Source organism: Variovorax sp. DAIF25, assembly GCF_050711835.1.
Taxonomy (GTDB): Bacteria; Pseudomonadota; Gammaproteobacteria; order Burkholderiales; family Burkholderiaceae_C; genus Variovorax.
Genome location: NZ_CP136637.1, coordinates 2,192,023 through 2,422,708 on the forward strand (window position 1 = coordinate 2,192,023; position 230,686 = coordinate 2,422,708).

Here is a 230,686-nt window from a genome sequence, read left to right on the forward strand (position 1 = left end):
GGTCGTATGCCACCTTCGGCGCATGGGCTTCGAGGTACTCCGCCGCGGCCCCGGGGTCTTCGCACAGCAGGACGTAGCGGTCGGGGCCGGCGCTGAACTGCAGCGAGCCCGGGCGGGCTGTTGCCGCATCCGTCAGCGCGAAGGATTCGAAATCCGAGAACAATGCCGCGAGCATCGCGAAGGCCTGCGCGGCAGGGCGCGGATTGAAGCGCCTGTCGATGAACGCGTGGCGCGGAAAGTAGCCCCGGTCCACGTCCATGAAGGTGTCGAAGACATAGCGGATGGACGGCGAAAGCTTCGAGAGAATCATCGATTGCGCCACCTTTGCCACATTGCCACGGTCGTCGGTGCGCGCGATCGCCAGGCTCCTTCCAGACAGCTTGAGCGATACCAGCACCTGACATCGCGTGCGCTCGACGAACCGGTGCAAGGCACGGACGTTCGCGGCAAGATCCTGCTCGGCCTCGAGCCGCACGGTGATGCCGTCGAACTCTCCAGCCAGGCGACCCGCCGCCAGCCGCTCGGCATGCGCGTCGAGTTCGTCGAGCGAAAAGCCGGCGTGGACGAAATGACTGAAGTGCTTGCCGTCGTAGTGCGAGCCGTCGTAGGTCAGGATCTTGGACAGATAGAGCTTTCGTCCGGTGGCCTCGCGAAATGCGCGCCACTCGTCCTTGCGGCGCGAGAAGTTGTCGAGCGTGATGTTGACTTCGAAGGCGTCGACGCCGCAGCCTTCGACATCGGCTTCGGCCAGCGCATCGGTGTTCGGGAGCTTCAACGTGGAAACGATGTAGCGGTGGCCCAGCTTCGCCATGAGCCGCATGCGTTCCCGCGATTCCGGCTCCGCCAGGTCGAGATCCGGCACCTTTGCCAGGCGTGCGCCCATTTCCCAAAGCGCGAGCAGGGGATAGTCATTACGCGCCCATTTGCGGCCGAACTCCTGCACCCCGCCGGTGGCCGTGATCTGCATCGACTCGGCCCATGGATGTCGCAGCTCGACGCCCACGCCATCGAAGGTCGAAGTCTTTGGATGTGCCAGGTAGCGCATGGGCATCCGTGCGGCGGGTGCGCCGAGGGCGGACTGCCGGCCCATGGTGCGGACCGAGTAAGCCACGTGGCCCGTCTCGAAGACATCGACGACAAAGTAGCCGAACTTTTCCACATCGCCCCGGCCGAACTCGTAACCCGGCGACACCTTGTAGAACTCGGTGAAATCGTGCCGCAGGAATGCGGTCGAGGGCAGCATGTAGAACTCGGCGTTACCGGTCCTGTCGTACCAGAAGTTGTGGACGTGCCCGGCGAACACGCCTTCGACATGCGGCCGCTTCATCTGCGCCAACAGCCAGCTCCGGGCCGGTTCGTCCACGTTGTCGTAGTTGCCGCGTTCGTCCTCCTTGTAGATGAACGGGGGGTAGTGCATGAACAGGAACACCCGCTTGTCGTCCGCACCATCCATCTGCGCCTCGAACCACTGCTTCTGCGCTTGCTCCTGAGGCAGGCCCGAATTGAGCAACAGCGAGTTCAAGAAGACGAAGCGAAGGTTCTCGCGGTCGAAGGCGTGGTAGTCGGCTCCGAAGGCGCCACGGTAGATGTCGAGATAGTCGCCGCACACCTGGTCGGCGGGCATCCAGTCGACGCGCTTGTCGCCGACGTCGTGATTGCCCGGTACCAGATGCAAGGGCACCTTGAGGGGGGAGGCGATGGCCTTGAATTGCGCGACCGCATCGCCGAACGTTGGCAGCGAGGGCACGGGATGGACGATGTCGCCCAAGTGGACGACGAAGGCTGGTGCCGGCGACATGGCCGCGATGTCCTGAAACACGTGGCGCGCGCGCTCGTTGGCCAGCTGGTTCGTGTGATACGGGGAGCTGGAAGCGTCGTCGCGTTCGTTCACATGGGTATCCGCAACGACGGCGAAGGAGAACAGCAGCGAGCCGTGGTCCTTGAGCGCTGGTCGTGTGATCATTTTTCCCACCTTTCGTTTGAATTCCACATAGTTGAACGATATGTGTTTTAAGACCGTTTAATGGAACAAAATTATGAAAACGTGTCGATAAAATGTCAACATGGCTTCTCAACAACCCGCCAAGCGGGATCTCCCCGGTCCGGAATTCCTCGGCGACGAAGCGTTGGCCAACCATCCGCAGTTCGCTTCGACGCTGGCTTCGGGGTTGGCGGTGCTTGGCTGCTTTGCGGGGGGCGCGCTGACCCTCGGCAACAAGGACATCGCTGACAAGTTGGGACTGACGCGCCCCACCGTCTCGCGGCTCGCCTTCACGCTCATGGGGTTGGGGTACCTGCGAAAGGACTCGCAGACAGGCAAGTACTCGCTCGGGCCTGCGGTGCTGTCGCTGGGCTATCCGCTGCTGTCGCAGTTGATGATCCGGCGGGTGGCCGCGCCCGAGATGCTGGAGCTCGCGCGCTATGTGCGAGGTCCTGTGTCCGTGGGGACACGGGATCGACTACAGGTCGTCTACGTCGAAACGGTTCAAGGGTTGGACACCAACTCGACCCGTCCCGATATCGGCTCCACGCGTCCGATCTTGCGCACGGCGATGGGCAGGGCGCTGCTCTTCGCGCTCGATCCGCAAGAACGCGCCTTGGTACTGAAGCGGCTCGAGGAATCGCAGCCTGAAGACTGGACTGCGTTCTCGCAAGCGGCGGCGCAGGCCCAGGAGCAAATCGCCGCGCGAGACTTCTGCGTGGTGTCGGGCGACTGGCAACCCACGCTCGCTGCGGTGGGAGTTCCGATGCGCATGCCCGTCAATGGAATGGCACTGGCCTTCAACCTGACCGTGCCGTCCTATTCCACGGATATCGACCAGCTCGAAAGGAGCTTGGGCCCCCGCCTGGTGGATCTGGTCCGCAGCGTCGAATCCAAGCTCGGATCGCTCGAGGCGCGGTAGCCCGCTTGTCCGGTTGCGAGCCGTCAGAAGCGCCACGAAATCCGAAGAGGAATTCCCGGAGCCATGCTCCCATGGCGATGGGTCCGGTGAATGTCAGGGTCGAGCGTGGCGATGCGCCGCCTTCCAGAACGCCTCGACCGCCGTGCCCATCGGCTCGCGCCCGCGGTACAGCCGCACCTGCAGCGGCACGACCCATTCCTCGCCACCGGCCGGCACCAGCGTTCCCGCCGCGATGTCCTCGTCGACCAATGTCCTCGGCAGCCACGCAATCCCCCGCCCATCGAGCGCCATGGTCCGCAGCACCGAGGCCAGGTGCGCGGTGAACACCACCTTCGGCGCCAGCGCATCGAGCCTGCGGCCCAGCACGGCCTGCGCGATCCGTCCCAGCCCCGATTCCTGGCTGTAGGCAAGCAACGGCACGGGCGCGGTGGCGCTCTTGCCCAGCACATGCCGCGTGCGGCCCCGGGGGCCGTGCGCGCTGACCGGCACCAGCGCGTCGGCGCCGATCTGCGTCGACAGCGTGTCCGAGCCATCGAGCGAGTTCGCGGCCTCGGGATGCGCATGGCTCAGCACGAACTGCACCTTGCCCTGCGACAGCAGCAGCTCGCAGCGCGGCAGCAGGTCGGACATGAGCTGCACCGGGCCCAGCGCCACGCGCGACTCGAGCGCGCGCAGCCAGCGCGGCAGGAAGGTGAACGAGAGCGCGTGCGTGGCGGCGAGCCGCAGGGTCGCGGCATCGGCTTCGTTGACGGCGCGCGCATCGGCCGGAATGCGGTCGACGCGCGCACGCAGCTCGCGCGCGACCGTGCCGAACCATTCGCCCGCGGGCGTGAGCGTGGCGGGCTGGCCGCTGCGGTCGAACAGCTCGGTGCCCAGCCATTCCTCGAGCGCACGCACGCGGCGGCTGAAGGCCGGCTGGGTCAGGTGGCGCTCCTCGGCCGCGCGCGAGAAGTTGCCCGTTTCGGCCAGCACCAGGAAATCGTCGAGCCAGAGGAAATTCATGGCGGTGCTTTCAAGGCATCGAAGTCTAGAAAAAGGGCATTGGCCGGATCGGCGCCGCGCGGCCACCATCGGGTCTTCCTCAGCTCCTGGAGACCTCCCGTGAAGATCGTCGAGATCCGCGAACAGACCCTTCCGATCAGTTCGCCCATCCGCAATGCGTACATCGACTTTAGCAAGATGACCCTGAGCCTCGTGGCGGTGATCACCGACGTGGTCCGCGACGGCAAGCCGGTGGTCGGCTACGGCTTCAATTCGAACGGCCGCTACGGCCAAGGCACGCTGATGCGCGAGCGCTTCATTCCGCGCATCCTCGAAGCGCAGCCCGACACGCTGCTCGACGCGAGCGGCCGCAACCTCGATCCGCACAAGGTGTGGGACACGATGTTCAAGAACGAGAAGCCCGGCGGCCATGGCGAGCGCTCGGTCGCCATCGGCACCATCGACATGGCGGTGTGGGACGCGGTGGCGAAGATCGAGGGCAAGCCGCTGTTCCAGCTGCTGGCCGAGCGCTACGGCAACGGCACGCCGAACCCGAAGGTCTTCGTCTACGCGGCCGGCGGCTACTACTACCCGGGCCAGGACCACGGCAAGCTCAAGGACGAGATGCGCAGCTACATCGACCGCGGCTACACGGTGGTCAAGAAGAAGATCGGCGGCGATTCGCTCGACGAGGACCTGCGCCGCATCGACTCGATCCTCGGCGTGCTGCAGGACGGCCAGAAGCTCTGCGTGGACGCGAACGGCCGCTTCGACCTCGACACGGCGATCGCCTATGCCAAGGCGTTGTCGCAGTACGACCTCTTCTGGTACGAGGAAGCCGGCGATCCGCTCGACTTCGAACTGCAGGCCACGCTGCGCAACTACTACGCCAACCCGATGGCCACGGGCGAGAACCTGTTCTCGATGCAGGACGCGCGCAACCTGATCCGCCACGGCGGCATGCGGCCCGACCGCGACTGGCTGCAGTTCGATTGCGCGCTCAGCTACGGCCTGGTCGAGTACCTGCGCACGCTCGACATGCTCAAGCAGCACGGCTGGTCCGCGAGCCGCTGCATCCCGCATGGCGGCCACCAGATGTCGCTCAACATCGCGGCCGGCCTGGGGCTCGGCGGCAACGAGTCCTACCCCGACCTGTTCCAGCCCTTCGGCGGCTTCCCCGACGGCGTGAAGGTGGAGAACGGCCACGTCACGCTGCCGCCGCTGCCGGGCATCGGCTTCGAGGGCAAGGCCGACCTGTACGCGCGGATGCGGGCGCTGTCGGATTGAGTGTCGGACGGAGGGGGCGATCGAACGCGCGGCCCGTGCGTCCGCTATATTCCGCCGGCCCCATCGCGGCCGGCGGGAGCGCAAGCCGCTGCGTCTCGCAACCCCTCAGGAGATCGAAGTGCATCCAAAGTTTTGCGGCCTCGTGGCCATCGTCGTGGCGCTGTCGGGCTGCAGCCTGTGGCCGAAGTCCGGCCCGTCCAAGGATGCGCCGAAGGCCGCGGCACCGAGCGAGACCTACCACTCGGACCGGCCCAAGTCCTTCACCAACACCGCGGGCGTGTCGGTGCCCGAGAACCTGATGCTGCTGTGCCAGTACCGCGTGGGCAAGACGCTGGCGGAACAGGACGAGAAGAACCGGCAGTCGACCACGCCGCAGCGGCTCGAGTACGGCACGGGCGCGAGCGCGCCGCTGAAGGCTTGTTTGTCGGCTTACGGCTACCTGGAGCGCTGAGCGCGGGACTCATCCCGCGCCAGGGCGCAACTCGGCCGGTGCATCCGACAGCTCGCCGACCAGGAAGTCCCTGAAGCTTTCGGCCGCCGGCGACAGTGCGCGGGCCCGCGCGCAGAACAGCGACAGGTGGCGGTCCACCGTCGGTGAGGTCAGCGGCCGCGACACCAGGCCGAAGGATTCGAGCATCGGCAGCACGCGACTGGGCTGGGCCGTGATGCCGAAGCCGCCGCGCACCATGCCGAGCGCGGTGGTGATGAACGACACCTCGTGCGCCGGATGCAGCGCCAGCGCATCCGAGTGCTTGAACAGGTCGGCCTGCAGCCGGTTCGTGAAGTCGGGCGTGAGGCTCACGAACGGGTGCTGCAGCGCCTGCGCCCAGGTCACGCGGGCGCGCGCGGCCAGCGCATGGTCGCCCGGGCACACCAGCCGGATGCGATCGCGCATCAGGCTTTGCTGCAGCAATTCGGGCGGCGTCGGGCGCTGCGGCGCGATGCAGAGGTCGGCCTCGCCGCTCACGACCCGCGCGGTGGCCTGCTGGTTCAGCGAATCGAGCACGTAGACCGCGATCGCCGGATACCGGCGGCGGTAGCGATGGATCATTTCGGGCAGCGTCGTCGCCGCATAGAGCGGCGTGCAGGCGATGCGCACCGTGCCGCGTTTCTTCTGCTCGAGGTCCTGCGTGCTCTCGAGCGCGCGCGAGAGATCGTCGAGCACCTGCCGCGCGAGCGGATAGAACTCGCTGCCCGCCAGCGCGAGCGCGGTCGACCGCGTCGTGCGGTCGAACAGTCGTACCCCCACGTTGCGTTCGAGATCGCGGATCAAGAGGCTCAGCGCCGAAGGCGTGAGATGGAGCCGGCGCGCCGCCGCGGCAAAGCTGCCGGCATCGGCGATGGCGACGAAGGCGCGCAACTGGCGCAGGGACACGTTCCCGATATTCATAAGACAAGCTCAACAGGGCCTAAAAAAGTCTAGCTTGTCTTAGCAATACCCGCTACCTACGATGCCCTTCATCCGAGACAAACACGAAGCGATTCCACGATGCTGCGATTCGATCCCAACCTGCGGTGGCTGTTCACCGAATACCCGATGCTCGAGCGTTACGAGGCGGCCGCCAGGGCCGGCTTCCGCGGCGTGGAGGTGGCTTTCCCCTACGAACATCCGGCACGCGAGATCGCGGCCCGGCTCGAGGCCAACGGGCTTGCGCTGGTGCAGATCCTCTCGCCCTTCGACTGGGACGCCGGCGAGCGCGGCTACGCGGCGCTGCCGGGACTCGAGGCGCGCTTCCGGCAGAGCATCCACACCGCGATCGACTATGCGGCGCAGGTTGGCGGTCCGATGATCCACGTGATGCCCGGCAACATCGGGCCGGACATGGACCGCGCCCGCTGCATGGACCTGTTCAAGGAGAACATCGCCTGGGCCGCCGACCAGGCCCGCGCGAGCGGGCTCACGCTGATCCTCGAGCCCTGCTGCCGGGCGCGCTTTCCCGACTTCCTCTATCACCGCATCGAGGAGGGCGTGGCGGTGGTCGAGGCGCTGGGCCGCGGCAACGTGAAGCTGTGCTTCGACACCTTCCACATCCAGACGGAGCAAGGTGCCATCGCCGAACGCCTGAAGGCCGCATGGCCTCACGTCGGGCACATCCAGGTCGGCAGCGTGCCGGGCCGCAACGAACCGGGCACCGGCGAGATCCGTTTCCCCTACCTGTTCGAACTGATCGAGCAGATGGGTTGGGAGGGATGGATCGGCTGCGAGTACGCGCCTTCGGGCCACACGCTCGACACGCTGCAATGGGCCGCCGATCACGGCATCCGCGATCCGCGCACGCCAGCGGCCGCGCACTGAACAACACCACCCACGAGGAGACGACCGCGATGCTCAGCGCCGCCGACAACGACATGCTCACCCGCACCGGGGCCCAGACACCGATGGGCCAGTTCTTCCGCCGCTTCTGGCAGCCCGTGGCGCTGTCGCGCGAACTGCCGGAGCGCGACGGCGCGCCGATGCGCGTGAACATCATGGGCGAGAGGCTGGTGGCCTTCCGCAACAGCGAGGGCGTGGTCGGACTGGTCGACGCGCGCTGCCCGCACCGCGGCGCGGACCTGTACTTCGGGCGCAACGAGAACTGCGCGATCCGCTGCGTGTTCCATGGCTGGCAGTTCGACCTGCAGGGGCGCCCGGTGGAGCTGCCCAACGTGCCGCCCGGCGCGAGCTACCACCAGACGCTGCGGCTCAAGGCCTATCCGACGCGCGAGCACGGCGGCGTGGTCTGGGCCTACATGGGACCCGATCCGTGGGAGCGCGAACTGCCCGAGCTGCCGCAGCTCGAGTTCGCGGCCTTGCCGGAGTCGTACCGCTACGTCACCAAGAAGCTGCAGGAATGCAATTGGGCGCAATCGATCGAGGGCGCGCTCGACACCTCGCACTTCTCGTTCCTGCACATGCCGGCACCGGGCGTGCCCTCGAACGCGAACCCCGATGCGCCGGCCGACGAGAAGCGCCTGCGCTGGATCCGCGAGGACCCGCTGCCGCTGTTCTCGATCCTCGAGCACGAGGTCGGCTTCGTCGTGGGTGGCGCGCGGCGCGCCGACGATGGCGTGCGCTACTGGCGCAGCGCGCAGTTCGCGCTGCCCTCGCACAGCACCACGCCCTCCACGCTGCCCGGCGAGACCCACTTCGGCTACACCTGGGTGCCGATCGACGACGAGAACTGCTGGATCTACACCTATGCGTGGAACCCGGATCGCCCGCTCGGCGAGGAGGAGGTCGCGAAGTTCAAGGAAGGCCATGGCGTGATCGCGGAGGTGGATGCGGACTTCATCCCGATCCGCAACCGCTCCAACGAATACCTGATCGACCGCGTCCACCAGAAGCACATCAGCTTCACCGGCGTGCGCGGCGTGGCCGAGCAGGACGCGATGATCCAGGACAGCCAGGGCCGCATCGCGGATCGCACGCAGGAGCACCTCTCGGCCTCCGATGCCGCCGTGGTGCGCTTTCGCCGCACCGTGCTCACGGGTGCGAAGGCACTGGCGCGCGGCATCGAACCCGAGGCGCCGCTGCGGCACGAGGCCTACCGTCTGCGCTCGGGAAGCTGGTTCGCTTCCGAGGGCGTGTCCTTCGAGCAGGTGATGCTCGAGCGCTTCGGCGACACCGTCGGCCGCATCGCGGCGGCGCCGGGCGCACCGAGCGCCGAGGAGGCCACCAGCGCTCGCTAGCTTTTTTCCGCTTCCCCGTTCCCGACAAGAAATCCTGGAGACAAGACACGATGAACCCGATGAAGAAGTTCCGCTGGCCCGCCGCGCTGGCGTTCGCGGCCTGTGCGCTGGTCGGTGCCGCCACCGTCCATGCGAGCACCTACCCGTCCAAACCCATCAAGCTGATCATTCCCTACGCGGTCGGCGGCTCGACCGACCAGACGGGGCGGCTCATGGCCAAGTCGCTGTCCGAACGGCTCGGGCAGGCCGTGGTGGTCGAGAACCGCGCGGGGGCCGGCGGCACCCTGGGCCAGGACTTCGTGGCCAAGGCGTCGGCCGATGGCTACACGCTGCTGTTCAGCGCCGCGGGTCCGCTCACGGTGACGCCGCACACCTATGCGAAGCTGAGCTACGACCCGGTCAAGTCCTTCGAACCGATCGCGCTGGTGGCCACGCAACCGCTGCTGCTGGCCGTGAAGCCTGGCCTCAAGGCCGACACCGTGGCCGAGTTGATCGCGCAGGCCAAGGCGAACCCCGGCAAGCTGTCGTACGGATCCTTCGGCAACGGCAGTGCCGCGCACCTGGCCGGGGAGTACTTCAAGACGCTGACCGGCGTGGACATGGTGCACGTGCCCTACAAGGGCAGCGGGCCCGCGCTGGTCGACCTGGTGGCGGGGCAGATCGACCTGATGTTCGACGTCTTCAGCACCTCGGCGCCGCTGGTCAAGGCCGGCAAGCTGCGCGCGCTCGCGATCACTTCCACCGAGCGCTCGCCGCAGTTCCCGCAGGTGCCGACCATGCAGCAGGCCGGCGTCGCGGGCTTCGAGGCCGGCACCTGGTTCGGGCTGCTGGCGCCGGCCGGCACGCCGCGGCCCGTCATCGACAAGCTCTCGGCCGCGGTCAACGCGGCGCTCGGCGAGAAGGAGCTGCAGGAGACGCTGGCCTCGCAGGGCGCGAGCGTGCGCGGCGGCACGCCCGAGCAGTTCAGGAGCTACTTCCTGGCCGAGTACGACAAGTGGGGGCGCATCGTGAAGTCGGCCGGCGTCACGGCCGACTGAGCGCGGCCCTTCTTCCGTTTTTCTTCCACCCGCCCCTCGTCAGGGGGCCGCTTTCCGTCATGAAACTTCTGAGCTATTCCCACCAGGGACGGGCGCGCTGGGGCGCGCTCGTCGATGAACGCATCGTCGACCTGCAGGCCGCGTCGCAGGACCGCTGCCCCACGCTGCGCAGCGCGCTCGCCCAACTGGACCTGCCCGCGATCGAGGCCTTGGCCAGGAGTGCCGCCCCCGGCGTCGCGCTCGGTGAGGTGACGCTGCTGCCGGTCGTGCCCGACGCGCCGCGCATCTTCTGCATCGGCCTCAACTACGAGGAGCACCGCGTCGAGGCGCGGCGCGAGAAGACCGGCCAGCCGACCGTGTTCCTGCGCGTGGCGTCCTCCCAGGTCGGCCACGGCCAGCCGATCGTGCTGCCGCGCGAATCCACCTGCCTCGACTACGAGGGCGAGATCGCGATCGTCATCGGCCGCGGTGGCCGACGCATCCGCGAGCAGGATGCCTGGGCACACGTGGCCGGCTATGCGCCCTACAACGATGCCTCGGTGCGCGACTGGCAGGCCCACACCACGCAGTGGACGCCGGGCAAGAACTTTCCCGCCACGGGCGGCTTCGGGCCCTGGATGGTCACGCGCGGCGAGATCGCCGACGGCCAGGAACTGGGTCTGGCCACGCGGCTCAACGGCGAGGTGGTGCAGCAGGCGACGACCGCGCAGCTGATCTTTCCAATGCCCACCCTGATCGCCTACATCTCGACCTTCACCGCGCTCGAGCCGGGCGACGTGATCGTGACCGGCACGCCCGGCGGCGTGGGCTTCAAGCGCCAGCCGCCGCTGTACCTGCGCGCGGGGGACGTGGTGGAGATCGAGGTGGACGGCGTGGGCATCCTGTCGAACGCCGTGCAAGCCGAATGACCGACACGCGGCCGATCGAGGCGCGCATCGCCGCGCGCGCGAGCGTGGCGCCGGACATCTGCGCGCTCGAGATCGAGGCGCGCGACGGCGCGCCGCTGCCGGCCTTCGATGCCGGCGCGCACATCGACGTGCATGTCGGTGGCTTCGTGCGGCAGTACTCGCTGCTCGGCGCGCCGTGCGCGGCGCCCGCGCGCTATCGCATCGCGGTGCTGAAGACCGCCGCCTCGCGCGGCGGCTCCGAAGCAGTGCACGCCCGGCTGCACGCGGGCAGCGCGCTGCGGATCTCGATGCCGAGGAACCTGTTCCCGCTGCAGCCGCAAAGCCCATGGTCGCTGCTCGTCGCGGGCGGCATCGGCATCACGCCGCTGCTGAGCATGGCGGCGGCACTGCATGCGGCCGGCTCGCCATTCGAGCTGCACTACTGCGCGCGCTCGCGCGGCGCCATGGCCTTCGTCGACGAGCTGCTGCGCTCGCCGTTCGCGCACGCAGTGCACTTGCATGCGGACGACGAGGCCGCGTTCGATGCCGCGCGGGTGCTGGCCGGCCGGCCCGCCGACGCGCGGCTCTATGTCTGCGGCCCGCAGGGCTTCATGGACCATGTGCTGCGCACCGCGAAGGCCGCGGGCTGGGACGCGCGCAGGTTGCACCACGAGTCCTTCCAGCCCGTGGCGGCGGCGCAAGGCGATCGCGGCTTCGAGCTGGTCGCGGCGCGCAGCGGCAGGCGCATCGCCGTCGCGGCCGGCGAGACGGCGCTGCAGGCGCTGCGGCGCGAAGGCATCGAGATCGCATCGTCCTGCGAACAAGGGGTCTGCGGAAGCTGCCTCACACCGGTGCTCGAGGGCCGGGTCGAGCACCGCGATGCCTTTCTCACGGCGCAGGAACAGGCGCTGCACGACCAGTTCCTGCCGTGCTGTTCGCGCGCGCTCGGCGAGGTGTTGACGCTCGATCTCTGAGGCCGTTGCGGGGCCCGGCTTCGAGGGGCGGCGCGTCGGCACGCCATCCTAGAATCGCCGCATGGCATCTCCAGCGGCTTCTTCATGATCGGTTCCGGCGGCAAGCCCACCAGCAGGGACGTCGCGCGGCTCGCGGGGGTGTCGCAGGCGACGGTGTCGCGCGTGCTGCAGAACTCGCCGCTGGTGCAGCCGGCCACGCGCCAGGCGGTGCTCGATGCGATCGCGCAATCGGGCTACGCGCCCAACGCGGCCGCGCGCTGGATGCGCACCAAGCGCACCGGCATCATCGCGCTGGTGGTCGCGAATCTCGCGGTCAATCCGCTCTATCCGGCGATGCTGCAGCTGCTCTCGGCCGCGTTGCGCAAGCGCGGCCTCTCGGCCTCGGTCTACGAGGAAGAAGACTTCAGCGACGCGACCATGCGCGTGATGGTCGAGAGCGGCGTAGACGGCGTCATCACCACCACGGCCACCGAGGCCTCGCTGCCGCTGCTCGAGCGCATCGCGCAGAAGGTGCCGCTGGTGCTGCTGCATCGCACGGTGGGCTCCGATGCCTTCGACCAGTTCTCGAGCGACAACCGCGCGAGCGGCGCCTCGACCGCGGGCTTCTTCGTGGACCACGGGCGCACGCGGATCGGCCTGATCTCGGGCCACGACCTGCCGAGCACCTTGCGCGAGCGCGAGCAGGGCTTCGTCGAGGAGCTCGCGCGGCGCGGCGTCGCGCCGAGCCCGGGCGCGGTCGCGCGGGTGCCGAAGTTCTCCTATGCCGCGGGGCAGGAGGCTGCGCGCGCGATCCTGCAGGCGGGCCGCGTCGATGCGATCTTCGGCGTCAACGACATCGTGGCGATCGGCGCGCTCGACGGCGTGCGCTCGCAGGGGCTCGCGGTGCCGCGCGACGTCTGGGTGGTGGGCCACGACGACGTGCCGATGGCTGCCTGGGACAGCATCGCGCTCACGACGGTCTCGCAGTCGCGTGAGGCGATGGTGGAGGCCGCGGTCGCGCGGCTGTGCGCGCGGCTCGACAACCAGCAGATGGAGCCGGCGCGCGTGGTGCTGCCGCACGCGTTCATCGTGCGGGGCACGGCCGGCTGATCGACGCCTCGCGGCTCAGTCCAACGTGATGTTGTTCTCGTGGGCGACCTTGCCCCACTTCGCGACCTCGTTCTTCAGGTAGCTCGCAAACTCCTCGGGCGTCGAGCCGACGATGTCGGCACCCATCGAGGTGAGCTTGGCGGCCGTCTCCGGCTGCTTGAGGATCTTCACGATCTCGGTGTTGAGCCGCGCGACGATCTCGGGCGGCAGGTTGGCCGGCCCCATCACGCCGCCCCACGAGTTGGCCTCGAAGTTCGGGATGCCGCCTTCGGCCACCGTGGGCACGGAGCCCAGCGCCGACGAGCGCTTGGCACCGGTCACCGCGATCGGCTTGAGCAGGCCGCTCTTGATCTGCGACATGCCGCCGATCACGGTCGGGAAGATCACGCTCACGTTGCCCGCGATGGTGTCCTGCAGGCCGGGCGCATCGCCCTTGTAGGGCACGTGGACCATCTTGAAGCCCGCCATCGACTTCATCATCTCGCCCGCGAGATGGTTGGCCGATCCGTTGCCGGCCGAGGCATAGGTCAGCTTGTCGGGATGGGCCTTGGCATAGGCGATCAGCTCCTTCATCGAGTTCACCGGCATCGACGGCTGCACCAGCACCACCAGCGGCACCACCGAGGTCAGCGTGATCGGCGTGAAGTCCTTGATCGCGTCGTAGGGCAGCTTGCGGTAGACGGCCGGGTTGATCGCGTTGGGTCCGAGGTTGGCCATCAGGATGGTGTAGCCGTCGGGCGCCGACTTGGCGACGTACTCGAGCGCGATCAGGCCGTTGGCACCGGGCCGGTTCTCGACCACGAAGGCCTGGCCCAGCGCCTCGGTGAGCTTCACGCTGAGCAGGCGCGCGGTCACGTCGGAGGCGCCGCCGGGCGGGTAGGGCACCACGAAGCGCACGGGCTGCTTCGATGGCCAGGCCTGGGCCAGCGCGGCGGCCGACACCACGAGCGAGGCCACGCACAGGCTCGCGGCGCGCAACAGGGAACGGGCCTTCATGCGGCCACCGTCGCGGTCGAGGCCGCGGACAGCGGCAGGTCCAGCGTCGTCGTGCGCCGCAGCTCGCGCCGGTACTTCTTGTCGTCGAAGGGCCGCGCGCGGTGCATGGTGGTGCGGTTGTCCCAGATCACGAAGTCGTGCACCCGCCATTCGTGGCGGTAGATGAACTGCGGCTGCGTCGCGTGCTCGCTGAGGTCGCGCAGGATCAGCCGGCCCTCGGGCACGGCCATGTCGACGATGTGCGAGGCATGCGAGGCGAGGTAGAGCGAGCGCCGCCCGGTGCGCGGCAGGGTGCGCGCCAGCGGATGCACCGCGCCCTTGAGCCGCTGCTTCTCTTCCTCGGAGAACTCGAAGCCCATGATCTGGCGCGAGTAGGCGATCGAATGGAAGACCTGCAGCCCTTCGATGGCGGCCTTGGTCGCGTCGTCGAGCGCGTCGTAGGCCGCGCGCATGTCGGCGAACTCGGTGTCGGCCCGCACGGGCGGCACCACGCGCGCCGACAGCATCGAGTAGCGGCCGGGCGGGTTCTCGAACGAGGCGTCGGTGTGCCACAGCCGGTTGCTGATGGTGCTCATGCGCAGGCGGTGGTCGGCCGGCAGGATCTGGCCGTCGGCGCCGACGTTGGAGATGTCGGTCAGGGCCTCGTTGCCGAAGCGGTTCTTGGCGAGCACGGCGACCGAGGTCTTGCTGTGCAGCGTGCCGTCGAAGCGCTCGGCGAAGGCGAGCTGCTCCTCGTTCTCGAGCGGCTGGTCGCGAAAGACCAGCACCGCGTGCTCGTCCATGCCGGCGCGCAGCTGCGCGAGCGTGTCGGGGTCGGTCAGGGTGCGCAGGCTGATGCCGGTCACCTCGGCGCCCAGCACCGAAGGGAGTTTCTGGATGTGCAGTGTCATGGTGGAGTCGTCTTTGGGTACGTATTCATGAATACGTAGTCATTTTTGGCCGCATGGCCGCGACGGCGCATCGGGGAAAGCCCGCGGCCCGGTCGAAACCCCGGGTTCAGCCTTCGGCGGCCGCCACTTCCTCGGCCATCCAGTGCTCGAAGTCGCGCACCCGCTGCGGCACCGGCCGGTCGGCGCGCCAGGCCATGAAGTAGCCGCCCTCGGTCGGCAGCCGCAGCGCGAGCGGCGCCACCAGCCGGCCGCTCGCGAGGTCGTCGCGCACGAAGGCCAGCAGGCCCATCATCACGCCCAGCCCCTCGGCCGCGGCCTGGTAGGCCATGGCGGCGTTCTCGAACTTGAGGCCGCGATGGATGTCGAGACCGCTCAGCCCCGCGGCCTCGAGCCAGGCCGGCCAGTCCTGTGGCCGGTTCAGCGAGCTCAGCAGCGCGTGCTGCGCGAGGTCGGCCGGCTGCGCGAGCGGCGGGTCGCGTTGCAGCAGCACCGGCGCGCACACCGGCAGCAGCGTCTCGCGGAACAGCAGCCGGTAGCCCGGGCCCTCGGGCGGGCTGGGCTCGGAATGGATGCTCACGTCCACGTCGTCGCGCTCGAAATCGGTCGGCTTGTGCGAGGTGGTGATCTGCACGTCGATGCGCGGATGCTTGGCATGGAAGCGCGCCAGCCGCGGAATCAGCCAGCGGATCGCGAAGGTGGGCGGGAGCTTGATGCGCAGCAGCCACTCGTCGGGGCTCTGCTGCAGCTGCCGCGTGCCGAGCTCGATCTGGTCGAAGGCCACCCGCATGCTCGCGTGGTAGCTCTGGCCCGCGGGCGTGAGCCGGATGCCATGGCGGCCGCGCTCGAACAGCTGCACCTCGAGCCAGGCCTCGAGCGTGGCGATGTGGCGGCTCACCGCGCCCTGGGTCACGCAGAGCTCGTGCGCGGCGCGCGTGAAGTTGCCGCAGCGCGCGGCGGCCTCGAAGGCGCGCAGGGCATTGAGCGGCGGCAGGCGGCGTGTCATGGGGTCTGACTTTAGCTCATGCCTGCATGCGTTAATTGTGATTGCCGCGCCTCCCTCTGCAGGCCTAGGATTCGGCCACTACAAGACAGGAGACGCGCAATGATGAAGAAACTGCATGCCTGCACGATGGCCGCGGTACTGTTCGCGGGCTTCGGCCCCGCGCTGGCGCCGGCCCAGGACGCGGCCGCCAACTACCCCAGCCAGCCGATCAAGCTCATGGTGCCCTGGCCCGCGGGCGGCGGCGTCGACACCACGGCACGCATCGTGTCCGACATGCTGGGCCACCGACTCGGCCATCCCTTCGTGATCGACAACCGCGCGGGCGCCGGCGGCAACATCGGCACCGAGCTCGCGGCGCGGCAGAAGCCCGATGGCTACAACCTGCTGATGTCCTCGATCAGCCCGAACGCGGTCAACGCCAGCCTCTACAGCAAGCTCGGTTTCGATCCGGTCAAGGACTTCGAGCCGGTGATCTACGTGTCGGCGGTGCCGAACATTTTGGTGGTGCCCGGCGACTCGCCGTTCAAGACCGCCAAGGACGTGATCGACGCCGCGCGCGCCAACCCCGGCAAGCTCAACTACGCCTCGGGCGGCATCGGCTCCTCGCAGCACCTGGCGGCGGTGCAGTTCGCCAGCGCGGCCAAGATCGACATCGTTCACGTGCCCTACAAGGGGACGGCGCCGGCCGAGGCCGACCTCGCGGCGGGCCATGTCTCGCTGATGCTCGACACCACCACCTGCCTGCCCTTCGTCGCCAGCGGCAAGATGCGCGCGCTCGCGGTGGCCTCGAAGAAGCGCAACCCCGCGCTGCCCGACGTGCCCACCTTCGACGAGGTGGGGCTGTCCGGTGTCTATGCTTCCTCTTGGTACGGCCTGTCGGCGCCGGCCGGCACGCCCAAGGCCATCATCGCCAAGCTCAATGCCGAGGCCAACGCGGTGCTCAAGTCGCCCGAGTTCCAGAAGCGCATGCTGGCCTTCGGCGCCGAGGTCGGCGGCGGCACGCCCGAGGAGTACGGCCGCTTCATGGCCAGCGAGACCAAGCGCTATGCCGAGATCGTGCGCATCTCGGGCGTGAAGCTCGATTGAACGCCGGCCCTTTCCCTTCTTCCCACGCTCCCGACGATTCCATGTCCGCTTCCCCCGCTCCCCGCACCCTGTTCGACAAGATCTGGGAGCCGCATGTCGTGATGCAGCGCGACGACGGCCAGAGCCTGCTGTACGTCGACCGCCACCTGGTGCAGGACGGCTCCGCGCCGGCCTTCGAAATGCTGCGCCAGCGGCAGCTGCCGGTGCGCCGGCCCGAGCGCGCCTTCGCCACGCCCGACCACTACGTGCCCACCGGTTCGCGCGTGCTGGCCGACATCGCCGATGCCGAGAAGCGCGCGATGGCGCAGGCGCTGCACGACGACAGCGCGGCCGCGGGCATCCGCTTCTTCGGGCTCGACGACATCCGCCAGGGCATCGTGCACGTGGTCGGTCCCGAGCAAGGCCTGAGCCTGCCGGGCAGCGTGATCGTCTGCGGCGACAGCCACACGGCCACGCACGGCGCGCTCGGCGCGCTGGCCTTCGGCATCGGCGCCTCGGAAGTGGCGCACGTGCTGGCCACGCAGACGCTGTGGCAGCGCAAGCCGCGCACGCTGCGCGTGACCATCGATGGCCGGCTCGGCGCAGGCGTGTCGGCCAAGGACATCATCCTGGCCGTGATCGCGCGCATCGGCGCCGCCGGTGGCACCGGCCACGTGATCGAGTACGCGGGCGAGGCGATCCGCGCGCTCTCGATGGCGGGCCGCATGACGGTGTGCAACATGTCGATCGAGGCCGGCGCGCGCGCGGGCATGGTCGCGCCCGACGACACCACCTTCGAATGGCTGGCCGGCCGGCCCGAGGCGCCGCGCGGCGCGGCCTGGGATGCGGCACTGGCCACCTGGCGCCGGCTGCCGAGCGACGAGGGCGCGGCCTTCGACGGCGAAGTGCGGCTTTCGGCCGCCGACATCGCCCCCATGGTCACCTGGGGCAACAGCCCCGAGGACGCACTGCCGATCACCGGCCGCGTGCCCGATCCCGCGCAGGCGACCAGCGCCGAACGGCGCGAGGCGATGCGGCGCACGCTGGACTACATGGGCCTGGCACCGGGCCAGGCGCTGACCGACCTCGCGGTCGACCGCGTCTTCATCGGCTCGTGCACCAACGGCCGCATCGAGGACATGCGCAGCGCCGCCGAGGTGGTGCGCGGCCGGCGCGTGGCCGCGGGCGTGGAAGCCTGGGTCGTGCCCGGCTCGGGGCTCGTGAAGCAGCAGGCCGAGGCCGAGGGTCTCGATGCGGTGTTCCGCGACGCCGGCCTGCAATGGCGCCATGCCGGTTGCTCGATGTGCCTGGGCACCAATGGCGACCAGGTGGCCGCGGGCCAGCGCTGCGCCTCGACCTCGAACCGCAACTTCGTCGGCCGCCAGGGGCCGGGCTCGCGCACCCACCTGATGAGCCCCGCAATGGCCGCGGCCGCCGCCATCACCGGCCGGCTGACCGACGTGCGCGCCATCCCGCCGGCGCGCTGAAGCGCCGCAGCCACGAAACCACGCCCCGAACCCATGGAAGCCTTCATCTCCCTCGACGCGGTCGCCGCGCCGCTCGCGCGCATCAATGTCGACACCGACCAGATCGTGCCCGCGCTCTACCTGCAGAAGCCGCGCTCGGACGACTTCGGCGACTACCTGTTCCACGACGTGCGCCACGATGCCGCGGGCGCGCGCCGCGGCGACTTCGTGCTCAACGATCCCGTGTACGCGCAGGCGCGCATCCTCGTGGCGGGCCGCAACTTCGGCTGCGGCTCCTCGCGCGAGCATGCGGTGTGGGCGCTGCACGACGGCGGCTTTCGCACCGTGATCGCACCGAGCTTCGGCGACATCTTCTTCTCGAACGCGCTCAAGAACGGCCTGCTGCCCGTACGCCTGCCCGAGGACACGGTGCAGTCGATGCTGGCCGAACTCGCCGCAGCGCCCGGCGCGCGCCTGCGCGTGGACCTGCGCGCGCAGACCGTCACGCGGCCCGGCGGCGAGGTCGAGTCCTTCGCCATCGATCCCTTCGCGCGGCACTGCCTGCTCGAGGGCCTCGACGAGATCGACTACACGCTGACCCAGCGCGCGCGCATCGAGGACTTCGAGCGGCGCCGCGCCGCCGATGCCGCGCTGTCCCATTCCTCCCTCTGACCCGCTAGAAAAGGTTCCCAGACATGAAGATCGCAGTGATGCCGGGCGACGGCATTGGCCCCGAGGTGACCGCCCAGGCATTGAAGGTGCTGAAGGCCGTGGTGGGCACGGCCCAGCCACTGGAACTCGCGCATGCCGCAATCGGCCAGGCCGGCATCGACAGCGCGGGCGACCCGCTGCCCGCGGCCACCAGCGAGATCGCGCGCAAAGCCGACGCCATCCTGTTCGGCTCGGCCGGCATGCCCGGCGACGAAGCCATTCCGTTCATGATGCGGCCCGGCGCGAGCCTGCTGCGCCTGCGCAAGGAGCTGGGCCTGTTCGCGAACTTCAGGCCGGCCTTCCTGTTCCCCGAGCTGATCGGCGCCTCCACGCTCAAGCCCGAGGTGATCGAGGGGCTCGACATCCTGATCCTGCGCGAGCTCACGGGCGACGTCTATTTCGGCGAGCCGCGCGGCAGCGGCGTCAATGCCGCGGGCGAGCGCGAGGCCTTCAACACCATGCGCTATTCCGAGCCCGAGGTCGAGCGCATCGCGCACGTGGCCTTCCGCACGGCGCGCGCGCGCAAGGGCCGGCTGTGCTCGGTCGACAAGGCCAACGTGCTCGAGGTGATGCAGCTGTGGCGCGAGGTGGTCACGCGCGTGGGTGCCGAGTATCCCGACGTGGAGCTCACGCACCTGTTCGTCGATGCGGCGGCGATGCAGCTGATGCGCGCGCCCAAGCAGTTCGACGTGATCGTCACCGGCAACATCTTCGGCGACATCCTGTCCGACGCGGCCGCGATGCTCACGGGCTCGATCGGCATGCTGCCCTCGGCCTCGATGGCGGCCGGCAGCTTCGGCCTGTACGAGCCGGTTCACGGCACCGCGCCCGACATCGCCGGGCGCAACCTCGCGAACCCGCTGGCCGCGATCCTGTCGATGGCGATGATGCTGCGCTTCTCTTTCGGCCAGGCGGCCCATGCCGATCGCGTGGAGCAGGCGGTGCGCCGCGTGCTGGCCGATGGCCTGCGCACCGGCGACATCTACCAGGCCGGCAGCACGCGCGTGGGCACCGAGGAAATGGGCGACGCGGTGGTCGCGGCCCTGGGAAAGAACTGAAGGAACCCGATGGAGGGCAGGGCGAAAGCCCTGCCTACCAAAGCTTCCACCAGCGCGGTGGCGGCTTGCGAAGTTCGAGCGGCCGGGTGTCGAGCTCCAGGCCCGCCACCGGCATCGAGGGCAGGTGCCGGCGCAGCGTGCGCTCCAGTTCATGCGCCATGCCGCGCGCCCGCGCGTCGCCGCGCAGGGCGCGACGGCGCCATTCCGCAGCCTCTGCGGCCAGTGCATCCATGTCCATGTTGCTGATCTCCACCATGGCGCGATTGTCCCGCGCCGGCGCGCCGCGCATGTAGGCGCAAGCAGTACGTCGGCGTACGAATGGATACGCAGCGCGGCCTGCATCCCACATCCAGGCAACAAGAAATCCGCCGCTATGTCAAAAGACATTGCGCGCCGCCGCGAATCCGGGCCAAGTCGAAGTCCCGGTCCGCCGATCCCGAGCGTGGGACACGGCCTACGCCAAGACGCGGCATCGCTTGACCGACGCCGCGTCTCTCGCGCGCTGGGCCGGGGGATACGATCCCGAATGCGAAACCAAATACTCAAAGAGGGACGGGAGTCACCGCGTGCATGATCGATGCACACGGCGATCGGTGGTGGGACCGGGAACCGTACGAATACCGAGAGGAATCCATGAAGAACGACCATGAAGCGCTGCGCGCGACGCTGCGCGAGGAAGAGAACGACATCATCGAGGGCTGGCTGAACGAAGCCGGGGTGAACGAGCCGGGCGCGCGCCGCGCGGCCAGGGCCGAGGGCGCCGAGCTGCTGCGCCAGCTCGACGGCGTGCTGGCCGCGGGCGGCGATGCCGAGCGTTTCGAGGCGGCCGAATGGGCACCGTTGCGCGACACGCTGGCCAACCTCTCGCGCACGCGTGCGGCCAAGGGCGAATCGGCCGGCGACACCAGCCTGTTCGTGCTGGCGCTCAAGAAGCCGCTGTTCGCTGCGCTGCAGCGCCGGCTGGCGAAGGATTCCGCCGGCATGGCCTCGGCGCTGTGGGCGCTGTCGGCCGCGGTCGACAAGCTGGCGCAGCACACGGTCACCACCTTCCAGCAGGCGCGCGAGGACATCATCCGCCGCCAGCAGGAAGAGCTGCTCGAACTCTCGACCCCGGTCGTGAAGCTGTGGGAAGGCGTGCTGGCCGTGCCGATGATCGGCGTGCTCGACAGCGGCCGCACGCAGATGGTGATGGAGGCGCTGCTGCAGCGCATCGTCGAGACCGGCTCCGGCATCGCGATCATCGACATCACGGGCGTGCCCACGGTCGACACCCTGGTGGCCCAGCATCTGCTCAAGACCGTGACCGCGATCCGCCTGATGGGCGCCGACTGCATCATCAGCGGCATCCGGCCGCAGATCGCCCAGACCATCGTGCACCTGGGCATCGACCTGCAGGGCGTGCAGACCAAGGCCACGCTGGCCGACGCGCTCTCGCTGGCGCTCAAGCAGGCGGGTTGGCGCATCGAGCGCGCGGCCTGAGCGGAGTCGCCATGGACCGCATTCCCATCCTGCGCATGGGCGACATCCTGCTGGTGACCATCCAGGTCGACATGCAGGACCAGACCGCGCTGCAGCTGCAGGACGACCTGGCCGGCCAGATCTCCAGGACCGGCGCCTCGGGCGTGATGATCGACATCTCCGCGCTCGAGATCGTCGACTCCTTCGTCGGCCGCATGCTGACCAGCATCTCGGGCATCGCCCGCATCCTGTCGGCCACCACGGTGGTGGTCGGCATGCAGCCGGCGGTGGCGATCACGCTGGTCGAGCTCGGGCTGTCGCTCGATGGCGTGAAGACGGCGCTCAACGTCGAGCGCGGCATGGAGATGCTGCGCCGCGCGCGCCTGGAGAACGCTCTTGGCCGCTGACCCCACGGGCACGCTGCCGCTGCTGTCCGAGCAGAACATCGTGGCCAGCCGCCAGATGGTGCGCGCGCTGTGCCAGGAGCTCAAGCTGTCGCTGGTCGACCAGACCAAGATGATCACGGCCGCCAGCGAGCTGTCGCGCAACGCGCTGATCCACGGCGGTGGCGGGCGCATGCGCTGGGAGTTCGTCGAGCGCAACGGCCGGCGCGGCCTGCTGCTGCACTTCGAGGACGAGGGCCGCGGCATCGAGGACATCGCGCTGGCGTTGACCGACGGCTGGACCAGCGGCACCGGCATGGGCCTGGGGCTGCCGGGCAGCAAGCGGCTGGTGAACGACTTCGAGATCGAATCGGCGCCCGGCGTCGGCACGCGCGTGAGCATCACCAAGTGGAAGTGATCGCGGGCTGGACCCACAAGGCGTTTCCGATCGACGATGCCAGCCGCATCGGCGAGGCGCGGCGGCATGCGGCGCAGGCCGTGGCCGAGATGGCCTGGAACGAGGTCGACGCGGGCCGGGTCGCGCTGGTGGTCACCGAACTCGGCACCAACCTGCTGCGGCATGCGCGCAAGGGCCGTCTGCTGATCGCCGCGCGGCCGCAGATGCACGAGCTCGAGATCGTCTCGATCGACCAGGGACCGGGCATCGAGAACCTCGCGCTGTCGATGCAGGACGGCCACTCCTCGGGCAACACGCCCGGCACCGGCCTCGGCGCGGTGCGGCGGCTGGCCGACGCGTTCGACATCCATTCCTCCGTGCCCGAAGGCACGGTCTGCGTGGCGCGCGTGCGCGAGGCGCGCGGTCGCGGCGCGGGCGAGGCACCGGGCGCGCAGCGGCTGCATATCGGCGCGCTGTGCCTGCCGGCGCCGTTCGAATCCGTCAGCGGCGATGCCTGGGCCGCCACGGTCTCGGACGAGGGCGATGCGTTCTGCGTGCTGCTCGCCGACGGATTGGGCCATGGGCCCGAGGCGGCCAAGGCGGGGCAGGCCGCGGCCGAGGCTTTCGCCGAGACGCCGCAGCGCGACCTGCGCGACACGCTGCAGCAGATCCACCAGCGGCTGCAGACCACGCGCGGCGCGGCCGTGTGCGTGCTGAGCCTCGACACGGAAAGCGGGCGCATCGCCTGGTCCGGCGCCGGCAACATCATCGGGCGCGTGCTCTCGGGCACCTTCGACAAGTCCATCGTGACCCAGCACGGCACCGCCGGCATGCAGATCCGCAAGCCAGAGACTGCCACGCTGGAGCTGCCGCCGCATGCGCTGGTGGTGCTGCACAGCGACGGCATCGAGACGCGCTGGCATGCCGACCGCGTCCGGGGGCTGCTGCAAAAGGATCCGACGCTGGTGGCCGCCGTGCTTTTGCGCGACCATACGCGTCACCGCGACGATGCGACGGTCGTGGTTCTGCGGCGAAAGGAATGGCGATGAGCAGCAGCGAACCCGACACCGCGTACGACACCGACGCCTCGGCGCTCGTGCGTCAGTTGGCCGAGAGTCGGCAGGAGGGCGCCGACCTGCGCGCCGAACTCGAGGAGACCAACCGCGGCGTGGTGGCGCTCTATGCCGAACTCGATGCGCAGGCCGAGCAGCTCAAGAAGGCCACCGAGCTCAAGAGCCGCTTCCTGGCCTACATGAGCCACGAATTCCGCACGCCGATCAGCGCGATCCGCAGCATCACGCGCATCCTCAGCGACCGCATGGACGGCCCGCTCACGGCCGAGCAGGAGAAGCAGGTCGGCTTCGTCGAGACCATGGCCTCGGAACTCGCCGAGATGGTCGACGACCTGCTCGACCTGGCCAAGATCGAGGCCGGCCGGGTGGAGATCTCGCCGGCCTGGTTCGAGATGGTCGACCTGTTCTCGGCGCTGCGCGGCATGTTCCGCCCGGTGCTGCGCAACCCGGCCACCGCGCTGATCTTCGAGGAGCCCGAGGGGCTGCCCAAGCTCTACACCGACGACCGCAAGCTGTCGCAGATCCTGCGCAACTTCATCTCGAACGCGCTCAAGTTCACGCCCGAGGGCGAGGTGCGCGTGACCGCGATGCGCGTGGGCGACGACCGCGTGCGCTTCTCGGTGGCCGACACCGGCATCGGCATCGCGCCCGAGCACCATGCGGCCGTCTTCGACGACTACTCGCAGGTCGATTCGCCGGTGCAGAAGCGGCTGCGCGGCACCGGCCTCGGGCTGTCGCTGAGCAAGCAGCTCGCCACGCTGCTCGGCGGCCACGTCGAGCTCGAGAGCGCGCTCGGCGAGGGATCGACTTTCTCGGTCACGCTGCCGGTGCAGCTGCGGCGCCAGCCCGGCACCGAAGCGCAGGGCGGCGAGGACGGTTGGGGCTGGAACGGACAGGGCGGCGCCGGGAACGAACAACACGCGGGGCAGGCATGAACATCGACCCCGTCATCAACATCACCATCGACCGTTCGCAGCACACGGTGCTGGTGGTCGACGACAACCCCACCACCCGCTACGCCACCGCGCGCGTGGTGCGCGCGGCCGGCTTCCATACCCAGGAGGCGGGCACCGGCGGCGAGGCCGTGCGGCTGGCGCCGAAGAACATCTCGGCCGTGGTGCTCGACGTGCACCTGCCCGACTTCAGCGGCTTCGAGGTCTGCCAGCAACTGCGCCAGCGGCCCGAGACATCGACGCTGCCGGTGGTGCACCTGTCGGCGACCTTCGTGCGCAACGAGCACAAGGTGGCCGGCCTCAATGCGGGCGCCGATGCCTACCTGGTGCACCCGGTCGAGCCGCCGGTGCTGATCGCCACCTTGCAGGCGCTGATCCGCGCGCGGCTGGCCGAGGAGCGGCAGCGCGCGAGCGAGGCGCGCTTTCGTGCCATCTACGACCAGGCGCCGCTGGGCTTCGCGCTGGTCGACGCCCTGGGGCGCTTCGCCGACGTCAATCCCGCGATGGTCGGCATGCTGGGCCGGCCGCGCGAGACGCTGATCGGCCAGGCGGTCAGCGCGTTCGCGCCGCCCGACTGGACCGCGTTCGTGCACGACCACACCGTCGAGAACGACGACCCGCTGCAGCCCCTGGCGACCTGGACCGGCGAGTTCCCGCTGCTGCGCCAGGACGGCCGCTGGACCCGCCTCGAATGGACCATGTCCACGGCGATCGAGCCGGGCCTGCGCGTAGGCATCGCGCTCGACGTGTCCGAGCGCTTCGAGCTCGAGACGCGCCGGCGCGAGGTGCTCGAGCGCGAACAGGCGGCGCGCGCCTCGGCCGAGCGCCTGAGCCGCACCAAGGACGACTTCGTGGCCGTGCTCTCGCACGAGCTGCGCAACCCGCTCAACGCCATCGGCGGCTGGGTGCATCTGCTGAAGGTCGGCAACCGCGCGCCCGAGCAGATGGAGAAGGGCCTCAACGCCATCGACCGCAGCGTGAAGGCGCAGGCGCGGCTGATCTCCGACATCCTCGACGTCTCGCGCATCAGCTCGGGCAAGCTGCGGCTGCACCGCGAATGGGTGGACCCGGCCGCGCTGGTGACCGCCTCGATCGAGGCCTCGAATGCGGCCGTGGCCGCGAAGAAGCTGCTCATCCACTTCAACCAGGAAGGCGCTGAGCAGGCCGCCTGGCTCGACGGCACGCGCTTCCAGCAGATCGTGTGGAACCTGCTGTCGAACGCCATCAAGTTCTCGGACGAGGGCGGCCGCATCGTGGTCGACCTGGTGCGCAACGGCGACCGGCTCCACCTGTCGGTGCAGGATTTCGGCCGCGGCATCGCGAGCGACTTCGTGCCGCACCTGTTCGACCGCTTCTCGCAGAGCGACTCGCCCGACAACCGTTTCCACGGCGGGCTCGGCCTCGGGCTGTCGATCGTCAAGAACCTCGCCGAGCTGCATGGCGGGCAGGTCTCGGCGCACAGCGAGGGCGAGGGCAAGGGCGCCACCTTGCGCGTGTCGCTCGGCGTGGTGCCCGATGGCGACGGCGGGATCATCCTGCTCGATGCGCGCCAGCCGTCCGCCGATTCGCCGTCGGACCACCTGCTCGCGGGGCTCGAGGTGCTGGTGGTCGAGGACAACGCGGACGCCAGCGAGATCCTGGCCGTGGTGCTGTCCGACGCGGGCGCGCTGGTGCGCATCGCGCCCGACGTGGACGTGGCACTGCAGCTGCTCGACCAGAAGTGGCCCGACGTGCTGGTGAGCGACATCGGCCTGCCGGGCCGCGATGGCTACGACCTGATCCGCGAACTGCGGCTGCTCCAGGTCGAGCACGGCAAGCCGCGGGTCTTCGCGATCGCGCACACGGCCTTCACCCGGCCGCAGGACCATGGCAAGGCGACCGAGGCCGGCTTCGACGTGCACCTGGGCAAGCCGCTGCAGCCGCATGCGCTGATCAGACTGATCAACCAGCGCCCCGGCTGAGCGCGGCCTCCTAGGCCGCCGGGCCCTCCACGAACACATCGGAATGGAAGTCGGCGGCATCGAGGCCGCAGCGCGCGAGCGCGGCCTCGCGCACCGCCGCCACCATCGCGGGCGAACCGCAGCAGTACAACGCGTGCCCGCGCAGGTCGGGGCAGGCCCGCACCAGGGCCTCGTCGGCCCGGCCGCGGACCTGCTCGGCGCCCAGGCTGTCATCCGCCGTGGCGTCTTCGTCGCTCAACGCCGCGATGAAACGCAGCGAAGGCCACTGCCGCTGCCAGCGCGCGATCGCGGCGGGCAGATAGATGTCCTGCGCCCGGCGCGCGCCCCAGAGCAGCGTGATCGGCCGGTCGACGCGGCGTTTCATCAGGTCGTCGAGGATGGACTTGACCGGCGCGAAGCCCGTGCCGCCGACCACGAAGACCAGCGGGCCGGTATCGTCGCTTTTACCGGCCAGTGAGAACGCGCCGAACGGCAGCTCCACCTCGAGCAGATCGCCGTTCGCGAGCTGCGGCACGCGCGCGCTGAAGGCGCCGCCGGGTACGTGGCGCACATGCAGCGACAGCGTGTCGCTCTCGTGCGGCGGATTGGCCATCGAGTAGCAGCGCGTGCTGCCGTCGTCGAGCTTCAACTGCAGGTATTGGCCGGCCTGGAAGCGCGCGCGCTGGCCCGCGGGCAGCCGAAGCTGCAGCAGCGAGACGTCGGGCGCCGCGAGCTGGTGGCGGAACACCTTGGCCGCGAAGCGCTTGCGCGCCGCGGGATCGACGCGCCGCCACGAGACCGGTCGGATCTCGAGCGCCGGACTCGCGGCCGTGCACATGCAGAACAGCACCTGGCCCGGCCCGCAGGTCTCGTTGACCATCGCGCCGCGGCCCGTGGGCGCGACCTCGCCGTGCGCGACCGTGCCCGCGCAGTTGCCGCACACGCCCTTGCGGCACGAGTGGGGCAGCTCGATGCCGGCGCGCAATGCGGCGTCGAGCACGGTCTCGCCCTCGTTGCCGTCGAAGGCCAGGTTGCTGTCGGCGATGGCGATGCGGTGGCTCATGGCACGACCTCGCCGGGCACGGTCGGCAGGCCCGACAACAGCGCGATGGTGCGCAGCACGGCCTCGGGGCTCGCGATGCCGCGGCCCGCGATGTCCATCGCGCTGCCATGGCCCACGCTCGACAGCAGCGCGTCGGCGCCGATGCTCAGGGCGCTCGCGGATCGCGGCGCCAGCAGCTTGACGGGGATGTGGCCCTGGTCGTGGAACATCGCCACGTAGAGGTCGTGCGCGCGATCGGCGAGCAGCAGGTCGGCGCCCACGGGGCCGTCCACGCGCAGGCCCTCGGCACGCGCGGCCTCGACCGCCGGGGCGACGACGGCCGCATCCTCGGGCCCGAACAACCCGCCCTCGGACGCATGCGGGTTGATGCCGAACACGCCGATCGAAGGCCGAGCCACGCCGAGCGTCGCGCAGGCCCGCGCGCCGGCACGGATCGCCTCGGCCACCAGCGCGGGCGTCATGCGCTCGAGCGCGGTGCGCACGCTCTCGTGCAGCGTCGCATGCACGATGCGCAACCCGCCGCCCACGAGCATCAGGAACACGCGGTCCTCGGCCATGTCGCAGACGCGCGCCACCAGCGAGGGATAGCCGCTGAAGGCGATGCCGGCGCGGTGGATCGCGGTCTCGTGATGCGGGCAGGCGACCACCGCATCGACCTCGCCGCGCCGGCAGGCCTGCAGCGCGGCCGTGGCCGAGGCGACCGCGGAGGCGCCTGCTGCGGCGTCGATGAGTCCGGCTTGCGATTCGAGGTCGCCGGTGGCGATCAGTGCTGCATCGCGCAGCAGCGCATCGAGGCCGAGCTGTGCCGCCGTGCGTTCGAACACGTTGGCCGGTCCGTACAGAACGATGCGCCCACGGTCTTCGCGCGGCAGCGCGGCCAATGCCTTCAGCGCGATCTCGGGCCCGATGCCGTTGGGATCGCCCGCCGTGAGCGCGAGCCGGCGCGGCGTTTCAAGAGAAGACTCGGCGTTCACAGCGGCAGCGCGAGCAGGGTATCGGTCACCGTGCTGTCGCACACGGCCACGCGCGACTGCAGCAGCAGGCGGCCCTCGCGGCGCACGAAGCGGTCCTCGTAGCTGCCGGTGGCGAACATCTCGGTCTGTCCCGTGGCCATGATGCGCGCCACCATGAAGGGCGTGCGCGCGCGCGCCGTGTCGCCCTCGACCTCGAGCAGCAGCGGCATGCCCAGCAGGTGGCGGTAGTGCTGGCGCTCGTAGATGTTGGCCTCGCGCAGCGCGGCGATGCGGTCCTCGAGCATCGCGCGCGAGTCGGCGTAGACGATGCCCGCGGGCAGTCCCTCGCGCTCGTTCTCGACGTGGGTGATGCGGTAGTGGCAGTCCTCGGCGAAGAAGTCGGGCCAGCGCTCGAGCGCATCGCTGTCGATGGCATCGGCATAGGCCGCGTTGAAGGCGCACAGCGCCAGCAGGTCGATCATGGGTGTTCTTTCCTCGTCGGGTGCTCAAGCGCCCATGTGCTGTCGATAGGCTTTCCAGAAGCCGCGCACCGAGGCCTCGGTAGCGCGTCCCTCGCTTGAGACGGCACCGTCGCCGCCCATCTCGACGATGGCCTCGTGGTCGGCCGCGCCCGCGATGCCGCGCTGCACGAAGCCGCCGACCGCGCCGTCCTCCATCGAGATGAAGCCCGCGGGCCCGACCAGGTTCGACTGCTTGAGCCGCACGCGGCGCTGCTCGGGCGTGTCGTCGGCGTAGCCGATGTAGGTCCAGTTGAGCTCGGTGCGCGCGCTGCCCTTGGGCAGCACCTGGCGCACCGCGAGGCAGTTCTGGATCTGCTGCAGCACGAAGCCCGGGAACACCGAGAGGATCTGCAAGGTCACGCCGTCGTCGTACTCCTTGAAGCCCGCGAGCACGCTCGGGTCCTTCAGGCGGTAGCGGTCGTTGTCGGAGCGCAGCGCCTGTTCCTTGTACGAGGCGTCCTTTTCCGCGGCCGCGTCGATCATCGAGTAGCTCACGTGGTGACCGCCGCTCTCGTCGACGATCACGCCGCCCTTCTGCGACAGGCGGTTGAGCTCGAAGGTGGTGAAGAACAGGTGCAGCAGGCTCGCGTGGTAGCTGTCCTTCACGTTCTCGACGTAGAGCTTCCAGTTGTTGGGCAGCGCCTGCGTGAAGCGGCCGATCACCTCCACCGGCTTGTGCAGCACGCGCTCGATGCGCGCGCAGATCTCGTCGCCGAGGTACTCTTCGATCGAGGGCACGTCCTCCGAGAAGCTGCCGAACACCAGCCCGCAGAAGCGCGCGATGCGCAGCTTGCGCGGCCCGTGCGCCTCCTTGCAGAAGCTCGCGGGCATGCCGCCCTGGCCCTTCACGCCCTTCTCGAAGGCCACGCCCGTCAGGTCGCCCTGGCGGTTGTAGCTCCAGGCGTGGTAGACGCACTGGAAGTTCTCGCTGCGGCCCGACTTCTCGAGCGCGATCAGCGCGCCGCGGTGCGCGCAGCGGTTCTCGAAGGCATAGATCTCGTCGTCGTCGTCGCGCACCACCACCACCGGCGTTTCGCCCGCGAAGGTGGTGCGGTAGCTGCCGCCCTCGGGCAGCTCGGCCTCGAGGCACAGGTAGTTCCAGGTCTGGCCGCGGAAGATGCGCGCCTGTTCGTCGGCGGCCAGTTGCGCGTCGCTGTAGACGCCGAAGGGGATGCGCGTGAGGCCGGGCCCGGACCAGTGGATCGGCTGCGCGGGCGCGGTGGATGAAGCGATGGACATGGCGGGCTTACTCGAGGGTGACGTTGGCGCTCTGGATGACCTTGTGCCACTTGGCGGACTCGGCCTGGATGAACTGGCCGGTGCGGGCGCTGTCCCAGCCGCGCGGCTCGGCGCCCTGCTCGGCGAACTTCTGCTTCACGTCGGGCAGCGCGAGCGCGGTGGCGATGGCCTTCTGCGTCGAGGCCACGATCGGTGCCGGCGTGCCCGGCGGCGCGACCACCGCGAACCAGGTCACGGCATTCATCGCGGGCAGCTTCTGCTCGGCGAAGGTCGGCGCCTCGGGCAGCGCGGGGCTGCGGTGCTCGTCGGCCACCGCGAGGATGCGGACCTTGCCGGTGCGCGCGAACTGAAGCGAGGAGGAGATGTTGTCGAAGAACACGTCGACCTGGCCGCCGATCAGGTCCACCAGCGCGGGCGCCGTGCCCTTGTACGGCACGTGCGTCATCTCGGTGCCCGTGAGCTGCATGAACAGGCTGGCCGTGAGGTGCGAGGTGGTGCCGTTGCCCTGCGAGGCGAAGCTCACCTTGCCGGGGTTGGCCTTGAGGTAGGCGATGAACTCGGCCACGTTGTGCACCGGCAGCTTCGGGTTCACCACCAGCACGTTGGGCACCGTCGCAAGTACCGTCACCGGCACCCAGCGCGTGGGATCGAAGCCCAGCTTCTTGTAGAGGTGCTGGTTGATCGCGATCGGCGCGGGCGGCGAGGCCAGCAGGGTCTTGCCGTCGGGCTCGGCGCGGTAGACCACGTCGGCGCCGATGTTGCCGCCGGCGCCCGTGCGGTTCTCGATCACCAGGCCACCGGGGAACTGGTCGCGCAGCTTGTCGGCCACCACGCGCGGCAGGATGTCGGCGGTGCCGCCGGCGGGGAAGGGCACGATCATGCGCGCGACCTTCTCGTTGGCGGTCTGCGCCTGCGCGGCGGGCAGCAGCGTGGGCAGCATCAGCGCGGCCAGGGCCGCCAGGCCGAGCGTGCGCGCGGCGAGTCTGTGGAACATCGTGTGTCTCCGTCTTGTTCGTGCATCGAGGGGTTTTCAGTGTCCTTGCGAGCCGGTGGCCGGACAAGCTAGATTTGCGCTATGCGCAAAAACGAAACCACCGCCCCGGGCGAGGACGAGGCCGTCCCAGACAAGAACTTCGTCGCTTCGCTCGAGAAGGGGCTGGCCGTGCTGACCTGCTTCGGCCGCCAGCACAGCCGGCTCAACGTGTCGGAGGTCGCGCGGCTCACGATGAGCACGCCGGCCTCGGCGCGGCGCTCGCTGCTGACTCTGCGCGCGCTCGGCTACCTCGACAGCGACGGCAAGCGCTTCTGGCTGCTGCCGAAGGCGCTGCTGGTGGCGCATGCCTATCTGGCGTCGCGGCCCGAGCCTTCGGTGGCGCAGCCGCTGCTCGACGCGCTGTCGGAGCGCACGCGCGAGTCGGCCTCGCTCGCGCTGCTGCAGGACGACGACGCGATCATCATTGCGCGCTCCACCGCGCGGCGCAGCCTCAGCACCGGCCTGGGCATCGGCTCGCGCCTGCCGGCCTACTGCGCGGCGCTGGGCCGCGTGCTGCTCGCGAGCCTGCCGCCCGAGGAGGCCGAGCGCCGCATCCGCGCCATGCCGCGCCCGCGGCTCTCGCCGCGCACCGTCACCGACGCGGCCGAGGTGCTGGCCATCGTCGCGCGCTGCCGGCGCGAGGGCTACGCCAGCAACGACGGCGAACTCGAACTCGGCGTGCGCTCCATGGCCGTGCCGGTGCGCGATCGCGCGCAGCAGGTGGTGGCGGCGATGAGCATCGCGGTGCGAACAGAGCGCATGACGCTGGCGGAGTTTCGCGAGGCCTTTTTGCCGGCGCTGCAGAAGGCGAGTGCGAGCCTGAGTGCGCGCCTCTATCCGGGATGATGCGAAGCCGCCGCCACGACATGGCGATGCAGAATGCCCCCGTCGCCAGCGACCACAACCACGACAACAGCCTCATGAACCTGTGTTCCTCTTTCGCTCGCACCCTTCTCGCGGGCGCGACCCTCGCCCTGCTGGCCGCCTGTGCCGCGAATCCACCCGCGGACCCCGGCGAATGGAAACCCAACCCGCCCAATCCCAATGCGCCGTATCCCGCCGAGTCGCGCACGAATGGCGAGCAGGGCATGGTGATGCTGCGCGTGCGCACCACGCCGGCGGGCAAGCCGGCCGCGATCGAGGTGCAGAAATCGAGCGGCTATCCGCGCCTGGACCGCTCGGCGGTCGAGACGGTGTGGAAGTGGCAGTTCAAGCCCACGCCCGACGACGGCACCGTGGTCTGGCGCGAGGTGCCGATCCGCTTCTTCATCACCTCGCTGCCGCAGCAACAAAGGCTCGACTGAAAGCGCCGCCGCTCAGGCGGTAGCCGGCGCATCGTCCGTGAGCTGGCGCAGCGCCTCGCGCAGCTTGCCGAGGTCGGCCGGCTTCGAGAAGTGGGCGTCGAAGCCCGCCTCGAGCGCCTGGCGCCGGTCCGATTCCTGGCCATAACCGGTCAGCGCGATCAGCGCCATCCGGCGCGTGCCGGATTCACGCTCTCGCTCGCGCACGCGCCGCGCGAGTTCATGTCCGCTCATGCCGGGCAGGCCGATGTCGAAGATGCCCGCGTCCACGGGCCCGGCCTCGAGCAGCTGCAGCGCCTCCTCGGCGCTGCCGGCCTTGCGCACCTCGTGCCCTTCGAGCGCGAACCACTCGGCCAGCACGTCGAGCGCGTCGAGGTTGTCGTCGACCAGCAGCAGGCGCAGGGTGGGGGCCTCGATGGCGGCCGCATCTGCAGGTGCCTCGGGTTCGGTGGCCGCGGCGCCGGCCAGCGGCAGGCGCACGATGAAGCGGCTGCCCTGTCCCGCGCCGGCGCTCTGCGCCTCGATCCACCCGCCGTGCAGCTTCGCGAGGCTCTGCGCGATGGCCAGGCCCAGGCCCAGGCCGCCGGCGGCGCGCTGCAGCTGCTGCGCGCCCTGCACGAAGCGCTCGAACACGTGCGGCAGCAGCTCGGGCGCGATGCCGATGCCCTCGTCGCTGACCGACAGCTCGGCCTGGCCGTCGACCATGCGCAGGTCCAGCGCGATGCCGTCGGTGGGCTGGGTGAACTTGGCGGCGTTGTTCAGCAGGTTGCAGACGATCTGCACCAGCCGCAGCGGATCGCCGAGCACCGGCACCGGCTGGTCGGGCAGGCTCAGCCGCGGCATGCGCGCGCGCGGCTGCAGCGCGGGCTGCGTGAGCTCGATCGCCTTGGCGGCCACGTCGCGCAGGTCGACCGGTTCGGGCCGCAGCACGATCTTTCCCGACACGATGCGCGAGATGTCGAGCAGGTCGTCGACCAGCCGCGACAGGTGGCGCACCTGCCGTTCGATGATCTGGCGCTCGCGCGGAAAGGCCTTCTCGTCCTTGCGCTCGATCAGCGTGAGCGCGAGCGAGATCGGCGCCAGCGGGTTGCGCAGCTCGTGGCCCAGCATGGCGAGGAACTCGTCCTTGGCCTGGCTCGCCACCTCGGCCTGGGTCTGCGCCTTGCGGGCGCGCGCGAGCAGGCGCACGTTGTCCAGGGCCAGCGCGGCGCGCTGCGCGAGCTCGCCGATCAGCGCGCCGTCGGCCGGCGAGAAGCGCCGCTTCGAGCGGTCCTGCAGGATCGCCATCGCGCCGATGGTGCGGCCGCGCGCCACCAGCGGCACCACGCAGCCGGCCGTGAGGCCCAGCATCTGCACGAAGCCGCGCAACTGCGGGTCGAGCAGCTCGAAATCGCCGGGACGGTCGAGGTTGCCGATGAAGGTCTGGCCGCTGGCGATGGCCCAGGGGAACGAGCCCGGGCCCGTGGTCGGGGCCGCGCTGTTGTCCACGAACTTCGCGATCTCGGCGCTGCGCGCGGGGTCGGCATGGTGGGTGAGCTTGCGCTCGAGCACGTCGTGCTCGTCGAGCAGGTCGATGCGGCAGAGGTCGGCCACGTGCGGCACGATGATGCCGGCGATGGCCTGCAGGGTCGACTCCTCCTCCAGCGAGCGCGACAGCACCGCGCTTGCGCTCACCAGCCGCTCGAGCTGCGTCTGCGCCGCCTGCGCCACGGTGCGCGCCTCGCGCTCGGCGTTCAGCAGGCTGTCGCGTTCGGCCTCGTGCTCGGTGCGTTGCGTGGAGGCATCGGCCAGCGCCTGTGCCACGGCGTCGATCTCGGCGATGCCCGAGGCATGGGGCGAGACCGGCAGGCGGTGTCCGAGCGCGTCGGCGCTGCGGCGCAGGCGCGCCATCGGCCGCGTGATCGAGCGCGACATCCACCAGGCCACGAGCGCGCCGAGCAGCAGCGACACCAGCAGGCCGCCGCCATAGGCGACCAGGGTGCGGCGCAGTGCGTCGTCGGCCACCGCGGTGGGGGCGCCGAGCGCGACGATCCAGGGCGTGACGTCGATGCGCGCCACGGCCGTCTGCACCTCGGTGCCGTCGACGTTGCGCGTGGTGCCCACGTATTCGCGCCGGTCCTTCATCTTCTGCAGCAGCGCGCGCAGGCTGTCGCTGGGCGCGCGGCCGCGAAAGCGCTCGTCCTCGCGCGAGCGCGCCACGCGCGTCAGCGCCGAATCGAAGACCGAGACCGTCCAGCCTTCGGGCACGCGCTGGCGCGCCAGCACGGCGCCGATCGCCTCGGGCCGCACGATGGCGGTGAGCACGTAGCGCACCGTGTCGTCGCGTATCACCGGCACCCGCACCGCGAAGGCCAGGTTGCCGCGCGGTCCCGGCGTCAGCGCGCCGATGCCGGGCTGGCGCGTGCGGATCACCTCGGCCAGGCTGGCGGCCTCGACCACCTCGCCGTCGGGTCCGGCCACCGAGCCCTCGCTGCTGAAGACCACCTTGCCCGAGGGCGCGATCAGCAGCACGCCGCGCCACTCGGGATGCGTGGCGCGCAGCGACTTGGCGAGCACCAGCGCGTCGATCAGGCCGCTGTCCTCGTTGGCGCCCAGCGGCTCGGCCAGCGCCAGCGCCTGCAGCGCCGAGATCGTGAGCCGCAGCTCGCTGTCGACCGAGGTGGCGAGCGCGCGCGCCACGCCCATGGTGGAGGTCTGGGTCTGCGCGCGCTGGGCCTGGAGCAGGCCGTTGAGCGCGAAGCCGCAGACGACCGCGAGCGGCAACAGGGCCGCCGAAGCGACCAGCATGAGCCGGACCGAAAGGGAGGGAGCGCGCATTCGCCTGAGGTGATCAACCGCGGAAGCGGTGATTGTTGCTCAGCCGGCGCGGGCGGCCATCCCGGGTTTTCGGTAGCTAGAAGGTCCAGCGCGCGCTGACCCGCGCGCTGCGCGGCTCCATCGGATGGATGTGGCGACCGTCGATGCCGTCGCCGCAGGCACCGCGCGCCACCTCGCCCGCGCTGCACGAGGCGTAGAAGTACTCGATGTCGTTGCCCTTGCGGCCTGCGAGGTTGAACACGTCCAGGCCCAGGGTGAGCTGCTTGTTGACCGCGTAGCGTGCGCCGAAGTTCAGCAGCGTGGTGGCGCGCGAGCGCACCGTGTTCAGCGTGTCGAGCGCGCGCGGGCCCATGTAGCGCAGGCGGAGCGAGGCCGTCAGCGGGCCCTCGGTGTAGATGACGCCCGCGGCGAACACGCGCTCCACCGCGTTGTCGATGTAGTTGCCTTCGCCCTCGGGCGCCAGGCCCCGGAAGCGCGCGCGCGAGATCGCCGCATCGGCCTCGAAGCGCCAGCGCGAACCGAGCTTCCAGCGCAGCGTGGCCTCGATGCCGCGGCGGCTGCTGGCGCGGCCGGGCTCGGTGGTGCCGGCGTCGCCGACATAGACCAGCTCCGAATCGAGCCGCAGTTGCCACAGCGCCGTGGTGAGGCTGAAGTCCTCGCTGGGCTGGAAGCGCCAGCCGATCTCGGCACCGCGCCCCTTCACGAGCGCGGGCACACGGTCCGCGGGCAGGCCGTTCGTCGGATCGACGTTGATCGTTGCGCCGCGCACGTCGTTGCTGTGGAAGTCCGTGCCCACGTTGAGGTAGAGCTCATGGGTGGGTGTCACGGTGAAGGCCAGGCCGGCCTTCGGGCTCACGAGCGAATCATGGCCGCGTCCGCTGTTGATCGGGCCATAGAGCGGCTCGCGCCCCTGCACGTCGTAGCGCAGCAGGTCGCCGCGCAGGCCCACGTAGCCGCGCCAGCGCTCGCTGAAGTTCACGAGCTGCTGGGCATGCATGGAGAACAGGTCCTGCTGCACCTTGTCGTTGCGCACCGTCGAAATCCGCTCGCGCGCCGCTGTGTTGTACAGGCCCACCTCGCCGATGCGGTCACCGCGCCAACTGCCTCCGAAGCTCAGGACGCCATCCAGCCCCCCGATCGAGTTAGGCCTGCTGTGCGTGCCTTGCAATCCGAAGACCCGACGACGATCGGTCTGCTCGAACTGGTCGCCCTGCTCGGGGTTGTTGAGGAAATAGGTGAAGTCCGAGAACAGGTCGAAGCGGTAGTCGATGACATAGCCACTCAGTTGCGTCTGCCCCTCGGGGCTGTTGTCGAACCACTTGCCCGACAGGCTGAGGCGGCGCGTCTTGCCGCCATCGGTGGTGTTGAGCGAGCCGAAGCGCGAGAGCTCGCCGCTGTCGACCAGCCGCTCGGGGATCTGGTCGGTGGAGTTCCAGCGGCTCTGGTAGGCCATGGCCGTGAGGCTGAGCCCGCGCACCGGCGAGCCCTGCGAGTAGCGCAGCACGGCATTGGCCTTGCGCAGGCGCTCGGGCGTGTCCCAGGGCCCGTTGTTGCCCTCGAGCTCGATCGCACCGAGCCAGGTCTGGTCCTGCACGGTGCGCGAGCCGGCCGCGAGCAGGCGGCGGAAGTGGTTGGCGCCCAGCGTGACTTCGGCAAAAGGCGCATCGAGCGCGCTCACGTAGTCGAGCGATGCCGTGCCCGCGAGCGCGAAGTCGCCGCCATCGGCGAAGTAGGGCCCCTTGCGGTAACGCACGCCCGAGACCAGGTCGGGGATCAGGAAGTTGAGGTCCGCGAAGCCCTGCCCGTGGCCGTGCGAGGGCATGTTGACGGGCATGCCGTCGACCGTGACCGCGAAGTCGGTGCCATGGTCGAGGTTGAAGCCGCGCAGGAAGTACTGGTTGGCCTTGCCGTCGCCCGAGTGCTGGGTGGCGACCACGCCGGGCACGGCCTCGACGATGTCGCCGGGGCGCAGCTTGGGGCGGGCCTGGAACGAGGCTTTCTCCACCGCGCCTTCGCTCGCGCTGTCGGCCGTGCCGATGGCCGCATCGCGCGGGCCGCTGACCTCGATCGGGGGCAGGTGGACGGGCTGGGCACAGGCCGGAACGCCGGCAAGCATCGCCGTGGCGAACAGGCACGGGGAGCGCCGCGGGAGGATGCGCATGGATCCCTCTTCTAATGTATGAACAACTTTGAATTATTCATACGACAGGGCGTGAAACCATACGCCAATCGGCGCACGCGGCCGGCGCGGCGCTCAGTTCAGCGGCTTCAGGTGGCGGTGCGGCCTGGCGTTGCCATGGGCATGGGACTCGCCCGCGTCGAGCGGCACGAGGTGCACGTTGCCATGGCGCACCCCGCGCAGCGCCACCAACTGCTCGGCGCAGGCGCGCACCGCGGCGGTGGGACCGCGCAGCACCACGGTCTCGAGGCAGTGGTCGTGGTCGAGGTGGGTGTGCAGGCTGGTGATCACCAGGTCGTGGTGGTCGTGCTGCAGGTCGAGCACCCGCGTGGTCACGGTCTGCTCGTGGTGGTCGTAGACATAGCTGACGTTGGCCACGCACCAGTTCGAGCGCTTCGCCGCGGGCTTGTCGAGCGAGGCACTGCCCAGGCGCGAGCGGATCAGGTCGCGCACGGCCTCCGAGCGGTTGACGTAGCCCTTGGCGGCAATGAAGGCATCGAACTGGGCCGCGAGTTCGTCGTCGAGGGAAATGGTGAAGCGTTGCATGGCGCGGGCGGGAAGGGGAGGGCGCCCGCATCATAGGAGCAGCGCGTGCCGATGCGGTCGATCCGCCCCGTGCCCGCCCATGCCGAGAAGCCCTCGATCCTGCGAAGGACCGAGGGCTTTTTCATGGGCGAAACCCCGCGCGCCGGAGGCGCCGCGAACGCGATCCATCGGATTTGCACTACATCAAACATGATATATCATGTGTCAAACTTCGAAAAAGCAGCCAAGGATCCCGCATGCCGTCCGTGTCTTCCGCCGCCTCTTCCCCTTTGTCGAACCGTCACGATCTCCAGCTTCGGCAACGCGCCGCCAAGGTCGTGCCCGGCGGCATGACGGGGCACCTGAATGCGGCCTCGCTGCCCGCGGGCTATCCGCAGTTCTTCGAGCGCGGCCAGGGCTGCCGCGTCTGGGACGTCGACGGCAACGAATACATCGACTTCATGTGCAGCTGGGGCCCGAACCTGCTGGGCCATCACCATCCGGTGGTCGATGAGGCGGCCCGCAAGCAGCAGGCTCTGGGCGACTGCCTCGACGGCCCCACGGCGCGCTTCGTCGAGCTGGCCGAACGCTTCGTCGCGCGCAGCGCCCATGCCGACTGGGTGCTGTTCCAGAAGAACGGCACCGATGCCACCACCGTCTGCCTGATGGTGGCGCGCGCGGCCACCGGCAAGCGCAAGGTGCTGGTCGCGACCAAGGCCTATCACGGCGCAGACCCCTGGTGCACGCCGATCCCCCAGGGCATCACGCCCGAGGACCGCGCGCACCTGATCCACTACACCTACAACGACATCACGAGCCTCGAGGCGGCTGTGGCCCAGGCGGGAACGGACCTCGCCGCCATCGTCTGCGCGGCCTTCAAGCACGACCTGGGCATCGACCAGGAGCTGCCCACGCCCGCGTTCGCGCGCCGTGCCCGCGAGCTGTGCGACCAAGCGGGTGCCGCGCTGATCCTCGACGAGGTGCGCGCGGGCTTCCGCGTGCATGCGGGCGGCAGCTGGGAGACGGTGGGCGTGCGCCCCGACCTCAGTGCCTGGAGCAAGTCGATCGCCAACGGCTATGCACTCGCGGCCGTGACCGGCGTCGATGCGCTGCGCGAAGCGGCCACGCGCATCTACACCACGGGCTCGTTCTGGTCGGGCGGCGTGGCGATGGCCGCGGGCCTGGCAACGATCGAGGTCGCCGATGCGCAGGACGTGGTGGGCCATGTGCAGGCCATGGGCCAGCGTTTCCGCGACGGCATCGCCGCGCAGTCCGCGAGCCATGGGGTGCCGGTGCGCCAGACGGGCCCGGCGGCGCTGCCGCTGATCCTGTTCCACGAGGACCCGGGCTTCGACAAGGGGGCAGTGTTCACGGTCGAGGCGTTGCGCCGCGGCGTCTACCTGCACCCGAAGCACAACATGTTCCTGTCGCTGGCACACACCGTGCAAGACATCGACCTGGCCCTGCAGGCCACCGACGCGGCCTTCGCCGCCGTCGCCCAACGCTTCGGCCACCGCTGAGCCACTCCCGTGCGAGTCCCTGAAACGCCGACGCCACAATAGCCGCGCGATTCACGCACCCGCACTCAAGGAGAGAGAAGCCATGGCAACCCCCGTCATCAACGTGGTCGAACGCACCAACCTCGCGAGCCAGATCTACGAGCATCTGCGCGAGCAGCTGATGTCGGCCACCTTCCAGCCGGGTCAGCGCCTGAAGATCCGCGACCTGGCCAAGACCATGGGCACCAGCGAGACGCCGGTGCGCGAGGCCCTGATCCAGCTCGTGCGCGACCGCGCGCTCGAGATGAAGGAGGGCTACTTCATCCGCGTGCGCCAGCTCACGCTGGCCGAGTACCTCGAGCTGCGCGACATCCGCTTCGCGCTCGAGCCACTGGCGGCTGAGCGTGCCGTGCCCCTGCTCGACAACGCCACGATCAAGCAGCTGACGGAAAGCCATCGCCTGCTGGTGCGTGCGGAGAAGACCAAGGACTACCGCGCGGCCCTGCAGCACAACTTCGATTTCCACTTCGGCATCTACCGCCATTCGGGCATGCCGCAGCTCACCGAGCTGCTGGACCGCATCTGGGTGCAGGTCGGACCGATGCTGAACTTCCTCTACCCGCACGGCCATCCGACCTACGACGCCGAGCACCAGCACGTGAACGTGCTGCGCGGGCTGCAGCAGCGCGACACGGCGATGGTGCGCAAGGCCATCGAGGACGACCTGATCGAAGGCGGCCGCGACTTCGTGCGCGTGCTGAAGGAAATCGATGCCAATCCCGCGCGCGCGGAGGAACTGCTCGCGCTGCGCAACCAGCCACCCCCTTCCAGCAGAAAGAAAAGCCCGACATGACGGACCCCGGCAGCGCCCTGCACCCCACGGCATTCCCTCCCGACTGGCAACGCCGCGACCGCCTCGCGCTGCCCGTGCCCGAACTCCGGCGCGTGGCGCACACCTTGCGCCGCCAGGTCATCGAGCTCGTGCGCCGCCATGGCCAGGGCTATGTGCAGCAGGGGCTGGGCGCTGCCGAGATCTTCGCGAGCCTCTACTTCCACGAGGCGCGCATCGACCCCGCCGACGCACGCTGGGAGGAGCGCGACCGCTGCATCCTCTCGACCGCGCACAACTCCGCGCTGTTCCATGCGGCGCTCGCGCTGCGCGGCATGATCCCCTCGGCCTCGCTCGACGACTACGTGAAGGACGGTTCGGCGCTCGAGATCAATGTCTCCGAGCGGCTCGGCCCCGTGGTCGAAGGCACCTTCGGCTCGCTGGGCCAGGGCATGTCGGTGGCCGCCGGCATGGCGCTGGCCTCGCGCATCCGCGGCATCGACTACCGCGTGAACGTGGTGCTCGGCGACGGCGAGCTCGAGGAAGGCCAGGTCTGGGAGGCCGCGATGCTCGCGGGCTCCGAGGGCCTGCACAACCTCTGCGTGGTGCTCGACCTCAACTGGATGCAGGTCGAGGGCCACACCGACAGCGTGCTGCGCCTCTCGCCCATCGCCGACAAGTTCCGCGCCTTCAACTGGCAGGTGATCGAGCTCGACGGCCACGATCTCGAGGCGCTGCTCGCGGCCTTCGCGGCCGCGCGCGGGCAGGCCGCGCGGCCGACCATGATCGTCGCCACCACGGTGCCCGGCAAGGGCGTGAGCCTGCTCGAGGGCGTGATCAGCCACAACGCGAAGCTGCCGGCCGAGGTGGCCGACGCGGCGCTGCGCGAACTGGGAGAGATGGCATGAACGCGAACATCAAGGCGCCGGCGCGCGCGCTCGAGGTCGAGGACTTCACGCAGGGCGGTGCCCACACCGCGATGTCGGCCGCGCAGTCGGCGGGTGCATCTTCGGTGCCGCGCTACTACGGCGAGACGCTGCTGGCATTGGCGCGCGAACGCAGGAACATCGTCGCGCTCTCGGCCGACCTCACTTCGTCGACCGAGACCGACATCTTCCGCGACACCTTCCCCGAGCGCTTCCTGAACCCCGGCATCGCCGAGGCCAACATGGTGGGCGTGGCCGGCGGCCTCGCGCGCAGCGGGCTGCAGGCCTGGGTCCACACCTTCTGCGTGTTCGCCACGCGCCGGCCCTTCGACCAGATCGCGATGCAGGTCGCCTATCCGCGCACCGACGTCAAGATCGTCGGCTTCCTGCCGGGCCTGTCGACCATCCTCGGCGTGAGCCACCAGGCGATCGACGACATCGCGCTGATGCGCGCGCTGCCGAACATGACGGTGATCGAGCCCTCGGGCCCGGCGCAGGTGCCGGCCGCGGTGCGTGCCGCGGCCGACCACAAGGGGCCGGTGTACCTGCGATTGCTGCGCGCGTCCGCGGCCCTGCCCGAAGGCACGCCCTGGGAGCCGCTCGAGCTCGGCCGCATCCAGCCGCTGGACGACGGCGACGGCGAGGCGCTGATCGTCGCGAGCGGCCTGATGGTCGAGCCCGCGAAGGCGGCGGCGCGCGCGCTGCGCGCGCAGGGCATCGCGGTCGCCGTGGCCAACGCGCACACGCTCAAGCCTTTCGACGAGGCCTTCATCCAGCGGCAGCTTGCGCGCCGGCGCCTGATCGTGACGGTGGAGAACCACTCCATCGTCGGCGGCCTGGGCTCGGCCGTGGCCGAGGTGCTGGCCGAGGCCGGTGCCGGCACGCGGCTGGTGCGCCTGGGCGTGCGCGACCGTTTCGCGCAGGGTGCGTCGATGCCCTGGCTGTTCGAACGCCACGGCCTCACGGCGCAGGGCATCGCCGACGCGGTGCGCGAGGCATTGGCGTCCGGCGAGAAGACGCGATGAGCGACGCCGTGCTGGTGCCCGAGCTCTGCCGGCTGCCCGCGCGCGAGCTGGCCGCGCTGATCCGGCGCCGCGCGCTGTCGTCGCGCGAGGTGGTGAGCGCCTTCCTGCAGCAGGTCGATGCGCTCAACCCGCGCTTCAACGCGATCGTCTCGCGCGTCGAGCACGAACAGGTGCTGGCCGAGGCCGACGCGGCCGATGCCGCGGTGGCGCGCGGCGACGCGCTGGGCGCGCTGCATGGCCTGCCGCAGGCGATCAAGGACACGGCGCCGGTGCGCGGCATGCGCTCCACCTTCGGTTCGCCGCTGTTCGCCGACCACCTGCCGGCGGCCGACGCGATCATGGTCGAGCGCATGCGCGCGGCCGGCGCGATCTTCATCGGCAAGACCAACGTGCCAGAGTTCGGCCTGGGCTCGCACACCTACAACCCGGTGTTCGGCGCCACCGGCAATGCCTGGGACCCGCGCTTCAGCGCCGGCGGCTCCAGCGGCGGCACGGCGGTGGCGCTCGCGCTGCGCATGCTGCCGGTGGCCGACGGCGCCGACATGGGCGGCTCGCTGCGCAACCCCGCGGCCTTCAACAACGTGCTGGGGCTGCGGCCCTCGCAGGGACGGGTGCCGTTCTGGCCGCGCGGCGATGCCTTCGCCGGGCAACTGACCACCGAAGGCCCGATGGGCCGCAGCGCCGACGACCTCGCGCTGCTGCTGTCGGTGCAATCGGGCTACGACGCGCGCGCGCCGCTGTCGCTCGACGGCGCGGTGCCCGACTGGCACGACCGCCTCGAGCGCGACTTCGCCGGCGCGCGCATCGGTTGGCTCGGTGACCTCGGCGGCCACCTGCCGTTCGAGCCCGGCATCCTCGCGCTGTGCGAAGCGGCGCTCGCGCGTTTCGGCGATGCGGGCCTGCATGTCGAGCCGGTGCATGCCGACTTCGACTGGGAGCGCGTCTGGCACGCCTTCACCGTGCTGCGCCAGTTCATCATCGGCGGCAAGCATGGCGCGCACTACGACATGCCGGCCTCGCGCGCGTTGCAGAAGCCCGAGCTGCAATGGGAGATCGAGCAGTACCGCCGGCTCTCGGCCGACGACCTCTACCGCGCCGCGCTCGACCGCACCGCCTGGTACGACTGCCTGCTGGGCCTGTTTGAACGGCACGATTTCCTCGCGCTGCCGACCGCGCAGGTCTTCCCCTTCGCGATCGAGGAGCACTGGCCGCGCGAGATCGCGGGCCGTGCCATGAGCAGCTACCACCGCTGGATGGAGGTGGTCACGCCTGGCACGCTGTCGGGCTGCCCGGTCATCAGCCTGCCCGTGGGCTTCGATGCGCGCGGCCTGCCGATGGGCATGCAGATCATCGGCCGCCCGCGCGACGACCTGTCGGTGCTGCAGCTCACGCACCTCTACGAAAGCCTCAGTCCCTTCCTGCGGATGGCGCCGCCCGCGCTGCGCATGGATTGAGGGGCGGGCTCCCGCACACACACAGAACGAACGAGACAAGGAGCACCCCCCGATGAACCCGACCCGCCCGCTCAAGGGACTGCACGCCCCGGTGGACCTGTGGCGCGATGCCTGGGGCATTCCGCACCTGCGCGCCGCCAACGCCGACGACGCCTTCTTCGCGCTCGGCCATGTGCATGCGAGCGACCGCCTGTGGCAGATGGATGCGCTGCGCCGCCGCGCGATCGGCCGCTATGCCGAATGGATCGGCCCGGCCGCGCTGCCGATGGACATGCTGGTGCGCCGGCTCGGCCTGGCCGAGTGCAGCCGCCGCGACCTGGCCGCGCTCGGCGCCCCCGCGCGCGCGATGCTCACGGCCTACACCGCGGGCGTGAACGCCTTCATCGCCGAGGGCCAACTGTCGCCCGAGTACGCGCTGCTCGGCGAGACGCCCGAACCCTGGGAGGAATGGCACAGCATCGCGGTGCTGCGCCAGACCGGGCTGCTGCTGAACTCGGTCTATCCGAAGCTGTGGCGCGCCATCGCGTTGCCGGTGATCGGCGCCGAGGCGATCGACCGCCTGCGCATGGACGACGGCGGCGAGGAACTGGTCTGCCTGCCGCCGGGTTCGCTGGCCCGGCGCCTGTCGCCCGACATGGCCGAGCTGGCCGATGCCATCTCGGCCTTCATCGGCGAGGCCGACACCGAGGCGGCCGGCGGCGGCAGCAACAACTGGGCGGTGCACGGCAGCCGCACGCGCAGCGGCCGGCCGCTGGTGGCCGGCGATCCGCACCGCGTGCTCGACATGCCCAACATGTACCTGCAGTGCCACCTGGCCTGCGATGCCTTCGACGTGATCGGCCTGACCTCGCCGGGCGTGCCGGGCTTTCCGCACTTCGCGCACAACCCCGACGTGGCGTGGTGCGTGACAGTGGCCTTCGTCGACACGGCCGACGTCTACCTCGAGCGCTTCGAGGACGAAGGCCGGCGCTACCTGCGCAGCGATGCGCCCGGCGGCGGCGATGCCCAATGGGCCGAGGTCGAGCGCCGCGTGGAGCGCATCCGCGTGCGCGGCCAGGCCGACGTGGACTGCGAGATCCTCGTGACCGCGCGCGGCCCGGTGGTGGCCGGCGACGCGAAGAGCGGCAGCGCGCTGGTGCTGCGCCATTCGGCCGACGTGGAGGCCGACCGCTCGCTCGACTGTATGCGTCCGATGATGGAGGCGCGCAGCGTCGATGCGCTGTTCGAGTCCGTGCGCGGCTGGGGCCTGGTCGACCACAACCTGGTGGCCGGCGACACGCAGGGCCACATCGGCCACCATGTGCGCGCCAAGGTGCCGCGGCGCGCGGCCGCCAACGGCTGGCTGCCGGTGCCAGGATGGCTCGACCGCCATGCCTGGAAGGGCTGGATCGACTGGGAGCGCATGCCGCGCCAGATCGATCCCGAAGCGGGCCTCATCGTCACCGCCAACAACCGCGTGGTCGAACGCCATGACGACTACCTCTGCACCGACTGCCATCCGCCGCACCGCGCGCAGCGCATCTGGCAGATGCTGGTGGCGATGGAGTCGGCCGACGTCGCCGGCATGGAGGCCGTGCACCGCGACACGCTGAGCCTGCCGGCGCGCGAAATCTGTGCGCGGCTCGCACCGTTGACGCTGGCCGATGCCCCGTCGCGTGCATTGCGCGACCGCCTCGTGGCCTGGGACGCGCGCCTCGAGGCCGATTCGCGGGAAGCCGATGCCTATGTTTCGCTGCGCATGGCGCTGGCGCGCGCGGTGGCGCGGCGCAGCGGGCTCGCCGCGCTCGATGTGAGCCGGCAGCGCACCGTGCCGCCCGGCCTCGCGATCGACTACCAGCTCGGCTGGTGCGTGCCGCAGTTGCTGCGTGCCGACGATCGCGCGCTGCTCGGCGGCGCGAGCTGGGACGAGGTGCTGACCGAGGCCCTGGCCGAGGTCGCGCGCCTGCCGGTGGCGGCATGGGGCGAGCGGCACCGGCTCGAGCTGCGCCATCCGCTGGCGCCGGTGTTCCCTGCCGAGCCCTTGGTGGCGCCGCGCGACATGGGCGCGATCGGCGGCGACAACGAAACCGTCTTCACCACCGGCTACCTGCCGCACCTGGGCCTGCACGCGCACTACGCCTCGCTGGCGCGCTACGTGTTCGACGTGGGGCAGTGGGAGGCCTGCCGCTGGATCGTGTTCCACGGCGCGGCCGGCGATCCGCGCGATGCGCACTATGCCGACCAGAGCGACACCTGGCGGCGCGCGGAAACGGTGCCGATGCACTACGACTGGCGCACCGTCGCGGCCGAAGCCGCTTCGCACACGCGGCTCACGCCGGCCTGAGGCCGCGGCGCGCGAGCGCCGCCGGCATCGCGAGCACAGCGCCTGCCGCGAGGTCGGCGCAAAAAAGAGAAAGCGAGCACAGCTCTTGCATGGGAGATGCCCGGATTGTCTTCGTTTGACACATGATATATCGTGTATCAAATTTCATATCGAGAGATTTCCAGCGTTTTTCCACGAACCCTCGAAACCCTGAAAGGAACCCGGCTCATGAAGAATTCCCCTCCCCTGTACGCACGGCTCGCCGGCTGGGCGGTGGCATGCGCGGTGGGCGCGGCCGCGACCGCCGTGTGCGCGCAGAACGCACCAGCGCCGGCCAAGACCCTGCGCATGGCGATCAACAACGACCTCAAGGTGGTCGACCCGCTGTTCAGCAACACCTACGTGACGCGCGACTACGGCTACATGGCCTTCGACACGCTGTTCTCGCGCGACAGCAAGGGCGAGCCCAAGCCGCAGATGCTCGAGCGCTTCACGCAGTCGCCCGACAACAAGGCCTGGACCTTCACCCTGCGCCCTAGCCTGAAGTTCTCCGATGGCAGCGCCGTGACATCGGCCGACGTGGTGGCCACGCTGCAGCGCTGGGCCAAGCGCGCGACCATGGGCCTGCTGCTGGCCGACTCGGGCGCGGAGTGGAAGGTGGTCGACGACAAGACCTTCTCGCTGCAGCTCAAGGAGGGCATGGGCCAGGTGCCGCTGATCCTCGCGGCCAAGACGCTGTTCATCGTGCCCGAGAAGCAGGCCAAGGCCTTCCCCGACGCGCCGATCCCCGAACCCATCGGTTCGGGCCCGTTCATCTTCAAGCGCGACGAATGGATCCCGGGCAACCGCATGGTGTTCGTGCGCAATCCCAACTACGTGCCGCGCAGCGAGCCGGCCGATGGCCTGGCCGGCGGCAAGCGCGTGAAGCTCGACCGCGTCGAGTGGCGCTACATGCCCGATGCCAACACCTCCACCTCGGCGCTGAAGAACGGCGAGGTCGACATCGTCAACGTGGTGCCGCCCGACTACCAGGCCGCGCTGCGCACCGACGCCAACGTGCGGCTGGCGCAGACCGGCATCTGGCAGCCGTTCATGGTGGCCAACACGCTGGCGCCGCCGTTCAACAACCCGAAGGCGCGCGCGGCGCTGATGCACCTGGTGAACCAGGAGGAGATCCTCGCGGGCATGGGCTTCACGCCCGAGCCCGGCAAGTCCTTCTACTGCCCGGCCGTGTTCATGTGCGGCGCGCCCAACGAGACCGCCGCGGGCGCGGAAGCCTTCAGGAAGCAGGACTTCGAGAAGGCCAAGGCGCTGCTCAAGGAGGCGGGCTACAAGGGCGAGAAGATCGTGTTCCTGCAGCCCACCGACGGCACGCAGTCGATGGCCGCGCTGATCTGGATCCAGTACCTCAAGAAGGCCGGCCTGAACCTCGACGTGCAGGTGATGGACCAGTCCTCGGTGCTGGCGCGCGTCTACAAGAAGGAAGGCCCGGCGCAGGGCGGCTGGAGCCTCTACCTCACGGCCTCGAAGAATGCCGACGTCGACACGCCGCTGACCAACGGCTGGGTGCTCTCGTCGTGCAAGGGCAGCGTGGTGCCGGGTTGGCCGTGCGACGCCAAGATCGACGAACTGCGCGACGCCTGGATCCGCGAGGGCGATGCCGCCAAGCGCAAGCAGCTGGTGGACAACCTGCAGCGCCGCTTCTATGAGGCGCCGCCCTACATCCCCTACGGCCAGTACCCGGCCACCTTCGCGGCGCGCAAGGACGTGAAGGGCACCGAGCTGTTCGGCATGGGCATTCCGATCATGTGGAACGTCGAGAAGTAAGGGGACCGCGGCATGGAATATGTGATCCGGCGCGTGCTCGCCACGGTGCCGGTGATGCTGGTGGTGTCGGTGATCGTGTTCCTGCTGATCCACCTCGCCCCCGGCGACCCGGTGCTGCTGATCGTCGGCGACTTCGCCACGCCCGAGCAGATCGCGCAGACGCGCGCCGCCCTGGGGCTGGACCAGCCGCTGTGGCACCAGTTCGTGGTCTGGGTCGGCAACGTGGTGCGCGGCGACTTCGGCGTCTCGCTGTTCAACCAGATGCCGGTGTCGCAACTGCTGGGCCAGCGCATCGGCGCCACGCTGTCGATCGCCTTCTTCACCATCCTGGTGGCGGTGATGCTGTCGATCCCGCTGGGCGTGCTCGCGGCCTACCGCGCCGGCAGCTGGATCGACCGGCTGGTGATGGTGTTCGCGGTGTGCGCGTTCTCGATGCCGGTGTTCCTCACCGGCTACCTGCTGGTCTACACCTTCGCGCTCAAGCTGCAGTGGCTGCCGGTGCAGGGCTACCGCGGCATCGCCGAGGGCGTGCTGCCCTGGCTCAAGCACCTGGTGCTGCCGTGCCTGAACCTCGGGCTGCTCTACACCGCGCTGCTCACGCGCATGACGCGCGCCTCGATGCTCGAGGTGCTGCACGAGGACTACATCCGCACCGCGCGTGCCAAGGGCCTCGGCGTGCTGCCGGTGCTCGGCCATGCGCTGCGCAACGCGGCGATCCCGATCGTCACCACCATCGGCGTGGGCATCGCGCTGCTGCTGGGCGGCGTGGTGGTCACCGAGACCGTGTTCTCGATCCCCGGACTCGGCAGCCTGGTGGTCGACGCGGTGCAGCACCACGACTACCCGGTGATCCAGAGCCTGCTGCTGCTGTCGGCGGCGGCCTATGTGCTGATCAACCTGCTGGTCGACCTGAGCTACAGCCTGTTCGACCCGCGCATCCGCTATTGAGGCCCCGCGAATGACCGAAGCCATCCTGAACCCCGGCGCCGCGCGGCGTCCTCCCTCGCCGGCGCTGCGGCTGCTGCGCAAGCACTACACGCTGATCCTCGGCGTGCTGATCCTGCTGGTGGTGGTCACGGCCGCGCTGGGCGCGCCGTGGATCGCGACCCACGATCCCCAGGCCATCAACCCGATCGCGCGCATGAAGGCGCCCTCGGCCGACCACTATTTCGGCACCGACGCGCTCGGGCGCGACACCTTCAGCCGCGCCGTCTGGGGCGCGCGCGTCTCGCTCGTGACCGGCGCCTCGGTGGCGCTGCTGGCCACGCTGCTGGGCGTGCTGCTCGGCCTGCTGGCGGGCTTCGTGCGCTGGACCGACGGGCCGATCATGCGCGTGATGGACGGCCTGATGGCGATCCCCGGCATCCTGCTGGCGATCGCGCTGATGGCGCTCACCAAGGCCAGCCTGACGACGGTGATCGTCGCCATCACCGTGCCCGAGGTGCCGCGCATGGTGCGGCTGGTGCGCGCGCTCTCGCTGTCGCTGCGCGAGCGGCTCTACGTGGAGGCCGCGCATGCGCTCGGCACGCGGCTGCGCACCATCCTGTGGCGGCACGTGCTGCCCAACATCCTGGCGCCGCTGCTGGTGCAGGCCACCTTCATCGCCGCGTCGGCGGTGCTGGCCGAGGCCGCGCTGTCCTTCCTCGGCGTCGGCGTGCCGCCGCAGGTGCCGAGCTGGGGCAACATGATCTCGGAAGGCCGCAACCTGATCGCGATCGTGTTCTATCCCATCGTGTTCCCGGGCCTGCTGCTCGGGCTCACGGTGCTGGCGATCAACCTGCTGGGCGACGGCCTGCGCGATGCGCTCGACCCGCACGTGGCGCGCCAGCTCTGAGGACATGTCCATGAACGACACCCCCCTGGCCGCCAAGGGCGCGGCGCACCGCGCGGGCGATGCGCCGCTGCTCGAGATCGACGGCCTGCACACCTACTTCGACACCCTGGCCGGCGAGGTGCGCTCGGTCCACGGCGTCTCCTACCGCGTCGAGGCCGGCCAGACGGTCGGCGTGGTCGGCGAATCGGGCTGCGGCAAGAGCGTGACGGCGCTGTCCGTGATGCGGCTGATCCAGACCCCGCCCGGGCGTTTCGCCGGCGGTGCCATCCGCTACCGCGGTACCGACCTCTTGAAGCTCAGCGAGGCCGAGATGCGCCGCATCCGCGGCAACCGCATCTCGATGATCTTCCAGGAGCCGATGACCTCGCTGAACCCGGTGCTGACCGTGGGCCGGCAGATCGCCGAGACCGTGATGCTGCACCAGCAGGTGGGCCGCCGCGAGGCGCTGGCGCGCGCCACCGAGATGCTGCGGCTGGTGCAGATCCCCGAGCCGCAGCGCCGCGTCAACGAGTATCCGCACCAGCTCTCGGGCGGCATGCGCCAGCGCGTGATGATCGCGCTGGCCCTGGCCTGCCATCCCGAGCTGCTGATCGCCGACGAGCCGACCACCGCGCTCGACGTGACGATCCAGGCCCAGATCCTCGAGCTGCTGCGCGGCCTGCAGCGCGAGCTCGGCATGGGCATCGTGATGATCACGCACGACCTCGGCGTGGTGGCCGAATGCTGCGACCGCGTGGTCGTGATGTATGCGGGGCGCAAGGTGGAGGAGGCCGACGTGCTCGACCTGTTCGAGCGGCCGCTGCATCCCTACACGCGCGCGCTGATGGCCTCGATGCCTTCGATGAACACCCACAGCGCGCGGCTGACCGAGATCCCCGGCATCGTGCCGTCGCCGCACGAGGCGGTGCGCGGCTGCGCCTTCGCGCCGCGCTGCGGCTTCGCGAGCGAACGCTGCCGCAACGAGGTGCCGCCGCTCGAGGAACACGGCGCGGGCGCGTCGCACCTGTCGGCCTGTTTCCATGTCGAGGAGCTGGTTCGCACGACCGAAGTACCGACGGCCCAGGCTGTCTTGCTGCAGGAGGCCGGCGCATGAGCACGAACGCGGCAACCGAGGCGGGCACGCCCCTGCTCGAGGTGCGCGACCTGCGCAAGCACTACCAGTCGCCGGGCTCGTGGATCTCGCGGCGCAAGGCCTCGAAGGTCTATGCGGTCGATGGCGTGTCCTTCTCGGTGGCCGCGGGCGAGACGCTGGCGCTGGTCGGCGAATCGGGCTGCGGCAAGACCACCACCGGCAAGTCGATCCTGCGGCTGATCGAGCCGACCTCGGGCACGGTCCGGCTCAACGGCCGCGACCTGCTCTCGCTCGACGCGGGCGCGATGCGCGAGCAGCGGCGCGAGATGCAGATCATCTTCCAGGACCCCTACGCCTCGCTCAATCCGCGCATGACGGCCGGTGAGCTGGTGGCGGAGCCGCTGCGCAACTTCGGCGTGTCGAACGGCGCGCAGCGCAACGAGCGCGTCGCGTGGCTGTTCTCGAAGGTCGGCCTGCGGCCCGAGGCCATGAAGAAGCTGCCGCACGAGTTCTCGGGCGGCCAGCGCCAGCGGCTGGGCATCGCGCGTGCCCTGGCGCTGAACCCGAAGCTGATCGTCTGCGACGAGCCGGTGTCGGCGCTCGACGTGTCGGTGCAGGCGCAGGTCATCAACCTGCTGACCGACCTGCAGGCCGAGTTCGGCATCGCCTACCTGTTCGTCGCGCACGACCTCGCGGTGGTGCGCCACATCAGCCACCGCGTGGCCGTGATGTACCTCGGCAAGATCGTCGAGATCGCCGGGCGCGACACGCTGTTCAGCGCGCCGCTGCATCCCTACACCGAGATCCTGCTGTCGGCGGTGCCCGTGCCCGATCCGCGCGTGCGCACGCAGCGCCGGCTGCTCAAGGGCGATCCGCCCAACCCGGCCGCGCCGCCCTCGGGCTGCCGCTTCCACACGCGCTGCCCGATGGCGCAGGCGCGCTGCGCCGAGGAGGAGCCGGTGCTCGAACAAAAGACGGCGGGCCAATGGGTGGCCTGCCATTTCCGCTGACTGCAAATCCACTCACACAAGGAAAGCGATACCGATGATTGCCGAATACGACAAGCTCGATGCCGTGGCCATGGCCGACCTGGTCCGCCGCCGCGAGCTCAAGGCCGAGGAACTGCTCGACGAGGCCATTGCCCGCACCGAGGCGCGCGACACCGTGCTCAACGCCGTCACCACGCGCTTCTTCGACCTCGCGCGCGACCGCATCGCGCAGGGCCTGCCCGACGGCCCGCTGCGTGGCGTGCCCTTCCTGCTCAAGGACCTGGGCGTGTTCTACGCCGGCACCAAGACCACCAGCGCCTCGCGCCTGTTCGCCGACTTCAGCTCGCCGATCGACAGCACCCTGGCCGAGCGCTACGTGCGCGCCGGCCTCGTGATCTTCGGCAAATCGAGTCTCTCGGAGTTCGGCATCAGCGCCACCAACGAGCCCGAGATCTTCGGCCCCTGCCGCAACCCGTGGAGCCTGGAGCACACCACGGGCGGCTCGAGCGGCGGCGCCGCTGCGGCCGTGGCCGGCGGCATCATCCCGAGCGCGCACGCGGCCGACGGCGGCGGTTCGATCCGCATCCCCGCTTCGCACTGCGGCCTGTTCGGCCTCAAGCCCACGCGCGCGCGCGTGCCGCTCGGCCCGCACATCAGCGAGAGCTGGGCCGGCATGACCATCCACCACGTGGTGACGCGCTCGGTGCGCGACAGCGCGGTGCTGCTCGACGTCTCGCAGGGCGCCGCGCCCGGTGATCCGTACTGGGCACCGCCGCCCGCGGCCTCGTACCTCGAGCTGACGAAGCGCGATCCGCAGCGCCTGCGCATCGCCGTCTCGCTCAAGTCCTTCGAGGCCGTGACGCTCGATCCGCAGGTGCGCGCCGGCGTCGAGAACGCGGCGAAGCTGTGCGAATCGCTGGGCCACCAGGTCGAGTGGGTCGATCCCGCGCTGGACGACGTGATCTCCGACGACGAGTACCTCCAGTGCCGCGCCGACATCATCCACGCCAGCATGTACACCTCGCTGCTGCGCCGCAACCGGCAACTGGGCCGCGACTTCAGCGGCCGCGACCTGCAGCGCGTGACCGCGCTGTTCGCCGAGGCCGGCCGCGAGGTGAGCGCGCAGACCTACCTCAACGCCATCCAGACCCTGCAGCGCGCGAGCCGCGCCCTGGGCCAGCAGTTCGAGAAGTGGGACGTGCTGCTCGGACCCGTCTGCGCCACGCCGCCGCACAAGCTCGGCGAGGTCGACATGGAGAGCACCGACCTCGCGACCTACAAGGCCATCGCGCGCAGCCACACGGGCTACACCTCGATCTGGAACGTGGCCGGCAACCCCGCGATGTCGGTGCCGCTGCACTGGTCGACCGAAGGCCTGCCGATCGGCGTGCAGTTCACGGGGCGCTTCGGCGCGGAAGATACGCTGTACCAGCTCGCTGGGCAGATCGAGCGCGCGGCGCCTTGGGCGGACCGCAGGCCGGCGGCGTTTCCGGCCACGGCCTGAGGTCGCACCGCGCCCGTGGCGCCTAGCGCCGCGCGGTGAGCCACTGCGACGGCGTCAATGCCGCCGCGACCACGCGCACCTCGCCGATGTTGCCGAAGAAGCCGTCGGCGCGGTCGCCGTCCCACGAGCCGCCGCCCACCACCCAGGGCGAGCTCGCCGACAGCGTGGCCAGGCCGGGGATCGCGGCGGCGTTGCGCAGCACCGGTGCGCCCTCGACGTACATGGTGGTGTCGTGCGAGACCGGGTCGTTCACGATGGCGATGTGCACCCAGCGGTCGGCGATCACCTCGCCCGACCAGTTGGCCTTGGGCTCGCGCCGGCCCGCGGGGCTCGGCACCACCTCCCACTGCACCTCGCGCAGGCTCGAGATCGCGAACAGCATCGGCGGCGATTCGCCGTCGCCGCCCGCATAGCCCGCGAGGTCGCCGCGGCGGCCGTCGCGCGTCATGATGTTCATCCACGCCTGGTTGCCGCTGGTCCAGCTCTTGTCGATCTTGACGAAGGCCTCGACCGTGTAGCCGCTCTCCAGCGTCTGCGCATTGATCGGCGCGCTGGCGTCGGTGAGGAAGTAGCTCAGTCGCGGCGTGTTCTTGTTGGTGTTGAGGAAGCGCACCGACCCCGGCGCCGCCGACAGGTGATGGCGGTCGTCGGTCCAGACCACGTCGCCATGGGCCGCGCCCTTCACGCCGCCCTGGTCGAGCGCATCGCGGTGCAGCGGGTTGTTGCCCGTGACGTCGGCCACCACCGTGCCCGGCAGCACCGGCTGGTTGAGCGCGCCGCCGAAGAAGCGCCAGTGCGCCAGCGTGTTCGCGACCTTCGGATAGTCCTCCGCGTCGGCGGCGGGGCGCTGCGCGACGGTCTCGGGGTCCTTGTAGTTGGCGAGGATCATCGCGCGCGCCTTGTCGACCAGCGAACCCTCGATGACCGCGCTGCCGCTGCCGAAGGCCTTGTTGAAGCCGGCGAAGCGCTGCGCGAAATCCATCTCGATCTCGAAGGCCTCGTTGGGCGTGGTCAGCACCGCCTGGTCGAAGGTGTTGAGCGTGGCGGCCGGCTTCTGCGGCACCCATGGCGAGAACGACAGCACCTTGATCTTCTTGTTCGTCAGGTCGAACTCGTAGAGGCGCATCAGGCCGTTGCCGCCCTGGTAGGCCATCTGGTAGTCCACCACCATCTCCTCGACCTTGTGGCCGAAGTCGTTGGTCTTCGTGAGGTGCGCGGCGCCGTGGTGGTGGCCGTTGAGCGTCATGAAGATCTGGTCGTTGTCGCGGATCAGCTTCTCCCACAGCATCTTGCCGTAGTCGGTCTCGAGCGGGCTGGTGCCGTCGGCATCGATGTTGAGCAGCTGGTGGTTCGACAGGATCACCGGCAGGGTCGGGTTCTTCGCGATCACCTGGCGCGCCCAGGCGATGCCCGCGGCGGAGATGCGCCACGACAGCGACAGCACCATGAACTTCTGGCCCTGCGCCTCGAACACGTGGTACTCGTGAAAACCGCTCGGGTCGCGCCCGCCGAAGGTGGCCTGCTTCTTCGCGCGCTCGGTGCCGAACCACTGGATGTAGGGCTCCTTGCTCGGATCGCGGTCCGCATCGGTACCGCCGACCGGGTCGACGCCGTAGTCGACGTCGCGCAGCACGTCGTGGTTGCCGGCCAGCACGCTGTAGGGCAGCTTCGCGTCCTCGAGCAGCTTCATCGCCGCATCGGCCACCTTCCACTGGTCGGGCTTGCCGACCTGGTCGACCACGTCGCCGAGGTGGATGGTGAAGGGGATGTTGAGCGCCTTGGCGTTGTCGGCGATCCACTTCGTCTGCGCGGCGAAGGGCGCGCTGCCGAAGCGCTTGTCGTACTGGTCGCTCTCGGCCGCGGTGGCGTAGCGCGCGTAGAACTGGGTGTCGGGCATCACGGCGAGCGCGAAGCTCGAGATCTTCGCGGCGACCGGCGGCGCCGGTGCCGGCGCGGGGGCCGCCGGGGCGGGCGCGGGCAGGGCGCCCAGCACCGGCGAACCGCCGCCGCCACCGCAGGCGGCGAGCAGCGCGCCGCTGCCGCCGAGGGTCAGCAGCGAGGCGCCGAGCTTGAGCAGGTCGCGCCGCGGCGGCGTGGTGGATTCGGGAGCGGGGGCCGGATGCGGCGTGGAAGGCGAGGCGTCGCGCGGCGAGGTCGTGCCGCGCGGATCGTCGGAGAAATTCATTGCAAGCTGAACGAAAGGATGAAGGCGCGCAGCGTAGGAAGACGGGGTGACGTGGGCGTGTCAGCGGCGTGACGCTTGCGGCTGTCATGGCGATCGCGCGCTGGACGCCTGAAGCGGCGCCCGGCGCGCGTCGAAGCGACGCTCAATGCGCGCTGGCAGTCGGCCGAATGACGATCTCGCTCGTGTCCACGTCCTCCGGCTGCGAGATCGCGAAGTCGATGGCGCGCGCGATCGCCGATGCGCTGATCGCCACCTTCCTGAACTCCTTCATCTCTTCGCGGCCCTTCTGGTCCGAGATGGTGTCGGCCAGCTCCGACTCGGTCACGCCCGGGCTGATCGTCGTGACGCGGATGTCCTGGTGCTCCTGCCGCAGGCCCTCGGAGAGGGCCCAGACCGCGTACTTGGTCGCGCAATAGACGGCGGCCGTGGGCGAGACGGCGTGCGCCCCGATCGACGCGACGTTGATCACGTGGCCCGCGCCCTGCTTCTGCATGGTGGGCAGCACGGCGGCAATGCCGTGCAGCACGCCGCGGATGTTGACGTCGATCATCCGGTCCCACTCGTCGAGCTTGAGCGAGGCGAGCGGCGACAGGGGCATGACGCCGGCGTTGTTGACGATGACGTCGATGCGGCCGAAGCGGGCGATGGCGTGGGCCGCGAAGGCCTGCACGTCCTCGCGCCGCGTCACGTCGAGTGCGCGCGCCTCGGCGATGCCGCCGGCGGCGACGATGTCCGCGACGATCCGGTCCAGCCGTTCGGTGCGCCGGGCGCCGAGCAGCACGGTGGCGCCGTTCTTCGCGAGCAGGCGGGCGGTGGCTTCGCCGATGCCGCTGCTGGCGCCGGTGATGAGGACGATCCTGGAAGTCTTGGCGTTCATGGTTGGGTCTTTCTAAGGTTGGAAACGAGGGTTCGGGTCATCGGGTGCTGGCAGGCGCGACGCGCCGCAGCACCATCCCGCCGTGATGCAGCACGCCGTCGATGAAGTCGCCATCGGCCGTGAAGCCCGTGTCGTCGACGTACTCGATGTGGGTGCCTTCGACGACGTAGCGGCCGCGGTAGGCGCTCTCGCGGTTGCCGCGCGCCTCGTCGTAGCGTCCGTTGGGCAGCAGCTGATGGCGCACGTGGCCGTCGCCGGTCACCCACATGCCGAGGTAGGGATGCGTTGTCATGTCCGATTCCTTTGGAGATCGAGCTTGGGCTCGGTGAGGGGTGGCGAGGGCCGTGCCAAGGGCCAGGAGCCCGAGGGCCAGCAGACCGCGCCGCATGGGTTTCCGGCGGTTGCGAGCCGCTGGAGAAGAGGTGGTTCGTGAAGTCATGGGCTGACTTTAGGAAGGCGCGACGGTTAGGAGAACTCCCCGAGCGCTGACTGCACCGGTTAGCATTGCTAACCAATGGATGCCGACTTCAACCTGTTGCGCTTCTTCCTCGCGGTCGCGAAGGAGCAGAACTTCCGCGCCGCCGCGGACCATCTGGGCGTGACGCGTTCGGCCGTCAGCCAGGGCATCCGGCGGCTCGAAGACAGCCTGGGCATCGCGCTGGTCCAGCGCTCGACGCGCCACGTGCGTCTGACCGAGGCGGGCGAAGCGCTGCACCGGCAGATTGCCGAGCCGCTGTCGACGGTGGGCGCGGCGCTGGAAGAGGCCGCGGTCGAAGGCCCTTCGCGCGGCGTGCTTCGGGTCGCGGTGACCTCGATCGCCGAGCGCTTCCTCTCGGGCCCGCTGATCAGCACTTTCGCGGCGGCCCATCCCGGTGTGACGCTCGACGTGACCGTGACCGACGACGAGTCGGACATCGTCGCCGCGGGTTTCGATGCCGGCGTGCGGCTGGGCGAGGTCATCGAGCAGGACATGGTGGCGGTCCCGCTCACCGGGCCGCAGCGCCAGATGGTCGTGGCGAGTCCGGCCTACCTGGCCGCGCACGGCGTGCCGACGCATCCGCGCGAGCTGCTCGCGCATTGCTGCATCGGATGGCGGCGTTCGCCCAAGGAAGCGCCGTACCGCTGGGAGTTCCGCGAGGACGGGCGCGACTTCGCGCTGACGGTGGCGCCGAGGATCACGACCAACGACATGCTGCTGATGATCCGCACCGCGCTGGCGGACACCGGCATCACGATCGGCATGGAGGAGACCTTCGGGCCCTACATCGATCGTGGCGAACTGGTCTCGGTGCTCGACGATTTCCTGCCGAGCTTCGCTGGCTTCTTCCTGTACTTTCCGAGCCGCCGGAACCAGCCGCGCAAGCTGCGCGCGCTGGTCGATCACGTGAAGTCGTTCGCGCAGCGCTGAGCGCGGCGGGCATCAGCCGGGTCTGTACCGATTCGAACGAAAATCGACTGCTTCGGTCGGACCCTGAGCTAGACTGCCCGCATGCTCAGGCCGACCAAGTCCCAGATGAACGCCCGGATCGTCGATTGCGCCGCCGGCCTGTTCGCCAAGCACGGGTTCGAGAACACCTCGCTGCAGCAGATCGCGGATGCGATCGGCTATTCGAAGACGGGGCTGCTCTATCGCTACCCGAGCAAGAAGGCGATCTACGAGGCGGGCTTCCAGGCCGGGCGCGACCACGTGACGGCGTTGCTGGCCAGCGTCGAAGGCATGCGCCCCGGCATCCGGCGCGACCGCACCGTCGTCGCTTCCTATGTCGACTTCACCTTCGAATGGCCGGGCGTGTCGGCCTTCGCCAACCGGCTCTCGGGCGCCGAGGAGAGCACCGAGCCGCAGCTCATGGAGATCGCGCTGCTCATCTACCAGGCGCTAGGCACCGATCCGTTCAAGGCCAAGGCGCAGCGCATCGTGCGCATCACGCTCGCGTTCTCCGGCCTGGGCATCGCGGCGATCTCGGCCGTTCGCCTCGGTCAGCAGAAGGAATGGCGCGACGACATCATCGCGTCGGCGATGAATGCGCTGGGCCACTGAGCACGGTCGCTAGAGCGTCGGCAATGTCGCTCGCAGGTGATCGGCGAATGCCGCCGCCATGGCGGTCGCGGGCTCGAGGCTGAATTCGACCGCCAGCCCGATCGTGGGCAGCGCGGGCAGCACGTCACCGGTCTCCAGGATCCGCAGGTCCGGCGGCACGGCGGACCGGGTGAGCACCGCGATGGCCTGGCCTGAGCGCACGATGGCCAGCAAGCCCGAGATGCTGGCGCTGGCATAGGCCAGCCGGTAGCTGCGTCCGGCGGCATCGAGTTGCTCGCAGGCCACGCGGTGGTCCAGCGTGTCGGGGTCGGACAGCGCGAGCTGCAGCGGCTCGCACGCCGCCGCGAGGTCATGCCGCAGGCCGACCCACACCAGCGCTTCGTGGCGAATCACGGGAAGCTTGCGCTCTGCGCCGATCGTGGAGACCAGCGCGAGGTCGAGCGTGTGCTTCCGGAGCTGATCGTCGAGCCGCGCGGTCGGTGCGCAGAACACCTCCACACGCACCTGGGGATGCCGGTCCGCGAAGCCGCGCAGGATCTGCGGCAGGAAGGCGACGGCGTAGTCCTCGGGGCAGCCGAAGCGCAGCGTGCCCGACAGCGTCGCGCCCGAGATCTCGGCCAGCGCCGCATCGTGATGCTGGAGGATCGTGCGCGCATGGCTCAACAGGCGTTCGCCGTGCAGCGTGGGCACGACGCCGCGGCCGGTGCGATGCAGCAGCGGCTGGTTCAGCGTCTCCTCGAGCTTCTTGACCTGCATGCTCACCGCGGCCTGCGTGCGGCCGATCCGGGCCGCGGCCTGGCCGAGCGTGCGCGCCTGCGCAATCGCCACAAAGGTGCGCAGCAGGTCGATGTCGAGATGGCGGCTCAAGGCATGGCGTTTCCGGGGTGCGCGATTTTCGTACCGATTCGGTCTGATTGCAACCACAGTGGTCTGTGAGCCCGCTGCCGCAAGCGGCGCTGATAGCTGGAATAAGAAATATTGGCTTGGCGCACGCCTGCCGTGTTCCTAGACTTCGCGGCCTCGAACAAAGGGAGCTCTCCATGTCTTGCGGCGTCGATTCCGCCTTCTGGGCCAATACCCGCCGGCACCTGATCCGGTACGGACGCGCCGGCGTGATGCTCGGCATCGAGGGCGATGCACCCGACCTTCATGCGCTGTCGCAGGCGCTCAGCGTCGAGCTGCCGCTGGCGGCGTGGCTGACACCGGGGCAGACCGCGGAGGGGCGTCATGCCGGCGGCTTCTTCTATCTGCCTCGCGCGGGCGATGGCGTCGCCGCGGCACCTCCTCGACGGCTCGAAGTGGCGGTGCGCGCCGATGCCTGGCCCGACAGCGGCCTGCACGCCTTGCGGCGATCCTTCGACAGCGACGAGGCCGGGAATGCACCGGGCCGCGGGCTGCTGCTGGGCATCGAGATCGTGCAGGCGCGCGAGCGCGCGACGCTGGGCCTGCGCATGGACGTGGTCGCACTGCATGGACGGCACGGCGTCCAGGCGAGCGAAGCGGAGGCCGAGCTCGGCACGAGGCTGCTGAAGCAGGCCGTCGCGCACGGCGCGTAGCCGCAAGGGCGTTGCGCTTCGTTCGCCATGGGTACGCAGAACTATCTCCACCTGTGGGATGACCGTTTCCTCTACATCACGCCGGCCATCCGCTCGGGCCTGACGGCCCGCCCCTCGGCGACGCTGCTGGTGTCGGCCAGCGGGCGCCCCTTCGCGCTCGAAGGGACGGACGGCACGCGCGTGCGCTGCACCGCGGCGCTGGTGGCGCCGCATGTGCCGCGCCGGCTCGATGTCGACGGCTGCGGCCTGCTGTCGCTCAACATGGAGCCGTCTTCCAACGTGGCGCGCATGCTCGAAGGCGTGCAGGGCGATCGCGGCATCCAGGTCATCGACGCCCAATGCTTCGGCCGCCTGCGCGAGCGCTTCGAGGCCGCGCTGCAGGGCGAACTGCGCGACAGCCAATTGCGCGAACTCAGCACGCGCATGGTCGAGGCCGTGGCCGGCCGTCCGCTGCGCCATGTGCCGCTGGACCCGCGCATCGAGCGCGTGCTGGAGCGCGCGCGAACCCATGTCGGCCCGCTGCCGCTGCGCGACCTGTCGGCCGAGGCCTGCCTCTCGCCCGATCGGCTGACGCATCTGTTCCGCCAGCAGCTGGGGCTGTCGATCAAGCGCTACCTGCTGTGGACCAAGGTGCGGCGCACGGTCCAGCAGTTCGCGGGCCGCAGCGGCCCGCTGGCGGACATCGCCCACAAGGGCGGCTTCACGGACATGGCCCACATGAGCCGCACCTACCAGCGCTGCTTCGGCCTGGTGCCTTCCTTTCTCGCCAACGGCGCGCAGGTGCAGGTGCGCTCCGATGTCGGTGCGTTGCATACCTGGGGTCCACCCTGAGCAAGACGGCGGGTGCGTACAACGGGCGCGCGGCTGCCGTCCCTAAGCTCCTCGCCACTCCCCCGCGGAGTGATTCACAGGAGACACGATGCAACAACGACAACTCTGGCGCGCCAGCAGGCCGCTCGGCCTGCTGGCCATCGCAGCCACGCTCGCCGCATGCGGCGGGGGCGGCGGCAACAACGGCTTTTCCTTCGCCGGCACGACACCGCCCGCGCCCGGCAACCCGGCGCCTCCGAGCACTGGCGCTCCCGCTTTCAAGGCCGAGATCCGCCGCACCGCGATGGGCGTGCCGCACATCAAGGCGGCCGACTGGGGCAGCGTGGGCTACGGCTATGGCTATGCACAGGCGCAGGACAACCTCTGCACCATGGCCGATGCCTTCCTCACCTACCGCGGCGAGCGGTCGAAGAACTTCGGTGCCGATGCGCTGCTCGCGTACCCGGGAACGATCGGCCGGCCGAAGAACATCGAGTCCGATTTCTTCCACAAGCACGTGCTCTCGAGCGAGACGATCGATGCTTTCGCGCAGGCCCAGCCCGACAAGCTGAAGCAGCTGGTCGAAGGCTTCGCGGCCGGCTACAGCCGCTACGTGCGCGACCTGAAGGCCGGTGGCGAAGCCGGCGCGCATGCGGCTTGCCGTGGCGAAGCATGGGTGGTGCCCATCGCGTCGGGGGATATCTGGCGCCGTCTCTACGCGGCCAACCTCACGGCCGGCTACGGCAATTTCGTGACGCAGATCGCGAGCGCGGTCGCGCCGGCGTCGACGGCCGGGCAGGCGCAGGCATCGGCGCGCGCACTGCGCCGCGCGCAAGGCACGCAACTCGCCGCGCTGCGCACGCAGCCCCCGAAGGCGCCCGCCCTCGAGGTGGGAGGCAAGCATGGCGTGGGCAGCAACATGTACGCCTTCGGCACCGCGGGCACGGGCGACGACAGCGCGCTGCAGTTCGGCAACCCGCACTGGTACTGGCGCGGCCCCGACCGCTTCTACCAGGCCCAGCTCACCATTCCGGGCGAACTCGATGTGAGCGGCGCTTCCTTCCTCGGCGTCCCGCTGATCCTGATCGGCTTCAACCAGAACGTGGCCTGGAGCCACACCGTCTCGGCCGCGCGGCGCTTCGGCCTCTATGAACTCGCGCTGGCCGAGGGCGACCCGACCAGCTACCTGCGCGACGGCAAGGCGGTGAAGATGAAGCCCAGCACCATCGCCGTCGACGTCAAGGGCGGCCCCGCGCAGACCCGCACCCTCTACAAGAGCGAGTACGGCCCGCTCATCAACCTCGCGGGCATGAGTCCCGCGCTGGCCTGGAGCCCGCGCACGGCCTTCGCGATCCGGGACATCAACGCCGACAACTTCCGCGCCTTCCGGACCTGGCTGCGCTGGGACCAGGCGAAGTCGCTCGACGAGTTCATCGCCATCCAGCGCGAGGAGGCGGGGATCCCGTGGGTCAACACCACCGCCGTGGGGCGCGGCAGCGCCAAGGCCTGGTACGCCGACATCACGGCCGTGCCGAACGTCTCGCCGCAACAGACCGAGCGCTGCACCACGGCCGTGGGCCAGCTGCTGGCCGCCGCATTGGAGCGCGTGCCGGTCTTCGACGGATCGCGCAGCGAGTGCGATTGGCAGACCGACCCCGACTCGGTGCAGAAGGGCGCCGTCGGACCGTCGCGCATGCCCAGCCTGCTGCGCGACGACTACGTGGCCAACATGAACGCGAGCGCCTGGCTCACCAACCCGAACGAGCGGCTCACCGGCTATCCGGCCATCTTCGGCGGCGTCGAGACCGGGTTCACCACCCGCTCGCGCCTCGGCCACCTGATGGCGCAGGGCCGCCTGAACGGCACCGACGGCTATGCGGGCAAGACGGCCACCGCGGCGACGGTGCAGCGGATGGTGCTCGACAGCCGCGTCTACACCGCGGAGCGCTTCAAGGCGCAGGTGTTGGCGCTGGTGTGCGCGGTGCCCCGCATCGATGTGGCGGCCTCCAACGATCCCTACCTGGGCGACACGCCCGCGGGCACCGTTCAAACCGCCGAGGCCTGCGCCGCGCTGCGTGCCTGGGACGACACCGACAACATCGATGCGCGAGGGGCGCATGTCTGGGACGAGTTCTGGGGCCGCGTGGAGAACGCGATTCCCAAGAGCGATCTCTATGCCGTGCCCTTCTCCACCGGGGATCCGCTCAACACGCCGCGCGAGATCCGGAGCAGCGCGAGCGCTGCGTTGCGCCAGGCTTTCGGCGCCGCGCTGATGCGCGTCGAGGCCAGCCCCTATCCGGTGAACGCGCCGCGCGGCGACTACCTGTTCGTCACGCGCAACGGCCGCAAGATTCCGCTGTTCGGCGGCATGAGCGACCTCACGGGTGTCTTCACCACCACCGCCACCTTCAACCGGCTCGACCGCGGCGGCTACAGCCTCGATGGCGATTCCGTCATCGCCAACAGCTACATGCAGATCGTCCGCTTCCCGGCCGGCAAGGTGGAGGCCGACACCTTCCTGACCTATTCGCTCTCGGACGACCCGGCCTCGGCGCACCATGCCGACTACACGCGGGCCTACAGCGCCAAGCAGTGGCTGCGCGTTCCCTACACGGAGGCGGAGATCGCCGCGGATCCGGCGTATCGGAGTGTCGCTCTGAGCGAGTGAGATGGGTGGGTGCCGGCGCCGTGCCTTCAGCGCGGCGCCGGCCCCGTGCTCGCGCGTTCCATCAGCCGGACCGGCAGTGCGACGGGTGCCGTCGCGGTGCCCGCACCCAGCCGCGCCAGCAACTGCCGTCCCGCCTGTTCGCCGATCTCGCGGATCGGCAGGTGCACGGTGGTCAGCGGCGGGTGCAGATAGGGCGCGAAGTCGTTGTCGTTGAAGCTCGCGACCGACAGCCGGCGCGGCACCTCGATGCCGGCCTGGTCGAGCGCGGCCAGCGCGCCGGCCGCGAGGTAGTCGCTGCCGCAGACGATGGCGCTGACGGGTGGCTCGCGGCGCGCGATGGCCTGCATGGCTTCGAAGCCTTCGCGAAAGCCATGGTCGGTCTCGATGACGGCCTCGGTGCGCAGCACGAGCGAGCGCTCGGTCATGGCGAGCTTCAGGTCGCGCAGGCGGCGCCTGGCGCGCTCGCTGTCCGAGGTGCGCCCGCCGATGTAGCCGAGGCTGCGATGGCCGAGCGTGCGCAGGTGCTCGACGATCAGCACCGCCGCCGCCTTCTCGTCGAAGCCGATGCTGCTGCCGCTGGCATCGGGCGGCGCCCACATGCACACGAAGGGCGTGCGGCTCGCGCCGAGCATGGCGAGCACCTGCTGCGGCTGCTCGGCGCCGAGCAGCGCCACCGCGTCGACGCCGCGCTCGAGCAAGGCGCGCAGGATGCTCGTGTCTGTGGCGGGCCGCGGTTCGGGCGCGGACAGCAGCAGCGTGTAGCCGCCGGCCGCCAGCGTCGACTCGAGCGCCTGCACCAGCGCCGGGAACGACGAACTGCCGAAGCGCGGAACGATCGCGCCGACGGTCATGGTGCGGCGCATCGCGAGCGCGCGCGCGGTGCCGTTGGCCACATAGCCGAGCCGGTCGACCGCATCCATCACGCGCAGCCGCGTCGCCTCGCTGATCATGTTCGGCCGGCTCAGCACGCGGGACACGGTGCCGGTCGACACGCCCGCGAGCGCCGCGACATCGGCCAGTGAGGCGGCGCGAGCACCGGGCGTGGGAAGAGGGGAGGACGGGCGCGAGGCGGTCATGGAGGGTCGATGGACAGCGCATGTTAGCCGCCCCGTGCAAGCGCATGCAGGCCTAGGTGCTAACCCCGGGGTCAGGCGGATTCGATTGCTCCTATGCTTCGTGCAAGCGCTTGCATAAACCGCCTGGAACGCGCTGGCGGGCCCACGAATGGAGACAGTCCGATGCATCCGATCCCCACGCTTCGCCGCGCGCTGCTCGCTGCCGCGGTGCTCGCCGCCACCTGCACGGTGGCGCCGCTCGCGCTGGCACAGCCCGCGGCATGGCCGGTGTCCGGCAAGCCGGTGCGCATCGTCGTGCCGTTCCCCGCGGGCTCGGGCTCCGATGCCACGGCCCGGGTGATCGCCAAGCTGATGACCGACGAATTGGGCGGCGCCCCCGTGATCGTCGACAACAAGCCCGGTGCCGGCACCTTCATCGGCGCGCAGGAGGTGGCGCGCTCGCCGGCCGACGGGCACACGCTGCTCTACACCATCGTCATCACGCACACGCAGAACCCGCACCTCTACGCGAAGCTGCCCTACGACCCGGTCAGGGACTTCACGCCGCTGGCGCAGATGGTGAAGTCGGCCACGGTGCTGATCGCGCCGCCCGATGCGCCGTTCAGGAACATCGGCGAACTCGTGGCCTATGCCAAGGCGAACCCGGGCAAGCTCAACTACGCCTCGTTCTCGCAGGGCTCCACGTCCCACCTGAACGGCGAGCTGCTGCAGATGCGCACAGGCACGAAGATGACGCACGTGCCCTACAAGGGCACGGCCGATGCCTCGCGCGCGCTGGTCGCGGGCGAGGTGCAGCTGTACTTCGACGGCACCGCCACGGCGGTGCAATTGATCAAGGCCGGCAAGGCCATCGGCCTCGGCACGGCCACGCCGGCGCGCGTGCCGGTGCTGCCCGACATGCCGACCATCGCCGAGCAGGGCGTGAAGGGCCTGGACATCGTGGGCTGGCAGGGCATCTTCGGCCCCGGAAACATGGACCCGGCCGTCGCGAAGAAGATCGGCGACCTGCTCGCGAAGATCGCGCGCTCGCCCGAGATGCTCAAGCTGATCGAGACGCAGGGCAACGAACCATCGGGCGCCTCAGGCCCCGCCTTCGCCGCGATCGTGAAGAACGACAGCGAGCGCTGGGGCGAGGTCATCAAGGCCGCCAACATCAAGCTCGACTGAGCGCAGGAGACATCGGAATGTTCGACACCATCATCCGCGGCGGCACGCTGGTCGACGGCAGCGGCGGCCCGCGCTTCACGGGGGACATCGGCATCGCCGGCGGACGCATCGCCGAGGTCGGCGGCAAGCTGGGCGCCGCGCATCGCGAGATCGATGCCAGCGGCGCCATCGTCACGCCGGGCTGGGTCGACGTGCATACGCACTACGACGGCCAGGTGACCTGGGACCCCTACCTCAGTCCCTCCACCGACCATGGCGTGACCAGCGTCGTGATGGGCAACTGCGGCGTCGGCTTCGCGCCGGTGCACCGCGACAAGCGCGAGTGGCTCATCAGCGTGATGGAGGGCGTGGAGGACATTCCGGGCACCGTGCTGGCCGAGGGCATCGACTGGCAATGGGAGAGCTTTCCCGAGTACCTCGACGCGCTCGAGCGCATGCCGCGCGCGCTCGACGTCGGCGCGCAGATTCCGCACTCGGCGCTGCGCACCTACGTGATGGGCGAGCGCGGCATCACGCACGACGAGGCCACGCCCGCCGACATCCAGGCCATGGTGCAACTGGTGCGCGAAGGCATGCGGGCCGGCGCGCTGGGCTTCTCGACCAGCCGCACCATCATCCACAAGTACCAGGGCCGCAAGTACCCGCCGGGCACCTTCGCCTCGCCCGACGAGATCCTCGGCATCGCGCGCGCGCTCGGCGAGGTCGGCCATGGCGTCTTCCAGATGACGTCGAACCACTACCAGATGGAGACCGAGCTGCCGTGGATGACGCAGCTCGCGCGCGAGAACAACCTGCCGGTGGCCTTCGCGTTGGTGCAGACCGACCAGACGCCCGACACCTGGAAGCGCCTGCTGGCCGCGCTCGACGAGACCCACCGGCAGAACGTGCCGCTCTATGGCGCGGTGGCGGGCCGGCCCGCCGGCATCCTGATGGCGTGGCTCGGTTCCACCCATCCGTTCATGGCGCATCCGTTGTGGCAGCAGATCGCGCCGCTGCCGTGGACCGAGAAGCTCGCGCGCCTGCGCGACCCGGCGGTGCGTGCGCAACTGACCGACATGGACGCGCTGACCGGCTCGGCCCGGCACGACAGCCGCATGGCCTACCTGACGCAGAGCTTCCACAAGATGTATGCGCTGGGCGCCGAGCCCGACTACGAGCCGCCGCAGGAATGCAGCGTGGCCGCGATCGCGCAGCGTGACGGCCGCACGCCGCTGGAGGTGGTCTACGACATGCTGATGGACCTCGACGGCAGGGGCATCGTCTACTTCCCGAGCTTCAACTACGCCTACAACGACCTGAGCCAGCTGCATGCCGAGCTGCAGCATCCGCGCACGATGATGAGTCTGGCCGATGGCGGCGCGCACTGCGGCTACATCTGCGACGTGAGCATGCCGACCTACATGCTCACGCACTGGGCGCGCGACCGCCGCCGCGGGCCGACGCTGCCGCTCGAGCTGATGGTGCAGCGGCAGACGCGCGACACCGCGCGCATCTATGGCCTGGAGGACCGCGGGCTGCTGCAGCCGGGCTACCTGGCCGACATCAACATCATCGATTTCGACCGGCTGCGCATTCCGCCGCCCTATGTCGCCTTCGATCTGCCGGCCGGCGGACGGCGGCTGGTGCAGACCGCCGAGGGCTATCGCGCGACGCTGAAGGCGGGGCAGACCATCATGGAGAACGGGGAGCGCACGGGGGCGCTGCCCGGGAAGCTGATGCGGGGACCGCAGCGCCGCGCGTGAGCGCGCCGTGGGACGTCAGCGCACGCAAGTGAAGCTGCTGGCGAGATCGACGTCGCCCGTCCCGTCGTAGCGCGGCCAGGCCGGGTACTCGCACAGCGGACGGGTGCGGCCGTTGTTGCCGGGATTGGCATCCGTCACCGTGAGGTTCGAGGGCGCCACGCCCTGCTCGACCCAGCGTTCGAGCGCATCAACCGAGTCGAAGCGCACGTCGTAGGCGCCGCCGCCATGCCCGTAGCCGGGCACCTCGTAGTACTTGAGGAAGGCGCCGACCCGTTCGCTGCCCATCGCCGCGACGGCGCGCCGGTGGAACTCCTCGGAGGAGCCCGCGGGAATGAGCGGATCGGCCATGCCGTGCACGATCAGCACCTTGCCGCCCTTGTCCGCGAACGCGCTGAGGTCGGGGTTGACGTCCAATCGCGACGAGACATAACGCAGCCGCTGCTGGACGTAGCCGTTCGCATCGACGGCGAAGAGGAAGGGGTCGTAGCTGGCATCGCGGTAGACCATGTACTTCACGAAGGACTCCCCGATGTAGGTCGCGAACGCCATGTCGAAGCGCGAGGGCGTGGCCGGCGCGCTGCTGCCCATCGCGGGAATGACGCCGCCGTTGAAGATGTTGAGCGCGGCATAGCCGTCGGTGCCGTTGGCCAGCAGGTAGGGCAGCTTCAGCGGCGTGGCATAGGCACGGAAGCCCCCGATCTGGGCCGTCGACAGGCAGCCGTCGCCGTTGTCGGCGCCGCCCGGGCAGGCGAGGGTCGCGGGATCGAAGGCACAGGCCGAGACCTTGGCGATCACGCCATCCGTCGCGCCATCGAGCGCGTCGCAGGCCGCGACCACCGAGCGGGTCAGCAGCTGCTGCTTGGCCGGGTTCGACCAGGCGCCGGGCGCGGCGAGCGCCTTCGAGGTGATCGCGTAGTTCGTCAGCATGCCCGTCAGCGACCAGGCGGGAAAGTAGGCGATGACACCGTCGTAGAGCGCGGGCCAGCGGTCCGCGACGTAGAGCGCCTCGCGGCCGCCGCCGGAGCCGCCGGCCGCATAGGTGCGCACGGGGGCCGCGCCGTAGCGCCGCGCGATCAGCTTCACCGCGACGTCGCGCGTCTTGCGCAACTGGTCGCCGAAGTAGTTCTCGAGCGCCTCGTCGTTGAGCGCGAAGCTGGCCTCGGCGGCGCTGCCGCTGTGTCCCGAATCGCTGCCGAAGGCGGCATAGCCGCGCGCGAGCGGCGTGGCGAGGCCCGAGGCGCCGGGCGCATTGCCATTGCCCGCGATCACGCTGCCGTCGTAGCCGCCGCCCGTGAGCTGCATGGCCTTGCGGTTCCAGGCGGTCGGCAGGGCCAGGTCGAACTGGATCGGGGGTGCGCTGGCGTCGATCGGCGCGATCGATCCGGTGACGCGGCAGTACTCGCCGACCGCGGTCGATCCGCTGCCCGCCGGCGCGACGAGCGTGGTGCTGGAGACCACGGCGCCCGAGGTCGGCAACGCGATGTCGGTTGCGGGGATGCTGAGCCCGTTCAGGGCGGCGCAGGCCTCGGCCGCGCTCAGCGCGGGTGCGGGAGGTGGTGCGGGCGTATCGGAGGCCGGCGCGGGCGCGCCTGCCAGGCCCGAAGCCACCGGGGCGAATCCGCTGCCTCCGCCGCCGCCGCCGCATCCGGCCTGCACCGCGAGCGCGATGACCGAGGCCGCGAGCGAGATCCTTCGCTTCGAAATCTGGGTCGTGGGGGTGTAGCTCTTGTTCATCTCGTCGTCTCCTGCGTCCGTGTTGGAAATTCCTGTCGGCCTCATCGCCCGCGGTAGACCGGCGGGCGCTTCTCCATGAAGGCACGCGGCCCTTCGCGCGCGTCCTCGCTGGCGAGCACGCTGGCCTTGGCCTGGTTCTCGAGCGCGAAGCCTTCTGCGAGCGACAGCCCGCTCGCGGCGCGCGCGGTGCGCTTGATCGCCCGCAGCGCGAGCGGCCCGTTGCGCGCGATGCGTTCGGCCAGCGCGCGCGCCTCGGCCAGCAGCGCCGGGCCCGGCACCACGCGATTGACCAGGCCGATCTCGCGGGCCCGCGCGGCGTCGATGGGTTCGCCGCTCAGCATCAGTTCCATGGCCAGCGGCCACGGCAACTGCCGCGGCAGCCGCACCATCGAGCCCGCGAAGGGGATCAGCGCGCGCGTGGCCTCGGGCAGGCCGAATCGGGCGTGCGCGGCGGCGATGCGCAGGTCCGTTCCGAGCATCAGCTCGAAGCCCGCGGCCATGCACACGCCGTTGATGGCGGCGATCACGGGCTTGTCGAGTTCGAAGTCGCGCAGCCCCGAGGCCGCGAGCACGCGCGGGTCGGACAGCAGGCGCCGGTCCCATTCGTTCTCTGGCGCACGGGCCCCGCTCATCAACGGCAGCGTCAGCGACAGGTCGCCGCCGGCGCAGAAGGCGTGCTCGCCGGTCGCCGTGACGATGGCCACGCGCAAGGCGTCGTCGGCCGCGACGCGCATCACGGCGTCCGCGAGCAGGCACAGCATGCGCGGCGTCAGCGCATGGTGCGTGGCGGGCGCATCGAGCGTGATGGTGGCGATCGCGCCGTCGATGTCGAGGCGCACCGGCGGGCTCATGCGGCGTCTCCGGCGCGATCGTCGATCTCGTACGGGATCGCGAAGGCGCGCATGAGCGCGTGCAGGCGCTCGGCGTCGGGTGCGGCATCCGCCGCGGCGCGCCGGCGGAACCGCGCATGCAGTCCGCGCGCGCTGTCCTCCACCGCGACGGCCACGCCATCGAGCAGGCCGGCGTCGCGCAGGCGCTGCGTCAAGGCATGCTCGCAGGCCAGGGCCCGCAGCCGCGGCTTGTAGACCTTGCCGACGGCGGTCAGCGGGATCGCCCCGAGGATCTCGATGCGCTTGGGGAACGCGGGCCGCTCCGGAATGCGCGCGTTGGCGAAGGCCGAGAGTGCATCGGCATCGACCCGCGATCCCGGCCGCAGCGACACGTAGGCCACCGGCAGTTCGCCCGCGTACTCGTCGGGCTCGCCCACGGCCGCGGCCAGTTCGACCTCGGGATGCTGGAGCAGCGCCGCCTCGATCACCTGCGGATCGATGTTGTGGCTGCTGCGGATGATCAGGTCCTTGGCGCGCCCGGTCACGAACACGCGACGCTGCGCATCGACATGGCCGATGTCGCCGGTGATCAGCCAGCCATCCTCGAAGGTGCCGGCGTTGCGGTGCGCTTCGGTGTAGCCGGGGCCCACGTTGGGGCCGCGCAGGCGCAGCACGCCGCTCTCGCCGGGCGCGCAGTCGCGGCCGTCGTGCGCCACGGCCTTGACCTCGGTGAACGGCAGCGGAATGCCGCAGGAGCCGTGCACGCGCGGCGCGAGAAAGGGTTCGATGCTGACCACGCCCGCGCACTCGGTCATGCCGAGGATGTTGCGCACCGGGATGCCGAACTTCTGCTCGAAGGCGTTGGCCAGTTCTTTGGGCAGCGGCGAGCCGCCGGTGAGCAGGGCGCGGACGCGGGCGTGGTCCGCGGGTTCGGCCTCGAGGCCGAGCAGCGTCGCGATCACGGTGGGCACCGCGGCGAGCAGGCTCACATCGTGCTCGCGCACGACGCTCCAGTAGCGCCGCATCAGTGCCGTGTTGCGCAGCCCGAGCAGGGTGGGCAGCACGATCCGCGCGCCGCTCAGCAGCGCCGAGAGGCCGTAGACGAAGGAGCCGGCGACATGGAACAGCGGGAAGCCGTTGAGGATCACGTCGTCCTCGCGCATCGCATACAGCTGGGCCGCGCTCCAGGCGGCGTGCAGCTGGTTGCGGTGCGTGTGCTGCGCGAGCTTGGGCGCGCCAGTCGTGCCTCCGGTGTGGAAGAGGGCGGCCAGTCCGTCGGTAGATCGTGCTGGAAGCGCCGCGTCCGGCGCCATCCGCGACAGGGCTGCGTCGAAGTCGATCGCGCCCGGTGCCCCGCCAACGGCGAGCACCTGGCGCAGCGCGGGGCAAGCGTCGGCCAGCGTCGCGGCGCGCGCCCAGATGTCGAGCTCCGGATGCGGCCCCAGCGCCACCAGGATGTTCGCGCCCGAGGCTCGCACGAGTTCGGCCAGGTGCGCGGCGTCGAGCAGGTAGTTGATCGGGCAGACGAGGCCCGCGGTCTCGGCGCCCAGCAGCGTCAGCCAGGCCTGCGGAATGGCCGGCAGCAGCATCGCGACGCGCGGTGTCTCGCCGGGCACGAGGCTGGCGAAGAGGCTCGCGGCGCGGCGGATGTCGGCGAGCAGGTCGGCGTAGCGCCAGTGCCGCGGCGGCGTTGCGGGATCGGCATCGAGCAGGTAGCTGAGCGCGAGGCGCGTGGGGTGCAGGGCGGCGACCTCGCACAGCGCGTCGTACACATGGTCGTGTGCCATGAAGGAGGCGTAGGGCCGCGCTTCGATGCGCGCGAGGTCCTCCGCGTCGCGGATCCGGTGGTGTTGCATGGGTCGATGGGGCGCGGTCGGCGCTCGGTCCTTGTTCTCAGTCGCCGCGGAACCCGGAGGCCTTCACGACCGCGGCCCAGCGAGCCGCTTCCTCGCGCAGCATGCGGTCGGTGTCGGCGCGGCCCGCGCCGACGATGCTGAAGCCGGCTTCCACGAGCCTGGCGCGCGCGTCCTCGGGCTGGACGGCCTTCACGGCCTCCGCGCCGAGCAGGTCGAGGATGGCCGGCGGCGTGCCCTGGGGCGCCATGAGTGCGAACCAGGAGGAGATGTCGATCTTCGGATAGCCCGACTCGGCCATGGTCGGCACCTCGGGCAGCAGCGGCGAACGCCGCGGCGCGGTGGTGGCGAGCGCGCGCATCTTGCCGCCCTTGATCTGCGCGTTGCCGAGGGCCGTGGAAACGAAGGCGGCCGCGACGTCGCCCGAGAGGATGGCCGTGACCGCGTCGCCCGTGGTCCGGTAGTGGACCGGCTCGACCTGGAAGCCGGCCGCCTCGCCGAACAGCTCGGCGCCGAAGTGGCCCGAGGTGCCGGCGCCGAAAGTGCCGAAGTTGAGCCGGCCGGTCTGCGCGCGCGCCGCCTTGACGAAGTCCGCCACCGTCCTGTGCGGCGAGTTCGCGGGCACGGCCAGCAGGAAGTCGACCCGCGCGACTTCGCTGATGCCCGTGAGCTCGCGGCTCGGCGCGTAGCCGAGCTTGCCGAAGGCGGCCGGTGCGATCGAGATCGAGCCGACCTCGCCGAGCAGCAGCGTGTAGCCGTCGGGCACGGCCTTGACGACCGTCAGCGCCGCGATCTGCCCGCCGGCACCGGGCTTGTTGTCGACCACCACCTGCTGCTTGAGCAGCTCCGACAGCCGGATCGCGAACAGCCGCGCCAGCACGTCGGGCGCCGTGCCGGGCGCATAGCCCACGGCCAGGCGGATCGGGCGGTCGGGATAGGCCTGTGCGCGGGCGGCGAGGGGCCACTGCGCGAGGGTGGGCACCAGGGAGGCGGCCAGCAGGGTGCGGCGTGAGAGCGTCATGGGGGATTCCTTTGGCCGCCAGTGTCGCGATGGGGGACTTTTCGTCTGTCCCCTGCGATGTAGACAGGGCGCGCCCTGAGGGGGAAAACCCGGTGCGGCCGGAAGGCGCCGCGCCGATAGGCTCCGTGCATCCCACCGGCCGTGTCCATGCAGCTCATCCCCCTTTCGTCCGCCACACCCGCGCTCGCCACCAGCGCGGACGGACGCGCCGTGGATGCCATGGCCGGACTGATCGCCTGCATCGGTGCCCAAGGCTTCGCCAACGACGCGCTGGCGCAGCTCAACCGCTGGCTGCCGGTCTCATGGCTGTCGGTGTTCCGGCTGTCCGACCATGCGCCGCCGCGCATGCCGGCGTCGGGCAGCTACCGCGCGCCCGACGGCACCGCGGAATCGTGGGCGGTGTACCGGTCGTCGCTGTACCGGCAGGACCAGACCTTCCTCGCGGCGCGCGAGCAGATCGGCCAGGCCCGCTGCACGCTCGTGCACTGGCATGCGAAGGAGATCCCGGCCGCGCATCGCGAGCGCATCTACACGCGGCATGGCCTGCGCGAGCGGCTCTCGGTGGTCTGCAAGGACAAGGACGACGGCCTGCTGGCGATCAACCTCTACCGGCACGAGAGCCTGCCGCTCTTCACGGGCGAGGAGATCGAGTGGGTCGGCATGGGCGCGCCGATCCTGACCTCCTGCGTGCAGCGCCACCTCGATCTCGCCGGTGCGCGCGAGCAGTCCTTCGACGCCAGGCTGTCGGTGCTCACGCGCAGGGAGCGCGAGGTCTGCGAGCGCATGCTCAAGGGCTGGACCTACGAGGGCATCGCCAACGACCTCGGCATTTCCGCCGGCACGGTCAAGACCTTCAGGGACCGGGCCTTCGATCGCCTGGGCATCCACCACCGCAACGAGCTGTTCGCGCTGGTGCTGGTGAACACGTCCTAGATGTGCAGCGCCGCGAGCGCGCCGATCGAGATGCCGGCGAGCGCCACGCCATACATGGCGCGCTCGAGCCACTTCCTGCGGGTCAGCAGCGCGATGGCCGCGAGGGCGATCGACACCTGCAGCACCGTGGTGGCCTGCGCCCAGCGGTGGTGCTGGTGCATCTGTTCCTCGGAGGCCGTGTCCCAGCGGACGGATTCGTCCTCGAGCTTCTTCGCCGCGGCCTGGATCTCGCCCTTCTCCTCCTCGTAGCGCGTGACCTTCGCCTGCCAGCCCTGGCGGCGACCGTCATCGGTGGCGGTGTCGCGCGCGAACTCGGCCAGCGCCTGCTTGGTGCTCTTCGACTGGAAGTAATTCCACTGGTTCGAGGCCTCGGTCTTCTTGATGGCCGCGTTGTTCTTGTAGAGCCCGGCGTTGGCCTGCGTGGCACCGCCCATGTACGAGAAGATCGCGCCGATGGTGGCGATGGCCGCGGTGCAGACGGCGATCTTTCCCGTGACGCTCATGCCGGCGCCTTCGGCCGCATCGCCGTGGCCATGGCCGTGACCGCCGGTAGCGGCATGTTCGAGTTCGTGGTCGTGCGGGCCGTGCACGTGAAATCCGTGTCCTGACATGGGGTCCTTTGTTTTCAGAAAGATCTGGACGGCGCGGGAGTATGCACGGGCGCGACGTGGTTGCGGCCTTGGGGAAAGTCCTGTCGGCTGGGGCTGCCTGCCAGGGGCGGCCGCGGGTTCACTTCCATAATGGCGGCCAGTCCAGCTCTCTCGAAACCCCCGCAGACATGTCCGTCACCAAAGCCGCCACGCCGCGTCGCGCCCCCCGGGGCGAAAAATCCGAGCGCACCCAGGCGAGCCTGCTGGCGGCGGCGCGCGAGGTCTTCGCCGAGCGCGGTTTCGAGCGCTCGACGACCTCGGAGATCGCCCAACGCGCGGGCGTGTCGGAGGCGACGCTGTTCACCTACTTCGAGAGCAAGCGGCGCCTGTGCATCGACGTGGTGGGCCGCTGGTACGACGAGATCAGCATCGAGCTCGAGGAGCAGGTGCCGGCGATCGCCGGCTTCGAGGCCAGGCTGCGCTTCGTGATCCAGCGGCACCTGACCCATCTGATGGGCGACGGCATCGGGCTGTGCGCGCTGGTCCTCGGCGAAGGGCGGATGGTCGATGCCGAGTTCTCCGGGCTCATCGCCGAGCTCAAGCGGCGCTACACATCGCCCTTCATGGCCGCGCTGAGCGAGGCGCGCGAGCTCGGCGAGGTGCGCGGCGACGTGCCGCTGCGCCTGATGCGCGACATGGTGTACGGCTCGATGGAACACGTGCTGTGGGACTACGTGACCACGGGCACCAAGCCCTCGATCGCATCGACGGCCTCGCAGCTGAGCGCGATGCTGATGGCGGCGTTCGCGCTCGAGGCAGCGCCGGCGCGCGCGGCCCGCCGCTTCCAGTCCGATGTGCTCGCGGCGGTGCGCCGGCTCGAGCGCGACGCGGGACCGGCCGAAGACGCCGCTTAGCGGATCGGCCGGGCGGCCCCGGCCGGACATTCCGCCACCCTCCAAAAAGTGAGTCAGGCTCAAGCCGTGCATGCGCGGTTGGCATTAGCGCGCCTGTTGCCAACCTCGGAGTTGCGCATGTATAGTTGAGTGACACTCAAATCAAGATGCGGAGACCCCGATGGGACACGGTGACCCGGAGATCCAGCGCGCATTGCGCTCGGTTTCGCTCGACGACAAGTACGACGGCGGCAGCGGCGCGGCCTACCTGAGCGGCACTCAGGCGCTGGTCCGGCTGCTGCTCAACCAAGGGGAGCGGGATCGCCGCGCAGGGTTGCGCACGGGTGGCTTCGTCAGCGGTTACCGCGGCTCGCCGCTGTCGGGGCTCGACCAGGCGCTGTGGGGCGCGCAGGCCCGGCTCGAGGCGCGGGACATCCGGTTCCAGCCGGCGATCAACGAGGACCTGGCCGCCACGGCCTGCTGGGGTTCGCAGCAGCTCGCGCTGTTTCCGGAGGAGGCCAGGGTCGATGGCGTCTTCGCCCTGTGGTACGGCAAGGGGCCCGGCGTCGATCGCAGCGGCGATGCGCTCAAGCACGGCAATGGCGCCGGCACCTCGCGGCTCGGCGGCGTGCTGGTGCTGGCAGCCGACGACCACACGGCCAAGTCCTCGACCTTCGGACACCAGAGCGAGCAGGCGCTGGTGGCGGCGTTCATCCCGGTGCTGTATCCCAGCAGCGTTCAGGAATACCTCGACCTCGGCGTGCATGGCTGGGCGATGAGCCGCCACAGCGGCCTGTGGGTGGGCATGAAATGCGTGTCGGACGTGGTGGAGACGACGGCTGTCGCCGACGTGGACCCGCAACGGGTGACGGTGACGCTGCCGGACGCGGGCGAAGCGCCGCCGCAGGACCTGCACATCCGCTGGCCCGACGTGTGGGCCGAGCAGGAGCCGCGCATCGTGCGGCACAAGCTGCCCGCCGCGCTCGCCTACTGCCGCGCCAACGGGCTCAACACGATCGCGCTCAAGACCGCCTCGTCGAGGCTGGGCATCGTGTGCGCCGGCAAGAGCTACAACGACGTGCGCGAAGCCTTGCGCCTGCTGGGGTGGACCGACGCGCAGGCCGCCGAGCGCGGCGTGGCGGTGCTCAAGCTCGGCATGGTCTGGCCGCTGGAGCCGGAGATCGTGCGCGAGTTCGCGAGCGGTCTCGACGAACTGCTCGTGGTCGAGGAGAAGCGCCCGCTGATCGAGCAGCAGCTCAAGGACGAGCTCTATGCAGACGCGGTCGAGGGCCGCAAGGCCATCCGCATCTCGGGCAAGAGCCGGGGCGGCATCGGCGGCGAGTGGAGTGTGGGCGCCGCCGAGCGCCTGCTGCGCAGCGACTACGAACTCACGCCGCCGGAGATCGCCGCCGCGATCGCTGAGCGCCTGGGCCTTCCGGTGAATGCTTTCGAGGCCGACCCGCGTGCCGTGGCACATGGGGCACCGGCGGCGCCGGCCGCCGTGCGCAAGCCCTATTTCTGCTCGGGCTGCCCGCACAACACCTCCACCGTGGTGCCCGAAGGATCGCGCGCCATGGCCGGCATCGGCTGCCACTACATGGCGAACTGGATGGACCGCGACACCAAGGCCTACACCCACATGGGCGCCGAGGGCGTGCCGTGGATCGCGCAGCGCCTGTTCTCGACGCGCAAGCACATCTTCGTGAACCTCGGCGACGGCACCTACTTCCACTCGGGCTCGCTGGCGATCCGGCAGGCGGTTGCGGCCGATGCCTGCGTGACCTACAAGGTCCTGTTCAACGATGCGGTGGCCATGACGGGCGGGCAGCCGGTGGAAGGCCAGCTCACTGTCTCGCGGATCTCCGAGCAGGTCGCCGCCGAGGGCGTGCGCCGCATCGCGGTCGTCAGCGACGACATCGGGAAGTACCGCGACGCGGGCACGCGCTTCGCCGCCGGGACGACGGTGCACGACCGCGGCGAGCTCGACCGCGTGCAGCGCGAACTCGCGGCCTTCGAGGGCGTGTCGGTGCTGATCTACGACCAGACCTGCGCGAGCGAGAAGCGCAGGCGCCGCAAGCGCGGCAGCTATCCCGACCCGGCCATCCGCTACGTCATCAATCCCGAGGTGTGCGAGGGCTGCGGCGACTGCTCGGTCAAGAGCAACTGCCTGTCGGTGGAGCCGCTGGAGACCGAGCTGGGGCGCAAGCGCAGGATCAACCAGTCCTCGTGCAACAAGGACTTCTCCTGCGCCCAGGGCTTCTGCCCGAGCTTCGTGGCGGTGAAGGGCGGCAAGCTTCGCTCGAGCCCGTCCAGGAGCGACGTGCTCGCCTGGGAGTCGCCGCCGGACCCGGTCGTGCCCGAGCTCGACGGAACCTGCGGCATCCTCGTCAACGGTGTCGGCGGAACCGGCGTGGTGACCATCGGCAGCCTGATCGGCATGGCGGCCCACCTGAGCCATCGCGGCTGCAGCGTGCTCGACATGGCGGGGCTTGCGCAGAAGGGTGGCGCGGTGTGGAGCCATGTGCAGCTCGCGCCCACGCAGTCGGCGATCCTGTCGTCGCGGATCGCGTCGGCGCAGGCCGACGTGCTGATCGGCTGCGATCTCGTCGTGAGTGCGCATCCCGACAGCCTCGGTCGTCTGCGCGAGGGCCGCACCCGCGCGGTGGTGAATCTCGACGTGGCGCCGACCTCGGAGTTCGTGAAGAACGGGGACTGGAACCTGCCGACGCAGGCGCTGAAGGCGTCGCTGGAAAAGGCCTGCGGTGCGGATGTGCAGTGGTTGAAGGCGCAGGAGGCGGCCACCTGGGCGCTCGGCGATGCCATCTACGCCAACCTCGTCATGCTCGGCTTCGCCTGGCAGAAGGGCTGGATTCCGCTGTCGTCGCAGGCGCTCGAACGCGCAATCGAACTCAACGGGCAGCAGGTCGAGAAGAACAGGCAGGCGTTCCGGCTCGGTCGCTGGTGGGCGCACGACGCGCCGCGCGTGCTCGCCGCGATGAAGCCCGCGAGCACGGTCCAGTGGCTGCCGCGTGCCAATCGCACGCCCGAGGAAACCATCGCGCGTCTTTCCGAGCGGCTGGTGGCCTACCAGGGGCCGGCGTATGCGCGCCGGTTCGCCGCTTTCGTGCAGCTCGTCGACAGCCAGTGCGCCGACGAGACGCACCGCAAAAGCTTTGTTGTTGCAGTGGCGCAGAACCTTTTCAAGCTCATGGCCTACAAGGATGAGTACGAGGTCGCGCGCCTTCATTCCGATCCGGAGTTCATGGACTCGATCCGCCGCCAGTTCGACGGAGAGATCCAGCTGCAATACCATCTCGCGCCGCCCCTGCTCGCCAGGAAGAACTACAAGGGCGAGCTTCGGAAGACCGCCTATGGCGCCTGGATGGGCCGGGCCTTTCGCGTGCTGCGGCACGGGAAGGTGCTGCGCGGCACGCCCTTCGACCTCTTCGGCTACACGCACGAGCGCCGCACCGAGCGCGCGCTCGTCGAGGAGTACCGCGCTGCGGTCGGTGCCGTGGTGGCGCACCTGGGCAGCCATGCGTCGCCGTGCCTGGAACTGGCGCGCTTGCCGCAGCAGATCCGCGGCTATGGCCATGTGAAGGAGCGCGCGGTCGCGGCGGCGCGGGCGCGCCAGGCCGAACTCTTCGAGGCCATCACCGGCAAGCCGCTGCCGCCGGGCCCGATGGCCGACGGCTATGGCAGGTACCTGGAGTACGGCTGGTGACGAGCGCATCGCAAACGACGGAGCGACGCAGCCGCAGCGCGGTGCGCGCGGCGGAAGGCATCCTCTCGACGCTGGTCGACGGCGTGTGGCGCATCCAGATCCATCGGACGTCCAAGCGCAATGCGCTCACGATGACCATGTTCAGCGCCCTGGCCGAGAGCCTGGCGCTGGCGCAGGCCAACGACGCCGTGCGGGCAATCACCTTGTCCGGCCTCGGGCCGAACTTCTGCGCGGGCCACGACCTGAGCGCCTTCGACAGCTGGCCGCAGGACCCGGGAGACCCGGTGCCGCGCTTCCTTCATGCATTGGCCGACGTGCGCAAGCCGCTGCTCATCGGCGTGCACGGATCGGCCGCGGGCATCGGCGCGACGATGCTGCTGCATGCGGACTGGGTGATCGCGACCTCCGACGCGGTCATGAAGCTGCCGTTCGTCGACCTGGGCATCGCTCCCGAGGCCGGGAGCTCTCTTCTGCTTGCGCGAGCCATCGGCGCGCTCAGGGCGAGGCGCGTGCTGCTGGGCGGGGAGGCCTTCACCGGACAGCAGGCCCACGATTGGGGGCTCGTCTCGGAGCTGGCACCCGCGAATGAACTCGCGACCTGTCTGCAGCGCAGGGCCCTCGCGCTGGCGGCCAAGGATCCGAAGGTCTATGGCCGCATCAAGGCGCTGCTGGTCCCGGCCGGCGAGCTGCGCGCGCGCATCGACGAGGAAATCGACTTGATCAACACCTGCGTGGCCGAGCGCCGCGCCTTGCAGACCGGATGAATCCCGCCATGACAGCACAGACACCGCGCAAGGCGCACATCGTGTATGCCCACCCCGAGCCGAAGTCCTTCGTCGCGGCGATGCGCGACCGGGTGTCCGAGCGGCTGACCGCCGGCGGCTGGCAGGTCGGGCTCTCGGATCTCTATGCCATGGGCTTCAACCCCGTGGCGAGCGCGGCCGACTTCGTCGAGCGCGAGAAGCCCGACTACTTGGTCTATTCGCTCGAGCAGCGCCATGGATGGCAACGCCGGGCCCTGGCCCCCGACATCCTCGCGGAGGTCGAGGCCGTCAGGGAGGCCGAGTTGCTGGTGCTCGTGTTCCCCGTGTTCTGGTTCTCGGTGCCGGCCATCATGAAGGGCTGGATCGATCGGGTGTTTCTGTCCGGGCTCTTCTATGGCGGCAAGCGCATCTACGACCGCGCGCCCATGGCGGGCAAGCGCGCCCTGGTGGTCACCTCGCTGGGCGGGCGCAACCATATGTTTGGAGAAGCCGGCATCCACGGGCAGATCGACCTGATGCTGCGGCCCTTGCTGCAGGGCTCGCTGGGCTACGTGGGCTATGAGGTGTTCAAGCCCTTCGTGGCGTACCACGTGCCCTATGTGACGCACGCCGAGCGAGGCGCGATGCTCGAGCAACTCGGTAGGGAGACGGATGCGCTGTCGCAGCGAGAGGTGCTGGTCTTTCCGTCGCTCGATGCGTATGACGATGTGCTTCGTCCCGTGGCGCAATGCGTGGGAGGGACGAGGTAGGCCGGGCGATCCACAGGAGGCCGAGAAAATTTTTTCTTCGGAAGTAGACGTTCGGGTCAAAAGCTGTGCATAATCGAGGGCTTCGCTGGACGGCTTCAGTGGCGGATGACGAAAGTTGTTCTGCTGGAGTTTGAAGGTGAAGGGGTTGAAAAAAAGTTTGACGGTTCTTTAAAAATCGTGTTAGACTACAAGGCTTCGCTGATCGCAGCGAGCAAGACGAAGTAAACGATGAGTTGCTTCGGTGATCGTTAAAAAATTACAGCCGATAAGCGTGGGCGTTTGAAGGTAATTGCGTAAGTTCTTCGGAACAAGTCGCAAGACTTAAAACGCTCATGAGAATAGAAGTGAAGTTCACTTCAATTCCGTTTTTGTGAGTTTTGCTTGATCGCGAGATCAGGCGCAAATCAAGATCGAACTATAGAGTTTGATCCTGGCTCAGATTGAACGCTGGCGGCATGCCTTACACATGCAAGTCGAACGGCAGCGCGGGAGCAATCCTGGCGGCGAGTGGCGAACGGGTGAGTAATACATCGGAACGTGCCCAATCGTGGGGGATAACGCAGCGAAAGCTGTGCTAATACCGCATACGATCTACGGATGAAAGCAGGGGATCGCAAGACCTTGCGCGAATGGAGCGGCCGATGGCAGATTAGGTAGTTGGTGAGGTAAAGGCTCACCAAGCCTTCGATCTGTAGCTGGTCTGAGAGGACGACCAGCCACACTGGGACTGAGACACGGCCCAGACTCCTACGGGAGGCAGCAGTGGGGAATTTTGGACAATGGGCGCAAGCCTGATCCAGCCATGCCGCGTGCAGGATGAAGGCCTTCGGGTTGTAAACTGCTTTTGTACGGAACGAAACGGCCTTTTCTAATAAAGAGGGCTAATGACGGTACCGTAAGAATAAGCACCGGCTAACTACGTGCCAGCAGCCGCGGTAATACGTAGGGTGCAAGCGTTAATCGGAATTACTGGGCGTAAAGCGTGCGCAGGCGGTTATGTAAGACAGTTGTGAAATCCCCGGGCTCAACCTGGGAACTGCATCTGTGACTGCATAGCTAGAGTACGGTAGAGGGGGATGGAATTCCGCGTGTAGCAGTGAAATGCGTAGATATGCGGAGGAACACCGATGGCGAAGGCAATCCCCTGGACCTGTACTGACGCTCATGCACGAAAGCGTGGGGAGCAAACAGGATTAGATACCCTGGTAGTCCACGCCCTAAACGATGTCAACTGGTTGTTGGGAATTCACTTTCTCAGTAACGAAGCTAACGCGTGAAGTTGACCGCCTGGGGAGTACGGCCGCAAGGTTGAAACTCAAAGGAATTGACGGGGACCCGCACAAGCGGTGGATGATGTGGTTTAATTCGATGCAACGCGAAAAACCTTACCCACCTTTGACATGTACGGAATTCGCCAGAGATGGCTTAGTGCTCGAAAGAGAACCGTAACACAGGTGCTGCATGGCTGTCGTCAGCTCGTGTCGTGAGATGTTGGGTTAAGTCCCGCAACGAGCGCAACCCTTGTCATTAGTTGCTACATTTGGTTGGGCACTCTAATGAGACTGCCGGTGACAAACCGGAGGAAGGTGGGGATGACGTCAAGTCCTCATGGCCCTTATAGGTGGGGCTACACACGTCATACAATGGCTGGTACAAAGGGTTGCCAACCCGCGAGGGGGAGCTAATCCCATAAAACCAGTCGTAGTCCGGATCGCAGTCTGCAACTCGACTGCGTGAAGTCGGAATCGCTAGTAATCGTGGATCAGAATGTCACGGTGAATACGTTCCCGGGTCTTGTACACACCGCCCGTCACACCATGGGAGCGGGTTCTGCCAGAAGTAGTTAGCTTAACCGAAAGGAGGGCGATTACCACGGCAGGGTTCGTGACTGGGGTGAAGTCGTAACAAGGTAGCCGTATCGGAAGGTGCGGCTGGATCACCTCCTTTCTGGAAACAAGCAATTTAATTTAAACGCCCACACTTATCGGTTGTTGGAAGAAGTCGGTTGTCTTCGATTTCGAGGATGATTGGCGAATGGGTCTGTAGCTCAGCTGGTTAGAGCACCGTCTTGATAAGGCGGGGGTCGTTGGTTCGAGCCCAACTAGACCCACCAAATCTTCTGATATCTCGTGTGTGAGAGTTTGGGGGATTAGCTCAGCTGGGAGAGCACCTGCTTTGCAAGCAGGGGGTCGTCGGTTCGATCCCGTCATCCTCCACCACAACCAATAATCGGTTCCCTCGGAACGTTTCAACACCAAAGCGGCTTCCTGCGAAAGCATGAGGCTTCTTTGTTGTTGATCAGGATCTCTTGATCAATCGGCTGTTCTTTAAAAATTCATAGAGTTGAATCAGCGTTGCTGACGGAAAGAGCTTCATGGCTCACCGTGCCGTCAGCAACTTGAATTTTTGATTGCGTCAATATGAACTTCAATTTCGAGTCAAATCGATTTATGAAGACGGCATAACGCGCCAGGTGAAAGACCTGGCAATTCCTTGATTGACTTTGGTTTCTGTGAAGAAACGTCAAAGTTATAGGGTCAAGTGAATAAGAGCACGTGGTGGATGCCTTGGCGATGATAGGCGACGAAGGACGTGATAGCCTGCGATAAGCTTCGGGGAGCTGGCAAATTAGCTTTGATCCGGAGATTTCCGAATGGGGAAACCCACCGAAAGGTATCGCATAGTGAATACATAGCTATGCGAGGCGAACCGGGTGAACTGAAACATCTCAGTAGCTCGAGGAAAAGACATCAACCGAGATTCCGAAAGTAGTGGCGAGCGAAATCGGAAGAGCCTGCTAGTGATAGCACAAGACTTATCAGAACGGCTTGGAAAGGCCGGCCATAGTGGGTGACAGCCCCGTACGTTAAAAGACTTGTGTGGTACTGAGCTAGCGAAAAGTAGGGCGGGACACGTGTAATCCTGTCTGAATATGGGGGGACCATCCTCCAAGGCTAAATACTCATCATCGACCGATAGTGAACTAGTACCGTGAGGGAAAGGCGAAAAGAACCCCGGGAGGGGAGTGAAATAGATCCTGAAACCGCGTGCTTACAAAAAGTAGGAGCCCGCAAGGGTGACTGCGTACCTTTTGTATAATGGGTCAGCGACTTACATTCAGTGGCAAGGTTAACCGAATAGGGAAGCCGTAGAGAAATCGAGTCCGAATAGGGCGATCAGTCGCTGGGTGTAGACCCGAAACCAAGTGATCTATCCATGGCCAGGATGAAGGTGCCGTAACAGGTACTGGAGGTCCGAACCGACTAGTGTTGCAAAACTAGCGGATGAGCTGTGGATAGGGGTGAAAGGCTAAACAAACTTGGAAATAGCTGGTTCTCTCCGAAAACTATTTAGGTAGTGCCTCAAGTATTACCTTCGGGGGTAGAGCACTGTTTTGGCTAGGGGGTCATGGCGACTTACCAAACCAAGGCAAACTCCGAATACCGAAGAGTACAGCTTGGGAGACAGAGCACCGGGTGCTAACGTCCGGACTCAAGAGGGAAACAACCCAGACCGCCAGCTAAGGTCCCTAAAATTGGCTAAGTGGGAAACGAAGTGGGAAGGCTAAAACAGTCAGGATGTTGGCTTAGAAGCAGCCATCATTTAAAGAAAGCGTAATAGCTCACTGATCGAGTCGTCCTGCGCGGAAGATGTAACGGGGCTAAGCCAGTTACCGAAGCTGCGGATTTGCAATTTATTGCAAGTGGTAGGAGAGCGTTCTGTAAGCCTGTGAAGGTGCGTTGTAAAGCGTGCTGGAGGTATCAGAAGTGCGAATGCTGACATGAGTAGCGTTAAAGGGGGTGAAAAGCCCCCTCGCCGTAAGCGCAAGGTTTTCTACGCAACGTTCATCGGCGTAGAGTGAGTCGGCCCCTAAGGCGAGGCAGAGATGCGTAGCTGATGGGAAACAGGTCAATATTCCTGTACCGATATACAGTGCGATGTGGGGACGGATCTTAATAGGTCATCCGGGTGTTGGATATCCCGGTTTAGTTGGATGTAGGCGTGCATTAGGCAAATCCGGTGCACATATACCGAGGCCAACGATCGAGCGAGCTTGCTCGCGAAGTGACTGAACGAGGTTCCAGGAAAAGCCACTAAGCTTCAGCTGTATACGACCGTACCGCAAACCGACACTGGTGCGCGAGATGAGTATTCTAAGGCGCTTGAGAGAACTCAGGAGAAGGAACTCGGCAAATTGACACCGTAACTTCGGAAGAAGGTGTGCCCTATTAGTGTGAAGTGAACAACGGAGCATGAATGGGTTGCAAAAAATCGGTGGCTGCGACTGTTTATTAAAAACACAGCACTCTGCAAACACGAAAGTGGACGTATAGGGTGTGACGCCTGCCCGGTGCTGGAAGATTAAATGATGGGGTGCAAGCTCTTGATTGAAGTCCCAGTAAACGGCGGCCGTAACTATAACGGTCCTAAGGTAGCGAAATTCCTTGTCGGGTAAGTTCCGACCTGCACGAATGGCGTAACGATGGCCACACTGTCTCCTCCTGAGACTCAGCGAAGTTGAAATGTTTGTGATGATGCAATCTCCCCGCGGAAAGACGGAAAGACCCCATGAACCTTTACTGTAGCTTTGTATTGGACTTTGAACAGATCTGTGTAGGATAGGTGGGAGGCTTTGAAGCAGGGTCGCTAGATCTTGTGGAGCCAACGTTGAAATACCACCCTGGTGTGTTTGAGGTTCTAACCTAGGTCCATTATCTGGATCGGGGACAGTGCATGGTAGGCAGTTTGACTGGGGCGGTCTCCTCCCAAAGCGTAACGGAGGAGTTCGAAGGTACGCTAGTTACGGTCGGACATCGTGACGATAGTGCAATGGCATAAGCGTGCTTAACTGCGAGACTGACAAGTCGAGCAGATGCGAAAGCAGGACATAGTGATCCGGTGGTTCTGTATGGAAGGGCCATCGCTCAACGGATAAAAGGTACTCTGGGGATAACAGGCTGATACCGCCCAAGAGTTCATATCGACGGCGGTGTTTGGCACCTCGATGTCGGCTCATCTCATCCTGGGGCTGTAGCCGGTCCCAAGGGTATGGCTGTTCGCCATTTAAAGAGGTACGTGAGCTGGGTTTAAAACGTCGTGAGACAGTTTGGTCCCTATCTTCCGTGGGCGCTGCAGATTTGAGGAAGCCTGCTCCTAGTACGAGAGGACCGGAGTGGACACACCTCTGGTGTATCGGTTGTCACGCCAGTGGCATTGCCGAGTAGCTAAGTGTGGAAGAGATAACCGCTGAAAGCATCTAAGCGGGAAACTCGTTTCAAGATGAGATCTGCCGGGGCCTCGAGCCCCCTGAAGAGTCGTTCAAGACCAGGACGTTGATAGGTCAGGTGTGGAAGCGCAGTAATGCGTTAAGCTAACTGATACTAATTGCTCGTGCGGCTTGACCCTATAACTTTGATCAGAAGATCAAGGTGTTATGCCAAGTTGACGCATTCAAAATACATTCAAATAACGCCTGAGCGCGTGCTGATTCAAAACTCTATGAATTCGTTTGGTTGATCACGTGATCAGCCAGGCAACCCTTTATGCCTGATGACCATAGCGAGTTGGTCCCACTCCTTCCCATCCCGAACAGGACAGTGAAACGACTCAGCGCCGATGATAGTGCGGGTTCCCGTGTGAAAGTAGGTCATCGTCAGGCTCTTACAGCCAAAAAAGCCCCAACCAATCGGTTGGGGCTTTTTTCTTTGCGCACGCAAAAGCAGAAACAAAAAGCGCCCCGTCCACGACAGGGCGCTTTTTTATTGCCGGTTCAATTGGCGGCGCAAAGCAAGAAATTGGTCAAACGACCTTGAAGGCAGGCAAATCCACCAGGTGAGGACGGCCGCCCAGCATCCGCGGAAGCGTCTCCGCATTGACTTCGAATGGGACCCCAGGAGTGATCTGGCTGACCTGATCGAGCCGGTCCACCAAGTCCTGCGGCAGCGCCAGGTCGAGCGCCAGAAGGTTGTTGTCGAGCTGCTCCACCGTACGCGGTCCGATGATCGTGATGATCGATGTGGCGGACTTCCGCGCCTTGGCGCTGAGCCATGCCAGCGCCACCTCGGCCGGCGATCTCCCGAGCTGCACACCCGCATCGATCACGGCGTCCACGACGGCCGCGTCGCGATCGGTCTTCTCGGTGCGGATGACCCGGCCCATGCCCTGCAGCCGACCTTGCTCTCCATTGCGGTACTTGCCCGTGAGCAGGCCACCCCCGAGCGGGGACCACACGGCAGCGGCCAAGCCCAGGGCTTCGGCCATGGGCATGAGTTCCCGGTCGGCGCTGCGTTCGATCAGGCTGTATTCGAACTGCACCCCGACCAGCGGCGACCAGCCACGCAGTTCCGCCAGCAGGTCAGCACGCGCGATGCGCCAGGCCGGGAAGTTCGAGAAGCCGGCGTAGAGGATCTTTCCCGCGCGCACGAGGTCATCGAGCCCTCGCAGAATTTCCTCGGTGGGTGTGACGTTGTCGGAGTGATGGACCCACAGCAGGTCGATGCGGTCCGTCTTGAGCCGTTGCAGGCTCTGCTCGACGGAGTAGACGAGGTTCTTGCGGCTGTTACCGGTCTTGGCCAGCGTCGGATTCTTGGATGCGCCGCCGCTGTACTTCGTCGCCACCACGATGTCGTCGCGGACCGGTGCGATGAGCTCGCCCAGCATGGATTCGGACTGGCCGAACTGGTAGCCGTCGGCGGTGTCGAAAAAGTTGCCGCCGGCCTCGAGATAGCGGTCGAACACCCGGCGCGCATCGGCATGCTCGGAGCCGTAGCCCCAGCCCGTGCCGAACAGGGCGACACCGAGTGCGAATTCAGAGACGCGAAGGCCGGACTTGCGGCCGAGAAGACGATAGCGCATGGAATTTCTCCTTCGTTGATGGACGATCACTCACTCGGCGCCACCATGTGCGCCTCTTGCAGGCCGTTCGCCGCCTGGGCATCGCGGCCGGGCATCAGCAGACGTGTCAGCACCAGCGCGACCACGGCCACGCCGGCGGCGGACCACGCGGCGGCGGCGAATCCGGTACCAAATGCATGTCGCAACGCAGTTGCAGCAGCGGCGGCTGCATCTGTGGGAAGCGCCTGCAATGCGTGCAGCGCCCCCGCCGTATCGCCCGCGCTGAAGCGCTTGGCCACGTCCCGCGCCAGCGCAGGTGCCAATGGCCACTGCGCAGCCGCGCGCTGGAAATCCGCAGTGGCCATCGCGACCAGCACTGCACCCAATCCGGCCACGCCCGCCAGCAGACCGCTGAAGCGGGTGGTGCCAGCCAGGCCCGAGGCCATGCCCGCGCGCCGCGGCGGGATCGCACCTTGCATGGCCTTGGCCGTTTCGCCGTTGAGCAGGCCGGCGCCCGTGCCCGCAAGTGCCATGGCGCAGGCGAAGGCTAGGTAATTCGAGCCGCCGGCGGCCAGCAGCGCCATGGCCGCATTCGCCACGCCGCTCAGTCCCAGGCCCAGGCACAGCAACGCGCGCGGCGTCCATCCGGCCGTGTAGTGGGCCGCGACGCGCGGCACCAGGAACATGGGCAGCGCGAACGGCAGCATCGAGATGCCCGCGCTGGCCGGCGACAGGCCAAAGGCGTTCTGCAAGTACAGCGGCAGGTAGAACAGCATGACCTGCGCCCCCGCCGCGTAGCCCACCATGGCGAAAGCGCTGCCGACGAAGGCCGGCGAGCGCAACAGCCTGAAGTCGACCATGGGCCGCGCCTGCAGGCCCTCGATCACCACGAAGGCCTCGAGCAGCAGCACGCCGCCGATCAGGCGTCCCAGCACCGCGGGCGAAGTCCAGCCCAGCGCGTTGCCGTCGATGGCGGCCCAGGTCAGCAGGAACAGCGCACCGCTGAAGGTGGCGACGCCGCCATAGTCCAGCCGCACGGCTTCCTTGTCGCGCGACTCTTCCACCACCCGCAGCGTGGCGGCGATCAGCACCGCGCCGATCGGCAGGTTGATGAGAAACACCCAGTGCCAGCCGATGGTGCTGGAGATCACACCACCGAGGATGGGCCCGCAGGTGATGGCGATGCCCAGGCAGGCGCCCCAGAACGCGTAGGCCCGTGCGCGCGCCGGTCCCTGGAAGCTGTGGTTGATCACCGCCAGCGCCGCCGTCAACAGCAGGGCTGCGCCGATCCCCTGGAACGCCCGCGACACATTCAGCACCCAGGCGGCCGGGGCCGTGCCGCAGAACAGCGAAGCGCCGACGAAGAGCACCTGCCCCAGCACCATGATGCGTCGCCGGCCATACCGGTCGCACAGCGAACCCGCCGCCATGAGCAGGGCCGCGAAGGGCAGCATGTACGCGGTGATCACCCACTGCATGTCCGCGAACTCGGCATTGAGCGTGTGCGCGATGGTGGGCAGGGCGACCGCCACCACGTTGGTGTCGAGCATCACCAGCGACGACACCATGGAGGCCACCAGCAGAACGGCCTGCTGGCGACGTGGATCCTGCGTGATGGCAGGCGAGGCTGCGGCCTGTTGTGGCGCGGGCATGGATGGAGGGCTGGCGTTCATGATTTAGGGGCATATGCCCATATTTGGGTCAATGGGAAAAGCGGTGGATGCAAACCCGAAAATCAGGAGGCCCGCGAACTCAGCCGTTCGTCCGCGGCGATGTCCAGCAAGGTGATGCGCAAGAGCGCCGCCTCCGCTTCGCCGAACACCTCGCAGAAGCGGTCCTGCGCGCGCTGCCACAGCGGTTGCGCGCGAGCGACGAGTGCCTGGCCCTTGCGGGTCAGCACGACCTGGCGCTGGCGCCGATCCGACTCGCCATGCTGCAGCGCCAGCAGGCCATCGCGTTCCAGCGGGCGCAAGGTGTGGCCCAGGGCGGAGCGGTCCATCACCAGGGCATCGGCCAGTACCTGAAGGGTGGGCGCCTCGCTGGCACGCCGGCTCAGTTCCATCAGGATCGAGTACTGGGTGGAACGCAGCCCCACGGGTGCCAACGCTTCGTCATAGAGCTGGGTGACGCGGCGCGTGGCCTTACGCAGCGCGGTGCTGCAGCACATGCCGTGGTGGTGATGGGCGGAGATCATACGCAATTATGGGTATATGCCCATAAACCGCGAGGGCGGTAGTGTTTACCGCGTGGCGCTGCTGCTTCGCCGTGAGCGCCTTGCGGTTGACGCTGCCGGCAACCACCCCGTGCCGAGCCCGTTACGGCTCGGCGATGCACCCTGCTATCGGTGATCACCAAGGACGGACTCAAGCTCATCCAGGAACTGCAGGACAGCGTGCGCCACGCGCAGGAGCTGCTGATGGAGCCGCTGTCCGCGGAGGATCAGCAGGTCTTCATGGGCCTGCTGACGCGGCTGGTCGAAGCGCACGAGCTGCGCGATGTCGCGGCGCGGCCCGAGGCCTCGACCGCCGTCGATGGCGAGCCGCCCTCGACGCGCCGTCGTCCGCGCGCGGTCAAGCGCCCACTTTGAAGCGTTCGGCGATGTAGGTGGCCGGCGGCTTGCCGAAGGCCTTCTTGAACATCGTGATGAAGGCGGACGGCGACTCGTACCCCAGGCCATAGGCCACCTGCTGCACGGTCGCGCCGCCCGAGAGTTCGCGAAGCGCCACGATCATGTGCAGCTGGCGTCGCCAGCGCCCGAAGCTCAGGCCGGTCTGCGCCGTGCACAGCCGGGTCAGGGTGCGCTCGCTGGTGCCGGTCTCGGCGGCCCAGTCCTGCAGGGTCCGGCGGTCCGAAGGGTCGAGCGTGATGGCGCGCGATATCTTGCGAAGCCGCGCGTCCTGCGGCATCGGCAACGAGAAGTCCTCGTTCGGCATCGCGGCCAGCTGATCGAGCAGCACATGCGCGAGCCGGTCGGTCGCGCTGCCGGGCTCGTAGGTCGGCGGCAGGCCGGCCAGGTGCTGGATCATTTCGCTCAGCATGGTGCTGATCGCCAGGGTGCAGCACTTCGTCGGCAAGGTGCCCGTGCCCGGCGCCACGAATAGATAGAAGATCAGCGCGTTCGCCGTGCCGTGGTTGCTGTGCGGCGTGCCGCCCGGAATCCACACGCCCGCCTGCGGCGGCACCATCCACAGCGCGCCCGGCACTTCGCACGACACGGCGCCGCGCAGAGCGATGACGAGCTGCCCCATCTGGTGCTGGTGGATAGGGATCTCGCGCGCACGCGCCTCGACGTCCACGCGCAGCGCCATGACGGGCACGGTGAGTTGGTGGTCCAGGCCTTCGGGGACGACCTCGGGGCGTTGCATGGTCTCCATGGGCGTTTCTGCGAGCCGGCCATTCTCGCCGCGTCGAGCGAAGGCTCCGGACGGAAGGGGCGCACGCCGGGCCGTGGCCGAAAAGAGAAATCGTTCGGCCAGGAATGCAATTTCCGGCAGAGGCACCGCTGCCTAGCATCGATGCATGCAAAGTATTCGCTTCTCTCGCCCCGAGATGCTCTTCTCCCTCAAGAGCTTCGCGGGCGCCATGCTCGCGCTGTACCTGGCCAGCCGCGCCGGCCTGCCGCGGCCCTTCTGGGCCTTCATGACCGCCTACATCGTGGCGCATCCGCTCGCGGGCAACGTGCGCTCGAAGGCGCTCTATCGCTTCGTGGGCACGCTGCTCGGCTGCGCGGCCACCGTGGTGCTGATTCCGGCGCTGTCGGCCGCGCCCGAACTGCTGACGCTGGCGCTCGCGCTGTGGACCGGGCTGTGCCTCTACCTCTCGCTGCTGGACCGCAGCGCGCGCTCCTATGTCTTCCTGCTGGCGGGCTACTCGGCCGCGCTCATCGGTTTCCCGCTCGTGGAAGCGCCCGCGGCCATGTTCGACACCGCCGTGGCGCGCGTGCAGGAAATCGGGCTGGGCATCCTGTGCGCCAGCCTGGTCCACAGCCTCGTGCTGCCGGCCAGCCTGGCGCCGCCGCTGCTCGGGTTGATGGACCGCGCACTCGGCGATGCGCGCCGCTGGATGAGCGACCTGCTCGGCGACGGGCTCGCCCGCGCGGATGGCGCGCGCATGGCCGCGGACCGCGAGCGGCTGGCGCTGGACATCACGCAGCTGCGCCTGCTGTCGACCCATGTGCCCTTCGACACCGGCAACCTGCGCTGGACCGCGGGAGCCATCCGCACCATGCAGGACCGCCTCTCGGCGCTCACGCCTACGCTGTCGGCGATCGAGGACCGGCTCGAGGCGCTGAAGGTCGCCGAGGGCGAGGTGCCGGCGGACATCGTCTCGGCGCTCGGGCGGCACATGGGCTGGATGGCACCACAAGGAGCGGGCCTGCCGGCTGCGGCCATCGACGAAGCACGCGCCGCCTTCCGCGCCCTGGCCGATGGACCGGCGTCATCGCCCTGGATCCGCGCACTGCGCATCGACCTCGCCGTGCGCCTCGAGGAACTGGTGCGCGAGTGGCAGGCCTGCATTGGACTGCGCACCGACATCGACGCCGGCCTCGCGGGCAGCGCGATGCCACGACAGCGTGCCGCGGCGCTCGGTCAGAAGGTGCTGCATCGCGACCGGGGCCTGGCACTGCGCTCGGCCGCGACGGCCGTGCTGGCCACCTGCGCATGCTGCGCGGTCTGGATCGCCACGGCATGGCCCTCGGGGTCGGCCGCGGCCATGTCGGCGGCCATCTTCTGCAGCTTCTTCGCGACGATGGACGATCCCGTGCCGGCCATGCACAAGTTCGTCGTCGCTTTGCTGTGGTCGTTGCCGGTGTCGGTGTTCTGCGTGCTGGTGGTGATGCCGCTGGCGCGCGACTTCGGCATGCTGGCGCTGTGCATCGCACCGTTCTTTCTGGTGGTCGGCTGCTACATCGCGCGGCCCGCCAGTTCGCTCGCGGCACTGGGCATGTTCTTCGGCGTGGCCGGCACGCTTGCCTTGCAGGACACCGCCAACGCGGACTTGCCGAGCCTTCTCAATTCGAACCTCGCGCTGATCCTGGGCGCGGTGGCCGCGGCGCGCGTCACCGCGCTGGTGCGCAGCGTGGGCAGCGACTGGAGCGCCCGGCGCATACGGCGCGCGACCTCGCTTGATCTGGCCGAGTTGGCGGCCCACCCACAGGACGCATCCGCGCGCGACGCCTATGCGGGCCGGATGCTGGACCGCATCGCGCTGCTGGCACCGCGCACGGCACCGGGCGCGGGCGAGGAGGCGAGGGCCGACGCACGGCTGGCGCTGCGCGACCTGCGCATGGGGGCCGACATCGCGACCCTGCAACAGTGGCGCCGCAGCCTTCCTGCCGAAGCCGTCGGCCGTCTTCTCGCGGACTCGGCCCGGGTCTTTCGCGCCCAGGCCGCGGGGGCGCCACGGCGCGATGAACCGCTGCTGCCGCAGATCGACCGCCTGCTGCTCGGCGCGCTGCATGGCGATGCCGCGCAGCTTGCCGGTGCCGCTATCGCCGCGCTCGTGGGCCTTCGACGCAACCTCTTTCCGGCGGCCCACGGCGCGCTCCAACCATGATCGAAACGAGTTTCCACGGCGTGTACCTGCCGGGGCTGATGCTGCTGAACGGCGGCGCGCTGGCGTGTTCCTGGGCGCTGCGCCGCCTGCTGTCGCTGACCGGCGTCTACCGGTGGGTATGGCACCCGGCCCTGTTCGACCTGGCGGTGTACGTGCTGCTGCTCTTTGCCCTGGCCCGTTTCACCGGCGCCTTCACCACCTGATCTCCGAGCTTCGCATTCCCTTCCTTCTCCATGAAACCTGACGCCATTCCTTTTCCCGCCTGGGCCCGCCGCGGCATCCGGCTGCTCGTCACCCTGGCGGCCGTCGCGGCTGCCTGCTGGGCTGCCTGGCAACTGTGGGACCACTACGAGCTGGCCCCCTGGACCCGCAACGGACGCGTGCGGGCCGAGGTCGTGCAGGTCGCGCCCGACGTGTCCGGTCTGGTGACCGATGTCGCGGTGCGCGACAACCAGTTCGTCGCCGCCGGCGCGCCGCTGTTCTCGTTGGACAAGGCCCGTTTCGAACTGGCGGTGCAGCAGGCCGAGGCGGCCGTCGCCGCGCAGGCCGTCGCGCTCGACAACCAGCGCATCCTCATCGCGCAGGCACAGCGCGAGAACAACCGCAACGCGGGCCTGGGCGAACTGGTCTCGCAGGAGCTGCGCGAGCAGTCGCGCGCGCGGCTGGACCAGGCGAACGGCACGCTGCGCTCGGCCGAAGTGGCGCTGCGGCAGGCGCAGGTCGCGCTGGACACCGCGCGGCTGAACCTGCGCCGCACGCAGGTGCATGCCCCCGCCGACGGCCTCGTGACCAACCTCGACCTGCGGCAAGGCGCCTATGCGAGCGCCGGCCATCCGGTGATGGCGCTGGTGGATGCGGGGTCGGTCTACGTCGAAGGCTATTTCGAGGAGAACAAGCTGCCTCGCATCCACCTGGGCGACCGTGTGCGCGTGACGCCCATGGACGCCGGCGCGCTCGAAGGCACCGTGGAGAGCATCGCAGCCGGCATCGCCGATCGCGATCGCAGCACCGGCGCCAACCTGCTTCCCAGCGTGAACCCGACCTTCAACTGGGTGCGGCTCGCGCAGCGCGTGCCCGTGCGCGTGAAGCTGGACGCGATACCGGCGGGCACGCGACTGGTCACGGGCCAGACGGTCACGGTGCAGGTGCTCGGGGCGTCGGCGGCGCCGGAGACGGCAGCCGCGGCGCGTCGCTCGGAGCTTCCGGGATGAGCCGCCTTCATCGACTTCTGGCCGTGGTCACCACCGCGGCGGGTGTGTTGCTGGCCGGCTGCGCCCACTCGCCCGTCGGCCCCGACTATGTGGCGCCAGCCGCGCTCTCGCCCGCGCAGGTGGCCTCCGCAGGACCGTTCCTGTCGGCCGACGGCAACGCGGCGGACGCGGCCCTGCCGCCGAATTGGTGGCATCTGTACCAGGACCCGCAGCTGGACGCGCTGATCGCCCGGGCCTTCGCGCACAACACCGACCTGCGGCAGGCCATCGCCAGCTTCGAGCGCGACCAGGCGCTCGAGGCCGAGGTGCGCGGGCCGGAGCGCCCGACGCTGGCCCTGAGCGGTGGCCCCGGCTTCGGCCATGTCTCGGGGCTCACGCTCGTGCAGAAGGACTACGAACCGCCGAGCCGCTTCACCTATGGCGCGAGCGCGAACCTGTCCTACCAGCTCGACCTGTTCGGCCAATTGCGCCGCGCCATCGAGGCGGCCGAGGCCGGCAGCGGCGCGGCGCAGGCCGCCGTCGACCTGGTGCGCGTCAACGTCGCCGGCGGCACCGCCAGGGCCTATGCCGAGGCCTGCGCCACCGGCTTGCGTTTGCGCAGCGCCCATGAGTCGGTGCGGCTGCAGGAAGAGGCCGTGCAGCTCGCGCAGCGGCTGCAGCAGGCCGGCAGGGTGGGGCCCATCGACACCGCGCGTGCACGCGGCCAGCTCGAGTTGCTGCGCGCCTCGCTGCCGCCGCTGCAGGCGCAGCGCCAGAACGCGCTGTACCGGCTGGCCACGCTCACGGGCGAAGCCCCGCGCGACTTCCCGGCCCAGGTGGCCGCGTGCGACAGCCCGCCGCGCGTGGCCGGGCCGCTGCCCGTGGGCGATGGTGCAACCCTGTTGCGTCGCCGGCCCGACGTGCGTCAGGCCGAGCGCAGCCTCGCGGCCGCCACCGCCCGCATCGGCGTGGCGACGGCCGAGCTCTACCCCAAGGTCGTGCTGGGCCTGTCGGCCAGCTCGGCCGGCTTCATGGACCGGTTCGGCAACCGCGAGTCGTTCAGCTACAGCCTGGGCCCGCTGATCAGCTGGACGCTGCCCACCAACGGCGTGGCCCGCGCGCGTATCGCGCAGGCCGAGGCCGCCACGCGGCAGGCCGCCGCCCGCTTCGATGCCACCGTGCTCACGGCGCTGCGCGAGGTCGAGAGCGCCCTCGAGTCCTACGCCCGCGAACTGGATCGGCATGCCGCGCTCGCGGCCGCGCGCGACCAGAGCGCCGTCGTGGCGGCTCAGGCACGCGCGCTCTACGTCAACGGCAAGACCGCCCAGCTCGACGCGCTCGACGCCCTGCGCACGCTGGCGGCCAGCGAGGCCGCCCTGGCGGCATCGGGGGCCCAGCTCGCCGACGACCAGTTCGCCGTCTTCATGGCGCTCGGCGGCGGCTGGGAAGGCCAGGGACAGGACCTGCTCGCCAAGACAGCGCCGTAGGCCATGGAAGACTTGCAGCAGCTCAAGGTCTTCGGCGAAGTCGTCGCCCGCAAGAGCTTCACGCGCGCGGCCATCGCCTTGGGCATTTCCAAGGCCAGCGTCACCAAGATCGTGGCCCAGCTCGAGAAGGGCGTGGGCGTGCGGCTGCTGAACCGTTCGACGCGCTCGGTCACGCCGACCGACGCCGGCCAGACGCTCGCGCGGCGGCTGGTGCCGCTGTTCGGCCTGCTGCAGGAGCTGAGCACCGAGTTGTCGGACTTCGCGGCGCATCCGCGCGGGCGTCTGCGCGTCGCGGCGCCGCACGGCCTGTCGCTGAGCCTGCTGGGCTGGCAAATCGAGGACTTCATCACCGACCACCCCGATGTGCACGTGAGCATCCACCTGAGCAATCGCGACGACGACCTCGTGATGGGCGGCATCGATGTCGCCTTGCGCATCGGGCCCATCGAGGCCCGGGACGTCGTGGTGCGCAAGCTGCGGCCGGTGCCGCTGGTGCTCTGCGCATCGCCGCAGTACTGGGCGCGCAGGGGCATGCCGTCGAAGCCCGAGGACCTGGCCAGGCATGACGTGCTGACCTACTCCCTGTGGGACGCCTCACCCCGGCTGCCCTTCCTGATCGATGGCAAGACCCACTACGTGCCCGTGCGCAGCCGCCTGGACGCGGACGATGCCGCACCGCTGATCGCCCTGGCGGTGAAGGGGCTCGGCGTCACCTGCGTGCCCGAGGTGCTGGCGCGCGCGCACCTGGGGTCGGGTGCCTTGGTGCCCGTGCTGAAGGACGCGATGCCGCCGACGATCTGGCTCTATGCGACCTATGCGCACCGCAACCACAAGAGTGCGGCGCTGCGGGCGTTTCTGGACTTTCTGACGTCGAGTGCCGGGGAGTTGCCCCTGCATTGAAGTCTTCCGACGGGAAGACTGCAGGCTTGGCCGGTGCGCCGGGCCCGCGCAGCTCTGCCTGGCGCGCACCTTCCAGATCATCACGCTGTTCGACCGCGACACCGTGACGCAGAACCTGATGCTGACCCTGCTCGGCCGCTCGCCGCTGCGCTGGACCGCCGGGCGGCTTGCGCGATGTGATGGATTGACAGACGCCGCCTCGGCTAACCCGCGGCGAGACGCAGCCCCGATGCAAGAGCCAGGAACCCGTCGATCGCCTTTTGGGAGGCCAAATGCGGGTCCTCCGCACTCGCGATCCACAACGACGCTCCCAGCAATGCGCCCATGATCAGGCGTGCCGTGGCGGGCGCATCGACGGGCCGCACCGTCTTCTCGGCGATGAGCTTCTCGATGCTGCGCTGCGTGCTCATGATGCAGGAGTTTTGGCTGGGCCAGCGCGATGGATCGCCCAGCACCGACGGTCCGTCGAGAAACACGATGCGCTGGATCTCCGGCTCGAGCGCCATCTTGATGTAGGCAATGCTTTCGTCGATGAAGCCGTCCCAGGTCGTCTTCGCTTCATCGACGATGGCGGTGAGCCGGGCCGTCATCTCCGCGTCGATCTGCGCGATCACCGCCTCGAGCAGGCCCTTCTTGTCCCCGAAGTGATGGTAGAGGGCGCCGCGCGTGAGCCCGGCCTGGGCGGTCAGCACGTCCATCGAGCTCTGCGCGAATCCCTGGGTGGCAAACGATTCTCTTGCCGCTTTGATGAGCTTGGCACGGGTCTCCAAGATCATGTCCGAACGCTTCTGTGCCATGAAATCCTCAAATTGACCTACGCGGCGTATGTGAATTGACATACGGCGCGTATGTGAAATAGCATACTCACATACGAGGCGTATGTTAGTTGCTGGCGGGTGCTCTGGAAAGCGTCGCGCCGCCGCCTGGACATCCTGGACTTGATCGCAGCCGAGGGAATCGCGATGAACATCTATGAGCAGGGCTTGGGTCGGAACGCGGCGAACTTCGAGCCGCTATCGCCGACGAGCTTCATCGAGCGAAGCGCGCAGGTCTTCGCCGACATGCCCGCCGTGATTCACGGCGATCGCCGCTTCACCTGGTCGCAATGCAGGGACAGGTCGGCCCGGCTGGCTGCCGCGTTGCGCGAACTCGGGGTTCGACGAGGCGACACGGTCAGCGTCATGCTCGCCAACACGCCCGAGATGATCGAAGCGCATTACGCGGTGCCGGGTATCAACGCGGTGCTGAACACGCTGAACACCCGGCTCGATGCGGACCTGCTGGCCTGGCAGATGAACCACTGCGAGACCCGGGTGCTGATCACCGACAGCGAGTACGCACCGGTCATGCGGCAAGCATTGCGCGCGCTGAAGCAGGTCCATGGCCGCACGCCGATGGTGATCGACGTGTGCGATTCCGAACGCATCGGTCCTCACGAACGCGTCGGCCAGCACGAGTACGAGGCGCTCCTGGCTTCCCACCTGCCGGTGCCCAAGCTGCAAGGGCCGCTCGACGAGTGGGATGCCATCGCCGTCAGCTACACCTCGGGGACCACCGGCGATCCGAAGGGCGTGGTGACCCACCATCGCGGGGCGTACCTGAACGCGGTCTGCAACGTCGCGGTCTGGACGATGCCTAACTTCGCACGCTATCTCTGGACCCTGCCGATGTTCCATTGCAACGGCTGGTGCTTTCCCTGGACGGTGGCGCTTCTCGGCGGCGTGCATGTGTGCCTGCGGAAGGTGGAAGCCAAGGCGATCTTCGCCGCCATGCGGGACCACGGGGCCGATCACTACAGCGCGGCACCGATCGTGCACGACCTCCTGATCGCAGCACCCGCCGAAGACAGGCACGGGATCGCGCACAAGATCCGCGCGATGGTGGCGGGCTCCGCACCGCCCGCCGCCATGATCGAGGGCATGGCCCGTCTCGGCATCGAGATGATCCATGTCTACGGACTGACGGAGGTGTACGGGCCCGCGGCCGTTTCTGCCAGACAACCGTCGTGGGACCAAGCCAGTCCGGCCGAGCAGGTGCGGTTGAACGGACGGCAAGGCGTGCGCTATCCGCTGCAGGAAGACATGACGGTGCGCGACCCGGTCACCCTGCAGGAGGTGCCTGCCGATGGCGAAACCATCGGCGAGATCATGTTTCGCGGCAACATCGTGATGAAGGGCTACCTGAAGAACGAGGCCGCCACGGAGAGCGCCTTTGAGGGCGGCTGGTTCCACACGGGCGACCTCGCGGTCCTGGAGTCCGATGGCTACGCCAGGATTCGCGATCGCAGCAAGGACGTGATCATCTCCGGCGGCGAGAACATCAGTTCCATCGAGGTCGAGGATGCCCTGTATCGCCATCCGGCCGTGCTGTCATGCGCTGTCGTCGCCAAGCCCGATGCCAGATGGGGCGAGACGCCCCTGGCATTCGTCGAGTTGCGGCCGGGCACCGAGGTCACGGCGGAACAGCTGATGGCCCACTGCCGAACGATGCTCGCCAAATACAAGATCCCGCGCGAAGTTCGATTCGAGGCGCTGCCCAGGACGGCGACCGGAAAGATCCAGAAGTTCCAGCTCCGCCGCAAGGCCAGTTCGGTGGAGGCGCTCGAATGAGCGCGCGCCAGGCCGAAGCCTTCTAGTTCCCCCGCCATGTAGCGGCACACCCATGCCGCGGACTCTCCACTACACGTGGGGAGGGTCCGCGCACGCCCGGTTTTCTTGCTCGTCCACCCACCCAGTCCTTGCACAGGAGTATTCATGATCGAAAGTCTCATCGGTTACCAGTCGCCATCCATGATTGCCGACGCGGCGACGCGGAAGTCCCTCCACGGCTTCATCGCGCAGACGCTGCACGCGCTCTCCACGCCCGACTCGGGCGTCGCCGCGTACTTCGCGGACCCGGACATCGTGATCGCCGGCTCCGGCCTCGACGAGTACTTCATCGGACCCGAGAAGGCACAGGCCGGCGTGAGATGGGTGACCACGCTGGGTATTCGGTGGGAGCCGAAGGTCGTCCTGTGCTGGATGCAGGGCGACATCGCCTGGGCACAGATCCGCATCGACGGCCACAAGACGGAAGCCGGTGCGCCGGCGGTGGTTCCGTACGTGGCGACAGGAATCTTCAGGCGCAAGACCGATGGCTGGACCTGGCTCTACTGGGGCGGGGGTGAACCGCAGAAGGAGCCGCGCCTGTAGTCCGGGCGCGATGCCCGATGTCGAACAGGACCACCCCGATGACTGACCGGAACGTGCAGGTTGCCGCCACCGGCGACGCGTCCCCTCGCCGAGTCGCGAGCGGAAAGAAGATCGGCCTCATCGTCAATCCGATCGCAGGCATGGGCGGGCGCGTCGGCCTCAAGGGGACCGATGGTGCCGACGTGCTGGACGAGGCGAGGCGACGGGGTGCGCGGCCGGTCTCGAGCGAAAGAGCCTTGCAGGCGCTGAAGAAGCTGGCGGCTTCGAATGCCGAGTTCTCGCTGGTCACGGCGCAGGGAGACCTCGGCGAGGATGTCGCGCGGCAGGCCGGCTTGCATCCGGTCGTGGTCCACGACAAGCCGCATGCGGGCAGCACCCCCGCGGACACGCGGGAGGCCGTGGTCGCGATGCTGCGCGAATGCGTCGACCTGCTGCTGTTCGCAGGGGGCGACGGCACCGCGCGCGACGTGCTGAGCGTTGCCGGGGATCGCGTGCCGATGCTCGGAATTCCAACGGGCGTGAAGATGTACTCCGCCGTCTTCGGCACGAGCGCCCTGAACGCGGGCGACCTCGCGGCACGCTTCATCGAGGGCGATCCATCGGTGCGGCTGCGCGAGGCCGAGGTGATGGACATCGACGAGATGGCGATGCGGGAAGACAGGATGTCGGCCCGACTTTATGGCTATGCGCAAAGTCCGCATCACCGTCAGCTCGCGCAGAACGCCAAGGCCGGATCGGGGTTGTCCGAGAACGTGGCGCTCGAGGCCGTGTCGCGGCAGCTGGCCCGCCAGATGCGCCCCGGCTGCCTCTACATCCTGGGACCAGGCACCACGACGCGCCGCGTGATGTCGGCGCTCGGCTTGCCCAAGACGCTGCTGGGCGTGGACGCCGTGCTCGACGGCGCACTCGTCGGTGCCGACCTCGATGAGCACGCGCTGCTCGAACTGATGCAGGGGCGCGAAAGCTACATCGTCGTCAGCGTGCTCGGCGGGCACGGCAGTCTGTTCGGACGAGGGAACCAGCAGATCAGCGCGGACGTGATTCGCCAGGTCGGCCGCGACCACATCCAGATCGTCGCGACCCTCGAAAAACTCGTCGCCCTGGAATCGGGTGCGCTGCACGTCGATACGGGTGACGAAGAAGTGGACGCCATGTTGAGCGGCTATCTGCCGCTTCGCACGGCGCCCGATCGCACGGTGTATTTCAAAGTCAGATCGTGACTCTATCCATGCCAGATTCAAGTGAAGGAACACCAGATGAATAACGGTACCGCCCATCCCTACATGGCGAACTCGGTCCCCGCGATCAAGCGGGAGATGCTCGACGCCATCGGCGTGGAGACCATCGAAGAATTGTTCGAGCAGATTCCGAGCGAGCATCGCCTGCAGCGTCCGATCGACCTGCCGCCGGCGCTCACCGAAAGCGAGCTGCGACGGCACATGGTGACGACGCTCGCCAGGAACAGGACCGCCGAGCAGAACCTCAACTTTCTCGGCGCCGGTTGCTGGCAGCATCACGTGCCTGCTGCCTGCGACGAGGTCGTGCGCCGCAACGAATGGCTGACCTCGGTCTTCGGCGAGCCCAGTTCCGACCATGGTCGCAACCAGGCGTGGTTCGAGTTCTGCAGCCAGCTCGGTGAGCTGCTCGACATGGACCTGGTCGGGCTACCGGTGCGAAGCTGGGGCGTCGCCGCCGGCCACGCCATTCGCATGGCGTCCAGAATCACGAGCCGCAACGAGGTCGTCGTCGTTCGCGCCATCGACCCCGAGCGACTCGCGGTCATCCAGAGCCTGTGCGAGCCGGTCGACATGGCCAGCCATATCGCGATACGCATGGTCGACTACGACCCCGCGACCGGCTTGATGGATCTCGACCATCTGCGCGCGACGCTCACGTCGAAGACCGCCGCCGTGTATTACGAGACGCCGTCGTACTTCGGCGTGATCGAGCAGCACGGCGCGGAGATCGCCGAACTGGCCCACGCCGTGGGGGCCGAGGTGATCGTCGGCGTGGACGCCATCTCGCTGGGCGTGCTGTCCGCCCCCGTCCACTATGGCGCCGACATCGTCGTGGGAACGACGCAGCCACTGGGCGTGCACATGAACGGCGGCGGCGGCGCCGCCGGCTTCATCGCTTCGCGGGACGAGGAGCGCTATGCGCACCAGTACCCGACGCTGTTCATCAGCATCTCCGAGACGACCAAGGAGGGCGAATACGGATTCGGCCTGAGCCTGTTCGAGCAATCGTCGTACGGGCTGCGCGACAAGGGCAACGACTGGACCGGGCATTCCGTGTACATGTGGGCGATCGCCAATTCGGTGTACATGGCCATGATGGGTCCCCAGGGCTTCGAGGAAGTCGGCGAGCTCATTCTTCAGCGAGCGCACCATGCCGCCCGGCTGCTGGGCCGGATCCCCGGGGTGCGCGTCGTCTTTCCCGAGGGATTCTTCAAGGAGTTCGTCGTCAACTTCGACGGCACCGGGGTGCCCGTGGCGCAGATCAACAAGCGGCTGCTCGCGCTCGGCATCTTCGGCGGCAAGGACCTGAGCAAGGACTTCCCGGCGCTCGGCGCCAGCGCCTTGTACTGCGTGACCGAAATCCACACGCTGGCCGACATCGAGCGCCTGGCCGACGCCATCCAGAAAGCGATCCAACCATGAACACCAAGCTGCGCGAATATCACGCTCCGGTATGGAGCGAGCCCGTCATTCTCGAAATGGGCCACCCAGGGCGCCGAGGCGTTCTCTTCTCTCCCGTCGAAGACACGGTGCGTGCCACGGTCGGCGACGCCGCGGACCTGATCCCCTCGACCATGCGGCGAGCGCGCAAGCCCGCGCTGCCGGAGCTGTCGGAGCCCGAGGTGCTCTACCACTATCTGCGCCTGTCGCAGCAGACCCTGGGCATGATGAACATCAGCCTGTTCGGCACCTGCACGATGAAATACAACGCGCAGATCAACGAGGCGATGGCCTGGCGGCCCGAGGTCACGCACCTGCATCCGTACCAGGACGAGGACACGATGCAGGGCGCGCTCGAGATCGTCCACGGGATGGACAAGATCCTGCGCGAGCTGTCGGGCATGGACCAGTTCGTGTTCCAGGCCGGCGGCGGCGCGGACGCCGCCTACACGAGCTGCGCCGTGACCCGGGCCTACCACGCGGCCCGCGGCGAGCTCGCGCAGCGCGACGAGATCATCACCACGATCCAGACCCACCCCAGCAGCGCGGCCACCGCCGCCGCGGCCGGGTTCAAGGTCATCACGCTGATGATCGAGGAGAACGGCTACCCGTCGCTCGAAGCGCTCAAGGCCGCCGTCTCGAACCGCACGGCCGCCTTGATGCTCAACAACCCCGACGACATGGGCGTCTACAACCCGGAGATCCGCGAGTGGACCCGCATCGTGCGCGAAGCGGGAGGCATCAGCTTCTACGACCACGCGAACTTCAACGGTGCGATGACCAAGATCCGCGCCCGTGAGCTGGGGTTCGATGCCTGCATGTTCATGCTGCATAAGACCTTCGGTGCGCCCAAGAGCGGCGTGGGTGGCCCCGCGGTCGGCGCCTATGGCTGCTCGGCCGAACTCGCGCCCTTCATGCCCAAGCCACTGGTGGCGTTCGACGGCAAGCGCTACAGCCTCGACTACGACCGGCCGCAGAGCTGCGGCAAGATCCGCGAGTTCTGGGGCAACCTGCCGGTGATCGTGAAGGCCTATGCGTGGTCGCGTTCCATGGGGGCCGAAGGCATGGCCGAGGCCTCGGACCTGTCGGTGCTCGCGAACAACTACATGGAGCGTGGCCTGCTCGCGATTCGCGGCGTCACGCGCTCCCATCCCGATGCGAAGAGCCCGCGCCTCGAGATGACGCGCTACAGCCTCCAGCAGCTCAAGGAAGACACTGGCGTCGACGTGCATGACGTGCAGAACCGCATGGCCGATTTCGGCATCGACCCGATGTGGACCAGCCACCATCCGTGGCTGGTTCCCGAGCCCTTCACGCCGGAGGCGGGCGAGATGTATGGCAAGGAAGCCCTCGACACCTGGATCGCCGTGCTGGCCCGGATCTCCGACGAGGCCTATTCGAATCCCGAGCTCGTGAAGACGGCCCCGCACAACCAGGCGGTGCACCGACTGAAGAACGCGTTGATCGACAACCCCGCGCACTGGGCCATGACCTGGCGCGCCTACCAGCGCAAGAGCAAGCTGGAGAAGCAGCCTCTGGACGCCGTGCCCCGGCACGGGCACTGAGTTGGAAGGCATGACGAATTTCGATCAGCATCCTGGCTACTCGGCCATGTTCAAGGAGGGGCAGCTGACGCTGGGTTTCTTCTTCGCGATCGAGTCTTATCAGGGCGCGATCCCGGAGATGGACGTGGCCAGCCAGGTCGGCATCGCGAAGATGGCCGAGTCGCATGGCTTCGCGGCGCTCTATTTCAGGGACGTGCCCCTCCATGTGCCTTCCTTCGGCGACGTGGGGCATATCTACGACCCCTGGGTGTTCATGGGCCATGTGGGTGCGCACACCTCGCGCATCGCGCTGGCCACCGGCAGCATCGTCACGACGCTGCGGCATCCCCTGCATGTCGCCAAGGCCGCCGCGTCCGTGGACCGGCTTTCGAACCAGCGCCTGGTGCTGGGGCTCGCCACCGGCGACCGTCCGACGGAATTCGCAGCCTTTAACCAATCGCTCGACAACCGCGGCGAGCTGTTTCGTGAAGCACTCGCCGTCATGCGGACGGCCTGGCGGGAGGACTTCCCGCGTGTCGCTACACCCAGGGTCGACCTGTCGGGTGGCGACACGCTGCCCAAGCCGGCGCTGCGCGACATTCCGGTGCTGGTCACGGGCAACTCGCGCCAGTCCGTCGCGTGGATCGCGCAGCACGCGGATGGATGGCTCCACTACCCGCAGAACGTGGACCCGCAGGCCCGAACGATCCGCCAATGGCGCTCGCTGCATCAGGGCTTCAAGCCCTTTGCCCAGTCGCTCTACATCGATCTGGCCGAAGATCCCGATGCGCCGCCCACGCCCATCTTCCTGGGCTTCAAGTCCGGCCACCGATTTCTCGTCGAGTACCTGGGCGCCTTGAGGGACATCGGCGTGAACCACGTTGGCTTCAATCTCAAATACGGATCGCGCCCGGCGGCCGAGGTGGTCCAGGAGCTTGGCGAGTTCGTGGTGCCGCATTTCCCTGCGCATGCGGCATCTCGAGATCTCCCGAAAGACGAGGTCGAAAGCTGAACAAGGTGTCCGAACCCCTCATGGCCAAGATGGCCTACCCCACAACCCGTCGTGTCGACGTCGTCGATGAGCGTTCGGCCTAAAGGTCGCCGACCCTTTTCGCTGGCTCGAAGCCGACGCGCGCAGTGACGGCGACGTGGCCGCCTGGATCCAGGCGCAGAGCGAGCTGACGGCGGGCGCCTTGGCATCGCTGCCCGCGCGCGATGTCTTTCGTGAGCGGCTGACCGCGCTGTTCGCCCACGAGCATTTCACCGCGCCCCACCCGCGCGACGGGCGCTACTTCCACCTGCGCCAGTCCTGCCTCAAGAACCAGCCCACACTCCTCGTGCGCGAGGACGTGGAGGGGGAGGACCGCGTGCTCCTCGATCCAAGGGGTGATTGCGCCTGCCCAGGTTGTCGTCGAATTGCCGCCGGTCTTGCGTGAGCATCACTTGCCGATGCGGCTCGCGCGGGCGATCACCAAGAGTGAACGCATTGCCATTTTTGTTGCACCCACTGGCACGCCGGATCTGGAACAACAGGCAATTCCGATCTGCGCAACGCCAAGCCAATGCACGCTCATCGTGAGCGACAAATAGCATGCATCTCCGAGTGTGGCCTATCCCACAAATACGGTAGAAGCCCGAGATCGTTGCGTGGGGAAAACAGCGCGCCGGATGCGGGGCCGCGTTACTGCGAAATGTTTCCCAAAAGTGAATGCATTCACATACTCATTCTGCGCGCCTACCTGTTTCCCACTGTTATCTGTAGTATCCATTCGTACTACAGCTTGCAACGGAGATAACGATGACGATCGCGCGTGCTATAGGCAGCTCACCTTAGACAGTGCCGCCGGGGATCTCGACAGCTCGCCCTAGCGCACCACTCGAGCATTAACCGCCCACAGCGGTAGCCGGTCGTCAGAACCTAGACGACTCGCCCACGACCCCAGACGCCCCCTTCGCTGAACGAGCCGCTTCGGTCTCGATGGGATGGGTGCGCCTGCGCGAAAACAGCCGGACTCCATGCAAAGACCCGCGTGCTGCGGGAGGGATGAGTCTTGCCGTTCGAAAAACAACCAGCGTTGCCTCGTCCGAGGCCGACGTATTCGAAACAAGACTCTGGAGAGTTTTGGATGCTTGCCCTATCGCCCAGCGGGGGACATCGTTTCTTTGCTGGACTTCATGCCCGCACGACGGTTTCGCCTCGCACGCTGATCTCTTCGATCGCGAACGCTCATGACCGCGCCGGTGCAACTGCCAGTCAGTTGCAGCAACGTGCGTGCGCATACGTCTTCATCGGGAATCTTCCACAGCTCTCGCAGGCCTACGGCATCGATTTCGCGATGGCCATCAGTCGCGAGGTTCGCCGCCGACTCTGTTTCTCGTTCGTACGCACGGAGAGCACCGACTTCGCCTTTCTGCGGGATGACTGCTATTTGCTGTGGTCTAACGAAAGTTTCCCCGCTCCGGTTGACACCTCGCTGACGTCGGCCTGCGAATACCTCGAGTCCGTGCTCACCCATGTGGGCAAGCGCCCGATCGTGTACCGCGGCATCGCGGCACTGGTGCAACTGCACGCCGACTGGATCGATGTGCGGCCTCCTGGCGAGATGGACAACACGGAGGTCGAACTCGCGTTGTGGACGGCCCAGCAATGCGCCGAGTTCGAGCAGATGGAGCTCGATGGCTGGAGCCATCGATATCGCAGCGACATGGACGTCGCCGTGCGGGTGGCCGACGCGCTTTCCCGAGGATTCCTGGGCATGTCCTGGCGCCCGGTGGTGGGCGTGTATGGCGGCTCGACCTCCCTGTACCACTCGCTCGTTGCAAGCGCGGGGCCGGTCCCGGAGGAAAGCCGCGCCGATGCAGTCCGCGACAGCTTCTATGGGCCGTGCCTGGAGCGCCTTGGCCTCTCGAGGCTCTGGGATCGTCATGCGATGCGCAAGACCTTGGCGATCCTGCGCCAGCGCCCGGCGTTGCGTCTCGGCGTGCGCCTCTCGACGCAAAGCGCCCGTTGCGATCACTGGTGGACATCGCTCTTCGCCGCCCTGCAGACCGAGCCCATGTTGGCATCGCGCCTCGTGGTGGAGTTCAGCGCGAGCGGCCCGGTCTGCGCACTCGAGGCCATGCGCGAGTTCTGCAATCGCCTCCAGGCCCTGGGCTGCCGTATCGCAGTTCGCAACCTCGGATGCCGCGATGGCGACCTCGCCATCGTTCACGCCTGCCGTCCCGACATCGCAAAGGTGGATCCGTCCTTCCTGCGCCGAGCCCGCAGCGGAGAGTTCGGACTGGAAGGGCTGCAGGAAATGATTTCGCTGGCCGGTCACCTCGCAAGCCATGCGGTGGTCGATGGCGTCGAGCGCGAAGAGGACATGCATCTGGCGCTGCGCGCGGGCGCTCAGTGGCTCGAGGGCTCTTTCATGGAGAGCGCACGGCTCGGACGAGGGGAGGCGTGCGCATGAATGGCGAGATGCGCATTCTTCTCGCTCGCATGGACCTTCTGCTGGAACAGCTGCGGGAGACCGTGGGCGACTTGCTCCTTTGCAGCGAGTCGAACAGGAACCGGGCACAGGTTCCGCCCGTCGCGAGGGCCGCGCCGAGCGAGGCCGAAAGCGCAATCAACGCGCAGTACCTGGCGCTCGAGGAAGCCATTCGCCAGCAGCGAAGAACCGAGATGCGCGAAAGGCCGCGCCCCGACCAGCCCGCGGCGCAGACCGCCCCCGCCGCGGAGGTCTCGTTGGGCTCGAGCAGTTGGCGGCTCGCGATGAACGGCTGGCGACTCGTGGCCGATGAAAAGGGTTTCGAGGTACGACTGCGTCCCCAGGAACGCTCGCTGCTGTTGCGGGTGGCTCATGCGCCGAGCCAGTTCCTGGCGCCGCACGAGGTACGGGAACTCAATCGCTCGCTCGCGACTTCGATCGGTGATGTCGCCGGTGCCTTCATCCCCGGAAGCGATGAAGGTGCGGAGGAGGGCGAAGCGTCGATCGATCTGCTGCACACCAAGGTCATCGGCCGCCTGCGTCGGCGCATGCGCACGCATGGCCATCTGCTTCCGCTGCGCATGTCCGCGGCCGGAAGCGTCTACGTCGATGAAGGCGGCGATCTCCCGCGCCAGATTCGGCGTCGGCCCGGCGCTTCCAAGGTCCGTCACTCGCAACGAAGCGACAAGTCGCAGATCGCCCTGCACCTGGACATCCGCTCCTCCTCGACAGAGCACACGGGCGGCGCGACATGAGCGCGTTGCCTTCTGCCGTCTCCGCCGGCGGCCCTTCGCCCAGGCCCTCCCACCGCACTCCACAAGCAAACGGACACCTCATGACCACTTCACCTCACCCTCACCAAAAGCTCTGGCGCCTGCACGACATCACCCGATCGCTCGAGAAGGGTCTTGTCGCAGCCTGCCTGATCGCTGGCGCCGGCCAGGGGATGGCGAACAACGTCGGAGAGAACTCCGCGTGGCAGTTCCAGACCTCGGCCGACAAGGCCAACCAGGCGGCCATCCAGGACATGGTCCAACGGCGCAAGGCCGGCAGCTATGGCGCCGCCAGCACCACCAACAACACCTACATCCAGCGCCAGTTCAACTGCGACGTCAGCGCGACCGCGCAGGGCAACCAGGGCTCGAACAGCACCGTTGCCAATTCGCCGAGCACCAGCGGCGCCGCGGCCACCTCGACCGGCAACGACAACACCGGCTGGAGCGGCAGCGGCACGGTGACCACCGGCCAGGCCAACGCCGGCACCGTCGGCTCCCAGGTGAACGGCTCCACGACCACCGGGGTGCAGGGCTGGGCAGCCCAGGCACTCAACTCCAACCAGACCAACAGCGGCAGCCAGAGCGCAAGCGTCAGCGGCAGCACCGCCTGTGCCTACGGAACGCTCAACTGACGGAAATCCAGTCATGACATCGATCACCTTCGCTCGACCACGCCCGATGCCCACCGCGGCGGTACGCACGCTCGGTGCGGCCGTTGCACTCGCCGTACTCGCGGGCTGCGTCACCGCCCCGCAGGAACGTGCAGCGCCCAAGGAAGCCCCCATCGTTCTCGGACCGGCCGTGCGCGACAACGTGACGCCGATGGAGGCCGTGCTCGCCTGCTACGGCGATCACGTCGCCGCCACCTCCAGGCCTCCCATCGTGGTCTCCGTGGGAGACGTGAAGGACTACACCGGCAAATACAGCATCAACGAGGGCAATGCCATCACGCAGGGCGGTGCGCTGATGGTGTATTCGGCCCTGGGCAAGATGGGTGGCGCGGTCCAGGTCGCGGAGCGCTTCGATCCGGTCATCGCGGAGCGCGAGCTCGGCTATGCCGACCGCCGGCAGCTCGGCGACGGCCGGTCGCACCAGCTGGCGGGTCCGGCCGGCAACCAAGTGGTGCCCTGGCTGCCTTACTTCGGCGGCTCGATCAACAAGTCCGACTACTTCATCGTCGGCGGCATCACCGAGCTCAACTACAACATCAACTCGGGTGGTGCCGAGTTCGCGGTCAACCAGGTCGGCATCAAGGCCAGGACCTTCAGCCAGTCGGTGGGCGTCGACCTGCGCATCGTCGACACCCGCACGCTGATGATCCTCAAGACCATCAGCCTGACCAAGCAGTTCAACGGCTACGAGGTCGGCTTCAACGTCTTCCGCTTCTTCCGCAACGACCTGTTCGACGTGGACGTCGGCGCCAAGGGCCAGGAGCCGGTGCAGCTGGGCATTCGCGCGGCGCTGGAAGAGGCCGTGGTCCGGCTGGTCGCCGCCGTCACCAAGGTCGACCCGAAGCCCTGCCTCGGGATGCGCGTGTTCGATGAACTGCCGCGCCAGTCGGCGGAGTCGCTTCGCAAGGTTCCCAACCCGATCGTCGATTCCAGCGGCGCGCGCGTGCTCACGGGCGAGGCCGTCAACGCGGCCAGCAACGCATCGTCCGTCAGCACAGGCGACGGCGCGAGCGTGCAGATCCCGTTCGAGTTCGGCGCCGCGGCGCTGACCGGCGGCACCTTGAATCTGCTCGACCAGATCGCGGCGGCCGCCGCCAAGGCGCCCACCGAAGTGGTGCTGGTGGCTCGCGACACCGAGAACTGGGACGCGGGCAAGCGCGATCTGCTGACGGACCAGCGCATCGGCGTCGTGACATCGGCGCTGATCTCGCGCGGGATCGCGCCCGGCGGCATCAGCGTGAGCTGGCGGCCCGACAAGGCCGACACGGCCATCCATCGCGACGGTCCGGGGCTGCAAGAGGTCGCCAAGTTGCGCGTCCAGGGCGCGGGCTCGGGCAAGGGCGGGCCGGTTCAACCAGCCCGAGAGGAGAACACACGACGAGGGAGCTAAACCGCACTGAAAGCTGAACGCCACCACCACATCGATCCTCCGGATCCACCGAATTTTCGGAACTTTTGATCAATACCCAAGGAACTTCCATGAAGAAGACTCGCAATCTCCAGTCGCGTGCCATCAAGGCGCCGGCACTCAGCCGTGTCGGCCTCGCCGTGCTTGCCAGCTTGGCTGCCGGCGGCGCCATGGCCGCACCGCCCGAACTGGGCGCGACCACCACCATCAACGCGACCACCTCGACCGCCACCGCCTCGGGCTTCCTCACCGTGGATTCGGTGCAGACGAAGTCGCAGCCGGTGTCGGCGACCGCCGCCGGCCAGCAGATCGGCATCACGGTGGACGGCGTGCAGACCGGCACGTCGAACACCACGACGCAAAACACGGTGAACGCCACGGCCAAGGCCAATGAGTTCTCCAACGCGATCGACCTGTCCCTGACCGGCAACACGATCGCGCTCGATGGCGCGGCATCGCTGGGCGTGCAGACCAACACCGGCGCCATCACCAGCAACGCGAGCGGCAACTCGGTGGGCGTGAACCTCAATGGCTTCTCCTCGGGCGGCGCCTCGAACACGCAGAACACGGTCTCGGCCACCACCGTGATCAATGGCGGTGCCTCCTCGGTAGCGGGTACCGTTCCGGTCGACTACGTCTCCAACGCCCCCGGCATCACCACGAGCACCCATTCGGCCGCCACGAACAGCAGCCAGGCATCGGGCAGCATCGTGGTCACCACGGCGCAGCAGGGCACCGGGCCCGCATCGTCCGCGAATGCCAGTGGCAACGCCGTCACGCTCGATCTGACCGCGGACGGCGCGAACGCCGTGAGCTCGGCGCCCGCACTCGACGGCAACACCGTCTCCGCCACGCTCAAGGGCAATGCGGCAACCAACACTGCCTCGATCCAGGCCGGCGGCGCACCGACCTTCGCCGGCTCGGCCGTCGTGAGCAATCTGCAGCTGAACCAGGGCGTGGGCGTGACGCACAACGCGTCGAACACCGTCACCTCGATCGATGCCACGATCGGCAGCAACGGCACGGGCACCACCAACGTGCTGAATGGCGCCCTGTCGGTTCAAGGCAACACCATCTCCAGCGCGGCCACGGGCAACGAAGCCCTGGGTGCCGCCGGCGTCGCCGGCAACCGCATCGTGCTGGCCGACGGCATCTCCGTCGCCGGTTCGGGCGGCCCGACCGTCAACAGCAGCACCTACAGTGCCGGCAGCCAGAGCTCGCAGCTCGGTGCGGACCTCGCGATCCTGAACACCCAGGGCAATGTCGGCGTGGCGCTGCAAGGCGCCACCAATGCCGCCAGCGTGACCGCCACCGTGCAGTCGATCGACGGCGGCGCAGCGACCGTCTCGGGCAACGCGATCACCTCCGCGGCCACCGGCAACGCCGCTTCCAGCGCGATTGCGACCGGCCAGAACGGTGCGACCTTCTCCGCCACCGCCGCGCTCGCGAACCAGCAGAGCAACTTCGGCGGCGGCGTTTCGGCCATCACCGCACCGTCGATCATCGGTGCTGCAACCGGCCTGGAAAACGGCACCACCAAGGACAGCACGGTGGCCGTCGAGCAGAACCGCGCCGCGGCTTCCGCCTACGGCAACAGCGCGACCCAGAGCCTCTCGCTGGCCGCCAACGCCTTGCCGCTGGGCGCCGGCGCCACCGTCCTGAGCGGTGGCCGCACGCCCGATGGCAACGTCTCGGCCAGCGGCGCCGCCACGATCACCAGCCTGCAGAGCAACTACGCCAGCCCGGTTTCGGCCACGCTGGGCGGCTCGTACGTGGGCGCGTACGTCGACTCGCGCGGCACCGGCGGTGACACCATCACCGGCAGCACGGTCAGCGCAAGCAAGAACACGCAGGAGGCCGTCGGCCTGGCCAACAGCGCTTCGAACTCGCTGTCGCTGGCCGGAACGAGCATCGGCTCGGGCGCGGGCATCGCGAACATCCAGGTGGTGGACGCAGCCTCGCCGGTGAGCACCGTGCTGGCCGGCTCGGCCGCCGCGGTCTACGCCGGCACGCACATCACGGACACCAACCTGACCCTGTCGGACAACCTGCAGCGCTCCATCGCCTACGGCAACTCGACCGGCAACACCCTGACGGTTGCCGCGAACGGCGCCACCGTGCCCACCTCGGTGGCACCGGCGTCCACGCTGTCGAGCACCCCGAGCCTGGGCGGCACGGTCACCGCCGCCTACGGCCTGCTGAACAACCAGTCGGCACTCGGCGACGTGGATGCGCAAGCCACCGGCTTCGGCGGTCCCCTGGGCGCGCTGACGGTCCTGCTGGAAGGCAACGCCACCCGCAGCCAGATCGCCAACCAGGGAAATGCCTTCGTCGCGGCCGCCTACGGCAACGACGCAAGCAACGCCGGCAGCGTGAGCCTGGGCACCGGTGTCGACGCAGCGGGCGCGGCATCGATCGCCAACGTCTCCAGCGCACAGACGGCCAGCGGTGCCGTTTCGGCAACCGCCACCGGCGGCGCCGTCGTGGCCACCGCCATCCAGGACAACGTCTCGGCCTCGACGGTTGCCACCTCCGGCAACCAGATCCAGGCCCTGGCGTTCGGAAGCCGCGGCACCAACAGCCTGAGCGCATCGGGCAATGGCATCGACACCGCATCGGCCACGCCGCTCACCGGCGCGACCTCGAACGCCGGCACGCTCACGACCAACGCCGCCTTCAGCGTGCAGAACGCGCAATCGGGCGCGGGCTCGGTCACCGCGACGCAGCGTGACGGAGCGCTGGTCGGTGGCACCGCCGCCGGCGTGCTGACCGCCGTGGGTGGCAACGTGACCGGCTCGAGCATCGCCTCGAACGACAACGTCTCCACCGCCTCGGCGACCAGCAACGCCGCGACGAACAGCCTGGGCCTGTCGGGCAACGGCCTGTCGACCACCACCGCCTTGCAGAACTCGCAGACGACCAGCGCCAGCGTCAATGCGCTGATCGGCCAGGCGGGTGTGGCGGGAAGCGCCGGTACCGCACCCGAGCCCTTCACGTTCAGTGCCACGGGAAGCGGACTGACCGTTTCGGGCTCCGGCGCCACCCTGACCTTGACGGGCGGTACGCTGACGGTGCTGGCATCCAGCCTCTCGCCGGCGCAACTGGCCTATCTCACCAGCAACGGCTGGACGCAGTCGGGCGGAAACGTCAGTGGTTCGGCGATTTTGCTCGGCACGATCTCGCTGTCGGCCTACTCGGCGATCGTGGACGGGGGCGCGGCCGTGCTGTCGGGGCTCATCCCCGGCACGCCGGCCACGCCGAGCGTCCCGAACCAGGGCGGCGTCATCCTGGCCGTCTCGGGTGCCGTGACCGGCTCGCAGTTGTCCGTCAACGGCAACAGCAACACCGGCTCGGTCACGGGCAACAGCGCGACCAACACCACGAGCGTCACCGGCAACTCCATCGCAGCCGGCAGCGGCCGCACGGTGGCGACCGCTGGTGCCCTCGTGACCGGCTCGGGCGCGCAGGCGGACAACGCGCTGTCGAACGTGCAATCGGTGACCGGTGACTCGGCGCTGGTGAGCAACGTGTACGGCAGCTTCGCCGTGGATACCGTGGCCGGCTCGGCCATCGGCAACTCCACGGTGAGCGTGTCCAACAACAGCCAACGCGCGAGCTCGGTGGCCAACACGGCCACCAACACCCTGGGCGTGACCGCCACCAACCTGGCAGCGGCTTCCGCGCTGGCTTCGCAGCAATCGAGCACCGCCTCGGTCGCCGCGAGCTCGGACGCGGAGCTGTACGCGCCGGGCGCCGTGTCGGGCTCGTCGGTGGCGCTGGCCAACAACCGCAACGTTTCGCTGGGCGTGATCAACGATGCCACGAACGCGCTGACGGTCACCGCGGGCAACGCAACGCCGGTCGGTGCCACGACCAATGCCGTTCTGAACGCGGGGGGCGCCACCGGCGACCACGTGCTCAGCAACAGCCAGGCCGCGTCCACCTCGGTCGCCAGCACGGCGAGCACGCGCCTGTACAACCAGGATCGTGTGGCCACGGCCACCACGGGCCTGGCGGACAGCACGTTCTCGATCACCGGCAATGCGACAACCGCAGAGGCTTCGGCCAACCGCGCCGACAACAGCGTGACGCTCTCCGGCGCCGCGCTGCAAGGCAGCAACGCCGGTCTGAGCAATGCGCAGACCAGTAGTGCCGCCGTCAACGCGACCTCGAGCACCGCCGCGGGCTTCAACCTGGAGGGTGGGGTGCCGGCAGCGACCGCTGCGCTCAACAGCGGGCTGACCATCGACAGCAACAGCACGACGGCGCTGGCTCGCGGCAACGCGGCAAGCAACGTGCTCAACGTGTCGGCGGGCAGCAGCTATGCGACGCCCGCTGCCGTCGCCGGCAGCACCGTCGGCGCCTCGCAAGCGGCCGCCGCCGTGCTCAACAACCAGGGCAACACGGGCAACGTGAGCTCGTCCGCCACGGCCAGCTACCAGGTGGCCCTGAATGCGACGGCTCCCGTGCTCGTGCCTGGCGTGAGCGGCAGCACCGTGGCCGTCACCGGCAACACGACCGCTGCGCAGGCGTACGGCAACACCGCGACCAACAGCGTCAATGTGAGTGCGCCGAGCGCCAGCCGTCCGACGGCTGCGGTCGGAAACTTCCAGACCAACAGCGGCACGGTCGTGGCGACTGCCACCAGCGTGAACTACGGCATCGGCGTCACTGGCGCGGCGACGGGCAGCACGCTGCGCGCGGCCGGCAACCAGGTCAGCGCCACGGCCGTGGGCAACTCCGCCGTGTCGACGATCGCGTCGGTGCGGTGATCTAGTTTCGCCCCTCCCCCGGCGGACGGTTTGCTGCCGGGGACTTTTGCTCAAACCGCTTCGGCGGTTTGAGCCTTTTGATTCGCCGGTTCTTCTCTTGACCCCCTGCATTCTCATCAGAGCCCATCACCTCGAAGTCGTGCGCAGTCGCTGCGCAGCCTCGATTTCGACGCGCTCGAGCGCGGTGGATCTGGCGCACCGAGTGAAGGCATACGGCCCCGCCAACGACGGCTCGCCACGTGATGGCGCACGCGTTGCCATGCCGACTTATCACTTTCAGCCTTTCACACAACTGCTGCAAAGAGAGAGAACAGCTTCAGTTTTTATCAACTTCATTTCATCAATCACGGAAAAGCCGGGACCCTGACGGCCAGCGATACAGGTCCCCTTTTGGGGGATGAGCTGGAGCACGCAGGAGGAGACCGCGTCCGTTCCAGCATGTATCTGCACCCACTTATTGCCACGCTGCCCGACAGCGAGCGTGCGTTGCTTGTTCAAAGCACCGAGCTCCGAAACTATCGCCGCAACGATGTCGTCCTCGCCGTAGACGAGACATCCGAGCATGTCTACTGCGTCGCTACCGGACTGCTACGTGTCGTGGTACACGGCAGCGGCGGTGACAGCGAAGGCGTCACCACTGATTTCGTCAGCAAGGACGACTTCTTTTTCAGCCCCTCATTGAAGGAAGACAGCTATGTGGCGCAGTCCACGTTGATCGCAGCGCTTCCTTCTTCCGTCTACCTCATTCCCATCCATGTGCTGCGGCGTCTTTGCACGCTTTTCCCGCAGGTCGCCGTGGGCCTCCTGGAGTCGGCCGTCAAGCGGGTCTCCATGGTTCATGGTCAGCTGAGGCGGATTTCTTCGCTCTCGCCCGTCGAGCTGGTCGGCCGGGTCCTTCATGAACTGACTCACCTGGCCCCGGCCGGCCCCGGCGGCTACGACAAGCGGATCACGCAGGCCGTGATCGCTTCGTATGCCGGGCTCTCGCGTGAAGGGGTGAACAAGGCGATGCGTGAACTCGAGAACCGCGGCCTGGTTCGGCGGGACGACGAGGGCGTGCACGTACCGCCGGAGTTTGCTTCCACCGACTTCGGAGCCTTGGAACTGGAAGGCGACAGCGAGGACGCATCAGACACAAAGCTGCAGAACTCTTCCGATAGGCACCGCTCACGTCGAGGCTCCTGACGTCATGGCACCGTTCCCCCTCGCACCAAAGAGCGCGCCCACGAAGCGCGGAAGGGGCACGCAATCAGCACTAGAAAAGCACAGGGATGGATGTCACGGATCGGATCTTCAGGATGGATGCCGTTGAGAATCAGAGAGGGAAAGATGAAGAGTGTCCAAGATCCGCTCACGGGCTTGCTCGCTCGTCAGAGCTTTGTCGATGCGGCTTCGCATTGGCTCGGATCGGAGAAGCGGCCGCGCCAGCGCTTGGTGATCTTCGAAGTCTTTGGCTTGTCGATCATCAACGAGACACAAGGTCTGGCGTTGGGAGACAAGGTGCTGCAGGAGGTGGCTCGATGGCTGACATCGAAATTCGATCCGGCTCGGTGCGTTCTGGGCCGGTGGGCGGGCAACAAGTTCGTCGTGCTGTACGAGCCATGCGGCACCGAGGCTTTTCCCGGTGAGATCCACCGCGCGAGCCTCGGATCCCTCGGGCTTGGATCGAGTCTGGGCAGGCAAGCGGACCTGACTCGCCTGCACGTCGGGTTTTGCGACAGCGCTTCACGCCAGATCGATGACCTCCTGACTTTCGCGAGCGAGGCGCTTCACGCGTCCACGCGGTCGACGGGCGCATGGGGCTATCGCTTCGATGAGGCGATGCATCGACGTCTGTTGCGCCGCCAGGACATCGAAAAGGATCTGGCCTGTGCCATTGAGGCACGGGAGATCGGGCTGTGGTATCAGCCGATCCTCTCGAGCGATGGCTCCAGCCTCCATAGCCTGGAGGCGCTGTTGCGCTGGAACCATCCGAGGCAAGGATGGACTTCACCCGAGGAGGTGGTTCACGCGGCCGCGGTCATGGGGATGGGCGAAACGCTGTTGCAGCACATCCTGCAGGAGGTCTGCCACGGCTTGCACGCGTTGGCGGATGCGGACCCTCGGTTCGAGAAGGTTCCCGTGGCCATGAACGTGTCGCCCCGTGAGATCGGAGATCTTCCTCTGAGCGACATCGTGTCGAGGACTTTGCTGCGCGAGGGCATCGCCCCTCGGCATCTGAGGATCGAGATCACCGAGGAAAGTGCGCTGGACAGTCTGTCGTCTTCCGGGCAGCTCGAAGCGCTTGCAGCGGCCGGAATCGCCATCGCGGTGGACGACTTCGGTACCGGCTATTCGTCGCTGGCGATGCTGGGCGACAAGTACGTCAAGCAGATCAAGATCGATCGACTGCTGATATCGGAGTTCCACCGCTCCGACAGGCGCATGCTGCTCGTGGATTCGATCATCCACCTCGGGCACGCACTGGGCATGGAGGTGGTGGGCGAGGGCGTGGAAACGGTCGAAGAGCTCGAGCATCTGCGCTTGCTCGGTTGTCCGTTGGTTCAGGGCTATTACCTGGCGCGGCCAACGCCGTTGGAGACATTGATCGCCCAGGTTCGTCACGCAAGAATGGATTGGGGCTAGCGAGCGCACCCGAATGGTCGAGAGCGCGCATGGTCCCTGTCCTTCACCCTCGTCAGCGAGAGGCTTCGCCGCGGACGAGCCCAGGCGGAGGTTCTCTCGTCATTGTCCCAGGCCCGCGAAGGCGGCCTGCCCTCGATCAGAGGGTGGCGGCGGCAAGTTCGTCCAGCAGGATCTCGCGCAGTCGTGCCACTGCCGGTGTCGGCGAAGCCTTGGCCGTGTAGAGCGACAGCGCGATATCCGGCAGCTTCGGCAAGGCGTTCGAGCGTCCGAGTACCGCCAGTTGCGGCGGCAGGCCCAGCGTGGTGCGGATGGTGATGCCCAGCCCGGCCGACGATGCCGCCCACAGTCCCGCGAGGCTCGGTGAGCTGAAGGCCAGGCGCCAGCGCCGCCGGGCCCGGTCGAGTGCCTCGATGCCCGGCTCGCGGAAGGCGCAGGGTGCTTCGAGCAGAGCCAGCGGTAGCTCTTCGCCGCGCCGTACGGCGAAGTCCTTCGACCCGATCCAGACCATCGGCAGGCGCTTGACCAGCGTCGTGTCGGGATCAAGGCCTTGGCACTGGCCGCGGAGCGCGTCAGCCGCGGCGAGCGCATCGAGCCGCTCTCCATCACCGGACCCAGCGAGGCACGCGAGGTGCCGACTGCTTTCAACCTGATGCAGGACAAGCTCACCCGCTTCATCGACCACCGCACGCAGCTGCTCGCCGCCATCAGCCACGACTTTCGTACGCCGATCACGTCGCTGCGGCTGCGCGTCGAGATGGTGGAAGACGACGCGCTGCGCGTCCTCATGACGCGCACACTCGACGGTATGCGGCAGATGGCGGAGCAGACCCTGCGCTTCGCCCAGGACGATGCACAGAGCGAAGGCATGCAGGACATCGACCTGCAGGCGATGCTCGAGGAGGTGGTGGACGAGCACCGTGCCCTGGGCCGTGACGTGTCGCTGGCCGCACATGCGCCGCATGCGCACCGCGCCCGGCCGATCAGCTTGCAGCGCGCGGTGAGCAACCTGGTCGACAACGCAGTGCGTCACGGCCACCACGCCGGGGTTCGCCTCGTGGTCGACGACGGCATCCGCATCGAGATCGACTACGAGGGACCGGGACTGCCCGCCGACATGCTCGAGCGGGTCTTCGAACCGTTCTTCCAGCGCAGCCGTGCCCGAAACCATTCCGAGGGAGGCGTGGGACTCGGACTGTCGATTGCGCGTTCCTGTGCTCGCGCGCACGGCGGAGAAGTGGTGCTCTTCAACCTGCCCGAGGGTGGCCTTCGCGCGATCATCAAGCTGCCGGGGGAGTCGGCCCCGGCAGGGCATTGAAGCGAACGTGAGGCCGTCTTGAAAATCCTGGATGGCTGGACGGGACAGTTGACCTGGTCGTCACCTTCCCGCTCAACCGCGGCAAGGACATCTTCATCCTCGCGACCACGCCGCAGGACAGCTGGCAGCTCGATTCCTGGACCGGGCCCGGCGACGTGGACGAGTTGCGCGCGCCACCTCGAGGGCGTGGCGGTGGACGGCACCGCCGCCGCGCTGGCCGACTTCGAGACCGCCCGCATCGAGCGCGCCAGCCAGGTGCAGCTCAGCTCGCTCGGCAACAACTGGCTGCGCGAGGGCGGCAACGTCGACTGGGTGTACGCCTACGACGCCTGGGCCGTGCCGCTTGGCGTACCTGCTTCCAGCTCTCCTGCTGCAGATAGACCGACGACCCGACCAGTAGCGCGCGGGGCTGGCAGAGGAAACTGAGGTGGAGACGGGGGACGAGGAGGCTCAAGCTCGGGCAATTCCCCCGGTCGTGCGCTGTCCCGCGCGTGGTTGAACGTCGTGTCGCTCGCATCCCTTGGATGCCCTGTCCATTCGGGACCCGAGCTTTGCATTCATTGGTCCGACCAGGTCGGTTACCTCGATCGTTTGCTGTCGTCAAGCCGGAAACACCACTACTCCGCCGCGCAGGGGCCGCTTCGAGCCGGCTCTCGACTTCGTTTCTCGGTTGGAGGCGGGACCACTATTCGATTATCGGATTGAAAGTATCTAGAACTTGGCTGATTGGCGATAGTGGGTTTAATTCAGAATCCAGCCTGCTCGAGCGTGGCGCCTCCAAGTCGCCTCGCCGCAACCCATTTCAACAAGAAGAAATGCAAACATGAAAGATCCCGACCTGGCGCAAGAACACACGAAGAAACTTGCCAAGATTGAGGATTGCGATACCGAAAAAGTAGCCAGGGAGAAGCTCGAAGCGCATGACAACGAGCAGGTCGCCATGTCTGCCGGCAGCGGCTTCGATCCGACGTTCGGATTGCTCACGACGCGTCGAGGTCGCTGCTTTTCTCTTGGCTTGCTCATTTCGGTACTTTTGAGCTGGGCCTTGTTCCACTACTGGATCTACAGACCGACACCGCAGCAGTTCAGCATCTATCCGTTGGCCCTGAAAGGCGCTGCCTGGCAGACTCTCGTGCGTCAGGGCATGAGGGCGGCACAGATTCCCGAGGCGGTTCAACCGCGTTTGATGGCGCAATGCAAGCAGGACGCTTGCGTGGTGCCGTCCTTCGAAGACTGGAAGCGGGTGGTCCCCCCCAAGTCGGTCCTGGGGCCCGAAATCACTTACTGCGAAATGTGGGATGCCATTCGCCGTGATCCTGGATCACCCTATCTGGGAAAGAACCGAATGCCTGCCGAAGCCAGCACAAACTGGACGATTGGATCGGTGACTCTCACCGATGGCGGCACCCGCCCCGCGTGTTTCCAGCGCAGGCCGCTGTCGAACATGGCTGTTGCCGGTGCCAGCCCATTGAAGTCGCTGGTGCTTCTTGCGTTCTTCGCGGTGCTCGTCGGTGTTGCGATCGCAGTCAGCCGGCGCCTTCCCCCCGGCTGATCGGGCAACAAGGTTTACAAGAGGAGAGAGAGCATGAAGTTTCGATTCATTGCCGTGATCGTGTCTTGCCTGCCGTTGGCGGCGTGCTCTGCGGGGCCGAAAGACGAGGATGTCGTGAATCTCACCAAGGCCTTCGGCGCAACCCGGGGAATGGTGATCGATTCCGTGAAGAACCTCGGTTGCGAGAAGGCCAAAGAGGGGGAGGTGAAGGATTCCGGGGAGCACTATCGATGCAAGGTGGAAACCACCCGCGGAACGCAAAAGGGGACCGACACCATCTACTTCCAGAAGATGGGCGAGAACTGGCTTGTAAAGGGGACCTAGCCTTCTGCTAGAAGCGCACTCTCCGACGTTGGCCATGACCGAGCGCCGTCTTGCCGAAGCCGTTTCCTTCATCCGGATCGACTCCGGCGGCCAGGATTTCTCTTGCCTTCTCGAGCTCACCCAGGTCTACAGCATGCGTTGGTGCGGCCTCGATGTTCATTTCGAGAAAGGCGCAAATACTCAGCGATCGAGATTCGATGTGTCCTTCGGCGCCTTCCGGGCCACTGGCTTGTGGCTCGTTCCGATGCGGTACAGCCCGAGTACGACGCAGATCGGTCCCACGACCCCGCACAGAAGCGATGCCAGTACAGCCAGAAGAGGCTGCCCTTGAACGGCTCTTGTAGCAGGCTCGCTGCACAAGGTCAGCAGCGCGCCTCCCAGCAACAACTTTGCGCCGCTGATCCCGCGATCTGTCCATGGTTTCATTCCGTCATTCCTCATTGGATCCATAGCGCCTGGCACTGTCATGTGCCCGGAAAGCGATGCCCCGATCGTTCCAAGGCTGCTATCGCGTCTTGCGAGCTTCGTTCAGGGCTTCGGCTGCCGCCGCCAACAGGTTCTCGAAAGGCTCGGGCGCCTCGCCTTCGTACGAGATGACGGCATCACAGTACTTCGCCAGCGCACAACTGATGATCATCACCGCGGCACAGTCCTTCATGCTGCCTCGCCAGGCCATGGAAACGCAGAAGTCGCGCGCGCCGGCCATTTCGAGGATTCCATCGTCTCCATCCGCCGCCTGTGCTGTCGTGCTCGGCCACAGTTCTGGCCCGACGTCGCTATCCCCTTCCAGCACGCAGGGCGAGAAGCCTTGATCGCTCTTGAGGTCCAGATCGGGGCAGAGTTGGAGGTCGAAGCCCAGCTCGTCGATCCACCCTTGCAGAGCCGAACGGTTGGGAAGGGATTCGGACCTGAGAAATGCAAATTGGGTGTTGGACATGCTTTGCGCCGAAATGGTGTTCTGGCCGCGCATGAGTGACCGCTTCCGAGCGAGTCTACGTTGGCCCCGAACGTTGGTTGGGGCGAATGTTGCCATAGCCGCGATGAGATGCGACCCTGGCAACCTCTCGGCGATGCGCACATGAGGTCGTGTGCATCTGCAGCGCCCAAGCTGGAGAGGGGCTGGATCGAGCCTGTCTCGCACCACGCTCAGCTGCACGGCGGGATGGCGGTGGCTGACGGTGGCCAGCCAATCTGCGCAACACGCCTCCCCTCAGAGCTTGGACTGGACAGGCCCAAGCTCACGGCGCCAGCCGCGTGAACACATAGTCCCTGTCCTTCACCCGCGCCGCATGGCAGGCAAAGCAGGTCTGGTGCTGCGCGATGTCCACCGGCTTGCCATCGACGAAGCGCCCGAAGCCCCAGCCGCCGGTGGCGGCGTACTTCGCTGAATCTTTGACCATCACCTGCACCGTGGTCGCCGCGCCCGGCACCAGCGCGGGTTCGAAGTCCGGCGACTGCACGTGCTTCCACGCGAGCTTGGTCAGCACGGTGCCGTCGGGGAAGGGCAGCACGCCTTTCCTGTAGGCGTCGACGGCGGTCTTGTTGCCGAGCACCACGCGCAGTTCGTTGAGCGGCTCGGACTCCAGCGCGGGCGCGATCAGCTGCCATTCGCGATACCCCTTGGGGATCGTCACGCCATAGATCGGTGACGCGGCGGAGGTGGACGTCGAGGCGGCGGGCTTGCCGTCCGCGGCGATGGACACGGCCGCGAAGACGCAGGCACCGAGCGCGAGCGCCACGGCGGCGATTTCCATGCGGATGGTTTTCATCGAAGGCTTTCTTGAAGTGGGGGCGCCGCGATTCTTCGGCGCCTCCGCGCGCCATTGCGCGGCCTTCGTATGCCCGTGTATCCGCGCCGCGCGCGCGACACACTGCGATTCGCTGCGAGCCCGGCGGCGATGTCATGCAGTTTGAACGACAGTGCCATGGAAGCCGCGCGCCCGCGCCGATCCAATCGATCGCGTTGACATGCCATCGGGTGCATGTCCGAACCGCGAGAGGCACACCAATGGATTTCGAACTCAACCCCGCGCAACGCGATCTTCAGCAGCGCGCGCGCAGCTTCATCGGGACGGAAGTCCTGCCGCACTACCGCGAATGGCCGGTCGCCAACAGCGACTACAGCCCCGAGCTCAACGCCCACCTCAAGGGCAAGCTGGCCGAGTACGGCCTGGCCAAGCTGATCGTGCCCAAGGAATTCGGCGGCCAGGGCCTGGGGCCGATGGAGGACGTGATCGTGCTGGCCGAGTTCTCGAAGTCGCCGCGGCGCATGCCGGGCGGGCCGTTCGCGCCCTGGCCGGTGCTCTACCAGGCGCCCGAGAAGATCCGCGAGAAGTACCTCTATCCGGTGCTCGAGGGCAAGACGGGCTGGTCGATGTGCTTCACTGAACCCGAGGCCGGCTCGGACCTCGCGGGCATCCGCACGACGGCGGTGCGAGAGGGCGACCACTGGGTGCTCAATGGCACGAAGATGTGGCGCACCGGCCATCACTTCGCGTCGTACACGGCGGTCGCGGCGGTCACCGACCCGAGCAAGGGGCCGAAGGGCATCAGCGTGTTCCTGGTCGACAACGACACGCCGGGTTTCACGAAGTCGCGCGACATCCCGGTGATTGCGCGGCAATGGGGCACGGAGCAGGAGGTGCGGCTCGAGAACGTGATCGTGCCGGCCGAGAACCTGCTGGGCGCGGAGGGCGAGGGCTTCTCCATCGCCCAGCACCAGTTCAACCGCTTCCGCCTGCGCCTGGGCGGCACCGCGCTCGGGATGGCCGAGCGCAGCCAGGAACTGGCGGTCGAATACGCGCGCGAGCGCAAGGTGTTCGGCAAGGCGCTCGGCGACAACCAGGCGATCCAGTGGATGCTGACCGACAACCAGTACGACATCGAATCGATCCGCCTCAACACCTACTACGCGGCCTGGATGGTGGCGCGCGGCGGCTACTCGGCCTCGCGGATGCAGGCGGCCATGGTGAAGGCCTATTGCGTGGATGCGGGGCTGCGCGTGATCGACCGCTCGATGCAGGTGCTGGGCGGCCGCGGCCTCGCGATCGAGGACTATCCCTTCTTCGACTTCCACAACCTGCTGCGCATGTGCAAGCAGATGGAAGGCTCTACCGAGATCATGAAGATCGTGATGGCGCGCGAGATCCTGTCGGGCGAACTGAACTGAAGAAGAAAGCGGCGGCCCGGGAGGCCGCCGCCTTCACGCGACCACGACGATCTTGCCGAGCGCGCCGCGCGCATCGAGTCGCGCGATGGCCGCGGGCGCATCGGCCAAGGCGAAGGTCTCGGTCACCTCCGGCTGCAGCAGGCCCTCGCGCCACATCGCGAGCAGCGAGTGCACGTTACGGTCGTTGAGCTTCGGGTCTTCCTGCACGAAGCTGCGCCAGTCCACGCCGACGATGTGGCGGCTCTTGAGCAGCGCCAGGTTGAGCGGCACGCTCGGGATGCCGGCGGTGAAGCCCACCACCAGGTGGCGGCCGCCGCGGCGCAGGCTGCGCAAGGCCGGTTCGGTGTAGCCGCCGCCGACCGGATCGAACACCACGTCGCAGCCGTCGCCGCCCACCGCCTCCTTGATGCGCCGCGCGAGCGCCTGCTGCGCCTCCCGGCCTTCGACCTGCTGTTCGTAGACGAGGCCGCCCGACGCGCCGCGCGCCATCGCGAAGGCCAGCTTGGAGGGCGAGGACACGGCAGCCACCACGCGGGCCCCCAGCGCATGCGCGACCTCGACCGCGGCCGACCCCACGCCGCCCGCGGCGCCGAGCACCAGCACCGTCTGTTTCGCTTGCAGCTGGGCGGCGTCGCACAGCGCGTGGTAGGCGGTGGCATAGGCGAACATGAAGGCGGCCGCCTGCGTGCGCGGCGTGTCGGCCGGCACGCGCACGCAGCGCTGCTCGGCCACGGCGATGCGATCGGCCATGGCGCCCCAGCCGCAGCGGCCGATGACGAGGTCGCCCTCGCGCAGGCCCGACACGTCCCGGCCTACCTGCTCCACCACGCCGCAGAACTCGCTGCCCGGAACGAAGGGCCGCTCGGGCCTGACCTGGTAGAGGTCGCGGATCAGCAACCCATCGGGATAGTTGACGCCCACCGCGGCGATCTTCACGAGCACCTCGCCGTCGGCGGGCACCGGATCGGGCAGCTCCTGCCACACCAGCGTCTCCGGTCCCCCGGGGCGATGACTCACCCATGCTTTCATGTTCGGCTCCTTTGGTTGGCGCCATGATGAAAGGCCCGTCCGGCCCACGCCATGACCGCCGCGTGCAACCCGCATGGCGCGGCGCGCAGGGGTCATGGGGAACGAGCGCGGCGGTCATCGCGGCGGCGCAAGCCCGGCGGCACCATGCAGCGATGAACGACACGTCGAAGAACGCGCCCCCATCGCCCGCCGGCCCGCTGCGCGGCCTGCGGGTCGTCGAGTTCGCGGGCCTGGGGCCGGTCTCCTTCACCGCGATGCTGCTCGCCGACATGGGCGCGCGGGTGGTTCGCATCGAACGGCCCGGCGCGGTGCAGATGGAGCGCGGCGCCACGATGCGCGGGCGCGAATGCCTCGCGCTCGACCTGCGCTCGACGGAAGGCCTCGCGACGGCGCGCGAACTGCTGCGCCATGCCGACGTGGCCATCGAGGGCTTCCGGCCCGGCGTGATGGAAAGGCTGGGCCTCGGTCCCGCCGAGCTGTTCGCGTTGCGGCCCGCGCTGGTGTTCGGCCGCATGACGGGCTGGGGGCAGGAGGGCCCGCGCTCCCAGCAGGCGGGCCACGACATCGACTACCTCGCGGTCGCGGGCGCGCTGCATCCCATCGGTCCCGCCGAAGGCCCGAGCGTGCCGCTGAACCTGGTCGGCGACTATGGCGGCGGCGCGCTCTACCTGGCGGTGGGCGTGCTCGCGGCGCTGCACGAGGCGGCGCGCAGCGGGCGCGGCCAGGTGGTCGATGCCGCGATCTGCGACGGCACGGTGTCGCTGCTGTCGTTGATCCATGGCCTGCGCGCCGCATCGCGCTGGCGCGACGAGCGGCAGTCCAACGTGCTCGATGGCGCCGCGCCGTACTACCGCAGCTACCGCTGCGCGGACGGGCTGCATCTGGCGGTGGGCGCGATCGAGCCGCAGTTCCATGCCGAGTTCCTCGCGCGCCTGGGCCTGGACGCCAAGGCCTTCGCGCAACACGATCGCGACCGCTGGCCCGAACAGGCGCGCGCGCTCGAGGCACTGTTCGCACGCGAGCCACGCGCGCATTGGGAGGCATTGTTCGAAGGCAGCGACGCCTGCGTGGCGCCCGTCAACAACCTCGCCGCGAGCACGCGCGACCCGCACCTCGTGGCACGCCAGGTCTTCGTCGAACTCGAAGGCGAACTGCAGCCGGCACCGGCCCCGCGCTTCAGCCATTCGCCCTCGCTGCCGCGGCCCGCGACATCCGTGGTGGCCGATGCGCACTGGCTGGCGAGTTGGGCGCAACCCGCGAACCCTGGACCCTGAACTCAGGACGCCGGCGGGTTGGCCCGGTACTCGGTCGGCCCCGTGCCCGTCCAGCGCCGGAAGGCCCGGTGGAAGGTGCTGTACTCGGCGAAGCCCAGCCGCAGCGCGATGGTCTCGAGCTTCACGTGGCCCTGGCGCACCATGTCGAGCGCCGCGCGGCGGCGCACGTCGTCGCGCAGCTCCGAGAAGCCGCAGCCCTCGTCGACCAGGTGCCGCCGCAAGGTCACCGGTGTCAGGTGCAGCCGGGCCGCCACGTCGTCCAGGCTCATCGGCGTGCCCACCTGCGCGCGCAGGATGGACTTCACGCGGTCGCTCACGCGGCTGTGGTCGTAGTAGCGCGTGATGAGCGTGCGCGGCGCCTCGGAGAGGAAGCGGCTCAGGCGTTCCTCGCCGCCGATGATCGGCAGCGAGGCCAGGTGGCTTTCGAGCCGCAGCGCGGTGAACGACTGCTCGAAGCGGATCTCGCGCGTGTCGTAGGTGCGCAGCGTCTCGGCGCTGGTCGGCCGGCGCGGGTACGAGAACTCGACCGCGGTCAGCGGAATGCGGCGGTCGACCAGCCAGCACATGAACTGGTAGAGCAGGAAGACGGTCGCGCCATGCAGGCTCACGTGTCGCTCGGGCGAGAGCGTGCGCAGCGGCTTGAGCCAGACGATGGCCTCGCCGCCTTCGCGGCGGATCTTGATCGAGAAGTCGTCGACCACCAGCGCGTAGAAGCGGCCGATGACGACCAGCGCCTCGCCGAGCGTGCGGCAATTGACGATCAGCCGGCACAGGGTGTGGAAGGTGCCCGGTGGAATCGGCCGCGAGGCGATGCCCCAGGCCTCGTCGCGCGCGCGCCGTGCCAGCAGGATCAGGAAGCGCGTGAAGGCCTGCTCGGTGACGCGCAGCCCGCGCGCGTCGAGTTGCAGCGGATCGATGCCCGAACGGCGCAGCACCGCTTCGGCCTGCGCCGGCGGCAGGTCCGCGCTGCGCAGGAACAGCTGCACGAACCAGCCGGCGATCGGCGGCGGCGTGGCGCTCGGCGAGGGGCCGGGGACGGCGGTCATGAAGCGGGCGGGTGCAGGGAAAGCGCGGGCATGCGCTTCGCATTGTCGCGCCGCCCGCACGAGCGACAGCGTCAATCGGCCGTGATGTTGAAGCGCCGGCTCAGCGCTTCCCAGTGGCGGTACTCGTTCTGCATCGCGGCTGTGATCTGCTCGGGCGTCTCGCTGCTGGGTTCCAGGCCGGCCAGCTGCAGCCGGCCGACCATGTCGGGCTCCTGCAGGATGGCGCGGATCGCGTTGCGCAGGCGCTCGGCCACCGGCGCCGGCGTGCCCGCGCGCAGGAACAGCCCCCACCAACCCGTGTAGTCGAAGCCCGCGTAGCCGAGCTCGTGCAGCGTGGGCACCTGCGGCAGCGCGGTCAGCCGCTTGCTGTGCGCCACCGCGATCGAGCGCAGTCCCTTGTCGCCCTGGCGCTCGATCGCGGTGGCGGCCGAGACGAAGGCCATCGGCACGCGCCCGCCCAGCATGTCCTGCAGCAGCGGGCTGGTGCCGCGGAAGGCCACGTGCGGCATCTCGATGTTCCAGGCCGCGCGCAACTGCTCGCCGTAGATGTGCGAGGTCGAGCCCGCGCCATAGGAGCCGAACGAGAAGTTGCCCGGGTTGGCCTTGGCCGCGCGCGCGAGGTCGGCCAGGCTCTGGTAGGGGCTCGACGCGGGCACCACCAGCACCACCGCCTGGCGGCCCAGCAGCACCAGCGGCTCGATGTCCTTCGCGAAGTCGTAGGGCGGCTTGCCGCGCGACAGCGCGATGTTCTGGATCAGGCTCGTGATGTGGAACAGCATCGTCAGGCCGTCGGGCGGCTGGCGCAGCAGGTACTGCGTGCCGATGAGTCCGTTGGCACCGGCCTTGTTGTCGACCAGCACGGTGCGCGCGAGCACTTCCTGCAGGCGCTGCGCGAGCGGGCGCACCACGGGGTCGGCCGCGCCGCCGGCGGCATAGGGCACGAGCAAGGTCAGCGGCCGGGTTTCCGGCTGCGCGCTGGCCAGCTCGGGCAGGCCGGCCAGCGAGGCCAGCACGGCCATCGTCCAGTGCCTGCGTCCGATGTCGATCGTCATGGTCGGGTCTCCGTCACGGTTGGGAAGCGGGCGCGGCGAGCGCGCGGTAGCGGTCGCGCACCACGCGCTTGAGCAGCTTGCCGGTCTCGGTGCGCGGCAGGTCGGTCGCGAAGTCCACGCTGCGCGGGCACTTGATCGCCGACAGGTGGGCGCGGCAGTGGTCGATGAGCTGCTGCGCGGTCGAGGCATCGGCGAGCGCGGGGTCCTTGAGCTGGACCACGGCCTTCACCTCCTCGCCGAACTCGGCATGCGGCACGCCGATGACGGCCACCTCGTGCACCAGCGGGTGGTCCTGCAGCAGGTTCTCCGCCTCCTGCGGATAGATGTTCACGCCGCCCGAGATGATCATGTTGGCGCGCCGGTCCGTGAGGTAGAGGTAGCCCTCGGCATCCACGTGCCCGATGTCGCCGAAGGTGCCCCAGCCCTGCGGCGTGTGGGTCTCGGCGGTCTTCACCGGATCGTTGTGGTACGCGAAGCTCGGGCCGCCCTCGAAGCAGACCAGGCCGTCGACCATCGGCGCGCATTCGCCGCCGTCGTCGCCGACGATGTGCAGCACGCCCTGCTTCGCGCGGCCCACCGAGCCGGGATGCGCGAGCCATTCGGGCGCCGAGATCGCGGTGGCGCCGGCGCGCTCCGAGCCGGTGTAGTACTCCCAGACGATCGAGCCCCACCAGTCGATCATGCGGCGCTTGACCTCGAGAGGGCAGGGCGCCGCCGCATGCAGCGCCAGCCGGTGGCTCGACAGGTCGTGGGCCGCGCGGCGCTCGGCCGGCAGCGCGAGCAGGCGGATGAACATCGTCGGCACCCATTGCGAATGGGTGACGCGCCAGCGCGCGATCGCTTCGAGCGCGCCTTCGGCATCGAAGCGGCGCATCAGCACCACCGTGCCGCCGAAGGCCACGCAGCGCACGCTGAAGCGCAGCGGCGCCGCGTGGTAGAGCGGCGCGGGCGAGAGATAGACGCTCGCGGGATCGAAGGCGAAGAACGAGAGCCAGTCGCCTGCGAGCGCCTTGCGCAGCTGCTGGTCCTCGAGCTTGTGCTTGATGCCCTTGGGCCGGCCGGTGGTGCCCGAGGAATAGGCGAAGTCCAGGCCCAGGGGCCGATCGGGCAGCGGCGGCACCGGGTCTTCTTCTTCGACGAGCGCGCGGTAGCTCGCGGCGCCTTCGATGGGATCGTCGGCGTCGATGCAGAGCACCGCCTCGAGCGACGCGGGCCAGGCCGAGCGCTCGGCCCAGGGCCGCAGCGCCGTCTCGGTCAGCAGGATGCGCGCGCCCGAGTCCCGCAGGATGTAGTCGATCTCGCCCGGCGTGAGGTGCGTGCTGATCGGCACGTAGTAGAGGCCGGCGCGGCGCGCGGCGAAGGTGAGCTCGAAGTATTCGAGCCGGTTGCCCAGCAGGATCGCCACCACCTCGCCGGCCTCGAGGCGGGCCGCGAGGAACTGCGCGAGCCGCGCCGAGCGTTCGTGCAGGCTTCGGTAGTCCAGCGTTTCGCCGGTCTCGGCCAGGATGGCGGCCGGTCGTGCGGGGGCCTCGGCGGCGAAGCGCGCCAGGCCGTCAAGGACGGGTTCTTTCGGTGGCAAGACGGTCTCCGTGTGGCCCTGGCCACCGGGGGTGGCGCGGACCTTGTCTCTCGTTCAATGGTCCGAGGATACGAAGCCGGGTCGGCGCACGGCATGACCGGGCCGATCAAACTGCATGACGCGCGGCGACGGCGCCCTGGCCGGACCTCAGGCGCCCGGCTGCAGGCCGCCCGCCGACAACGCCATGAGCTCGACCTGCCCGCCGCGGGGATCGCGCCATGGAAAGGCCATGGCCGCCAGCACCGTGTACTCGGCCGCCCTCGCCTCGTGGTGCGGCGTGCCCGCGTCCTCGGCCAGCGAGGGATGGCACATCAGCACATCTCCGCTGCGTGCCGCGGACAGCCAGGCGAGCAGGCGCCGCCGGTAGCCCGTCACCCCGCCCGCGAAGTCGTAGACCCCGAGCAGCCCCCGGCTGGTCGGGATCGACCGTCGCGCGGCTTCATGCACCAGCGTACGGCCGCCCAGCGCGTGGATGACCCGGGGCTTGAGCGCCGTGGCGCCGGGCCGCGTGTTGCGCAGCCACGGCGGCGCGGCCGTGTAGCGGCGCGACAGCTCCTCGAGCAGCAGCTCCCGCACCATCGGCAGCTGGTGCACGTGCCGGTGTCCGTCGACGAAGGCGGGCGCGCGGCCCAGGCCGTCCTCGAAGCGCGCGAGCTGTTCGGCGATGGTCTGGCGCAGATGGCGCCGCGGCGCGGACCGCGTGTAGCAGCGCAGGATCAGCGGGCCGAGGCCGGGTTCCTCGGCGCGCGGTGTCCGCGGCGGTGTCAGGTCCAGGTGCAGGCCGACGTCGACGCGCGCGGCATCGACGCGCCGCAGCGCGGGCAGGCCCCGGGGCCAGGCCTCGCGCAGCACGAGGCAACCGGTGGCCGAGAGGTTGCGCCGCGCGATCAGGTCGAGCACCGCCGCGTTGATGCCCGGGCTCATGCCGAAGTCGTCGGCGCAGATACACAGCCGTTGCGTCCTCGCCGCGGCTGGGGCCGCGGGCGCGGTCATGGCTCCTCGGCTTCCAGCCCGTGGCCGCGCTGCTCGCGCACCACGTAGACGGGCCGGCCCTTGACCTCCTCGAAGATGCGGGCGACGTACTCGCCGAGGATGCCGGTGGAGATCATCTGCACGCCGATGAAGAACATCAGGCTCACGACGATGGTGGACCAGCCCGAGACCTCGTTGCCGAAGCACATGTAGTCGAGGACCACGTAGCTGCCGTAGCCGAAGGCCGGCAGCGCGAGCATCAGGCCGGCCACGCTGACCATGCGCAGCGGCCAGGTGGTGAAGGAGGTCAGGCCGTCGAGCGCCAGCTTGAACAGGCGCCGCGCGTTGAAGCGGCTGCGCCCCTCGGCGCGCGGCGCCGGCGTGTAGGGCAGCGCCACGGCGCGAAAGCCGACCCAGGCGTACAGGCCCTTCATGAAGCGGCTGCGCTCGGGCAGCTTCAGCAGCGCATCGACCACCTTGCGGTCCATGAGCCGGAAGTCGCCCGCGTTCTCGGGCACCGCGAAACGGTCGGAGGCATTCAGCAGCTTGTAGAACAGGCGCGTGCTCAGCGTCTTGAGCGGCCCTTCGTCGCTGCGGTCCTGGCGCACCGCATAGACCACCTCGGCGCCCGCGCGCCACTGGTCGATCATGGCGCGCACCAGCGCGGGCGAATGCTGCATGTCGCCGTCGAGCAGCACCACCGCGTCGCCCCGGGCCGCGCCCAGTCCGGCGGTCAGCGCCGCTTCCTTGCCGAAGTTGCGCGACAGCGAAAGGCAGCGGATGCCCGGCCGCTGGCACCACTGCTCGATGACGGCATCGGTGTCGTCGGTGCTGCCGTCGTTGACCACGATCACTTCCCAACGCAACTGGGTGGCGCGCAGCATCCGGTCGAGTTCCGGCAGCAGCGCGCCGAGGTTGCGTGCCTCGTTGAAGCAGGGAACGACGCACGAGATGCCCGGGACCGAGGCCGTCCGGGGCCGTTGCAGGTTCGAGAGATCGCGCAGGGGAGCGTTCATGGATGGGCTGGAGATTAAGGGCTCGTGGATAGGAAAGCACTCAATCCCATGCACGCGAAGCGACCCATTCCGCACGGTCAGTGCGGGGTCAGCATGACCGGCTCCGCGGGCGTCGCGGCCAGCGGCAGCCGCAGCTCGAAGCGCGCACCGCCGCCCGGCGCGTTCATGGCCTCGATGCGGCCGCCATGCACCTGCACCACGGCCTGCGACAGCGCGAGCCCGAGTCCCAGGCCCGGCGTGGCCTCGTCCGAACGCGCGCCGGCGCCGCGGTAGAAGCGCTCGAACAGGTGCGGCAGTTCGTCGCTGCGGATGCCGGGGCCATGGTCCGCGACGCGAACCACGGCCTCGCCGCCACCGGGCGGTGCGAACACGTCCACGTGCACGGTGCCGCCATCGGGCGAGAACTTCAGCGCGTTGTCGAGCAGATTGGCCAGCGCCAGGTTCGCGGCACCGCGCGCCACGCGGACCGCGACCGGCTCCATCAGCTCGAGCCGCAGCCGGACGCCGCGCTCGCGCGCCATCGGCTCGAGGCGGCGCAGCGCCTCCTCGGCCAGCTGATCGAGCGCCACCGTCTCCGCGGCCTCGCGTTCCTGGCCCGCATCGATGCGCGCCAGCACCAGCAGTTCCTCCACCAGCAGCGAGAGCGATTCCACCTCGTCGAGCGCGGAGCGCAGGGTCTGGACGTAGACCGCCGGTTCGCGCGGCCGGCGCAGCGCGAGCTCGAGCTCGGTGCGCAGCCGCGACAGGGGCGAGCGCACCTCGTGCGAGGCATCGGCGGTGAAGCGCCGCTGCGCTTCCATGCCGTGCTCGATGCGCGCCAGCATCGCATTGAGCGTCTCGACGAGCCGGCCGACCTCGTCGGCGGTTCCGGGCGCCGGCAGGCGCTCGCTGAGGTTGGCGTCGCTGATGCGATGCGCCTGCTGCACCACGTCGTCGATGGCGCGGAAGGCGCGTCGTGTGATCAGCGTGCCGGCCAGGCCCAGCGCCAGCAGCAGCGTGCCGCCGAGCACGAGGAACAGCACGCTGGCCATCGCGACGGTGCGGTTGATGTCGTCGAGCGAGCCGGCCACCTGCACCGCCAGCGTCGCGTCGCGGCCGGGCACCGGCACCGAGACCATGCGCGTGGGTTCCTCGCCGAAACCCTCGAGCGTCTCGAACACGGTCTCGCCCGCGGCGAGCCGCTCGCGCAGCAGCGGCGGGATCGGCAGCTGGGCCTCGCCCAGGTTGGCGCTGCGCGCGAGCACGCGGCCATCGGGGCCGACGATCTGCACCAGCCGGTCGAGCCGCACGAAGGAGGGCGCGCCGGGGCCGGACGGTGCCTCGTGCACCGTGGCCGCGGTGCCCGGGCCGGCCGACAGCAGCATGCCGAGCTCGGTCTCGGCCAGCGCCAGCAGCGCGGCGTCGAGCTCGCGGTGCACGTTGCGCGAGAACACCGCGTAGGCACCGAAGGCCGCGATGGCCATCACCACCACGGTCACGCCGACCTGCACCAGCACCAGCCGCCGGCGCAGGCTAAGCATGCGCGCCGTCCGCCGCCGCGAGCCGGAAGCCGCGCCCGCGCACGGTCTGGATCAGCGGCACCGCCGGCGCCGCATCGACCTTGCGGCGCAGGTTGCCCACGTGCACGTCGATCAGGTTGTCGATGCCGATCAGGTCGTCCTTCCACACCTGCTCGGCCAGCCGCGCGCGGCTCACGACCTCGCCGGCATGGCGCAGCAGCATGTGCAGGATCGCGAATTCCTTGCGCGTCAGGTCCAGCGCCGTGCCGCCGCGCCGCGCGCTCTGGCGCTGCGGGTCGAGGCTCAGGTCGGCCAGCGACAGGATCACGGGCCGCATGCTCTCCGGGCGCCGCAGCAGGGCGCGCACGCGCGCCAGCAGCTCGTCGAAGGCGAAGGGCTTGGTCAGGTAGTCGTCGGCACCGGTGTTGAGGCCGGCCACGCGGTCCTGCAGGGCGTCGCGCGCCGTGAGCATCAGCACCGGCGTGCCGCAGCCGCGCCGGCGCAGGTCGCTGCACAGGGCCAGGCCGTCGCGGCCCGGCAGCATCCAGTCGAGGATCAGCAGGTCGTAGGTCTGGACGAAGGCCTTCTCGTCGCCCGCCTCGGCCGTGTGCACCGCATCGACGACGAAGCCTTCCTCCTCGAGGCCGCGCGCGAGCAGCCGGGCCGCCTTGCGGTCGTCTTCGATCAACAGGATTCGCATGGCGCGGATCATCCCGCCGCTACCTGACTGCCCGCTGCCCACGGTCCGCGTGGCACCGATGCGTCGCTGGCGCGAACCTGAAGACGTCTTCAGGATTTCTTCGGGCGTTCTTCAGCCGCGCCTTTCTACGCTGTGGCACCGGCGAAGGCAACGGGCCGCATCGCCGCGACGCATCCACTGTCATGAAGAACTCCCTGCACAAGACCCTTCTCGCGCCCGCCGTCGCGGGCGTGCTGGCCTGCGCGGCCCTGTACGCGGTCTGGTTCCACACCGCCGCGCAAGGCGCCCAGGCCACGGCCGCGCCCGCGCCGCTGCTGGTGCGCGAGGGCCACCGCCTCAGCGTGCCCGCGGGCTCCCCCTTGCGCGAGCGGCTGCAGGTCGCCGCCGCCACCGAGGGCGCGCGTTCGCACCTGCTGAGCCTGCCCGCGACGGTGGAGGCGGACCCGGCGCGCACCGTCAACATCCTGCCGCCGCTGGCCGGGCGCCTGCTCGAGCTCAAGGTGCGCCTCGGCGATGCGGTGCGCGCCGGACAGCTGCTCGCGACGATGGCCTCGCCCGATCTCGCGCAGGCCGTGGCCGACACGCAGAAGGCGCGCGATGCGCTCGCGCTGGCCGAGCGCGCGCTCGCGCGGGCGCAGGGCGTCAACGAGGCCGGCTCCAACGCGGCCAAGGACGTGGAGGCGGCGCGCAGCGCGGTGGTGCAGCAGACGGCCGAGCTGCGGCGCAGCGAGGCGCGCCTGCACGGCATCGGCGCGAGCGCCGGCGACGACCGCGTGCTGCGCATCGTCGCGCCCATGGCCGGCACCGTCACCGCGCTGAATGCCGCGAGCGGCGCGGTGCTCAACGATGCCAACGCGGCGCTGATGACCGTCTCCAACCTCGAGCGCGTCTGGGTCACGGTCGGCGTGCCCGAGGACCTGCTGGGGCTGGTCGCCGCGGGCCAGAACGCGACGGTGACGCTGGCCTCGCAGCCGGGGCGCCGGTTCGCGGGCCAGGTCGCCTTCGTGAGCGCGGCGCTCGATGCCGACACGCGCCGGGCCCGGGCGCGGATCGTCTTCGCGAACCCCGAGGGCGTGTTCAAGCCCAACATGTACGCGAGCGCGGCGCTCGAGCTGCCGCAGGCCGCGCAGCCGCAGGTGCCGAGCTCGGCCCTGCTGATGAACAACGACAGCGTGAGCGTGTTCGTCGAGGTACAGCCATGGACCTTCGAGCGGCGCGCGGTCGAGCTCGGGCGCGAGGACGGCGACCGGGTGCGCATCCGCGGCGGCCTCGCGGCCGGCGAGCGCGTGGTGGTCCGTGGCGGCGTGCTGCTCAATGATTAATCTCGTCATTTCCCAGTTCCTGCGCCGCCGGCACCTGGCCTGGGCGCTGTCGGTCGCGCTGGTGCTGTTCGGCGCCTGGTCGTGGACGCAGATGACCGTCGAGGCCTATCCCGACCTCGGCGACGTCACGGTGCAGGTGACGACGCAGGTCAACGGCCTGGCTTCGGAAGAGATGGAGCAGCAGATCACCACGCCGCTGGAGCGCGCGCTGAGCAACACGCCGGGGCTGGCCTCGATCCGCTCGAGCAGCACCTTCGGCCTGTCGCTGATCACGCTGACCTTCAAGGACGGCACCGACGACTACTTCGCGCGCCAGCGCGTGACCGAGCGCATCGGGCAGGTCAGCCTGCCGGCGGGCGCGCAGCCCGCGCTCGGGCCGGTGGCGGGGCCGGCGGGCGAGATCTACCGCTACACGCTCGAGTCCGACCGCATGAACCTGATGGAGCTGTCGGAGCTGCAGCGCTGGAAGGTGATCCCGGCCCTCAAGCAGGTGGCGGGCGTGGTCGACGTCAACAACTTCGGCGGCTTCACGCGCGAGTTCCAGCTCGAGCTCGATCCCGCGCGGCTGCAGGCGCACGGGCTGGTGCTCAACGACGTGGTGTCGGCGATCAACAACGGCAGCGCCAACGCGGGCGGCGGGCGCATCGCGCGCGGCGAGCAGAGCTACGTGGTGCGCGGCATCGGCCAGATCCGCTCGCTCGACGACCTGGGCGCGGTGATGGTGTCGAACAGCGGCGGCGCGCCGGTGCTGGTGCGCGACCTCGGGCGGCTGCAGTTCGGGCACCAGGAGCGCGGCGGCATCCTGGGCAAGAACACCGACCCCGACACGATCGAGGGCATCGTGCTGATGCTCAAGTACGAGAACCCCTCGCGCGTGCTCGAGGGCGTGCACCGGAAGATCGACGCGCTGCAGGCCGAGCTGGCCCCGCTGGGCGTGCGCATCGTGCCCTACATCGACCGCGACGACCTGGTGAAGCTCACGGTCGACAAGGTGACGCACACCGTGCTCGAGGGCATGGCGCTGGTGTGCTTCGTGCTCATCCTGTTCCTCGGCAGCCCGCGCAGCGCGGTGGTCGCGGCGATGGCCATCCCGATGTCGCTGGTGACGGTGTTCATCGTGATGCACTTCACCCGCATGCCGGCCAACCTGTTCTCGCTCGGCGCGATCGACTTCGGGATCATCGTGGACGGCGCCATCGTGGTGATGGAGGCGATCCTGCGGCGGCGCGAGGAGGAACCGAACGCCACGCTCACCGAGGGCAACATCCTCGAGACCGTGAGCCACGTGTCGGGGCCGATCTTCTTCGCCACGCTGATCATCATCACGGCCTACTTCCCGCTGTTCGCCTTCGAGCGCGCCGAGGGCAAGCTGTTCCGGCCGATGGCCTTCACGGTCGGCTACGCGCTGGTCGGCGCGCTGCTGTGCGCGCTCACGCTGATCCCGAGCCTGGCCTACGTGGCGCTGCGCAAGCCGCGGCGTCCCTTCGTCAACCGGCCGCTGCTGTGGCTCACCGCGGCCTACCGGCGCGCGCTCGACCTGCTGCTGGGGATGCCCGCCATCGCCTACGGCCTGGGCGTGGCCGCGCTGCTGGCGGTGGCCGTGCTCGGCGCCACGGCCGGGCGCGAGTTCCTGCCCGACATCGACGAGGGCGCGCTGTGGCTGCAGGTGCAGCTGCCCTCGGGCCTGTCGCTCGACAAGGCCAGCGAGATGGCCACCGAGCTGCGTCACGTGCTGCTCGAGTACCCGGAGGTCTCCTACGTGGTCACGCAGCTGGGCCGCAACGACGACGGCACCGACCCCTGGACGCCCTCGCACATGGAGGTGCCGGTGGGCCTCAAGCCCTATGCCGAATGGCCCGCGGGCATGCACAAGGCCGACTTCGTGCGCATGCTGGGCGAGCGCTTCGCGCGCATGCCGGGCTTCGACGTGGGCATCAGCCAGCCGATCATCGACGGGGTGAACGACGCCGTGGGCGGCGCCCACAGTCCGCTGGTGCTGCGCATCTACGGCGACGACCTCGCGGAGAGCCGGCGCATCGGCAACCGGATCGTCGAGCTGCTGGGCACGGTGCGCGGCACGGCCTCGGCCTCGCTGTTCCAGGAGCCGCCGATCCCGCAGGTGGTGATCCGGCTCGACCGCGAGGCGGCCGCGCGGCTGGGCGTGAGCGCGGCCGACGTGGCGGGCCTGGTGCAGACCGGCATCGGCGGCGCGCCCGTCATCACGGTGTATGCGGGTGCGCGCACCTACAACGTGTCGGTGAAGCTGCCGGCCAGCGCCAAGGGCGGTAACGAGGCCATCGGCGCGTTACTGCTCAACGGCGCCAACGGTGCGAAGGTGCCGCTCGCGCAGGTGGCCGACATCCGGCTGCAGACCGGCGAGAGCACCATCTCGCACGAGATGAACGAGCGCCAGATCACGGTGCGCGTGGACAACCGCGACCGCGACCTGGCCTCCTACCTCGAGGAGGCGCGCGCGCGCATCGCCAAGGAGGTGCCCTTCGATCCCGCGAAGTTCCGGCTGCAGTGGGCCGGCCAGTTCGAGAACCAGCAGCGCGCGCAGGCGCGCCTGGGCGTGTCGCTCGCGATCGTGGTCGCGATCATGGCGGTGCTGCTGTTCTTCCAGTTCGGCAAGATCCGGCACGTGGCGCTGATCCTCGGCGTGGTGCCGATGGCCACGCTCGGCGGGCTGATCGCGGTCCACCTCGCGGGCGAGACGCTCAACATGGCGACCGCGGTGGGCTTCATCGCGCTGTTCGGCGTGTCGATACAGAACGGGATCATCATGGTCGCGAACTTCCGCCGCGTGCGCGGCGAGGGGCTGGCGCTGCGGGCCTCGGTGCTCGAGGGCGCGACCGAGCGGCTGCGCCCGGTGCTGATGACGGCCTCGGTGGCCTCGGTCGGGATGCTGCCCGCGGCGCTGGCCACGGGCGTGGGCACCGACGTGCAGCGCGGGCTGGCCACGGTGGTGGTCGGCGGCCTGGTGGTGTCGACCCTGCTCACGCTGTTCATCCTGCCGGCCTTCTACTACGCGATGGAGCGGCTGTTCGAGCGCAAGGGCTGGGGCGTGCGCTCGCGGCGCGATCGCTAAGGGGAGAGAACGATGAACAAGAGCATTCCCGCCGCGTTGGCCGTCGCGCTGTGCCTGGCCGGCTGCGCGGCCGGTCCCGACTACGCGCGCCCGCCGCTGGACCTGCCCGCGCGCTACACGGCCGCGCCGCCGCTGGCCGAGGCCGGCGAGGGCGTGCCGCTGCCGCGGCTGTCGCCCGGCCTCGACATCCCGGCCCAGTGGTGGGCCGCCTTCCACAACGAGCCGCTGAACGCGCTGGTGGCGCAGAGCCTGGCCGGCAATCCCGGCGTGGAGGCCGCCGACGCGGCGCTGCGCGCGGCACGCGAGAACGAGGCGGCCCAGCGCGCGGCCTTCTGGCCCGTGCTGACGGCCGGCCTGGCGCCCACGCGCCAGCGCGTGGCGAATGCGGTCGCGAGCCCGGTGTCGTCGAACGCGAGCCTCTACACGCTGCACACGGCGCAGCTCAACGTGAGCTATGCGCCCGACGTGTTCGGCGCCACGCGCCGGCAGGTCGAGAGCGCGCAGGCACAGACCGAGGCGCAGCGCTTCCAGCTGCTCGCCGCGCGGCTCACGCTCAGCAGCAACGTGGTGGCGGCCGCGATCGCCGAGGCCTCGCTGCGCGCGCAGCGGCGTGCCACGCTGGCGATCGCCGAGAGCCAGGCGCAGGCGCTGCAGGCCTACCGCCGCCAGCTCGCGCTGGGGCAGGTCGCGCAGGCCGACGTGGAGGCGCAGGCCGCCCTGCTGGCCGCGACCGAGGCCGCCGTGCCCGCGCTCGACAAGCAGCTCGCGCAGCAACGCAACCAGCTGGCGGTGCTCGGCGGCCACTACCCGAGCGAGGAGGTGGCCGCGCGCTTCGAGCTCGACACGCTGGCACTGCCCATCGAGCTGCCGCTCGCGCTGCCCGCCCTGCTGGTCGAACACCGGCCCGACGTGCGCGCCGCCGAGGCCCAGCTGCAGGCCGCGAGCGCGGCCATCGGCGTCGCGGTGGCGGCGCGGCTGCCGGCCGTGACGCTGAGCGCGAACCTCGGTTCCTCGGCCTACACGCTGTCGCAGCTGTTCCATTCGCCCGCGATGTTCTGGACCGTGGCGGCTGGCGTCGCGCAGCCGCTGTTCGATGCCGGCGCGCTCGGCCACCGCGAGGCGGCCGCGCGCGCCTCGTTCGACGAGGCGGCCGCGCAGTACCGCGCGACCGTGCTCTCGGCCTTCCAGGACGTGGCCAACACGCTGGCCGCCATCGATGCCGACACGCGCGCGCTGCAGGCATCGGTGCGGGCCGAGCGCACCGCCGCGCAGGCGCTCGCGCGCACCCGCGCGCAGCTGCAGTGGGGCGATGCCAGTGCGCTGGCGCTGCTGCTCGCGCAGCAGCAGCAGGCGCAGGCCGAGATCAACCTCGTGCAGGCGCGCGCGCAGCGGCTCACCGACGCGGCCGCGCTGTTCCAGGCGCTCGGCGGCGGCTGGTGGAACGCGCCCGCCGATCCACGGCCGCCGGCGGCCGCTCCCGTCGCTTCTTCCTTGTCTTCTTCTTCTTCTTCTTCTTCTTCGACCGCAACGCCATGAACATCAGCCGCCACGAGATGGGCCCGCGCTTCAGCGAGATGGTGACCGTCGACCTCGGCGCCGCCCGCCTGCTCTACCTGTCGGGGCAGGTGGCGGAGAACCCCTCGCTCGACGTGACCGGCCAGATGCGCCAGATCCTGCGCCAGATCGACGACCTGCTCGGCCTCGAGGGCGCCACCCGCGAGAACCTGGTCAGCGTCACGATCTACCTGCGCACGGTGGGCGACTACGCCGCGATGAACGCGGTGTGGGACGAGTGGGTGCCGGCGGGCCACACGCCGGCGCGCGCGACCGTGGGCGCGAGGCTGATCGATTCGGAGTACCGCGTGGAGATCCAGGCCACGGCCGCGGTGGGAGCGCGCGGCTGATGCGCGGCCTCGGCGTCGCGCTGGCGGCGTGCCTGTTCGCGCTGGCCGGCTGCGCCGGGCTCGCGGCCAGCCATGCCGACTTCGTGGCCGGCTGGCGCACCGGGCGCGTCGAAGCCCTGGGCCGCGCCGGCGAACTCGTGCGCGGCATGTACCACGACTGCGCGCCGCGGGCCGGCGCGGACGAACCCTATGCGGTCGTGCGCTATCACGACGGCGGACTGCGCACGCGCGCGCTCGGCACCACGCGCCTGCCGCCGGACCTGCGCGTCGGCGACACCGTGCGCGTCGACGTGCTCGATTGCAATGCGCCGCTGGAGCTGCTCTCGCGGCCGGCGCCCGCCGACGCGTCGTGAGGGCCCTGTGACGCACGCGCAACGGCGCGCGAAGTCAGGCGGCGGTGGGGTGCGGTTCCTATAAATCCCGCCCATGACTTCCGGATCGACGCCCGTGCCGGGCCGCTTTCTTCCCGCCGCCGCCGCGGCCCGCGAGCCGATCGAGCGCTGGGTGCCCGCGCTGCTCGTCGCGCTGGTGCTGGCGTGGGCCTGGCCGATGGTGGCGCTCGATGTCACGCCGCCCTGGGACAACGTGGAGGAGCTGTTCTGGAGCGGCAGCCTGCAGTGGGGCTACTACAAGCATCCGCCGCTGCCGAGCTGGCTGCTGAGCCTGCCGGTGGCGCTGCTCGGCCGCCAGCCGTGGCTGACCTACGTGGCCGGCGTGGGCTGCGGCGTCGGCGCGCTCTACCTGCTGTGGCGCTGGTCGCGCGAGATGATGAAGCCGGCGCGCGCCGCCTTCGCGCTGCTGCTGGGCACGCTGGTCACCTACCACGTGCAGCGCGCGGTGGTCTACAACCACAACACGGTGCAGCTGCTGCCGCTCGCGGGTTACTGGTGGATGCTGTGGCGCGTGCTGCGGCCGGCCGGAAGCGGGCGCGCCGACTGGGTCTGGCTCGGGCTGTTCGCGGCCCTGTCGATGCTCACCAAGTACAGCGCCGCGGTGCAGTTCGCCGTGGGCCTGGGCTTCGTGGTCCGCCAGGGCCTGTGGCGCGACGCGCGCGTGCGGCGCGACCTGCTGCTGGCCAGCAGCCTCGCGTTGCTGCTGCTGTCGCCGCACCTGTGGTGGGTGCTGCAGCATGGCGACACCACGGTGCTCTATGCGCGGCACTCGGTCCATTCGGTGCATGCACCCGGCAGGCACCTGCTGCCGCGGCCGGTGTTCGTGCTGCTGGTCCAGCTCGCGCGGCTGTCGCCGATGCTGCTGTTCATCGGCTGGGCCTGGTTCGCGCAGCGGCGCGAAGCGGCCACGCAGCGGGCGCCGCTGCCCGCCGCATTCGACCGGCGCTTCCTGGCCTGGGCGACCCTCGGTCCCACCGCGCTGGTGCTGGTCGCGTCGGCCTTGCTGCATTCGCGGCTGATTCCCGCCTGGCTCACGACCTTCTTCCTGCCGCTGGGCGTGTGGGCGGCCGCCTCGCTGCCATGGCTCGACGTGGAGCGCTGGAGCCGGCGCCGCTGGCAGGCGGTGCTGGCGGTGGTGGGACTGCTGCACATCGCCACCGCCTGGGGCTATGCCGGCGTCGACGGGGTCTGGAGCGCGCGGGCCGGCCGCGCCACGCGCGCCAACCTGCCCTCGCAGAGGATCGCCGCCGCGGTCGAGGCGACATGGCGCGATCGCATGGGCGAGCGTCCGCTGACGCTGCTGGTCGGCGACACCTGGTTCGCGGGCGCCGTCGCGCTGCGGATGGATCCCGGCGTGCGCCTGCTCATCGACGGCGACGAGCGGACCTCGCCCTGGCTGGCACCGGGCGTGCTGGCGCGCGAGGGTGGCATGGTGCTGATGCTCGACACGCGGCCGTTCCAGGCCGAGGGGCCGTTGCTCGAGCCCTTGATGAAGACCGTGGACTGCGCCGGCAGCATGGAATTGCCCTGGACCGGCGAGGGGCCCGATCGCCGCGTGCGTCTGCGCTGGGGCATCGTGCTGGCCGAGAACGAACGGGGCGCGCCGGGCATCGCCTGCGGCCACGACCCGCGGGCGAGCGCCGCGCGCTGAGCCGGCCGCCGTGCGCGCGCTCAGTGCCCGGCCGGAAAGCGCAGCGTGACCGCGAGGCCGCCCCAGGCGCTGTCCGACAGCGCGACCGTGGCGCCGTGCATCGCCGCGATGTCGCGCACGATCGCCAGCCCCAGGCCGCTGCCGTCGCCGGTCGCATCGCGGCCGCGCACGAAGCGCTCGAGCACGGCCTCGCGCTCGTCCTCGGGAATGCCCGGTCCCGAGTCGCTCACGCGCAGCGCGGGCGGATCGCTCTCGAACTCCACCAGCACGCGTCCGCCCGGCGGCGTGTAGCGGATCGCGTTGTCGAGCAGGTTGCTCAGCACGTCGGCGATCAGCTCGGGCTGGACCGCGACGCACACCGGCCGCTCGGGCGCCGCGAGTTCCAGCTCGATCGTGCGCGCCGAGGCCTGCTCGATGTGCGTGGCGCCCACGTCCTGCGCCAGCGCGACGAGGTCGATGCGGCGCCGGTCGAGGTCGGCGCGCGCCTCGGGGTCGAGGGCGCCGAAGGTCAGCAGCTGCTGCACCAGCCGGCCCGAGCGCTGGATCGAGCCGCCGAGCTCGTCGACGATGCGCCGCATCGCCTGCGGATCGGGCGCCTCGCTGGCTCGCGCGAGCCCGAGCTGCAGGCCGGTCAGCGAGGTGCGCAGCTGGTGCGCCGCCGTCGCGGCGAACTGCCGCTCGCGCGCCAGCATGGTCCGGATGCGCGCGAGCAGCTCGTTGTGCGAGCTCGCGAAGGCCTGCAGCTCGCGCGGCACTTCGTCCACGCCGATGGGATCGAGCGAGGCATGCGAGCGCTCGTTCCAGCGCGTGGCGATGGCCTGCAGCGGCCGCACCGTGCGGCGTACCGCGATCGCGATGGCCAGCGCGGCCGCCACGACCAGCGCGACGACGGGCCACAGCAGCACCCAGAGTTCCTGCTCGGCGCGATGGCGCTTGGTCAGCGTCTCGCCCATCAGCATCGTGACCGGCGCGGCGCCGGGCCGCGTCAGCTCGACGCGCACCACGCGCACCGGCTGGCCCAGGTACTCGGCATCGAAGGCTTCGCCGCGGCGGTAGTGCACGCGCGCGGTGCCGCCGTCGGGCAGGCCGGGCTGCCCCGCCAGCAGGCGGTCGGACTGCGTGACGCTGAACCAGTTCTGGTCGATCTCGTCGAACAGCAGCATGGCCTTGAGCTGCGGCGACATGTCGATCGCCGCGATGCCCCGGTCGTCGTAGCGCAGCAGCGCGATGCTCGAGCGCGCGGCATCGAGCAGCCAGCGGTCGAACACGCGCTCGATCACCGCGTGCGTGTAGTGCAGGCCGAAGCCGCCGGCCAGCGCCATCATCGTGAGCAGCGGCAGCATCAGGCGCAGCAGCAGTTCGCGCCGCAGCCAGCGGATGCGGCGCGGCGGTTGTGGTTGCTGTGGTGGCATCGCTTCCATCAGGCCTCCTGCGCGCCGGGAGCGGCCGCGTCGAGCACCAGCATGTAGCCGAAGCCGCGCACCGTGCGCACCTGCACGCCCGCGTCGACCAGCTTGCGGCGCAGGCGCGAGACGTAGATCTCCGAGGCGCTGTCGCCGAGCTCGATGTTGCGCTCGGCCAGCGCATCGACCAGCGCGCGCTTGGCGACCAGCCGCGGCGCGCGCTGCATCAGCAGGCCCAGCACCTCGAACTCGCGCGGCGCCAGCTCGAGCACGCGGTCGTCCACGTAGGCCCGGCCCAGGTCGCCGCGCCAGGTCAGGCGGCCATAGTGCAGGTGGTCGCCGCGCGCCACCTGGGCGCGACGGCCGAGCACCTCGATGCGCGCATCGAGCTCCTCGGGCGCGAAGGGCTTGACCAGGTAGTCGTCGGCACCGCCCTGCAGGCCCAGCACGCGATCGGCCACGCGGCTGCGCGCGGTCAGGATCAGCGCGGGCGTGAGGCGGTCGCGCTGGCGCAGTCGCCGCAGCCAGTCCAGGCCGTCGCCGTCGGGCAGGTTGAGGTCGAGCACGATGAGCTCGAAGTCCTGCACGTCGCGCTCGGCCAGCGCGCGGTCGGCCTCGGCGAGATCGCCGCAGCCGCGCACCACCCAGCCGCGCTGGCGCCAGCGCAGTTGCAGTTCCCGCGAGATCACGGGGTCGTCTTCGATCAGCAGCAGGAGCATCGCGGTGCGAGGCGGCGGGACGCGTGGGCGGAGGGGCCGCCATTGTCGGCCAGCGGCGGCGCGCTCACGAGGTCGGCGCGCGCTGCCACCAGCCGCCGCCCGAGGCCTGGAACAGCGCGGCGCTGTCGCCCAGGCGCGCGGCCTGCGCCTGCACGCGCACGAGCATCGCCTGGTCGTGGGCTTGCTGCGCATTGAGCAGCGCGAGGCGGTTGACGTCGCCGAGCCGCAGCTGGCGGCGCACCAGTTCCAGCCCGGTGCGGGCCTTTTCCTCGGCCAGCGCCGCGTCCTGCAGCGACTGCGCGTTGGCCTGGATCGACTGCAGCGTGTCGGCCACGTTCTGCAGCGCCGCGATCACGGTCGCGCGGTACTGCGCATCGGCCTGGCGCAGCCCTTCCTCGGCCGCGCGCTGGCGGTGTTCGAGCGTGCCGCCGTCGAACAGGGTCTGCCCGACATTGCCCGCGAGGCTGAAGAAGCGCCCCGACTTCAGGAACATCTCGCCGAGCCGGCTGGCCGCGCCGCCCCAGCTCGCATCGATGGAGAACTGCGGCAGCCGGTCGGCCACCGCCACGCCCACCTGCGCGCTGGCGGCATGCAGCTGCTCCTCGGCGGCGCGGATGTCGGGCCGCTGCTCGACCAGGCGCGAGGGCAGGGCCAGCGGCAGTTCGCGCGGCAGCACCAGCGCATCGAGGTCGAAGTCGATCCCGAGGTCTTCGTCGGGGCCATCGCCGGCCAGCGCGCGCAACAGGTTGCGGTTCTGCTCGCGCTGCTTGCGCAGCGGCGGCAACTGCTGGCGCGCCTGCGCGAGCGCGAGCTCCTGCTGCGCCAGGTCCTGCCGCGCCGCGTAGCCGGCGCGCAGCTGGCGCTGCACCAGCGCCACCGCCTGCTCGTTGGCCTCGACGATGCCCTCGGCGATCGCGAGCTGCCGGCGCAGCAGCGCCTCCTGGATCGAGGCCGCCACCAGATTCGAGGCCAGCGTGAGGCGCGCCGCCTCGAGCTGGTACTGCTGCATCCGCGCCTGCGCCTCGAGGCTCTCGAGCTGCCGCCGCTGGCCGCCGAAGATGTCGGGCGCATAGCCGACCGTGAGCTGCGCGGTGTGGAAGTTGTAGATCACCGGCGCATTGAAGGGCGCGCTGCCGCCCTCGCTGGCCGGCGTGCCCTGATAGGTGGAGATCACGCGGCCATTGCCCTGCACGCCCGGCGAGTTGCCGCCGAGGTTGCCCGCGATCTTGGTGCGCGCGGGCGAGTAGCCGATGCCGACCGTGGGAGCGAAGAAGCCGCGCTGCGCGTAGACGTTCTCCTGCGCCGCGCGCAGCGCGGCCTGCGCGGCCTCGAGCGTGGGGCTGCGCGCGAGCGCGCGCGCGATCAAGGCGTCGAGGCGCGGCGAGCCGAACAGCGTCCACCAGTCGGCCTGGATGTCGCGGCCCGGCGCGAAGCGCTGCGCGTCGCCGCCGGGCACCGGTGCCGACGCGGTGTCGAGCGGCAGCGCCGACGGGGCATAACCCTTGGCCGCGGGCGCATCGGGGCGCCGGAAATCGGGGCCGACCGTGCAGCCGGCCAGCAGTGCCATGCAGGCCAGCGCGAGCAGCGATCGAACGCGGGGATAAAACAAGGCGGGGGCATGCATCATCGCGGGCTCCGGTGCATCAGGGCGCCGCCGCCGGGCGCGCCTCGCGCGCCTGCTGCGGTTCGTCGTAGAAATCGCCGAAGCGGCGGATCGCCACCGGCAGCACCAGCAGCGTGAACAGCGTGCCGGTGACGATGCCGCCGACGATCACGCAGGCGAAGGGCCGCTGGGTCTCGCTGCCGATGCCATGCGAGAGCGCGGCCGGCAGCAGGCCCAGGCCCGCCATCAGCGCCGTCATCAGAATCGGGCGCAGCCGCGTCGTCGCGCCTTCGACGATCGCCGTCGCGACCGCCGCACCCGAGCGCACGCGCGCCATGATCTCCTCGACCATGATCACGCCGTTCTGCACCGAGATGCCCGCCACCGCGATGAACCCGACCGCGGCCGAGACCGACAGGTGCAGGCCCGCGAGCCCGAGCGCCGCGAGCCCGCCCACCAGCGTGAACGGCACCATGCCGAGCACCAGCGAGGCCAGCCGTACCGAGCGGAAGGCCCAGAACAGCAGCGAGAAGATCAGCAGCGCCGTGAACGGCACGATCACCGCGAGCCGGGCCGCGGCCCGCTGCGAGTTCTCGAACTGCCCGCCCCACACCAGCTGGTAGCCCGGCGGCAGCACGACCTGGCGCGCCACGGTGCGCTGGGCCTCCTCCACGAAGCTGCCCTGGTCGCGGCCCAGCAGGTTGACCTTGACGATGACAATGCGCGAGCCCGATTCGCGGAAGATGCGAGAGGCGCCCTGGCGCACCTCGACGTTCGCGACCTCGCCCAGCGAGATGGTGCCGGGGCCGTTGCCGACCTGCGTGCCGGCCACGGCGAGCTGCAGCCCGCGCACCGCGTCCACGCTGTCGCGGTGCGGCTGCGCGAGCCGCACCACCACGTCGAAGCGGCGGTCGGCGTCGTAGAAGCTGGTGGTCGGGGCGCCCGACATCGACTGGCCGACGGCGTTGTCGACGTCGTTGACCGTGAGGCCGTAGCGCGCGAGCCGCGCGCGGTCGGGCGTGACGACCAGCTCGCTCTGCCCGCCGATGCGCGTGCTGTCCACGTCGGTGGCACCGGGAATGCCGCGCAAGGTGGTGGCCACCTTCTCGCCGAGCTCGTCGAGGATGTCGAGGTTGTTGCCGATCACCTTCGCGACGATCTCGCCGCGAAAGCCCGACAGCGACTCCTCGACGTTGTCCTGGATCACCTGCGAGAAGTTGGTGCTGATGCCGGGGATGTCTTCCAGCTTGGCCGACATGTCGGCGATCAGCGCTTCCTTGCCCGCGAAACGCCAGCCCGAGCGCGGCTGCAGGTCGACCAGGATCTCGAGGTTGTTCGGCCCCTTCGGGTCCGAGCCGTCGTCGGGCCGGCCGACCTGGCTGATCAGCCGCGCCACCTCGGGGTACGTCAGCAGGGTAGCGCGCACGCTGCGCTCCACCTGCTTGGTGGTCTCGAGCGCGGCCGAGGTCGGCAGCGTGATGGTCAGCCAGATGTTGCCCTCGTCGAGCTTGGGCAGGAACTCGCTGCCCAGCCGCGGTGCCAGTCCCAGCGCGAGCGCCACGGGCAGCGCCGCGAGCCACAGTGTGCGGCCCGCGTGGCGCATGGTCGCCGCGAGCAGGCCGCGGTAGCGCGCCTGCAGCCAGTCCAGCCAGGGCTTGTGCTTCTCGGCCAGGGTGCGGCGCTGCAGCACCGTGGCCAGCAGCGCGGGCAGGTGCGTGAAGGTCAGCAGCACCGCGCCGAGCAGCGCGAAGCTCAGGGTCAGGGCCACCGGCGTGAAGATCTTTCCCTCCACGCGCTGGAAGGTGAAGATCGGCACGAAGGCCAGGATGATGATCGCCTTCGAGAACAGCACCGGATGCGCGAGATCGCTGACCGTGTGGTGCAGCACGCCCAGCCGCTGGTGGCGCGCCTCGGGCGAATCGGCGTCGAGCGCGGTCTTGGCCGCAAGCCGCACCATCAGCGCCTCGACGATCACGACCGCGCTGTCGATGATAATGCCGAAGTCGACCGCGCCCAGCGAGATCAGGTTGGCCGACACGCCGCGCGCGGTGATCAGGATGAAGGCGAACAGCAGGGCCAGCGGGATCACGGTGGCCACCACCAGCGCCGCGCGCCAGCTCGAGAGGAAGATCACGAGCACCGCCACCACCAGCAGCGCGCCCACCACCAGGTTCTCGACCACCGTGGCCACCGTGTGGTGCACGAGCTGCGTGCGGTCGTAGATGGGCACGATCTTCACGCCGGCCGGCAGGCGCGGCTCGAGCTGCGCGATGCGCTGGCGCAGCTCGGCATTGATCTTCGCCGGATCGCCGCCCTTGGTCATCGAGACGATGCCCTCGACGATGCTGTCGCGCTGGCCGGCCGCGGCGATGCCCAGGCGCGGGCGCTCGCCCTCGCGCACCTGCGCCAGGTCGGCCACCGTCACGGGCCGGCCCTGGCGCGAGGCGACCACCGCCGAGCGGATGTCGGCGAGGCTGTCGAACAGTCCGCTGGCGCGCACCACCAGCGAGGTGTCGCCGCGTCGCATCAGCCCGCCGCCCGCGCTGCCGTTGGCATTCGAGACCGCCTGGCCGAGCTGGTCCAGCGTCACCTGGTACTTGCGCAGCGCCACCGGGTCGACCTCGATCTGGAACTCCTTGAGCGCGCCGCCGAAGGTGACGATGTCGGCCACGCCGGGCGTCATGCGCAGGAACGGGCGCACGGTCCAGTCCTGCAGCGTGCGCGCCTCCACCTCCGACAGGCCCGGCGCCTCGAGCGTGTAGCGGTAGATCTCGCCGACGGCCGTCGACAGCGGCGCGAGTTGCGGCTGCACGCCGGTGGGAAGGTCGACGGTCGAGAGCTTCTCGAGCACCTGCTGGCGCGCGAAGTAGTCGTCGGTGCCGTCGGCGAAGGTCAGGGTCACGATCGACAGGCCGGTCATCGTGACCGAGCGCACGTTCGACAGCCGCGGAATCCCCGCCACCTCGCGCTCGATGGGCAGCGTGACCGAGCGCTCCATGTCCTGCGGCGCCGCGCCGGTGCGCTGCGAGATCACGCGCACCTGCACGTCCTGCACGTCGGGGAAGGCCTCGATCGGCAGGTTCGAGGCCGCGTAGCCGCCGAAGCCCACAAGCGCCGCGACCAGCACGAACACGAAGACGCGCTGCGTCAGCGCGAAGGCGATGAGCCGCTGCATCACGGCCGCTCGCTCGTGCGGGTCGTCAGCTCGGCGTCGAGCAGCAGCGCGCCCGCCGTGACCACGCGCTCGTTGCCCGCCAGGCCCTCGCGCACGTAGCTGGTGTCGCTGCCCTGCGCCAGCAGTTCGACCTGGCGGCGCCGGAACGCGCCGGGCGACTCCTCGACGAACACGTAGCTGTGCACGCCGCGGTTGACCAGCGCCTCGTTGGGCACGCGCACGCCGCTGCCGTCTTCCTGCAGCAGTTGCGCGCGCACGAACATCTCGGGCAGCAGTTCGAGCCCGGCGTTGTCCAGCTGCGCGCGCACCGGCACGCGCCGGGTGTTGGTGTCGACCGCATGGCCGACCTGGCGCACCGTGGCGGCGAAGCGCCGGCCCGGATAGGCATCCGACTCCACGCTCACCGCGCTGCCGAGCTTGATCCGGCCGAGCAGCCGCTCGGGCAGGTCGATCATCAGCCACAGGCGTCGCGGATCGGTGACCACGAACAGCGGCGCCGCCATGCCCGGCGCGACCTCGAGCGCCGGCGTGGCCGTGCGCTCGGCGACCAGCCCGTCCATCGGGCTGACCAGCTGCAGGCGCTGGCCCTCGCCACGCAGCCCGCGCGGATTCATGTTCTGCAGCCGCCGGCGCGCGCGCTCCACTTCTTCCTGCGCCTGCGCATGGTCGGCCTCGAGCGCCTCGAGGTCCTTGTGCGCGATGGCATCGCCCGGCGCCAGCTCGCGCCCGCGTTCGGCCGCCAGCTGCTTGCGCTTCTCGTCGGCCAGCGCCTTGCCGAGGTCGGCGCGCGCGGTGCCGTAGTCGGGCGAGTCGATGTCGGCCAGCACCTGGCCCGTGCGCACGCTGTCGCCGGGGCCGACGCGCAGCGCCACGATGCGGCCCGAGAAGCCGATGCCGATGCGCGCGGTCGCGTCCTCGTCGTAGACCAGGCGCGCGCTCAGCGGTTCGGCCAGGGGCAGCGGCACGCGCGGCATGGCATCGGTGCGGATCATCGCGAGCTGGGCCGCGCCCTTCGGGTAGCGCAACTGTTCGGGATCGGCGGCAGTGGCGGCGTTGCTCGCGCCCGCAGGCGGCGGGGACGGCGCGGCATCGGATCGCGGTGCGCGCCAGACGAAGAATGCCGCGCCGGCGAGCACCAGCAAGACGAGAAGGACCAGGAGGACCCGGCGGGAGGCAGGAGGACGCAGGCTCATCGGTGCGGCGGTACGTACGGACCGACCGTGCGGGCACGACGTCGGAGAAGGAGGGAGTCGGCCAGCCTAGGCCGCGAAGCTTTCGGGAAGCTATCTATCCACGGGCGGCGCTCCGGCAATCGCCACCGGCTTGCGAATGCGCGGTCGATGCGCGATCCTGAAGGGCGCGCATCGTGCGCCGCCTGTCATGGCCACAGCCACCCCCCTCGTCAACGGAACCCTTTCCAGAACCATGAGCAAACTGGACCTCAGGCAGGTCGAGCTGCGCCGACTGCTGTCGGACGCACGGCCCACGCAGGTCTTCGAGGACCTGCTGCAGCGCGGCCTGGTCGCCTGCCGGCAGGACTTCGGGTCGCTGCTGCTCGAGGTCTTCCCGAAGATCGATTCGACCGTGGTCGCCATGCTGTGGCGCTGGCGGCGCGACGGCGAATGGCATCCGGCGCTGTCGGATGCGCATGTGGATTCACAGGTCAGGCGGCTGCTGGCGGAGGCGGGGTACTTCGATGCGGTGCTGCAGGCGGTCGGCAGCGAGAAGATGGACGGGCCGAACTGACATGGACGCCGAATCGCGGAGGTGCGAAAAAAATCAACTCCCTCATGGCGGAGGCCATTGAGTCGCATGCGCGTGTCGCGGGCTTGATCGACATCTCGCATTCATGCCGAAACCACCGAAAGCCGGAGCACATCCCTATTTCGGATCCGGGTTCGATGAAATATGCTGCACGCATTCCAATGAGCGAGGAGTCGAGCGAATGCCGTACCTTCTGCCTGTTCCGGTAGGCCACTACCTCGACCCGAACCAGCCATTCCCGCTCGACCCATACAACTGGCAATTCCTCGCGGAGGGAGACTCCTGGTTCTCGATCACCGATCAGGTGCTGAACAACCGGAACCTGCTGCCTTGTCTTCATTTCCCCAAGGCGGCCGCGGCGATCAATTGCGCAGCCCCCGGCGACATCGCAGGGAAGATGTTCAAGCGCAACCCGCAGTTCAAGATGCTTCTGCAGCAACGCTGGTGGCTCGCGATCCTGGTGTCCGCGTCGGGCAACGACCTCATCGATGCGATCAACGTCACGCCGAACGACTCCACGGGCCAGCTTCGTCCGGCTCGGGAGCGGATTCTTCTCACCAAGGCGGAGGCGATCGACGCATCGGATCCCCATGCCTATGTCAGCGAGGCCGGCATGAACGCGCTGGCGGGTTATCTGCTGTGGTGGTTCGCGAGCCTGGTCGAGTGGCGGGATGCGGGCCAGAGCAAGGGGCGCCCTGTCTTCCTGCATACCTACTCGGTGCCCGTCGCGCGCCCGGCAGGTGTGCCCGGAAAGTCCAAGGGCTGGCTCCATCCCGCCTTGGTCAGGAATGGCGTGCCGAAGGATCTGCACCAGGGCGTGACCGACATCGTGTTCGGAAAACTGCGGCTGTTCCTGCTCGGTCTCGATACGGATGCCAGGAGCGGATACCAGCTCCCGAACGTGCATGTGTTCGACTCCGCCGCGATGCCCCTCGATCAGGCGGACCCGGACGCCACGGGCCCGAGCGGAGACTGGGTCAATGAGATCCACCTCAGCACCTCCGGTGCGGAAAAGCTCGGCCAACCGTTCTCTTCGTTCATCCTGCAGAGGTTCAGCCGCTACGGCATGCCCGGGTAGGTCCGCAGCCTTGGTGCGCGGCCGCTTTCTCCGCGCCTGGATCCGATCATCCTCATCGAGGCGGAGGTGAACATGGAGAAGGAAAAGTCCGTCGAACGCCTGGACCGGCTGGTGGAGCGTCGACGCAGGCAACTGGCGCGGGCACGAGGCGCGAATGCGGCGGGCAGGGAGAGTGCCCCGCAAGGCAGTGGCGAGATCTGGGGACTGGCCTTGTCCGGGGGAGGAATCCGCAGCGCGACTTTCTGCTTCGGTGTATTGCGTGCGCTGGCGCAGCACAAGTTGCTTCTGCGCTTCGACCTGCTCTCGACGGTGTCGGGCGGCGGCTACGTGGGCGGGATGCTCGGCAGGCTCTTCGACCGGGCGACGGCGCCGGACGACGTCGTGAAGGTCGAGGATTCGATGGCCGGCGCCGAGACGCGCAGGTTCGGATGGTGGTTGCGCTCCAATGGCCGATACCTCGCGCCCGGCGGTGGCGCCGACCGTCTGTTCGCGCTGGCGCTGTACATGCGCAATCTCCTCGGCATTCACGTAGAGCTCGCGCTCGTCGGCCTGCTGATCGGCCTCTTGATCACCGGCTTCGATCTCGGCGTGTGGGCGGTGCTGGACCGCATGGGGTATGCATCCTCATCCGTGTTCGATCATCTTCGCGGCCTCGAGCCGTGGTTGCCCACAGCCTGGTTGCTCGCGCCCATTCCAGCGGCGATCGCGGCGCGCTACGCCTTGGCCTATTGGCAACTGCCCTGGGCCACTCGATCGGATGGGGCCGCGCTCGCCTGGTGGTGGGGCGTCGCCGCGTCGGCCCTTGGCGTCGCGAGCTTCATGTACCTTTACTGGTTCCCACGCAGCGCCGCCATCGCCCAATCCTTTCGCGACGCCATCGCCGCCGTCATCCTGGCGATCTGGCTCGTCGGTCTTTGGGCCGTGCCATTGGCGCGAAGCATCGGGTTGCGGGAGGGGTCGATCGACCGGGCGAGGAATGCGATGACCACGAGCCTCGCCACCTGGGGCATGCTGACTGCAGCGGTGCTCGCGGCGGGAATCGTCGATCGGCTGGCCTGGCGGGTCGCTTTCGAGGCCTCGCTGACCCTGGACCTGGGGCTTGCGCTGGGCTTAGCGGCAGTGCTGCTGCGCGGCATCCTGCCCGCGATCGCCGCCTCCGGCACGCGGGCTCCCCGAATCTCCGCGTTCGCCGGCACGGTGGCGCGCTTCGCCGGCATCCTGCTGGCATTCGCGCTCCTGGTGTGGTGGATCGCGGTGATCCACAAGACGATCGCCAGCACCGTTTTTACGGACAGGGAGCTCACGTTCAGCAATGCGCTGGCGCCGATCCTTCTCGCTTCCGTGATCCTGGGCGCGTACATGCTCTTGTCGGGGTCGAACCTCGAATTCCTGAATCTATCCTCGCTGCATGCCTTCTATCGCGCGCGGCTCGTCAGGAGCTACCTCGGAGCGGCCAACGGCGCGCGCTTCGACAGGCCGCCGCTCGATGGCGCCCTCGAGTCGATGGAGCGATGGGCGCATACCGCGCCCGTGGGTTCGAACGTCGGTGAAGTTCACGGAGACGACGACAGGTTTCTCAAGCACTACAAACCGCAGCGTTTCGGTGGTCCGATCCACCTGATCAACGTCTGTATCAACCAGACTGCCGATCCCAAGGGCGCACTCTTCAATCAGGACCGAAAGGGCCTGTCGCTGACCATCGCTTCAGGCGGACGCTCGCAGGTCAGCCAGGAAGGCTGGACCGTGAGCAGCGGTCTTCGCGAAAGAGGACTCGGAACCTGGATGGCGGTGTCGGGTGCGGCAGTCTCCCCGGGGCTCGGATATCGGACCAGCCGAGGTCTTTCGGCGCTTCTGACCTTTGCCGGCATCCGGCTCGGCTTCTGGCTCACCGAGGCGGCACGAAACGGCAGAGCCGCGGGATTCCTCGCCCTCGGAAAGACGCGAGGCCTGCTGCGCGAGACCTTCGGCATCTTCGACGGGGCTCGCGGCAAGGACTGGTTCCTGTCGGACGGCGGCCATTTCGAGAACACGGGGGCCTACGCGCTGCTGGCGGAGAGGGCCAAGGTCATTGTGCTCGTCGACTGCGGTGCCGACCCCGAGTACCAGTTCCATGATCTGGAGAACCTCGTGCGTCGGGCGCGCATCGACCTCGGCGCCGACATCAAGTTCCAGAGACCCGTCTTCTCGAGTGCCACGAACGCCGTCGAAGCGCAGCAGCAAGCTCCTGCGGGATGGCCGTCGCAAATGACGTATTTCGGCTCGCTCAACGATCTGGTGTCGCCGGACAGCACGGCCTGCCTGGCGATCGCCAAGGTCGAGTATTCGGAAGACCGATCCCAGGGGTTGCTGATACTGATCAAGCCCAACATGTGCCAAGGCCTGGGCATGGACCTCATCAACTACAAGGCGCAGTGCCCCGACTTTCCCCAGCAGAGCACCGGCGATCAGTTCTTCTCGGAGGCCCAGTGGGAAAGCTATTTCCAGCTGGGAAACTTTCTCGCGGAGAAGCTCGAGCCGAAATTTCTGAAGTCGCTGATCGCGGATCCGGGCCTCTACTTCGAAGAGGATATCTTCCCCGTCAAGGGCAAGGATTCGGCGGCGACGCCCGAAAAGCCCAAGGAAAGCGCGGACTCGAAATCGGGCGCCGAGGACAAGGAGAAGACGCGGCGTCTACCCACCCGCATCAACGTTGCGGCGGTGGGTGCAACCCTGGGCCTGGGCGCCGCTGCCACGGTGGGCATCTCGCTGTGGCAAGCGCTCGACAGCGCCCGCGTGGCCGAAGCGAATCAGGTCAAGTCGCGGCGCGAGGCCATGAAGGAGCTGACGGAACTGTGGTCCAGGCTGCCTCCTCTTCCCGTCGATCAAACGCTGCTGGCGGAGGTGAACCAGGCCCGATCGGAGGCCTCCGATATCCGCACGGGCAATCTGGAGCGTGGTGCTTCGGATCCGTATTCGGCACTGGCGGCGGCGGTCGTTCGAACCTCCGACAGCCTGTGCCCTGGGGACGAGGCCGGATGGCTCAAGCGGTCCGAACTCGGCAATCACATCGTGACGACGGCGGTCTCCGCCTGCCAGCTCCTGGTCACTCCCAAGACGCCGGCATGCATCGCACTGCTCGAGGCCGACAATCCCACGGTACGGAGCAATCTCCCGGGCTGCCTGCGATACGACGACAAGTTGCTTCCAGCGGCGCAGGTCAGGTACTGGGGCTACGACTACACGATGGATGCGGCCGTGGGAACCATGCACCCCTGCGATCCGCAGCTGGCCAAGCTCGCGGAGGATGAAAAGCTCCATGAGAGAGAAAGAGCGAAGCTGAAGCTTCGCCAGGCAGGAGATCGACCGGACACGCAAAAGCCGTGCAATTGGCAATCCTCGCCTGTGAGCAGCCCGCCGCCGACAGACACACCGAAACTTTCCACGGAGTCCGTCTCGGAGGTGCAGCCGACCCAGCCACCACTTCCTTCCGCGTCTCAACCGGCGAGTGCTTCCGCACAGCCTGCATCCTCCGCCGCTTCGGCTGCGAATCGGCCGAGCAACCTGCCCGCGATAGACAGCAACATCTGCCGCCGCAAGACGGTGTACGTGCAGATCTACGGGCCTGCGCAGCGCGATGCCGTGAGGCAGTTCCGACCCGTATGGCAAGCCCTGGGGGCGAGCGTTCCTCCGATCGAGAACGTCAACGATGCGGCAAGGCGCGCCGGCAGGCCCGATCCGAAACCGGTCGGCTCGACCATCGTGCGATATCACGACGAGGACAGCCGTGCCTGTGCCGATGCGATCGCCCAGAACGCGTCAGGCAATGAGAAGCCTCCCAACTGGAAGGTCGAACGTCTGTCCGCGCGGCTCCAACCGACACCCGGAAACATCGAGGTATGGATCGCGCCCGACGATCCAATCGTCGCGAAGCCTGTGCTGACGCAATAGGCGGTCACGCAGGCCAGGCAACGCCGAGTTTTCGCGCTGTGAGCGGGCCCGTGTCTCCATCGGCGACCAAGCGGTTCTGTTTCTGGAATGCATGAACAGCGGCAACGGTGTGCGGGCCATATTCGCCATCGATCGCTCCGGGATAGAAGCCGGCCTGCTTCAGTGCGCGTTGTACGGCCTTGACCAGCGGCCCCGACATGTTGGGCGATTGCAGGGTGAGGATGAACGGTAGCGGCTTCGGCGTGACGTTCACGTTGTTGGCGCTGTACTGGACTCCGGGAATCTGTGCGTAGAAGTGCCAGATGCGTCCTTCGACCTTGCCCCGTTTGACGCCCAGCCCTTTTCCGGCCGCCTCGACAGTTCCACCATTTCCATCTGAAATCGCCACGTGTCCCATCTGTTTCGGCATGGGAGGTCTGCGAACCAGTATGACGCCGGGCGTGCTGTTTGCCACGGCCTTCGTGACTGGGGTGAGCGTTCCGTTTTCGGCGTCCCGGACCCACGAGCCTGAATAGGCTTCCGTGGTGGCGGGATTCCCTCGGTTGTCGGTACAGCCGTAGAGCTCTCCCGTGATCTGGAAGACGACCCACGACGCGAACTCGGCGCAGTCCCAAGGGCCAGTCCATTTGGAATTGTCCTTCGGAACGAGCACATTCTCGTATTTATCCCCGATGCGCTTTTCGGCCAGCTTCAGCAAATCTTTTCCGGTTGCCATCTCTTCCCCCTTCGCGTGGTTGATGAAAAGTCCGGTCGATCGATGATCCGGTGTTGCGTGCAGGTCGGTGGATCGCTCGGGACGGCGATGGTGCAGCAATGCCAATTGGCTGTCCATCATCTGGATCAGGTATGACATGGGAATGTCATGTTGCGCGAATCGAGTTATTGCAATGGGACGAAATTTCGAAATACGTTGACGATGAATGGATCGGCGGCAACGAAGCCCTCGGGAAAGTCATGGATCGCCTTCCTCCAAAGGTGAGGGCGCATCCCTCAAACAGGGGATGCCCGCGCAATTAGGTACTGCTAAAAGCTACTCAAAATTCGAGGAGCGGAAGAATGCAATGCCAAGCGCGACCTGGTCCGAGCGGCCACGGCTTTCCGTTGGGATTTCGCAGATCGAGGCGACTTCGGATCGTCGCATTGGCTTGCGCCGTGCTATTGGCAGGCTGTGCCACCCTTTCTCCCCAGATCTATTCCGACGATCTGCTTCTCGACGCTTCGCGGAATTCCGAAACCTTGTCGTACGCAGACGCAAGGAAAGACGCGGAACAGGCGATCCGGCGCTATATCGCCGCTGTTCAGGAACTGTCGAGCTTCAACCCCCGCGTGGGAGCCGCCTTGATCCTTTCGAGCGCGGTCGCGGTGATCAAGGGCGTCACGAACCCCTCGGGCTCCGCGCTCGCCAAGGTTGCGGTCGGGGGATCGGCGGGTGTGGCCTACGGCAGCACGCTCGTGTCGAAGCAGCGCGAGGAAATCTACATGGCTGGCGCCAGTGCATTGAATTGCGTCATCGCCGCGAGCGAGCCGTTCAATGTCGCGGCGTCGACGTCGGGCACTTGGGACGCGTCGCAGCAATCGATGAACGCGCGTCTCGCAGAACTGCAGGAGTTGCTGCGCGTCCATGCCGGTGCCATCCGGGACACGGCGCTCGCCGCGGCACCGGCGAGGGCACAGCCGCAGAGCTGCAAGGCGGAGCCCGCGCCGAACTGCAACCTCAAACCCGAGAGCCTGACGGCGATGACGACCGAGGAAAGGAGCCGGCTCACCACGTCGTGCCTGGCGGCAAAGGCGACGAGGGATCAGGAGTGCGCCGTGCCCGGCAAGAAGACGACGACGGTATTGACGGCCGATCCGGTCTTGCAGCGAACGGTTGGTCGTGCCGACGTGGCGGTCGCGGATGCCCTGGCTCTGGATGCCAGGGTGAAGGCGCTGCGCACCAGGATCGCTGGCGCGGCCAGCGACCTGCGCTTCCGATCGAGAGAGATCCAATTCAATGTGGGCAGGGAGGTCTCGAAGACCGTGCCGGACATTGCATCCTTCCTGGCCGCGAGCGAGAAGATAAAGACCACCGCCCTTGCGATAGGCGGCCAGGATGCGTTGAAGCCCGTGCCGAGCGTCGCCCAAAGCGGGTCGATCGGCGGTAAGTCCAGGGCGCGGCCGTTCGATGCGAAGGCACGCAATCTCGAACGGGAGATCGCAAAAGCCACGGAGTACCTGGCCGCCGCGACGATGGATCTGAGCAAACTGGTCGGTCCGATCCTTCTGGAGGTCGACAAGCCCAAGGCGACCTGCAAGCTGCAGGTGCCGGGGCGCACACTGACCCTCGTGCCGGATCTGGAGGAGATCGAAGTGCCGGCCGGTTCCCAGCAGACCTTCTACGTGATGGGCGCAGGCGAGGGCCTGGCCTGGTTCGCAACGAGCCGCGGAGGGGGAAAGCCCGGAACGATCAAGCCGGGCGATGAGAGCGGAAAGAGGTCGTTCATCTACACGGCACCGGCGGAAGGCGCGGCGCCCCAAGGCGACCAGATCCTTTTCACGGATCCTGCGGGTCCGTCGAGAACGGTCAACGTCAAGATCGTCGCGCCGTTGCAATCCGCTCGAGTTCCGGCGGTGAAGTCATGAGAGGCAGCAAGAAGCCCTCAATGAAAGTTTTCACCGCTGCGCACCCGTGCAGGCTGGCGGGCGCGGGCGATGCCCTCCTCAAGCCAGGCTCCAGCAAGAAAGGGGGCGCGCATGTGGCCAACGGTTGAGAATTCGGCACGCGGCCGCCCGGGCGAAGGAGGCACTCTCGGCGCCATCCTGCGCGACCGGCGGCTTCCGCACCGGCTCTACGCGCTGACGGCTGGACACGCCGTCGGGGCCGATCCCGGCACCACGGCCGGAGACGTCATCGCCTTCGCGGATTCTTCCGGGCAATTGCAATTCGCGGGAGGATTGGTCGATTGGGCGCCGACTTTCCCTCCCGACGCGACGACCGGAGCGGTGGACGCGGCGATAGTGCTCGTGGCGCAGGAAGACCTGCGGGACCTCGCGATGCAATCCGCGCTCTGGCCCGTCGGTGCCGCGATCGCGCGCAGCGGTGATGCGCTGCGACTGCTGACGAGCGATCGGGGGCCGGTCGACGGCAGTGCGCAGAACAGTGTTGCGGTGTCGGTGCGCGTCGAGGCGGGCGGTCCGGCATACACGCTGTCGCCAGTGCAGGCCTGGTACGCACCGGGCGGGACGCAGGGAGGCGACAGCGGAGGAGCGGTCTGGAACGATCAGGACCAACTGGTCGGCATCCACGGAGGGATCCGGCTCGGCGATCCCGCGCAGCCCTTCTTCATCCCGATCGACACGATCCTGCGCTATTTCAACGCGGACCTGGTCGTGAGGGACGAGTTGTCGAGCGCTCTTGCGCCGGTCCGCGGCCGGCGGCCCCTCGCGAGCGCCGTCGAGCGTGCGCCGGTCCAGCCGGTCCCGCCGGTCGTCGCGTCGAAGCCATCGCCGTTCGACGATGCCCACGCCGAGATCCTCGCTCGCACCATCTGGGGCGAGGCGCGTGGCGAGAAGGAACCGGGCATGCGCGCCATCGCCTTCGTCGTGCGCAACCGGGTGCAACGCAGAAGCTACTGGGGCTCCGACGTCGCCAGGGTGTGTCGCTATCCCTCGGCTTTCAGTTGCTGGAACCCGGGGGATCCCAATCTTCCGCTGCTGCAGGCGGTCGGCGCGAACGATCCCTGGTTCAGGTCGGCGTTGACGATCGCCACCCAGATGCTCGCCGATGCCCGTGCGGGAGTCAGCGCACAGGACCCCACGAACGGGGGAACCCACTACCACGCGAGCAGCCTGGTGCCGCCGCCATGGTGGACGGAAGGCCACGCCATCTGCGCGCACATCGGAAAACACGTCTTCTACAACGACGTCAAGTGAGGCAGCCAAATGGACATGCGAATGATTGAGGTGGCGCTCGGCTTGGCGCTGATCTTTGCGTTGACCAGCCTGCTCGTGACAGCCTTGCGCGAACTCTGGGCGTCGGCCTGGGGATCCCGCGGCAAGGTGCTGCAGCAGGCCCTGACTTCCTTCCTGGGCGACAACAAGGTGCTCGCGAGCGCGCTGATGGCGCATCCGCTGCTCACTTCGTTGAGCAAGAAGCAAGAAGGTGGAACGCCGTCGTACATGGGGGCCGACATCGTCGTGACCTCGCTGATCGCTTCGCTCGTGGAGACCTGTCTTCAGGGCGTGCGCCCCGCAACGCCCGCGAAGTTTCTCGATGGGGTGCGCGAGTTTCTGGACACGCCCGCGAATCGGGGCGATGCGCAGGCAGAGTTCGCTGCGGACGGCTCCGGGGTTCGAAGGGCTTTCGTTCCGAACCCCAAGCTGCTTCGCGCGATGCGCAGCCTGATCCATGGCGTGGAGAACGATTGGCCCGGCTTCGAAGCACGGCTTTGCGCCTGGTACGACGCCGTCACCGAGCGCTCGATCGGGTGGTTCAAGCGAAAAAACCAGGTCACCCTGCTGATCTTCGGCTTCGTCGTTGCCGCGGCCGCCAACATCAACCCGATAGCGATCGCGCCTCGACTCTGGCAAGACGCACCGATGCGACAGGCGCTTGCCGCGGCGGGAAAGACCGCGGGCGAAGAATTCGCGGCAGCCAACGCCTCGAACGGCGCGGACATCGATGCCGCCGCGCTGAGAGCGGCCCGCTCGGCGATTGTTCCGGCGCAGGCCGAGGAAAAGAAGAGGCACCGCAGTTCGGTCGAGGAAACCGAGCGCAGCCTGCAGGCATTGAAGCTGGCCTTCGAGCAGGTGTTGGACAAGCCAGGTGCGTCGGCTTCCACGCCGGTGTGGCGAGAGGCCTACGACGGCTACCAACAACTGCTGGCCCTGCGCTCGGCGCTCGATGCCACGCGTGTTCCCGAGAGTGGGTCGTTCCGCGGCATACGTCGGCAGCTCGAGGCCGATGCCAACGTCGATGCGCGCATGAAGGCACTGGAAAGCGTTTCGACGGCGGGCTTTCAGTCGCTCGTGACGACGCTGCGCAAGGCGATGGATGCCGAGAAGAGGGCGCAGTCTCGACTGCTGGGCTCGGTCGTGGATGCCGGGTGCAGGCAGGACACGGTCCTGCCCGGGAGCGACAGGGAAGTCGAGAGTTTCTGCGAGCGCCTGGATGCCATGAACTCGCTGAAATCCATCGGCTTGCCCATCGGTTGGGAGCCGTTCATCGCACCCCAGGTGTTCAAGTCCCGATGCGTGCAGAGCTCGGACTGCTGGGATGCAGAGCGGGTGGGAAATGCCTTGCTCATCGCGATCGGCTGGCTCATCACGGCGGTGGCCGCCAGCCTGGGCGCTCCATTCTGGTTCGACCTCCTGAGCAAGATCGGCAAGCTGCGCGCTTCCGGCGCCAAGCCGTCCGAGGTGGAGGACGCGGGGACCGTGCGAACGCCACCGGGCGGCTCCACCATGGCCCTGCCTTCGGAGCCGCCGGACGAAGGTGGCGGGGATGGTGGAGCGGCAGACGCAGGCACCCACGCAGACGATGGTGGCGCAAAGCCCGGCCCGAAGCCGGAGGCGCCAACCGAAGCGGACCAGGGACCGGTGATCAAGGGGCCGAGTCCCCACGAGCAGCAGCTCGTGGTCAGCGAGGTGCGGCGGGTGCAGATGGCGCTGGGGCTTCTCGGCGCACAGCTCAGCGGGCAGTTCGATGCAGCCACCCGCCAGGCGATCCTGGAGTGGCAACGCGCCAAGGGCTACGGCGAGACCGGTCAACTGACGGAGATCCAGCTCGACGAGCTTCTGAGCATGGCACCCGGTGCAGCGGCCAAGCTGTTGCCGCGCAACGTGCCCGCATCCGTTTCACCTCCCGGCAACGGAGGGGCGAATGGAACCATGCCGCTGCTGCAGGGTATTGCGTCGGGTGGCCGCGCCGTTTCGCTTGAAGAATTGGGGACCCAGAAGGGGCTCGCGAGGGAAATCCAGACGGCACTCGCCGAGATCGGACTGCTCGATCCGCCCGCGGACGGTGTTTTCGGACCCGTGTCGCTCTGGGCATTGCGAGAATTCGGCAAGGCGATGAATGCCGCCCCGGCCGAGATCGTCGATGCCGGATTGGCCGAGATGCTGCTGTCCAGCGAGGCAAGAGCCCTGTATCCGATCGTGCTCGACCACTCGCCTGCGGGCCGCACGGCGGCCGCGATGCTCAAGAAGGGCTACTGGCTGTGCCGGCACCCGGACGCCGTCAACATCGTCTACGTCGAAGGCATGAAGCGCGATGGCACACCCAACGCGAACGAACCGAACCGGTTCAACGATCTGCGGACCTTGCTGCGCATCGCGCCGGGCGGCAAGGCCGAATGGGTCGGCTGCTGGGAGGCCTCCACCGAGCCCGGACTGGTCTACACGATGAAGCCGCTGGACGGCACCCCCGGGGTCGCACGAATCGCCCTGGGGCAGTTCAAGGCATGGAGCGTGGGCTTTCACAAGGGAACGCAACCGGCACTCGTGCAAACCGCGCCCATCGTCATCTATCGCGATCTCGACAAGAACTTCAGGCGCGACGAGGGCGAGCGCGTGTCCATCGCCTCGTCGATCAATCAGCATTCGGGCTACGACGCGCCGGACAACAACGTCGGGAACACGAGCGCCGGGTGCCTGGTCGGACAGTCGCGCGCCGGGCATTCGGAGTTCATGGCGCGTTGCGAGCGGGATGCCCGCTACCAGGCCAATCACGGCTATCGCTTCATGACCACGGTGCTGGAAGCGGCCGAGCTGGGGCATTGAGGCCAAGACAGCCGCGCGCATCTGCGAACTGGACGCTCGCGGGTCGCTGCGGCATCGGCTCAGCGCAGCTCCCGCCGCAGCGGCAACAGCAGCCAGAACCGCGTACCCGCGCCCGGCGTGCTCTCGCCCCCGAGCTGCCCGCCATGCTTTTGGACCACGGCCCGCACCACCGCGAAGCCCAGCCCCATGCGCCGCGGCGCGGCAGCGGTGGAGGAATCGGGATCGGCGCGCGGCGTGGCCACGGGCTCGGGTGCGAACTGGGCGCGCTGCCCGCGCGGCGCATGGAGCAGGGCGTGCAGCTGCGCGGGCGTCATGCCCGAGCCCTGGTCGGCGATGGTGATGCGCACGCGGTCCGGTGCGGCGTCGGGGGTGGCGGATTCGAGGTCCATGCGCAGCTCGATGCGCGCGCCCGGCGCGCTGTGGCGGATGGCGTTGTTCAGCAGGTTGACGATGGCGCGCGTGAGCAGCGAGCCGTCGGCGCGCACGAGGGTCTCGTCGGCGTCGTCGAGACGCGCATCGATGCGCACGCCGTTGGCCTGCGCGTAGTGCCAGGCCTGGTCCCGGGCATCGAGCAGCACGGCGCCCACGTGGGTGTCGGCGAAGCGGTAGTCGTCCGACTCGGCCTGCGCGAAATCCATGAAGCCCTCGGCCAGGTCGAGGGTGCGCTTGGCCTCGCGCCGGATGGCCTTGCGCATGTCGGCGGTGCTGGCCGCGTCCGGGTCGCCCTCGTGCATGGACAGCAGGCTCAGGATGGTGACCTGCGGGCTGCGCAGGTCGTGCGAGAGAAAGCGCCGCCATTCGTCGCGCTGCCGTTGCGCCTCGCGCTCGGTCGTGAGCTCGGGCAGCATGACGACCCAGCCGCGGTCGTCGGGCGCGTCCGCGCCGAAGGCGGCGGCCTCGAGGCGGAACACGCGCGCGTCGGCGGTGGTGTATTCGTCGCGCAGCCGGATCGTCCAGTGCAGCCGCGCCGAGCCCGGGGCATCGGCCTTCGCGGCCGTCGCCATCGGCGCGATCAGTTGCGGCAGCGACAGGCCGCGCAGCGCATCGGGATCGCTGTCGCGCTGCGCGAGCTCGCCGCCGCCGAGCAGGCGGGAAGCGGCCGCGTTGCCCGAGGCGATACGGCCCTGGTCGTCGCAGATCAGCATGGCGACGGGCATCGCATGCATCGCCTCGTCCATCAGCTTCTGCATGCGCTGCACGCGCGCGATGGCGCGGTCGAGCGCCTGCTTGGGATGCACCACCGGATCGCCCGAGAGCGCGGGCGGCGTGGGCATGACCTCGAACGCGCCGCTCGGGATGGCATGCAGCACCCGTGCGCGCTGGCGCAGGTAGGCCAGCTGCGACTCGAGCCGGCGCCAGCTCCACAGCAGGTAAAGCAGGAACAGCCCGGCGATCGGCGCCGCGGGCGGCAGCCACCAGTGCCAGCCCAGCATGGCGATGCCGCTGGCCAGCAGGCAGGCGACGGCGAGGCCGAAGGCGATCGGCAGCGCATGGCGCTGCAGGCGCACCAGCAGCCACAGCGCGATCCACAGCGGCACGACGGTCCAGGCCGCGTAGCCGGCCGGCGGCAGCAGCGCGACGTTGCGCGCGTTCATCAGGTCGTCGATGGCGTTGGCATTGACCTCGATGCCGGGCAGCACGCCGCGCATGCCGGCGTTCGGCGTCAGGGTCTGGTCGCCGAGGCCGGGCGCGGTGGCGCCCACGAGCAGCAGCTTGTCGCGCAGCAGCTCGGCGGGCACCTCGCCGCGCAGCACGCTGACGTAGGGCACCGTGCGGTAGCTGCCGCGCGGGCCCGCGAAGACCAGGCGCAGCGGGTCCTGGCGCAGCCAGTCGCCGGGCCGACCGGCCTCCGGCGACGGCGGCGGCGGCACCCGCCCGGCGATCAGTGCGCCCACGTAGGGCTGCAGGTGGCCCGCGTAGCCTTCGCGCAGGTAGAGCGTGCGCGCCACGCCGTCTGGATCGGGCGCGAGGCCGGCGTGGCCGAGGCCGCGCGCGCGTTCGGCGAAACGCGGCAGCGGCGCCAGGAAGCCCGGGTGCGTGCCTTCGTCGAGCGCGTCCGGCCCCGCATGCGCCCCGGCATGCAGCAGCGGCAGGTAGACCGGCAGCAGGCCCATCGCCTCGGCCAGCCGCGCATCCTCGCGCGGATCGGTGCTGGGCTCGGTCAGGAACATGTCGAGCAGCACGGCGCGCGGCGCGGCCGGCGCCAGCCGCTCGAGCAGGCGCGCATGGATCTCGCGGCTCCAGGGCCAGCGCCCGAGTTCGCCGAGGCTGCGTTCGTCGATCGCGATGATCAGGATCTCGGGCGCCGCGGTGTGCGAGGCGAGGATCAGCAGCCGGTCGTGGATGAACGCATCCATCTGCAGCAGGCCGGGCCGCTGGGCCAGCACCAGCATGGCCAGCGGCAGCAGCAGCGCCATCAGCAGCCGTTCGACGACGAGCCGGGTCGAGGGCATGACGGCTTCAGCGCGCCGGGATCTCGAAGCTGCCGCCGAAGCCGGCGGCGCCAGCCTCGCCCTCGCCCACGGGGCGCGCGCGCCAGTGGTAGCGCCCGCCCAGCACGAAGGGCCCGACCACCATGCCGGCGACATGGGCCGCGGGCTCGTCGATCAGCAGCACCGAGAAGTCGGGGCCGCGCGAGAGTTCGAAGGCATAGCGCTGGCCCGCGGCGCCCGGCCAGCGGATCTCGACGCGGCCATCGGACAGCAGGGTCGCGCTGCCGCGGCCCGTGTCGGCGCCGGCGGCCGCGGGCAGGTAGACGGTGCTGTCGCCCGGCAGGCCTTCGAGCTGGTTCGCATCGAAGGCGGTGAGGCGCAGTTGGTAGAAGCCGGCCTCGAGGTCGGCCGGCGCCGTGAAGGCCGGGGCCTCGCCGCGCTGCTCGTGCACCGGCAGCAGGAAGCGCTCGTCGCGCGCGAGCTGGAGGCGATAGCTCTGGGCACCGGCCACCGGCTCGAACTGCAGCGCGCGATCGGCGCGCGGCGCGTTCGAGGCGAGCAGCTGCGGTGCCGGCAGCAGCGTGCGCGCCTGCGCGCCGGCGCCGTCGAGCAGCACCGCGCCGCTGCCGGCGCGCAGCACCAGCGGCGGTTCGGCGCCGCCGCGGTCCTGGCGCACCACCACCTCGCCCTCGATCACCTCGCTGGCCAGCGTGCCGTTCTCGTCGCGCACGCGAAAGTGCGTGCCGCGCACGCCGAGGCCCATCGAGCGCGCGCGGATCTCGAACTGCTGGCCCGGCTGCTGCTTCTGCACCTGCGATTCGACGCGGCCCCGGATCAGCCGCAGCTGGATCGTCTGGGTGTCGATGGCCTGCACCTCGAGCGCGCTCTGCGACGGCAGCACGACGCGGTTGCCGCCGGGCAGGCCCAGCGTGACGAAGGCATCGGGACCGGTGACCAGCACGTCGCCCGGCAGGATCGGGGTGCCGGGCGCGAGCACCTGCTCGGGGCCGCCCGGGCGCTGGCGCGAGGCCCGGCCCTCCACCGCCGCGACCACGGCGGCGCCCTCGGGCACGAGGCGGCCGTCGGCGAAATACAGCAGCTTGCCCGGCTGCAGCAGCCGCGGCTCGCCGACCTGGTTGCGCTGCTGCACCTCGGGCCAGCGCAGCGGCGTACGCAGGTGCTGGTTCGAGATGCCCCAGAGGGTTTCGCCGGGCTGCACCACGTGGGGCGACTGGGCCATGGCCAGCGGCGCGCCCAGGCCGGTGCAGACCGCGAGCGCGCCGGCCAGGCGCCGCGCGAGCCGGGTGGCGGCGCGCCACGGCGCCATCAGGATTCCACCTGCTGCAGGGCCTCGAGCCGGTAGCCGCGGCCGTAGACCGTGCGCAGGCTCAGGCCGCGCGCGGCCTCGAGGCCGAGCTTGTTGCGCAGGCGGTAGATGTGGCTGTCGAGCGTGCGCGAGGGCAGCTCGTCGCTGCTGTAGCCGGCGCTCTCGAGCAGGTGGGCGCGCGACACGATGCCGCCCAGGTGCTGGAACAGCGTGAGGGCGAGGCTGAACTCGCGGTCCGACAGCGCATGGCGTTCGGGCGCCGCCGCCTCGCCCGGTGCCGGATGGATCAGCACGCTGTGCGTGAGGCGCTCGAACTCCCAGCGGCCGAAGCGCTCGCCGGGCGAGCTTTCCACCGGCGCGCGGCGCGCCATCAGGCGCTGCACGCGCGCGCGCAGCTCGAGCGGGCGAAACGGTTTGACGATGTAGTCGTCGGCGCCGAGGCTCAGCGCCTCCACCACGTCCTGCTCGGAGGCGCGCGAACTCAGCATCAGCGTGGGCACCTGGTCGGCCTGCCAGGTGCGCAGCCAGCGCAGCAGCTCGACGCCGGCCAGGCCCGGCACGTTCCAGTCGAGCACCAGCAGGTCGAAGCTTTCGCGCCGCAGCACCTGCTGCAGCGCGAGGCCGTCGGAGAGGGCCGTGCAACTGACCGTGGTGTCGCCAATTGTTAACAACTGCTCCAGTGTCCGGACCAGGTGTGACAGCTGGTCGGGGTCGTCTTCGAGGATGGCAATGCGCATGGTCCGAGAGGTAGCGAGGCGATTCTGACAGTGAATCCCGACGCGAAATCTGACGAATTCACGCAGGCGAGACGCCACGTCCCATTGTTTGCAATTGCAAGAAAGTAGTAAAGAAATTCACAAATGCGGGCAGAAGCTTTCTGCAAATCTGACCAAACCTCGCGCGCCGGTCTCGCCCGGCAGGGCCCCTCGACATCATCCGCCGCCTGTGCAGCGAACAAGCGCTGCCCTCCCATCACATCGCCGCCCTTCGGGCCCCAGCCATGGGCCAGGTCGTGCGCATGCGGCCCATCTGATTTTGAGGATCACGAAGAAATGAACAAGACGTACCGGTCGGTCTGGAATGAAGCGCTCGGAGCCTGGGTGGCGGCGTCGGAAACGGTGAAGGCCCGCGGCAAGGGAGGCGGTCGCGTACGCGCGGCTGTGTTGGCCGCGGGCCTGGCGGCGGTGACGGCGCTGGGCGCCGGTGATGCCTGGGCGCAGGCCGGCATCCATGACGGCACCGGGCATGCCAACCCCGACCCGGTGCCCGGCGCGGTGCTCGACATCAACTCCTCGACCCGCGGCGTGATGATGCCGCGCGTGGCGCTGACCGACGCGACCGTCTGGGGCCTGCCCGGCGGCGTGCCGGCCGACGGCATGGTGCTGTTCAACACCACCCCCGGCACGGCCGCCAACGGCCTCACGCAGGGCCTGGTGACCTGGAAGGGCGGGCGCTGGGTGAGCGTCGACGAGACGCCCTACCTGCATGTGAACGCGACCGCCGCCGGCAATTCGACGCTCGCCAATTCGGGCGCGACCGGCGCCAACAGCGTGGCGATCGGGCCCGACGCCAAGGCGAGCGCGGGCGACACGGTGGCCATGGGCAACGGCACCGAGGCACGCAAGCTCGGCGACATCGCCATCGGCCGCGGCGCGCTGGCGAGCGGCGGCAACAACCTCAACAGCCCGACCGAGAACTGGAGCTCGGTGGCGCTGGGCGCCTATGCCGCGGCCACCGAGAGCAACTCGGTCGCCGTCGGCGGTTCGGCCAAGGCCGAGGGACGCGGCACGGCGCTGGGTTCGCGTGCCGAGGCCGGCTACGACACGGTCGCGGTCGGCATGTACGCGGGCATGAGCCGGCCGGCCAAGTCCGATCCCAACGATTTCAGCAATGCCTTCAACACCTTCGTGGGCAGCGGCGCCGGCGTCGCGGGCAGCGGTGCCCGCAACGCCTACGTCGGCAACCAGGCCGGCGCCATCGTCACCGGCGACGAGAACGTCGGCATGGGCTTCGGCGCGGGCGGGCTGACCACCGGCAACCGCAACATCGCGCTCGGCCAGCGCGCGGGCCAGGTCGTGACCGGCGACCAGAACATCCACCAGGGCACGCTCGCGGGGCTGCAGTCCACCGGCAGCAACAACATCGCGCTGGGCACCGGCGCCGGCGCCAACCTGGCGCTGGCCGCGCAGGATCCGAACAGCCCGATTCCCCAGGCCGTGGTGCAGGCGGCGAGCCTGGCGGCGCAGAACGAGTTCATGGGCTTCCTCGCCTCGCGCGGCGTGACGCAGGCCGGCATCGACGACGGCAGCTACACCATCGACGGCGCCGGCAACGTGGTGCAGGCCAGCAGCGGCAACGTGGTGGTGACGGCCGCCGAGCTGCAGGACTCGTTCGTGCGCGCCTCGCAGCGCAACGGCGTGGCCGGCACCAACGCCAGCCGCACCACGGCCATCGGCTACCTCTCGCGCGCCACCGGCGACGACGCGCTGGCCATCGGCTCCTCGGCGGTCGCGGGCGAGAAGGCCGCGGTGGCGATCGGCAGCGGCAGCCAGGCTTCCGGCGTCTCGGCCGTGGCCATCGGCACGGGCGCGCAGGCCAACGGCACGCAGTCGATCAGCATCGGCACGGGCAACGTCGTCAACGGCGACCACAGCGGCGCCATCGGCGATCCGAACACGATCAGCGGCAACAATTCCTATGCGGTCGGCAACCACAACACGATCGCCGCCAGTTCGAGCCACGCGCAGGGCAACAACAACGCGCTGACCGATGCCACGGGCAGCTACCTGTTCGCCAACGGCGAGCAGAACAGCGTCTCGGGCAGCGGCAACTACGGTGCGATCGTCTCGGGCGGGCTCAATGCGATCGCGGGCAACACCAATGAATACAACCAGCTGATCGGCTACCAGAACGAGCTCAGCGGCAACGACAACCAGAGCACGAGCCAGATCGGCCGGAACAACAGCATCACGGGCGATGGCAACCGGCTGGTGAGCGTGATCGGCAACCAGAACGCGCTGACGGGCAAGAACGACAACACCAGCGTCCTCGGCACGGTCAACACGCTGGACGGCACCTCGCTGACCAGCGTCATCGGCGCCAACAACAAGGTCGGCGCGACCTCGGCCACCAGCGTGATCGGCAAGGGCCTCAGCGTGACCGGCGGCGAGAAGAACTTCGTCGGCGGCGTGGACACCACGCTCAACGGCCTGAGCTCCAGCGTGGTGCTGGCCGACGGCGGCCAGGTCGCGGACAACGCCAGCGGCGTGGTGCTGCTCGGCAAGGGTGCGCAGGCCGGTGCCAGCGACACCGTGGCGGTGGGCACGGGCGCCACGGCTGCCTACGCGAACACCGTGGCCCTGGGCGCCAACAGCACCACCTCGAAGGACCTGGTGACGCTCAACGCCAACGCAGCCTACGTGCCACCGGGAGCGGCTTCGGTGGCCGGCGCGCTGCCGGTGGGCGAGGTCTCGGTGGGCAGCGCGGGCGCCGAGCGCCGTGTGACCAACGTCGCGGCCGGCGCGGTCGACACCGATGCGGTGAACGTGAGCCAGCTCAAGGCGGCGACCACGCACTACTACAGCGTGAACGACAACGGCGTGACGGGCGGCAACCACGGCAACGACGGCGCCACCGGCCTGAACGCCCTGGCGGCCGGCGTCGATGCCGCGGCGGCGGGCGACCATGCGACCGCGGTCGGCTCGGGCGCCCAGGCGGCCGGTGCCGGCTCGACGGCCGTCGGCGTGGGCGCGGGCCAGGGCACGCCGGGCGCGAGCAACACCGCGGTGGGCGCCTCGGCCGGTGCGTCGGTGACCGGCAGCGAGAACGCGGCTTTCGGCAGTGGCGCCGGCACGGGCGTCACGGGAGAGGCCAACACCAGCCTCGGCACCTCGGCCGGGGTCGATGTTCAGGGCGACCGCAACACCTTCGTGGGCAACGACTCCGGGACCGGCGCCAAGGGCACGCGCAACGTGGCGGTCGGCAACAACGCGGGCGACAGCATCGACGGCAACGACAACCTGGGCCTGGGCAGCAGCGCGGGCAACGGCGTGCAGGGCAACCGCAACGTCGGCGTCGGCACGGTGGCCGGCAGCGTGGTGACGGGGACCGACAACGCCGCGCTCGGCACGGGGGCCGTGAGCCTCGTGAAGGGCAGCGGCAATGTCGGCGTGGGGCAGGGCGCGGGCGGCGTGGTCGATGGCGACAACAACGTCTCCATCGGCAGGGGCGCCGGCACGGCGGCGATGCTCGACCTGGACCGCGGCGGCTATGTCGACCGCAGCGGCAACCTGCTGGCGGGACAGCCGGCGGCCACGAAGGCGAACGACACGGTCTCGATCGGCAACCTCGCCTACGCCTCGAAGGACCGCGCGATCGCGGTGGGCAAGGGCACCGAGGCCAGCGGCCTCGAGGCCGTGGCCATGGGCCCGGGCGCGCAGGCCAACGGCGACGAGAGCCTCAGCGTGGGCCCGAACGCGGGCCGGGGCTCGAGCGGCGCCTACAACGCCGCCTTCGGCACCAAGGCCGGACAGAACGTGACCGGCACCAGCAACGTCGCATTGGGCGGCAATGCGGGCAACGGCGTGGCCGGCGACTTCAACCTCGGCGTGGGCGAGGGCGCGGGCACGCGCACCGAGGGCTCGTACAACGCGGCCCAGGGCCACTATGCGGGCACCGACATCAAGGGCAACGCGAACCTGTCCGCCGGCTTCTACGCGGGCTTGGGCACCCAGGGCGACAACAACGTGGCCCTGGGCCGCATGGCGGGCGTCAACGTCGAGGCCAGCGACACGGTGAGCATCGGCAGCAGCGCCGTGGCCGGCAAGGACGGCGCGGTCGCCGTGGGCCGCGAGGCCCAGGCCAGCGCGGCCGACGGCGTGGCGCTGGGCGCAGGATCGCAGGCGACGCAGGATGCGGCCGCGCTGGCGCTGAAGAACGCCTATGCGCCCGATGGTGCCGCGGTGGCCGGCAGCGCGCCGGTGGGCGAGGTGTCGGTGGGCAGCGCGGGCAAGGAGCGCCGCATCACCAACCTCGCGGCGGGCGCGGACGACACCGACGCGGTGAACGTGAGCCAGCTCAAGGCGGCGCAGACGCACTACTACAGCGTGAACGACAACGGCACGCCCCAGGGCAACCACGACAACAGCGGGGCCACGGGCATCAACAGCCTGGCGGCGGGCGTGAATGCCGCGGCGACGGCGGACCAGTCGGTGGCCGTCGGCGTTTCGTCCGTGGCCTCGGGCGGCGGCGGCGTGGCCGTGGGCAATTCTTCGCAAGCGCTGGGCCAGCAGACCACGGCCATCGGCGGGAATGCCGGCAATGGCGTGACCGGCGGAGACTATGCCACCTATGTCGGTACGAGTGCCGGCGCGGCTTCCAAGGGCGCGTCCAACACCTACGTCGGCAGCAGCGCGGGCCTTGGCGCGACCGGAAACTACAACGCGACATTGGGCACCACGTCCGGCTACAAGCTGGCGGGGGACTACAACACCATCGTCGGGACCTCCGCCGGCCTGTCGACCCAGGGAGACCGCAATGTCGCCGTCGGCACCTTCGCGGGAATGAACCTGCAAGGCAGCGATAACCATGTCGCCGGCAGCGCGGCCGGCTTCGCCCTCCAGGGCGACAACAACGTCGCGGTCGGTACCTCGGCCGGCACCGGCTACTTCATCGACACCAAGACGGGCCTGCTCACCGACCGCAACGGCAACAAGGTGGCGGGCACGCCGCCGCGCACCGTGCTGAACGACACCGTGGCCGTCGGCAACCATGCCATCACCGACTCGGACCGTTCGATCGCGCTGGGCAAGCGCGCCATCGCCGGTGCGAGCGGCAGGACGGATGCCATTGCCATCGGCACCGGCGCGCAGGCCCTCGGCGCGAGCAGCATCAGCATCGGCACCGGCAACGTCGTCAGCGGCGACAACAGCGGTGCCATCGGCGACCCGAACATCGTCAGCGGATCGGGCAGCTACGCGGTGGGCAACAACAACGACATCGCGGCCAACAACGCCTTCGCGGTAGGCAACAACGTGGTCATCGCCGCGGGTCTGGATGGCGCGGTGGGCATCGGCAACGGCAGCACGGTGAGCGCGGCGACCGTGGCGTCGTATGCGCCCAATGGGGCCGCCGTGGCCGGCACGGCCACCGGCAGCAACGTGGTGAGCGTCGGCGCCTCGGGCGCGGAGCGGCGCCTCACCAACGTGGCCGCCGGCGGCGCGGACACCGACGCCGTGAACGTGAGCCAGCTCAAGGCCGCGCAGACGCACTACTACAGCGTGAACGACAACGGCACGCCGGGCGACAACTACGACAACAAGGGCGCGACCGGAACCAACGCGCTGGCCGCGGGCGTGGGCGCCGCGGCCAAGGCGAACGATGGCGTGGCCGTCGGTGCCTCGGCGGTGGCGGACGGCACCTCGGGGGGCTCGGTGGCCATCGGCCGCGGCGCCAGCGCCTTCACCTCCAGCGGCGGGGCGGTCAACCATGGCGCCACCGCGATCGGCAGCGGCGCGACCGCGAGCTTCTCGAACTCGACGGCGCTCGGCGGCGATGCCAGCGCGCTGGCTTCGGAAGCGACCTCGCTGGGCGCGGGCAGCAGCGCCGGCACCAATGCCGTGGCCGCCGGCTTCCAGGCCAAGGCCGCCAATGGCGGCGCGGCCATCGGTTTCAACGCGACCACCGTGGGCACCGCGGCCGTGGCCGTCGGCCCCGGTGCGACCGGCACCGGCCTCGCATCGGTGTCCGTGGGTTCCAACACCGATGCGCAGGGCGTCGGCGCCGTGACCGTGGGCGCGGCCAGCCGCGCGTTCCAGGACGGCAGCACCGCGCTCGGCGTGCGTGCGTCCGCCGCCCTGGCCGACAGCGTGGCGCTGGGCAGCAACTCGCTGGCGAACACGGCCGCGGGCGTGGTCGGCTACGACCCGAGCACCGGCACCGCCGCGAAGAGCGGCACGGCGATCGCCGACACCACCAGCACGCTGGCGGCGGTGAGCGTGGGCGGCAATGGCCAGTTGCGCCAGATCACCAACGTGGCCGCGGGCGCCGCGGACAGCGACGCGGTCAACGTGAGCCAGCTCAAGGCCGTGAGCCAGGTCGCGAACGCGGGCTGGAACGTGGCGGCCAACGGCGAGGCCACGGGCGGCAACGTCGCGCCGGGCGGCAAGGTGGACTTCGGCAATTCGGATGGCAACGTCACGATCACCCGCACCGGGACCGATCTCGATGTGAAGCTGGCCGATGACGTGAAGGTCAACAACAGCGTGACGGTGGGCCAGAGCGTGCTCGACACCACGGGGCTGACGGTCAACAACGGGACCACGACGACGGCCGTGTCGGCGGGTGGCGTGACCAGTGGCACTGTGAATCTCAGCGGTGTCAGCAACGACATCCAGGGCCTGAGCAACAAGACGCTGACCGATCCGAGCTTTGCGACCGTGGGGCGTGCGGCGACTGAAGAGCAACTTAAGCTGGTCGATCAGACCGCCAATGCGGGCTGGAACGTGACGGCCAACGGCGCGGGTTCGTCGACGGCGAACATCGGCCCGAACGGCAAGGTCACGTTCAATGGCGACAGCAACATGACCGTGACGCAGACGGGGGCTGCCAATGACGGCCAGGTGAATGTCGCGCTCAACAAGGACGTGAACCTCACGGCGGCGGGCAGCCTGAGCACGGGGAACAGCCGGGTCGACAACGCGGGCCTGACCGTCAACAACGGGACCACCACGACGGCGGTGTCGGCGGGCGGCGTGACCAGCGGCACGGTCAAGCTCAGCGGTGTCACCAACGACATCCAGGGGCTGAGCAACAAGACGTTGACCGATCCGAGCTTTGCGACGGTGGGGCGTGCGGCGACCGAAGAGCAGCTGAAGCTCGTCGATCAGACTGCGAACGCAGGCTGGAACGTGGCGGCCAATGGCGAGGTCACGGGTGCGAACGTGGCGCCGGGCGGCAAGGTGGACTTCAGCAACTCGGATGGCAATGTCACGATCACTCGCACGGGCACCAACCTCGACGTGAAGCTGGCCGACGATGTGAAGGTCAACAACAGCGTGACCGTGGGGCAGAGCGTCGTGAACACGACGGGACTGACGGTCAACAACGGAACCACCACGACGGCCGTCTCGGCCGGTGGCGTGACCAGTGGCACGGTGAGCCTCAGCGGGGTCACCAACGACGTCCAAGGCCTCAGCAACAAGACCCTGACCGATCCGAGCTTTGCGACCGTCGGCCGCGCGGCGACCGAAGAACAGCTCAAGCTCGTCGACCAGACCGCCAACGCGGGCTGGAACGTGGCCGCCAATGGCGAAGCCACGGGCGGCAATGTGGCGCCGGGTGGCAAGGTGAATTTCGGCAACTCGGATGGCAACGTCACGATCCAGCGCACGGGCACCGATCTGAACTTCAAGCTGGCCGACGACGTCAAGGTGAACAACAGCGTGACCGTGGGCCAGAGCGTTGTGAACACGACGGGCCTGACAGTCAACAACGGGACTACCACGACGGTGGTGTCGGCGGGCGGCGTGAGCAGCGGCACGGTCAAGCTCAGCGGTGTCACGAACGACATCCAGGGCCTGAGCAACAAGACCTTGACCGATCCGACGTTCGCGACTGTCGGTCGTGCGGCGACCGAAGAGCAACTGAAGATCGTCGACCAGACGGCCAATGCAGGCTGGAATGTGGCGGCCAACGGCGAAGCCACGGGTGCGAACGTTGCGCCTGGCGGCAAGGTCGACTTCAGCAATTCGGACGGCAACGTCACGATCACTCGCACGGGTACCAATCTCGATGTGAAGCTGGCCGACGACGTGAAGGTCAACAACAGCGTGACGGTGGGCCAAAGTGTCGTGAACACGACGGGGCTGACGGTCAACAACGGAACGACCACGACGGCCGTCTCGGCCGGTGGCGTGACCAGCGGCACAGTGAGCCTCAGTGGGGTCACGAATGACATCCAGGGCTTGAGCAACAAGACGCTGACCGACCCGAGCTTTGCGACCGTGGGCCGCGCGGCGACCGAAGAGCAACTCAAGATCGTCGACCAGACCGCCAATGCGGGCTGGAACGTGGCGGCGAACGGAGAAGCCACGGGTGCGAACGTTGCGCCTGGTGGCAAGGTCGATTTCAGCAACTCGGATAGCAACGTCACGATCACCCGCACGGGTACGAACCTGGACGTGAAGCTGGCCGACGATGTGAAGGTCAACAACAGCGTGACGGTGGGGCAGAGCGTCGTGAACACGACGGGTTTGACGGTCAACAACGGAACCACCACGACGGCGGTTTCGGCGAGCGGAGTGACCAGCGGCACAGTGAGCCTCAGTGGTGTTACGAATGACATCCAGGGCTTGAGCAACAAGACCTTGACCGATCCGACGTTCGCAACTTTGGGCCGCGCGGCAACGGAAGAGCAGCTCAAGCTGGTCGACCAGACGGCCAACGCGGGCTGGAACGTGGCGGCCAACGGAGAAGCCACAGGCGCGAACGTCGCACCCGGCGGCAAGGTCGACTTCAGCAATTCCGATAGCAACGTCACGATTACCCGTACGGGCACTAATCTCGATGTGAAGCTGGCCGACGACGTGAAGGTCAACAACAGCGTGACGGTCGGCCAAAGCGTTGTGAACACGACGGGGCTGACCGTCAATAACGGAACCACCACGACGGCGGTTTCCGCTGGTGGCGTGACCAGCGGAACGATCAACCTCAGTGGCGTCACCAACGACGTCCAAGGTTTGAGCAACAAGACGCTGACCGACCCGAGCTTTGCGACCGTGGGTCGCGCGGCGACCGAAGAGCAATTGAAGCTCGTCGAACAAACCGCCAATGCGGGCTGGAACGTGGCGGCCAACGGGGAAGCCACAGGCGCGAACGTTGCGCCCGGCGGCAAGGTCGATTTCAGCAATTCGGACGGCAACATCACGATCACCCGCACGGGTACGAACCTGGATGTGAAGCTCGCGGACGATGTGAAGGTCAACAACAGCGTGACGGTGGGCCAGAGCGTCGTGAACACCACGGGTCTGACCGTCAACAACGGAACCTCGACAACGGCGGTTTCGGCGGGAGGTGTGACCAGCGGCACGGTGAACCTCAGCGGCGTCACCAACGACATCCAAGGCCTCAGCAACAAGACGCTGACCGATCCAACGTTCGCGACCGTGGGCCGTGCGGCAACCGAAGAGCAGCTCAAGCTGGTCGACCAGACGGCCAGCGCGGGCTGGAACGTGGCGGCCAATGGCGAGGCCACGGGCGGCAATGTGGCGCCGGGCGGCAAGGTCGACTTCAGCAACTCGGATGGCAATGTCACGATCAAGCGCACGGGTACGAACCTGGACGTGAAGCTGGCCGATGACGTGAAGGTCAACAACAGTGTGACCGTGGGCCAGAGCGTCGTGAACACGACGGGCCTGACCGTCAACAACGGAACTACCACGACGGCCGTCTCGGCCGGTGGCGTGACCAGCGGCACGGTGAACCTCAGCGGCGTCACCAACGACATCCAGGGCCTGAGCAACAAGACGCTGACCGATCCGAGCTTCGCGACCGTGGGCCGCGCAGCGACCGAAGAGCAACTCAAGCTCGTGGACCAAACCGCCAGCGCCGGCTGGAATGTGGCTGCCAACGGCGAAGCCACGGGCGGCAATGTCGCGCCGGGCGGCAAGGTCGACTTCAGCAACTCGGATGGCAATGTCACGATCAAGCGCACGGGTACGAACCTGGACGTGAAGCTCGCGGACGACGTGAAGGTCAACAACAGCGTGACGGTGGGGCAGAGCGTGCTCAACACCACGGGGTTGACGGTCAACAACGGGACCACGACGACGGCCGTGTCGGCGGGCGGCGTGACCAGTGGCACGGTGAACCTCAGCGGTGTCACGAACGACATCCAGGGGCTGAGCAACAAGACGCTGACCGATCCGACATTCGCAACCGTGGGCCGTGCCGCAACGGAAGAGCAGCTCAAGCTGGTCGACCAGACGGCCGGCGCAGGCTGGAACGTTGCCGCCAACGGCGAAGCGACCGGCGGCAATGTGGCCCCGGGTGGCAAGGTCGATTTCAGCAACTCGGACGGCAACGTCACGATCACCCGTACCGGGACCAACCTGGACGTGAAGCTCGCCGATGACGTCAAGGTCAACAACAGCGTGACGGTCGGCCAGAGCGTCATGAACACGACGGGCCTGACGGTTGCCGATGGGACCACGACGACGGCCGTGTCGGCTGGCGGCGTGACCAGCGGCACGGTCAACCTCAGCGGTGTCACGAACGACATCAAAGGCCTGAGCAACAAGACCCTGACCGATCCGACATTCGCGACGGTGGGCCGCGCGGCGACCGAAGAACAGCTCAAGCTGGTCGACCAGACCGCCAACGCGGGCTGGAACGTGGCCGCCAATGGCGAGACCACGGGCGGTAATGTGGCACCGGGTGGCAAGGTGAACTTCGGCAACTCGGATGGCAACATCGCGATCCAGCGCACGGGCACCGACCTCGACTTCAAGCTGGCCGACGACGTCAAGGTGAACAACAGCCTGACCGTGGGCCAGAGCGTCGTGAACACGACGGGCCTGACCGTCAACAACGGCACGACAACCACGGTCGTGTCGGCGGGCGGCGTGACCAGTGGCACGGTGAACCTCAGCGGTGTCACGAACGACATCCAGGGCCTGAGCAACAAGACCCTGACCGATCCGACATTCGCGACCGTAGGCCGCGCAGCAACCGAAGAACAGCTCAAGCTCGTCGACCAGACCGCAAGCGCAGGCTGGAGCGTGACGGCCAATGGCGCGGGCTCGACCACGGCCAACATCGGTCCGAACGGCAAGGTCACGTTCAATGGCGACAGCAACATGACCGTGACGCAGAACGGCGTGGCCAACGACGGGCAGGTGAAGGTGGCGCTCAACAAGGACGTGAACCTCACGGCCGCGGGCAGCCTGAACACGGGCAACAGCCTCGTCAACAACGCGGGCCTGACGGTGAACGACGGGACCACCACGACAGCCGTGTCGGCCGGTGGCGTGAGCAGCGGCACCGTCAAGCTCAGCGGCGTCACGAACGACATCCAGGGCCTGAGCAACAAGACCCTGACCGATCCGACGTTCGCGACCGTGGGCCGTGCTGCAACGGAAGAGCAGCTCAAGCTGGTCGACCAGACGGCCAATGCAGGCTGGAACGTGGCGGCCAACGGCGAAGCCACGGGCGGCAATGTGGCGCCGGGTGGCAAGGTGAACTTCGGCAACTCGGATGGCAATGTCACGATCCAGCGCACGGGCACCGACCTCGACTTCAAGCTGGCCGATGACGTCAAGGTCAACAGCAGCGTGACGGTGGGCCAGAGCGTCGTGAACACGACGGGCTTGACGGTCAACAATGGGACCACCACGACGGCGGTGTCGGCGGGCGGCGTGACCAGCGGCACGGTCAAGCTCAGCGGCGTCAGCAACGACATCCAGGGCCTGAGCAACAAGACCCTGACCGATCCGACGTTCGCGACCGTGGGCCGCGCAGCGACCGAAGAACAACTCAAGCTCGTCGACCAGACCGCCAGCGCAGGCTGGAACGTGGCCGCCAACGGCGAAGCCACGGGCGGCAATGTGGCGCCGGGCGGCAAGGTGAACTTCGGCAGCTCCGACGGCAACGTCGCGATCCAGCGCACGGGCACCGACCTCGACTTCAAGCTCGCCGACGATGTCAAGGTCAACCACAGCGTGACCGTGGGCGACACGGTGATGAACAACGCCGGCGTGGCCGTGGGGCCGGACGTCAAGCTCGGATCGAGCGGGCTGACGATCGCGGGCGGTCCGAGCGTGACCACCTCGGGCATCGATGCCGGCGGCAAGGTGATCACCAACGTCGCGCCGGGCGTGGCCGACACCGACGCGGTCAACGTGAGCCAGCTCAACGACACGGTGGACAAGGGCAAGACCAGGTACTACAGCGTGAACTCGACCGGCGGCGGCAACGCGCAGAACGACGGCGCCACCGGTGCCGATGCCATCGCCTCGGGCAAGGACGCGAAGGCCGCAGGCGACAACGCGGTGGCCATGGGCACGGCGGCGCAGGCCACCGGCGCCAGCGCCACGGCGCTCGGGAATGCCGCCTGGGCGCTCGGCGACCGCGGCTCCGCGGTGGGCTACTTCTCGACCGCGGGCGGCATCGACAGCACCGCCTTCGGTGCCTGGTCGCGGGCCCTGGGCAACGGCAGCGTGGCGGCCGGCGCGGCCTCGACCGCCGCGGGCACGGCCAGCGTGGCCGTGGGGGCGGGCAGCACCGCGGCCGCCGATGGCGGCGTGGCGCTGGGCGCGCTCTCGGTGGCCGACCGCGCGGCGGGCGCTGCGGGCTATGTGCCGCCGGGCGCCGATACCGCGTCATCGAAGGCGATCGCCTCCACCACCGCCACGGCGGGCGCGGTCGGCGTCGGCGATGCGGCCAACGGCCTGCTGCGCCAGATCACCGGCGTGGCCGCGGGCTCGGCGCTCACCGATGCGGTCAACGTGGCGCAGCTGCAGGCCGTGGCCAGCCAGGCCGCGAGCGCGGGCAACAAGTGGATCACCGGTTCGCCGACCACCTACGTGGCGCCGACGTCCAGCGGCAAGGACGGCACCGCGGTGGGATCGGGCGCGGTCGTCAAGGCCGACAGGGGCGTGGCGATCGGCACCGGTGCCGTGGTCAGCACCGACAACAGCGTGGCGCTGGGCAACGACTCGACGACCTCGAAGGCCAGGCCCACCGAGGAGGTGACGATCCAGGGCACGACCTACAAGTTCGCCGGCGCCAAGCCGGTGGGCGTGGTCAGCGTGGGCTCGGAAGGCAAGGAGCGCCAGATCACCAACGTCGCGGCCGGCGAGATCAGCGCCACCAGCACCGACGCGGTGAACGGCAGCCAGCTCTACGCGACCAACCAGGCCATCAACAACATCCAGACCGGCTCGGGCATCAAGTACTTCCATGCCAACTCGCAGGCGGCGGACTCGAACGCCGCCGGTGCCGAGAGCGTGGCCATCGGCCCGCGCGCCGAGGCACTGGGCCACAGCGCGGTCGCCACCGGCAACGGCGCGCGCGCCATCGGCGCGGGCAGCCTCGCGCTCGGCGGCAACTCGCTGGCCTCGAGCAGCAACGGCGTGGCGCTGGGCAACGGCGCGGTGGCCGACCGCGCGGGCATGAACGGCCAGCGCGAGATGTTCTCGGGCGTGGCGGTGGCTTCCGCGCAGGGCGCGCTGTCGGTCGGCGCGAGCGGCAACGAACGCCAGATCACCAACGTGGCCGGCGGCACGCAGGCCACCGACGCGGTCAACGTGCGGCAGCTGCAGGCGGTGCAGCAGAGCACGGTGCGCTACGACACCAACCCCGACGGCAGCGTCAACTACAACAGCGTGACGATGGGCAACGGCGCCTCCAGCGGGCCGGTGACGATCCAGAACGTGGCGCCGGGCGTCGCGCCCACCGACGCGGTCAACGTGCAGCAGCTCAACCAGTCGAGCGCCGCCAACAACGCCTACACCGACATGCGCGCGAATGCGCTGGGCAACGAGATCCGCAGCGTGGCGCGCAATGCCTACGCCGGCGTCGCGGCCGCGATGGCGGTGCAGATGCCGGGCTCCTACGTGCCGGGCAAGACGGTGATGCGCATGGGCTACGGCGTCTTCAAGGGCGAGAGCGCGATGGGCGTGAGCTTCCGCCGCACGGCCGAGAGCAACGCCTGGAGCCTGACCGGCGGCGTCGGCCTGAGCCGTGCCGGCGCGTCGGCCACGGTGGGCGCGGAATGGGTCTTCAATTGAGCACGGGGAGAAGGACGATGAGCACGAGTCGAACGAAGCAGGCGGCGGGGCTGGCCCTGCTGGTCATGGCGGGGACACTGATCCAGGGCTGCGCGTCGCCCGGTGCGGCGATCGACAAGGAGGCGCAGGCGCGTGCCGCCGCGGAGCAGCCCGCGCCGCCGAAGCCCGAGGAGTTTCCGAATCCGGCCAGGGCCAACTGGAAGCAGGGCGCGTTCCCGGCACCGAAGGCGTTCGAGCGGGTGCGCCCTGGCATGGGCAAGGACCCGCTGCGCGAACTGCTGGGCTGGCCGCATTTCAGCGAGGGCCTGTGGGGCGTGCGCGAGTGGAACTACATCTTCCACTTCTACAACGGCAAGGGCAGCGACTACACCACCTGCCAGTACATGGTGCGCTTCAACGCCGACAACCTGGCGACCGGCGCATGGTGGAAGAACCCCGAGTGCGCGCTGCTCGCGCAGCCGCCCGCGGCCACGCCGATTCCCGCCAGCACCAGGCTCGCGCCGCCGCAGAAGCTCACGCTCAGCGCCGACGGCCTGTTCCGCTTCGACGGCGCCGCCGCCACCGACCTGCTGCCCGAGGGCCGTGCACGGGTGGAGCGCCTGGCCGGCGAGCTGCGCCGCGGCTTCCGCGCGCTGCACTACGTCGTCGTGACCGGCCACACCGACCGGCTCGGCGGCGATGCCTACAACGAGGCCCTGTCGCTCGCGCGCGCGAACACCGTGCGCGACCTGCTCGTGCAGCAGGGCATCGAGCGCAGGCTGATCCGGACTGCCGGCATGGGCAAGCGCCAGCCCGTGGTCAGCGACTGCGAGGGCACGCGCGCGTCGCCGGCACTGCTGCAATGCCTGCAGCCCAACCGGCGGGTCGAGATCGACGTGGCGGGGGAGCAGTAGGCCATGCGCGCGGCGCCGAGCCGCCCCCTGGCCAGCCCGCATCGCGGCGCGACGCACGGCGGTGTTTCGATGGGCAAGCGCGTCCAGCTCGGGCTGCGGATCGCGCTGGTCGACGCCGATGCGCTGCAGCGTGCCTGCACCGCCAATTCGCTCATCGCGCTCGGGGCCGACGTCGTGCCTTTCGTGCATCTCGCCGACCTCGTCGGCGCCTTCGATGCCCGGCAGAAGTTCGACGGCGTGGTCGTGGGCCTGCATGCCGATGCGCGGCGGACGCTGTCGCGCGTGCCCGACCTCGAGGCCGCGGCCGGCCGTGCGCTGCCGCTGGTGTACGTGACGCACCGCAGCGAGCTGCAGGCCGTCGATGCCGTGCCGACCGCCCTGCGCGCGGGCCGTTCGTTCCAGCTGCTGTGCTCGCCGGTCGAGGACGCGCAGCTGCTGGCCTGGCTGGAGACGCTGGCGGCCTGGGGCCGCGGAACGCTGCGCGCACGGGCCTGACGCAAGGCGGCCGCTATGGCTGCGCGGGCTCGGCCGGCACCGCGACGATCTGGTAGCCCTGGCCGTACACCGCGCGCAGCACGAAGCCGTTCTCGGCGCGCAGGTCGAGCCGGCTGCGCACGTTGGTGGCGCAGACGTCGAGCACGCGCGCCCCGGCGCGCGGCGTGGGCGTCTGCCAGACCGATTGCCAGAGCCATTCGCGCGTGACCACCTGGCCGAGGTGGCGGAACAGGGTCAGCGCGAAGGCGTACTGGCGCGGCTGCAGCCGGATGCTGCGATGGCGGTGCAGCACCGTGCTGGCCGTGCCGAGAAAACGGTAGTCGCCCCAGGCGCCGAAGCCCGAGGTGGCGGCCGGTGCGTTGCGGGGCGGCCGCTGCTTCGACAGCAGCGCCCGCAGGCGCCATTCGAGTTCCGTCGTCGCGCTCTCGCTCGGAACCTCGTCGAACTCGATCAGGTCGTCCCAGCCCGGCGCGCCGTGCCAGGAGGCGAGCTGCGCCCACTGCCGCGTGCGCACCACGAGCAGCGTGGGCAGTTCCAGCGTGCGGCAGACGGCGAACAGGCTGCGGCGCGTCAGTTCGTCTTCCACCGCCACGAGCAGCAGGTCGAAGTGCTCGCCGGCACTCAGCGCGGCCAGGAAGCTCGTCGGTCCCGCGAACGCGACGGCGTCGTGGCCCATGCGCCGCAACTGGCCGAGCAGGCGGCCGCCATCGCCGTGCCGATCGTCGATCAATGCCACGTGCGCCCCGCCGGCCCCATCGGGCCTGTCGAGGGAGGGCGTCTTCATTTCCATCTTGCTGACATGCCTGTGCGCGGGTGCCGGGAGCTCCAACCGGGAAGGCGCAATGGCATGCCGCCAGGGCCCCGGCATCACGGTGTCCGCATCCGGTGCTGTCGCGGCAAGGGCCATGGTCGGGGTTTCTGGTTGTCGCTGGCGGCATGCCTTGCGCTCGAATCCTGGATGGTGGCGAGAGAGCGTAAAGGCTGCTTGCGCGCCGCGACAATTGGTCAGGATGCGCTGCGATCTCCGGAAAAAAGTGTGATCTTTGGCGCGGGTTTTCTGCCCGGCCGACCCTTGATCGGGGCCGTGATCTGGTTCGGTGATGGCGGGAACCGCGGGCTCGAGACCGCCTTTCCGATGAGGCGTTCGGGCCGCGCGTGTCCCGGCGGCCCGGGCCCTCGCTGGTGGCCTACTTATAATTCACGGCCGATGTCGCCCCTGACATCCCCCTCGAAATGCAGGCGCCTCCTCTCGCGATCGCGCCTCCCCCGCTTCCCCATGCCTTCGCCCGTGTCCCCGTTCGTTTCCGATCCAGCCGGATCGCTTCCCACGCATCGCCCCTCGCTCCCGCGGCCTCGCAACGGCTTTGTCGACGCACCAGCGCTGAACGCCCCGCGCCGCTGAAGCCCGCCCCGTGCAAGACCTTCTCTCCGGCGCCCCGCCGGTGCTGGCCTTCATGGCCTGCGTCGCCCTCGCCACCTACGCCCAGAACCTCACCGGCTTCGCCTTCAGCCTGATCCTGCTCGGCCTGGTCTCGGTGTTCCATATCGCGAGCGTCAGCGACGCGGCCAATGCGGCCACGGTGCTGAGCCTGATCAATGCCTGGACCTACTTCCGCGCCCGGCCCGGCCCGGTGCCCTGGCAGCTGATGAAGCCGGCGCTCAACGGCAGCACCGTGGGCGTGATCGTCGGGCTGATGCTGCTGACCTGGCTCAGCGGCAGCGCGGTCGACTGGCTGCGCGCGCTGCTGGGGGTGTCGATCCTCGGCTGCGCGGTGCTGCTGGTGCTGCAGGCGAAGCCGCTGCCCGCGATCTCGGGGCGCAAGAGCTTCGCCATCGTCGGCTGCCTCTCGGGCGTGCTCGGCGGGCTGTTCTCGAGCTCGGGGCCGCCGATCGTGTTCCACATGTACCGGCAGCCGCTGGACCGCGAGCTGGTGCGGCGCGCGCTGCTGCTGATGTTCGCGTTCAACTCGCTGGTGCGGCTCGTGATCGTGGTGCCGACCGGGCACTTCTCGTGGCGCGCCGCGCTGCTCGCGGCCTGCGCGATGCCGGTGGTCTACGGGGCCACGCGGCTGCATCACCGGCTGCCCAACCGGCTGCAGCCGCGCACGCTCAAATGGCTGGTGGGCGGACTGCTGGCTGCCGCGGGTTCGACGCTGTTCGCCGCGGCCTGGGCCGCGATCGCGCACGGCTGAGCGCCACCGATCGCGGTGGCATGGCGCCGCCGCGCGGGGCCTTCACGAGGCGGCGGCTTACACGCGAAGTGCCCGAACCGCCCCTGTCGCGGTGCATGCCGCATTGGAAAATCCGGCCAGAACCTCCCCAGGTCGTTCGCGTTGCACGAAGACAGGCTCCGGTCGCCCCGGGCGTGTGTTCCTTCCAAAAAAACCGCCCTCGCTGTCATGCCATCCTCGTCATCCCTCACCTCCACGGGAATTCCCGGCCTCGACGACATCCTGGGCGGCGGGTTGCCCGCGCAGCACCTCTACCTGGTCGAGGGCACGCCGGGCACGGGCAAGACCACGCTCGCGCTGCAGTTCCTGCAGGCCGGTCGCGCCGCGGGCGAGCGCGGGCTCTACGTCACCTTGTCCGAAACCTCCGAGGAACTGACGCAGGTCGCGGCCTCGCATGGCTGGTCGCTCGACGGCATCGAGGTCTACGACCTGGTGAGCGACGAGGGGCTCAGCGAGGAGGCCGAGCAGACGGTGCTGCATCCGTCGGAGTTCGAGCTCGGCGAGACCACGCGCGACGTCATGCGCCTGGTCAACGAACAGAAGCCGCAGCGCGTGGTCTTCGACAGCCTGTCGGAGATGCGGCTGCTGGCCCAGAGCGCGCTGCGCTACCGGCGCCAGATCCTCGCGCTCAAGCGCTTCTTCGCGCAGCGCGGCTGCACGGTGCTGATGCTCGACGACCGCTCGGGCGGCGATGGCGACCAGCACCTGCACAGCATCGCGCACGGCGTGCTGCACCTGGAGCAGAACACCAACGACTATGGCGCCGACAAGCGGCGGCTGCGCGTGGTGAAGCTGCGCGGCGTGAAGTTCCGCAGCGGCGAGCACGACTTCAACCTCGACCGCGGCGGGCTGCAGGTGTTTCCGCGGCTGGTGGCCAGCGAGCACGAGCAGAAGATCGACGAGCGGCTGGTCTCGACGGGCACCGCGGCGCTCGACGCCCTGCTCGGCGGTGGCCTGACGCCCGGCAGCAGCCTGCTGCTGGCCGGGCCGGCGGGCGTGGGCAAGACCACCACCGCGATCAGCTGCGCCGTGGCCGCCGCGCGGCGCGGTTCGAAGGTCGCCTACTACCTGTTCGACGAAGGCCTGGGCACGCTGCGGCAGCGCTCGCGGGCGCTGGGGCTCGACGTCGAGCCCTACATGAGTTCGGGCCACATCTCGATCCGCACGCTGGATCCGGCCGAGGTCTCGCCGGGCCAGTTCGCGCATTCGGTGCGCATGGCGGTGGAGCAGGACGGCGTGCAGATGGTGGTGATCGACAGCCTCAATGCCTACCTGCACGCCATGCCCGGCGGCAAGTACCTGATACTGCAGATGCACGAGCTGCTGGCCTACCTGAACCTGCGCGGGCTCACCACGCTGCTGATTCTGTCGCTGCATGGCACCGTGGGCGAGGTGCGCGCCGACGTGGACCTGAGCTACCTGAGCGACGCGATGCTGAACTTCAGGTACTTCGAGGCGCGCGGCAACCTGCTGAAGGCGATCTCGGTGATCAAGAGCCGCACCAACGCGCACGAGCAATCGATCCGCGAGTTCCGCCTCGGACCGCACGGCGTCGAGGTCGGCAAGGCACTGAGCGACTTCCAGGGGGTGCTGTCGGGCGCGGCCCGCTACACGGGCACGCAGCCTCTGCTGGGCGATAGCGATATCGCCACGCCGACCCCATGAAAGGGCCGGTGTGGAAGACCGCATCCTGATCCTCGCGCCGCGCGGCCGGGATGCGCAGGTGATCCGGGCCGTGCTCGAAGGCCAGGCCATCGAATGCCTGGTCTGCCCCGACGCGTCGTCGCTGCTGGCGGAACTGGAGACCGCGGCCGCGGCCGCGATCGTGACCGAGGAGTCGCTGGCGGGCGGCTTCGACGGCGCGCTCGGCGCCTGCCTGGCGCGGCAACCGGCCTGGTCCGACCTGCCCTTCGTGGTGCTGGCGATGCGCCAGTCGGGGCGGCGTTCGGCCAGCGCGCAGGCCTCGCTGCAGCAACTGGGCAACTCGGTGCTGCTCGAGCGGCCGCTCAATCCCGAGACGCTCGCGAGCGCCGCGCGTTCCGCCCTGCGCGCGCGCCAGCGGCAGTACGCCACGCGCCGCCACCTGAACGACATCGAGGCCGCCAAGGCCACGGTCGAGCGGCTCAATGCCGAGCTCGAAGGGCGCATCGCCACCCGCACGGCCGAGCTCGCGGGTGCCAACGACTGGCTGATGCGCGAGATCGCCGAGCGCGAACGGCTGCAGGCCAACGTGGTGCAGGGCCAGAAGCTCGAGGCCATCGGCCGGCTCACGGGCGGCATCGCGCACGACTTCAACAACCTGCTGCACGTGGTCAACCTCAACCTGGAGTTCATCGCGCGGCTGGCGCCCGAGGGCAAGCTGACCGACTACGCGCGCCGCGCGAAGGAGTCGGTGGCGCGCGGCTCGCGCCTGACCGGGCAGCTGCTGTCGTTCGCGCGGGCGCGCAGCCTGGTGCCGCGGCTGCATGGCGTGAATGCGCTGGTCACCAATCTGCGCGAGCTCATCGAGGTCTCGGTCGGCTCGAAGGTGCGGGTGGCATTCGATCTCTGGCCCAGCGAACTCTGGGTGATGCTCGATGGCGCGCAACTCGAGATGGCGCTGCTGAACATGTCGGTGAACTCGCGCGACGCGATGCCCGAGGGCGGGCAACTGACCATCCGCACGGCATTGGCGAGCGCGCCCGACGGTTCGCCGCAGGTGCTGGTGAGCGTAGAGGACACCGGCAGCGGCATACCGAGCGCGGTGCTGTCGAAGGTATTCGATCCCTTCTTCACCACCAAGGCCAACGGCCACGGCACGGGGCTGGGGCTGAGCCAGGTCTACGGCTTCGCCAGCCAGTCGGGCGGCCAGGCCGAGATCCGCAGCACGCCGGGCGAGGGCGCGACCGTGACCTTGCGCTTTCCGCTGTCGCAGCCCGACGAGGTCGCCGGCGCCGCATCGACGGCCCAGGGCAACGGCGCCGCGCCCGCCAGAGGAGACCCGCGCTGCGAGGTGCTGGTGGTGGAGGATGACACCGAGGTCCGCCAGGGCATCGCCGAAGGCCTGCGCCTGCTGCAGTACACCGTGCGCGAGGCCAGCGACGGCCACAGCGGCCTGCAGGAGCTGCAGCGCCGCCGGCCCGACCTGCTGATGGTCGACTACCTGATGCCGGGCATGAACGGCGCCGAGCTCGCGGCGGCCGCGCGCCGGCTCTATCCGCAGATGCCCGTGCTGGTCGCGACCGGCTATGCCGACATGGCGGAGGTGCAGAAGGTGGTGGGTTCGCACTCCGTGCTGCGCAAGCCCTTCGACCTCGAAACGCTCAGCGGCGCCGTGAGCGCGGAGCTCGGCCGCGCGCGGATCACGCTGCAGGCCGCCGGCGGTTGATATGCTGCGCGGCCATGACGAGTGCCCCCTTCGCCACGCTGATCGTGCTCGCCGGCCTGCCCGGCGTCGGCAAGACGCAGGTGGCGCGCGCCATCGTCGCGCAGCGGCCCGCGGTGTTTCTGCGCATCGATGCGATAGAGCAGGCGATCGCCGCGACACGGGCACAGCACGGCGGTAGCGTCGGCATCGAAGGCTATGCCGTGGCCTATGCGCTGGCGCGTGCCAACCTCGCGCTCGGGCAGACCGTGGTGGCCGACAGCGTCAATCCGCTCGAGGTCACGCGCGCGGCCTGGCGCGAGGTCGCGCGTTCCACCGGCGCAGCGTCGATCGAGGTCGAGCTGGTCTGCGCCGACGTCGTCGAGCACCGGCGTCGCGTCGAGACGCGTGCCAGCGACCTGCCGGGCCTGGTGCCGCCGACCTGGGCCTCGGTGCAGGCCCACGACTACGCGCCCTGGTCCACGCCGCGGCTGGTGATCGACACGGCCCGGTTCTCGTCCGACGAGGCCGCGCGGCGCATCCTGGCCGCCTGCGCCTTGCCCATTTCCGGGTCATAAGCTCACAGCGATTCGTTCTTTGGCGCCGCGCGCGGCCTCGGCCACACTGGCGGGCCCATGCCTTCCCTCACCGTCATTCCCGACGCAGCCAGCCCGTCGGCCGATGCCGGGTTCGATGCCCAGGCCGACCGGGTGGCCGACTGGCTGCTCGGCAGCCTCGAGTGGAACGCCACGCTGTTCCACGTGGGCCAGTACTGCGGCCGCTGGCGCGCCTCGACGGCGGGCCGTGCGCGCGCGAGCTTCCACCTGATCCTCGAGGGCCGCTGCTGGCTGCACCGGCCGGGGCTCGAATCGGTGGCGCTGTCGCCGCGCGACGGCGTGTTCCTGATGCGCGACGTGCCGCATTTCCTCTCGCCCTATGCCGACCCCGGCATCGACTGCGCGCCGCGCGCGATGCAGCCGCTGTCGGCCAGCCCCGCGCTTGGCGAAACGGCATTGGCCTGCGGCTTCTTCTCGTTCGACGGGCCGCTGCGCGACCTGGTCGCGCAGTCCTTTCCCGATTGCCTGGTGCTGCGCGCCGACGATCTCGCGATGGCCTCGGCCGCGACCCTGTTCGACCTGATGCGCAGCGAGGCGCTGCGCGCCGGCACCGAGCCCTCGGTGCTGATGGACCGGCTGGCCGGCCTGCTGTTCTTCTATGGCCTGCGCCACGTGGCGCGCAGCGACGCGAACGCGCGCGGCTTCTGGGGCCTGCTGCGCCGGCGCGGCTTCGCGCCCTTGCTGGCGGCGCTGCTGCAGTCGCCCGAGCGGCCCTGGAGCGTGGCCGACATGGCGCAGCGCGTGCACCTCTCGCGCGCGGCCTTCTTCCGCCAGTTCGGCGAGGCCTGCGGCCAGTCGCCGCTGCAGTTCCTGCAGCTGCTGCGCATGCAGATCGCGGCGCGCAAGCTGACGCAGGGCGAGTCGATCGCGCAGGCCGCCGAGGCCGTGGGCTATGACTCCTATGCCGCCTTCTCGCGCACCTTCAAGCGCGTGATCGGCGAGCAGCCGGGCGCCTGGCAGCGCGCGCGCCGGCTCGACCGCAGCGAGGCCGCCGGCGTGACCGCGGGCGAGACGAACCGGCACAGATCCGAGACGCCCGGTCATTGATGCCCGCGGGCGCGCCGTGAAGAATCGGTGCCAGTTTCCGCACACCACGAGCCGCACCGACATGACACGCCTGACCCTGCACACCGAGACCTCCGCGCCCGAAGCCAGCCGTGCGCTGGTGGCGCGCGCCGCCGCCAACAACGGCTTCCTGCCGAACCTGATCGGCATCCTCGCCAATTCGCCGCAGGCGCTCGAGACCTACCTCGGCGTGGCCCAGACCACCGCGCGCGGCGAACTCACGCTGGCCGAGCGCGAGGTGCTGCAGATCACGGCCGCGCGCATCCACGGTTGCGACTTCTGCGTGGCCGGCCATTCGGCCGCGGCGCTCAAGCAGGCCAAGCTGCCGGCCTCGTCGGTGGTGGCGCTGCAGCGCGGCGAGGCCACGGGCGAGGCGCGGCTCGATGCGGTGCGCGCCTTCACCGAGGCCGTGATCGCGAGCCGCGGCAAGGTGAGCGACGAGGCGCTCGCGGCTTTCCGCGGCGCGGGCTTCTCCGAGCGCCAGGTGCTCGAGGTGGTGCTCGGCGTGAGCCTGGCCACGCTGTGCAACTTCGCCAACAGCCTGGCCGGCAGCGCGGTCAATCCGCAACTGCAGCCCTACCTGCCCGAGAACCTGCGCGCCGACGCAGCGCCCGCCCATGCTGGCTGAGGCCGACCGGCACTGGCTCGACGCGCAGGCCGAGGCGCTCGACAGCGACAACGCGCAGGCGTACGCGGTGCTGCCGCGGCTCGCGGGCGCGCAGCTGTTCGGGCTCGGCGTGCCGCGCGCGATCGGCGGGCAGGGCGGCGACGTGCGCGATGCCATCGAGGCCATCGCCGCGGTGGCCGGCCATTCGCTCGCGGCGGCCTTCACCTTCTGGGGCCAGCGCGTCTTCATCGAATACCTGCTGCAGTCGCCCAACCAGGCGTTGCGCGAGCGCTGGCTGCCCGCGCTGCTCGACGGCTCGCTGGCCGGTGCCTCGGGGCTGTCGAACGCCATGAAGTTCCTCGGCGGCATCGAGGCGCTGCAGATCACGGCCACGCGGCAGGAGGGCGCGCCCGGCTGGCGGCTCGACGGCAGCGTGCCGTGGTGCACCAACCTGCGGCCGCAGGGCTTCGTGGCCGCGGTGGTGGTGCAGCGTGCCGATGGCGGCGCGCCGCTCGTGGCCGCGCTGCAGGGCGGGCAGGCGGGCGTGGAACGCAGCGCCGACCTCGACCTGATCGCGCTGCGCGGCAGCAACACCGCCTCGCTGCGCATCGAAGGCGCGCGCCTCGCGGCCGACGAACTGATCCACGACGATGCCAACCGCTTCCTGCCCACGGCGCGGCCCGAGTTCCTCGGCCTGCAATGCGGGCTGTCGATCGGGCTCGCGCGCGCCGCGCTCGCGACCGCGGCGCAGATCGGCGGCGCCGGTCGCGCGGTGCTCGACGCACCGCTGGCCGAACAGCGGCAGGCGCTCGATGCCACGGTCGATGGGCTCTACGCGGGCATCGCCGATGGCCGCTTCCGCACCCAGCCCGAGGCGCTGTTCCGCGCCCGGCTCGCGCTGGCCGACATCGCGCAGGCCGCGGTGCAGCTCGAGCTGCAGGCCAGCGGCGGCCGCGGCTACCACCGCGACCAGCCGCTGAGCCTGGCACGGCACTGGCGCGAGGTGGCGTTCGTGCCGATCGTGACGCCGAGCGTGGTGCAACTGCGTGGCGAACTCGCGCGCCGCGCGGCGCAGTCCGCATCGTGAGCGCCCTGGCTGCCGAGATCGGCCTCGACGAGGCCGCGAACGCGCCGCACCCGGTGCTCGAGGCACGCGATCTGGCCTTCGGCTTCGATGCGGCGCGGCCGGTGTTCAGCGGCGTGTCGCTCGCGGTGGCGCCGCGCGAGATCGTCTGCCTGCTCGGTGGCAGCGGCTGTGGCAAGTCCACCTTGCTGCGCCAGCTCGCGCGGCTCGAGGTGCCCGGCGTCGGGCATGCCGAGGGCGAGATCCGTTTTCTCGGCGAGGCCTCGAGCGCACCGCATCCGCGCGCGGCGCTGGTGTTCCAGCAGCCGGGCCTGCTGCCATGGCTCGACGCCGCGCGCAACGTGGGCTTCGGGCTCGACTTCGCGCGCCAGCCGAAGCTCGAACGCGAGCTGCGCGCGCGCCGCGTGCACGACGCGCTCGCGGCCGTAGGGCTCGCGGGGCAGGGCGGGCTCTATCCGTCGCAGCTGTCGGGCGGCATGGCACAGCGCGTGGCGCTGGCCCGGGCACTCGCGCGCGAGCCGGTGCTGCTGCTGGCCGACGAACCCTTCTCGGCGCTCGACGCCATCACCCGCACCGAGATGCAGGAATTGCTGGTCGATGTGGTGCACCGCTGGCGCACCGCCGCGCTGCTGGTCACGCACGACATCGACGAGGCGATCCTCGTCGGCGACCGCATCCTGCTGATGGGCGAACGGCCGGGCCGCATCGTGCGCGAATGGCGCGTCGACATGCCGCGCCCGCGCAGCGATGGCGCCGCCTTCACCGCGCTGCGGCTCGACATCCTCGCCGCGCTGCAGGCCACGCGCCGTCATTCCTCCATCGAATCGCCACCCGGCATGCCAGAAAGAAAGCCCGTCGAATGACCGACCCGAATCCCGCCCATGGCGCCGCGCCGCGCGCCACCCATGTCTGCGCCTCGTCCGCCTGCGACTGCGGCCTCACGCGGCGCGACATGCTGCGGCTGTCGGCCCTGGCCGGCGCGGCGGTGGCGGCGCCCTTTCTCTCGGCCGGCGACGCGATGGCGCAAGGCTTCAAGGGCGACGACCAGCCCGTGAAGATCGGCTATTTGCCGATCACCGACGCCACGCCGCTCTTGATCGCGCATGCGCGCGGGCTGTTCGACAAGGAAGGGCTGCGTGCCGAGGCGCCGCGCATGTTCCGTTCGTGGGCGCAGATCGTCGAGGCCTTCGTCGCGGGCCAGGTCAACGTGATCCACCTGCTCACGCCGGCCACGCTGTGGGTGCGCTACGGCTCGAAGTTCCCGGCCAAGATCGCGGCCTGGAACCACGTCAACGGCTCGGCGCTCACCGTGCTGCCCGAGATCGGCAGGCTCTCCGACCTCGGCGGCAAGACCGTGGCGGTGCCGTTCTGGTATTCGATCCACAACGTGCTGCTGCAGGACATGCTGCGCGCCGAGGGTCTCAGTGCCGTCACCAAGGGCGCGGGGGCCGGCGGCGGCGTGGGTCCGAAGGAGGTCAACCTCGTGGTGCTGGCGCCGGCCGAGATGGTGTCGGCGCTGGCCGCGCGCTCCATCGCGGGCTTCATCGTGGCCGAGCCCTTCAACGCGGCGGCCGAGATCGCGGGTGTCGGCAAGGTGCTGCGCTTCTCGGGCGACGTGTGGAAGGACCATGCCTGCTGCGTCACCTTCCTGGCCGAGCGCGACATCGCCGAGAAGCCCGAGTGGGCGCAGCGCGTGACCCATGCGATCGTCAAGGCGCAGCTGTGGACACGCGACAACCGGCTCGACGCGGCACGGCTGCTGTCGAATGCCGGCGAGCGGCGCTACACGCCGCATCCGCCGCAGACCCTGGCCAAGGTGCTGGCCGCCACCGACTACGCGAGCTACGAGGCCAGCGGCGTGGTGCGCCACAAGGGCTGGAGCCAGCGGCGCATCGATTTCCAGCCCTATCCCTTCGCCTCCTACACCGAGCAGCTGGTGCGCGCCGTGCAGGGCACCCGGGTCGAGGGCGAGAACGCTTTCCTGCGCGCGCTCGATCCGAAGTTCGTGGCGCGCGACCTGGTCGACGACCGTTTCGTGCGCAAGGCGATCGAGGCCGTGGGCGGGCCGCAGGTGTTCGGCGTGGCGCCGGACTACCAGCGGCGCGAGACCATCGCGGTCTGACGTGGGCCGCCGCCTCGGACTGCCGCTGGCCGGCCTCGCGCTCGCGCTCGTGCTGTGGTGGGCCGGCAGCGCCTGGCTCGCGCAGCGCACGCCGATCGCCGCGGCCTTCGCGCCCGGACCGTCGGCGCTGGCGCTCGTGCGCCTTGTCTCTGGCCCCGACATCTGGCAGCACGCGCTGCTGAGCCTGCAGCGCGTGGCCATCGGCCTGGCGCTGGCGATCGTGTTCGGCGTGCCGCTGGGCGTGCTCACCGGGCTGTGGCGCGGCTTCGCGCAGGCCAGCACGCCGGTGTTCCAGTTCCTGCGCATGATCTCGCCGCTGTCGTGGATGCCGATCGCCGTGATGGTGCTCGGCGTGGGCGACCTGCCGGTGTATTTCCTGCTGGCCTTCGCGGCCGTGTGGCCGATCCTGCTCAACACAGCGGCCGGCGTCGCGCAACTCGACCCGCACTGGCTCACGCTCGCGCGCAGCCTGTCGGCCACGCGCCGCGAGACCGTGCTGCGCGTGATCCTGCCGGGCATCACTGCGCACCTGCTCACGGGCGTGCGGCTGGCCATCGGCATCATCTGGATCGTGCTGGTGCCGGCGGAGATGCTCGGTGTGTCGGCCGGGCTCGGGTACTTCATCCTCGACACGCGCGACCGGCTCGCGTATTCGGAGCTGATGGCGGTGATCGTGCTGATCGGGGCGCTGGGGTATCTGCTCGATGGGTTGGCGCGGTGGCTGCATGCGCGGTGGATGCATGGTGAGGGGGCTGTTGCTGCGCAGGATCGTTGACTTGGATGCGTGTAATGTATATACTTTTTGTATATACAACAGGAGGCCCCATGGCCCATGCTCGTGTCTTCCAATCAGGCAACAGCCAAGCGGTCCGCCTGCCAAGGGAATTTCGATTCGCCTCCGACGAGGTGGAGATCTTTCGCCGAGGCAACGAAGTCGTCCTGCGAGAACTGCCGGCCAGCGCGGCCGCCATATTCGACGCACTCGCCGAAATGCCCGCAGATTTCATGGCGGATGGCCGCAGCGATGCTCCTCCTCAGGAACGGGACGGGTTCTGAATGGCCATCCGCTATCTGCTCGACACCAACATCTGCATCTACATCGCCAAACACAACCCGGCCAAGGTGCGAGCTCGTTTCGAGCAACTGGCCGCCGACGCGCTGGCCATGTCGGTCATCACGCTCGGCGAGCTTCAGCATGGGGCAGAGAAAAGCCAGGCCCGTTCGAAAGCCCTGGCCGCATTGCAGCAGTTGCAAAGCGTCATCCAGGTCATGCCGCTGACGGAGGCGGTCGGGCAGCACTATGGCGAAATACGCAGCGATCTCGAGCGCAAGGGCCGGCCGATCGGCAACAACGATCTTTGGATCGCTGCCCATGCGCGTGCCGAAGCGTGGGTCCTGGTCACCAACAACGAGCGCGAGTTCAGCCGCGTCGAAGGTCTGTCGATCGAGAACTGGGCCTGATCGCCCTGAAGCTTCGACGATTCCGATGGACTGAATTCACTCCGGACCGGCGACATGGATGAAGCGATGTACAACCGCGAGCGCCTGCCTCTCTTCGCAGTCCTCCTGTGCCTTTGCATCGCCCTCGGCTCGGCCAACGCAGCGCCGCCGAGCTACCAGGACCTGCAGGCCAATCCGGGCGCCGTGCCGATGCAGCCGACCTGGCAATTGCGGCCGGTGGATGCATCAACGCCGCCCTGGAAAGACATCTTCACGTTCACCCTCGGCATCGCTCCGGACCTGATCGAACGCGTGCGTTGGCTGAGCCTGAATCCGGGAAAGAACAGCGAGCGCGCGCCCGCGCTGTTCGACGCCCTCGACGGGCGCGTGCTGTTGCTTTCACCGACGGCGCGCAGCTTCTGCGACGGCCGCTGGCAGACGGCGTGGCTGGAAAGCATCGGCATCATCGGCGTCGGCACCGCGCTCCAGCCCGCGTTCAAGGTGTGGCTCGTGGAGCAGAAGCCTGGCGGCGGTCAACGGACCACCGTGGGCATCGGGCGCATCGATGCGCAAGGGCAGTGGGCCGTGCCGCCCGTGCGTTGCGATGGCAAGGACACGACATCCATCGAGTCCCCCGCCGCTCTTTCCTACCTGATGCCCGACGAATCCAGGCCAGCGGCTTCCGACCTGCAGGTGGACACGGTCTACGCACAGCCCGGCTTGCGCGATGCCGCGGGGCAGTGGCGCACGCCGCCGCCGCCGCGTGACATCACCACAGCGCAATGGATGGACTACCAGCGGCAGATGCCGACGCCCGGGTCCACCGGCTCGGGCCTCATCGACGCGCGAGGCAGGATGGTGATCCCGTTCATCTTCGGCGGGCTGCCCGACGCGACGGCGCAGCGGCGCATCCGGCTGTGCACCGCCGTCGGGCTCGATCGCCAGCGCAACGCCAGCACGCCGCGCGCGTGCCGCTGGCAACGGCTGCACGGCGGCAACACCGACGCCGCACTGCGGCCGGCCAAGGATGCGGACACCGGCCGATGGGGCTACCGGAACGCGCAGGGCCAATGGGCGATCGCGCCGCAGTTCCAGGAGGCGCGAGCGTTCCGTCATGGCTATGCCGTCGTCGCGGGCACGTTTCCCCAGGACTGGCGGCCGCCCGGGTGGCAGGACGAGCGGCCGATCATCCGGCAGTTCCACCGCATGGGCCGCCATTGGGTGACCGAAGCCCTGGTGCGCAACGCGTCCACCGCCGGCGCATGGGAGATACGCTACGGCCTGCTCGACGAGGCGGGGCAATGGCTGGCCGCCGTGCCGCAGCCCACGTTGCACGTGACCGTGCCGTTTCCACCCGGTGGCCGCAGCAGCCACTATGCCGGGATGCTGGCGAGCCACCTGCCCAGGCTGCTGGGACGCGGCGTGCAGGTCGATCACGTGCCGCAAGCCACCGAGGCCGACTACCGCCGGCTGATGACGGAGGGCGGCAACGAGAAGGTCCTGCTCGCGGCGCTGAGGCTGCCGCGCGGAGGGATCGAGGGCGTGCACCAGGGCCCGCCGATCGATGCGCTGATGCAGGCCCTTCGTCCCGTCACGCTGCTGGCGTCGCAGCCTCTGGTGCTGGCCATCGACAGCACGAAGGCCGACACGCTGGGCATTCACGACACGGACGACCTGCTCGCCTACGCGCGGGCCCACCCCGGCAGCCTGCGCATCGGCACGGGCGAAGACGGCTGGACCGGCCACCTCGCCTTCGGCCAGTTCCGCGCGCTGAGCGGCGTCGACGTGCAACGCGTGGTCTTCAAGGGCATGTACCCCGACTCGGACGTCATCACGAAGGCGCATGCGGTGGACCTGCTGTTCGCGCCCGTGAACGGCGTGGCGGTCGCGGTACGGCGCGGCCAGTTGCGCGTGCTCGGCACCACCGCCGATCCGGCGCGCCCGCAAAGCTTCGACGGTGTGCCGTGGCCGACGCTGGCCTCGAGCGCGCCCCTGGCCGGCTACGCGACGTACGACCACTTCAGCCTCTGGGCACCGGCGAATTCGGATGCCGCGTCCAATCGCACCGTGCAGCAAGCCGTGGCCCAGGTGCTGGCCAGGCCCGAGGTGCAAAAGCAGCTGCAAGACCTTCAGGTCGTCGGCGGCGGCGGTTCACCCGAGAGCTTGCTGGCGCTGGAAGACGAAGAGCGCGAACGCTGGCTGCGTGCGCTTTCCTCGTCGGGGCGTTGATCGCGCTGTCGGGTCTTCGGGCGTGACGGCCTCGACCGTCGCGCTCACTCCGTCGCGAACCACGCCAGCGCCATCGCCGGCAACGCGAACCCGATCCACGACGCCAGCGGCCATCCGCCCTTCACATAGGCCCAGGCACCGAGTGCCGACCCCACCGCACCGCCGAGGAAGAAGGTGGCCATATAGAGGCCGTTGAGCCGCGAGCGGAGTTCGGCACCGAGGCCGAAGATCGCGCGCTGCCCCAGGGTCATGTTGGCCGCCACGCCGAAGTCCAGCACCACCGCCGCGACCACCAGCAGGCCCAGCGACAGCGGCGATCCGCCATGGGTGAAGTGGGCCAGCAGGAAGCTGCCCGCCACCGCGAGCATGGCGCCGATGGTCGCGCCGCGGCTCCAGCCGCGGTCGGCGGCACGGCCGACCAAGGGCGCGGCCACGGCGCCCGCCACGCCCACCAGCGCGAAGAGGGCGATCTCGGCCTGCGACAGCCCGTAGGCGCTGCTCGCCAGCAGCAGCGGCGTGACGGTCCAGAACAGGCTGAACGACGCGAACAGGAAGGCGTGATAGAGCGCGCGCCGCTGCAGGACCCGCGTGGTGCGCGCGAGCCGCACCATCGATGCGAGCAACTCGCCGTAGCGCAGCCGGTGCGACGGCATGCGCGTCGGCAGCGCCAGCGCGAGGACCAGGGCCAGCACCAGCATCAGCGCCGAGGACAGCATGAACACCATGTGCCATGACGACAGCTGCGCGACGAAGCTCGCCGCCGGCCGCGCCCCCATGATGCCCAGCATCAGCCCGCTCATCACGCTGCCGACGGCACGCCCGCGCCGGGCCTCGGGCACCAGGTGGGTGACGTAGGGCACCAGCACCTGGACCGCCACGGTGCCGAGCCCGATGAACAGCGCCGCCGCCAGGAAGGGCAGCGGATGCGTGGACAGCCCCGCGGCCAGCAGCGACAACGCATCGATGCACAGCAGGACCAGCACCAGCAGCCGGTTCTCGACCAGGTCGCCGAGCGGGACGATGAACAGCAGGCCCAGCCCGTAGCCGAGCTGCGTCAGCGTGACGATCAGGCCGGTGGCGGCGGGCGACAGCCCGAGCGCGGCGCTGATCAGTCCGGCCAGCGGCTGCGCGTAGTAGAGGTTGGCCGCGGCCAGGCCGCAGGCCGTGGCCACCAGCGGCACCAGCCAGGCATGGGGTTGCGCGGCGGTGGCGCGTGGCGTCGCCGTGTTCGTGGAGGTCGTCATGGGGAGCGAGAGAGCGTGGAAGAAAGGAGGGTGCCAAATAAGGAAATGTTCATGTCCCAAATTGGCAAAAAAAAGATCGGTCGAAGGTCAGTCGAAGATGTGCATCGCGGCCTCGGCGACCGCCAGCATCTCCTTCTTGCTGCGGCCCGTGGTGCCGACCACGCGCATGCCCTGGAGCACGCACAGCACGAGGCGCGCGGCGGTCCTGTCGTCGAGGGCGGTGGCGATCGAGCCGTCGTCCTTGCCCTGCCGGATCAGCTCCTCGAGCAGCGCCTCGTTCCGGTCGAGCGAGCGCTTGACGCGCTGCGCGACCTCGTCGTCGAGCGTGGCCAGTTCGGTGGCCGTGCCGACCACCAGGCAGCCGCGCTCGCCCTCGACGCCATGCGACGAGCCCGCGAAGAAGCCGAGCACGTTGAACAGCCGCTCGCGGCCCGTGGCGCCGCGCTCGACCTGGGCCCGGATCAGCGGATCGCGCCTCTCCTTGTAGCGGTCGAAGGCCGCGAGAAAGATGCCGCGCTTGTCCTTGAAGGCCTTGTAGACGCTGCCCGAGGTCAGCGCCATCGCGGCCGTCAGGTCGGTGATCGAGGTGCCGTGGTAGCCGCGTTCGCGAAAGACCAGCACGGCCTTGTCGAGCGCCTCGTCCATGTCGAACTCGCGCGGTCGGCCGCGGCCCCGCGTGGTGTTGACCTGGATCGAAGGGGAGGAGGACATGGGCTGTGAGTATATAGGGAATGATCGATTCCTATTATTCGGGCCGGCAAAGGCGAGGCTTTCCCGGCCGCTGAACTGCGCTCCCTAGACCTGCTCACGGGCATCCGGCTGGCCATCGGCATCAACTGGATCGTGCCGATCGGGGCGCTGGGGTGTCAGCTCGATGGATTCGCGCGCTGGCTGCATGCGCGGTGGACGCATGGGTGAGGGGGCTGCCATGCCGGCGGTCACGAGACCGTCATTCGCGAATGTGATCCTTGCAGTAGTTGAAATGCCGTCCACAAGCTTGCCGATACGATCCTCTTCTTCCTTGTCGGCTTGCGTGCATGGTGGTTGTGGGCGAGTTGTCGTACGGGGCTCTGGCCGGGGCAAGGACGACAGGCTCGTGCGAGCCGTTGCCTCTGGCCTGACGTGTACCGCAGTTTGCGTCTGCATCGCCTGGCTATCGACAGCGAAGGCGGTCGCCGCGGGCACTGACGCGCAGTCGGTGGATATCGCCACTGGCGCTTCGTCCGAATCGCAGATGCTGGACTTCGATGTGCCGGCGCAGCCATTGGTGACTGCCTTGGCGCAATACGCCACGGTGTCGGGGCGATCGGTGATGTTCATCGACGAGTGGGTGGCCGGGCGAACTTCCGCGCCGGTGCGAGGGCGCTATACCTCGCATGCAGCCTTGCGGATCTTGCTGGCCGGCACAGGCACTGCGCATGACGTGGACACCCAGCTTTCCGGTGCCTTCATACTGAAGCGTGTCGCAGGGGCGCCTGTGGTGGCATCGGCTGCCGGTTCGCAACGCCGGTACGACGCCCTGGTTCAGGCCCGTGTCTGGGAGGCATTGTGTGCCGATCTCCGCACTGCCCCCGGCCACTACCGCTCGATCCTGCAACTGCGGGTGGCCGCGTCGGGCCACATCAGCCAGGCAAGCCTGGTTTCGTCTTCGGGAGATCCTGGGCGGGATGCGGCCATGCTCGCGGCATTGGCGAATCTGAAGATGGACGGCCCACCACCAGCAGACCTGGCTCTGCCGCTCACGCTCGCCATCCTCCCGCACGACGTATTGCCCGGACCCCGCTGTGCCACGGTGCACTGACGCATGACGGAGAACGTCATCCCGCTGCTGCGCAGCTTCCTGGTTCAACGCTACGATCAGCTCAAGCAACGCTTGGCCCTGCGGCTGGGGAATGCCGAACTGGCGGAAGACGCCTTGCACGAGACTTGGCTGAAGCTGCAGCGCAGCCAGTCCATTCCGGGGCCCATTGCCACGCCCCAGGCGTACCTGCTGCGCATGGCGGTCAACCTGGCCATCGATGTGCGGCGCGCGCAGAGCCAGGTCTTGCTGTCCGACGACATCGAGGCGCTGATGAATGAACTGCCGGACCCGGCGCCCGGTCCCGCCGAGGTGGCCGAAGCCCGTTCGCAGCTGGAGGCGCTGGATGACCTTCTGTCGCGCTTGCCGCCGCGCCGCCGCGAAATCCTGCTGCTGGTTCGGCTGGAGGGCTGGTCCCAGCGGGACGTGGCCAAGCGGCTCGGTATTCCCGTACGGACCGTCGAGTACGAACTGAAAGCCGCGCAGGATTTTCTGTTCTCACGACTGGAACCGAAATCCGGCGGGTTCTCATGACGGCACGAAGAAACAGTTTGAGGATTGCGGCGTCCGCAACCGTCTACAAGGTACGGGCCCCCTGAGACCATCATGACGACGCACCCTCAACCACTGAAGCTGCCCGAGACCCTGCGCGAAGACGCACGCGCCTGGGTGCGCAAGTTGCATTCGGGCGCCGCGACGCAATGGGAGGCACAGGCGTTCCGGCGCTGGCGTGACGCAAGTCCCTTGCATCAAGCGGCGTTCATCGAGGCCCGGCAGCAGTGGCGAGTGCTTCAACCCGCGCTGAACGGTCTGGTGCGCACCGACGCCGAAGCGGCGAAACTTCACCGCGAAACCCTGCGCACGCCCGAGGCGAGCCGCCGGGCCTTCCTGGGCGCGGCTGGAGCGGCAGCCGTGGCTGGTGTCGCGGGGGTGGCGGTCTATTCGCCCTTGGGGTTGTGGCCCGCGGCCAATGAATGGAATGCGGACTGGCGCACGGTCGCCGGCGAGCAGCGTGCGATCGCGTTGTCCGATCAGGTCGGCGTGACCTTGAACACCCGGACCAGCGTCCGCCGGCTGACCTCGGACGGCCAGACCGTGGGGCTGGAATTGCTGAACGGCGAAGCGGCGATCGAGATGCTGGCCAGTGCGCGCGACTTCAGCGTCGTGGCTGGCGCCGGCCGCAGCATTGCCGAATCGGCTCGCTTCGAGATCAGCCGCCTGGAAGGACGGGTGTGCGTGACCTGCCTGGCGGGGCGCGTACGCATCGAGCATCCGGCCGGCGACCGCCTGCTGCTCGCACGCCAGCAAGCGGTCTACCGCGATCACTCGATCAGCGGCATCGCCACCGTCGACCCCAAGGTGGCTTCTGCCTGGCGGCGCGGTGAACTCGTGTTCAAGCAGGTCCCCTTGTCTGCGGTGCTGGATGAGATCAATCGCTACCGCCCCGGGCGTGTGGTCCTGATGGTGGATTCGCTGCGGGAGAAAACGGTCACCGCGACCTTCAGGCTCGACCGTCTCGATCTGGCATTGCTCCAGATGCAGCGTTCCTTCGGCTTGAACGCCCGGTCGCTCCCCGCCGGTGTGCTGGTCCTGAGCTAGGGGCAGGTCCCGGGGTCGGGTGGTGACCCTGTCTCGATGTCGCGTCGGGTCCACGTCGAATGATCGGTGGCGTTGTCGAGGCTTCTCATGGTTGTCGTGCGCAGTCACTGTGAAGCTTTCGTGACTTTGCCGAGGTGCAGCGCGTCTCCGCCGTTGATCTGCAAGGACTTTTCAGATGGAGGCCGCAGCGGCGAGCGCGTGCCCGCAACGAGTCCAAAAATATTCTTCTGGAATTCGACGTTTCCGTCCCGTCAAGGAACTGACGGCTCCTGTCGCGTTGGCTCTTGATTGCCATCGCAGGGGGCTTCTTGAATGCGGCTTGCCTGCGCGAAGCGCGCAGCCCCTTCGGCACAGTCCTTACTTCGGCGGGAACAAGAAATGACCATCAGTGGGTACAACGAGAAGAATCGACCGACACGCGCGGCGCGGCAGGTTTTCAGGATGGCGCCAGTCGCGCGGGCCATCGCGGTGGCGCTGGCCGCGGGTGGGGTCCTCGGCAGCGCGCACGCCCAGCGGGTGTTCGGTCCGGCGTGGTTCGCCGACAAGGGCGCCGCTCGGGCGGGCGTGATCGCAACGGGCAAACTGCCGAACGGCACCCCGGCGTCCAGCCTGATCAACCCGACGCAGCCATCGGCCGCGGCGAGCCAGCAGTTGCAGGCTTCCATCAACAACCTGAACCTGGCCGCGCGCACGATCGCCGCGCAACAGGCGCAGCAGGCACAGAAGCGGGCCGAGGCGCTGGCCAGCGGCGAATCTCCGCCGGACGGCCTGGCCGAAGGCGGCCTGAAGGTCGACACCCATTCGCTGACGGCCGGCTGGCTCAATGCCAGGAATCCCGTGCAAGCAGCAGCGGACGGCAGGACCACGGTCACCATCGAGCAGACCGCCGACAAGGCCATCCTGAACTGGGAGACCTTCAATGTCGGCAAGAACACGACGGTGAAGTTCGACCAGCGTGCCGGCACCCAGGCCAAGACCGGCGTCAACGAGTGGATCGCGCTCAACCGCATCAACGATCCCAGCGGCCGACCCAGCCAGATTGCCGGCCGCATAGAGGCCGAGGGCAGCGTCTACCTCATCAATCGCAACGGCATCCTGTTCACCGGCAGCAGCCAGGTCAACGTGCGCAACCTGGTCGCCTCCAGCCTGAAACTCAGCGACGAACAGTTCAAGGCCGGTCTCAACACGCGCCTGGGCGCGAAGGCGGGCGACCCCGGTTACTGGAGCGGCCTGGAAGTCGGCGTCGGGATTCCCACCTTCGGCGAGAACCCCAAGCAGATGCCGACCGATTCGAACGTCCTGTTCGAAGACATGGGCCCGGCCTTCGATCCGGGCAAGCCGCCAGGCGACGTCAAGGTGCTGGCCGGTGCGCAGATCACGGGCCAGGGTGGCCACGTGCTGATGTTCGCACCCAAGGTCAGCAATGCGGGCAGCATCCGGACACCGAGTGGCCAGACGCTGCTGGGCGCCGGCGAGAACGTGTGGCTGGAAGCCAGGGAAATCAGCCCCACCGTGCGCGGCTTCGATGCCGTCGCCTCGTCGGTGCGGCCCTGGGTCTTTCCGGCCAAGTTCCTGATCAATCCGCAGACAGCGCCTGCCTTCCAGCCCTACCTCATCGGGCGCATCGTGTCCGACATCCTGCCGCTGATGGAGCAGCGCGCGGCCCAGGTCGGCTACAGCGTGCTCAACACCGGCATCGTCCAGGCCGATCACGGCGACATCACCATGGTGTCGCGCGAAGTCAACCAGCACGGCATCCTGCAAGCCAGCACCGCGCTGAACAACCGGACCGGCTCCATCCGCCTGCACGCCTGGGGCCAGGGCGTCCACAACATCGACATCAATCTGGCGGCCAACGTCTCGCACCTGGCGGCCTGGTCGGGCGGCACGCTGACCCTGGGGCCGGACAGCATCACGCAAGTCGTCAACGACTGGCAGGACACCACCCGGATCGAAAGCGGCTCGCTGGCCAACCGCTACCAGCCCGGCCGCATCGAGCTCCACGGCAAGACGATCGACGTGCAGACCCGTGCCCAGGTCACCGCCGCTGCGGGCAACATCGACATCCAGGCCCAGGCCAACCCTGCGGCCCTGCAGCGCAACACCCAGGTGGGCGACGGCAGCCGCATTCTCATCGGTGAACATGCCACCGTCAGTACCGCGGGACTGATGCAGATGCCGGTGGACATGGCCAGCAACTTCGTCGAAGCCGAACTGCGCATCAACGAACTGCGCGACTCCCACCTGCAAGCGAATACCTGGCTGTACGGCCGGAAGGTCGTCGTGGATCGACGCAAGTCGGGGACCTTCAAGGGGCTGATGGCGGGGGTCGAATGGGTCACCGACGAGTCCGGCAAGGCGGTCAAGGGTGTCTGGGTCGGCACCCCGCTGGCGGACGTGACGGGCTGGGTGGGCAACGGCCTGATCGGCTTGTCCGAGCTGGCGGCGCGAGGCGGCGACATCACGATCCAATCCAACGGCTCGGTGATCACGCGGCCGGGATCGATTCTGGACGTGTCCGGCGGCTCGGTGCGTTACAGCGACGGCTGGAACACGGAAACCCTGCTGCGAGGCGTGGACGGGCGGAGCTACACCATGTCGTCCGCTCCGGCGGACATGACCTACGAGGGCATCGCGGGCCAGTACCAGTACACGCATGCGCGCTGGGGTGTCACGCAGACCTATGTCAATCCGCTGTTGTCGGGGCGGCGCTGGGAGCCGGGCTACGAGGAAGGCCGGAATGCCGGTTCGATCGACATCCGTGCCGGCAGCGCCTTCATCCTGGAGGGTGAGTTCAGGGGCTCGGTGCAGCCCGGCGACCGGGTGCAGGAAGCGTCCGAGCTGCCTCGGGCCGGCCGCCTCACGGTGGGTTCCAACCGGGCGCAAGAGGGCATGTGGACCCTGGGCCAGGTCATCATCAGCGACAGGCCCGCGCTGCTGCCGGCGGATTTCTCCATCGGCAGCCCGCTGGGCAGGGACGCCTTCCTGACCGAGCCGGAAGGGCAATCCCCCGGCGCCGGCGCGGGCGTGGGCCGCACCACGTGGCTGTCCGCCGCGGGGCTGAGCCATTCAGGCCTGGGCGCCATCGAGTTGAACCTCAACACGGGCTTCGTGCTGGAAGACAACGCGGTGGTGAATCTGCAGCCGGGGGCGCGCTTCACGGCCGCGGTCTACGACGGCCAGGGCATCCCCGGCAACTTCGACATTCAGGGCAAGCTCATCGCCCCGGGTGGCTCCATTGCCCTGAGCGCCGGCGGCCAGTCGGACAGCGTGCTGCGCCTGGGTGCGAACAGCCTGCTGAGCGTCGCGGGCCAGTGGGTCAACGACAGCGCTGGGGGCGTCACGCTGGGCCGCGCCATCCATGGTGGCTCGATTGCACTGGGGACTCCGATGAAAGAGGGCCTCGGCACGGTGTACGGCAACGTGGACGTGGCCGCCGGCGCAGCGCTGGACGTGTCCGGCGGCGGCTGGCTGTCCGGTGTCACGTCGGGCGGCAAGGCGGGCAAGGTGCAGGCGGGCAATGGCGGGGCCATCAGCCTGACGGCGTTCGACAACACGGCGCTCGACACGCTGGACCTGCGCGGCTGGGCGGGGGGCGATGCGTCCCGGCTCACCCTCACTGCGACCGGTGACGTGCAGGTGGGCGGCTCCGCGCTCGCGGGCGGGGCAACGGGCGAAAGTACATCGGGCGCAGCCAAGCCGCTGCACCTGCCGCAGACCCTGTACGCCGAGCGCGGCTTCGGCACGATCGGCATCCGTTCGCTCGGCGGGGACATCGTGGTCGCGGAAGGCGCACGGGTCCACATCCAACCCGCGAGCTGGGACATGCCCGCCGCGGTATCGACACTGCGCACGCTGCCCAGCGGCAGCGCATTGGGCGATGTGCTGGCCCCCAGGGCACTGGACGAACTGAGCGAGCCGCGCCGCGCCGCGCGCGCGCCCGGCGGCCTGTCGCTGGCGACCGCCGCGTCCGGCGGCGGCATCCGCATCGACGCGAACGCCAGCATCCAGACCGAAACCGGCGGCGCGATCTCGCTGGACGCCGACGGGTCCGGGCAGGCTTCCGTGCTCGTGGCGGGCCGTCTTCAGGCACCGGCCGGGGCGCTGAACATCCGCGCCAAGAACACCTTGACGCTGGCCGACGGGGCCGAATTGCTGCTGCCCGGCGTGGCGCAAATCTTCCACGACCCGGTCATGCGCCTGCCCCAGGGCAGGGTGCTGCCGGGCGGCACGGTCACGCTGAACGCCGGCACGCTGGATGCGCAAGCGGGTGCGCTGATCGACGTGTCGGGCGCGCGGGGCACGGTGGCGTATTGGGATCGCGGCACGGGTGCGCTCGGCGCCCTGCGGCGCGTGAACCAGGAGCTGGGCAGCGATGGCGGCGCGGTCGTGATGGCGGCCGCGGCCGGCGGTGCGATGAATGCCAGGCTTCGCGCCCACGGCGGCAATGCCCAGGCGGCGGGCGGGTCCTTGTCCATCACGGACACCAGCGCGGCCGGGAGTGCGTCCGGGGACCTGGTGGCGCCGGACATCGGCTCCTTCCTCTACTACAAGAGCCCCACCGGCACGTACACGTTCAACGGCGAAAGATACGCGCGGATCATCGGCACCAGCGGCAACCTCGACGTCCACGACGAGTATGCCGGCGACGTCAAGATGAGCAGTGCCATGCGCACCGCGCTCAACACGATGCTGCCAACGTCGGTGTCCAGCAGCCAGGGGCTCGTCCTCGACGCGGGCGCGGCGCTCGCCGCGGGACCGGGCGCCGACAGGGCGCCGTGGGAGCACGACGCGAGCATCGACAAGCGGGTGGTCGAACTGCTCAACAAGTATTTCTGGAGCGGAACCGGAACGGCACTGACCCACAAGATCGACATCGGCAACATCGCCACCTCGGATGGCACCCTGCACGTGTCGGCGAAGGCGCTGCAGGACACGGGCTTCTCGGCGGTGGATCTGCATTCCACGCAGGTGGGCGTGCAGCTTGCCGGCGGCGTCGACCTGAGCGTCGCCGGTCGCCTGGGCATCACCGCCCCGGTCATCAGGAGCGACGGGCAGGGCGGCGTGGTGCGCCTGCACGCCCGCCATCTGCAACTGAACCCGCTGGCAGGCACGGTCGGCGCCACGGCCGGCAATGCCGGCGAACTGATCCTGTCGGCCAGCCAGGCCATCGACATCGCAGGCAGGGGTGCGAAGGGCGAGTCTGCGTCGCCCGTCGACGTCAAGCTGCGCGGCTTCGAACGCACGGTGCTGGACACCGCCGACCTGCGCTTCGTGGCAGGGGCCTACAGCGAAGGCGGCACCGACTACGACGACTCCCAGCTCAGGGCCACGCTGGACGTGGGTGGCGCGCTGGAGATCAAGGCCGCGCAGATCTACCCGGCCACGGCCGTCACGGCGCGAATCAACTCGGACCGGTCCATCACCGTGCGCGGCAACGGTAGCGCCGCGGCGCCTCTGTCGGCCGGCGGCAGCCTGACGCTGAACGCGCCCGTCATCGAGCAGGACGGCGTGCTGCGCGCGCCCTTCGGACAGATTGCGCTGAATGCCAGCGAGCGCCTGACGCTGGGCACGAACAGCCTGACCTCGGTGTCCGGCGCGGGCCTGGACGTGCTCTACGGCAGCCTGCGCAACGCCGAATACTGGCTGGACCCTGCCAACCCGCAGGGCCGCAATCGTGCGAATGCCGGCGATGCCAGTTCACTGGACGAAAACCGCTATCTGTCGTCCCTGCCGGAAAAGCGCGTGCTCCTGCAAGCGCCGGACGTGGCCATGGCCGCGGGCGCGGTGGTGGACATCGCGGGCGGGGGCGATCTGCATGCGTGGGAGCACGTGCCCGGCTCGGGCGGCTCGCACGACGTGCTGACGCTGCCCGGCATGTACGCGGTGCTGCCGGGTTACCAGGGCCTGTCGCCCGTGGCGGGCGGTGCGGCGGGCCAGAAGGTCTGGCTGGCCGGCGGCGGCCTGGGGGCCGGCTGGTACACGCTCCTGCCGGCACGCTATGCGCTGCTGCCCGGCGCCTTTGCGGTGCAGAGCACGGGCCAGGCCTTGCCGGCGTGGGCTGCGTCCCGTGGCGAGGTGGTGAGCCTGCGTGACGGCTCGACGATCGTGGCCGGGCGGGAACAGGACACGATCAGCGGCGCGCGCGATGCCACGGCCTCGGGCTGGCGCGTGCTGCCCGGCAGCCTGGTGCGCAAGGTCAGCGAGTACAACGAAGCGCGGGGCAACGCCTTCTTCTCGTCGGACGCGTTCAAGCTGACGCAGTACCGCCTGACAGGGCAGGACGTCGTGACCCCGCGCCTGGCCCGCGATGGCGGCGCGGTGGTGTTCAAGGCCGACCGCGCGCTGACGCTGGACGGCGAGCTGCGCGCGCAACCCGATGCGGGCGGGCGCGGCAGCCTGGTGGACATTGCCGCCGCGAAGATCGCCATCGTCGGCGCGGGGCAGGACAGCAACGACCTGCGCGCCGACGGCTACCTGGTCGTGGACGCCGGCAGCCTGACGCGCTTCGGCGCGGGCAGCCTGCTGGTGGGCGGCACGCGCACGGGCGATGTGCGGGGCCTGCAGGTGGACGTGGCCGCCAGCGACGTGGTGCTGCGCAACACGGCAGGCACCGCGCTGAGCGGCCCGGAGGTGATCCTGGCCGCGGCGAATGCGGTGTCGATCGAGTCGGGCAGCGTGCTGCGCGCGGACGGCCGGGCCTCGGGCGACGAGGCGAACCTGGTGCTCAAGCCGCAGGTGGCGGCCGTGTGGAGCGACAACAACACGCCGAACGACACCAGCGACGACCACATCGTCACACCCTCCAGGGACTGGGGTGCGCTGGTGCGCGTGAGCAGCGGCCAGGCCGTGCGGGCGTTGCGCGAGAACGTCGACACCACGGTCGGCGGCCAGGTGCGCATCGGCGCCGGCGCGCTGCTGCAGGGCGGCGAGGCGTTGCTGCTCGACGCCACCAGCAACACGGAGATGGCTGCCGGCGCGCAGCTGTCGGGCAAGGCCTTGTCGGTGGCCGCGAGCCGCATCGGCATCGGCGGCGGCAGCGGCGGCCTGGTGCTGGACGCCGACGCCCTGGCGCAGCTGTCGCGCGCGCAGGCATTGACGCTGCACAGCTACGGCAGCCTGGACTTCTATCGCTCGCTGGACATGCGCGGCCTGGCGCAGGTGGTGTTCGACGCCGCGGCCCTGCGCGGTCATGGCGCCGATGCCGTGCAGGTACAGGCCTCCCACCTGACGCTGCAGAACACGGGCGCGTCGCTCGGCAGCGCGGGCACGGGCAATGGTCGCCTCGAGCTGTCGGCAGGCGAACTGGTGCTGGGCGCGGGCGACAAGACGATGTCCGGCTTCGACCAGGTGCTGCTGTCGGCCAGCCGTCGCATCGCCGGCGAAGGCACCGGGGGCCTGGACGCCGGGACGGCGGCGCTGACGCTGCGCACGCCGCTGCTGCAAGGGGTGTCCGGCGCCGACCAGGCCCTGCGAACGCAGGGGCAGCTGGTGTTGCAGCAAGAGGCGCAACTGGATGCGCAAGAGATGGCGGCACTGGGCCGCGCCAGCCTGGGCGCGCGCCTGAGCCTGTCGGGCCAGGGCGTGACCGTGGCGCTGCCGGTGCTCGCGCTGGGCGGCAGCATTGCGGTCGATGCCGGCACGGGCAACCTCACGGTTGCAGAGTCGGGCCGCCTGCACGCGGGGGGCCTGGAAAAAGTCTTCTTCGACGCGGCCCAGTACGTGGATGCGGGCCAGATCAGCCTCGCGACGCGAGGCGGCTTGATCGACCTGGCCCCGGGCAGCCTGCTGGACCTGTCCGCCCATCCGCACGGCGGCGACGCCGGCCGCCTGACGGTGGATGCATCGGCCGGCGGACGGGTCCACTTCGGGGGCACGCTCCAAGCGCAGGCCGGTGCCGGGGGCAATGGCGGCAACTTTGCGCTGGCCATCGATCGGCTGGACGATTTCGGCGCGCTGGCGCGAACGCTCAACGATTCGGGTTTCAGCCGGTCGCGGCAGTTCCGCGTCCGTCAGGGCGACCTGACGATCGCGGGCACCACGCGGGTGGCCGACTTCGAAGTCATCACCGACCGCGGCGTGATCTCTGTCGACGGCACGGCGCGCGTCGAGGCCAACGCGGCCTACGGCGGCAGCATCCGCCTGGTCGGCGGGGCAGGGCTGACGATGCAGGCTGGCGCGGTGCTGGCAGCCCATGCCACCGACGCCATCGACGGCCTGGGCAGCAGCCGCATCGACCTGGAAGCGGTCGACGGCCAACTGAACCTGGCTGGCGGCACGTTGGACCTGAGCGGCGGCGAAGGCGGCAAGCTGCGGCTGCGGGCGCAGCGCACCGCGGGCAACGACGGCCTGAACGTCACGGCGCTGAACGCCGCCGTGCAGGGCGCGCGCTCCGCGGTGCTCGAAGGCGTGCGCCGCCATGCCAGCACGGACGGCACGGTGGAATCCGTGGCCCCGCAGGCGATCGCCGAGGCCAATGCCTTTGCCGGCCACACCGACATCCTGACGCGGCTGGGCGGCAATGCAGGCGCCTACACCTTGGCGGCGGGCATCGAGATCACCAGCCCGGGCGACCTGACGCTGGGCCGCGACTGGAATCTGTTCGACAGCTTCGGTGCGGCGCACCGCGAAGGCACGCTCACGCTGCGCGCCGGCGGCAACCTGAACATCGACGGCCATCTGAGCGACGGCTTCGACGTGGCGGGCCGCGACAACGGCGCGGGCCGGGCGGCGCGGCTGCAGCAGGCCGCGTCGTGGAACCTGCGCCTGGTGGCGGGCGCGGACCTGAATTCGGTCGACGCACTGGCCACGCGGACGCCGGGTGCGCTCGCGAGCGATGCCGGCACGATCCGCGTGGGCACGGCCGGTGCCGAGTCGGGCGCCGGCAAGCTGGTGCGCACCGGCAGCGGCGACCTGACGGTGCGCGCCGGGCGCGACCTGGTGCTCGCCCACAAGGAGTCCGCGCTGTACACGGCGGGCCGGGCCGAAGCCGATCCCACCTTGGGTGGCGGCTTCGACACCGCCAGCGTCGATGCCCAGTACGGCACCGCGGGCGGTCACCTGGACGTCGCGGTCCAGGGCAGCGTGCGCGCGCCGACCCAGCAGGGCGTGCGTTCGGACCAGATCCTGACCGAATGGCTGTTCCGCCAGGGGCGCTACGGGGGCGAGTTCGGCAGCCCCACCGGCTACTACGACGCGTACAACATGGGCGACAGCTGGGCGCCGGTCATGTCCACCCGGGGCCAGCAACCGAGCTGGTGGGTGAACCACGCCAGCTTCCAGCAGGGCCTGGGCGCGCTGGGCGGCGGCAACGTGAAGCTGTCGGCGGGCGGCGACCTGGTGAACCTGGTGGTGGCCTTGCCCAGCACCATGCGCGTGACGGGCGGGCGTTCCGCCGGCGATGCCGCGGCCTCCATCGTGACGCGCAACGGCGGGCAGCTGCAGGTGAGCGCGGGCGGCGCCCTGAAGGCCGGCCAGTACTACGTGGGCCGCGGCGCCGGCGAGATCGACGCCGGCACCAGCGCCGCCGGCTATGTCATGACCGGCACGTCGAGCAACGGGTCCGGCGCCACCTATGCCTACGACATCGCGCCCGTGCTGGCGCTGTCGGACGCCACGCTCAAGCTGCAGACGCTGGGCGACCTGGTCCTGCAGACCGTGATCGACCCCATGCAGATACGCCGTGCCTACATCGACCAGGCCGACAAGGACACCAGTGGCGGGGCCAGCCATGCGATGTTCATGAGCAGCCAGACCGAGCGCAGCGCCGTCACGCTGGTGTCCACCGGCGGCAACGTGCGCCTGGAAAACCAGTCGGAATACGTGGCGGGCAACGACACGGGCAACACCACCAAGCTGGTGAACGGCATGACGGACACCAAGCTCCAGACGGACATGGTGGGCCTGTACCCGGCCAAGCTGAGCGTGTCGGCCCTGAGCGGAAGCATCGACATCGCAGGCCTGCTGGCGATGGCGCCGGCGAACACCACCGACCTCTCCTTGCTGGCTGCCCAGGATCTGCGCTTCCTGCGCGGCAGCAGCCTGCTGAACACGGGGGCCATCGTGATGACCCAGACCACGCTGGACAAGTGGCCCTCGATCTTCCGCCCGTGGACAGGCCTCACGACCATGCTGGGCGGTGCGTCGGCGTTTGGTGCGCCGCTGAAGTCCGTCTATGGCGGCTTCTCGGTGACGAATGCCTTCCTGACGAACAGCGCCAATGGGGGGGCGGAGCTGTTCGACAACCCGCAGACGCTGCCGATGCAGGCGCACGACTTCGCGCCCAGCCGCCTCTACGCGGGGGCCGGTTCCATCAGCGACCTGAACCTGATCGCGTCGGAATCGGTGCGCGTGCAGGCCGGCACCGACATCCGCAATTTCGAGCTGAGCGCGCGAAACCTGCGCGCCACCGACAGCACGGTGCTGGCGGCGGGCAACGACATCCTGGCCGTCGCCAACCGGTTCCTGTCGCATCCCTATGCGGGAGCCAGCGGAGGCGCGGCCTCGTACTACTACGACAGGGGCAGCCGCACCGCGCTGCAAGGGCCGGGGGAGCTGCTGCTGCTGGCCGGGCGCGACATCCAGGGCAACAACTTCTCGCTGTACACCAACGGCAATCGCTATTGGGACTACGTGTCGGCAACGCCGCGCGGCGAGGAAACGAACATCATCAAGGCCCTGCCCGTCGAGGGTGCCGACATCACCCTGATGGCCGGCATGAACAAGGCCGCCAGCTACGACGCCTTCGAGTCGGCCTACCTGAACCCGGCCAACGTGGCCGCCATGCCGCAGTACCTGAAGACCACCCTGGCGGACGGGACGGTGGCGCCGCTGTACCTGACCGACGGCGTGGACCACCGCGGCGACCTGCCCAAGCTCACGCGCCGGGGCCTGGTGTCCTTCGTGGAAGGCGTGCTCGGTGCCGACAAGGTCGCCGGCCTGACCGGCCGCGCGGACGGCAAGCTGAGCCCGCAGCAGGCGTGGGAGCAATACCGGCAATTGCCGTCCCTGGTGCGCGAGCAGTTCCTGCGCCAGGTCTTCGTCTATGAACTGCGCGAAGGAGGGCGCGACCAGAACGGGGGCGACGGGCAGAACGGTCCCATCAACGGCGGCTACCGCCGCGGCTCCGCGGCCATCGACACGCTGTTCCGCGGTGCGACGGCCGAAGGCCAGCCCGTTCGCTACGCCGCGGACCTGCCGGACAACTGGCGCAGCAGCTGGTCCGGCGTGGGCAGCATCGCCGCGACCCGGATGGCGGCGCGCACCCACCAGGGGGGCGACATCAACGTCTTCACCCCCGGTGGCGGCCTGCAGGTGGCGGGGCTGGGCGCGGTGGTGCCGGACGGATACGGCCTGGTGACGCTGGCCTCGCCGGGGCAGGTCAATGTGTTCGCCGACCGGGACATCATCGTGAACCGCTCGCGCATCCTGTCCTTCGTCTCGCAGGCCGAGCCCCTGGGCAGCGACCAGGTGTTGTGGTCCAGCCAGGGCGACATCGACGCCGGCCGCGGCGCCAAGACGGTGCGCATCCCGCAGGCGCCGGAAGTCACGTCGGACGCGGACGGCAACATCACCGTGCAGGAAAAGCGCGACATGAGCGGCGCCGGCATCGGCACCGTGGGCGAAGGCGACGTGGACCTCGTCGCGCCCAGGGGGACCATCGATGCGGGCGATGCCGGCATCCGGGTCGCCAGCAACCTCAACATTGCCGCGCTGCAGGTGCTCAACGCCGACAACATCCAAGTCGAAGGCGAAGCGACCGGTCTGCCGATGGTGGCTGCGGTGAACATCGGTGCACTGACCAACGCCAGCGCGGCGGCGGCGTCGGCGGCCATGGCGGCGCAGGAATCCCTGCGAAACGAGCGGGACGCGGCGCGGCGCAGCCTGCCGTCGGTGTTCACGGTGCGGGTGCTGGGCTTCGGCAACGAAAGCCTGTCCCCGGGAGGTGCGGATACATCGCCGCCGCCGCGCCCCGGCTCGCCATCGAGCGTTTCGCTTCGATACGACCCTGCCCACTCCGTGCAGGTCTTCGGACACGGCAACCAGTTCGACGCGTCCGTGATGTCGTTGCTGACCGAAACCGAGAAGACCAGGTTGCGGCATGCCAAGTAAGACGCTTTCCCCGCTCGACTTCGGTCTCGGTCCTTGCTCCCAGGGGCGATGAGCGAAGGCGGTCCGCTATGAATGCACATTCTTCGTGTTGTCCGGGCGTCCCCGGCGCGGCCGATGCATCGTCTCTTGATCCCGATCCTGAATTCGTGGGCAACGGCGAACTCCCCGGCGTGGTGCTGCGGGCGTTCCTGACGGCGAACTACGCGTACCTGCATCGCCGCTTGGCCCGCGATCTCGGCTGTTCCGATCGGGCCAGCGAGTGCTTGCACGACGCCTGGCTGCGCCTGGGCGACATGACGGCATCGGAGCCCGTGCGCAGTCCCGGGGCCTACGTCTACCGAACGGCTCGCAACCTGGCCATGGATCGCCTGCGCCACGATCGGTCCTGGCAGTACGTGGCCGAGTGGGATAGCGCACTCGATCTCCTGGTCGATCATGCGCCCGGCCCGGATGCCATCGCCGAGGCGCGTTCGGCCGTGGAAGCCGTCGAGGAGGCAATGCAGCGGCTTTCGCATCGGCATCGTTCGGTACTCGTTGCGCTGCGAATAGAGGAGATGACCCGCCAGGACGTGGCGGACCGGCATTGCATCTCCCTGCGCAGGGTGGACACTGCACTTCGTCAGGCCCTGGACTATTGCGCTCATGCGTCCGGTCAGACAGCGTGGGCGGAAGTCTCTTCGCCCCGACCGGGTTCTTCTCGACGATGGCAGGAGAAAGTCGTCGCCCCGATGCGTGCCAGCGGCCGCGAATGACCAGGGGAGCGAAATTGGATCTACGCAGCTTGGCTGGCGCGCCCGACGATCACGAAGACCGATAGCGCTCCAGCCAGTGCGCGTATGGCGCGGGCAGCGTCCATGCCGCCTTGTCCACGCCGAGCTCGAGCGCGGCGCGGTACGGCCAGTGCGGATTCGCAAGCAGCGGCCGGCCCAGCGTGACCAGGTCGACGGTGCCGCCGGCGACCAGTTCGTCCGCTTGCCGGGGCTCGCTGATGAACCAGCTCGTGGTGGCGGGCAGGCCCGTCTCGCGGCGCACGCGCTGCGCGATCGGCGCCATCAGGGCCGGGCCCCATGGGATCTTCGCCTTGGGCGTCGAGAAGCCGATGCTGACGTCGATGAAATCGAGGCCGGCCGCCTTGAGCCTGCGCACGAGCTCGATGCCTTCCTCGAGGTCGTCCTGGCCCGCGAACTCGGTGACGCCGAAGCGGGCCGCGAGCGGCAGGCGCTCGGGCCAGACCTCGCGCACGGCGGCGAGCGTTTCGATCAGGAAGCGCGCGCGGCCTTCGAAGTCGCCGCCGTAGGCATCGGTCCGCAGGTTGGACCAGGTCGAGAAGAAGCTTTGCGCCAGGTAGCCGTGCGCGAAATGCAGCTCGAGCCATTCGAAGCCCGCGTCGAGCGCGCGCCGGGCCGCGGCCACGAAGTCGGCCTTGACGCGCTCGATGTCGGCCAGCGTCATGGCCTCGGGCACCTTCGGCAGGCCGCCGCCGAACGCAACGGCCGAGGGGGCGATGGTCTGCCAGCCGCGCGCGTCGCCGTCTGCGATGTGGTCGTCGCCTTCCCAGGGCCGGTTGGCGCTCGCCTTGCGCCCGGCGTGGGCGATCTGGATGCCGGGCACGGCGCCGGCGGCCTTGACCGAGGCGACGATCTTGCGCCACGCCTCGGCCTGCGCATCGGTCCAGATCCCGGCGCAGCCGGGCGTGATGCGGCCCTCGGGCGAAACGGCCGTGGCTTCGGCGATGACCAGGGCCGCGCCCCCGCGCGCGAGGCCCGACAGATGGACGTGGTGCCAGTCGTTGACCACGCCGTCGACGGCCGAGTACTGGCACATCGGCGAGACGACCATGCGGTTTTTCAGCGTGACATCTTTCAGAGCGAAAGGCGAGAAGAGGCTTGGCATCGGATCCCTGGAGAACGTGTGAAGAACAAGAATTGATCGTACACTAGTTCGATAACTATCGAACAATAGGACAAAAGCCGATCCGTGCTATGGTCGCGCGATGCGCAGCCTCAACCATCCGGCCCTCGACGATGTCTCGCTGACCCAGGTCCTCTATGCCCTGAGCGATCCCGAGCGTCTGCGCGTGGTGCACGAGCTGGCCGGCTGCGGCGAGGCCAGCTGTGCCGCGCTGGGCGGGGGCAGGGCGAAGTCGAGCATGTCGCATCACTTCAGGGTGCTGCGCGAGGCGGGCATCGTGCGCACCCGCACCGACGGCCCCGCGCATGTGAACGAGTTGCGCCGCAAGGAAGTGGACAAGCGCTTTCCCGGCCTGCTGAAGGCCGTGCTCGCAGCTCAGGAACCGGCCGCGAAGCAGGGCTGAAGACGCCGCCTCAGACCCGCTCGAAGCTCTCCACCTGCTTCGAGACCACCCAGTCCGTCGTCATGCTATTGAAGCGCTGGAAGTGCGCGCTCGCGAGATGCGCGTCGAAGGCCGCGCGGTCGTCGTAGACCTCGTAGAGGAAGACATGGCCCGCGTCGTCGGGCGCCACGCAGACGTCGAACTGCCGGCAGCCGGGCTCGTGCTCGACCGAGCGCGAGGCGTTGGCCTTGATCTCGCGGAGGAAGTCTTCCCGGTGTTCGGGGGCGATGTGGAAGTGGACGGTGACGATGTGCATGGAGGCCACATTCAATGTGTTTCCCCATGGCCCTGCGGCAAAAGGGGACGCTCAGCCCGACTTTCCGCGCCCCGACTTCTTCCCGCCCTCGGCGCGCGCCGCGGGCGCCGAAGCCTGGCTGGCCTGCAACTGCTCCACCCACAGCAAGGTGTCGACGTAGGTCATGAAGCGGTTGAGGTACTCGGGCGAGAGATCGCGCATGAGGATCAGCGCGCGGTGCACGAGGTGGTGCGAATTGAGCGGACCCGCGTTCTCGGGCATCTTCGCGAGCGACTGCGTGAGCCGGCGATCGGCGCTCAGGCGCGACCAGGTGCCGCGGAAGTAGCGCATGGTCTTGAGCTCGGCGGGCGCGGCGGCGGACGAGGCGAGGCTCGCCGAAGTGGCGCGAGCCGGCACGGCACCGCTCGGTGCCGGGGCTTCCTCGGGCAGCGGCGACTGGCGCGCGATGTGTTCGACGAGCTCGGCGAGCGCGCTGCGCGGCAATGGCTGCGACGTTGCGGCCGCCGCCTCCGGCACCGCCTTCTCGAAGTCCTCGCCATACGCGCTCAGCAATTGCCGCAGCCGCTCGTCGAGCAGCCGCCTGGCCTCGCCACGCTGCGTCGCGGTGCGCTTCGCGAGCGTCTCGATGAAATGCAGCCGCACGGGATCGAAGCGCTCGGCCCCGCGCGCGCGCCAGGCCGCGACGGCCGCGAGCGGGTCGTCGTTCGCGTCGATGGGCGCGTCGCTACTCACGGGCCTTCGCTGCAGTGCCGGTGCCCACCGCATAGGAGGGCCGCGGCGTCGGCGCCATCTCCACGCGCCGGTTCTTCGCGCGGCCATCGGCATCGGCATTCGAGGCCACGGCCTGTTCGGCGCCGAAGGCGGCGGCGAACACCGAGGACGAGGGCACGCCTTCCTCGATCAGCGTGCGGGTCACGGTCAGCGCGCGCTGGGCCGAGAGTTCCCAGTTGTCGGCGAACAGGCGCGCGCCCTCGCGCATCTGGCGGTTGTCGGTGAAGCCGCTCACCATCAGGATCTCGTCGCGCGAACGCAGGTAGGTGGCCAGCGGCGCCGCGAGGCTGCGCAGCACCTGCCGGCCCTCGGGCTGCAGGTCGGCGGAGTTGAAGGCGAACAGCACGCTGCCGCTGATGCCGATGCGCCCGTTGTTGAGCGTGACGCGGCCCGCGGCCAGCGGCCCGGCCAGCGCCTTCTCGAGCGCCTCGCGGCGCTGCGCCTCGGCCTGGCGCTGCTTGACCTCGGATTCGAGCCTGGCCGCGAGATCGAGCTGCATGCCGATCGCGCAGACCAGGATCAGCACGAAGGCGCCGAGCAGGCCCGACATCAGGTCGCCGAAGACGGCCCAGACCGGCACGCTGGTGTCGAGGCCGGCGTCGTCGATGTCCGCGTCCTGGCGCATCACGCCTCGCTGGCCACGGCGGCGGGCTGCCGGCTGGCGATCTGCTGCAGGTCTTCCACGATCTGCTTCTGCGACATGATGCTGAGGTCGATGACCTCGCGCGCCTGCGCCACGTAGTAGGCCAGCTGTTCGTCGCTGCGCGCCATCGACTTGCCGAGCGCGCCTTCCACGCGCTGCAGGTGCGCCACCAGCTTGTCGTTCGACTCGCCGAAGCGCTGCACCGCGAAGCCGAAGGTCTCGCCGAGGCTCGCGACCTCGACCGCGCTGCCCGTGACCTGCGCGGCCACCTCGGCCATCTTGCCGGTCTGCGTTTCGACCTGTTCGGCGAAGCGGCTGCCCGCGCGTTCCATCGCCTCGGCCGATGCCGCCACCAGCGCGTCGACCGCGCTGCGCTGTTCGGTCGACGCATGGTTGACCGCGTCGAGCAGCGTGCCCAGCGTCTCGAGCAGGCGGTTGCGTTCCTCGAGCATCGCGTTGTCGCGCGCCATGCTGTCCGACAGCTTCTGGCGCAGTTCCGACACCACCTCGGCGGCGGCGCGCGGCGCTTCGGCGGCCGCTTGCAGCAACTGCGCGATCTCGGAGACGGTGCGCTTGGCATGCGCCTCGTTCTGCGACGACATCTCGCCGGCGGTCTTCGTCAGCGCATCGAGCAGCTGGCGCTGCTGGTCGGCGCTGTGCGCACCGGCCTGCTGCCATTCCTGGCGCAGCGCGCCGGCCATGGCTTCGAGCGAGCCGGTCCAGGCCGCGAGGCGCTGCTCGTCGCGCGAGGCGAGGTCGGCCTGCGTCTCGAGCAGCTTCTGCTGATGGTCGAGCGCATGGGCGCCGGCCTGCTGCCATTCACGCTGCAGCGAGGCGGCCATGGACTCGAGCGATCCGGTCCAGGCGGCGAGGCGCTGTTCGTCGCGCGACGAGAGGTCGGCCTGCGTCTCGAGCAGCTTCTGTTGATGGTTCAGCGCATGGGCACCGGCCTGTTGCCATTCCTGCCGCAGCGACGCGGCCATGGCCTCGAGCGAGCCGGTGAAGGCCGCGAGGCGCTCCTCGTCGCGCGCGGCGAGGTCGGCCTGCGTTTCCAGCAGCTTCTGCTGATGGCCCAGCACATGGCTGCCCGCCTGCTGCCATTCCTGTTGCAGCGACGCGGCCATCGCCGCGAGCGAGCGGGTCCATGCCGACAGCCGTTCCTCGTCGCGCGACGAGAGATCGGCCTGGGTGTCGAGCAGCTTCTGTTGATGGATCAGCGCCTGCGCGCCGGCCTGCTGCCATTCCTTCTGCAGGGCCGCACCCATCGAGGTCAGCGATTCGGTCCAGGCCGCGAGGCGTTGCTCGTCGCGCGCGGCCAGTGCGGCCTGTAGCTCGCCCTGCGCGTCGCCCACGGTGCGCAGCAGCGAGGCCGCATGCGCCTCGAAGGCCGTGGCGGCGGCCGACAGCGCCTGCTGCGCGTCGCCCGACAGCCTGTCGCTCGTCTCCTGATGCCGCGCAAGCGCCTGTTGCCAGGTGTCCGACACCTTGCCGACCGTGGTCTCGAGTCGCGTCGACACGCCATCGACCAGCGCGGTCGAGCGCTGCTCGAAGCTCTGCGCGAAGCCTTCGAGCGAGCCGCGCAGGTCGCTCGACAGCGCCTCGCTGGTGCGCTGGTGCGCGGCGAGCGCGCCCTGCCAGGTGTCGGCCACGCGGCCGGTGCTGGCCTCGAAGCGCGACGACAGGCCCTCGAGCTGCTGCTGCACCGTCTGCGCGATGCTGCCGTGCAGCGAGGCGGTCTCGCGCGCGATGCCGGCCATGGTGGCCTCGACCACCGGCTGGATCGCGGCGCCGGCGACGCGCGCGCTCTCGATCAGGCTGTGCTTGAGCGACTGGTCGACCGAGCTCGCGAGGCCCGCGTAGACCGCCTCGGCCTTGCCGTGGAATTCGGCCTGGTTGCCGATCAGGCGCTCGCTGAGCACCTGGGTCTGGCGCTCCATCGCGCCCATCATGGCCTGCAGCTGGCCGACCAGCTCGGGCATCAGGTCGGCCTGGCGCTGCAGCAGCTTGAAGGACTCGTCGCGCCGGTGCGCCTGCGAGTGCACGCGCAGGGTGCTCGCGATCTTCGCGTCGAGCGCCTGCGAAGCCTGCAGCCGTTCGCGCCGGCACAGCGCCGACACCAGGCCCAGCGCCGCCGAGGCGGCCACGCCGGCCACCGAGGTGCCGAAGGCGAGGCCGAGGCCGCGCACCGGGGCCGAGAGCGATTCGCGGATGGCTTCGAGGTCGGTCGCGCCCTGCAGCGCCGCGCCGGTGCCGTTGAGCGTGACCACCATGCCGAGGAAGGTGCCGAGCATGCCCAGCAGCACCAGCAGGCCCGCGAGGTAGGGCGCCAGCGCCGGCCCGGGCAGGCCCACGCGTTCGCCCTCGACGCGCAGGCGCACGGCGTTGCGCAGCGAGGGATGCAGGGAAGCGAGCCAGTCGCCGAGGCTGGCCGGGGGCTCGGACAGCGCGTTCGTCGCCTGCACCAGCGAGCCCGTGGCCTGCTGGAAGCGGTGCAGCTCGAGCCCGCCCATCAGGTAGAACGCGGCCACGAGCCCGGTGACGGCCAGCGCCAGCGTGTTCGTGCCGATGTAGCCGGCGCCGACCCAGCCGACGACGGCCAGGCCCGCGACGAACACGGCGTGATGGAGAAATCGGGTCATGTGTATCCAGTCAGCCCTTGTGACCGGTGCGCAGGGCTTCGAGCAGCCCGTCGACCGGTTGAAATCGAAAGTCCAGTTCGGCCTGCAGCACGTCCTGGATGTCCTTGCGGAAGACCGCGAGCCAGTCGGCATGGCCGCTGGCATCGGGGTCTTCCCCCGTCGTTTCCTCGCTCTGGCGGGCCTTGCGCAGCCGCGCGAAGCGCTTCTCGAGCGCCGCCGGCACGCTCGCCAGCAGGCTGCGTTCGCGCGCGCCCAGCACCTGTTCCATCACCACGTCGACGGCGGCGAGCCGCGCCATGTCGTGCGAACCGGCCGCCAGCCGCGCGCGCAGCCGGCCGCGCAGCGGGCCGATGGCGGTCTCCATCGCCTGCTGCCGCGCGAGGTAGCGCTGGCGCATCGGCGCGAAGTCGGGCGGCGTCTCGGCGTCGGCGGTTGCCGCGGCAGCGCGTGCCTTGGCGGGCGCGAAGCTGCCGTCCTCGGCGATCGCCTGGGCCAGCGCGGCGCGCACGCGCGCGCATTCGCTCTCATCGGCGCGCACCGAACCCCGCGGGGCCGGCGGCAGGCTGGCCGGCGTGCCGTTGAGGGCGGCCGACAGCGAGATCGCGTCGGTCCAGCCGAACCATAGGCTCAGCCGGTCCGCCGAAGCCTGTTCGGATTCGCGGATGTCGCCATCGGTCAGTCGGGAAAGCAAGCGGACGAGCGCCGAGCCGTTGAAACCAGTGCGCTGTGGAACGTGCGCCATGCCAGAGTCGGAAAAACCCGGCAGTCTACACCGCCGACCCTGGGGGGAATCCCGGGGCCGGGCCCGCTGGCAGTGGCGCGGATGGCGTTTCGCCCAGGGGCGGCGCGGGCCGCCGAGGCGGCGGGAATTTTGTATCGAAATCCAACCTGCCCGTGCCGGGCCCGGCGCTCAGGCCGGGGGCTTGGGCAGCGCGTGTGCGAGCAAGGCCACGGCCGCCTCGACCGGCCGGTCCACCGCCAGGCCCTCGGCCCAATCGAAGCGCAGTCCTTCGAAGGCCGCGCCGCCGGGCACCAGCCGCCTTGCGCCGGCCGCTCGCGCGCGGGCCGACAGCGCGCGCACCTGCGCACGGAAGCGTTCGGGATCGGCGCGCAGCGCCGCGCCGTCGCCATCGAGCGCGAACACGCCCGCCAGCAGGTGCGCCGCGCCGCCGGCCGCCACGCAGTCCGTGAGGATCGGCACCCAGGCCGCGCCCGCCGTGAGGATCGCGAAGCGCTCGCCGCGTTGCCGCGCGGCCAGGATGGCGGCCTCCGCCAGGCCGGTCACGGGCACGCCGGCGCGCTCGCGTAGCACCGCCAGCCCGGGGTCGCCGAAGCAGGCCAGCAGGATGGCGTCGGCGCGCGGCGCCTCGGCCAGCAGTGCGGGCATGGCAGCCGCGGCCGCGTCGTAGCTCGGGCGGTCCTTGATCACCGGCGGGCCGGCGGAGGCGGTCCAGCCGATGGCCCGCAGGCCCGGCGGCAGCAGCGCGCGGGCGGCCGAGACCACGGCCTCGGTCATCGCCTGGCTGGTGTTCGGGTTGAGCACCAGCAGCGTGGCGTCGCTCATCGGCCTTCGTCCGTGGACTGCGCGGCACGCTGGCCGGCCCACATGCGCAGCAGCACGCCCACCACGTCCTGCGAGGGCGCGGCCGCGCCGGGGCGCAGCCGGGTCTCGACCAGCGACAGGTGCGAGCGCATCGCGCGCGCGGCACCGCCGCCGTCGCCCTTGAGCAGCGAGGTGAAGATGTCGCGGTGCTCGTCGCAGGCGCATTGCGCCGAATGCGGCGCCTCGTACATCGCCACCAGCATCGAGGTCCGGCTCACCAGCTCCTGCATTTGCTGCAGGATGAAGGTGTTGCCCGTGGCCTCGGCCAGGATCATGTGGAAGTCGGCCGACAGCCGCACCGAGGTGGCGCGGTCGCCCTCGGCCAGCGCGGCCTGCTCGCGCTCCATGTGCTCGCCGAGGCGGCGCAGCGCCTCGGCGCCCGCGTTCTGCGCCAGGTGGGCGACGATGCCGCCCTCGAGGATGCGGCGCGCGTCGTAGATCGAGCGCGCCTGCTCGAGCGAGGGCGCGGCCACGAAGGCACCGCGGTTCGGGATCATCTCGATCAGCCGGTTGGTGCCCAGCCGCAGCAATATCTTGCGGATGCGCTCGCGGCTCACGCCGAAGACCTCGGCCAGCGCGGTCTCGCGCAGCGGCGCACCGGGCGCCAGCGCGCCGGCCAGCAGCGCGCGCGAGAGCGTGTCGTAGACCGCGTCCTCGCGTTCCTTCATGCGGCCGTGCCCTCGTCGGTGTGCGCCAACCAGTGGCGGGCGATGCGCTCGCGGCTGGTCACCCAGGCGCCGCCCTTGTCGTGGAGGTGGCGCAGGATGCGCTCGAGCGCGCCGATGCGCCCGGGCCGGCCGATCATGCGCAGGTGCAGGCCCACCGACAGCATGCGCGGCGCGTGAGCGCCCTCGCGCCACAGCCAGTCGTAGGCGGCACACACGTAGTCGGCGAAGGCGTCGCCGGTATCGAAGCGCTGGGTGTTCTGGAACTGCATGTCGTTGGTGTCGAAAGCATAGGGCAGCACGAGGTGCGGCCGGCCGTCGACCGCCACGCGGTAGGGCGTGTCGTCGTTGTAGGCGTCGCTGTCGTAGAGGAAGCCGCGCTCCACCAGCAGGCGGCGCGTGTGCGGGCTCGGGTTGGAACGCGTGTGCCAGCCCACGGGGCGGCGCCCGGTGGCGGCCTCGATCGCCGTGCAGCAGCGGTCGATGGCCAGCCGCTCCTCGTCGAGCGTGAGGTCGATGCCGCGCTCCCAGCGCCAGCCGTGCGCCGAGACCTCGTGGCCGGCCTGCGCCGCATGCCGCGCCAGCCACGGCGAGCGCTCCACCGCGCGGCCGCAGGCGCTGAGCGTGAAGTGCCCGCCATGCTGCTCGAACAGGTCGGCGATGCGCCAGTAGGCCACGCGCGTGCCGTACTCGAAGTGGCTGTCGATGCAGCGGTCGGGCACCGGCTGGCCATCGATCACCTCGTAGATGGCCTCGTTGCGGCTGTCGCCGTCGGTCATGGAGAACTCCGCGCCCTCCTCGAAGTTGACGACGAAGGAGACGGCCACGCGCGCCGCCTCGGGCCAGCGCACGGCGGGCAGGTCGCGGCCGTAGCCGATGAAGTCGCGCGCGGGCGCCGTGATGGAAGCAGGGGATGAAGAATCGGCCATGGTCAGAACTGGGCCAGCCGGCGCAGGCCGACCAGCCTTTCGGCGATGAAGAGCACCACGGCGGCCAGCAGGATCAGGCAGGCCGAGATGGCGGCGATGGTGGGGTCGGGCGACTCCTCCAGGTAGTGCAGGATCTCGATCGGCAGCGTCTTGCTGCGCGCGTCGGTCAAAAAGATCGAGATCGGGTAGTTGTCCATCGAGGCCAGGAAGGCGAACAGCCCCGAGGTCAGGAAGGCCGGTGCCAGCGCCGGCACCATCACCTGCAGCAGCGCGCGCGGGCGCGACAGCCCCAAGGTCTGCGCCGCCTCGAGCAGCCGGGTGTCGAACAGCGCCAGGCTCGCATGCACCGTGCGCGTGACGTAGGGCAGGGTGATGACCACGTGCCCGATCAGCAGGCTCCAGAACACGTTGGCCAGCCCGACCGCGCGGAAGGCCTGCAGCAGCGCCACGCCGATCACCAGCCCCGGCATCATCAGCGGCGATACCAGGAAGGCCAGCAGCGCCTCGCGGCCGCGGAAGCGCCCCTGCTCGATCGCGATCGCGCACAGCGTGCCGAGCACCAGCGCCGCGAGCGTCGCGCCCGCGGCCACCGCGGCCGACAGCAGCACGGTGTCGGCCAGGCCGTCCTTGGCCAGCATCGCGCGGTACCAGCGCAGCGACCACTGGCCCTCGGGCAGGTTGAACACCGGCGAGGGGCTGAACGAGACCAGCACCACCACCACCAGCGGCGCGAGCATGAAGACCGCGGTCGCCGCCATCAGCAGCCCGCCCGCGAGGCGGTTCCAGCGTGTGCTCATGCTGCCGCTCCCTGCGCCTGCCCGCGCGCCTGCAGCCGGCGCGTGAGCAGCGTGCTGCCCACCACCACCGCGACCGCGATGGCCAGCAGGATCACCGCCAGCGTCGAGCCCGACTGCCGGTCGCGCATGAACAGGTAGGCGCGCGCCAGCAGCGCGGGCAGCGTCTGGTAGCGGTCGCCCACCAGCAGCGCGGGGATCACGTACATCGACACCGCCATCGAGAACACGAAGGCCGAGCCCGCGACCACGCCCGGCAGCGACAGCGGCCAGGTCACGCGCACGAAGGCATGCAGCGGCTTCGCGCCGAGCGTGGCGGCGGCCTCGGCCAGGCGCGAGTCGATCTGGCGCGCCACCGTGAACACCGGCAGCACCATGAAGGGCAGGAACACGTGCACCGCGGCGATCACCAGCCCGCGCTCGTTGAACAGCAGCCGCGCCGGCTCGTCGACCAGCCCCAGGCCCAGCAGCACCTGGTTGACCAGGCCGTTGCTGCGCAGCAGGATGGTCCAGGCGAAGCTCTTGACCACCACGCCCACCGACAGCGGCAGGATCAGCGCGAGGAACATCAGCCCCTGCACCGGCAGCGAGGCGCGCGCCATCGCGAAGCCCACCGGATAGCCGATCAGCAGGCACAGCAGCGTGACGAGCAGCGCGATCTTCAGCGTGTTCCAGACCACGACGGCGCTGAAGGGATCGGTCGCGAAGCGCGCGTAGCCCGCGAGCGAGAAGCCGCCCTGTTCGCCCTGGAAGCTGGTGGCCAGCAGCGCGGCCAGCGGCAGCACGAACAGCAGCACGAGGTAGCCCGCGCCCGGCACGGCGAGCCAGCCCGGCGATCCTTCGGCGCGACTCATGGCGCCGCCTCGGCCGCGAACAGCAGCGTGTCGGCCACCGGCCATTGCACCGACAGCGTCTCGCCGGGGCGCGGCGCCAGGTCGTCGTGGGCCGGGAATTCCGCGAGCAGCGTCGCGCCGCCGCCCGGTGCGCTGAAGTAGACCAGCCGGTTGGCGCCGCGGTAGACGGTCTGGCTCACCACCAGCGACAGCCGGTTCATGCCCTCGGCCGCTGGCTGCGGATCGCGCGAGGCGCGCAGCCGCTCGGGGCGCACGCCCACCAGCACCTCGTGGCGCAGGCCGCCCGCGCCGACGTCGCGCGCGCGCTCGGCGGGCACCTCGATCTCGCCGCAGGCGGTGCGCACGCGCGCGCCGTCGAGCGTGCCGCGCCATTGCGAGGACAGGCCCACGAAGTTGAGCGCGAACTCGGTGCGCGGCTGGCCGTAGATATGTTCGGGCGCGTCGAGCTGCTCGATCGCGCCGCGGTTCATCACCGCGATGCGGTCGGACATCACCAGCGCCTCTTCCTGGTCGTGCGTGACGAAGATTGCCGTCATGCCCGCGTCGCGCAGGATCTGGCGCAGCTCGACCTGCATGGTCTCGCGCAGCTTGCGGTCGAGCGCCGACAGCGGCTCGTCGAGCAGGATCAGCCGCGGCCGCGTGGCGATCGCGCGCGCCACCGCCACGCGCTGCTGCTGGCCGCCCGACAGCGCCGAGATCGGCCGGTCCGCGAGCGCCGCGAGCCGCACCGAGCGCAGCGCCGCGTCCACCGCCCGCGCGAGCTCGGCGCGCGGCGTGCCGCGGGCCTTCAGGCCGAAGGCGATGTTCTCGCTGACCGTGAGGTGCGGGAACAGCGCATAGCTCTGGAACACCACGCCGATGTTGCGCTGGTGCGCGGGCAGCGCGGTCACGTCGGCGCCGCCCACGCGCACCGTGCCGGCGTCGCACGCCGCGAGCCCGGCGACGATGCGCAGCAGCGTGGTCTTGCCGCAGCCCGAGGGGCCGAGCAGCGACACGAATTCGCCGGAACCCACCTGCAGGTCCAGCCCGTCCACGACCGTCTGCGCGCCGTAGCGCTTGACGATCCCGCTCAGTTCGAGGGTGCTCATGAGATGCGCCTCACAGCGCCATCTCGCGGTCCCAGCGCTCGACCCAGGCCTTGCGGTTCTCGGCGATGTAGGCCCAGTCGGGAATGAACACCTCGCCCTTGGGCAGGCCGGCCGGCGCGGCCACGCCGGTGTTGGTGGGCATCGCGAGCGAGATCTCGGCGATCTGCTGCTGCCAGGCACCGAGCATCGCCTCGACGAAGGCATTGGCGAGGTCGGCCTGCGGGCCGCCCCGGACCTTGGCGATGCCGGTCGGCATGGCCATGCCGCCTTCCTTCGGCAGCACGAAGTCGATCGGCGCGCCCTTGGCCTTGCGGTCGAAGGCGTTGAATCCGATCATGCCCGCGATGGCCGTGGCCTCGCCCTGCTCGAGCAGGTTCAGCGCCTGCGGCAGCTGGGTGTAGACGGTCAGCAGGTTGGGCTTGAGCGCCTTGAGCTTGCGGAAGGCGGCCTCGGGCTGGTACTGCGCGTCCTTCATCGGCTTGCCGGTCTCGAGCGCGGCCGCCACCAGGAACATCGACAGGCCCTCGGTGTTCTGCAGCGAGGGGATCACGACCTTGCCCTTGTTGGCCGGCTCCCACAGCGCCGCGTACGAGGGCATTTGCTTGAGCTTGGCCGTGTTGACCGCCACGCCGGTGGTCGACTGCATGTAGTTGGCCCACATGCCGTCCATGTGGACCGTGCCGGGCTTGAGCTTCGCGAGGCTGGGGATGTCCTTGGCGGTGAGCGGCTCCAGCACGCCTTCCTTGACGGCCGGGATCATCACCGGGTCGTCCATCAGCACCACCGACATGTACTGGCGGCCCTTGTTGTTGACCATCTTCTCGAGGTTCACGAGCGAGCGCGTGCCCTCGAAGATCACCTTGCAGCCGGTCTGCTTCTCGAACACCGGGATCAGCGGATCGAGGAAGGCCTTGTGGCTGCCCGCGCCGCCGACCACGAGTTCGCGGCCCTTGCCCTGGGCGCGCACCCAGGCCGGCGCGGCCAGCGTGGAGGCGGCGAGGAGTCCCTGCCCGAAGGCGCGGCGCGAGAGGCCGGATGCTGAGCGATTCATCTGCATGTCCTTGGGGGGCGATGCCCCAAATGGGTGGATGGAAGGCCGTGGCAGCCGCCAGTCAGCCCAACAATTGTGCGCTCTTCAAAAGAAATTGTGCACAATCCATGCAGGAAGCCAAATCCGTGCCAACCCGCAGGCTCGGGCGCTGCGGGGCGAAGAAGGACCGGGGAGGGGCGCTACGCGCGCAGCCGGCGCGCCGGTTCGGCCTCGTGCAGGTAGGCCGTGAAGGTGTCGCGCGGCGACGAGCCCGTGTGGCGCGTGAGGATCTGCCCGACCTCGCCGCGGTGATAGCCGCCATGGGCGATCACGTGGCCCAGCATCTCCTCGCGCGACATGCGGCCGGCCGAGCCGTCGGTGAAGTCGAAGGCGAGCGGAGCCGCCAGGTCGTCGTCGCCGATCGCCTGCACGTGAGCGACGAACCAGCGGTCGTTGTCGCGCACCGCCTGCAGCAGGTGCCCGGGCGCGAGCCGCTGGGGCGAATGGGTGCCGGTGTAGGCATGGGGCCGGCCTTCGAGGTGGGCCCTGAAGATGCCGTCGACCGCATGGGCATGGTCGAGGGTGGCCCAGGCCGCCTCGAGGTCGTCCTCGGGCAGCGTGCCCCGCGCGGCCAGCAGGCCGGCGAACAGGCTCTCGTCGGCCCAGGCCTTGTAGCGGAACATCGAGGTCAGCAGCGTGCGTGCGCTCATCGGGGTCTCCTGGCGAAGCGCCGCGGCGCGGCGCGCTTCGGGGCACGATGATCCCCGGCGCCCATGGCGCGGTCCAATGAAATGCAACCGGCCCACTGATAAGAGCCCCGCATCAATGCAGGGCCTGGCCGGGCGGCCGATTGCGCGGGCGCGGCTTCATGGGCACGATGCTTGCGGATGCGCCGGCGTACGGCCGATCCGCATCCTCCACCTCCAAGGCAGCGCCGATGTCCTTCCTGTGGCCCGGTTACCTCTGGTTCCTGCTGGCGCTCGCGCCGCTGCCGCTGGCCTATGCCTGGCTGTTGCGGCGCCGCGGCCGGCTGGCCCAGCACTATGGTCGGTTGCAGACCGAGGGCGCCGCGTCGCTGCGGCGCGGCTGGCGCCGGCACCTGCCGCCCGCGCTGTTCCTGCTGGCCTGCGCCGGCCTGCTGTTCGCCGCCGCGCGGCCGGTGGCGCGGGTGCCGCTGCCCTGGGCGCGCACCTCGATCATGCTGGCGATGGACGTCTCGCTGAGCATGCGCGTGAACGACGTCAAGCCGACCCGGCTCGAGGCCGCGCAGGCGGCGGCCAAGTCCTTCCTGCGCGAGCTGCCGCGGCGCATCGAGGTCGGCCTCGTCACCTTCGCCGGCAGCAGCCAGGTCGCGCAGCGCGCCACGCTCGACCGCGACGCGCTCGCGGCCAGCATCGACGCCTTCCAGATGCAGATGGGCACCGCGGTCGGCGACGCGATCGTGCTGTGCCTGGCCGAGCTGTTCCCGCAGGACAACATCAGCTTGGGCGAGATGACCTTCGGCGGCAACGCGCCGCGCGGGCGCAGCCTGGACGACAAGGCGAAGCCGCCGCCGCGCCAGATCACGCCGGTGGCGCCCGGCTCCTACGACGCCGCGGCGATCATCCTGCTGAGCGACGGCCGCCGCACCACCGGCATCGACACGCTCGAGGCCGCGAAGATGGCGGCCGACCGCGGCGTGCGCGTCTACGTGATCGGCATGGGCACGCTCGACGGCGACATCGCCGCGCCCGACGGCATGGCGATCTACATGAAGCTCGACGAGCCCACCTTGCGCGAGGTGGCGCGCATGACCGGCGGCGAGTACCACCATGCCGGCACCGCCGAGGCGCTGCACGGCGTCTACGAGAAGCTCGGCTCGCGCGTGCAGGTGCAGCCGCGCGAGAACGAGCTCTCGGGCCTGCTGGCGCTGCTGTCGGCGCTGCTCGCGATCACGGGCGCGGGGCTGTCGGTGCTGTGGTTCGGGCGCATCGTCTGAGCCGCGGTTTGCCGCTCCCGCGCGGCGGCGCCACAATCGCGGCTGCACCCGCTGGCCCGCCGGCTACCGTGTCGCATCCACCGGCCGATCCTCCATGCAGCATTCCCCGTTCCTCCTGCGCACGCGCCCCATCGGCGCTGGCAACCTGCGCGCCTTCGAGGTCGTGGCGCGGCACCTGAACTTCCGCGCCGCGGCCGAGGAGATGTCGCTCACGCAGCCGGCCGTGAGCCGCCAGATCCAGGCGCTCGAGGAGGAGGTGGGCGTGCGCCTCTTCCTGCGCCACACGCGCGCGGTCGAGCTCACGAGCGCGGGTGCCTTGCTGCTGCTGTCGGTGCAGCAGGCGCTGCCGCGCATCGACGCCACCATCCGCCAGATCCGCCAGAGCGCGTCGCGCAAGAGCGTGGGGCTGACCACCTTCGCCTCGTTCGCCTCGATGTGGCTGATCCCGCGGCTCGAGGCCTTCCAGCGCGACCATCCCGACATCGACATCCGCATCGATGCCTCCGACGCGGTGATCGATCTCGAGGTCAGCGACATCGACCTCGCGCTGCGCTACGGCCGCGCCGAGCACATGCCCGAGGGCGCGGTGCGGCTGTTCGGCGAGCACCTCACGCCGGTGGCCAGCCCCTGGCTCATCAAGAGCAACCCGCCGATCGAGAAGCCCGAGGACCTCGCGCGCTTCACGCTGATCGAGGTCGGCGATGCGCACCCGAGCTATGTCGAGTGGCTGGTCTGGCGCCGCTGGTTCGAATCGAACGGCCTGGCCCGGATCCAGCCGCGCCGCTGGCTCTACTTCAACTACGACTACCAGATGGCGCAGGCCGCGCTGACCGGCCAGGGCGTGGTGCTGGCGCGCAGCCCGCTGATCGCCGAGAGCCTGGCCAACGGCGACCTGGTCGAGGTGCTGCCGCGCCAGCGCAT

The 230,686-nt window shown here is 69.2% G+C and carries 174 protein-coding genes, 2 tRNA genes, 3 rRNA genes and 1 pseudogene (2 of these 180 running past the window's edge); 112 read left to right on the forward strand and 68 right to left on the reverse strand.

Features of this window, described 5'->3' with window-relative positions:
* On the reverse strand, positions 1 to 1,963 hold the 5' portion of the coding sequence (locus R0232_RS44625; RefSeq protein ID WP_431513616.1) for a metallophosphoesterase. It extends 113 nt beyond the left edge of the window; only the first 1,963 of its 2,076 coding nucleotides appear in the window; it begins with the start codon at positions 1,961 to 1,963; its stop codon lies off the left edge, out of view.
* A gap of 100 nt (positions 1,964 to 2,063) precedes the next feature.
* Between R0232_RS44625 and R0232_RS44630 the strand changes: the two genes are divergently transcribed.
* The gene (locus R0232_RS44630; RefSeq protein WP_203207840.1) at positions 2,064 to 2,903 is read left to right on the forward strand and encodes an IclR family transcriptional regulator; all 840 of its coding nucleotides are present in this window, start codon (positions 2,064 to 2,066) and stop codon (positions 2,901 to 2,903) included.
* 93 nt (positions 2,904 to 2,996) lie between these two features.
* On the opposite strand, the gene R0232_RS44635 is transcribed toward R0232_RS44630, so the two are convergent.
* The gene (locus R0232_RS44635; RefSeq protein ID WP_431513617.1) at positions 2,997 to 3,905 is read right to left on the reverse strand and encodes a LysR family transcriptional regulator; all 909 of its coding nucleotides are present in this window, start codon (positions 3,903 to 3,905) and stop codon (positions 2,997 to 2,999) included.
* 99 nt (positions 3,906 to 4,004) lie between these two features.
* On the opposite strand from R0232_RS44635, the gene R0232_RS44640 reads away from it, so the two are divergent.
* Positions 4,005 to 5,171 carry a mandelate racemase/muconate lactonizing enzyme family protein gene (locus R0232_RS44640; RefSeq protein ID WP_431513618.1) on the forward strand — a complete coding sequence of 389 codons (1,167 nt, stop codon included), beginning with the start codon at positions 4,005 to 4,007 and terminating at the stop codon, positions 5,169 to 5,171.
* Between the two features lie 118 nt (positions 5,172 to 5,289).
* A complete protein-coding gene (locus tag R0232_RS44645) occupies positions 5,290 to 5,622 on the forward strand; it encodes a hypothetical protein (RefSeq protein WP_143129319.1) in 333 nt (110 codons plus the stop codon).
* 9 nt (positions 5,623 to 5,631) lie between these two features.
* On the opposite strand, the gene R0232_RS44650 is transcribed toward R0232_RS44645, so the two are convergent.
* Complete coding sequence (locus tag R0232_RS44650; RefSeq protein ID WP_431513619.1) at positions 5,632 to 6,561, reverse strand: LysR substrate-binding domain-containing protein; 930 nt, start codon at positions 6,559 to 6,561, stop codon at positions 5,632 to 5,634.
* Positions 6,562 to 6,660: 99 nt separating this feature from the next.
* Here R0232_RS44650 and R0232_RS44655 point away from each other — a divergent pair, with 99 nt between their 5' ends.
* From R0232_RS44655 to R0232_RS44680, 6 genes are all read left to right on the forward strand, one after another.
* Complete coding sequence (locus tag R0232_RS44655) at positions 6,661 to 7,467, forward strand: hydroxypyruvate isomerase family protein (RefSeq protein WP_431513620.1); 807 nt, start codon at positions 6,661 to 6,663, stop codon at positions 7,465 to 7,467.
* Positions 7,468 to 7,496: 29 nt separating this feature from the next.
* Positions 7,497 to 8,840, forward strand: coding sequence for a Rieske 2Fe-2S domain-containing protein (locus R0232_RS44660; protein ID WP_431513621.1), 1,344 nt, complete (start codon positions 7,497 to 7,499; stop codon positions 8,838 to 8,840).
* Between the two features lie 50 nt (positions 8,841 to 8,890).
* Positions 8,891 to 9,877 (forward strand): Bug family tripartite tricarboxylate transporter substrate binding protein, encoded by a 987-nt coding sequence (locus R0232_RS44665; RefSeq protein ID WP_431513622.1) that lies wholly within the window; start codon positions 8,891 to 8,893, stop codon positions 9,875 to 9,877.
* Between the two features lie 59 nt (positions 9,878 to 9,936).
* Entirely contained in the window at positions 9,937 to 10,785 is an 849-nt protein-coding gene (locus tag R0232_RS44670) for a fumarylacetoacetate hydrolase family protein (RefSeq protein ID WP_431513623.1), read from the forward strand.
* The gene (locus R0232_RS44675) at positions 10,782 to 11,738 is read left to right on the forward strand and encodes a PDR/VanB family oxidoreductase (protein ID WP_431513624.1); all 957 of its coding nucleotides are present in this window, start codon (positions 10,782 to 10,784) and stop codon (positions 11,736 to 11,738) included. Before R0232_RS44670 ends, R0232_RS44675 begins: the two co-directional genes overlap by 4 nt.
* An 84-nt stretch (positions 11,739 to 11,822) precedes the next feature.
* Positions 11,823 to 12,827, forward strand: coding sequence for a LacI family DNA-binding transcriptional regulator (locus R0232_RS44680; protein ID WP_431513625.1), 1,005 nt, complete (start codon positions 11,823 to 11,825; stop codon positions 12,825 to 12,827).
* 15 nt (positions 12,828 to 12,842) lie between these two features.
* Here R0232_RS44680 and R0232_RS44685 read toward each other — a convergent pair whose 3' ends face one another.
* From R0232_RS44685 to gcvA, 3 genes are all read right to left on the reverse strand, one after another.
* Entirely contained in the window at positions 12,843 to 13,823 is a 981-nt protein-coding gene (locus tag R0232_RS44685; RefSeq protein ID WP_431513626.1) for a Bug family tripartite tricarboxylate transporter substrate binding protein, read from the reverse strand.
* Positions 13,820 to 14,713: a TauD/TfdA dioxygenase family protein gene (locus tag R0232_RS44690; RefSeq protein WP_431513627.1), complete on the reverse strand. Its 894-nt coding sequence runs from the start codon at positions 14,711 to 14,713 to the stop codon at positions 13,820 to 13,822. Before R0232_RS44690 ends, R0232_RS44685 begins: the two co-directional genes overlap by 4 nt.
* A 106-nt stretch (positions 14,714 to 14,819) precedes the next feature.
* Positions 14,820 to 15,716 carry a transcriptional regulator GcvA gene (gcvA, locus tag R0232_RS44695; RefSeq protein ID WP_431513628.1) on the reverse strand — a complete coding sequence of 299 codons (897 nt, stop codon included), beginning with the start codon at positions 15,714 to 15,716 and terminating at the stop codon, positions 14,820 to 14,822.
* A gap of 99 nt (positions 15,717 to 15,815) precedes the next feature.
* Between gcvA and R0232_RS44700 the strand changes: the two genes are divergently transcribed.
* The 4 genes from R0232_RS44700 to leuB are packed head-to-tail and all read left to right on the forward strand — an operon-like array spanning position 15,816 to position 20,016.
* Complete coding sequence (locus tag R0232_RS44700; protein WP_203207827.1) at positions 15,816 to 16,802, forward strand: Bug family tripartite tricarboxylate transporter substrate binding protein; 987 nt, start codon at positions 15,816 to 15,818, stop codon at positions 16,800 to 16,802.
* A gap of 41 nt (positions 16,803 to 16,843) precedes the next feature.
* The gene (gene leuC, locus R0232_RS44705; RefSeq protein WP_431513629.1) at positions 16,844 to 18,268 is read left to right on the forward strand and encodes a 3-isopropylmalate dehydratase large subunit; all 1,425 of its coding nucleotides are present in this window, start codon (positions 16,844 to 16,846) and stop codon (positions 18,266 to 18,268) included.
* Between the two features lie 33 nt (positions 18,269 to 18,301).
* Complete coding sequence (gene leuD / locus R0232_RS44710; protein ID WP_431513630.1) at positions 18,302 to 18,919, forward strand: 3-isopropylmalate dehydratase small subunit; 618 nt, start codon at positions 18,302 to 18,304, stop codon at positions 18,917 to 18,919.
* 23 nt (positions 18,920 to 18,942) lie between these two features.
* Entirely contained in the window at positions 18,943 to 20,016 is a 1,074-nt protein-coding gene (gene leuB, locus R0232_RS44715) for a 3-isopropylmalate dehydrogenase (protein WP_208513275.1), read from the forward strand.
* A gap of 34 nt (positions 20,017 to 20,050) precedes the next feature.
* Here leuB and R0232_RS44720 read toward each other — a convergent pair whose 3' ends face one another.
* Positions 20,051 to 20,272: a hypothetical protein gene (locus R0232_RS44720; protein ID WP_208513274.1), complete on the reverse strand. Its 222-nt coding sequence runs from the start codon at positions 20,270 to 20,272 to the stop codon at positions 20,051 to 20,053.
* Positions 20,273 to 20,649: 377 nt separating this feature from the next.
* Between R0232_RS44720 and R0232_RS44725 the strand changes: the two genes are divergently transcribed.
* Genes R0232_RS44725 through R0232_RS44750 form a run of 6 tightly spaced genes read left to right on the forward strand, consistent with a single transcriptional unit; the run spans position 20,650 to position 26,241 of the window.
* On the forward strand, positions 20,650 to 21,495 hold the full coding sequence (locus R0232_RS44725; RefSeq protein WP_431513631.1) for an STAS domain-containing protein: 846 nt from the start codon (positions 20,650 to 20,652) through the stop codon (positions 21,493 to 21,495).
* 11 nt (positions 21,496 to 21,506) lie between these two features.
* A complete protein-coding gene (locus R0232_RS44730; RefSeq protein ID WP_431513632.1) occupies positions 21,507 to 21,881 on the forward strand; it encodes an STAS domain-containing protein in 375 nt (124 codons plus the stop codon).
* The gene (locus R0232_RS44735) at positions 21,871 to 22,275 is read left to right on the forward strand and encodes an anti-sigma regulatory factor (RefSeq protein ID WP_093353192.1); all 405 of its coding nucleotides are present in this window, start codon (positions 21,871 to 21,873) and stop codon (positions 22,273 to 22,275) included. Before R0232_RS44730 ends, R0232_RS44735 begins: the two co-directional genes overlap by 11 nt.
* On the forward strand, positions 22,266 to 23,303 hold the full coding sequence (locus R0232_RS44740; RefSeq protein WP_431513633.1) for an ATP-binding protein: 1,038 nt from the start codon (positions 22,266 to 22,268) through the stop codon (positions 23,301 to 23,303). The genes R0232_RS44735 and R0232_RS44740 overlap by 10 nt, the downstream gene beginning before the upstream one ends.
* On the forward strand, positions 23,300 to 24,262 hold the full coding sequence (locus tag R0232_RS44745; RefSeq protein WP_431513634.1) for a sensor histidine kinase: 963 nt from the start codon (positions 23,300 to 23,302) through the stop codon (positions 24,260 to 24,262). Before R0232_RS44740 ends, R0232_RS44745 begins: the two co-directional genes overlap by 4 nt.
* Entirely contained in the window at positions 24,259 to 26,241 is a 1,983-nt protein-coding gene (locus R0232_RS44750) for a response regulator (RefSeq protein ID WP_431513635.1), read from the forward strand. Before R0232_RS44745 ends, R0232_RS44750 begins: the two co-directional genes overlap by 4 nt.
* Positions 26,242 to 26,251: 10 nt before the next feature.
* On the opposite strand, the gene R0232_RS44755 is transcribed toward R0232_RS44750, so the two are convergent.
* From R0232_RS44755 to R0232_RS44775, 5 genes are read right to left on the reverse strand one after another with little or no spacing between them, the layout of a single operon-like run.
* Positions 26,252 to 27,283, reverse strand: coding sequence for a 2Fe-2S iron-sulfur cluster-binding protein (locus tag R0232_RS44755; protein ID WP_431513636.1), 1,032 nt, complete (start codon positions 27,281 to 27,283; stop codon positions 26,252 to 26,254).
* Positions 27,280 to 28,257, reverse strand: coding sequence for a PdxA family dehydrogenase (locus tag R0232_RS44760; RefSeq protein WP_431513637.1), 978 nt, complete (start codon positions 28,255 to 28,257; stop codon positions 27,280 to 27,282). The genes R0232_RS44755 and R0232_RS44760 overlap by 4 nt, the downstream gene beginning before the upstream one ends.
* Positions 28,254 to 28,718, reverse strand: a complete 465-nt coding sequence (locus R0232_RS44765; protein ID WP_431513638.1) for an aromatic-ring-hydroxylating dioxygenase subunit beta — start codon at positions 28,716 to 28,718, stop codon at positions 28,254 to 28,256. Before R0232_RS44765 ends, R0232_RS44760 begins: the two co-directional genes overlap by 4 nt.
* Before the next feature lie 24 nt (positions 28,719 to 28,742).
* Positions 28,743 to 29,996: an aromatic ring-hydroxylating dioxygenase subunit alpha gene (locus R0232_RS44770; RefSeq protein WP_431513639.1), complete on the reverse strand. Its 1,254-nt coding sequence runs from the start codon at positions 29,994 to 29,996 to the stop codon at positions 28,743 to 28,745.
* A gap of 7 nt (positions 29,997 to 30,003) precedes the next feature.
* Entirely contained in the window at positions 30,004 to 30,990 is a 987-nt protein-coding gene (locus R0232_RS44775) for a Bug family tripartite tricarboxylate transporter substrate binding protein (protein ID WP_256222959.1), read from the reverse strand.
* Between the two features lie 81 nt (positions 30,991 to 31,071).
* On the opposite strand from R0232_RS44775, the gene R0232_RS44780 reads away from it, so the two are divergent.
* Positions 31,072 to 31,875, forward strand: a complete 804-nt coding sequence (locus R0232_RS44780; protein WP_431513640.1) for an IclR family transcriptional regulator domain-containing protein — start codon at positions 31,072 to 31,074, stop codon at positions 31,873 to 31,875.
* Positions 31,876 to 31,901: 26 nt separating this feature from the next.
* Positions 31,902 to 32,333, forward strand: coding sequence for an energy transducer TonB (locus R0232_RS44785; RefSeq protein WP_177239541.1), 432 nt, complete (start codon positions 31,902 to 31,904; stop codon positions 32,331 to 32,333).
* Between the two features lie 12 nt (positions 32,334 to 32,345).
* On the opposite strand, the gene R0232_RS44790 is transcribed toward R0232_RS44785, so the two are convergent.
* From R0232_RS44790 to nikR, 3 genes are all read right to left on the reverse strand, one after another.
* Positions 32,346 to 35,117: an ATP-binding protein gene (locus R0232_RS44790; RefSeq protein ID WP_431513641.1), complete on the reverse strand. Its 2,772-nt coding sequence runs from the start codon at positions 35,115 to 35,117 to the stop codon at positions 32,346 to 32,348.
* Between the two features lie 106 nt (positions 35,118 to 35,223).
* Positions 35,224 to 37,308 carry a TonB-dependent receptor gene (locus R0232_RS44795; protein WP_431513642.1) on the reverse strand — a complete coding sequence of 695 codons (2,085 nt, stop codon included), beginning with the start codon at positions 37,306 to 37,308 and terminating at the stop codon, positions 35,224 to 35,226.
* A 93-nt stretch (positions 37,309 to 37,401) separates the two neighbouring features.
* Positions 37,402 to 37,872 carry a nickel-responsive transcriptional regulator NikR gene (gene nikR / locus R0232_RS44800; RefSeq protein ID WP_093355885.1) on the reverse strand — a complete coding sequence of 157 codons (471 nt, stop codon included), beginning with the start codon at positions 37,870 to 37,872 and terminating at the stop codon, positions 37,402 to 37,404.
* A gap of 269 nt (positions 37,873 to 38,141) precedes the next feature.
* Between nikR and R0232_RS44805 the strand changes: the two genes are divergently transcribed.
* The 12 genes from R0232_RS44805 to R0232_RS44860 all read left to right on the forward strand — a co-directional run bounded on the left by R0232_RS44805 (position 38,142) and on the right by R0232_RS44860 (position 53,112).
* Positions 38,142 to 39,371, forward strand: coding sequence for an aminotransferase class III-fold pyridoxal phosphate-dependent enzyme (locus tag R0232_RS44805; protein ID WP_431513643.1), 1,230 nt, complete (start codon positions 38,142 to 38,144; stop codon positions 39,369 to 39,371).
* A gap of 82 nt (positions 39,372 to 39,453) precedes the next feature.
* Positions 39,454 to 40,203, forward strand: a complete 750-nt coding sequence (locus tag R0232_RS44810; RefSeq protein ID WP_093355890.1) for a GntR family transcriptional regulator — start codon at positions 39,454 to 39,456, stop codon at positions 40,201 to 40,203.
* The gene (locus tag R0232_RS44815) at positions 40,200 to 41,087 is read left to right on the forward strand and encodes a transketolase (RefSeq protein ID WP_431513644.1); all 888 of its coding nucleotides are present in this window, start codon (positions 40,200 to 40,202) and stop codon (positions 41,085 to 41,087) included. Before R0232_RS44810 ends, R0232_RS44815 begins: the two co-directional genes overlap by 4 nt.
* The gene (locus R0232_RS44820; protein WP_431513645.1) at positions 41,084 to 42,130 is read left to right on the forward strand and encodes a transketolase family protein; all 1,047 of its coding nucleotides are present in this window, start codon (positions 41,084 to 41,086) and stop codon (positions 42,128 to 42,130) included. Before R0232_RS44815 ends, R0232_RS44820 begins: the two co-directional genes overlap by 4 nt.
* Positions 42,127 to 43,584, forward strand: a complete 1,458-nt coding sequence (locus R0232_RS44825) for an amidase (RefSeq protein WP_431513646.1) — start codon at positions 42,127 to 42,129, stop codon at positions 43,582 to 43,584. The genes R0232_RS44820 and R0232_RS44825 overlap by 4 nt, the downstream gene beginning before the upstream one ends.
* A gap of 52 nt (positions 43,585 to 43,636) precedes the next feature.
* Positions 43,637 to 45,907 (forward strand): penicillin acylase family protein, encoded by a 2,271-nt coding sequence (locus tag R0232_RS44830; protein WP_431513647.1) that lies wholly within the window; start codon positions 43,637 to 43,639, stop codon positions 45,905 to 45,907.
* A 207-nt stretch (positions 45,908 to 46,114) separates the two neighbouring features.
* Complete coding sequence (locus tag R0232_RS44835) at positions 46,115 to 47,713, forward strand: ABC transporter substrate-binding protein (RefSeq protein ID WP_431513648.1); 1,599 nt, start codon at positions 46,115 to 46,117, stop codon at positions 47,711 to 47,713.
* A 12-nt stretch (positions 47,714 to 47,725) separates the two neighbouring features.
* Positions 47,726 to 48,661 (forward strand): ABC transporter permease, encoded by a 936-nt coding sequence (locus R0232_RS44840; RefSeq protein ID WP_057597732.1) that lies wholly within the window; start codon positions 47,726 to 47,728, stop codon positions 48,659 to 48,661.
* A 10-nt stretch (positions 48,662 to 48,671) separates the two neighbouring features.
* The gene (locus R0232_RS44845; protein WP_208509999.1) at positions 48,672 to 49,547 is read left to right on the forward strand and encodes an ABC transporter permease; all 876 of its coding nucleotides are present in this window, start codon (positions 48,672 to 48,674) and stop codon (positions 49,545 to 49,547) included.
* A gap of 10 nt (positions 49,548 to 49,557) precedes the next feature.
* Positions 49,558 to 50,640 (forward strand): ABC transporter ATP-binding protein, encoded by a 1,083-nt coding sequence (locus tag R0232_RS44850; protein WP_431513649.1) that lies wholly within the window; start codon positions 49,558 to 49,560, stop codon positions 50,638 to 50,640.
* Positions 50,637 to 51,629 carry an ABC transporter ATP-binding protein gene (locus R0232_RS44855; protein WP_431513650.1) on the forward strand — a complete coding sequence of 331 codons (993 nt, stop codon included), beginning with the start codon at positions 50,637 to 50,639 and terminating at the stop codon, positions 51,627 to 51,629. The genes R0232_RS44850 and R0232_RS44855 overlap by 4 nt, the downstream gene beginning before the upstream one ends.
* A gap of 34 nt (positions 51,630 to 51,663) precedes the next feature.
* Positions 51,664 to 53,112, forward strand: coding sequence for an amidase (locus R0232_RS44860; protein WP_431513651.1), 1,449 nt, complete (start codon positions 51,664 to 51,666; stop codon positions 53,110 to 53,112).
* A 22-nt stretch (positions 53,113 to 53,134) separates the two neighbouring features.
* Here the strand turns inward: R0232_RS44860 and R0232_RS44865 are convergent, their stop codons facing one another.
* From R0232_RS44865 to R0232_RS44875, 3 genes are all read right to left on the reverse strand, one after another.
* Positions 53,135 to 55,297, reverse strand: coding sequence for a LamG-like jellyroll fold domain-containing protein (locus R0232_RS44865; protein WP_431513652.1), 2,163 nt, complete (start codon positions 55,295 to 55,297; stop codon positions 53,135 to 53,137).
* Between the two features lie 142 nt (positions 55,298 to 55,439).
* Positions 55,440 to 56,174 (reverse strand): SDR family oxidoreductase, encoded by a 735-nt coding sequence (locus R0232_RS44870; RefSeq protein ID WP_208507989.1) that lies wholly within the window; start codon positions 56,172 to 56,174, stop codon positions 55,440 to 55,442.
* Between the two features lie 37 nt (positions 56,175 to 56,211).
* A complete protein-coding gene (locus R0232_RS44875) occupies positions 56,212 to 56,466 on the reverse strand; it encodes an Atu4866 domain-containing protein (protein WP_431513653.1) in 255 nt (84 codons plus the stop codon).
* 222 nt (positions 56,467 to 56,688) lie between these two features.
* Here R0232_RS44875 and R0232_RS44880 point away from each other — a divergent pair, with 222 nt between their 5' ends.
* Both R0232_RS44880 and R0232_RS44885 read left to right on the forward strand, forming a co-directional pair.
* Positions 56,689 to 57,582: a LysR family transcriptional regulator gene (locus tag R0232_RS44880; RefSeq protein ID WP_431513654.1), complete on the forward strand. Its 894-nt coding sequence runs from the start codon at positions 56,689 to 56,691 to the stop codon at positions 57,580 to 57,582.
* 81 nt (positions 57,583 to 57,663) lie between these two features.
* Positions 57,664 to 58,212 (forward strand): TetR/AcrR family transcriptional regulator, encoded by a 549-nt coding sequence (locus R0232_RS44885; RefSeq protein ID WP_093355932.1) that lies wholly within the window; start codon positions 57,664 to 57,666, stop codon positions 58,210 to 58,212.
* 9 nt (positions 58,213 to 58,221) lie between these two features.
* Here the strand turns inward: R0232_RS44885 and R0232_RS44890 are convergent, their stop codons facing one another.
* Positions 58,222 to 59,079: a LysR family transcriptional regulator gene (locus tag R0232_RS44890; RefSeq protein WP_431513655.1), complete on the reverse strand. Its 858-nt coding sequence runs from the start codon at positions 59,077 to 59,079 to the stop codon at positions 58,222 to 58,224.
* Positions 59,080 to 59,252: 173 nt separating this feature from the next.
* On the opposite strand from R0232_RS44890, the gene R0232_RS44895 reads away from it, so the two are divergent.
* From R0232_RS44895 to R0232_RS44905, 3 genes are all read left to right on the forward strand, one after another.
* Positions 59,253 to 59,768 carry a hypothetical protein gene (locus R0232_RS44895; protein ID WP_431513656.1) on the forward strand — a complete coding sequence of 172 codons (516 nt, stop codon included), beginning with the start codon at positions 59,253 to 59,255 and terminating at the stop codon, positions 59,766 to 59,768.
* A 27-nt stretch (positions 59,769 to 59,795) separates the two neighbouring features.
* Positions 59,796 to 60,599 (forward strand): helix-turn-helix domain-containing protein, encoded by an 804-nt coding sequence (locus R0232_RS44900; protein WP_431513657.1) that lies wholly within the window; start codon positions 59,796 to 59,798, stop codon positions 60,597 to 60,599.
* 88 nt (positions 60,600 to 60,687) lie between these two features.
* Complete coding sequence (locus tag R0232_RS44905) at positions 60,688 to 63,246, forward strand: penicillin acylase family protein (protein ID WP_431513658.1); 2,559 nt, start codon at positions 60,688 to 60,690, stop codon at positions 63,244 to 63,246.
* 26 nt (positions 63,247 to 63,272) lie between these two features.
* Here the strand turns inward: R0232_RS44905 and R0232_RS44910 are convergent, their stop codons facing one another.
* Positions 63,273 to 64,322, reverse strand: a complete 1,050-nt coding sequence (locus tag R0232_RS44910) for a LacI family DNA-binding transcriptional regulator (RefSeq protein WP_431513659.1) — start codon at positions 64,320 to 64,322, stop codon at positions 63,273 to 63,275.
* Positions 64,323 to 64,484: 162 nt separating this feature from the next.
* Here R0232_RS44910 and R0232_RS44915 point away from each other — a divergent pair, with 162 nt between their 5' ends.
* Complete coding sequence (locus R0232_RS44915) at positions 64,485 to 65,489, forward strand: Bug family tripartite tricarboxylate transporter substrate binding protein (RefSeq protein WP_431513660.1); 1,005 nt, start codon at positions 64,485 to 64,487, stop codon at positions 65,487 to 65,489.
* A gap of 17 nt (positions 65,490 to 65,506) precedes the next feature.
* Positions 65,507 to 67,231, forward strand: a complete 1,725-nt coding sequence (locus R0232_RS44920; RefSeq protein WP_431513661.1) for an N-acyl-D-amino-acid deacylase family protein — start codon at positions 65,507 to 65,509, stop codon at positions 67,229 to 67,231.
* A 15-nt stretch (positions 67,232 to 67,246) separates the two neighbouring features.
* Here the strand turns inward: R0232_RS44920 and R0232_RS44925 are convergent, their stop codons facing one another.
* The 4 genes from R0232_RS44925 to R0232_RS44940 are packed head-to-tail and all read right to left on the reverse strand — an operon-like array spanning position 67,247 to position 72,669.
* The gene (locus tag R0232_RS44925) at positions 67,247 to 68,965 is read right to left on the reverse strand and encodes a tannase/feruloyl esterase family alpha/beta hydrolase (RefSeq protein ID WP_431513662.1); all 1,719 of its coding nucleotides are present in this window, start codon (positions 68,963 to 68,965) and stop codon (positions 67,247 to 67,249) included.
* Positions 68,966 to 69,006: 41 nt separating this feature from the next.
* Entirely contained in the window at positions 69,007 to 69,816 is an 810-nt protein-coding gene (locus R0232_RS44930; RefSeq protein ID WP_431513663.1) for an enoyl-CoA hydratase/isomerase family protein, read from the reverse strand.
* The gene (locus tag R0232_RS44935; RefSeq protein ID WP_431513664.1) at positions 69,813 to 71,651 is read right to left on the reverse strand and encodes an AMP-binding protein; all 1,839 of its coding nucleotides are present in this window, start codon (positions 71,649 to 71,651) and stop codon (positions 69,813 to 69,815) included. The genes R0232_RS44930 and R0232_RS44935 overlap by 4 nt, the downstream gene beginning before the upstream one ends.
* Positions 71,652 to 71,688: 37 nt before the next feature.
* A complete protein-coding gene (locus R0232_RS44940; protein ID WP_431513665.1) occupies positions 71,689 to 72,669 on the reverse strand; it encodes a Bug family tripartite tricarboxylate transporter substrate binding protein in 981 nt (326 codons plus the stop codon).
* 147 nt (positions 72,670 to 72,816) lie between these two features.
* Between R0232_RS44940 and R0232_RS44945 the strand changes: the two genes are divergently transcribed.
* Positions 72,817 to 73,602, forward strand: coding sequence for a helix-turn-helix transcriptional regulator (locus R0232_RS44945; protein ID WP_208508001.1), 786 nt, complete (start codon positions 72,817 to 72,819; stop codon positions 73,600 to 73,602).
* Here R0232_RS44945 and R0232_RS44950 read toward each other — a convergent pair.
* Positions 73,599 to 74,213, reverse strand: a complete 615-nt coding sequence (locus R0232_RS44950) for a DUF4337 domain-containing protein (RefSeq protein ID WP_208508002.1) — start codon at positions 74,211 to 74,213, stop codon at positions 73,599 to 73,601. The two genes, R0232_RS44945 and R0232_RS44950, sit on opposite strands and share 4 nt — an antisense overlap.
* A 167-nt stretch (positions 74,214 to 74,380) precedes the next feature.
* On the opposite strand from R0232_RS44950, the gene R0232_RS44955 reads away from it, so the two are divergent.
* From R0232_RS44955 to rrf, 9 genes are all read left to right on the forward strand, one after another.
* On the forward strand, positions 74,381 to 75,106 hold the full coding sequence (locus R0232_RS44955) for a TetR/AcrR family transcriptional regulator (RefSeq protein WP_208508003.1): 726 nt from the start codon (positions 74,381 to 74,383) through the stop codon (positions 75,104 to 75,106).
* Between the two features lie 160 nt (positions 75,107 to 75,266).
* On the forward strand, positions 75,267 to 78,809 hold the full coding sequence (locus tag R0232_RS44960; RefSeq protein WP_208508004.1) for an indolepyruvate ferredoxin oxidoreductase family protein: 3,543 nt from the start codon (positions 75,267 to 75,269) through the stop codon (positions 78,807 to 78,809).
* A complete protein-coding gene (locus R0232_RS44965) occupies positions 78,806 to 79,573 on the forward strand; it encodes an enoyl-CoA hydratase-related protein (protein WP_431513666.1) in 768 nt (255 codons plus the stop codon). The genes R0232_RS44960 and R0232_RS44965 overlap by 4 nt, the downstream gene beginning before the upstream one ends.
* Before the next feature lie 8 nt (positions 79,574 to 79,581).
* Positions 79,582 to 80,322 (forward strand): NAD(P)H-dependent oxidoreductase, encoded by a 741-nt coding sequence (locus R0232_RS44970; RefSeq protein WP_208508005.1) that lies wholly within the window; start codon positions 79,582 to 79,584, stop codon positions 80,320 to 80,322.
* A gap of 412 nt (positions 80,323 to 80,734) precedes the next feature.
* Positions 80,735 to 82,269 (forward strand): 16S ribosomal RNA (locus tag R0232_RS44975).
* A gap of 89 nt (positions 82,270 to 82,358) precedes the next feature.
* Positions 82,359 to 82,435 (forward strand) — tRNA-Ile (locus R0232_RS44980).
* 30 nt (positions 82,436 to 82,465) lie between these two features.
* Positions 82,466 to 82,541 (forward strand) — tRNA-Ala (locus R0232_RS44985).
* 316 nt (positions 82,542 to 82,857) lie between these two features.
* A 23S ribosomal RNA gene (locus tag R0232_RS44990) occupies positions 82,858 to 85,728 on the forward strand.
* 140 nt (positions 85,729 to 85,868) lie between these two features.
* Positions 85,869 to 85,981 (forward strand): 5S ribosomal RNA (gene rrf / locus R0232_RS44995).
* The 16S, 23S and 5S rRNA genes sit together here with 2 tRNA genes alongside, the layout of an rRNA operon.
* Before the next feature lie 140 nt (positions 85,982 to 86,121).
* Here rrf and R0232_RS45000 read toward each other — a convergent pair.
* The 3 genes from R0232_RS45000 to R0232_RS45010 form a co-directional block, all read right to left on the reverse strand.
* A complete protein-coding gene (locus R0232_RS45000; protein WP_431513667.1) occupies positions 86,122 to 87,177 on the reverse strand; it encodes an aldo/keto reductase in 1,056 nt (351 codons plus the stop codon).
* A gap of 26 nt (positions 87,178 to 87,203) precedes the next feature.
* Entirely contained in the window at positions 87,204 to 88,808 is a 1,605-nt protein-coding gene (locus R0232_RS45005) for an MFS transporter (RefSeq protein ID WP_208513229.1), read from the reverse strand.
* An 83-nt stretch (positions 88,809 to 88,891) separates the two neighbouring features.
* Entirely contained in the window at positions 88,892 to 89,350 is a 459-nt protein-coding gene (locus R0232_RS45010) for a MarR family winged helix-turn-helix transcriptional regulator (RefSeq protein WP_208513228.1), read from the reverse strand.
* 150 nt (positions 89,351 to 89,500) lie between these two features.
* Between R0232_RS45010 and R0232_RS45015 the strand changes: the two genes are divergently transcribed.
* Complete coding sequence (locus R0232_RS45015) at positions 89,501 to 89,743, forward strand: hypothetical protein (protein WP_208513227.1); 243 nt, start codon at positions 89,501 to 89,503, stop codon at positions 89,741 to 89,743.
* Here R0232_RS45015 and R0232_RS45020 read toward each other — a convergent pair.
* Complete coding sequence (locus tag R0232_RS45020; protein WP_281078816.1) at positions 89,727 to 90,530, reverse strand: helix-turn-helix domain-containing protein; 804 nt, start codon at positions 90,528 to 90,530, stop codon at positions 89,727 to 89,729. The genes R0232_RS45015 and R0232_RS45020 overlap by 17 nt on opposite strands.
* Positions 90,531 to 90,705: 175 nt before the next feature.
* Here R0232_RS45020 and R0232_RS45025 point away from each other — a divergent pair, with 175 nt between their 5' ends.
* Genes R0232_RS45025 through R0232_RS45045 form a run of 5 tightly spaced genes read left to right on the forward strand, consistent with a single transcriptional unit; the run spans position 90,706 to position 96,289 of the window.
* Complete coding sequence (locus R0232_RS45025) at positions 90,706 to 92,712, forward strand: FUSC family protein (RefSeq protein WP_431513668.1); 2,007 nt, start codon at positions 90,706 to 90,708, stop codon at positions 92,710 to 92,712.
* A complete protein-coding gene (locus R0232_RS45030) occupies positions 92,709 to 92,915 on the forward strand; it encodes a DUF1656 domain-containing protein (protein ID WP_431513669.1) in 207 nt (68 codons plus the stop codon). Before R0232_RS45025 ends, R0232_RS45030 begins: the two co-directional genes overlap by 4 nt.
* A 30-nt stretch (positions 92,916 to 92,945) precedes the next feature.
* Entirely contained in the window at positions 92,946 to 93,923 is a 978-nt protein-coding gene (locus R0232_RS45035) for an efflux RND transporter periplasmic adaptor subunit (RefSeq protein WP_431513670.1), read from the forward strand.
* A complete protein-coding gene (locus R0232_RS45040; protein ID WP_431513671.1) occupies positions 93,920 to 95,389 on the forward strand; it encodes an efflux transporter outer membrane subunit in 1,470 nt (489 codons plus the stop codon). Before R0232_RS45035 ends, R0232_RS45040 begins: the two co-directional genes overlap by 4 nt.
* A 3-nt stretch (positions 95,390 to 95,392) precedes the next feature.
* Positions 95,393 to 96,289: a LysR substrate-binding domain-containing protein gene (locus R0232_RS45045; RefSeq protein WP_431513672.1), complete on the forward strand. Its 897-nt coding sequence runs from the start codon at positions 95,393 to 95,395 to the stop codon at positions 96,287 to 96,289.
* 203 nt (positions 96,290 to 96,492) lie between these two features.
* Here the strand turns inward: R0232_RS45045 and R0232_RS45050 are convergent, their stop codons facing one another.
* The gene (locus R0232_RS45050) at positions 96,493 to 97,065 is read right to left on the reverse strand and encodes a TetR/AcrR family transcriptional regulator (RefSeq protein WP_431513673.1); all 573 of its coding nucleotides are present in this window, start codon (positions 97,063 to 97,065) and stop codon (positions 96,493 to 96,495) included.
* Between the two features lie 186 nt (positions 97,066 to 97,251).
* Here R0232_RS45050 and R0232_RS45055 point away from each other — a divergent pair, with 186 nt between their 5' ends.
* The 14 genes and pseudogenes from R0232_RS45055 (at position 97,252) to R0232_RS45120 (ending at position 117,427) form a co-directional block, all read left to right on the forward strand.
* Positions 97,252 to 98,898 carry an acyl-CoA synthetase gene (locus R0232_RS45055; RefSeq protein ID WP_431513674.1) on the forward strand — a complete coding sequence of 549 codons (1,647 nt, stop codon included), beginning with the start codon at positions 97,252 to 97,254 and terminating at the stop codon, positions 98,896 to 98,898.
* A gap of 144 nt (positions 98,899 to 99,042) precedes the next feature.
* Positions 99,043 to 99,480, forward strand: coding sequence for a nuclear transport factor 2 family protein (locus R0232_RS45060; RefSeq protein WP_208513220.1), 438 nt, complete (start codon positions 99,043 to 99,045; stop codon positions 99,478 to 99,480).
* Between the two features lie 38 nt (positions 99,481 to 99,518).
* Entirely contained in the window at positions 99,519 to 100,700 is a 1,182-nt protein-coding gene (locus R0232_RS45065; protein ID WP_431513675.1) for an ATP-NAD kinase family protein, read from the forward strand.
* Between the two features lie 36 nt (positions 100,701 to 100,736).
* Positions 100,737 to 102,140 (forward strand): aminomethyl-transferring glycine dehydrogenase subunit GcvPA, encoded by a 1,404-nt coding sequence (gene gcvPA / locus R0232_RS45070; RefSeq protein ID WP_431513676.1) that lies wholly within the window; start codon positions 100,737 to 100,739, stop codon positions 102,138 to 102,140.
* A gap of 56 nt (positions 102,141 to 102,196) precedes the next feature.
* The gene (gene gcvPB, locus R0232_RS45075; protein WP_431514672.1) at positions 102,197 to 103,723 is read left to right on the forward strand and encodes an aminomethyl-transferring glycine dehydrogenase subunit GcvPB; all 1,527 of its coding nucleotides are present in this window, start codon (positions 102,197 to 102,199) and stop codon (positions 103,721 to 103,723) included.
* A 10-nt stretch (positions 103,724 to 103,733) separates the two neighbouring features.
* On the forward strand, positions 103,734 to 104,714 hold the full coding sequence (locus R0232_RS45080) for an LLM class oxidoreductase (protein ID WP_431513677.1): 981 nt from the start codon (positions 103,734 to 103,736) through the stop codon (positions 104,712 to 104,714).
* Between the two features lie 85 nt (positions 104,715 to 104,799).
* Positions 104,800 to 105,138 (forward strand): annotated as a pseudogene (locus R0232_RS45085) (hypothetical protein); the annotation flags it as partial.
* Positions 105,139 to 105,828: 690 nt separating this feature from the next.
* Positions 105,829 to 107,157: an EAL domain-containing protein gene (locus R0232_RS45090; RefSeq protein WP_431513678.1), complete on the forward strand. Its 1,329-nt coding sequence runs from the start codon at positions 105,829 to 105,831 to the stop codon at positions 107,155 to 107,157.
* A complete protein-coding gene (locus R0232_RS45095; RefSeq protein ID WP_431513679.1) occupies positions 107,154 to 107,930 on the forward strand; it encodes a hypothetical protein in 777 nt (258 codons plus the stop codon). The genes R0232_RS45090 and R0232_RS45095 overlap by 4 nt, the downstream gene beginning before the upstream one ends.
* Positions 107,931 to 108,010: 80 nt before the next feature.
* Complete coding sequence (locus R0232_RS45100; RefSeq protein WP_431513680.1) at positions 108,011 to 108,583, forward strand: hypothetical protein; 573 nt, start codon at positions 108,011 to 108,013, stop codon at positions 108,581 to 108,583.
* Positions 108,584 to 108,596: 13 nt separating this feature from the next.
* Positions 108,597 to 110,012 (forward strand): CsgG/HfaB family protein, encoded by a 1,416-nt coding sequence (locus R0232_RS45105; protein WP_431513681.1) that lies wholly within the window; start codon positions 108,597 to 108,599, stop codon positions 110,010 to 110,012.
* Between the two features lie 89 nt (positions 110,013 to 110,101).
* On the forward strand, positions 110,102 to 114,802 hold the full coding sequence (locus tag R0232_RS45110; protein ID WP_431513682.1) for a beta strand repeat-containing protein: 4,701 nt from the start codon (positions 110,102 to 110,104) through the stop codon (positions 114,800 to 114,802).
* Positions 114,803 to 115,240: 438 nt separating this feature from the next.
* Positions 115,241 to 115,987, forward strand: coding sequence for a Crp/Fnr family transcriptional regulator (locus R0232_RS45115; RefSeq protein ID WP_431513683.1), 747 nt, complete (start codon positions 115,241 to 115,243; stop codon positions 115,985 to 115,987).
* A gap of 144 nt (positions 115,988 to 116,131) precedes the next feature.
* Complete coding sequence (locus R0232_RS45120) at positions 116,132 to 117,427, forward strand: EAL domain-containing protein (protein WP_431513684.1); 1,296 nt, start codon at positions 116,132 to 116,134, stop codon at positions 117,425 to 117,427.
* A gap of 136 nt (positions 117,428 to 117,563) precedes the next feature.
* Here R0232_RS45120 and R0232_RS45125 read toward each other — a convergent pair whose 3' ends face one another.
* The gene (locus R0232_RS45125; protein WP_431513685.1) at positions 117,564 to 117,935 is read right to left on the reverse strand and encodes a LysR substrate-binding domain-containing protein; all 372 of its coding nucleotides are present in this window, start codon (positions 117,933 to 117,935) and stop codon (positions 117,564 to 117,566) included.
* Between the two features lie 39 nt (positions 117,936 to 117,974).
* Between R0232_RS45125 and R0232_RS45130 the strand changes: the two genes are divergently transcribed.
* The 4 genes from R0232_RS45130 (at position 117,975) to R0232_RS45145 (ending at position 120,618) form a co-directional block, all read left to right on the forward strand.
* The gene (locus tag R0232_RS45130) at positions 117,975 to 118,742 is read left to right on the forward strand and encodes an ATP-binding protein (RefSeq protein WP_431513686.1); all 768 of its coding nucleotides are present in this window, start codon (positions 117,975 to 117,977) and stop codon (positions 118,740 to 118,742) included.
* Positions 118,743 to 118,934: 192 nt separating this feature from the next.
* On the forward strand, positions 118,935 to 119,168 hold the full coding sequence (locus R0232_RS45135; RefSeq protein WP_431513687.1) for a hypothetical protein: 234 nt from the start codon (positions 118,935 to 118,937) through the stop codon (positions 119,166 to 119,168).
* Positions 119,169 to 119,565: 397 nt separating this feature from the next.
* Positions 119,566 to 120,294 carry a hypothetical protein gene (locus R0232_RS45140; protein WP_431513688.1) on the forward strand — a complete coding sequence of 243 codons (729 nt, stop codon included), beginning with the start codon at positions 119,566 to 119,568 and terminating at the stop codon, positions 120,292 to 120,294.
* 33 nt (positions 120,295 to 120,327) lie between these two features.
* Positions 120,328 to 120,618, forward strand: a complete 291-nt coding sequence (locus R0232_RS45145; RefSeq protein ID WP_431513689.1) for a hypothetical protein — start codon at positions 120,328 to 120,330, stop codon at positions 120,616 to 120,618.
* Between the two features lie 7 nt (positions 120,619 to 120,625).
* Here the strand turns inward: R0232_RS45145 and R0232_RS45150 are convergent, their stop codons facing one another.
* The 3 genes from R0232_RS45150 to R0232_RS45160 form a co-directional block, all read right to left on the reverse strand.
* The gene (locus tag R0232_RS45150; RefSeq protein ID WP_431513690.1) at positions 120,626 to 120,778 is read right to left on the reverse strand and encodes a hypothetical protein; all 153 of its coding nucleotides are present in this window, start codon (positions 120,776 to 120,778) and stop codon (positions 120,626 to 120,628) included.
* A 345-nt stretch (positions 120,779 to 121,123) separates the two neighbouring features.
* Positions 121,124 to 121,588, reverse strand: a complete 465-nt coding sequence (locus R0232_RS45155) for a hypothetical protein (RefSeq protein ID WP_431513691.1) — start codon at positions 121,586 to 121,588, stop codon at positions 121,124 to 121,126.
* 268 nt (positions 121,589 to 121,856) lie between these two features.
* On the reverse strand, positions 121,857 to 122,387 hold the full coding sequence (locus tag R0232_RS45160) for a cytochrome P460 family protein (RefSeq protein WP_431513692.1): 531 nt from the start codon (positions 122,385 to 122,387) through the stop codon (positions 121,857 to 121,859).
* Between the two features lie 239 nt (positions 122,388 to 122,626).
* Between R0232_RS45160 and R0232_RS45165 the strand changes: the two genes are divergently transcribed.
* Positions 122,627 to 123,787 (forward strand): acyl-CoA dehydrogenase family protein, encoded by a 1,161-nt coding sequence (locus R0232_RS45165; protein ID WP_431513693.1) that lies wholly within the window; start codon positions 122,627 to 122,629, stop codon positions 123,785 to 123,787.
* Positions 123,788 to 123,820: 33 nt separating this feature from the next.
* Here the strand turns inward: R0232_RS45165 and R0232_RS45170 are convergent, their stop codons facing one another.
* Positions 123,821 to 124,816, reverse strand: a complete 996-nt coding sequence (locus R0232_RS45170; RefSeq protein WP_431513694.1) for an NADPH:quinone oxidoreductase family protein — start codon at positions 124,814 to 124,816, stop codon at positions 123,821 to 123,823.
* A gap of 152 nt (positions 124,817 to 124,968) precedes the next feature.
* Here R0232_RS45170 and R0232_RS45175 point away from each other — a divergent pair, with 152 nt between their 5' ends.
* Complete coding sequence (locus R0232_RS45175; RefSeq protein WP_431513695.1) at positions 124,969 to 126,090, forward strand: CaiB/BaiF CoA transferase family protein; 1,122 nt, start codon at positions 124,969 to 124,971, stop codon at positions 126,088 to 126,090.
* Positions 126,091 to 126,092: 2 nt separating this feature from the next.
* Here R0232_RS45175 and R0232_RS45180 read toward each other — a convergent pair whose 3' ends face one another.
* The 7 genes from R0232_RS45180 to R0232_RS45210 form a co-directional block, all read right to left on the reverse strand.
* Positions 126,093 to 127,136: an AraC family transcriptional regulator gene (locus R0232_RS45180; RefSeq protein ID WP_431513696.1), complete on the reverse strand. Its 1,044-nt coding sequence runs from the start codon at positions 127,134 to 127,136 to the stop codon at positions 126,093 to 126,095.
* Between the two features lie 71 nt (positions 127,137 to 127,207).
* The gene (locus R0232_RS45185) at positions 127,208 to 128,188 is read right to left on the reverse strand and encodes a Bug family tripartite tricarboxylate transporter substrate binding protein (protein WP_431513697.1); all 981 of its coding nucleotides are present in this window, start codon (positions 128,186 to 128,188) and stop codon (positions 127,208 to 127,210) included.
* A 13-nt stretch (positions 128,189 to 128,201) separates the two neighbouring features.
* Positions 128,202 to 129,767: an AMP-binding protein gene (locus R0232_RS45190; RefSeq protein WP_431513698.1), complete on the reverse strand. Its 1,566-nt coding sequence runs from the start codon at positions 129,765 to 129,767 to the stop codon at positions 128,202 to 128,204.
* Positions 129,768 to 129,914: 147 nt separating this feature from the next.
* Entirely contained in the window at positions 129,915 to 130,760 is an 846-nt protein-coding gene (locus tag R0232_RS45195) for a ChbG/HpnK family deacetylase (protein WP_431513699.1), read from the reverse strand.
* A complete protein-coding gene (locus R0232_RS45200) occupies positions 130,757 to 131,755 on the reverse strand; it encodes a glycosyltransferase family 2 protein (protein ID WP_093345303.1) in 999 nt (332 codons plus the stop codon). The genes R0232_RS45195 and R0232_RS45200 overlap by 4 nt, the downstream gene beginning before the upstream one ends.
* Positions 131,756 to 131,832: 77 nt before the next feature.
* Positions 131,833 to 133,275, reverse strand: a complete 1,443-nt coding sequence (locus R0232_RS45205; RefSeq protein ID WP_431513700.1) for a sensor histidine kinase — start codon at positions 133,273 to 133,275, stop codon at positions 131,833 to 131,835.
* Positions 133,268 to 133,954 (reverse strand): response regulator transcription factor, encoded by a 687-nt coding sequence (locus R0232_RS45210; protein ID WP_431513701.1) that lies wholly within the window; start codon positions 133,952 to 133,954, stop codon positions 133,268 to 133,270. Before R0232_RS45210 ends, R0232_RS45205 begins: the two co-directional genes overlap by 8 nt.
* Before the next feature lie 182 nt (positions 133,955 to 134,136).
* On the opposite strand from R0232_RS45210, the gene R0232_RS45215 reads away from it, so the two are divergent.
* From R0232_RS45215 to R0232_RS45240, 6 genes are all read left to right on the forward strand, one after another.
* Positions 134,137 to 135,276, forward strand: coding sequence for an efflux RND transporter periplasmic adaptor subunit (locus R0232_RS45215; RefSeq protein ID WP_431513702.1), 1,140 nt, complete (start codon positions 134,137 to 134,139; stop codon positions 135,274 to 135,276).
* Positions 135,269 to 138,364, forward strand: a complete 3,096-nt coding sequence (locus R0232_RS45220) for an efflux RND transporter permease subunit (RefSeq protein WP_431513703.1) — start codon at positions 135,269 to 135,271, stop codon at positions 138,362 to 138,364. The genes R0232_RS45215 and R0232_RS45220 overlap by 8 nt, the downstream gene beginning before the upstream one ends.
* 12 nt (positions 138,365 to 138,376) lie before the next feature.
* On the forward strand, positions 138,377 to 139,900 hold the full coding sequence (locus R0232_RS45225; RefSeq protein ID WP_431513704.1) for an efflux transporter outer membrane subunit: 1,524 nt from the start codon (positions 138,377 to 138,379) through the stop codon (positions 139,898 to 139,900).
* The gene (locus tag R0232_RS45230) at positions 139,897 to 140,268 is read left to right on the forward strand and encodes a RidA family protein (RefSeq protein ID WP_093345317.1); all 372 of its coding nucleotides are present in this window, start codon (positions 139,897 to 139,899) and stop codon (positions 140,266 to 140,268) included. The genes R0232_RS45225 and R0232_RS45230 overlap by 4 nt, the downstream gene beginning before the upstream one ends.
* Entirely contained in the window at positions 140,268 to 140,621 is a 354-nt protein-coding gene (locus R0232_RS45235) for a hypothetical protein (RefSeq protein ID WP_431513705.1), read from the forward strand. The genes R0232_RS45230 and R0232_RS45235 overlap by 1 nt, the downstream gene beginning before the upstream one ends.
* Before the next feature lie 73 nt (positions 140,622 to 140,694).
* Positions 140,695 to 142,311, forward strand: coding sequence for a glycosyltransferase family 39 protein (locus R0232_RS45240; RefSeq protein ID WP_431513706.1), 1,617 nt, complete (start codon positions 140,695 to 140,697; stop codon positions 142,309 to 142,311).
* 20 nt (positions 142,312 to 142,331) lie between these two features.
* Here the strand turns inward: R0232_RS45240 and R0232_RS45245 are convergent, their stop codons facing one another.
* From R0232_RS45245 to R0232_RS45265, 5 genes are all read right to left on the reverse strand, one after another.
* Complete coding sequence (locus R0232_RS45245; protein ID WP_431513707.1) at positions 142,332 to 143,732, reverse strand: ATP-binding protein; 1,401 nt, start codon at positions 143,730 to 143,732, stop codon at positions 142,332 to 142,334.
* The gene (locus R0232_RS45250; protein WP_208508160.1) at positions 143,732 to 144,433 is read right to left on the reverse strand and encodes a response regulator; all 702 of its coding nucleotides are present in this window, start codon (positions 144,431 to 144,433) and stop codon (positions 143,732 to 143,734) included. Before R0232_RS45250 ends, R0232_RS45245 begins: the two co-directional genes overlap by 1 nt.
* A 64-nt stretch (positions 144,434 to 144,497) precedes the next feature.
* Positions 144,498 to 146,060 carry an efflux transporter outer membrane subunit gene (locus tag R0232_RS45255; protein WP_431513708.1) on the reverse strand — a complete coding sequence of 521 codons (1,563 nt, stop codon included), beginning with the start codon at positions 146,058 to 146,060 and terminating at the stop codon, positions 144,498 to 144,500.
* Between the two features lie 16 nt (positions 146,061 to 146,076).
* Positions 146,077 to 149,211 (reverse strand): efflux RND transporter permease subunit, encoded by a 3,135-nt coding sequence (locus tag R0232_RS45260; protein WP_431513709.1) that lies wholly within the window; start codon positions 149,209 to 149,211, stop codon positions 146,077 to 146,079.
* Positions 149,211 to 150,347: an efflux RND transporter periplasmic adaptor subunit gene (locus R0232_RS45265; RefSeq protein ID WP_431514673.1), complete on the reverse strand. Its 1,137-nt coding sequence runs from the start codon at positions 150,345 to 150,347 to the stop codon at positions 149,211 to 149,213. The genes R0232_RS45260 and R0232_RS45265 overlap by 1 nt, the downstream gene beginning before the upstream one ends.
* Before the next feature lie 289 nt (positions 150,348 to 150,636).
* Between R0232_RS45265 and R0232_RS45270 the strand changes: the two genes are divergently transcribed.
* From R0232_RS45270 to R0232_RS45280, 3 genes are all read left to right on the forward strand, one after another.
* Complete coding sequence (locus R0232_RS45270; RefSeq protein ID WP_208508156.1) at positions 150,637 to 150,957, forward strand: hypothetical protein; 321 nt, start codon at positions 150,637 to 150,639, stop codon at positions 150,955 to 150,957.
* Between the two features lie 199 nt (positions 150,958 to 151,156).
* On the forward strand, positions 151,157 to 152,053 hold the full coding sequence (locus R0232_RS45275) for a hypothetical protein (protein ID WP_431513710.1): 897 nt from the start codon (positions 151,157 to 151,159) through the stop codon (positions 152,051 to 152,053).
* 72 nt (positions 152,054 to 152,125) lie between these two features.
* On the forward strand, positions 152,126 to 155,980 hold the full coding sequence (locus R0232_RS45280; protein WP_431513711.1) for a patatin-like phospholipase family protein: 3,855 nt from the start codon (positions 152,126 to 152,128) through the stop codon (positions 155,978 to 155,980).
* A gap of 4 nt (positions 155,981 to 155,984) precedes the next feature.
* On the opposite strand, the gene R0232_RS45285 is transcribed toward R0232_RS45280, so the two are convergent.
* Positions 155,985 to 156,833 (reverse strand): peptidoglycan-binding domain-containing protein, encoded by an 849-nt coding sequence (locus tag R0232_RS45285; RefSeq protein ID WP_431513712.1) that lies wholly within the window; start codon positions 156,831 to 156,833, stop codon positions 155,985 to 155,987.
* A gap of 383 nt (positions 156,834 to 157,216) precedes the next feature.
* Here R0232_RS45285 and R0232_RS45290 point away from each other — a divergent pair, with 383 nt between their 5' ends.
* From R0232_RS45290 to R0232_RS45300, 3 genes are all read left to right on the forward strand, one after another.
* Entirely contained in the window at positions 157,217 to 158,602 is a 1,386-nt protein-coding gene (locus R0232_RS45290; protein WP_431513713.1) for a hypothetical protein, read from the forward strand.
* Between the two features lie 111 nt (positions 158,603 to 158,713).
* On the forward strand, positions 158,714 to 159,892 hold the full coding sequence (locus R0232_RS45295) for a cell wall hydrolase (RefSeq protein ID WP_431513714.1): 1,179 nt from the start codon (positions 158,714 to 158,716) through the stop codon (positions 159,890 to 159,892).
* 21 nt (positions 159,893 to 159,913) lie between these two features.
* Positions 159,914 to 162,739, forward strand: coding sequence for a peptidoglycan-binding domain-containing protein (locus R0232_RS45300; protein WP_431513715.1), 2,826 nt, complete (start codon positions 159,914 to 159,916; stop codon positions 162,737 to 162,739).
* A 59-nt stretch (positions 162,740 to 162,798) separates the two neighbouring features.
* Here R0232_RS45300 and R0232_RS45305 read toward each other — a convergent pair whose 3' ends face one another.
* The 3 genes from R0232_RS45305 to R0232_RS45315 are packed head-to-tail and all read right to left on the reverse strand — an operon-like array spanning position 162,799 to position 167,235.
* Positions 162,799 to 165,192 (reverse strand): CHASE2 domain-containing protein, encoded by a 2,394-nt coding sequence (locus R0232_RS45305; RefSeq protein ID WP_431513716.1) that lies wholly within the window; start codon positions 165,190 to 165,192, stop codon positions 162,799 to 162,801.
* 7 nt (positions 165,193 to 165,199) lie between these two features.
* Positions 165,200 to 166,498, reverse strand: coding sequence for a FecR domain-containing protein (locus R0232_RS45310; protein WP_431513717.1), 1,299 nt, complete (start codon positions 166,496 to 166,498; stop codon positions 165,200 to 165,202).
* Positions 166,498 to 167,235: a response regulator transcription factor gene (locus R0232_RS45315; protein ID WP_431513718.1), complete on the reverse strand. Its 738-nt coding sequence runs from the start codon at positions 167,233 to 167,235 to the stop codon at positions 166,498 to 166,500. The genes R0232_RS45310 and R0232_RS45315 overlap by 1 nt, the downstream gene beginning before the upstream one ends.
* Positions 167,236 to 167,550: 315 nt before the next feature.
* On the opposite strand from R0232_RS45315, the gene R0232_RS45320 reads away from it, so the two are divergent.
* From R0232_RS45320 to R0232_RS45330, 3 genes are all read left to right on the forward strand, one after another.
* Positions 167,551 to 181,284, forward strand: coding sequence for an ESPR-type extended signal peptide-containing protein (locus R0232_RS45320; RefSeq protein ID WP_431513719.1), 13,734 nt, complete (start codon positions 167,551 to 167,553; stop codon positions 181,282 to 181,284).
* A 17-nt stretch (positions 181,285 to 181,301) separates the two neighbouring features.
* Entirely contained in the window at positions 181,302 to 182,177 is an 876-nt protein-coding gene (locus R0232_RS45325) for an OmpA family protein (protein WP_431513720.1), read from the forward strand.
* 69 nt (positions 182,178 to 182,246) lie between these two features.
* A complete protein-coding gene (locus tag R0232_RS45330) occupies positions 182,247 to 182,672 on the forward strand; it encodes a hypothetical protein (RefSeq protein ID WP_208512857.1) in 426 nt (141 codons plus the stop codon).
* Between the two features lie 13 nt (positions 182,673 to 182,685).
* Here the strand turns inward: R0232_RS45330 and R0232_RS45335 are convergent, their stop codons facing one another.
* Positions 182,686 to 183,456, reverse strand: a complete 771-nt coding sequence (locus tag R0232_RS45335) for a winged helix-turn-helix domain-containing protein (protein WP_398498126.1) — start codon at positions 183,454 to 183,456, stop codon at positions 182,686 to 182,688.
* A 628-nt stretch (positions 183,457 to 184,084) separates the two neighbouring features.
* Between R0232_RS45335 and R0232_RS45340 the strand changes: the two genes are divergently transcribed.
* From R0232_RS45340 to R0232_RS45400, 13 genes are all read left to right on the forward strand, one after another.
* Positions 184,085 to 184,864 carry a sulfite exporter TauE/SafE family protein gene (locus R0232_RS45340; RefSeq protein WP_296783803.1) on the forward strand — a complete coding sequence of 260 codons (780 nt, stop codon included), beginning with the start codon at positions 184,085 to 184,087 and terminating at the stop codon, positions 184,862 to 184,864.
* Positions 184,865 to 185,071: 207 nt separating this feature from the next.
* A complete protein-coding gene (locus tag R0232_RS45345) occupies positions 185,072 to 186,568 on the forward strand; it encodes an ATPase domain-containing protein (protein WP_208512860.1) in 1,497 nt (498 codons plus the stop codon).
* A 10-nt stretch (positions 186,569 to 186,578) separates the two neighbouring features.
* Positions 186,579 to 188,270, forward strand: a complete 1,692-nt coding sequence (locus R0232_RS45350; protein ID WP_431513721.1) for a response regulator — start codon at positions 186,579 to 186,581, stop codon at positions 188,268 to 188,270.
* Positions 188,271 to 188,284: 14 nt separating this feature from the next.
* On the forward strand, positions 188,285 to 188,824 hold the full coding sequence (locus R0232_RS45355; RefSeq protein WP_431513722.1) for an AAA family ATPase: 540 nt from the start codon (positions 188,285 to 188,287) through the stop codon (positions 188,822 to 188,824).
* A 57-nt stretch (positions 188,825 to 188,881) separates the two neighbouring features.
* The gene (locus R0232_RS45360; protein ID WP_431513723.1) at positions 188,882 to 189,910 is read left to right on the forward strand and encodes a cupin domain-containing protein; all 1,029 of its coding nucleotides are present in this window, start codon (positions 188,882 to 188,884) and stop codon (positions 189,908 to 189,910) included.
* Between the two features lie 61 nt (positions 189,911 to 189,971).
* Complete coding sequence (locus tag R0232_RS45365) at positions 189,972 to 190,556, forward strand: carboxymuconolactone decarboxylase family protein (protein ID WP_398500710.1); 585 nt, start codon at positions 189,972 to 189,974, stop codon at positions 190,554 to 190,556.
* Positions 190,546 to 191,622 (forward strand): acyl-CoA dehydrogenase family protein, encoded by a 1,077-nt coding sequence (locus R0232_RS45370; RefSeq protein ID WP_431513724.1) that lies wholly within the window; start codon positions 190,546 to 190,548, stop codon positions 191,620 to 191,622. Before R0232_RS45365 ends, R0232_RS45370 begins: the two co-directional genes overlap by 11 nt.
* Positions 191,619 to 192,482 carry an ABC transporter ATP-binding protein gene (locus R0232_RS45375; RefSeq protein ID WP_431513725.1) on the forward strand — a complete coding sequence of 288 codons (864 nt, stop codon included), beginning with the start codon at positions 191,619 to 191,621 and terminating at the stop codon, positions 192,480 to 192,482. The genes R0232_RS45370 and R0232_RS45375 overlap by 4 nt, the downstream gene beginning before the upstream one ends.
* Positions 192,479 to 193,741, forward strand: coding sequence for an ABC transporter substrate-binding protein (locus R0232_RS45380; protein WP_431513726.1), 1,263 nt, complete (start codon positions 192,479 to 192,481; stop codon positions 193,739 to 193,741). The genes R0232_RS45375 and R0232_RS45380 overlap by 4 nt, the downstream gene beginning before the upstream one ends.
* A gap of 1 nt (position 193,742) precedes the next feature.
* A complete protein-coding gene (locus tag R0232_RS45385) occupies positions 193,743 to 194,516 on the forward strand; it encodes an ABC transporter permease (RefSeq protein WP_431513727.1) in 774 nt (257 codons plus the stop codon).
* A gap of 50 nt (positions 194,517 to 194,566) precedes the next feature.
* The gene (locus tag R0232_RS45390; RefSeq protein ID WP_431513728.1) at positions 194,567 to 194,797 is read left to right on the forward strand and encodes an antitoxin; all 231 of its coding nucleotides are present in this window, start codon (positions 194,567 to 194,569) and stop codon (positions 194,795 to 194,797) included.
* Complete coding sequence (gene vapC, locus R0232_RS45395; protein WP_431513729.1) at positions 194,798 to 195,202, forward strand: type II toxin-antitoxin system tRNA(fMet)-specific endonuclease VapC; 405 nt, start codon at positions 194,798 to 194,800, stop codon at positions 195,200 to 195,202.
* A 54-nt stretch (positions 195,203 to 195,256) separates the two neighbouring features.
* Complete coding sequence (locus R0232_RS45400; protein WP_431513730.1) at positions 195,257 to 197,410, forward strand: tripartite tricarboxylate transporter substrate-binding protein; 2,154 nt, start codon at positions 195,257 to 195,259, stop codon at positions 197,408 to 197,410.
* A 44-nt stretch (positions 197,411 to 197,454) separates the two neighbouring features.
* Here R0232_RS45400 and R0232_RS45405 read toward each other — a convergent pair whose 3' ends face one another.
* Positions 197,455 to 198,654 carry an MFS transporter gene (locus tag R0232_RS45405; protein WP_431513731.1) on the reverse strand — a complete coding sequence of 400 codons (1,200 nt, stop codon included), beginning with the start codon at positions 198,652 to 198,654 and terminating at the stop codon, positions 197,455 to 197,457.
* A gap of 87 nt (positions 198,655 to 198,741) precedes the next feature.
* Complete coding sequence (locus R0232_RS45410; RefSeq protein ID WP_296783774.1) at positions 198,742 to 199,365, reverse strand: TetR/AcrR family transcriptional regulator; 624 nt, start codon at positions 199,363 to 199,365, stop codon at positions 198,742 to 198,744.
* Between the two features lie 487 nt (positions 199,366 to 199,852).
* Between R0232_RS45410 and R0232_RS45415 the strand changes: the two genes are divergently transcribed.
* The 5 genes from R0232_RS45415 (at position 199,853) to R0232_RS45435 (ending at position 214,914) form a co-directional block, all read left to right on the forward strand.
* On the forward strand, positions 199,853 to 200,455 hold the full coding sequence (locus tag R0232_RS45415) for an STN domain-containing protein (protein WP_431513732.1): 603 nt from the start codon (positions 199,853 to 199,855) through the stop codon (positions 200,453 to 200,455).
* 3 nt (positions 200,456 to 200,458) lie between these two features.
* On the forward strand, positions 200,459 to 200,986 hold the full coding sequence (locus R0232_RS45420; RefSeq protein ID WP_431513733.1) for an RNA polymerase sigma factor: 528 nt from the start codon (positions 200,459 to 200,461) through the stop codon (positions 200,984 to 200,986).
* A 72-nt stretch (positions 200,987 to 201,058) separates the two neighbouring features.
* Positions 201,059 to 202,051 (forward strand): FecR family protein, encoded by a 993-nt coding sequence (locus R0232_RS45425; protein WP_431513734.1) that lies wholly within the window; start codon positions 201,059 to 201,061, stop codon positions 202,049 to 202,051.
* A 378-nt stretch (positions 202,052 to 202,429) separates the two neighbouring features.
* Positions 202,430 to 214,162: a filamentous haemagglutinin family protein gene (locus R0232_RS45430; RefSeq protein WP_431513735.1), complete on the forward strand. Its 11,733-nt coding sequence runs from the start codon at positions 202,430 to 202,432 to the stop codon at positions 214,160 to 214,162.
* Positions 214,163 to 214,230: 68 nt separating this feature from the next.
* Complete coding sequence (locus tag R0232_RS45435) at positions 214,231 to 214,914, forward strand: RNA polymerase sigma factor (RefSeq protein WP_431513736.1); 684 nt, start codon at positions 214,231 to 214,233, stop codon at positions 214,912 to 214,914.
* A 49-nt stretch (positions 214,915 to 214,963) separates the two neighbouring features.
* Here R0232_RS45435 and R0232_RS45440 read toward each other — a convergent pair whose 3' ends face one another.
* A complete protein-coding gene (locus R0232_RS45440) occupies positions 214,964 to 216,055 on the reverse strand; it encodes an NADH:flavin oxidoreductase/NADH oxidase (RefSeq protein ID WP_431513737.1) in 1,092 nt (363 codons plus the stop codon).
* Positions 216,056 to 216,155: 100 nt separating this feature from the next.
* Between R0232_RS45440 and R0232_RS45445 the strand changes: the two genes are divergently transcribed.
* On the forward strand, positions 216,156 to 216,476 hold the full coding sequence (locus R0232_RS45445; protein ID WP_093345369.1) for an ArsR/SmtB family transcription factor: 321 nt from the start codon (positions 216,156 to 216,158) through the stop codon (positions 216,474 to 216,476).
* Positions 216,477 to 216,486: 10 nt separating this feature from the next.
* Here the strand turns inward: R0232_RS45445 and R0232_RS45450 are convergent, their stop codons facing one another.
* The 13 genes from R0232_RS45450 to R0232_RS45510 all read right to left on the reverse strand — a co-directional run bounded on the left by R0232_RS45450 (position 216,487) and on the right by R0232_RS45510 (position 228,497).
* Positions 216,487 to 216,771, reverse strand: coding sequence for a putative quinol monooxygenase (locus R0232_RS45450; RefSeq protein ID WP_431513738.1), 285 nt, complete (start codon positions 216,769 to 216,771; stop codon positions 216,487 to 216,489).
* A gap of 51 nt (positions 216,772 to 216,822) precedes the next feature.
* The gene (locus tag R0232_RS45455; protein ID WP_431513739.1) at positions 216,823 to 217,503 is read right to left on the reverse strand and encodes a DUF2894 domain-containing protein; all 681 of its coding nucleotides are present in this window, start codon (positions 217,501 to 217,503) and stop codon (positions 216,823 to 216,825) included.
* Positions 217,496 to 218,167 (reverse strand): OmpA family protein, encoded by a 672-nt coding sequence (locus tag R0232_RS45460; RefSeq protein WP_431513740.1) that lies wholly within the window; start codon positions 218,165 to 218,167, stop codon positions 217,496 to 217,498. The genes R0232_RS45455 and R0232_RS45460 overlap by 8 nt, the downstream gene beginning before the upstream one ends.
* Entirely contained in the window at positions 218,167 to 220,824 is a 2,658-nt protein-coding gene (locus tag R0232_RS45465) for a DUF802 domain-containing protein (RefSeq protein ID WP_431513741.1), read from the reverse strand. Before R0232_RS45465 ends, R0232_RS45460 begins: the two co-directional genes overlap by 1 nt.
* 10 nt (positions 220,825 to 220,834) lie before the next feature.
* Positions 220,835 to 221,566: a DUF3348 domain-containing protein gene (locus tag R0232_RS45470; RefSeq protein ID WP_431513742.1), complete on the reverse strand. Its 732-nt coding sequence runs from the start codon at positions 221,564 to 221,566 to the stop codon at positions 220,835 to 220,837.
* Positions 221,567 to 221,734: 168 nt separating this feature from the next.
* Positions 221,735 to 222,388 carry an aspartate/glutamate racemase family protein gene (locus tag R0232_RS45475; RefSeq protein ID WP_431513743.1) on the reverse strand — a complete coding sequence of 218 codons (654 nt, stop codon included), beginning with the start codon at positions 222,386 to 222,388 and terminating at the stop codon, positions 221,735 to 221,737.
* A complete protein-coding gene (locus R0232_RS45480; protein ID WP_057590138.1) occupies positions 222,385 to 223,095 on the reverse strand; it encodes a GntR family transcriptional regulator in 711 nt (236 codons plus the stop codon). The genes R0232_RS45475 and R0232_RS45480 overlap by 4 nt, the downstream gene beginning before the upstream one ends.
* The gene (locus R0232_RS45485) at positions 223,092 to 224,021 is read right to left on the reverse strand and encodes a polysaccharide deacetylase family protein (protein WP_431513744.1); all 930 of its coding nucleotides are present in this window, start codon (positions 224,019 to 224,021) and stop codon (positions 223,092 to 223,094) included. The genes R0232_RS45480 and R0232_RS45485 overlap by 4 nt, the downstream gene beginning before the upstream one ends.
* A 2-nt stretch (positions 224,022 to 224,023) precedes the next feature.
* On the reverse strand, positions 224,024 to 224,818 hold the full coding sequence (locus R0232_RS45490; RefSeq protein ID WP_413765239.1) for an ABC transporter permease: 795 nt from the start codon (positions 224,816 to 224,818) through the stop codon (positions 224,024 to 224,026).
* Positions 224,815 to 225,669 carry an ABC transporter permease gene (locus R0232_RS45495; protein WP_296783721.1) on the reverse strand — a complete coding sequence of 285 codons (855 nt, stop codon included), beginning with the start codon at positions 225,667 to 225,669 and terminating at the stop codon, positions 224,815 to 224,817. The genes R0232_RS45490 and R0232_RS45495 overlap by 4 nt, the downstream gene beginning before the upstream one ends.
* Entirely contained in the window at positions 225,666 to 226,757 is a 1,092-nt protein-coding gene (locus R0232_RS45500; RefSeq protein ID WP_431513745.1) for an ABC transporter ATP-binding protein, read from the reverse strand. Before R0232_RS45500 ends, R0232_RS45495 begins: the two co-directional genes overlap by 4 nt.
* Before the next feature lie 10 nt (positions 226,758 to 226,767).
* On the reverse strand, positions 226,768 to 227,808 hold the full coding sequence (locus R0232_RS45505) for an ABC transporter substrate-binding protein (protein ID WP_398494851.1): 1,041 nt from the start codon (positions 227,806 to 227,808) through the stop codon (positions 226,768 to 226,770).
* Positions 227,809 to 227,987: 179 nt separating this feature from the next.
* Positions 227,988 to 228,497: a DinB family protein gene (locus tag R0232_RS45510; protein ID WP_093345409.1), complete on the reverse strand. Its 510-nt coding sequence runs from the start codon at positions 228,495 to 228,497 to the stop codon at positions 227,988 to 227,990.
* 227 nt (positions 228,498 to 228,724) lie between these two features.
* Here R0232_RS45510 and R0232_RS45515 point away from each other — a divergent pair, with 227 nt between their 5' ends.
* Complete coding sequence (locus R0232_RS45515; RefSeq protein ID WP_431513746.1) at positions 228,725 to 229,765, forward strand: VWA domain-containing protein; 1,041 nt, start codon at positions 228,725 to 228,727, stop codon at positions 229,763 to 229,765.
* Between the two features lie 94 nt (positions 229,766 to 229,859).
* Positions 229,860 to 230,686, forward strand: partial view of a LysR substrate-binding domain-containing protein gene (locus tag R0232_RS45520; RefSeq protein ID WP_431513747.1) — the 5' portion only. The gene runs 169 nt beyond the window's last position; only the first 827 of its 996 coding nucleotides appear in the window; its start codon is at positions 229,860 to 229,862; the stop codon falls past the right edge of the window.

Excerpts from the sequence above, each read along its gene's own strand:
- R0232_RS44630 (WP_203207840.1), top strand. The coding sequence starts at position 2,064 with ATGGCTTCTCAACAACCCGCCAAGCGGGATCTCCCCGGTCCGGAATTC.
- R0232_RS44635 (WP_431513617.1), bottom strand. The coding sequence starts at position 3,905 with ATGAATTTCCTCTGGCTCGACGATTTCCTGGTGCTGGCCGAAACGGGC.
- R0232_RS44650 (WP_431513619.1), bottom strand. The coding sequence starts at position 6,561 with ATGAATATCGGGAACGTGTCCCTGCGCCAGTTGCGCGCCTTCGTCGCC.
- R0232_RS44655 (WP_431513620.1), top strand. The coding sequence starts at position 6,661 with ATGCTGCGATTCGATCCCAACCTGCGGTGGCTGTTCACCGAATACCCG.
- R0232_RS44660 (WP_431513621.1), top strand. The coding sequence starts at position 7,497 with ATGCTCAGCGCCGCCGACAACGACATGCTCACCCGCACCGGGGCCCAG.
- R0232_RS44665 (WP_431513622.1), top strand. The coding sequence starts at position 8,891 with ATGAACCCGATGAAGAAGTTCCGCTGGCCCGCCGCGCTGGCGTTCGCG.
- R0232_RS44670 (WP_431513623.1), top strand. The coding sequence starts at position 9,937 with ATGAAACTTCTGAGCTATTCCCACCAGGGACGGGCGCGCTGGGGCGCG.
- R0232_RS44675 (WP_431513624.1), top strand. The coding sequence starts at position 10,782 with ATGACCGACACGCGGCCGATCGAGGCGCGCATCGCCGCGCGCGCGAGC.
- R0232_RS44680 (WP_431513625.1), top strand. The coding sequence starts at position 11,823 with ATGATCGGTTCCGGCGGCAAGCCCACCAGCAGGGACGTCGCGCGGCTC.
- R0232_RS44685 (WP_431513626.1), bottom strand. The coding sequence starts at position 13,823 with ATGAAGGCCCGTTCCCTGTTGCGCGCCGCGAGCCTGTGCGTGGCCTCG.
- R0232_RS44690 (WP_431513627.1), bottom strand. The coding sequence starts at position 14,713 with ATGACACTGCACATCCAGAAACTCCCTTCGGTGCTGGGCGCCGAGGTG.
- gcvA (WP_431513628.1), bottom strand. The coding sequence starts at position 15,716 with ATGACACGCCGCCTGCCGCCGCTCAATGCCCTGCGCGCCTTCGAGGCC.
- R0232_RS44700 (WP_203207827.1), top strand. The coding sequence starts at position 15,816 with ATGATGAAGAAACTGCATGCCTGCACGATGGCCGCGGTACTGTTCGCG.
- leuC (WP_431513629.1), top strand. The coding sequence starts at position 16,844 with ATGTCCGCTTCCCCCGCTCCCCGCACCCTGTTCGACAAGATCTGGGAG.
- leuD (WP_431513630.1), top strand. The coding sequence starts at position 18,302 with ATGGAAGCCTTCATCTCCCTCGACGCGGTCGCCGCGCCGCTCGCGCGC.
- leuB (WP_208513275.1), top strand. The coding sequence starts at position 18,943 with ATGAAGATCGCAGTGATGCCGGGCGACGGCATTGGCCCCGAGGTGACC.
- R0232_RS44720 (WP_208513274.1), bottom strand. The coding sequence starts at position 20,272 with ATGGTGGAGATCAGCAACATGGACATGGATGCACTGGCCGCAGAGGCT.
- R0232_RS44725 (WP_431513631.1), top strand. The coding sequence starts at position 20,650 with ATGAAGAACGACCATGAAGCGCTGCGCGCGACGCTGCGCGAGGAAGAG.
- R0232_RS44730 (WP_431513632.1), top strand. The coding sequence starts at position 21,507 with ATGGACCGCATTCCCATCCTGCGCATGGGCGACATCCTGCTGGTGACC.
- R0232_RS44745 (WP_431513634.1), top strand. The coding sequence starts at position 23,300 with ATGAGCAGCAGCGAACCCGACACCGCGTACGACACCGACGCCTCGGCG.
- R0232_RS44750 (WP_431513635.1), top strand. The coding sequence starts at position 24,259 with ATGAACATCGACCCCGTCATCAACATCACCATCGACCGTTCGCAGCAC.
- R0232_RS44755 (WP_431513636.1), bottom strand. The coding sequence starts at position 27,283 with ATGAGCCACCGCATCGCCATCGCCGACAGCAACCTGGCCTTCGACGGC.
- R0232_RS44765 (WP_431513638.1), bottom strand. The coding sequence starts at position 28,718 with ATGATCGACCTGCTGGCGCTGTGCGCCTTCAACGCGGCCTATGCCGAT.
- R0232_RS44770 (WP_431513639.1), bottom strand. The coding sequence starts at position 29,996 with ATGTCCATCGCTTCATCCACCGCGCCCGCGCAGCCGATCCACTGGTCC.
- R0232_RS44775 (WP_256222959.1), bottom strand. The coding sequence starts at position 30,990 with ATGTTCCACAGACTCGCCGCGCGCACGCTCGGCCTGGCGGCCCTGGCC.
- R0232_RS44780 (WP_431513640.1), top strand. The coding sequence starts at position 31,072 with ATGCGCAAAAACGAAACCACCGCCCCGGGCGAGGACGAGGCCGTCCCA.
- R0232_RS44785 (WP_177239541.1), top strand. The coding sequence starts at position 31,902 with ATGCAGAATGCCCCCGTCGCCAGCGACCACAACCACGACAACAGCCTC.
- R0232_RS44790 (WP_431513641.1), bottom strand. The coding sequence starts at position 35,117 with ATGCTGGTCGCTTCGGCGGCCCTGTTGCCGCTCGCGGTCGTCTGCGGC.
- R0232_RS44795 (WP_431513642.1), bottom strand. The coding sequence starts at position 37,308 with ATGCGCATCCTCCCGCGGCGCTCCCCGTGCCTGTTCGCCACGGCGATG.
- nikR (WP_093355885.1), bottom strand. The coding sequence starts at position 37,872 with ATGCAACGCTTCACCATTTCCCTCGACGACGAACTCGCGGCCCAGTTC.
- R0232_RS44810 (WP_093355890.1), top strand. The coding sequence starts at position 39,454 with ATGGCAACCCCCGTCATCAACGTGGTCGAACGCACCAACCTCGCGAGC.
- R0232_RS44815 (WP_431513644.1), top strand. The coding sequence starts at position 40,200 with ATGACGGACCCCGGCAGCGCCCTGCACCCCACGGCATTCCCTCCCGAC.
- R0232_RS44820 (WP_431513645.1), top strand. The coding sequence starts at position 41,084 with ATGAACGCGAACATCAAGGCGCCGGCGCGCGCGCTCGAGGTCGAGGAC.
- R0232_RS44825 (WP_431513646.1), top strand. The coding sequence starts at position 42,127 with ATGAGCGACGCCGTGCTGGTGCCCGAGCTCTGCCGGCTGCCCGCGCGC.
- R0232_RS44830 (WP_431513647.1), top strand. The coding sequence starts at position 43,637 with ATGAACCCGACCCGCCCGCTCAAGGGACTGCACGCCCCGGTGGACCTG.
- R0232_RS44835 (WP_431513648.1), top strand. The coding sequence starts at position 46,115 with ATGAAGAATTCCCCTCCCCTGTACGCACGGCTCGCCGGCTGGGCGGTG.
- R0232_RS44840 (WP_057597732.1), top strand. The coding sequence starts at position 47,726 with ATGGAATATGTGATCCGGCGCGTGCTCGCCACGGTGCCGGTGATGCTG.
- R0232_RS44845 (WP_208509999.1), top strand. The coding sequence starts at position 48,672 with ATGACCGAAGCCATCCTGAACCCCGGCGCCGCGCGGCGTCCTCCCTCG.
- R0232_RS44850 (WP_431513649.1), top strand. The coding sequence starts at position 49,558 with ATGAACGACACCCCCCTGGCCGCCAAGGGCGCGGCGCACCGCGCGGGC.
- R0232_RS44855 (WP_431513650.1), top strand. The coding sequence starts at position 50,637 with ATGAGCACGAACGCGGCAACCGAGGCGGGCACGCCCCTGCTCGAGGTG.
- R0232_RS44860 (WP_431513651.1), top strand. The coding sequence starts at position 51,664 with ATGATTGCCGAATACGACAAGCTCGATGCCGTGGCCATGGCCGACCTG.
- R0232_RS44865 (WP_431513652.1), bottom strand. The coding sequence starts at position 55,297 with ATGAATTTCTCCGACGATCCGCGCGGCACGACCTCGCCGCGCGACGCC.
- R0232_RS44870 (WP_208507989.1), bottom strand. The coding sequence starts at position 56,174 with ATGAACGCCAAGACTTCCAGGATCGTCCTCATCACCGGCGCCAGCAGC.
- R0232_RS44875 (WP_431513653.1), bottom strand. The coding sequence starts at position 56,466 with ATGACAACGCATCCCTACCTCGGCATGTGGGTGACCGGCGACGGCCAC.
- R0232_RS44880 (WP_431513654.1), top strand. The coding sequence starts at position 56,689 with ATGGATGCCGACTTCAACCTGTTGCGCTTCTTCCTCGCGGTCGCGAAG.
- R0232_RS44885 (WP_093355932.1), top strand. The coding sequence starts at position 57,664 with ATGCTCAGGCCGACCAAGTCCCAGATGAACGCCCGGATCGTCGATTGC.
- R0232_RS44895 (WP_431513656.1), top strand. The coding sequence starts at position 59,253 with ATGTCTTGCGGCGTCGATTCCGCCTTCTGGGCCAATACCCGCCGGCAC.
- R0232_RS44900 (WP_431513657.1), top strand. The coding sequence starts at position 59,796 with ATGGGTACGCAGAACTATCTCCACCTGTGGGATGACCGTTTCCTCTAC.
- R0232_RS44905 (WP_431513658.1), top strand. The coding sequence starts at position 60,688 with ATGCAACAACGACAACTCTGGCGCGCCAGCAGGCCGCTCGGCCTGCTG.
- R0232_RS44910 (WP_431513659.1), bottom strand. The coding sequence starts at position 64,322 with ATGACCGCCTCGCGCCCGTCCTCCCCTCTTCCCACGCCCGGTGCTCGC.
- R0232_RS44915 (WP_431513660.1), top strand. The coding sequence starts at position 64,485 with ATGCATCCGATCCCCACGCTTCGCCGCGCGCTGCTCGCTGCCGCGGTG.
- R0232_RS44920 (WP_431513661.1), top strand. The coding sequence starts at position 65,507 with ATGTTCGACACCATCATCCGCGGCGGCACGCTGGTCGACGGCAGCGGC.
- R0232_RS44925 (WP_431513662.1), bottom strand. The coding sequence starts at position 68,965 with ATGAACAAGAGCTACACCCCCACGACCCAGATTTCGAAGCGAAGGATC.
- R0232_RS44930 (WP_431513663.1), bottom strand. The coding sequence starts at position 69,816 with ATGAGCCCGCCGGTGCGCCTCGACATCGACGGCGCGATCGCCACCATC.
- R0232_RS44935 (WP_431513664.1), bottom strand. The coding sequence starts at position 71,651 with ATGCAACACCACCGGATCCGCGACGCGGAGGACCTCGCGCGCATCGAA.
- R0232_RS44940 (WP_431513665.1), bottom strand. The coding sequence starts at position 72,669 with ATGACGCTCTCACGCCGCACCCTGCTGGCCGCCTCCCTGGTGCCCACC.
- R0232_RS44945 (WP_208508001.1), top strand. The coding sequence starts at position 72,817 with ATGCAGCTCATCCCCCTTTCGTCCGCCACACCCGCGCTCGCCACCAGC.
- R0232_RS44950 (WP_208508002.1), bottom strand. The coding sequence starts at position 74,213 with ATGTCAGGACACGGATTTCACGTGCACGGCCCGCACGACCACGAACTC.
- R0232_RS44955 (WP_208508003.1), top strand. The coding sequence starts at position 74,381 with ATGTCCGTCACCAAAGCCGCCACGCCGCGTCGCGCCCCCCGGGGCGAA.
- R0232_RS44960 (WP_208508004.1), top strand. The coding sequence starts at position 75,267 with ATGGGACACGGTGACCCGGAGATCCAGCGCGCATTGCGCTCGGTTTCG.
- R0232_RS44970 (WP_208508005.1), top strand. The coding sequence starts at position 79,582 with ATGACAGCACAGACACCGCGCAAGGCGCACATCGTGTATGCCCACCCC.
- R0232_RS45000 (WP_431513667.1), bottom strand. The coding sequence starts at position 87,177 with ATGCGCTATCGTCTTCTCGGCCGCAAGTCCGGCCTTCGCGTCTCTGAA.
- R0232_RS45005 (WP_208513229.1), bottom strand. The coding sequence starts at position 88,808 with ATGCCCGCGCCACAACAGGCCGCAGCCTCGCCTGCCATCACGCAGGAT.
- R0232_RS45010 (WP_208513228.1), bottom strand. The coding sequence starts at position 89,350 with ATGATCTCCGCCCATCACCACCACGGCATGTGCTGCAGCACCGCGCTG.
- R0232_RS45020 (WP_281078816.1), bottom strand. The coding sequence starts at position 90,530 with ATGGAGACCATGCAACGCCCCGAGGTCGTCCCCGAAGGCCTGGACCAC.
- R0232_RS45025 (WP_431513668.1), top strand. The coding sequence starts at position 90,706 with ATGCTCTTCTCCCTCAAGAGCTTCGCGGGCGCCATGCTCGCGCTGTAC.
- R0232_RS45030 (WP_431513669.1), top strand. The coding sequence starts at position 92,709 with ATGATCGAAACGAGTTTCCACGGCGTGTACCTGCCGGGGCTGATGCTG.
- R0232_RS45035 (WP_431513670.1), top strand. The coding sequence starts at position 92,946 with ATGAAACCTGACGCCATTCCTTTTCCCGCCTGGGCCCGCCGCGGCATC.
- R0232_RS45040 (WP_431513671.1), top strand. The coding sequence starts at position 93,920 with ATGAGCCGCCTTCATCGACTTCTGGCCGTGGTCACCACCGCGGCGGGT.
- R0232_RS45045 (WP_431513672.1), top strand. The coding sequence starts at position 95,393 with ATGGAAGACTTGCAGCAGCTCAAGGTCTTCGGCGAAGTCGTCGCCCGC.
- R0232_RS45050 (WP_431513673.1), bottom strand. The coding sequence starts at position 97,065 with ATGATCTTGGAGACCCGTGCCAAGCTCATCAAAGCGGCAAGAGAATCG.
- R0232_RS45055 (WP_431513674.1), top strand. The coding sequence starts at position 97,252 with ATGAACATCTATGAGCAGGGCTTGGGTCGGAACGCGGCGAACTTCGAG.
- R0232_RS45060 (WP_208513220.1), top strand. The coding sequence starts at position 99,043 with ATGATCGAAAGTCTCATCGGTTACCAGTCGCCATCCATGATTGCCGAC.
- R0232_RS45065 (WP_431513675.1), top strand. The coding sequence starts at position 99,519 with ATGACTGACCGGAACGTGCAGGTTGCCGCCACCGGCGACGCGTCCCCT.
- gcvPA (WP_431513676.1), top strand. The coding sequence starts at position 100,737 with ATGAATAACGGTACCGCCCATCCCTACATGGCGAACTCGGTCCCCGCG.
- gcvPB (WP_431514672.1), top strand. The coding sequence starts at position 102,197 with ATGGGCCACCCAGGGCGCCGAGGCGTTCTCTTCTCTCCCGTCGAAGAC.
- R0232_RS45080 (WP_431513677.1), top strand. The coding sequence starts at position 103,734 with ATGACGAATTTCGATCAGCATCCTGGCTACTCGGCCATGTTCAAGGAG.
- R0232_RS45090 (WP_431513678.1), top strand. The coding sequence starts at position 105,829 with ATGCTTGCCCTATCGCCCAGCGGGGGACATCGTTTCTTTGCTGGACTT.
- R0232_RS45095 (WP_431513679.1), top strand. The coding sequence starts at position 107,154 with ATGAATGGCGAGATGCGCATTCTTCTCGCTCGCATGGACCTTCTGCTG.
- R0232_RS45100 (WP_431513680.1), top strand. The coding sequence starts at position 108,011 with ATGACCACTTCACCTCACCCTCACCAAAAGCTCTGGCGCCTGCACGAC.
- R0232_RS45105 (WP_431513681.1), top strand. The coding sequence starts at position 108,597 with ATGACATCGATCACCTTCGCTCGACCACGCCCGATGCCCACCGCGGCG.
- R0232_RS45110 (WP_431513682.1), top strand. The coding sequence starts at position 110,102 with ATGAAGAAGACTCGCAATCTCCAGTCGCGTGCCATCAAGGCGCCGGCA.
- R0232_RS45115 (WP_431513683.1), top strand. The coding sequence starts at position 115,241 with ATGTATCTGCACCCACTTATTGCCACGCTGCCCGACAGCGAGCGTGCG.
- R0232_RS45120 (WP_431513684.1), top strand. The coding sequence starts at position 116,132 with ATGAAGAGTGTCCAAGATCCGCTCACGGGCTTGCTCGCTCGTCAGAGC.
- R0232_RS45125 (WP_431513685.1), bottom strand. The coding sequence starts at position 117,935 with ATGGTCTGGATCGGGTCGAAGGACTTCGCCGTACGGCGCGGCGAAGAG.
- R0232_RS45140 (WP_431513688.1), top strand. The coding sequence starts at position 119,566 with ATGAAAGATCCCGACCTGGCGCAAGAACACACGAAGAAACTTGCCAAG.
- R0232_RS45145 (WP_431513689.1), top strand. The coding sequence starts at position 120,328 with ATGAAGTTTCGATTCATTGCCGTGATCGTGTCTTGCCTGCCGTTGGCG.
- R0232_RS45150 (WP_431513690.1), bottom strand. The coding sequence starts at position 120,778 with ATGAACATCGAGGCCGCACCAACGCATGCTGTAGACCTGGGTGAGCTC.
- R0232_RS45155 (WP_431513691.1), bottom strand. The coding sequence starts at position 121,588 with ATGCGCGGCCAGAACACCATTTCGGCGCAAAGCATGTCCAACACCCAA.
- R0232_RS45160 (WP_431513692.1), bottom strand. The coding sequence starts at position 122,387 with ATGAAAACCATCCGCATGGAAATCGCCGCCGTGGCGCTCGCGCTCGGT.
- R0232_RS45165 (WP_431513693.1), top strand. The coding sequence starts at position 122,627 with ATGGATTTCGAACTCAACCCCGCGCAACGCGATCTTCAGCAGCGCGCG.
- R0232_RS45170 (WP_431513694.1), bottom strand. The coding sequence starts at position 124,816 with ATGAAAGCATGGGTGAGTCATCGCCCCGGGGGACCGGAGACGCTGGTG.
- R0232_RS45175 (WP_431513695.1), top strand. The coding sequence starts at position 124,969 with ATGAACGACACGTCGAAGAACGCGCCCCCATCGCCCGCCGGCCCGCTG.
- R0232_RS45180 (WP_431513696.1), bottom strand. The coding sequence starts at position 127,136 with ATGACCGCCGTCCCCGGCCCCTCGCCGAGCGCCACGCCGCCGCCGATC.
- R0232_RS45185 (WP_431513697.1), bottom strand. The coding sequence starts at position 128,188 with ATGACGATCGACATCGGACGCAGGCACTGGACGATGGCCGTGCTGGCC.
- R0232_RS45195 (WP_431513699.1), bottom strand. The coding sequence starts at position 130,760 with ATGACCGCGCCCGCGGCCCCAGCCGCGGCGAGGACGCAACGGCTGTGT.
- R0232_RS45200 (WP_093345303.1), bottom strand. The coding sequence starts at position 131,755 with ATGAACGCTCCCCTGCGCGATCTCTCGAACCTGCAACGGCCCCGGACG.
- R0232_RS45205 (WP_431513700.1), bottom strand. The coding sequence starts at position 133,275 with ATGCTTAGCCTGCGCCGGCGGCTGGTGCTGGTGCAGGTCGGCGTGACC.
- R0232_RS45210 (WP_431513701.1), bottom strand. The coding sequence starts at position 133,954 with ATGCGAATCCTGTTGATCGAAGACGACCGCAAGGCGGCCCGGCTGCTC.
- R0232_RS45215 (WP_431513702.1), top strand. The coding sequence starts at position 134,137 with ATGAAGAACTCCCTGCACAAGACCCTTCTCGCGCCCGCCGTCGCGGGC.
- R0232_RS45220 (WP_431513703.1), top strand. The coding sequence starts at position 135,269 with ATGATTAATCTCGTCATTTCCCAGTTCCTGCGCCGCCGGCACCTGGCC.
- R0232_RS45225 (WP_431513704.1), top strand. The coding sequence starts at position 138,377 with ATGAACAAGAGCATTCCCGCCGCGTTGGCCGTCGCGCTGTGCCTGGCC.
- R0232_RS45230 (WP_093345317.1), top strand. The coding sequence starts at position 139,897 with ATGAACATCAGCCGCCACGAGATGGGCCCGCGCTTCAGCGAGATGGTG.
- R0232_RS45235 (WP_431513705.1), top strand. The coding sequence starts at position 140,268 with ATGCGCGGCCTCGGCGTCGCGCTGGCGGCGTGCCTGTTCGCGCTGGCC.
- R0232_RS45240 (WP_431513706.1), top strand. The coding sequence starts at position 140,695 with ATGACTTCCGGATCGACGCCCGTGCCGGGCCGCTTTCTTCCCGCCGCC.
- R0232_RS45245 (WP_431513707.1), bottom strand. The coding sequence starts at position 143,732 with ATGGAAGCGATGCCACCACAGCAACCACAACCGCCGCGCCGCATCCGC.
- R0232_RS45250 (WP_208508160.1), bottom strand. The coding sequence starts at position 144,433 with ATGCTCCTGCTGCTGATCGAAGACGACCCCGTGATCTCGCGGGAACTG.
- R0232_RS45255 (WP_431513708.1), bottom strand. The coding sequence starts at position 146,060 with ATGATGCATGCCCCCGCCTTGTTTTATCCCCGCGTTCGATCGCTGCTC.
- R0232_RS45260 (WP_431513709.1), bottom strand. The coding sequence starts at position 149,211 with ATGCAGCGGCTCATCGCCTTCGCGCTGACGCAGCGCGTCTTCGTGTTC.
- R0232_RS45270 (WP_208508156.1), top strand. The coding sequence starts at position 150,637 with ATGAGCAAACTGGACCTCAGGCAGGTCGAGCTGCGCCGACTGCTGTCG.
- R0232_RS45275 (WP_431513710.1), top strand. The coding sequence starts at position 151,157 with ATGCCGTACCTTCTGCCTGTTCCGGTAGGCCACTACCTCGACCCGAAC.
- R0232_RS45280 (WP_431513711.1), top strand. The coding sequence starts at position 152,126 with ATGGAGAAGGAAAAGTCCGTCGAACGCCTGGACCGGCTGGTGGAGCGT.
- R0232_RS45285 (WP_431513712.1), bottom strand. The coding sequence starts at position 156,833 with ATGTCATACCTGATCCAGATGATGGACAGCCAATTGGCATTGCTGCAC.
- R0232_RS45295 (WP_431513714.1), top strand. The coding sequence starts at position 158,714 with ATGTGGCCAACGGTTGAGAATTCGGCACGCGGCCGCCCGGGCGAAGGA.
- R0232_RS45300 (WP_431513715.1), top strand. The coding sequence starts at position 159,914 with ATGATTGAGGTGGCGCTCGGCTTGGCGCTGATCTTTGCGTTGACCAGC.
- R0232_RS45305 (WP_431513716.1), bottom strand. The coding sequence starts at position 165,192 with ATGCCCTCGACCCGGCTCGTCGTCGAACGGCTGCTGATGGCGCTGCTG.
- R0232_RS45310 (WP_431513717.1), bottom strand. The coding sequence starts at position 166,498 with ATGGCGCCGTGGCGCGCCGCCACCCGGCTCGCGCGGCGCCTGGCCGGC.
- R0232_RS45315 (WP_431513718.1), bottom strand. The coding sequence starts at position 167,235 with ATGCGCATTGCCATCCTCGAAGACGACCCCGACCAGCTGTCACACCTG.
- R0232_RS45320 (WP_431513719.1), top strand. The coding sequence starts at position 167,551 with ATGAACAAGACGTACCGGTCGGTCTGGAATGAAGCGCTCGGAGCCTGG.
- R0232_RS45325 (WP_431513720.1), top strand. The coding sequence starts at position 181,302 with ATGAGCACGAGTCGAACGAAGCAGGCGGCGGGGCTGGCCCTGCTGGTC.
- R0232_RS45330 (WP_208512857.1), top strand. The coding sequence starts at position 182,247 with ATGGGCAAGCGCGTCCAGCTCGGGCTGCGGATCGCGCTGGTCGACGCC.
- R0232_RS45335 (WP_398498126.1), bottom strand. The coding sequence starts at position 183,456 with ATGAAGACGCCCTCCCTCGACAGGCCCGATGGGGCCGGCGGGGCGCAC.
- R0232_RS45345 (WP_208512860.1), top strand. The coding sequence starts at position 185,072 with ATGCCATCCTCGTCATCCCTCACCTCCACGGGAATTCCCGGCCTCGAC.
- R0232_RS45355 (WP_431513722.1), top strand. The coding sequence starts at position 188,285 with ATGACGAGTGCCCCCTTCGCCACGCTGATCGTGCTCGCCGGCCTGCCC.
- R0232_RS45360 (WP_431513723.1), top strand. The coding sequence starts at position 188,882 with ATGCCTTCCCTCACCGTCATTCCCGACGCAGCCAGCCCGTCGGCCGAT.
- R0232_RS45365 (WP_398500710.1), top strand. The coding sequence starts at position 189,972 with ATGACACGCCTGACCCTGCACACCGAGACCTCCGCGCCCGAAGCCAGC.
- R0232_RS45370 (WP_431513724.1), top strand. The coding sequence starts at position 190,546 with ATGCTGGCTGAGGCCGACCGGCACTGGCTCGACGCGCAGGCCGAGGCG.
- R0232_RS45380 (WP_431513726.1), top strand. The coding sequence starts at position 192,479 with ATGACCGACCCGAATCCCGCCCATGGCGCCGCGCCGCGCGCCACCCAT.
- R0232_RS45390 (WP_431513728.1), top strand. The coding sequence starts at position 194,567 with ATGGCCCATGCTCGTGTCTTCCAATCAGGCAACAGCCAAGCGGTCCGC.
- vapC (WP_431513729.1), top strand. The coding sequence starts at position 194,798 with ATGGCCATCCGCTATCTGCTCGACACCAACATCTGCATCTACATCGCC.
- R0232_RS45400 (WP_431513730.1), top strand. The coding sequence starts at position 195,257 with ATGGATGAAGCGATGTACAACCGCGAGCGCCTGCCTCTCTTCGCAGTC.
- R0232_RS45405 (WP_431513731.1), bottom strand. The coding sequence starts at position 198,654 with ATGACGACCTCCACGAACACGGCGACGCCACGCGCCACCGCCGCGCAA.
- R0232_RS45410 (WP_296783774.1), bottom strand. The coding sequence starts at position 199,365 with ATGTCCTCCTCCCCTTCGATCCAGGTCAACACCACGCGGGGCCGCGGC.
- R0232_RS45420 (WP_431513733.1), top strand. The coding sequence starts at position 200,459 with ATGACGGAGAACGTCATCCCGCTGCTGCGCAGCTTCCTGGTTCAACGC.
- R0232_RS45425 (WP_431513734.1), top strand. The coding sequence starts at position 201,059 with ATGACGACGCACCCTCAACCACTGAAGCTGCCCGAGACCCTGCGCGAA.
- R0232_RS45430 (WP_431513735.1), top strand. The coding sequence starts at position 202,430 with ATGACCATCAGTGGGTACAACGAGAAGAATCGACCGACACGCGCGGCG.
- R0232_RS45435 (WP_431513736.1), top strand. The coding sequence starts at position 214,231 with ATGAATGCACATTCTTCGTGTTGTCCGGGCGTCCCCGGCGCGGCCGAT.
- R0232_RS45440 (WP_431513737.1), bottom strand. The coding sequence starts at position 216,055 with ATGCCAAGCCTCTTCTCGCCTTTCGCTCTGAAAGATGTCACGCTGAAA.
- R0232_RS45445 (WP_093345369.1), top strand. The coding sequence starts at position 216,156 with ATGCGCAGCCTCAACCATCCGGCCCTCGACGATGTCTCGCTGACCCAG.
- R0232_RS45450 (WP_431513738.1), bottom strand. The coding sequence starts at position 216,771 with ATGCACATCGTCACCGTCCACTTCCACATCGCCCCCGAACACCGGGAA.
- R0232_RS45460 (WP_431513740.1), bottom strand. The coding sequence starts at position 218,167 with ATGCGCCAGGACGCGGACATCGACGACGCCGGCCTCGACACCAGCGTG.
- R0232_RS45465 (WP_431513741.1), bottom strand. The coding sequence starts at position 220,824 with ATGACCCGATTTCTCCATCACGCCGTGTTCGTCGCGGGCCTGGCCGTC.
- R0232_RS45470 (WP_431513742.1), bottom strand. The coding sequence starts at position 221,566 with ATGGCGCACGTTCCACAGCGCACTGGTTTCAACGGCTCGGCGCTCGTC.
- R0232_RS45475 (WP_431513743.1), bottom strand. The coding sequence starts at position 222,388 with ATGAGCGACGCCACGCTGCTGGTGCTCAACCCGAACACCAGCCAGGCG.
- R0232_RS45480 (WP_057590138.1), bottom strand. The coding sequence starts at position 223,095 with ATGAAGGAACGCGAGGACGCGGTCTACGACACGCTCTCGCGCGCGCTG.
- R0232_RS45485 (WP_431513744.1), bottom strand. The coding sequence starts at position 224,021 with ATGGCCGATTCTTCATCCCCTGCTTCCATCACGGCGCCCGCGCGCGAC.
- R0232_RS45490 (WP_413765239.1), bottom strand. The coding sequence starts at position 224,818 with ATGAGCACACGCTGGAACCGCCTCGCGGGCGGGCTGCTGATGGCGGCG.
- R0232_RS45495 (WP_296783721.1), bottom strand. The coding sequence starts at position 225,669 with ATGAGTCGCGCCGAAGGATCGCCGGGCTGGCTCGCCGTGCCGGGCGCG.
- R0232_RS45500 (WP_431513745.1), bottom strand. The coding sequence starts at position 226,757 with ATGAGCACCCTCGAACTGAGCGGGATCGTCAAGCGCTACGGCGCGCAG.
- R0232_RS45505 (WP_398494851.1), bottom strand. The coding sequence starts at position 227,808 with ATGAATCGCTCAGCATCCGGCCTCTCGCGCCGCGCCTTCGGGCAGGGA.
- R0232_RS45510 (WP_093345409.1), bottom strand. The coding sequence starts at position 228,497 with ATGAGCGCACGCACGCTGCTGACCTCGATGTTCCGCTACAAGGCCTGG.
- R0232_RS45515 (WP_431513746.1), top strand. The coding sequence starts at position 228,725 with ATGTCCTTCCTGTGGCCCGGTTACCTCTGGTTCCTGCTGGCGCTCGCG.